This window comes from Streptomyces sp. NPDC028910, assembly GCF_055564955.1.
In genome coordinates, this window is the sequence record NZ_JBVHVF010000006.1 from 57,672 (window position 1) to 257,846 (window position 200,175).

182 protein-coding genes and 5 pseudogenes (1 of these 187 cut by a window edge) are annotated in these 200,175 nt (G+C 71.9%); 103 read left to right on the forward strand and 84 right to left on the reverse strand.

The genetic code is table 11. The features are described 5' to 3' along the window. Together ACZ4TV_RS10790 and ACZ4TV_RS10795 are read left to right on the forward strand one after the other, a co-directional pair. A protein-coding gene (locus ACZ4TV_RS10790) for an HYD1 signature containing ADP-ribosyltransferase family protein (RefSeq protein WP_468132958.1) crosses the window boundary here: on the forward strand, positions 1–3,412 show its 3' portion. The gene continues 3,431 nt to the left of window position 1, outside the view; only the last 3,412 of its 6,843 coding nucleotides appear in the window; the start codon falls outside the window, past its left edge; its stop codon occupies positions 3,410–3,412. Then, positions 3,409–3,696, forward strand: a complete 288-nt coding sequence (locus ACZ4TV_RS10795; RefSeq protein WP_468132960.1) for a hypothetical protein — start codon at positions 3,409–3,411, stop codon at positions 3,694–3,696. Before ACZ4TV_RS10790 ends, ACZ4TV_RS10795 begins: the two co-directional genes overlap by 4 nt. 96 nt (positions 3,697–3,792) lie before the next feature. Here ACZ4TV_RS10795 and ACZ4TV_RS10800 read toward each other — a convergent pair whose 3' ends face one another. From ACZ4TV_RS10800 to ACZ4TV_RS10810, 3 genes are read right to left on the reverse strand one after another with little or no spacing between them, the layout of a single operon-like run. Further along, positions 3,793–5,430, reverse strand: coding sequence for a BTAD domain-containing putative transcriptional regulator (locus ACZ4TV_RS10800; RefSeq protein ID WP_468132962.1), 1,638 nt, complete (start codon positions 5,428–5,430; stop codon positions 3,793–3,795). Further along, on the reverse strand, positions 5,324–6,256 hold the full coding sequence (locus tag ACZ4TV_RS10805) for an NAD-dependent epimerase/dehydratase family protein (protein ID WP_468132964.1): 933 nt from the start codon (positions 6,254–6,256) through the stop codon (positions 5,324–5,326). The genes ACZ4TV_RS10800 and ACZ4TV_RS10805 overlap by 107 nt, the downstream gene beginning before the upstream one ends. Further along, positions 6,243–6,674, reverse strand: coding sequence for a nuclear transport factor 2 family protein (locus ACZ4TV_RS10810; RefSeq protein ID WP_468132966.1), 432 nt, complete (start codon positions 6,672–6,674; stop codon positions 6,243–6,245). The genes ACZ4TV_RS10805 and ACZ4TV_RS10810 overlap by 14 nt, the downstream gene beginning before the upstream one ends. Positions 6,675–6,864: 190 nt before the next feature. Here ACZ4TV_RS10810 and ACZ4TV_RS10815 point away from each other — a divergent pair, with 190 nt between their 5' ends. Genes ACZ4TV_RS10815 through ACZ4TV_RS10830 form a run of 4 tightly spaced genes read left to right on the forward strand, consistent with a single transcriptional unit; the run spans position 6,865 to position 10,567 of the window. Further along, entirely contained in the window at positions 6,865–7,644 is a 780-nt protein-coding gene (locus ACZ4TV_RS10815; protein WP_468132968.1) for a cyclase family protein, read from the forward strand. A gap of 35 nt (positions 7,645–7,679) precedes the next feature. Next, positions 7,680–8,390 (forward strand): class I SAM-dependent methyltransferase, encoded by a 711-nt coding sequence (locus ACZ4TV_RS10820; protein ID WP_468132970.1) that lies wholly within the window; start codon positions 7,680–7,682, stop codon positions 8,388–8,390. Between the two features lie 48 nt (positions 8,391–8,438). Beyond that, positions 8,439–9,548, forward strand: a complete 1,110-nt coding sequence (locus tag ACZ4TV_RS10825; RefSeq protein ID WP_468132972.1) for a DegT/DnrJ/EryC1/StrS family aminotransferase — start codon at positions 8,439–8,441, stop codon at positions 9,546–9,548. Then, positions 9,545–10,567, forward strand: a complete 1,023-nt coding sequence (locus tag ACZ4TV_RS10830; RefSeq protein WP_468132974.1) for a Gfo/Idh/MocA family protein — start codon at positions 9,545–9,547, stop codon at positions 10,565–10,567. The genes ACZ4TV_RS10825 and ACZ4TV_RS10830 overlap by 4 nt, the downstream gene beginning before the upstream one ends. Before the next feature lie 26 nt (positions 10,568–10,593). On the opposite strand, the gene sigJ is transcribed toward ACZ4TV_RS10830, so the two are convergent. Then, positions 10,594–11,547 carry an RNA polymerase sigma factor SigJ gene (gene sigJ / locus ACZ4TV_RS10835; RefSeq protein WP_468132976.1) on the reverse strand — a complete coding sequence of 318 codons (954 nt, stop codon included), beginning with the start codon at positions 11,545–11,547 and terminating at the stop codon, positions 10,594–10,596. A 128-nt stretch (positions 11,548–11,675) separates the two neighbouring features. Between sigJ and ACZ4TV_RS10840 the strand changes: the two genes are divergently transcribed. Both ACZ4TV_RS10840 and ACZ4TV_RS10845 read left to right on the forward strand, forming a co-directional pair. Then, positions 11,676–12,068 carry a hypothetical protein gene (locus tag ACZ4TV_RS10840; RefSeq protein WP_468132978.1) on the forward strand — a complete coding sequence of 131 codons (393 nt, stop codon included), beginning with the start codon at positions 11,676–11,678 and terminating at the stop codon, positions 12,066–12,068. A 125-nt stretch (positions 12,069–12,193) separates the two neighbouring features. Beyond that, positions 12,194–13,807, forward strand: coding sequence for an extracellular catalytic domain type 2 short-chain-length polyhydroxyalkanoate depolymerase (locus ACZ4TV_RS10845; protein WP_468132980.1), 1,614 nt, complete (start codon positions 12,194–12,196; stop codon positions 13,805–13,807). Between the two features lie 45 nt (positions 13,808–13,852). On the opposite strand, the gene ACZ4TV_RS10850 is transcribed toward ACZ4TV_RS10845, so the two are convergent. The 6 genes and pseudogenes from ACZ4TV_RS10850 to ACZ4TV_RS10875 form a co-directional block, all read right to left on the reverse strand. Beyond that, positions 13,853–15,748: a helix-turn-helix domain-containing protein gene (locus ACZ4TV_RS10850; RefSeq protein WP_468132982.1), complete on the reverse strand. Its 1,896-nt coding sequence runs from the start codon at positions 15,746–15,748 to the stop codon at positions 13,853–13,855. Between the two features lie 140 nt (positions 15,749–15,888). After that, complete coding sequence (locus ACZ4TV_RS10855; protein ID WP_468132984.1) at positions 15,889–17,265, reverse strand: MFS transporter; 1,377 nt, start codon at positions 17,263–17,265, stop codon at positions 15,889–15,891. 79 nt (positions 17,266–17,344) lie between these two features. Continuing rightward, positions 17,345–18,142 (reverse strand): 3-hydroxybutyrate dehydrogenase, encoded by a 798-nt coding sequence (locus tag ACZ4TV_RS10860; RefSeq protein ID WP_468132986.1) that lies wholly within the window; start codon positions 18,140–18,142, stop codon positions 17,345–17,347. Between the two features lie 103 nt (positions 18,143–18,245). After that, on the reverse strand, positions 18,246–18,905 hold the full coding sequence (locus ACZ4TV_RS10865; RefSeq protein ID WP_468132988.1) for a CoA transferase subunit B: 660 nt from the start codon (positions 18,903–18,905) through the stop codon (positions 18,246–18,248). Beyond that, positions 18,889–19,688 (reverse strand): annotated as a pseudogene (locus ACZ4TV_RS10870) (CoA transferase subunit A). Before ACZ4TV_RS10870 ends, ACZ4TV_RS10865 begins: the two are co-directional and overlap by 17 nt. 142 nt (positions 19,689–19,830) lie before the next feature. Further along, positions 19,831–20,241: a YybH family protein gene (locus tag ACZ4TV_RS10875; protein WP_468132990.1), complete on the reverse strand. Its 411-nt coding sequence runs from the start codon at positions 20,239–20,241 to the stop codon at positions 19,831–19,833. Here ACZ4TV_RS10875 and ACZ4TV_RS10880 point away from each other — a divergent pair. Together ACZ4TV_RS10880 and ACZ4TV_RS10885 are read left to right on the forward strand one after the other, a co-directional pair. Further along, on the forward strand, positions 20,221–20,688 hold the full coding sequence (locus ACZ4TV_RS10880) for a winged helix-turn-helix transcriptional regulator (RefSeq protein WP_468132992.1): 468 nt from the start codon (positions 20,221–20,223) through the stop codon (positions 20,686–20,688). The two genes, ACZ4TV_RS10875 and ACZ4TV_RS10880, sit on opposite strands and share 21 nt — an antisense overlap. 55 nt (positions 20,689–20,743) lie before the next feature. Further along, positions 20,744–22,516, forward strand: a complete 1,773-nt coding sequence (locus ACZ4TV_RS10885; RefSeq protein WP_468132994.1) for an NlpC/P60 family protein — start codon at positions 20,744–20,746, stop codon at positions 22,514–22,516. Between the two features lie 36 nt (positions 22,517–22,552). On the opposite strand, the gene ACZ4TV_RS10890 is transcribed toward ACZ4TV_RS10885, so the two are convergent. Beyond that, positions 22,553–23,224: a hypothetical protein gene (locus ACZ4TV_RS10890; RefSeq protein WP_468132996.1), complete on the reverse strand. Its 672-nt coding sequence runs from the start codon at positions 23,222–23,224 to the stop codon at positions 22,553–22,555. 329 nt (positions 23,225–23,553) lie between these two features. Here ACZ4TV_RS10890 and ACZ4TV_RS10895 point away from each other — a divergent pair, with 329 nt between their 5' ends. The 3 genes from ACZ4TV_RS10895 (at position 23,554) to gap (ending at position 26,701) form a co-directional block, all read left to right on the forward strand. Then, complete coding sequence (locus tag ACZ4TV_RS10895; protein WP_468132998.1) at positions 23,554–24,348, forward strand: DUF4190 domain-containing protein; 795 nt, start codon at positions 23,554–23,556, stop codon at positions 24,346–24,348. A 249-nt stretch (positions 24,349–24,597) separates the two neighbouring features. Beyond that, a complete protein-coding gene (locus ACZ4TV_RS10900; RefSeq protein WP_468133000.1) occupies positions 24,598–25,554 on the forward strand; it encodes a GlxA family transcriptional regulator in 957 nt (318 codons plus the stop codon). Positions 25,555–25,702: 148 nt separating this feature from the next. After that, entirely contained in the window at positions 25,703–26,701 is a 999-nt protein-coding gene (gene gap / locus ACZ4TV_RS10905) for a type I glyceraldehyde-3-phosphate dehydrogenase (protein ID WP_468133002.1), read from the forward strand. An 87-nt stretch (positions 26,702–26,788) separates the two neighbouring features. Here gap and ACZ4TV_RS10910 read toward each other — a convergent pair whose 3' ends face one another. Then, a complete protein-coding gene (locus ACZ4TV_RS10910; RefSeq protein ID WP_468133004.1) occupies positions 26,789–26,950 on the reverse strand; it encodes a hypothetical protein in 162 nt (53 codons plus the stop codon). 73 nt (positions 26,951–27,023) lie between these two features. Here ACZ4TV_RS10910 and ACZ4TV_RS10915 point away from each other — a divergent pair, with 73 nt between their 5' ends. Then, positions 27,024–27,845, forward strand: coding sequence for a rhomboid family intramembrane serine protease (locus ACZ4TV_RS10915; protein ID WP_468133006.1), 822 nt, complete (start codon positions 27,024–27,026; stop codon positions 27,843–27,845). Between the two features lie 86 nt (positions 27,846–27,931). Further along, entirely contained in the window at positions 27,932–30,019 is a 2,088-nt protein-coding gene (gene ligA, locus ACZ4TV_RS10920; RefSeq protein ID WP_468133008.1) for an NAD-dependent DNA ligase LigA, read from the forward strand. 485 nt (positions 30,020–30,504) lie between these two features. On the opposite strand, the pseudogene ACZ4TV_RS10925 reads toward ligA, so the two are convergent. Then, positions 30,505–31,743: pseudogene (locus tag ACZ4TV_RS10925) on the reverse strand (NAD(P)/FAD-dependent oxidoreductase); the annotation flags it as partial. Positions 31,744–31,940: 197 nt separating this feature from the next. On the opposite strand from ACZ4TV_RS10925, the gene ACZ4TV_RS10930 reads away from it, so the two are divergent. Beyond that, the gene (locus tag ACZ4TV_RS10930) at positions 31,941–33,083 is read left to right on the forward strand and encodes a calcium-binding protein (protein ID WP_468133010.1); all 1,143 of its coding nucleotides are present in this window, start codon (positions 31,941–31,943) and stop codon (positions 33,081–33,083) included. Here ACZ4TV_RS10930 and ACZ4TV_RS10935 read toward each other — a convergent pair. From ACZ4TV_RS10935 to ACZ4TV_RS10985, 11 genes are all read right to left on the reverse strand, one after another. Next, positions 33,067–34,047 carry a glycosyltransferase family 9 protein gene (locus ACZ4TV_RS10935; protein WP_468133012.1) on the reverse strand — a complete coding sequence of 327 codons (981 nt, stop codon included), beginning with the start codon at positions 34,045–34,047 and terminating at the stop codon, positions 33,067–33,069. The genes ACZ4TV_RS10930 and ACZ4TV_RS10935 overlap by 17 nt on opposite strands. Positions 34,048–34,615: 568 nt before the next feature. Continuing rightward, on the reverse strand, positions 34,616–36,007 hold the full coding sequence (rfaE2, locus tag ACZ4TV_RS10940) for a D-glycero-beta-D-manno-heptose 1-phosphate adenylyltransferase (protein ID WP_468133014.1): 1,392 nt from the start codon (positions 36,005–36,007) through the stop codon (positions 34,616–34,618). Beyond that, a complete protein-coding gene (locus ACZ4TV_RS10945) occupies positions 36,004–36,645 on the reverse strand; it encodes a D-sedoheptulose-7-phosphate isomerase (protein WP_468133016.1) in 642 nt (213 codons plus the stop codon). Before ACZ4TV_RS10945 ends, rfaE2 begins: the two co-directional genes overlap by 4 nt. 142 nt (positions 36,646–36,787) lie before the next feature. Continuing rightward, on the reverse strand, positions 36,788–38,041 hold the full coding sequence (locus ACZ4TV_RS10950; RefSeq protein WP_468133018.1) for a glycosyltransferase: 1,254 nt from the start codon (positions 38,039–38,041) through the stop codon (positions 36,788–36,790). Further along, positions 38,038–39,003: a glycosyltransferase gene (locus ACZ4TV_RS10955; RefSeq protein WP_468133020.1), complete on the reverse strand. Its 966-nt coding sequence runs from the start codon at positions 39,001–39,003 to the stop codon at positions 38,038–38,040. Before ACZ4TV_RS10955 ends, ACZ4TV_RS10950 begins: the two co-directional genes overlap by 4 nt. Then, positions 39,000–40,073 (reverse strand): glycosyltransferase family 9 protein, encoded by a 1,074-nt coding sequence (locus ACZ4TV_RS10960; RefSeq protein ID WP_468133022.1) that lies wholly within the window; start codon positions 40,071–40,073, stop codon positions 39,000–39,002. The genes ACZ4TV_RS10955 and ACZ4TV_RS10960 overlap by 4 nt, the downstream gene beginning before the upstream one ends. Next, on the reverse strand, positions 40,070–40,765 hold the full coding sequence (locus ACZ4TV_RS10965; RefSeq protein WP_468133024.1) for a D-glycero-alpha-D-manno-heptose-1,7-bisphosphate 7-phosphatase: 696 nt from the start codon (positions 40,763–40,765) through the stop codon (positions 40,070–40,072). Before ACZ4TV_RS10965 ends, ACZ4TV_RS10960 begins: the two co-directional genes overlap by 4 nt. Beyond that, a complete protein-coding gene (locus tag ACZ4TV_RS10970; protein ID WP_468133026.1) occupies positions 40,762–41,865 on the reverse strand; it encodes a glycosyltransferase family 2 protein in 1,104 nt (367 codons plus the stop codon). The genes ACZ4TV_RS10965 and ACZ4TV_RS10970 overlap by 4 nt, the downstream gene beginning before the upstream one ends. Further along, the gene (locus ACZ4TV_RS10975; protein ID WP_468133028.1) at positions 41,862–43,526 is read right to left on the reverse strand and encodes a carbamoyltransferase family protein; all 1,665 of its coding nucleotides are present in this window, start codon (positions 43,524–43,526) and stop codon (positions 41,862–41,864) included. Before ACZ4TV_RS10975 ends, ACZ4TV_RS10970 begins: the two co-directional genes overlap by 4 nt. An 85-nt stretch (positions 43,527–43,611) precedes the next feature. Then, positions 43,612–44,574, reverse strand: a complete 963-nt coding sequence (locus ACZ4TV_RS10980; RefSeq protein ID WP_468133030.1) for an NAD-dependent epimerase/dehydratase family protein — start codon at positions 44,572–44,574, stop codon at positions 43,612–43,614. Positions 44,575–44,866: 292 nt separating this feature from the next. Continuing rightward, complete coding sequence (locus ACZ4TV_RS10985; RefSeq protein WP_468133032.1) at positions 44,867–45,613, reverse strand: SDR family oxidoreductase; 747 nt, start codon at positions 45,611–45,613, stop codon at positions 44,867–44,869. Positions 45,614–46,021: 408 nt separating this feature from the next. On the opposite strand from ACZ4TV_RS10985, the gene ACZ4TV_RS10990 reads away from it, so the two are divergent. Beyond that, positions 46,022–46,438, forward strand: coding sequence for a hypothetical protein (locus ACZ4TV_RS10990; RefSeq protein WP_468133034.1), 417 nt, complete (start codon positions 46,022–46,024; stop codon positions 46,436–46,438). Continuing rightward, positions 46,435–46,608: a hypothetical protein gene (locus tag ACZ4TV_RS10995; protein ID WP_468133036.1), complete on the forward strand. Its 174-nt coding sequence runs from the start codon at positions 46,435–46,437 to the stop codon at positions 46,606–46,608. Before ACZ4TV_RS10990 ends, ACZ4TV_RS10995 begins: the two co-directional genes overlap by 4 nt. 43 nt (positions 46,609–46,651) lie before the next feature. On the opposite strand, the gene ACZ4TV_RS11000 is transcribed toward ACZ4TV_RS10995, so the two are convergent. Beyond that, positions 46,652–48,124, reverse strand: a complete 1,473-nt coding sequence (locus tag ACZ4TV_RS11000) for an aminotransferase class I/II-fold pyridoxal phosphate-dependent enzyme (protein WP_468133038.1) — start codon at positions 48,122–48,124, stop codon at positions 46,652–46,654. Between the two features lie 172 nt (positions 48,125–48,296). Here ACZ4TV_RS11000 and ACZ4TV_RS11005 point away from each other — a divergent pair, with 172 nt between their 5' ends. Then, positions 48,297–48,713: a CBS domain-containing protein gene (locus tag ACZ4TV_RS11005; protein WP_468133040.1), complete on the forward strand. Its 417-nt coding sequence runs from the start codon at positions 48,297–48,299 to the stop codon at positions 48,711–48,713. Positions 48,714–48,754: 41 nt separating this feature from the next. Then, a complete protein-coding gene (locus tag ACZ4TV_RS11010; RefSeq protein WP_468133042.1) occupies positions 48,755–50,185 on the forward strand; it encodes a M20/M25/M40 family metallo-hydrolase in 1,431 nt (476 codons plus the stop codon). Between the two features lie 53 nt (positions 50,186–50,238). Here ACZ4TV_RS11010 and ACZ4TV_RS11015 read toward each other — a convergent pair whose 3' ends face one another. Continuing rightward, entirely contained in the window at positions 50,239–50,727 is a 489-nt protein-coding gene (locus ACZ4TV_RS11015) for an STAS domain-containing protein (RefSeq protein WP_468133044.1), read from the reverse strand. A gap of 248 nt (positions 50,728–50,975) precedes the next feature. Between ACZ4TV_RS11015 and ACZ4TV_RS11020 the strand changes: the two genes are divergently transcribed. After that, positions 50,976–51,494 carry an STAS domain-containing protein gene (locus ACZ4TV_RS11020; protein ID WP_468133046.1) on the forward strand — a complete coding sequence of 173 codons (519 nt, stop codon included), beginning with the start codon at positions 50,976–50,978 and terminating at the stop codon, positions 51,492–51,494. A gap of 45 nt (positions 51,495–51,539) precedes the next feature. Here the strand turns inward: ACZ4TV_RS11020 and ACZ4TV_RS11025 are convergent, their stop codons facing one another. From ACZ4TV_RS11025 to ACZ4TV_RS11035, 3 genes are all read right to left on the reverse strand, one after another. Next, entirely contained in the window at positions 51,540–51,932 is a 393-nt protein-coding gene (locus ACZ4TV_RS11025) for an ATP-binding protein (RefSeq protein ID WP_468133048.1), read from the reverse strand. Between the two features lie 91 nt (positions 51,933–52,023). Further along, positions 52,024–53,076, reverse strand: coding sequence for a DNA topoisomerase IB (locus tag ACZ4TV_RS11030; RefSeq protein ID WP_468133050.1), 1,053 nt, complete (start codon positions 53,074–53,076; stop codon positions 52,024–52,026). A gap of 285 nt (positions 53,077–53,361) precedes the next feature. Then, positions 53,362–54,456 (reverse strand): carboxylate-amine ligase, encoded by a 1,095-nt coding sequence (locus ACZ4TV_RS11035; protein WP_468133052.1) that lies wholly within the window; start codon positions 54,454–54,456, stop codon positions 53,362–53,364. Positions 54,457–54,657: 201 nt separating this feature from the next. Here ACZ4TV_RS11035 and ACZ4TV_RS11040 point away from each other — a divergent pair, with 201 nt between their 5' ends. Together ACZ4TV_RS11040 and ACZ4TV_RS11045 are read left to right on the forward strand one after the other, a co-directional pair. Continuing rightward, complete coding sequence (locus ACZ4TV_RS11040) at positions 54,658–56,157, forward strand: FAD-dependent oxidoreductase (protein WP_468133295.1); 1,500 nt, start codon at positions 54,658–54,660, stop codon at positions 56,155–56,157. Between the two features lie 106 nt (positions 56,158–56,263). Continuing rightward, complete coding sequence (locus ACZ4TV_RS11045; RefSeq protein ID WP_468133054.1) at positions 56,264–57,508, forward strand: cytochrome P450; 1,245 nt, start codon at positions 56,264–56,266, stop codon at positions 57,506–57,508. Between the two features lie 18 nt (positions 57,509–57,526). On the opposite strand, the gene ACZ4TV_RS11050 is transcribed toward ACZ4TV_RS11045, so the two are convergent. The 5 genes from ACZ4TV_RS11050 to ACZ4TV_RS11070 form a co-directional block, all read right to left on the reverse strand. Continuing rightward, positions 57,527–58,420, reverse strand: a complete 894-nt coding sequence (locus tag ACZ4TV_RS11050; RefSeq protein WP_468133056.1) for an SDR family oxidoreductase — start codon at positions 58,418–58,420, stop codon at positions 57,527–57,529. A gap of 32 nt (positions 58,421–58,452) precedes the next feature. Continuing rightward, positions 58,453–58,683, reverse strand: a complete 231-nt coding sequence (locus ACZ4TV_RS11055) for a hypothetical protein (RefSeq protein ID WP_468133058.1) — start codon at positions 58,681–58,683, stop codon at positions 58,453–58,455. Positions 58,684–58,757: 74 nt separating this feature from the next. After that, positions 58,758–59,882: an amidinotransferase gene (locus ACZ4TV_RS11060; protein WP_468133297.1), complete on the reverse strand. Its 1,125-nt coding sequence runs from the start codon at positions 59,880–59,882 to the stop codon at positions 58,758–58,760. A gap of 166 nt (positions 59,883–60,048) precedes the next feature. Continuing rightward, positions 60,049–60,519, reverse strand: a complete 471-nt coding sequence (locus tag ACZ4TV_RS11065) for an anthrone oxygenase family protein (RefSeq protein WP_468133060.1) — start codon at positions 60,517–60,519, stop codon at positions 60,049–60,051. Positions 60,520–60,524: 5 nt separating this feature from the next. Beyond that, positions 60,525–60,935, reverse strand: coding sequence for a nuclear transport factor 2 family protein (locus ACZ4TV_RS11070; RefSeq protein ID WP_468133062.1), 411 nt, complete (start codon positions 60,933–60,935; stop codon positions 60,525–60,527). A 105-nt stretch (positions 60,936–61,040) separates the two neighbouring features. On the opposite strand from ACZ4TV_RS11070, the gene ACZ4TV_RS11075 reads away from it, so the two are divergent. The 6 genes from ACZ4TV_RS11075 (at position 61,041) to ACZ4TV_RS11100 (ending at position 72,803) form a co-directional block, all read left to right on the forward strand. After that, positions 61,041–61,679 (forward strand): TetR/AcrR family transcriptional regulator, encoded by a 639-nt coding sequence (locus ACZ4TV_RS11075; protein WP_468133064.1) that lies wholly within the window; start codon positions 61,041–61,043, stop codon positions 61,677–61,679. A gap of 353 nt (positions 61,680–62,032) precedes the next feature. Continuing rightward, a complete protein-coding gene (locus ACZ4TV_RS11080) occupies positions 62,033–64,324 on the forward strand; it encodes an MMPL family transporter (protein ID WP_468133066.1) in 2,292 nt (763 codons plus the stop codon). A 40-nt stretch (positions 64,325–64,364) separates the two neighbouring features. After that, positions 64,365–69,119 (forward strand): type I polyketide synthase, encoded by a 4,755-nt coding sequence (locus tag ACZ4TV_RS11085; protein WP_468133068.1) that lies wholly within the window; start codon positions 64,365–64,367, stop codon positions 69,117–69,119. Positions 69,120–69,130: 11 nt separating this feature from the next. Then, positions 69,131–69,916, forward strand: coding sequence for a 4'-phosphopantetheinyl transferase family protein (locus tag ACZ4TV_RS11090; protein ID WP_468133070.1), 786 nt, complete (start codon positions 69,131–69,133; stop codon positions 69,914–69,916). A gap of 6 nt (positions 69,917–69,922) precedes the next feature. Beyond that, positions 69,923–72,358, forward strand: a complete 2,436-nt coding sequence (locus ACZ4TV_RS11095) for a SpoIIE family protein phosphatase (protein ID WP_468133072.1) — start codon at positions 69,923–69,925, stop codon at positions 72,356–72,358. Between the two features lie 214 nt (positions 72,359–72,572). Continuing rightward, on the forward strand, positions 72,573–72,803 hold the full coding sequence (locus ACZ4TV_RS11100) for a response regulator transcription factor (protein WP_468133074.1): 231 nt from the start codon (positions 72,573–72,575) through the stop codon (positions 72,801–72,803). Between the two features lie 199 nt (positions 72,804–73,002). Here ACZ4TV_RS11100 and ACZ4TV_RS11105 read toward each other — a convergent pair whose 3' ends face one another. Next, entirely contained in the window at positions 73,003–73,956 is a 954-nt protein-coding gene (locus tag ACZ4TV_RS11105) for a serine/threonine-protein kinase (protein WP_468133076.1), read from the reverse strand. Positions 73,957–74,197: 241 nt separating this feature from the next. Then, entirely contained in the window at positions 74,198–75,214 is a 1,017-nt protein-coding gene (locus ACZ4TV_RS11110) for a hypothetical protein (RefSeq protein WP_468133078.1), read from the reverse strand. Between the two features lie 155 nt (positions 75,215–75,369). Between ACZ4TV_RS11110 and ACZ4TV_RS11115 the strand changes: the two genes are divergently transcribed. From ACZ4TV_RS11115 to ACZ4TV_RS11125, 3 genes are all read left to right on the forward strand, one after another. After that, positions 75,370–75,573 carry a hypothetical protein gene (locus ACZ4TV_RS11115; protein WP_468133080.1) on the forward strand — a complete coding sequence of 68 codons (204 nt, stop codon included), beginning with the start codon at positions 75,370–75,372 and terminating at the stop codon, positions 75,571–75,573. 222 nt (positions 75,574–75,795) lie between these two features. Then, complete coding sequence (locus ACZ4TV_RS11120; protein ID WP_468133082.1) at positions 75,796–76,338, forward strand: DapH/DapD/GlmU-related protein; 543 nt, start codon at positions 75,796–75,798, stop codon at positions 76,336–76,338. A 208-nt stretch (positions 76,339–76,546) separates the two neighbouring features. Next, the gene (locus tag ACZ4TV_RS11125) at positions 76,547–77,062 is read left to right on the forward strand and encodes a putative immunity protein (RefSeq protein WP_468133084.1); all 516 of its coding nucleotides are present in this window, start codon (positions 76,547–76,549) and stop codon (positions 77,060–77,062) included. An 88-nt stretch (positions 77,063–77,150) separates the two neighbouring features. On the opposite strand, the gene ACZ4TV_RS11130 is transcribed toward ACZ4TV_RS11125, so the two are convergent. The 3 genes from ACZ4TV_RS11130 to ACZ4TV_RS11140 form a co-directional block, all read right to left on the reverse strand. Further along, complete coding sequence (locus ACZ4TV_RS11130) at positions 77,151–78,239, reverse strand: hypothetical protein (RefSeq protein WP_468133086.1); 1,089 nt, start codon at positions 78,237–78,239, stop codon at positions 77,151–77,153. Positions 78,240–78,481: 242 nt separating this feature from the next. After that, positions 78,482–79,186 (reverse strand): hypothetical protein, encoded by a 705-nt coding sequence (locus ACZ4TV_RS11135; protein WP_468133087.1) that lies wholly within the window; start codon positions 79,184–79,186, stop codon positions 78,482–78,484. A gap of 241 nt (positions 79,187–79,427) precedes the next feature. Beyond that, a complete protein-coding gene (locus ACZ4TV_RS11140) occupies positions 79,428–80,408 on the reverse strand; it encodes a GlxA family transcriptional regulator (protein WP_468133089.1) in 981 nt (326 codons plus the stop codon). A 97-nt stretch (positions 80,409–80,505) separates the two neighbouring features. On the opposite strand from ACZ4TV_RS11140, the gene ACZ4TV_RS11145 reads away from it, so the two are divergent. Together ACZ4TV_RS11145 and ACZ4TV_RS11150 are read left to right on the forward strand one after the other, a co-directional pair. Further along, on the forward strand, positions 80,506–80,982 hold the full coding sequence (locus ACZ4TV_RS11145; RefSeq protein WP_468133091.1) for a hypothetical protein: 477 nt from the start codon (positions 80,506–80,508) through the stop codon (positions 80,980–80,982). 69 nt (positions 80,983–81,051) lie between these two features. After that, the gene (locus tag ACZ4TV_RS11150; RefSeq protein ID WP_468133093.1) at positions 81,052–81,729 is read left to right on the forward strand and encodes a M15 family metallopeptidase; all 678 of its coding nucleotides are present in this window, start codon (positions 81,052–81,054) and stop codon (positions 81,727–81,729) included. A gap of 227 nt (positions 81,730–81,956) precedes the next feature. On the opposite strand, the gene recQ is transcribed toward ACZ4TV_RS11150, so the two are convergent. Further along, a complete protein-coding gene (recQ, locus tag ACZ4TV_RS11155) occupies positions 81,957–84,005 on the reverse strand; it encodes a DNA helicase RecQ (protein ID WP_468133095.1) in 2,049 nt (682 codons plus the stop codon). Positions 84,006–84,114: 109 nt separating this feature from the next. On the opposite strand from recQ, the gene ACZ4TV_RS11160 reads away from it, so the two are divergent. Beyond that, positions 84,115–84,480 carry a hypothetical protein gene (locus ACZ4TV_RS11160; protein ID WP_468133099.1) on the forward strand — a complete coding sequence of 122 codons (366 nt, stop codon included), beginning with the start codon at positions 84,115–84,117 and terminating at the stop codon, positions 84,478–84,480. Between the two features lie 146 nt (positions 84,481–84,626). Then, complete coding sequence (locus ACZ4TV_RS11165) at positions 84,627–85,205, forward strand: cysteine hydrolase family protein (protein ID WP_468133299.1); 579 nt, start codon at positions 84,627–84,629, stop codon at positions 85,203–85,205. 57 nt (positions 85,206–85,262) lie between these two features. Here the strand turns inward: ACZ4TV_RS11165 and ACZ4TV_RS11170 are convergent, their stop codons facing one another. Further along, a complete protein-coding gene (locus ACZ4TV_RS11170; RefSeq protein ID WP_468133101.1) occupies positions 85,263–85,799 on the reverse strand; it encodes a hypothetical protein in 537 nt (178 codons plus the stop codon). Between the two features lie 10 nt (positions 85,800–85,809). After that, entirely contained in the window at positions 85,810–86,346 is a 537-nt protein-coding gene (locus ACZ4TV_RS11175; RefSeq protein ID WP_468133103.1) for a hypothetical protein, read from the reverse strand. 241 nt (positions 86,347–86,587) lie between these two features. Between ACZ4TV_RS11175 and ACZ4TV_RS11180 the strand changes: the two genes are divergently transcribed. The 4 genes from ACZ4TV_RS11180 (at position 86,588) to ACZ4TV_RS11195 (ending at position 89,015) form a co-directional block, all read left to right on the forward strand. Continuing rightward, complete coding sequence (locus ACZ4TV_RS11180; protein ID WP_468133105.1) at positions 86,588–86,818, forward strand: hypothetical protein; 231 nt, start codon at positions 86,588–86,590, stop codon at positions 86,816–86,818. Positions 86,819–86,902: 84 nt separating this feature from the next. Then, positions 86,903–87,151 (forward strand): hypothetical protein, encoded by a 249-nt coding sequence (locus ACZ4TV_RS11185; RefSeq protein ID WP_468133107.1) that lies wholly within the window; start codon positions 86,903–86,905, stop codon positions 87,149–87,151. 134 nt (positions 87,152–87,285) lie between these two features. Beyond that, on the forward strand, positions 87,286–87,693 hold the full coding sequence (locus ACZ4TV_RS11190; protein WP_468133109.1) for an actin-binding ADF family protein: 408 nt from the start codon (positions 87,286–87,288) through the stop codon (positions 87,691–87,693). A gap of 53 nt (positions 87,694–87,746) precedes the next feature. After that, positions 87,747–89,015 carry a cytochrome P450 gene (locus ACZ4TV_RS11195; RefSeq protein ID WP_468133111.1) on the forward strand — a complete coding sequence of 423 codons (1,269 nt, stop codon included), beginning with the start codon at positions 87,747–87,749 and terminating at the stop codon, positions 89,013–89,015. On the opposite strand, the gene ACZ4TV_RS11200 is transcribed toward ACZ4TV_RS11195, so the two are convergent. Both ACZ4TV_RS11200 and ACZ4TV_RS11205 read right to left on the reverse strand, forming a co-directional pair. Further along, positions 89,005–89,244, reverse strand: a complete 240-nt coding sequence (locus ACZ4TV_RS11200; RefSeq protein ID WP_468133113.1) for a DUF6480 family protein — start codon at positions 89,242–89,244, stop codon at positions 89,005–89,007. The genes ACZ4TV_RS11195 and ACZ4TV_RS11200 overlap by 11 nt on opposite strands. Positions 89,245–89,339: 95 nt before the next feature. Beyond that, positions 89,340–90,380 carry an NAD-dependent epimerase/dehydratase family protein gene (locus ACZ4TV_RS11205; protein WP_468133115.1) on the reverse strand — a complete coding sequence of 347 codons (1,041 nt, stop codon included), beginning with the start codon at positions 90,378–90,380 and terminating at the stop codon, positions 89,340–89,342. A 257-nt stretch (positions 90,381–90,637) separates the two neighbouring features. Between ACZ4TV_RS11205 and ACZ4TV_RS11210 the strand changes: the two genes are divergently transcribed. The 8 genes from ACZ4TV_RS11210 to ACZ4TV_RS11245 all read left to right on the forward strand — a co-directional run bounded on the left by ACZ4TV_RS11210 (position 90,638) and on the right by ACZ4TV_RS11245 (position 96,907). Then, the gene (locus tag ACZ4TV_RS11210) at positions 90,638–91,594 is read left to right on the forward strand and encodes a TIGR03557 family F420-dependent LLM class oxidoreductase (protein ID WP_468133117.1); all 957 of its coding nucleotides are present in this window, start codon (positions 90,638–90,640) and stop codon (positions 91,592–91,594) included. 83 nt (positions 91,595–91,677) lie between these two features. Further along, on the forward strand, positions 91,678–92,382 hold the full coding sequence (locus tag ACZ4TV_RS11215; RefSeq protein WP_468133119.1) for a UdgX family uracil-DNA binding protein: 705 nt from the start codon (positions 91,678–91,680) through the stop codon (positions 92,380–92,382). A gap of 699 nt (positions 92,383–93,081) precedes the next feature. Then, positions 93,082–94,179, forward strand: coding sequence for a baeRF2 domain-containing protein (locus ACZ4TV_RS11220; RefSeq protein WP_468133121.1), 1,098 nt, complete (start codon positions 93,082–93,084; stop codon positions 94,177–94,179). Positions 94,180–94,271: 92 nt separating this feature from the next. Beyond that, positions 94,272–94,694 carry a CBS domain-containing protein gene (locus ACZ4TV_RS11225; protein ID WP_468133123.1) on the forward strand — a complete coding sequence of 141 codons (423 nt, stop codon included), beginning with the start codon at positions 94,272–94,274 and terminating at the stop codon, positions 94,692–94,694. Positions 94,695–94,919: 225 nt separating this feature from the next. Beyond that, positions 94,920–95,084: a hypothetical protein gene (locus tag ACZ4TV_RS11230; protein WP_468133125.1), complete on the forward strand. Its 165-nt coding sequence runs from the start codon at positions 94,920–94,922 to the stop codon at positions 95,082–95,084. Between the two features lie 75 nt (positions 95,085–95,159). Then, a complete protein-coding gene (locus ACZ4TV_RS11235; RefSeq protein WP_468133127.1) occupies positions 95,160–95,483 on the forward strand; it encodes a hypothetical protein in 324 nt (107 codons plus the stop codon). A gap of 136 nt (positions 95,484–95,619) precedes the next feature. Then, positions 95,620–96,501: a S1 family peptidase gene (locus ACZ4TV_RS11240; protein WP_468133129.1), complete on the forward strand. Its 882-nt coding sequence runs from the start codon at positions 95,620–95,622 to the stop codon at positions 96,499–96,501. A 151-nt stretch (positions 96,502–96,652) separates the two neighbouring features. Then, positions 96,653–96,907: a DUF6213 family protein gene (locus tag ACZ4TV_RS11245; protein WP_468133131.1), complete on the forward strand. Its 255-nt coding sequence runs from the start codon at positions 96,653–96,655 to the stop codon at positions 96,905–96,907. Between the two features lie 12 nt (positions 96,908–96,919). Here ACZ4TV_RS11245 and ACZ4TV_RS11250 read toward each other — a convergent pair whose 3' ends face one another. The 4 genes and pseudogenes from ACZ4TV_RS11250 to ACZ4TV_RS11265 all read right to left on the reverse strand — a co-directional run bounded on the left by ACZ4TV_RS11250 (position 96,920) and on the right by ACZ4TV_RS11265 (position 99,271). After that, positions 96,920–97,561, reverse strand: a complete 642-nt coding sequence (locus ACZ4TV_RS11250) for a DNA polymerase ligase N-terminal domain-containing protein (RefSeq protein WP_468133133.1) — start codon at positions 97,559–97,561, stop codon at positions 96,920–96,922. A 47-nt stretch (positions 97,562–97,608) separates the two neighbouring features. Further along, positions 97,609–98,408: pseudogene (locus tag ACZ4TV_RS11255) on the reverse strand (VOC family protein). 63 nt (positions 98,409–98,471) lie between these two features. After that, on the reverse strand, positions 98,472–98,747 hold the full coding sequence (locus tag ACZ4TV_RS11260; protein WP_468133135.1) for an isoamylase early set domain-containing protein: 276 nt from the start codon (positions 98,745–98,747) through the stop codon (positions 98,472–98,474). Positions 98,748–98,872: 125 nt separating this feature from the next. After that, entirely contained in the window at positions 98,873–99,271 is a 399-nt protein-coding gene (locus tag ACZ4TV_RS11265; protein WP_468133137.1) for an STAS domain-containing protein, read from the reverse strand. Between the two features lie 189 nt (positions 99,272–99,460). Between ACZ4TV_RS11265 and ACZ4TV_RS11270 the strand changes: the two genes are divergently transcribed. After that, on the forward strand, positions 99,461–99,682 hold the full coding sequence (locus ACZ4TV_RS11270; RefSeq protein ID WP_468133139.1) for a hypothetical protein: 222 nt from the start codon (positions 99,461–99,463) through the stop codon (positions 99,680–99,682). Between the two features lie 141 nt (positions 99,683–99,823). Here ACZ4TV_RS11270 and ACZ4TV_RS11275 read toward each other — a convergent pair whose 3' ends face one another. The 3 genes from ACZ4TV_RS11275 to ACZ4TV_RS11285 all read right to left on the reverse strand — a co-directional run bounded on the left by ACZ4TV_RS11275 (position 99,824) and on the right by ACZ4TV_RS11285 (position 103,981). Further along, the gene (locus tag ACZ4TV_RS11275; RefSeq protein ID WP_468133141.1) at positions 99,824–102,244 is read right to left on the reverse strand and encodes a PP2C family protein-serine/threonine phosphatase; all 2,421 of its coding nucleotides are present in this window, start codon (positions 102,242–102,244) and stop codon (positions 99,824–99,826) included. A gap of 40 nt (positions 102,245–102,284) precedes the next feature. Next, positions 102,285–103,412 (reverse strand): carboxylate-amine ligase, encoded by a 1,128-nt coding sequence (locus ACZ4TV_RS11280; RefSeq protein WP_468133143.1) that lies wholly within the window; start codon positions 103,410–103,412, stop codon positions 102,285–102,287. A gap of 80 nt (positions 103,413–103,492) precedes the next feature. Further along, positions 103,493–103,981 (reverse strand): flavin reductase family protein, encoded by a 489-nt coding sequence (locus tag ACZ4TV_RS11285; RefSeq protein WP_468133145.1) that lies wholly within the window; start codon positions 103,979–103,981, stop codon positions 103,493–103,495. 192 nt (positions 103,982–104,173) lie between these two features. Here ACZ4TV_RS11285 and ACZ4TV_RS11290 point away from each other — a divergent pair, with 192 nt between their 5' ends. The 3 genes from ACZ4TV_RS11290 to ACZ4TV_RS11300 all read left to right on the forward strand — a co-directional run bounded on the left by ACZ4TV_RS11290 (position 104,174) and on the right by ACZ4TV_RS11300 (position 105,705). After that, the gene (locus tag ACZ4TV_RS11290) at positions 104,174–104,716 is read left to right on the forward strand and encodes a type 1 glutamine amidotransferase domain-containing protein (protein WP_468133301.1); all 543 of its coding nucleotides are present in this window, start codon (positions 104,174–104,176) and stop codon (positions 104,714–104,716) included. 3 nt (positions 104,717–104,719) lie between these two features. Further along, complete coding sequence (locus tag ACZ4TV_RS11295) at positions 104,720–104,926, forward strand: CsbD family protein (protein WP_468133147.1); 207 nt, start codon at positions 104,720–104,722, stop codon at positions 104,924–104,926. 299 nt (positions 104,927–105,225) lie between these two features. Continuing rightward, positions 105,226–105,705 carry an ATP-binding protein gene (locus tag ACZ4TV_RS11300; RefSeq protein ID WP_468133149.1) on the forward strand — a complete coding sequence of 160 codons (480 nt, stop codon included), beginning with the start codon at positions 105,226–105,228 and terminating at the stop codon, positions 105,703–105,705. A gap of 25 nt (positions 105,706–105,730) precedes the next feature. On the opposite strand, the gene ACZ4TV_RS11305 is transcribed toward ACZ4TV_RS11300, so the two are convergent. After that, a complete protein-coding gene (locus ACZ4TV_RS11305; RefSeq protein WP_468133151.1) occupies positions 105,731–106,696 on the reverse strand; it encodes a SigB/SigF/SigG family RNA polymerase sigma factor in 966 nt (321 codons plus the stop codon). 196 nt (positions 106,697–106,892) lie between these two features. Next, entirely contained in the window at positions 106,893–107,048 is a 156-nt protein-coding gene (locus tag ACZ4TV_RS11310) for a hydrophobic protein (RefSeq protein ID WP_468133153.1), read from the reverse strand. Between the two features lie 186 nt (positions 107,049–107,234). Here ACZ4TV_RS11310 and ACZ4TV_RS11315 point away from each other — a divergent pair, with 186 nt between their 5' ends. From ACZ4TV_RS11315 to ACZ4TV_RS11335, 5 genes are read left to right on the forward strand one after another with little or no spacing between them, the layout of a single operon-like run. Next, positions 107,235–108,173, forward strand: coding sequence for a metal ABC transporter solute-binding protein, Zn/Mn family (locus ACZ4TV_RS11315; RefSeq protein WP_468133155.1), 939 nt, complete (start codon positions 107,235–107,237; stop codon positions 108,171–108,173). Further along, on the forward strand, positions 108,173–109,057 hold the full coding sequence (locus ACZ4TV_RS11320) for a metal ABC transporter ATP-binding protein (RefSeq protein WP_468133157.1): 885 nt from the start codon (positions 108,173–108,175) through the stop codon (positions 109,055–109,057). The genes ACZ4TV_RS11315 and ACZ4TV_RS11320 overlap by 1 nt, the downstream gene beginning before the upstream one ends. Beyond that, the gene (locus ACZ4TV_RS11325; protein WP_468133159.1) at positions 109,054–109,980 is read left to right on the forward strand and encodes a metal ABC transporter permease; all 927 of its coding nucleotides are present in this window, start codon (positions 109,054–109,056) and stop codon (positions 109,978–109,980) included. The genes ACZ4TV_RS11320 and ACZ4TV_RS11325 overlap by 4 nt, the downstream gene beginning before the upstream one ends. A gap of 42 nt (positions 109,981–110,022) precedes the next feature. Continuing rightward, positions 110,023–110,319, forward strand: coding sequence for a DUF1490 family protein (locus ACZ4TV_RS11330; protein ID WP_468133161.1), 297 nt, complete (start codon positions 110,023–110,025; stop codon positions 110,317–110,319). 2 nt (positions 110,320–110,321) lie between these two features. Then, on the forward strand, positions 110,322–112,505 hold the full coding sequence (locus ACZ4TV_RS11335) for a heavy metal translocating P-type ATPase (protein WP_468133164.1): 2,184 nt from the start codon (positions 110,322–110,324) through the stop codon (positions 112,503–112,505). 121 nt (positions 112,506–112,626) lie between these two features. Here the strand turns inward: ACZ4TV_RS11335 and rpsN are convergent, their stop codons facing one another. Beyond that, positions 112,627–112,932, reverse strand: a complete 306-nt coding sequence (gene rpsN, locus ACZ4TV_RS11340) for a 30S ribosomal protein S14 (protein WP_468133166.1) — start codon at positions 112,930–112,932, stop codon at positions 112,627–112,629. Beyond that, complete coding sequence (gene rpmB, locus ACZ4TV_RS11345; RefSeq protein WP_468133168.1) at positions 112,932–113,168, reverse strand: 50S ribosomal protein L28; 237 nt, start codon at positions 113,166–113,168, stop codon at positions 112,932–112,934. Before rpmB ends, rpsN begins: the two co-directional genes overlap by 1 nt. A 242-nt stretch (positions 113,169–113,410) precedes the next feature. Between rpmB and ACZ4TV_RS11350 the strand changes: the two genes are divergently transcribed. The 6 genes from ACZ4TV_RS11350 (at position 113,411) to ACZ4TV_RS11375 (ending at position 119,656) form a co-directional block, all read left to right on the forward strand. Further along, positions 113,411–114,877 (forward strand): Y4yA family PLP-dependent enzyme, encoded by a 1,467-nt coding sequence (locus tag ACZ4TV_RS11350; RefSeq protein WP_468133170.1) that lies wholly within the window; start codon positions 113,411–113,413, stop codon positions 114,875–114,877. After that, entirely contained in the window at positions 114,874–116,196 is a 1,323-nt protein-coding gene (locus ACZ4TV_RS11355) for a pyridoxal-phosphate dependent enzyme (RefSeq protein ID WP_468133172.1), read from the forward strand. The genes ACZ4TV_RS11350 and ACZ4TV_RS11355 overlap by 4 nt, the downstream gene beginning before the upstream one ends. A 1-nt stretch (position 116,197) precedes the next feature. Continuing rightward, positions 116,198–117,400, forward strand: coding sequence for an aminotransferase class V-fold PLP-dependent enzyme (locus tag ACZ4TV_RS11360; protein ID WP_468133174.1), 1,203 nt, complete (start codon positions 116,198–116,200; stop codon positions 117,398–117,400). A gap of 60 nt (positions 117,401–117,460) precedes the next feature. Continuing rightward, positions 117,461–118,216, forward strand: a complete 756-nt coding sequence (locus tag ACZ4TV_RS11365) for a class I SAM-dependent methyltransferase (RefSeq protein WP_468133303.1) — start codon at positions 117,461–117,463, stop codon at positions 118,214–118,216. 89 nt (positions 118,217–118,305) lie between these two features. Beyond that, entirely contained in the window at positions 118,306–118,476 is a 171-nt protein-coding gene (gene rpmF, locus ACZ4TV_RS11370; protein ID WP_007267665.1) for a 50S ribosomal protein L32, read from the forward strand. Positions 118,477–118,483: 7 nt separating this feature from the next. Then, on the forward strand, positions 118,484–119,656 hold the full coding sequence (locus ACZ4TV_RS11375) for a GTP-binding protein (RefSeq protein WP_468133176.1): 1,173 nt from the start codon (positions 118,484–118,486) through the stop codon (positions 119,654–119,656). Positions 119,657–119,739: 83 nt separating this feature from the next. Here the strand turns inward: ACZ4TV_RS11375 and ACZ4TV_RS11380 are convergent. Next, positions 119,740–120,038: pseudogene (locus ACZ4TV_RS11380) on the reverse strand (WhiB family transcriptional regulator); the annotation flags it as partial. A gap of 122 nt (positions 120,039–120,160) precedes the next feature. Continuing rightward, on the reverse strand, positions 120,161–121,213 hold the full coding sequence (locus ACZ4TV_RS11385; RefSeq protein WP_468133178.1) for a mechanosensitive ion channel family protein: 1,053 nt from the start codon (positions 121,211–121,213) through the stop codon (positions 120,161–120,163). A gap of 282 nt (positions 121,214–121,495) precedes the next feature. Between ACZ4TV_RS11385 and ACZ4TV_RS11390 the strand changes: the two genes are divergently transcribed. The 5 genes from ACZ4TV_RS11390 (at position 121,496) to ACZ4TV_RS11410 (ending at position 124,159) form a co-directional block, all read left to right on the forward strand. Then, positions 121,496–122,425 (forward strand): SigB/SigF/SigG family RNA polymerase sigma factor, encoded by a 930-nt coding sequence (locus tag ACZ4TV_RS11390; protein WP_468133180.1) that lies wholly within the window; start codon positions 121,496–121,498, stop codon positions 122,423–122,425. A 194-nt stretch (positions 122,426–122,619) separates the two neighbouring features. Further along, positions 122,620–123,057 carry an STAS domain-containing protein gene (locus ACZ4TV_RS11395; RefSeq protein WP_468133182.1) on the forward strand — a complete coding sequence of 146 codons (438 nt, stop codon included), beginning with the start codon at positions 122,620–122,622 and terminating at the stop codon, positions 123,055–123,057. Between the two features lie 126 nt (positions 123,058–123,183). Next, positions 123,184–123,651: an ATP-binding protein gene (locus ACZ4TV_RS11400; protein WP_468133184.1), complete on the forward strand. Its 468-nt coding sequence runs from the start codon at positions 123,184–123,186 to the stop codon at positions 123,649–123,651. A gap of 50 nt (positions 123,652–123,701) precedes the next feature. Continuing rightward, positions 123,702–123,842: a hypothetical protein gene (locus ACZ4TV_RS11405; protein ID WP_468133186.1), complete on the forward strand. Its 141-nt coding sequence runs from the start codon at positions 123,702–123,704 to the stop codon at positions 123,840–123,842. A 104-nt stretch (positions 123,843–123,946) separates the two neighbouring features. Beyond that, positions 123,947–124,159, forward strand: coding sequence for a hypothetical protein (locus ACZ4TV_RS11410; protein ID WP_468133188.1), 213 nt, complete (start codon positions 123,947–123,949; stop codon positions 124,157–124,159). Positions 124,160–124,257: 98 nt separating this feature from the next. On the opposite strand, the gene ACZ4TV_RS11415 is transcribed toward ACZ4TV_RS11410, so the two are convergent. Continuing rightward, positions 124,258–124,629, reverse strand: coding sequence for a PRC-barrel domain containing protein (locus tag ACZ4TV_RS11415; protein WP_468133190.1), 372 nt, complete (start codon positions 124,627–124,629; stop codon positions 124,258–124,260). Between the two features lie 209 nt (positions 124,630–124,838). Here ACZ4TV_RS11415 and ACZ4TV_RS11420 point away from each other — a divergent pair, with 209 nt between their 5' ends. Continuing rightward, complete coding sequence (locus ACZ4TV_RS11420) at positions 124,839–125,624, forward strand: DUF72 domain-containing protein (RefSeq protein WP_468133192.1); 786 nt, start codon at positions 124,839–124,841, stop codon at positions 125,622–125,624. A gap of 42 nt (positions 125,625–125,666) precedes the next feature. Here the strand turns inward: ACZ4TV_RS11420 and ACZ4TV_RS11425 are convergent, their stop codons facing one another. After that, complete coding sequence (locus tag ACZ4TV_RS11425) at positions 125,667–126,656, reverse strand: GlxA family transcriptional regulator (RefSeq protein ID WP_468133194.1); 990 nt, start codon at positions 126,654–126,656, stop codon at positions 125,667–125,669. A 123-nt stretch (positions 126,657–126,779) separates the two neighbouring features. Here ACZ4TV_RS11425 and ACZ4TV_RS11430 point away from each other — a divergent pair, with 123 nt between their 5' ends. Beyond that, positions 126,780–127,373: an isochorismatase family protein gene (locus ACZ4TV_RS11430; RefSeq protein ID WP_468133196.1), complete on the forward strand. Its 594-nt coding sequence runs from the start codon at positions 126,780–126,782 to the stop codon at positions 127,371–127,373. 69 nt (positions 127,374–127,442) lie between these two features. Here the strand turns inward: ACZ4TV_RS11430 and ACZ4TV_RS11435 are convergent, their stop codons facing one another. Further along, complete coding sequence (locus ACZ4TV_RS11435; protein WP_468133198.1) at positions 127,443–133,322, reverse strand: WD40 domain-containing protein; 5,880 nt, start codon at positions 133,320–133,322, stop codon at positions 127,443–127,445. Positions 133,323–133,509: 187 nt separating this feature from the next. Between ACZ4TV_RS11435 and ACZ4TV_RS11440 the strand changes: the two genes are divergently transcribed. Beyond that, entirely contained in the window at positions 133,510–134,700 is a 1,191-nt protein-coding gene (locus ACZ4TV_RS11440; protein ID WP_468133200.1) for an SLC13 family permease, read from the forward strand. Positions 134,701–134,750: 50 nt separating this feature from the next. Here ACZ4TV_RS11440 and ACZ4TV_RS11445 read toward each other — a convergent pair whose 3' ends face one another. From ACZ4TV_RS11445 to ACZ4TV_RS11460, 4 genes are all read right to left on the reverse strand, one after another. Further along, positions 134,751–135,602 carry an inositol monophosphatase family protein gene (locus ACZ4TV_RS11445; protein ID WP_468133202.1) on the reverse strand — a complete coding sequence of 284 codons (852 nt, stop codon included), beginning with the start codon at positions 135,600–135,602 and terminating at the stop codon, positions 134,751–134,753. Then, positions 135,583–136,206, reverse strand: coding sequence for a hypothetical protein (locus ACZ4TV_RS11450; protein ID WP_468133204.1), 624 nt, complete (start codon positions 136,204–136,206; stop codon positions 135,583–135,585). Before ACZ4TV_RS11450 ends, ACZ4TV_RS11445 begins: the two co-directional genes overlap by 20 nt. A gap of 18 nt (positions 136,207–136,224) precedes the next feature. Next, entirely contained in the window at positions 136,225–137,169 is a 945-nt protein-coding gene (locus ACZ4TV_RS11455; RefSeq protein WP_468133206.1) for a hypothetical protein, read from the reverse strand. Positions 137,170–137,259: 90 nt separating this feature from the next. Next, on the reverse strand, positions 137,260–138,015 hold the full coding sequence (locus ACZ4TV_RS11460) for a tyrosine-protein phosphatase (RefSeq protein WP_468133208.1): 756 nt from the start codon (positions 138,013–138,015) through the stop codon (positions 137,260–137,262). Positions 138,016–138,236: 221 nt separating this feature from the next. Between ACZ4TV_RS11460 and ACZ4TV_RS11465 the strand changes: the two genes are divergently transcribed. Next, the gene (locus ACZ4TV_RS11465; RefSeq protein ID WP_468133210.1) at positions 138,237–138,671 is read left to right on the forward strand and encodes a VOC family protein; all 435 of its coding nucleotides are present in this window, start codon (positions 138,237–138,239) and stop codon (positions 138,669–138,671) included. A 57-nt stretch (positions 138,672–138,728) separates the two neighbouring features. On the opposite strand, the pseudogene ACZ4TV_RS11470 reads toward ACZ4TV_RS11465, so the two are convergent. Beyond that, a pseudogene (locus tag ACZ4TV_RS11470) lies at positions 138,729–138,842 on the reverse strand (PhnA domain-containing protein); the annotation flags it as partial. A gap of 135 nt (positions 138,843–138,977) precedes the next feature. On the opposite strand from ACZ4TV_RS11470, the gene ACZ4TV_RS11475 reads away from it, so the two are divergent. Both ACZ4TV_RS11475 and ACZ4TV_RS11480 read left to right on the forward strand, forming a co-directional pair. Beyond that, a complete protein-coding gene (locus ACZ4TV_RS11475; protein ID WP_468133212.1) occupies positions 138,978–140,606 on the forward strand; it encodes an AMP-binding protein in 1,629 nt (542 codons plus the stop codon). A gap of 204 nt (positions 140,607–140,810) precedes the next feature. After that, complete coding sequence (locus ACZ4TV_RS11480; RefSeq protein ID WP_468133214.1) at positions 140,811–142,007, forward strand: serine hydrolase domain-containing protein; 1,197 nt, start codon at positions 140,811–140,813, stop codon at positions 142,005–142,007. A gap of 42 nt (positions 142,008–142,049) precedes the next feature. Here the strand turns inward: ACZ4TV_RS11480 and ACZ4TV_RS11485 are convergent, their stop codons facing one another. Continuing rightward, complete coding sequence (locus tag ACZ4TV_RS11485; RefSeq protein ID WP_468133216.1) at positions 142,050–142,331, reverse strand: hypothetical protein; 282 nt, start codon at positions 142,329–142,331, stop codon at positions 142,050–142,052. Positions 142,332–142,710: 379 nt separating this feature from the next. On the opposite strand from ACZ4TV_RS11485, the gene ACZ4TV_RS11490 reads away from it, so the two are divergent. Together ACZ4TV_RS11490 and ACZ4TV_RS11495 are read left to right on the forward strand one after the other, a co-directional pair. Then, the gene (locus tag ACZ4TV_RS11490) at positions 142,711–145,701 is read left to right on the forward strand and encodes a hypothetical protein (protein ID WP_468133218.1); all 2,991 of its coding nucleotides are present in this window, start codon (positions 142,711–142,713) and stop codon (positions 145,699–145,701) included. A 579-nt stretch (positions 145,702–146,280) separates the two neighbouring features. After that, entirely contained in the window at positions 146,281–148,269 is a 1,989-nt protein-coding gene (locus ACZ4TV_RS11495; protein ID WP_468133305.1) for a galactose-binding domain-containing protein, read from the forward strand. Positions 148,270–148,509: 240 nt separating this feature from the next. On the opposite strand, the gene ACZ4TV_RS11500 is transcribed toward ACZ4TV_RS11495, so the two are convergent. Continuing rightward, complete coding sequence (locus ACZ4TV_RS11500) at positions 148,510–150,027, reverse strand: peptide MFS transporter (protein ID WP_468133220.1); 1,518 nt, start codon at positions 150,025–150,027, stop codon at positions 148,510–148,512. A gap of 489 nt (positions 150,028–150,516) precedes the next feature. Here ACZ4TV_RS11500 and ACZ4TV_RS11505 point away from each other — a divergent pair, with 489 nt between their 5' ends. Then, positions 150,517–151,194 carry a response regulator transcription factor gene (locus tag ACZ4TV_RS11505; protein WP_266595781.1) on the forward strand — a complete coding sequence of 226 codons (678 nt, stop codon included), beginning with the start codon at positions 150,517–150,519 and terminating at the stop codon, positions 151,192–151,194. A gap of 39 nt (positions 151,195–151,233) precedes the next feature. Next, entirely contained in the window at positions 151,234–152,499 is a 1,266-nt protein-coding gene (locus ACZ4TV_RS11510; RefSeq protein WP_468133222.1) for an ATP-binding protein, read from the forward strand. 27 nt (positions 152,500–152,526) lie between these two features. Here the strand turns inward: ACZ4TV_RS11510 and ACZ4TV_RS11515 are convergent, their stop codons facing one another. Beyond that, positions 152,527–153,069, reverse strand: a complete 543-nt coding sequence (locus tag ACZ4TV_RS11515; protein ID WP_468133224.1) for a GtrA family protein — start codon at positions 153,067–153,069, stop codon at positions 152,527–152,529. Positions 153,070–153,278: 209 nt separating this feature from the next. Between ACZ4TV_RS11515 and ACZ4TV_RS11520 the strand changes: the two genes are divergently transcribed. The 4 genes from ACZ4TV_RS11520 to ACZ4TV_RS11535 all read left to right on the forward strand — a co-directional run bounded on the left by ACZ4TV_RS11520 (position 153,279) and on the right by ACZ4TV_RS11535 (position 157,344). Continuing rightward, on the forward strand, positions 153,279–154,397 hold the full coding sequence (locus tag ACZ4TV_RS11520; protein ID WP_468133307.1) for a 5-(carboxyamino)imidazole ribonucleotide synthase: 1,119 nt from the start codon (positions 153,279–153,281) through the stop codon (positions 154,395–154,397). Next, complete coding sequence (purE, locus tag ACZ4TV_RS11525; RefSeq protein WP_468133226.1) at positions 154,394–154,930, forward strand: 5-(carboxyamino)imidazole ribonucleotide mutase; 537 nt, start codon at positions 154,394–154,396, stop codon at positions 154,928–154,930. Before ACZ4TV_RS11520 ends, purE begins: the two co-directional genes overlap by 4 nt. Continuing rightward, the gene (locus tag ACZ4TV_RS11530; protein ID WP_468133228.1) at positions 154,927–156,105 is read left to right on the forward strand and encodes a dipeptidase; all 1,179 of its coding nucleotides are present in this window, start codon (positions 154,927–154,929) and stop codon (positions 156,103–156,105) included. Before purE ends, ACZ4TV_RS11530 begins: the two co-directional genes overlap by 4 nt. A 207-nt stretch (positions 156,106–156,312) precedes the next feature. Continuing rightward, a complete protein-coding gene (locus ACZ4TV_RS11535) occupies positions 156,313–157,344 on the forward strand; it encodes a membrane dipeptidase (protein WP_468133230.1) in 1,032 nt (343 codons plus the stop codon). A gap of 266 nt (positions 157,345–157,610) precedes the next feature. Here ACZ4TV_RS11535 and ACZ4TV_RS11540 read toward each other — a convergent pair whose 3' ends face one another. Next, the gene (locus tag ACZ4TV_RS11540; protein WP_468133232.1) at positions 157,611–158,954 is read right to left on the reverse strand and encodes a UDP-glucose dehydrogenase family protein; all 1,344 of its coding nucleotides are present in this window, start codon (positions 158,952–158,954) and stop codon (positions 157,611–157,613) included. A gap of 206 nt (positions 158,955–159,160) precedes the next feature. Between ACZ4TV_RS11540 and ACZ4TV_RS11545 the strand changes: the two genes are divergently transcribed. The 3 genes from ACZ4TV_RS11545 (at position 159,161) to manB (ending at position 162,090) form a co-directional block, all read left to right on the forward strand. Then, on the forward strand, positions 159,161–160,318 hold the full coding sequence (locus tag ACZ4TV_RS11545) for an acyl-CoA dehydrogenase family protein (protein ID WP_393749150.1): 1,158 nt from the start codon (positions 159,161–159,163) through the stop codon (positions 160,316–160,318). Positions 160,319–160,370: 52 nt separating this feature from the next. Further along, a complete protein-coding gene (locus ACZ4TV_RS11550) occupies positions 160,371–160,892 on the forward strand; it encodes a hypothetical protein (RefSeq protein WP_468133234.1) in 522 nt (173 codons plus the stop codon). Between the two features lie 115 nt (positions 160,893–161,007). Next, positions 161,008–162,090: a mannose-1-phosphate guanylyltransferase gene (gene manB, locus ACZ4TV_RS11555; RefSeq protein ID WP_468133236.1), complete on the forward strand. Its 1,083-nt coding sequence runs from the start codon at positions 161,008–161,010 to the stop codon at positions 162,088–162,090. An 89-nt stretch (positions 162,091–162,179) separates the two neighbouring features. Here the strand turns inward: manB and ACZ4TV_RS11560 are convergent, their stop codons facing one another. Continuing rightward, a complete protein-coding gene (locus ACZ4TV_RS11560; RefSeq protein WP_468133238.1) occupies positions 162,180–163,505 on the reverse strand; it encodes an LCP family protein in 1,326 nt (441 codons plus the stop codon). Between the two features lie 106 nt (positions 163,506–163,611). Here ACZ4TV_RS11560 and ACZ4TV_RS11565 point away from each other — a divergent pair, with 106 nt between their 5' ends. Then, complete coding sequence (locus ACZ4TV_RS11565) at positions 163,612–164,148, forward strand: acyl-CoA thioesterase (protein WP_030659854.1); 537 nt, start codon at positions 163,612–163,614, stop codon at positions 164,146–164,148. 98 nt (positions 164,149–164,246) lie between these two features. Here the strand turns inward: ACZ4TV_RS11565 and ACZ4TV_RS11570 are convergent, their stop codons facing one another. Then, on the reverse strand, positions 164,247–165,743 hold the full coding sequence (locus ACZ4TV_RS11570) for an LCP family protein (protein WP_468133240.1): 1,497 nt from the start codon (positions 165,741–165,743) through the stop codon (positions 164,247–164,249). A gap of 190 nt (positions 165,744–165,933) precedes the next feature. On the opposite strand from ACZ4TV_RS11570, the gene ACZ4TV_RS11575 reads away from it, so the two are divergent. Then, positions 165,934–166,959, forward strand: a complete 1,026-nt coding sequence (locus tag ACZ4TV_RS11575) for a glycosyltransferase family 2 protein (RefSeq protein WP_468133242.1) — start codon at positions 165,934–165,936, stop codon at positions 166,957–166,959. Between the two features lie 85 nt (positions 166,960–167,044). On the opposite strand, the gene ACZ4TV_RS11580 is transcribed toward ACZ4TV_RS11575, so the two are convergent. The 4 genes from ACZ4TV_RS11580 to ACZ4TV_RS11595 form a co-directional block, all read right to left on the reverse strand. Continuing rightward, on the reverse strand, positions 167,045–168,736 hold the full coding sequence (locus ACZ4TV_RS11580) for an LCP family protein (RefSeq protein ID WP_468133244.1): 1,692 nt from the start codon (positions 168,734–168,736) through the stop codon (positions 167,045–167,047). A 72-nt stretch (positions 168,737–168,808) separates the two neighbouring features. Further along, positions 168,809–170,542 (reverse strand): LCP family protein, encoded by a 1,734-nt coding sequence (locus ACZ4TV_RS11585; protein WP_468133246.1) that lies wholly within the window; start codon positions 170,540–170,542, stop codon positions 168,809–168,811. Positions 170,543–170,765: 223 nt separating this feature from the next. Continuing rightward, positions 170,766–172,058 (reverse strand): LCP family protein, encoded by a 1,293-nt coding sequence (locus ACZ4TV_RS11590; RefSeq protein WP_468133248.1) that lies wholly within the window; start codon positions 172,056–172,058, stop codon positions 170,766–170,768. 177 nt (positions 172,059–172,235) lie between these two features. Then, positions 172,236–172,985 carry a TIGR03089 family protein gene (locus tag ACZ4TV_RS11595; RefSeq protein ID WP_468133250.1) on the reverse strand — a complete coding sequence of 250 codons (750 nt, stop codon included), beginning with the start codon at positions 172,983–172,985 and terminating at the stop codon, positions 172,236–172,238. A gap of 140 nt (positions 172,986–173,125) precedes the next feature. Between ACZ4TV_RS11595 and ACZ4TV_RS11600 the strand changes: the two genes are divergently transcribed. Continuing rightward, positions 173,126–174,535, forward strand: coding sequence for a peptidoglycan recognition protein family protein (locus tag ACZ4TV_RS11600; protein WP_468133252.1), 1,410 nt, complete (start codon positions 173,126–173,128; stop codon positions 174,533–174,535). Between the two features lie 88 nt (positions 174,536–174,623). Here the strand turns inward: ACZ4TV_RS11600 and ACZ4TV_RS11605 are convergent, their stop codons facing one another. Beyond that, positions 174,624–175,148 carry a GNAT family N-acetyltransferase gene (locus tag ACZ4TV_RS11605; protein ID WP_468133254.1) on the reverse strand — a complete coding sequence of 175 codons (525 nt, stop codon included), beginning with the start codon at positions 175,146–175,148 and terminating at the stop codon, positions 174,624–174,626. After that, a complete protein-coding gene (locus ACZ4TV_RS11610; RefSeq protein ID WP_468133256.1) occupies positions 175,145–176,413 on the reverse strand; it encodes an XRE family transcriptional regulator in 1,269 nt (422 codons plus the stop codon). Before ACZ4TV_RS11610 ends, ACZ4TV_RS11605 begins: the two co-directional genes overlap by 4 nt. 272 nt (positions 176,414–176,685) lie before the next feature. Here ACZ4TV_RS11610 and ACZ4TV_RS11615 point away from each other — a divergent pair, with 272 nt between their 5' ends. From ACZ4TV_RS11615 to ACZ4TV_RS11625, 3 genes are all read left to right on the forward strand, one after another. Then, a complete protein-coding gene (locus ACZ4TV_RS11615; protein WP_468133258.1) occupies positions 176,686–176,967 on the forward strand; it encodes a hypothetical protein in 282 nt (93 codons plus the stop codon). A 235-nt stretch (positions 176,968–177,202) separates the two neighbouring features. After that, complete coding sequence (locus ACZ4TV_RS11620) at positions 177,203–177,406, forward strand: hypothetical protein (protein ID WP_468133260.1); 204 nt, start codon at positions 177,203–177,205, stop codon at positions 177,404–177,406. Positions 177,407–177,605: 199 nt separating this feature from the next. Further along, positions 177,606–178,607: a DNA-3-methyladenine glycosylase family protein gene (locus tag ACZ4TV_RS11625; RefSeq protein WP_468133262.1), complete on the forward strand. Its 1,002-nt coding sequence runs from the start codon at positions 177,606–177,608 to the stop codon at positions 178,605–178,607. A gap of 64 nt (positions 178,608–178,671) precedes the next feature. On the opposite strand, the gene ACZ4TV_RS11630 is transcribed toward ACZ4TV_RS11625, so the two are convergent. The 3 genes from ACZ4TV_RS11630 to ACZ4TV_RS11640 form a co-directional block, all read right to left on the reverse strand. Beyond that, on the reverse strand, positions 178,672–179,991 hold the full coding sequence (locus ACZ4TV_RS11630) for a coenzyme F420-0:L-glutamate ligase (protein ID WP_468133264.1): 1,320 nt from the start codon (positions 179,989–179,991) through the stop codon (positions 178,672–178,674). Next, positions 179,988–180,947 carry a 2-phospho-L-lactate transferase gene (gene cofD, locus ACZ4TV_RS11635; protein WP_468133266.1) on the reverse strand — a complete coding sequence of 320 codons (960 nt, stop codon included), beginning with the start codon at positions 180,945–180,947 and terminating at the stop codon, positions 179,988–179,990. Before cofD ends, ACZ4TV_RS11630 begins: the two co-directional genes overlap by 4 nt. A gap of 131 nt (positions 180,948–181,078) precedes the next feature. After that, entirely contained in the window at positions 181,079–181,639 is a 561-nt protein-coding gene (locus tag ACZ4TV_RS11640; protein WP_468133268.1) for a cysteine dioxygenase, read from the reverse strand. A gap of 643 nt (positions 181,640–182,282) precedes the next feature. Here ACZ4TV_RS11640 and ACZ4TV_RS11645 point away from each other — a divergent pair. From ACZ4TV_RS11645 to ACZ4TV_RS11655, 3 genes are all read left to right on the forward strand, one after another. Then, a complete protein-coding gene (locus tag ACZ4TV_RS11645) occupies positions 182,283–182,546 on the forward strand; it encodes a WhiB family transcriptional regulator (RefSeq protein ID WP_003983763.1) in 264 nt (87 codons plus the stop codon). Positions 182,547–182,856: 310 nt separating this feature from the next. Further along, a complete protein-coding gene (locus ACZ4TV_RS11650; RefSeq protein WP_468133270.1) occupies positions 182,857–186,504 on the forward strand; it encodes a glycosyltransferase family 2 protein in 3,648 nt (1,215 codons plus the stop codon). Beyond that, positions 186,501–187,985, forward strand: a complete 1,485-nt coding sequence (locus ACZ4TV_RS11655) for a DUF5719 family protein (RefSeq protein WP_468133272.1) — start codon at positions 186,501–186,503, stop codon at positions 187,983–187,985. The genes ACZ4TV_RS11650 and ACZ4TV_RS11655 overlap by 4 nt, the downstream gene beginning before the upstream one ends. A 131-nt stretch (positions 187,986–188,116) precedes the next feature. Here the strand turns inward: ACZ4TV_RS11655 and ACZ4TV_RS11660 are convergent, their stop codons facing one another. Next, positions 188,117–188,596 (reverse strand): metallopeptidase family protein, encoded by a 480-nt coding sequence (locus ACZ4TV_RS11660; RefSeq protein ID WP_468133274.1) that lies wholly within the window; start codon positions 188,594–188,596, stop codon positions 188,117–188,119. 15 nt (positions 188,597–188,611) lie between these two features. On the opposite strand from ACZ4TV_RS11660, the gene ACZ4TV_RS11665 reads away from it, so the two are divergent. The 6 genes from ACZ4TV_RS11665 to ACZ4TV_RS11690 all read left to right on the forward strand — a co-directional run bounded on the left by ACZ4TV_RS11665 (position 188,612) and on the right by ACZ4TV_RS11690 (position 194,360). Beyond that, complete coding sequence (locus tag ACZ4TV_RS11665) at positions 188,612–189,061, forward strand: DUF3499 domain-containing protein (protein ID WP_468133309.1); 450 nt, start codon at positions 188,612–188,614, stop codon at positions 189,059–189,061. A gap of 79 nt (positions 189,062–189,140) precedes the next feature. Further along, positions 189,141–190,511 carry a phosphomannomutase/phosphoglucomutase gene (locus ACZ4TV_RS11670; RefSeq protein ID WP_468133276.1) on the forward strand — a complete coding sequence of 457 codons (1,371 nt, stop codon included), beginning with the start codon at positions 189,141–189,143 and terminating at the stop codon, positions 190,509–190,511. Positions 190,512–190,750: 239 nt separating this feature from the next. Beyond that, positions 190,751–190,936, forward strand: coding sequence for a Trm112 family protein (locus ACZ4TV_RS11675; RefSeq protein ID WP_030015246.1), 186 nt, complete (start codon positions 190,751–190,753; stop codon positions 190,934–190,936). Positions 190,937–191,018: 82 nt separating this feature from the next. Further along, a complete protein-coding gene (locus ACZ4TV_RS11680; RefSeq protein ID WP_468133278.1) occupies positions 191,019–192,152 on the forward strand; it encodes an SIS domain-containing protein in 1,134 nt (377 codons plus the stop codon). 39 nt (positions 192,153–192,191) lie between these two features. Next, on the forward strand, positions 192,192–193,364 hold the full coding sequence (manA, locus tag ACZ4TV_RS11685) for a mannose-6-phosphate isomerase, class I (protein ID WP_468133280.1): 1,173 nt from the start codon (positions 192,192–192,194) through the stop codon (positions 193,362–193,364). Positions 193,365–193,436: 72 nt separating this feature from the next. After that, positions 193,437–194,360: a cation diffusion facilitator family transporter gene (locus ACZ4TV_RS11690; RefSeq protein WP_468133282.1), complete on the forward strand. Its 924-nt coding sequence runs from the start codon at positions 193,437–193,439 to the stop codon at positions 194,358–194,360. A 64-nt stretch (positions 194,361–194,424) separates the two neighbouring features. On the opposite strand, the gene lepB is transcribed toward ACZ4TV_RS11690, so the two are convergent. Next, positions 194,425–195,096 carry a signal peptidase I gene (gene lepB, locus ACZ4TV_RS11695; protein WP_468133283.1) on the reverse strand — a complete coding sequence of 224 codons (672 nt, stop codon included), beginning with the start codon at positions 195,094–195,096 and terminating at the stop codon, positions 194,425–194,427. Between the two features lie 385 nt (positions 195,097–195,481). On the opposite strand from lepB, the gene ahcY reads away from it, so the two are divergent. Further along, positions 195,482–196,918, forward strand: a complete 1,437-nt coding sequence (gene ahcY / locus ACZ4TV_RS11700) for an adenosylhomocysteinase (RefSeq protein WP_468133285.1) — start codon at positions 195,482–195,484, stop codon at positions 196,916–196,918. Positions 196,919–197,055: 137 nt separating this feature from the next. Beyond that, positions 197,056–197,676 carry a hypothetical protein gene (locus ACZ4TV_RS11705; RefSeq protein ID WP_468133311.1) on the forward strand — a complete coding sequence of 207 codons (621 nt, stop codon included), beginning with the start codon at positions 197,056–197,058 and terminating at the stop codon, positions 197,674–197,676. Positions 197,677–197,680: 4 nt separating this feature from the next. Here the strand turns inward: ACZ4TV_RS11705 and ACZ4TV_RS11710 are convergent, their stop codons facing one another. Next, positions 197,681–198,598, reverse strand: a complete 918-nt coding sequence (locus tag ACZ4TV_RS11710) for an RDD family protein (RefSeq protein WP_468133287.1) — start codon at positions 198,596–198,598, stop codon at positions 197,681–197,683. A 111-nt stretch (positions 198,599–198,709) separates the two neighbouring features. On the opposite strand from ACZ4TV_RS11710, the gene ACZ4TV_RS11715 reads away from it, so the two are divergent. Next, positions 198,710–199,717 (forward strand): stage II sporulation protein M, encoded by a 1,008-nt coding sequence (locus ACZ4TV_RS11715; RefSeq protein ID WP_468133289.1) that lies wholly within the window; start codon positions 198,710–198,712, stop codon positions 199,715–199,717. Positions 199,718–199,894: 177 nt separating this feature from the next. Here ACZ4TV_RS11715 and ACZ4TV_RS11720 read toward each other — a convergent pair. Continuing rightward, on the reverse strand, positions 199,895–200,175 hold a 281-nt coding region (locus tag ACZ4TV_RS11720), incomplete at its 5' end, for a hypothetical protein (protein WP_468133291.1).

Here is a 200,175-nt window from a genome sequence, read left to right on the forward strand (position 1 = left end):
GGTCGCGGACCTCTTCTACGACAGCCGCGGCAAGGTGAAGACGGCGTACGAGACGTACTTCGCGGCCGGAGCACCCTCCGATCAGCTGCTGCTCGTGCGCAACGGCGATGTCGGTGCCCAGCACCTCACCGAGTACGACGACATGGGCCGCACGACGGCGGACATCTTCGCGGTCGGCGGGGCGGAGCAGTGGCGCACCACGACCCAGTACGCGGGCGATCGGACTCACGTTACGAAGCCCAAGGGCGGTCTGGCCACGACCTCGCTGACCGACTCCGCGGGGCGGCTGACCGAACTCCGCCAGTACAGCGGCAACGTGCCGGTGCTCACGGAGCCGGGTACGCCGTACACCTCGACGAAGTACACGTACACCCCCGCCGGTGCGCTGCACGTGGTGACCGACTCCGCGGGCAACACCTGGTCGTCCTCGTACGACCAGCGCGGCAGGCAGACCACGAGCGTCGACCCGGACCTGGGTACCTCGCACATGGCCTACGACGAGGCCGACCGGCTCATCTCGACCACGCACGCGTCGACGCAGCAGACCGTGTCCACCACGTACGACGGTCTGGGCAGGCCGACCTTCACCTATGACGGCACCGTGGCCGAGGGCAGGAAGCTCACGGAAACGCGGTACGACCGGGCCGGCATGCTCGGCACGGCGTACGCCTCACTGCGCTACGTCAACAGCACCGAGTACTTCGCCTCGGTGATCCAGCTCGTCGACGACTCCTACCGGCCCCTGAAGACCGCCTACTCGGTTCCCCAGTCGCAGGGCGTGGGACTGGCGGGGACGTACCTGTTCACCAGCACGTACAACCTCGACGGCAGCATGGACACCAGCAGCATGCCCGCTGTCGGCAACCTTCCCGCCGAGACGCTGGAGTTCGCCTACGACGAGATGCAGCGGCCCGTGTCGATGACGGGCACGACCAGCTACGTCACCAACACCTCCTGGTCCCCGCTCAGTGAGCTTCAGCAGCTGGAGCTCACGACGGGCACGAAGAAGGTGTGGGAGACCTTCCAGTACGAGACGGGCACCAAGCGGCTCATCCAGTCGCTGGTCGACGTGGCCGGATCCACGACGGGCCCCGCGAAGCGCGCCAACTACTCGTACGACCAGGCGGGCAACGTCCTGTCCGTCGCGGACACGGCCACGGCCGCTACCACGGATGTGCAGTGCTTCGCCTACGACGGCAAGCAGCGCCTGTCCGCCGGCTGGACTCCGGCCGCCGACACCCTCACCTCGAAGGGCGCCGGAACCGTCGGCACCGTCGCACCGGTATCCGGCTCGGCCCCGTCCGCCTGTGACGCGGCTCCCGGGACCCGGGCACTGGGCGGACCCTCCCCGTACTGGACGTCGTACAAGACGGACGCCATCGGAAACCGGACGGAGGACACCTCCCACGACATCGGCCTCGACGCCTCGAAGGACGTCACCCGTACGTTCCTCTACGGCGAGGGCGCGGCCGGACCGCACGGCGTCACCAAGGTACTGGCGAACACCCCGACGGGTGCTCGGGAGTCGTCCTACGACTACGACGCCGCAGGCCGGATGATCAAGCGCACCGAGGGCGGTGTCACCCACGACCTCGCCTGGAGCAGCACCCACGAACTGACGAGGTACGGCAAGCCGGACGACGTCACCACCCCGGACAAGAACGAAGCGTCGGAAACCACCTTCCTCTACGGTCCCAGCGGCGAGCGCGTCCAGCGCAAGGACTCCAGCGGCACCACCATCTACCTCCCCGGCATGGAGCTGAGCCTGGCGCCCGGAGCGGCGAAGGCGGCGGCGACGCGCTACTACACCTACGGGGGCCAGACCGTCGCGGTACGCACCGACGACAGCAAGGTCTCCTTCCTCGCCTCCGACCACCACGGCACCGGCGACCTCGCCATCGACGCCGTGACGGGGGCGGTGACCACCCGTCGCAGCGACCCGTACGGCAACCCGCGCGGGACGCAGCCGGCGGAAGGGGCATGGCCCGGCGAGAAGGGCTTCGTCGGCGGCACCATCGACGCGTCGACCGGTCTCACCCATCTCGGCGCGCGCGAATACGACCCGCTCCTCGGCAAGTTCATCTCGGGCGACCCCCTGATCGACTTCACCGACGCGCAGCAGATGAACGGGTACGCGTACGCGAACAACTCACCGGTCACCCTCTCCGACCCGTCCGGACTCCTCCCGTGCAAGGACGGAGCAGGATCCAACAACAGCTGCGCCACCCAGCCTTGCTGGATGACCGGCTCCTGCGACTCCGGCGGCGACAAGCCGAAGGGGGGCGGCCGGAACAAGGGCTCGTCCGAGGCCGAACAGCAGGTTCATGTCGCCGAGCAGAACCACCAGTCGGCCAACGATGTCGTCACCGAGGTCGCCGAGAAGATCATCGAGGTGATCAAGGACATCACCGGCATCGACGCGGTGATGGACTGCAAGGCGAACCCGACGGTGGGCACCTGCATGAAGGCCGCCTTTGAAATCGGCTCCAACTTCATCGGAGGCGCAGCCAAGTTTCTGCTCAACATGCCGAAGGTCATGAAGGCGCTCAGTCTGCTGCCGGACCTGGTCAAGTCCATCAAGAAGATCGACAAGACGAAGAAGGATCTGGACAAGGCAAACGACAGCCTCGAAAAGGCCAACAAGAGGAAGAAGGAAAAGGAGGATGACGACGATACCGAGTGCCATAGCTTCCTGCCGGGCACCCAGGTATTGCTGGCCGACGGCACCACCGAAAACATAGAGGACGTCGAACTCGGCGACGAGATCGCGACGACGGACCCCTCGACGGGCGAGACGGTCACGCGTGCGGTCGTGGGCACGATCGTGACGCAGGACGACAAGGACTTCGTCGACCTCACCATCAAGACCCCCGCGGCCCAAGCCTCGCTCGTCACGACCGTCACACACCCGTTCTGGGTGGAGAACGAAGGCCGCTTCATCGAGGCCGGCGAGCTGAAGCCCGGCATGCTCCTCCGCACCCCGGAGGGCGGCACGGTGCCGCTCGACGCCCTGCGCTTCTTCGCCGAGCGTCAGCAGACTCACGACCTCACCGTCGAGGGCATACACGCGTACTACGTGCTCGCGGACTCCACGCCGCTGCTTGTGCACAATTGCCCCACGGTCCGGATGCGGCACTATACGAACAGCGCCGGCGCGAGGGGCATCATGGAGTCGCAAATGCTCCGGTCCCGTGACCAGGGCAAGGTCTTCCTTCTCCCGGCGAAGGGAAAGCCGATGTCTCCGCATGACGCGGAGAGCAAGCTTGTCATCGGTCGTGGCCGTGGAAACAAGGTGCTGGAATTCGACGTACCGGCAAGTCGGATCACCAAGGAGTACAACAAGAAGCATGGTTTCTGGGAGTGGACTGTGGTGGGAGATGTGGCAGTGAAGAATGTGAAGATCGTACGATGACCGATGAGACCGAGGCACGAAAGGGAGCGGTAGAAATCTCCCTGGCTGATGCGATTGAAGCGACCCGAGATCTCAATGAGTATGTCGTCTCGCTGGACAGGATCCTCTCGCGCATCGGCACCGGAGGTAAGGACCCCGAGATCCTTTGCGACTACGTGGTGGATCGCAAGGTACTGGGTCGCTTGGCCAGGCTTCGGCATGTCATCTGCATGGCCCTGGAAGAGCAGTTGGGTGCGGACGCAGTAGATGAGATCGCCGAGGAGGCTTACTTCTACACTGACTGAACCACCATCTGAATGACCGACGGCCCGGGGCTCTGAGCCCCGGGCCGTTGTGGTCGCCACCCGTGTCGGGCTCTGGAACCGCGCAAGGCGACCGTGTCAGCACCGGTGGTGGTCTGGCCAGATGGCGGTCAGGTCATCACGCGACAGGGTGTCCAGCAGCCGTTCGCGGGCGTACACCCGGGTCAGTTCGGGGAACGCGTAGTGGGCCCCGTCGTTCTCCCACCGGACGATGTTGATGAGGTGGCTGTCGACGAAGAGCTGGAGCAGGCGCTCCACGCTCCGGCTGTCGCTGCCGAGGAGTTCGACGACGGACTCGGCGGTGAACTGCCTCGGCGGCAGGATGCTCAGCAACCGGAAGACGCTCTGCTCCACGCGTCCGAGCCCCTCGTAGCTGAGGTCGTACCGGGAGCGTACGTCGAGTTCTCCCAGACGGAGTTCGTCCAGCAGCTTCTCGGAACAGGTCAGTTGCAGGGCTAAGCCTGATAACGAGAGCCCGGGACTGCCGCTGAGGCGCCCCCCGATGCACCGCACCGCCAGAGGAAGACCACCGACCGTCTCCATCAGCTGGTTGGCGGCGAGCCGCTCGCGCTTGACCCGGGCCGATCCGATGATGCGCGAGAGCAGCTCCCTGCCCTCCGCCGTGTCCATGGCGTCGAGGTTGATGTTCCAGGCACCGCCCAGGCCGTGCAGGCGCCTGCGGCTCGTGATGACGACGGAGCACTGCGGATCGCCCGGGAGCAACGAGCGTACGTCCGCCAGCGACGACACGTCGTCCAGGAGTATCAGCAGGCGCCGGCCGACCGTGGTGGACCGGAACAGTTTGGACCGTTCCTCCAGGTCGGCGGGGATCTCGGATTCCGCGATCCCCAGGGCCCGCAGGAATCCATGGACCACTTCCGCGGGGTCCGGGCCCTCGCCGATGGAGCCGCGCAGATCCGCGTAGAGCTGGCCGTCCTCGAAGAACGGCCGGATGGTGTGGGACATGTGCACCGCGAGCGCGCTCTTCCCCACCCCCGGCATGCCGCTGATGACCGCGACGGCGGTGGCCGTGCGGGGCGGGGTGCGCTCCCCGCCCCGGGCCAGGACGGCCGGGGCCTGGCCGACGATGGACTCCTGTCCGGTGAAGTCGGCGATGTCCGGGGGGAGTTGTGCAGGAGCGGGGATGCCGCTCAGGGCAGCAGCGGGGCGGGAGACAGCGGTCACCGCCGTCTTCCCGGCTTCGCGAGGCGTGGCCGCGGCCTGCCGGTGCTCGATCAGGACGGGCTGCTGTTGGCGCTCGTACGGCACACCCACCGCGGCCTCCGACAACAGCGCCTGGTGCAGCGCCCGGAGCTCCTTGCCCGGTTCGAGACCGAGGTTGTCGATCATGCTGCGCCGCAGTACTTGATAGACCTCCAATGCCTCGTGACGCCGCCCGGAGCGGTGCAGCGCGATCATCAGCGAGGCGTGCACGTTCTCGTGCAGCGGGCGACTGAGGACGAGCGACTTCAGCTCGCTGATCAGCTCCTGATGGCGACCCAGCTGGAGATCGGCCTCGATCCGCAGGTCGAGGGCGCGCTCCCGGGACTCCTCCAGTCGCTGCGCTCGCCGCCCAGGCCCTGTCCGGGCGTTGGGGCGGGCCGCGGACTCAGACCGCGGCCTCCCACATGTCGCGCAGGGAGTCGGGCAGAGCGATGACCGGGCGCCAGCCCAACACCCGTTCCGCCCGGTGGATGTCGGCCTTGGTCCAACCACCGCCCTTGCTCTCCACCGGCCCGCCGGTCTCCCTGATCGTCCCGGGCGGGAATCCGGCCACCTCGACCAGGGTCGTCACCAGCTCGCGCATCGTCGGCGTCTCCCCGCGCCCGATGTTGAACACCGTGCCGCAGGCCCCCGCGTCGGCGGCCCGCAGGACCGCCGAGGCGACGTCGCGTACGTCGATGTAGTCGCGTGCGGCATCCGCGATCATCAGGTCCAGCCGCGCGCCCGGCGTCACCGCGCGCAGCCGGTGCAGCACGGTGCCCAGGAAGCTCGCCTCCGACGGGTGGGGCCCGCACACATTGACCGCGCGCAGCACGACCCCGTCGACGTCCCCGGCGCGGGCCGCCTCCAGCACGGCCTGCGAGCCGGCCAGTTTCGTACGGGCGTACGGGGTGCTCGGATCCGGCGCCACCGACTCGTCGATGGCGGTACCGGGCGCTACGAACCCGTACTCGTGGATGCTGCCGACGTGGACGAAGCGCGGGCGCGCGGGCAGCGCGGCGAGGCCTGCGAGCACACGGTCCACCAGCCGCACATGGGCGTGCTGCATCGCCTCCTCGGTCACGGCCCATCCGCCGGTGGCATTGACCACGACCTGCGCGTTCCGCGAGGCGAGGAGTTCGGCGATCTCCCGGGGATCCGCCGATGCCACGTCCAGCGCGAGGAAGGGGTGGCCGGCGGTGTGCGGAGCGGGCCGCCGGGCCACGCCCAGCACCTCGTGTCCCGCGCGCGAGAACACCGCGCTCACCTGTCGTCCGATGCTGCCGCTCGCGCCCAGCACGACGACCGTGCCGGGCCGGCTCGCGTCACCGGTCGTCACGTGTGACCCGGCGTTCGCGCACCTTCAGTTCGCCGTCCACCCGCACCAGCACGTCGTCGCACACGCACATCAGGTGGAGCCTGGGGCTGCCGCCCCGGGGCGTGGCGGTGATCTGCGCGTACGAACGGACGCTCAGCGCACCGTCCTCGCGCGGCTGGACCGACACCATGCTGAGCAGATGCCGGTGCACCTCGCCGGCCTCGGCCAGCTCCGCTGCGGCCTTGTGGACGCCCGTGGCCAGGGCGGCCCGGCCGACGACCGGTTCCGGCAGCGAGGGCGGCGCGAAGGATCCGCCCTCGGTGAAGGTCAGCGCCCAGCCCTCGCCGTCCCCGGCGTCCAGCAGATGCATGTGGTGGGCGTAGAACTGTTGCACTTCGGCATAGAGGGACTCGACCGACGACGAGGTTCCCATCGGCATTGCCACCGCGTCCTCCTCACGCTAGTCCCGTTCGGGTCCGAACGGGCGGCACCCGCGAACGATTCCCGACGCCCTTCGACATCGGCTCGAACGCGACGCGCCGGAGCCGAGCGAGGCTTGAGCGCTTCTCCGTTCGGGCGGAGCACGATCTGGCTCGTCGGCGCGAGCGGTTCGTACGGAGGAGGTCCGTGTGCGGTTGATCGACCTGTCATCGGCGGTGGATGCCACGGCCCACGAACCGGATCCCGTGGTGCACGAGGTGCTGACCCCTCGTCAGGGGGCGGAGCACATGAGCACGGAGATGCGCACGCACTTCGGGCTCGACTTCGATCCGGACGAGCTGCCCGGCGGAGAGTTCCTGTCGCTCGATCGGATCACCCTGACCTCGCACACCGGCACGCACGTCGACGCGCCGTCCCACTACGGCTCCCGCGCCGGGTACGGCGACGGCATACCGAAGCACATCGACCGGATGCCGCTGGAGTGGTTCTGCAACCCGGGGATCGTGCTCGACCTCACCGATGCGCCGACCGGTGTCGTCGGCGCGGAGCGACTGGAGAAGGAGTTCGAGCGGATCGGCCGCACCCCGGCTCCGATGGACATCGTCCTGCTGCACACCGGTGCTTCGGCGCGGGCGGGCACCCCGGAGTACTTCACCGAGTTCGCCGGGCTGGACGGACCGGCCGTGCACCTGCTGCTGGACCTGGGGGTGCGGGTGGTCGGGACGGACGCGTTCAGCCTGGACGCCCCGTTCACCGACATCATCGAACGGTACCGGCGCACGGGTGACCGTTCCGTGCTGTGGCCGGCCCACTTCGCCGGCCGCGACCGGGAGTACTGCCAGATCGAGCGCCTGGCGAACCTCGACGCGCTGCCCGCGCCGTACGGGTTCACCGTCGTGTGCTTCCCCGTGAAGATCGCGGGCGCCGGCGCGGGCTGGACCAGGGCGGTCGCCATGGTCGACGAGTGACCGGGCCCCTTCGAGCGACACCGACAGGAGAGCGGATGTACGGACAGGAGCTGGCGGAGGTCTACGAGATCTTCTACCGCAGCCGAGGCAAGGACTGGCCGTCCGAGGCCGCCTACGTGACGGAACTGGTGCGGTCGCGGTGTCCGGACGCGGATGCCCTGCTCGACGTGGCGTGCGGCACCGGGGCCCATCTGGAGACCTTCGGGACGCTGTTCGGGCACACCGAGGGCCTGGAGATCGCGGAGCCCATGCGGGAGCTGGCCCGTCAGCGGCTGCCGGAGGTGACGGTGCACCCCGGCGACATGCGCGCCTTCGACCTCGGCCGCACCTTCGACGCGGTCGTGTGCATGTTCTGCGCCATCGGCTACCTGGGCAGCGTGTCCGACATGCGGGACGCGGTGCGGTCGATGGCCCGGCACCTGCGCCCCGGTGGTGTGCTCGTCATCGAGCCGTGGTGGTTCCCCGAGGACCATGTCGAGGGCTACGTCGCCGGTGACCTCGGCCGGGAGAACGGCCGTACCGTGGCCCGTATCTCGCACTCGACCCTCCAGGGCCGCGCGACCAGGATGGAGGTGCGGTTCCTGGTCGGCGACCGCGACGGCATCAGGGAGTTCACCGAGGTCGACGTCCTCACCCTCTTCACCAAGGAGGAGTACCTCGGGGCGTTCACCGACGCGGGGTGCACCGTCGCATTCCTCCCCGGCGACCCGACCGGCCGCGGTCTGTTCGTCGGTGTACGGCAGTAGGACCCAGCCAGGCGCGTGCCGGAGACGAGCGGAGACAGTGACTCAGCCATGACCACTTACGTATGGGACTACCTGCGCGAGTACGAGAACGAGCAGGACGACATCCACGACGCGATCGAGACCGTGCTCCGGTCCGGACAGCTCGTGCTCGGCGCCAGCGGACGCGGCTTCGAGGAGGAGTTCGCCGCCTACCACGGGGTCGGGCACGCCGTGGGCGTCGACAACGGCACCAACGCGATCAAGCTGGGGCTCCAGGCGATCGGTGTGGGTCCCGGCGACGAGGTGATCACGGTCTCGAACACCGCGGCGCCGACCGTGGTCGCCATCGACTCCGTGGGGGCGACGCCCGTCTTCGTCGACGTCCACCCCGACACGTACCTCATGGACACCGAGCAGGTGTCCGCCGCCGTCACCGCGCGCACCACGTGTCTGCTCCCGGTGCATCTGTACGGCCAGTGCGTGGACATGACGGCGTTGCGGGCCGTGGCGGACGAGCACGGCCTGCTGGTCTTCGAGGACTGCGCGCAGGCCCACGGCGCCCGCCGGGACGGACGGCTCGCCGGTACGTGGGGGGCCGCGGCCGGGTTCTCCTTCTACCCCACCAAGGTGCTCGGAGCCTACGGCGACGGCGGCGCCGTCATCACCTCGGACCCGAAGGTGGACGCCGGTCTTCGGCGGCTGCGGTACTACGGCATGGAGGAGCGCTACTACGTCGTCGAGACGCCGGGGCACAACAGCCGCCTGGACGAGCTGCACGCGGAGATCCTGCGCCGCAAGCTGCGCAGGCTCGACGCGTACGTCGAGGGCCGGCGTGCGGTGGCGCGCAGGTACGCCGAGGGACTCGCCGACACCGATCTGGTGCTGCCGTCGATCGCGCCGGGCAACGAGCACGTCTACTACGTCTACGTGGTGCGTCATCCACGACGCGACGCCATCATCGAGGCGCTGAAGAGCTACGACATCCTGCTGAACATCAGCTACCCGTGGCCGGTCCACACCATGACGGGCTTCGCCCACCTCGGATACGCCAAGGGGTCCCTGCCGGTCACCGAGTCGGTGGCCGGCGAGATCTTCTCACTGCCCATGTACCCCTCGCTGGACCCGGCGGTGCAGGACAAGGTGATCCGCGCACTCCACGACGTCCTGGCGACGCTGTGAGTCCTGTCCCTCCTGTCCCCACCGGGCGGGACGGCGCCGGGCGCCGCCGGGTCCGCATGGGCGTGCTCGGCTGCGCGGACATCGCGCTGCGCCGGATGCTCCCGGCCATCGCGACGGCCGATTCGGCCGAACTGGTCGCGGTGGCCAGCCGGGACGCGGCGAAGGCGGAGCGGGCGGCGGCCCGGTTCGGGTGCGCCGGAGTCAAGGGCTACCGGACGCTGCTGGAGCGGGACGACATCGACGCGGTGTACGTCCCCCTCCCGCCCGCGCTCCACTTCGAGCTGGTGGCCGAGGCGCTGCGGGCGGGCAAGCACGTGCTGTGCGAGAAGCCGCTGTGCACGACCCACGCGGAGGCCGCCGAGCTGATGGAGCTGGCGCGGCGGCACCGCCGGATCCTCGCCGAGAACTTCATGTTCCTGCATCACTCCCAGCACGCCGGGGTACGGTCGCTCGTCGACGCGGGCGCCATCGGCGAGCTGGAGGTGCTGTCCGGTTCGTTCGGGGTACCGCCGCTGGATCCCACGGGATTCCGGTACGCCTCCTCGCTCGGCGGCGGGGCGCTGCTGGACGTCGGTGTCTATCCACTGCGGACGGCACAGATGTATCTGTCCGGCGAGCCCGAAGTGCTGGCGGCCACCCTGCGGGTGGACGACGCGACCGGGGTGGACGTGGCGGGTACGGCCCTCCTGTGCGCCCCCGACGGCGTCGCGGCGCAGCTCGAGTTCGGCTTCCGGCACTCGTACCGCTCGCGCTACGCGCTGTGGGGCGGCGAAGGGCGGATCTCGGTGGAGCGGGCGTACACCCCGCCGGAGCTGCTGAAGCCGGTGGTCCGACTCCAGCAGCAGGACCGGTTGACCGAGCTGGCGATGCCCCCGGACGACCAGGTGCGCAATGCGCTGGCCGCGTTCACCGGCGCCGTCCTCTCCGGCGGGGAAGGCCCGGTCGGCGAAGCGGAATCGCTTCTCCAGGCACGGCTGGTCGAGGACGTCCGGAAGGTCGCCAGGATCGTCACCGGCTGAACGGCCCCTCGCCCTCCCCGCGCCGGTCAGCCCTCTCCGTTCGCGGTCCACGGACGGAGCTTCTCCGGGTTGCGGACCGCCCAGATGCGACTGATGCGGCCGCCGGCGAGGCCGAACGCCGCCACGGTCACGGTGATGCCGGCGTGCTGGGCGACCAGGCCGGGCCGGCCGTTGACCGTCCGCTCCAGGAGCGTCAGCCCAGGGGCTTTGCCAGCGATGTGGATCAGGTACTGGGCGATGCGCTCGCCGCCCTCGACCGGGCGCAGGGCAGCGCCGACCAGGCCGCCGCCGTCGGCGGTCATCGTGGCGTCGGGGTCGAGAAGGCCGACGAGGGCCTCGATGTCCTTGGCCTCCCACGCCTCTTTGAAACGCCGTACCAGACCGGCCTGCCCGGCCGTCGGGACCGCCGGTGCCTGCGCGGCGCCGACACGTCGACGGGCCGAGGACGCCAGCTGCCGGCAGGCCGCGGGCGTCCGGCCGACGATCTCGGCGACCTCGGCGAAGGGGTACCGGAAGACGTCGTGCAGGATGAACGCCACGCGTTCGGCCGGCGTCATCGACTCCAGGACGACGAGGAAGGCCATGTTCACCGACTCGTCCAGAGTGACCCGGTCGGCGGGGTCGTCCGGCTCGGCCCGGCCGCCGCCCGTTCGCCCGCCGGACCACTCCCCGCGGTCGGGCAGCGGCTCGGGTATCCATGCGCCGACGTACCGCTCGCGCCGTACCCGCGCCGAGACGAGCATGTCCAGGCAGATGCGGCTGGCCACCGTCGTCAGCCAGGCGCCGGGCGACTCGATGGCCTCCTGCTGTTGCCGCGACAGCGCGTACCAGCGGGTGCAGGTCTCCTGCACGGCGTCCTCGGCCTCGGCAAGCGAACCGAGCAGCCGGTAGGCGAGACCGATCAGCTGGCGCCGCTCGCCGACGATCGCGCTCAGGCCCGGGTCGGACGGGTCATGCCCTGGTTCGGACGGGGTGCTCATCGGGGGGACCGCTCCCTGCTTCTTCTCGTCCGCTTCCGCGCTTCGCCTCACATTTCGCGGGCCCACTTCGTCGGACCACCGAGACAGTACCGATCCACCGCCGCGAGGCAGAAGAGGGGGGCCACGTCATGGCCACACGGACGACGGCAGCACAGGGCAGACTCACCTTCCTGCACGTGGCGATCGCCCTGCAGACCTTGTCCCTGCTCTTCCAGGCGGTCACCGCCGGAATGCTGCTCTCCTCGTCCCACGGCGCGGTACTGCACGACGTCGGATCGCGCGTGATGTACGGCGCGTCGATGCTGTACGTGCTCGCCGCGATCCTGGCGTGGCGGCCGGGCGGCGGGTCACCCCGTCCCGTCCTGTACGCGTCCGGCTTCCTCGTACTCGCTTCGGTACAGGTGGTGCTGGGCATCGCGCACATGCCGTCGCTCCATGTCCCCCTGGGCATCCTGATGTTCGCCCTGAGCGTGCTGGCCCTGGGCCAGGTGCGGACGAGGAACCCCGCCGCGTCCAGGTGACCGGCCACCACCAGGGCGCGGCGGATTGTGGCGCCCCTTGCCATGAGCGCTCGGACCCCGTCACGGTTACGGTCCCTTCCAGCCATCCCCACGGGGTGATCCGACTCACGTCGCAGGAGGGGTTCGTGAAAACGTTTCTCGGTAGGCCGGGGGTGCGCGGCAGGGCCGCCGCCGTCCTGGCTCTGGTCATTCTCGCGACGGTCGGCGCTCCGGCGGGACCGGCGGCGGCGGCAACGGTCCCGCCCTCGCCGGGCGAGCTGAAGCCCTACGTCGTCGACGGGGTCTACAGCGCGGGAATATCGTCGGGTGGCTATATGGCCACGCAACTCCACGTGGCCTACTCGGGCACGTTCGACGGTTCGGCGGTCTTCGCGTCCGGACCCCACTACTGCGCGCGGAACAACCTCGGAACCGCCCTCAACGCCTGTATGAACACCACACAGGACCTACAACTGGCCACGCTGAAGCAGACCACGACCGACTGGTCGGCGCAGGGCGCGATCGACGACGCGGCGGGCCTGTCCGGCGACCCGGTCTACGTTTTCAGCGGTACGGGCGACTCGACGGTCAAGCAGCCCGTGGCCACTGCCCTGGCCGACTACTACGGCCACTTCGGCGCGAACGTCCGCTACGACAGGAGCACCGCCGCGGGCCACGCCTGGATCAGCCCGCTGGGACCGAACTCCTGTTCCGTGACCGCGAGTCCCTTCATCAACCACTGCGGCTTCGACGCCGAACGCGACTTCCTCGGTCACCTGCTCGGCACGGTCAGCTCCCCCGCCGCCTCCCCCACCGGCGCACTCATCCAGTTCGACCAGAACAAGTACGTCCCCGGGGGACGGGCCAAGCCGGTCTCCATGGACGAGAAGGGCTTCGTCTACGTACCCCGCAGCTGCGCCGGCGGCGCCGCCTGCAAGGTGGTCGTCACCCTGCACGGCTGCAAGCAGGGCTACTCGTACCAGGGCTTCGGCACCACGTTCATCGACACGGCGTACATGAACGAGTACGCGGACACCAACAACCTCATCGTGCTCTACCCGCAGGCCGTCGCCACGGCCACGCTGGACAATCCCAACGGCTGCTGGAACTGGTGGGGATACCTCGGTGACTCCGCCTACGCCCGGCACGGCGGCAGGCAGATCGAGGCGATCACGGCCATGGTCCGCGCGCTCGGGGGTGACGGCGGAGGCACGACGCCGCCGACCGGCAGCGTGACGCTGCCGAGCATCGACGCGGAGGACGGCTACGTCAAGGCGGCGGCCGACGGCTCCGACCCGACCGTGGGTACGCTCGAGGGAACGTCCGGTCTGGCTCTGGCCCGGGGCAGTGACGGCAAGTTCAACCGGACGCTCCTGTCCTTCGACACCTCGGCCATCCCCGCCGGCAAGGCCGTCACCCGGGCCTACGTGACGCTGACCAGGAGCAGCGGCTCGGGCGACCCCTGGGCGAGCCCGGCCGGCAACCGGCTCCTCGTGGACGTCCAGAACGGCTGCCTGGGCGGCTGCCCGGTCGAAACCTCCGACTGGGCCGCCACCACGACGGCCCGGGGCGCGGCCGAGATCGGTTCCTTCTCCTCGGGCGTCAAGGCGTCCGGCAACCTCACGTCAGCCGGCCTGGACGCGATCAACCGCTCCGGCCGGACCCAGGTCCGGTTGCGTTTCGAGCAGAACCAGGCCTCGACGGCCTACCTGTTCGTGAACAGGGACACGCAGGCGACCCTCACGGTCGAGTACCAGTAGGACCAGTGGGACCAGTGGGACCAGTGGGACCAGTGGGCGTACGGCTCAGCGCTCCGGCGACAGCCGGTGGAGCCGGAGTGCCAGCTGGAGCTCCAGGGACCGGCCCGGGGTGTTCCAGTCCGGGCCGAGGATGCGGGTGATCCGGTCGAGCCGCTGGACGACGGTGTTCACGTGGACGTGCAGAACGGTCTTGGTCCGGGTGAGGCTGCCGCTCTGCGCGAAGTAGGCCTCCAGGGTGCCGGTCAGGTCCGTTCCCCGTTCGGTGTCGTAGTCCAGGACGGGGCCCAGGGTGCTGCGTACGTACCCCGCGACCCCGGCCTGGTCGCCGAGGAGTACACCGACGAAGCCGAGATCGGCCAGCGCGCCGCCGCGGCCGCTCTGGCCGAGGGCGCGCAGGGCGGAGAGACAGCGCAGGGCCTCGGCGTGCGCGTCCGCGAGTCCGGCCGGCCGGGCTACGGGCCCTGCCGCGCCGACGGTGACCTCGGCGCCGACCGCCCGGCCCAGCTCGGCGGCGAAGGCCTGGGCGGACGGGCCGGGATCCGCGGTCGGTACGACGAGCACCACATGCCCGTGGTGGAGTCCGGCCAGGCCGCCCTGGGCCTGCGCGCTACGGGCGGCCGCGGCGAGCAGCCGGTGCCGTGAGGCGCCGCTCTCGGCGTGCGTGACGAACACCCCTTGAGGGCGGCCGAGGTTGAGGCCGAGCCGACGGGCCCGGGTCGCGAGGCTGCCGGGGTCCCCGGTCGCGGACAGCAGGTCGCCCAGCAGCTCTCCGCGTACCCGGTCCTCCGCTTCCGCGACGGAACGGCGCAGCAGCAACAGCAGGGCGGTGACCACACCGGCGCGCTCGAACAGCAGACGGTCGGCGTCCGCGAGGTCCGGGCGGCCGGTCAGGGCGATGCTGCCGAGCAGTTCGGGCCCGGCCAGTACGGCGCACACCCAGGTCCCGTCGAGGGGGACGGCCCGGCCGCTGGCCCGTGAGGCCGCCACCGCCTGGGTGGGCGCGGGCAGCGGATCCGTCCCCGTACGGGCCAGTTCGGCGCCCTCGGCGTCGTGGACCAGGATGCCGCCGTCCAGGATGCCGGCGATCTGCGCGGCCACTCCGCCGGCGTCGACCCCCCGCAGAACCAGGTCGGTGAGCCGGTCGTGGGCCTGCTCGGCACGGCACATGGCCTCGCTCTGGGCCCGGATGGTCTCCGTCGCGGAGTTCAGCTCCACCAGCGCTGCCCGGGTCTCCTCCAGCAGCCGGGCACCGTCGATGGCGATGGCGGCGTGGTCGGCCAGCGAGGACAGCAGCGCGACCTCGTCGGGGGTGAACTCGCGGGCCGTACGGTCGGCGGCGTAGAGCACCCCGATGACCTGCGCCCCGACGCGCAGGGGCACGCCCAGGATGGCCCGCAGCCCTTCTTCCAGCACGGCGCTGTCGATGGGGCCGGTGTGGTGGAAACGGGTGTCCGCCTGGTAGTCCCCGGTCGCGTAGGGGCGGGCGGTCTGGGCGACGAGGCCGCCGAGCCCTTCGCCCATGCCGAGCCGGACCCGCTGGAAGGCCTCGGCCACCGAACCGTCGGTGACCCGCATGTAGGTGTCGCCCGCGGCGTCGTCGTTGAGGGAGAGATAGGCGACGTCGGTGCCGAGCAGCAGCTTGGCCCGATGGACGATGGCCCGCAGTACCGCGTCCAGATCGCGCAGGGCCGCCAGGTCGCTCGCGGTGTCGAACAGCGCGGTGAGCTGGGCCTCGCGCCTGCGGTGCTGGCTGAGGGTGCGGCGGATGCGCAGGGCCACGTCGGTGGCCTCGGCCAGTGCGGCGAGCTCGGCGGAGCCGGCCCCGGCCTCCTTGGCCTCGGCGGCGGGGCGGGCGAACGCCTCGGCGGACGCGCCCTGGACCAGCAGGTCGAGCAGTCGCCGCGCACCGCCGGGGGCGTCATCGGTCACGCTGGGGAGCATACGGGGGTCCGCCTCCACGGTCGGCGTCGGTACGGAAACGTACGGGACGTACGAGAACGTACGAGAACGTACGGGAACGGAGCTGCCCGCCGTGCCCCTCCCCCTGCGGGCGGGCGGCACGGCGGGCGGACCGGCGGCGGTCAGCCGCCGAGCGGGACGGAGTCCTGCCTTGCGCCGGCTTGCCGCGGGACCGAAACGGTCAGGCCGTCCCGTGCGAGGTCGCGTCCGCGGGTTTCCTTCGCCACCAGGACGGTCAGCGCGGTGACGGCCGCCGCCACGCCGAGGTAGACGGAGACGGGCAGGGAGCTGTCGTAGTCCTTCAGGAGCTCCACCGCGATGATCGGCGCGAGCGCCCCGCCGATGATGGAGGCGAGCTGGGAGCCCATGGAGGCGCCGGAGTAGCGGACCTTGGTGTCGAACATCTCCGAGATGAAGGCGGCCTGCGGTCCGTACATCGCGCCGTGCAGCAGAAGTCCGACGGTGACCGCGAGGGCGATGACCGCGAAGGACTTCGAGTCCAGCAGCGCGAAGAAGGCGAAGGCCCAACCGGCCATGCCGACCGCGCCGATGAGCGTGACCGGGCGGCGCCCGATCCGGTCGGAGAGCGCGCCCCAGGCCGGGATGGTGACGAAGTGGACGGCCGAGCCGATCAGCACGGCGTTCAGCGCGTCGCTCTTGGGCAGGCCCAGGTGGACGGTGACGTAGACGAGGAGGAAGGCGGTGAGGATGTAGTACGAGATGTTCTCCCCCAGCCGGGTGCCGATCGCGGTCAGCACCTGGCGCCAGCTGGTGCGGAACACCTGGACGATCGGGGGCTTCTCCTTGACGCCCGCCGCGGCCTCCTCGGCGGCCTTGCGCTGGGCCTCCAGGAAGACCGGCGACTCGGAGACGGAGATGCGGATCCACAGGCCGATCATGACCAGCACGCCGGAGAGCAGGAAGGGGATCCGCCAGCCCCAGGCGAGGAACGCCTCGTCGGACTGGACGGCGGCGAGCAGGGCCAGGACACCGGTCGCGAGGAGGTTGCCGCCGGGCGCGCCGGCCTGCGGCCAGGAAGCCCAGAAGCCGCGGCGTTCGGGGCCGCCGTGTTCGGAGACCAGCAGCACCGCGCCGCCCCACTCGCCGCCGAGCGCGAAGCCCTGGACCAGGCGGAGCACGGTCAGCAGGACCGGCGCGGCAGCGCCGATGCTGGCGTGCGTGGGCAGCAGCCCCATCGCGAAGGTGGCCCCGCCCATCATCAGCAGGCTGAGCACCAGCAGCTTCTTGCGGCCGATCCGGTCACCGAAGTGCCCGAAGACGATCCCGCCGAGCGGCCGGGCGGCGAAGCCGACCGCGTACGTCAGGAACGCGAGCAGCGTGCCGACCAGGGGGTCGCTGGTGGGAAAGAACAGGGTGTTGAACACCAGCGCGGCCGCGGAACCGTAGAGGAAGAAGTCGTACCACTCGATGGTGGTGCCGACGAGGCTGGCGGCGACGATGCGGCGGATACCGCTTCTGCCGGCCGGCTGTGAACTCATGGTGTCACCGTGTTTCGTTGACGGGGCGGGAATGTGAGGGGAGGGAATGTGAGGGGAGGGAATGTGAGGGGCGGGGCGCTCAGTTCGCGCCCCACCCGCCGTCGACGGGGATCGACGCTCCGGTGATGTAGCCGGTGTGGGGTCCGCAGAGCCAGGCGGCGACCGCGGCCACCTCCTCCGGTTCGATGAGCCGCTTGATCGCGGACCGCTTGAGCAGCACATCGCTGACGACGTCCTCGGGGTCGATGCCGTGAGCGGCGGCCTGGGACGTGATCTGGTGCTCGACCAGGGGCGTGCGTACGTAGCCGGGGTTGACGCAGTTGCTGGTCACCCCGTGCGGGGCTCCCTCGATCGCCGCGACCTTGCTCAGCCCCTCCAGGCCGTGCTTGGCGGCGACGTACGCGGACTTGAAGGCGCTGGCCCGCAGGCCGTGCACGCTGGAGATGTTGACCACCCGGCCCCAGCCGCCGGCGTACATGTGCGGCAGGCACTGCTGGAGCAGCAGGAACGGCGCGGTGACCATCACTCTCTGGATCAGCTCGAACCGGGCCGGAGGAAAGTCCTCGATGGCCGCCACGTGCTGGAGCCCCGCGCTGTTCACGAGGACGTCCACCTCGCCGGGGAGCGTGCGGACCTCCCCGGCCTCGGCCAGGTCCACGACGTACGCACGTCCGCCGGTGGCCTTGGCGACGTCCTCGGCCGCCGCGGCGTCGAGGTCGACCACGTGCACCAGGGCCCCGGCGGCGGCCAGCGCGTGGGCGCAGGCCCGCCCGATGCCGCTGCCGCCGCCGGTCACCAGGGCCGTGCGGCCGGTGAGGTCCAGGCCGTCCGCACGGTGCGCCAAGGATCCGGGAGCTGCGTGAAATTCGCTCGTCATGGCGGGAAACGCTAGAGACATACGACACGGCAGCCCATGTGTCCGGATGCCACACTCTGCCCCCTCGTTATGGCGAAGACAGCCATACGGACCGGTCAGCGAGTCAGGCGATCGCCGTCGCCGAGAGCTCGGGCACCATCGTGAACTCGGCCGCGGTCGCGGCCCGGACCTGATCCACGCCGACGCCGGGCGCCAGCTCGCGCAGCAACAGGCCGCCCGGGGTGACGTCGAGCACCGCCAGGTCGGTGATCACCCGGTGCACCACCCGCCGGCCGGTGAGCGGCAGCGTGCACTCCTCCACCAGCTTCGGGGTGCCGTCCCGGGCGGTGTGGTCCATCAGCACGATGACTTTCCGGGCTCCGTGGACGAGGTCCATGGCCCCGCCCATCCCCTTGACCATCTTTCCGGGGATCACCCAGTTCGCCAGGTCGCCGCACGCGGACACCTGCATGGCGCCCAGGACGGCCACGTCGATGTGCTCTCCGCGGATCATCCCGAAGGACAGCGCGGAGTCGAAGTACGACGCACCGGGAAGCGTGGTCACGGTCTCCTTCCCGGCGTTGATCAGGTCGGGCCGTACCTCGTCGTCGTACGGGTAGGGGCCCACCCCGAGGATGCCGTTCTCCGACTGGAGGACCACCTCGATCCCCGGGGGCAGGTGGTTGGGGATCAGCGTGGGCAGGCCGATGCCCAGGTTGACGTAGGAGCCGTCCTCCAGTTCCCGGGCGGCGCGGGCCGCCATCTGCTCACGTGTCAGAGACATCTCGGTTCCGCCCTCCCCGGTCCCCCCGTACGGTGCGACGCTCGATGCGCTTCTCGGCCCTCGGGTCGCCGGCCTCGGCATGCACCACCCGCTGCACGAAGACGCCGGGCAGGTGGATCCGGTCCGGGTCCAGCTCGCCGGGCTCGACGAGCTCCTCCACCTCGGCGATCGTGGTCCGGCCGGCCATCGCGGTGAGCGGGTTGAAGTTCCGGGCCGAGGAATGGAAGACGAGATTGCCGTGCCGGTCACCGACAGCCGCCCGTACCAGAGCGAAGTCGGTGGTGATCCCCTCCTCCAGGAGGTACTCGCGCCCCCCGAAGGTACGGGTCTCCTTCGGCGGCGAGGCGACGGCGACCGTGCCGTCCTCGTGATACCGCCACGCCGTCCCGCCGTCCGCGATCCGCGTGCCCACGCCCGCGGGGTGTAGAACGCCGGAACACCGCAGCCCCCTGCCCGCAGCCGCTCGGCGAGGGTGCCCTGCGGCACCAGCTCCACCTCCAGCTCGCCACTGAGGTACTGGCGGGCGAACTCCTTGTTCTCACCCACATAGGAGCTGGTCATACGGGAGATCAGCCCCTCCCTCAGCAGCAGCCCGAGACCCCAGTCGTCCACACCGCAGTTGTTGGACACCACCCGCAGGCCGCCGACGCCCCTGTCCAGCAGTGCGTGGATCAGTACACCGGGTATGCCGCACAGGCCGAACCCGCCCACCGCCAGCGACGCCCCCTCGGGGATGTCGGCCACTGCCCCGGCCGCGTGCGCGACCACTTTGTCCAAGCCCATCCGATGCCCCTCGCTCTCCGGCTCCGCCGGCGGCCGCCGCGCACGCGCGCGGCCACACCGCGGCGACTGCAGCCGAGCGTAGGAAGCACCCGGCAGGGCCGGCCATGGCGGCCGGCCACACAACCCGGCCTCCGCGTATGTGTCAGGAGGGCGAGGTGCCGAACGGGTTGTCGATGAGGTAGCGCCACAGACCGTCCGGCCCGCGCCGGGCGACGTCCGTGGCGGTGCCGGCCAGCCGGACGGCCGCGCCGTCGGGGCCGGTGCCGTCGATGCTCCAGTCGACGATCAGCAGAGCGAGGTCACCTGCCACGTACGTGTGGCGGGGGCGCACGTCGATCGGCAGACCCAGCGCGAGGAAGTCCGCCGTGGCCGAGGCGAGCGCGGCGCCCGTCAGCGGGGTTCCGGGGCGCGGGACGAAGACGGCGTCCGGCGCGTACACCTGGGCCACCGCCGCCGGGTCGCCGGTGTTGAAGGCCGCGGCGAAGACGGCCGGGTGTTGCCGGGGATCGTCGGTCAGGAGGACAGTGGGCGCATGATCGCGTTCGATGTTCATGGCCGCAGCCAAGCCGAGGCCGAAATGGGTCACCAAACGGAAAGCCACGCCGGCCCGTGGGACACCGAGCTGGTCCCGGACGTCGATGGGCGTACCCGGCGACCGGAGCCGGACTGCCCGGTGGAGCTGGCCCTCGCGGCGGTGTCGGGGCGCTGGACCACGCTCGTGCTGCGGGAACTGATGGGCGGGCCGTTGTCGTTCGGGGCGCTGTCTGCACGGCTTCCCGGCATCAGCCCGAAGGTGCTCACCGAGCGGCTGCGGACGCTGGAGGGGCAGGGTCTCGCCGTCCGGGAACGGCTGCCCGGCTTTCCCGTGCGTACCCGCTACGGTCTGACCGCGGCCGGTGCGGTCTTGCGGCCGCTGCTGGTCGAGCTGTACCGCACCGGGGTGGAGCTGGCGGCGACAGGCGCAGGGCCCCGGGCAGGGTCTCCCGATCCAGCGGCCTGACCGCGTTCAGGGGGGCGGCGTTCGCTGGAGTGCACCCCCACCGGATCATGACCGCATGTCATACACCTCTCGACGCAATCTGCTCGCCGTCTTCGCCACCGCGGCGGCCTCCGTTCCACTCGGGACCTCGAGCGCCGCAGCCTCGCCGAGAACCTCGGTCCCGGCCGCCCCCGCACGCACGGCATCCCTCTCAGCCATGGCCGCGGCGCCCGCGTCCCTCACCTCGCCCCGGTCCTCCGTCACCATCGGACCGCTGGACCCCGCCTACTTCACGCAGGTCTCCCTCGGCTCCTTCACCACGACCGTGCTGCCGGGCACGCCGGAGCGCCTGGAGGTCACCTCCGGCCCCCACCGCGTCGCCGTCCTGACCAAGGGCGCGCGCACCGTCGTCCTGACCGGTCCCCAGCGCACCTTCACCGAGAACAAGCAGTCCTTCGAGGACGACTTCCGGCGCACCCTCCCCAACCAGGCACTCCCGGTCGCGGACCGCACGTACTGGGGGACCTCCCCCTCCGGCGGCAGCTGGTCCACGCTGGGGCCCGCCGACACCGACTACTCGGTGGTGCCGGGCAGCGCCACCATCGAGCTCACGACCGACTACGCGAGCCGCCACGCCACCCTCCGGGACGACGAGATCACCGACGTCGACGTCCGCTCCGTCGCGAAGTTCGACAAGGTTCCCACCGGCCAGGCCTGCTCGTACGCGCTGTCCTTCGGCTACCAGGACGTCCACAACAACTACCGGGCCAGGCTGTCCTTCCTGACCTCGGGCACGGTCGAACTGCGCCTCGAGAAGGAGGTCGCGGACACGGTCACCCAGCTGACCACGGCCACGACCCTCGCCACCGGAGTTCCGGCGGGCACGAACTGGACGATCCGTGTCCGCCGCGAGGGCGCCCGCATCCGGGCCAAGGCCTGGCGCACGGACAGCGCCGAACCCACCGGCTGGGCCGCGGACGTCACGGACACCACCTTCCCCAAGGGGCGGGTGGGCCTGAGGGCACTGGCCAATCAGGGCTGCACGAACCTGCCCGTCAAACTGGTGGTGAGCCGCTTCGAGGTCCGCGAGGCGACCTGGCAGCAGCCGCCGACCGTCACCCACGACACCTGGGTACGCGTGCTCCCCGCGCCCTTCGACGGGACCTGGACCCCTGCCCTGGAACAGATCATCCGCGGCTGGGCCGGTTCCCCGACCCCCGATGTCCTGGCCCACGCGGCCGCGTTCCTCGCGGGAGCACCCGCGGTGACCACGGCCGCCACCCCGGCAACGGGCAAGCAGGTCATGGGCAAGGCGGGCTACGGCTACACGGACCCGCACGGCTACCGCTACGAGGGCGCGGACTTCCACGAGTACATGGACCTCGGCTGGACCTTCCCCGACGGCACCTACACGGGCCCGTCCAGCCAGCAGGTCGGCAACCTCGACTGCTCCGGGTACACCCGCATGGTCTACGGCTACCACATGGGCATCCCCATGGCCGCCGGCGAGGACACCTCCAGGACCCGCATCCCCCGCAAGTCCCGCCACATGGTGGACTACGCCCCCGGCACCCGGATCGACCAGACGGACGGCACGAATCCGCCCGCCGCACAGCAACTCCAGCCCGGCGACCTGCTCCTGTTCAACGCCGACTCCGGTGACGACACGGTGACCGTCACCGTCGACCACGTGGGCATCTACCTCGGCCTGGACAGCGCCGGCAAGCGCCGCTTCCTCTCCAGCCGCAAGACCGGCAACGGCCCCACCATGTCCGACCTGGGCGGCGCTTCACTTCTCGACGGCACCGGCACCTACGCGAAGAAGCTCCACACGGTTCACCGCCTCTGATCCCCCGCGGGCCGCCGGACAGGCCCCAGGCCGAGGTCAGGCCCCGGTGCCGGCGAGGCGGCGCATCGTGTCCATGAGTTCGGGCGGCGGGGCGATGCTCATCGTCCTGGTCTCGTCGTCGAAGACGGTGATCGTGGTCAGGCGGCCCGCCTGCCACCAGAAAACCCGCGGCGAGAGCCGTCCGGGGCCGTCCTCGTAGGCGCCGAGGCCGAACTGGGCGAGGTCGTTGACGGCCTCGCCCACGTGGCGGTCGGCGAGCGGGTAGAAGACGAGGTTGTGCCGGTTCGGCACCGTCAGCAGCGCTCCCTCGGCGGGGAGTTCGGGGCCACCCGCAGCGCGGACCGCCTCCTCGAAGACGAGCGCCTTGCTGGCGGCGTACACGGACTCGCCGCCGATGATGTGCAGGACGGCGCCGCCGGGCCGCTCGATCGTGTCGTAACCCACCGGTTCGGCCAGCAGGTTGGCGCGCGCGGCCGCGTAGAGCACGTCCCGGTCCACTCGGGCGACGTCCTGGTCGTCCAGCAGCCGGACGCTGTCGGGGGTGTCGTACGCGATGCCCTCCAGCAGGTCGGTGGCGACGGGCCGCAGGTAGCCGAACTGGTGGGCGGCCTGCGGCGGTATGGATTCGGCGGCGGCCAGCCGCAGGTAGACGTTACGCAGCGGGTCTGCGGCGGCGTCCGGGGCGGCGGAGGGCGTCTGCTCGGTCATGCGTGCTTCCTTAAGCGGTGGTGACGGCGCAGGCGGCTGAGCGTGGGAGGTCGCGGGCCGGGCGAACCGGCGGACCGCCCTGGCCGGGTGCGTTCCTGTCTGCGGGTCAGGTCCGAGATCAACCGGACACCGGCACCGTATCAGCGTGTTGCGGACGGCCGCGGTCCGGGCCGGGTGGGCCGGCGCGAACGGGCCGGGGCCCGCGGAGGGATGCCGGGGCTCGGGCGGTCCGAGCACCGTGCGACCATCAGGCCCGCACCCGGCGGCCGCGGTGTCCGCGCCCGGCCGTTTGGTTGCGTCTCACCCTCTGAGCAAGGAGCGCCACACGCATGTCCATACCACCTCCGCCGCCGTCGTCCCCTGAGCCGTACCCGCAGCCGGGGCCGTACGGGCAGCCGGCGCAGCCCGGTCCGTACGGAGGCCCGCAGGGCTGGTACCCGCCGCCACAGATGCCGTTGCCCTCGCAGAAGACCAACCCGCTGGCCATCGTGGCGTTCGTCATGTCGCTCGTCTGCGCGCTGCCGCTGGTCCCGCTGATCCTCGGCATCATCGCCCTCTCCCAGATCCGCAGCCGCGGCGAGAAGGGCAAGGGCCTCGCCATCGCGGCCATCGTCATCCACGGCGCGACCATCGCGTTCTATGCGATCTTGCTGATCCTCGGAATCACCGGAGCGCTGGACGACGGCCCCACGCCGAAGCGCGACACCAGTGGCCAGGTCACCGGCCCGGGCTCCAGCGACGTACAGGACATCCGCAAGGGGGACTGCTTCAACACGGACGACGATCTGGCGGAGTACCAGGACAAGGACGGCGGCCAAGCCGCCCTCTCGGTACGCATCGTGCCCTGCGACCAGCCCCACGAGGGGGAGGCGTACGCCGTCTTCAACCTGGAGGCCGGACCGTACCCGGGCAAGGAGAAGGTCATCTCGATCACCGAGGAGAAGTGCTCCGGCACCGCGCTCACCGACTACGTGGGCGACGCCGCGAAGCTCCCGGAGAAGCTGGAGGGGTACTACTACTACCCGCAGGCCCCCACCTGGGCCCTCGGCGACCGCGAGGTCATCTGCTTCCTGGGCGACACCAGCGGCGCCAGCACCGGCTCGGCTCGCGCCACCGGTTCCTGAGCCGCTGTCGTCGGTCAGACCCCGTCGTCCGCCGCGCGGCCGCCCCCTCCCCACCGGCCCGGCGCCACTCCCGGGCCTGAGCCCGTCGGTTCCCCGTGCGGCCCCCGAGCAGGGGGCCGCACGGGCGGGGAAGGGCGAGGAGGGCGGGGAAGGGCGAGGAAGGGATCGGCGTGAAGTGCTGAGCGTGGTCACCGCCACCGCGCCGACCACGGCGAAGGTGCGTCACCCGGACGCGCGTACCCTCATCCCGTGCCAGCCTCCCGCCTCCACCGCGTCGCCGTCCTCGTTCTCGAAGGCGCGAAGCCCCTCGACGTCGGCATCCCCGCGCAGGTCTTCACGACCCGCGAGAGCATGCCCTACGAGGTGCGCGTGTGCGGCGCGGCCCCCGGCCTCGTGACCGGCGGCGACGGCCTCTCGTACCACGTGACCCACGGACTCGACGCCCTCGCGTGGGCCGACATCGTCTTCGTCCCCGGCTACCGGTTCCCGGACCGCGAGGACCCGCCGCGGGCCGTCATCGACGCGCTGATCGCCGCCCACGAGCGGGGCGCGCGGCTCGCCGCCATCTCGACGGGCGCCTTCGCGCTCGCCGCCACGGGCCTGCTCGACGGGAAGCGCGCCACGACCCACTGGCACTACACCCGGGCCCTCGCGGCGAGGCATCCGTCCATCCGGCTCGACGAGAACGTCCTGTTCGTCGACGAGGGGAGCGTCCTCACGTCGGCCGGCGCCGCCTCCGGGATCGACCTGTGTCTGCACATCCTGCGCGGCGACGTCGGCGTGTCCGCCTCCCACCACGCGGCCCGGCGCCTGATCGCGGCCCCCTACCGCAGCGGCGGACAGGCGCAGTACGTGCCGCGCAGCGTGCCCGAGCCGCTCAGCGAGCGGTTCGCCGCCACACGCGAGTGGGCGCTGCACCAGCTGGCCGAGCCGCTCACCCTCGAGGCACTCGCCCGGCACGCCGGGGTCTCGGCCCGCACGTTCTCGCGACGATTCGCCGAGGACACGGGGTACACGCCGATGCAGTGGGTGATGCGCGTCCGGATCGACGTGGCCCGCGAGCTGCTCGAACGCTCGCAGCGCGGCGTCGAGCAGATCGCCGCCGACGTCGGTCTCGGCACCGGCGCGAACCTGCGGTCGCACTTCCAGCGCATCCTCGGCACCACCCCGCGCGAGTACCGGCGCACCTTCACCCAGGACGAATAGCCTCCGACGAACAGCCTCGCATCAGCCCCCATCAGCCGCCATCAGTCCACCACCACGTGGCGAGATCCTTTTGAACCGTGGCGATCACGCCGCTGTCGCGGGCAGGCGCCGGACGCGAACCTGATGACGAACGAAAGGGACACCGCTCATGACTCGCATCGCCATCAACGGATTCGGCCGCATCGGCCGCAACGTGCTGCGCGCGCTCCTCGAACGCGACAGCGACCTCGAGGTCGTCGCCGTCAACGACCTCACGGAGCCCGCCACCCTCGCGCGGCTGCTCGCGTACGACACCACCGCCGGCCGGCTCGGCCGCCCGGTGACCGTCGACGGCAACGCCCTCCTCGTCGACGGCCGCCGCATCACGGTGCTCGCCGAGCGGGAACCGGAACGGCTGCCGTGGGCCGAGCTCGGCGTCGACATCGTGCTGGAGGCCACCGGCCGGTTCACGTCGGCCGAGGCCGCCCGCGCCCACATCAAGGCGGGCGCGAGGAAGGTACTGGTCAGCGCGCCGTCCGACGGCGCCGACGTCACGCTCGCGTTCGGGGTCAACTCCGACGCCTACGACCCGGCCGTGCACACGATCGTCTCGAACGCCTCGTGCACGACCAACGCGCTCGCGCCGCTGGCCGCGGTACTCGACGACCTCGCCGGCATCGAACACGGCTTCATGACGACGGTGCACGCCTACACGCAGGAACAGAACCTGCAGGACGGCCCGCACCGCGACGCCCGCCGCGCCCGCGCCGCCGCGGTCAACATCGTGCCGACCACGACGGGCGCCGCCAAGGCGATCGGCCTGGTGCTGCCGAACCTCGACGGCAAGCTGTCGGGCGACTCGATCCGCGTGCCGGTCCCGGTGGGCTCGATCGTCGAACTCAACACGACCGTCGCCCGCGAGGTGTCGCGCGACGACGTCCTGGAGGCCTACCGTGCCGCGGCGCGGGGACCGCTGGCCGGCGTACTCGAGTACTCGGAGGACCCGCTCGTGTCGTCCGACATCACGGGCAACCCCGCCTCGTCGATCTTCGACTCGGCCCTCACCCGCGTCGACGGCCGCCACGTCAAGGTGGTCGCCTGGTACGACAACGAGTGGGGCTTCTCGAACCGCGTGATCGACACCCTCACCCTCCTCGCCACCCGCTGAACCGGGCGAGTACCCGCCACTGGGACTCCGGATACGGCTGGGCGCTCCATGGAAAGGAGCCGGAATGGGCTCTATCTGCCCTTTTGACTATTCCGGATCGTTTTCCGCGATGCTGTAGCTTTTCGTCCATTTCCTGCCGCACCGACAGAGGTACTGCTCGACCAGGTCGCCGGCCTGGGTCACGTGCATGCCGTCTCTCAGGCGCACGTGCACATGGACCCCGGCCGGGCCATTCTCTATGGGAGACATGGCGTGATTCTGGGGCTTTTGGGCGCCGTGATGCAATAGGGGTGATTCATCCCACACGGCAGAGGTCGGCCTCATGGTCATTCCGGTCCGCGACCTGAACCCGGCCCGGCGCACGCCCTGGGTCGTGTACGCGCTGGTGATCGTGAACCTCGTCGCCTTCCTGCGTACGCCCGGCCTGGCCGGCTCGGTGGCGGGCGAGGGCTCGCTCGCCCAGTTCTGCGATCTCCAGGCGTTCCTGGAACGGTGGGCGGCCGTGCCCCGGGAACTGATCCACCAGCGCGTCCCCCGCCTGGTACCCACGGGGGACGTGGGCTTCGGCCCGACCGGTCCCGGCTGCGTCATCGGGCCGCCGGGGTACGAGAAGAGCCCGCCGCTGTCGGTGCTTACGGCGACCTTCCTGCACGGGAGCTGGCTGCATCTGCTCGGCAACCTCCTGTTCCTGTGGATCTTCGGCAACAACATCGAGGACCGCATGGGGCACCTGAGGTTCGCGCTCTTCTACCTGGTGTGCGGGTACGCCGCCTCGTACGGCTTCGCGCTGGCCAACGCTTCGTCGGCCACCCCGCTGATCGGCGCCTCCGGCGCGATCGCCGGGGTGCTGGGCGCCTACCTCGTGCTGTATCCGCTGGCCAGGGTGTGGGTACTGGTGCCCTTCCTGATCTTCCTGCCGCTGAAGCTGCCGGCCTGGGTGGTGCTGGGCATGTGGTTCGTCCTCCAGGCCGTGTACTCCTACGGCGGTGTGGTCTCCGGCGCGGGCACCGTGGCCTACCTGGCGCACGTCGCGGGCTTCGTCACGGGCATGCTCCTCGCCCTGCCCCTGCGTCCGGGTACCACGCCGCCTCCTGCGCCACCGGGTCCGCAGTGGGGCGGACGTACCGGGACCCAGTGGCCCTGACGGTCTGCGGGCGCGAGGTCACTCCTACGGCCCATGCCCCCGTTGCTTGCAGGGCGTTGTCAGACCCTTGGGAGAGGATCATTCTCATGACGATCCTTCCCGCCGATGAGGCGCTGTCCAGCCTGCCCAGCCTGCCCAGCCTGCCCAGCCTGCCCAGCCGTGCCGACTACCGTGCCGCGCTCCAGCAGTTGCGTGGCGCATCCCAGGCGTACTACGGCGGCGAGAACAGCTTGCTGGATGACGCCACCTACGACCGGCTGCGCCTGTCCGTGCTCGCCTGGGAGGCCGAGCACCCCGGCGAGGTCGCCCAGGACTCTCCGACCGGCCTGGTCGGGGACGGGGCGGCCCCGGTCGGCGACATAGCGCACACCACACGGCTGCTCAGCCTCGACAACGTCTTCGACCCGGCCGGCCTGGTCGCCTGGGGAGCTTCGCTCGAGCGCCGCCTGGGCCACGCGCCGACGGGCGGCTTCACCGTCGAGCCGAAGATGGACGGCGCGGCCGTCGCCGCCCGCTACCGTTGCGGGCGGCTGGAGCAGATCATCACCCGTGGCAACGGCACGTACGGCGAGGACGTCAGCCACGTGATCGGCACCATCGAGGGCTTGCCCGAGCAGTTGCCGGTGCCGGCCACGTTCGAGGTGCGCGGCGAGGTCCTGTTCACGCAAGCGCAGTTCGAGACCGCGAACGAGGTCCGCACCGCGTACGGCGCGCAGGTCTTCGCGAACCCGCGCAACGGCACGGCCGGCACCTTGCGCGCGAAGGACCGTCCGTACCGGCTGGCGATGACGTTCTGGGCGTACGGAGCGGTCGAGCTCGACGGCGTCGCCTTCGCCCCCTCCGGCGCCACGCACGCCGAGGTCCTGGCCGCCGTCGCCGAGGCCGGAGTGCGGACCACGGCCGACACGCCCGCCGGCCTGCACGTGGTCGCGACCCTCGCCGAGGCGCAGCAGAAGGTCGACGCGATCGCCGCGATGCGCCCGGGGCTGCCCTTCGGTATCGACGGGGTCGTGATCAAGGCGAACGACGCGGCCGAGCAGGCCGCGGCCGGGTTCGGCAGCAGGTTCCCGCACTGGGCGATCGCCTTCAAACTCCCGGCCGTCGAGCGGCAGACCGTGCTGAAGGACGTGGTCTGGGACGTGGGCCGCACCGGCGTACTGGCCCCGACGGCCATCCTGGAGCCGGTGGACATCGACGGGTCCACGGTCACCCGGGCGACCCTCCACAACCCCGCGGACATCCGCCGCCGTGACCTCCACCTCGGGGACACCGTGACGGTCTACAAGGCGGGCGACATCATCCCCCGCGTCCAGGCCGCCGTCGTCGAGCGCCGCCCGGACGACGCGCGGGAGGTGCCGCTGCCCACGGCATGCCCCAACTGCGACGGAGAGATCAACAAGGACCAGGAGCGGTGGCGCTGTGCGAAGGGAACCGGCTGCGCCCTGCCCGCACTGATCGAGTACGCCGCCGGACGCGACATGCTCGACATAGACGGCCTGGGCAGAACGTACGTCAAGGCCCTGATCGAGTCCGGTGACGTCACCGACGTCGCAGACCTGTTCACCCTCACCGAGGACCAGCTCGCCGCCGCCTCCGGCAGTGCCAAGCGCGGGGCGAAGCTGGCCGAACAGATCGCGGCCGCCAAGGCCCGCCCGCTCAGCCGCGTCTTCTGCGCCCTGGGCGTGCTCGGCACCGGGCGCAGCATGTCCCGTCGCATCGCCGCGCACTTCGGGACGATGGATGCCATCCGGCAGGCCGACGCCTCCGCGATGCGGGAAGTCGACGGGATCGGCGCGGAGAAGGCCCCGGTCATCGTCGAACAGCTCGCCTCCCTGGCCCAGGTCATCGACAAGCTGGCCGCGGCCGGGGTCAACATGAAGGAGCCGCAGCAGCCTCAGGCGGCCGGTGAGGGCCCGCTGGCGGGCAGGACCGCCGTCGTGACCGGCAAGATGAGCGGCCCGCTGGAGAACATGGGGCGCTCGGAGGTGAACGCGCTGATCGAGAAGGCCGGCGGCCGGGCGGGCAGCAGCGTCAACTCCAAGACCACCTACCTGGTCTGCGCGCCCTCCCCGAACGGGAAGCCGAGCTCCAAGGCCGTCAAGGCGGCGGAGCTGGGCGTCACGGTCCTCACTCCGGAGGCGTTCGCCGAACTCGTCGCCGACTACCTGGGCTGACCGCCGCACCGCAGGGGCCGAACGGCCGGGACACCGCCCGCGCGTACCCGGTGCCGCTTTGCGTATGACCAGGTCACCGCGGTCATCAGGGCCGGTATGGCGAACAGCGGGGCGAAGACGAAGCCCCAAACGGTCTGTGCCGTACCGCTCGACATATACGTCTGACTCTCGACGGTGAAGGCGACCACGACCTGCCACAGTGCCACCACGACGAGGACGGCCCCACCCCGGGATGTCGAAGACGTCGCGCAGGACCTGGTCGCTGTAGCCGACGTACACACCGGATGCCATGGCGATGCGCCACAGGCCGGACGGGACGGCGCACAGGGCGATGGCGTGGGCGGCGCGACGGGCCCAGACGGGCGCGGGGGCGGAAACAGGGAGCGGAGAGGTCGTCGTCGTCATGACGTACATGCTGGCCGTGGACATGCCAGTCACGCGTCGCCCGCCAGGAGGGCGCGCACCCGGCTCAGGTCCTACCCGAGTCAGGTGCGGCCTCCCCCGACAGGGTGAGTTCCCCCTCCGCGATGCCGGATGGTGACGGCCGAAGCCTTGGCGAGCGCCACGGGGTTCAGGAACCGCAGCGGACCGATCAGGCGGGACGCGAAGAGATGCATGTGCCGCGCCACCGATTCATCGCGCGCTGCCGCCGAATACATCAGCCGCTCCACGGGATTGAACGGGCGGCCCGTGGCGAAGTCGGCGGCCAGGAACTGGTGACCGCGCAGCCGGCGCCGGTGTCTGCGTGCGTACACCGCGAGCGACCTGTCGAGGTCGCCCCGACCGGTCGCGGCCGAGGCGACCGCCTCTGCCAGCCACTGCGCGGACTGCAGAGCCCACCCGCATCCCACGCCCCACAGGGGGGCGCCGGTCAGGGCGGCGTCGCCGATGAGCGCGACGCCCGCTGCGGTCGGCTTGCGGCTGTGGAGCGGGTGGTTGACCGTGCCGGTGATCTTCGTGATGCGCTCGGCGGAGTCGATGGGCGGTGCCTCGGGCAGGGCGCGGACGAATGCGGAGAAGCTGCCCTCCAGGTCTTCCCGGAAGGCCGGCAGCCGTTTCTTGTCCGGGAGCACCGCGAGGACCGTCACCCCGTCGTCGTTGGGAAACGCGTACGCCATGTCGGGCTCCAGGAACCAGGTCTGACCGATTCCGCCGTGCAGTGGAAGGTTGCGGAAGTGCGCGAGATAGCCGAACCGCGCGTTCTCGTACTGCCGAGCGGGCACCCCGGCGAACTTCGCCACGGCCGAGTCCTTGCCGTCGGCGCCGACCACCAGGCGGGCCCGGATCTCGCGCTCGCCCTGGGGTGTCGACGCGCGCACCCCCGAGGTTCGCCCCGCCTCCCGGACCAGCCCGGTCACGTGGTGACCGAGGAGCAGATCGACGCCCGGGGTCTTCGCCGCACGGGACCTGATCAACGGGTCGAGGGTGCTGCGCCGAACGTTGTACGCGTACGGCAGCTCGGGGTCCGCCGGCGCGGCCCTCGGCTCGATCCAGCCCCAACGCGTGTACCAGCGCGACGTGTTGCGGACGGCCCCCGCCTTCTCGAGAGCGGGGATGAGGCCGAGTTCGTCCAGCACCGGGTAGGCGTTGGCCGTGAGGGAGTGGGTGCACAGCACCTTGTACGCCTCCGGGTCCGAGCGGCGTTCCAGCAGGGCGACACGGACACCGCGTCGAGCGAGCAGGATCGCCGCGGCGCTGCCGGCGAGGCCGGCTCCGGTGATGACGACGTCGTAGTCGCGTCCCGCGCTCCGTCAGCCGCGCGCTCTGACTCGCCGGGGGCCCAACCGTCACACATCGTCATGTCACATAAGACGCCGATCGGATGAAATCACTGCAATGGGATGTCGATGGGCATCCGGGCCGGCACCTCTCACGCACAGTGAGCGCCAGACAGCGCTCACACCGAAGAGGAGAGACAGCCATGCAGGGACTTCACAGCCGGCGTAGGGGCGGCCGCGGCCGGCGGATCGCGGCCGCCGTGTGCGCGCAGACGCTGGCCGCCGCGGCCCTGGTCGGCCTCGGCGCGGGCGGGGCGAGCGCCCAGGTCACGACGTGCTTCAACTCCGTCGCCACGACCACGGGCACCACGGGCACCCCGGGTGACGACGTGATCATCGGCACGCCGGGCAGCGACGTCATCGATGGCGGTGGCGGCCACGACAAGATCTGCGGGCTCGGGGGCAACGACATCCTCATCGGCGGTCTGGGAGACGACAGCCTCTCGGGCGGCGCGGGCGATGACCAGGTGGACGGCGGGGCCGACCACGACACCCTGGTCGGCGATGACTTCGCGTTCACCGGAGACGCGACGGGCCCCGTCGGCCGCGACCGCGTCACGGGCGGCACCGGCAGCGACAGCCTGACCGGCGACCACTGGTCGGTCCAGGGCACCGCCCGCGGCGGGGCCACGGACACCCTCTACGGTGGCGACGGCGACGACTCCCTGACCGGCGACAGCCGAGGCGACCACGCCTTCGGCGGCGCACGGGACCACATCGAGGGCGGCACCGGCAGCGACGGCATCATCGGCGACTCCCTCGGGTTCTACGACGCCACGGGCGCCGGGGACGACGTCCTGCTGGAGGGCCCCGGTGAGAACGGTGACGTGACGGGCGACAGCGTCTCCGTCCTCGGCAACGTGAGCGGCGCGGGCGGCGACGACTACATCGACCTGGGCGCGGACGGCGGTTTCGGCGCCTGGGGCGACCACCAGACCTTCTCCGGCCAGGCCTCGGGCTCCGGCAACGACCGGATCATGGGCGGCAGCGCGAGCGAGATCGTACTCGTCGGCGACAGCGGAGTGGGCGACCCCACGGGTTCGACGGCGGCCAACGACATCATCGACGGCCGCGGTGGCGACGACCAGATCTTCGGCGACAACGTCGACGCCGGTTCGCTGGGCTCCTCGATCGGCACGGCCGGCGGGTCCGACAGCCTCAGCGGTGGCTCCGGCAACGACTTCCTGCGCGGCGGACCGGCCCCGGACACCCTCAACGGCGGCGCGGGCAGGGACGACTGCGACGGCGAGGCGGGCGCGGACACGGAGATCAACTGCGAGGTCTGACCGCCCCGACGCACGGCGTCACGCTCTCCACGGCGGCGAGGACCTCCTCGACCCGGATCCGCAACAGGCGCCGGTCGGGGCGGTCCGCGTGCGCGTCTCCCGGGCGCAGCGGGTCCCCGCCCGGTTCGGGATGCCACAGCACGCGGTGGGGTCCTGTCGTGGGCGGGCCCCAGAGCCTCGGCGACACGGGGCCGAACAGGACGACGGAGGGCGTGCGCAGCGCGGACGCGAGGTGGGCGAGTCCGGTGTCCCCCACGACGACGCACCGTGCCCCGGCGACGAGGGCGCACAAGCGCGCGAACGGCACGTCGGCCGTCCCGCCCAGTACCGCGTCCGGCGCCAGGCCGGCTTCGGCGGCGACGCGGTGCGCGAGTGGTCCTTCGGCGGCACCGGCGGTCACGACGACCCGGTGTCCCGCGCGGTGCAGCGCCGCCGCCACGGCCGCGAACCGCTCCGCCGGCCACTGGCGGGCCGCGGCGTCGGCGCCCGGATGGATGACGGTGGCGCCGGGCGCGGGCGAGGGTTCCCGGGGCGGCGCGATGCCCAGGTCGCCGGAGTCGGCCGGGAACCCGTACCAGCGCAGCAGCCGGCACCAGCGGTCCCGCTCGTGCTCCTCGGGGCGCCAGACCGGGCCGGGGATGCCGGGGGTGTGTGCGTGGCGGTAGGCGAGCAGCCGGCGGGGCCGCAGCCGCTGGAGCAGCAGGTGGCTGGGCGGGCCGTTGCCGTGCAGGTCGACGGCCACCTCCGGCGGCGGGCCGTGCCAGTCGAGGGAGGCGGGGACCTCTCGCCCGGGGGCCCGGGTGCCCAGGGTGCGGTCGACGAGGCCGGTGGCGGCCGCAGCCTCCGCCAGCCGTTCGGGAGCGGCCAGGACGATCTCGTGGTCCGGCAGCTCGCCGCGCAGGGCGCGCAGCGCCGGCACGGCCGTGAGGAGGTCTCCCAGACCCAGTGCGCGCAGCACAAGCACCCGGGGCCGCGCCCCGACGGCACCTGCCCGCCCGCCCGCACGGGCAAGCGCCCGCCCAGGCGTACCCCCACCGCCCGCCCCGCCAGCCGCACCAGCGCGCGTACCGGCAGACGCACCGCTGGGCGCACCGCCAGACGGACCGGCAGGCGTACCGGCAGATGGACCGCCTGGCGTACCGGCAGGTGTACCGGCGGGCGTGCCACCGGGCGCACCGGCAGACGGACCGGCAGGCGCACCGGCAGACGGACCGCCAGGCGTACCGGCAGGTGTACCGGCGGGCGTACCGCCGGGCGCACCGGCAGGTGGACCGCCGGGCGTGCCACCGGGCGTACCGCCAGGCGGACCGCCGCGCGTACGGACGGACGCCCCGCCGGGCGCACCGGCAGACGCACCGCCAGGCGCACGGACAGACGGACCGCCGGGCGGGGCGGCAGGCGGACCGGCGGGCGGGGCGGCAGACGGACCGCCGGGCGTGCCGGCAGGTGGGTCGGCGGGTGGGGCGGCAGGGGGGGCGGCGGGCTTGTCGGCGTCGCTGCGGGGTTTCGCGGGGCGGGTCATGGGGGCTGCCTCACGGACCCGGGATCGTGGCGGCCGCCTTGGCCGCGCGGTCGGCCAGCATCGTGGTGGAGCGGCCCGCCAGGTAGGGCAGGACGACGGCCTGCCCGCCCCACTCCCGCAGGACGGCCGCTTCCGGAAGGTCTTCGACCGCGTAGTCGCCCCCCTTGACCCAGACGTCCGGCCTCAGCTCCGCCAGGAGCGCGGCGGGGGTGTCCTCCTCGAAGGCCACGACGGCGTCGACGCTGCCGAGCGCGCCGAGTACCCGCATGCGGTCCGCGAGGGGAGTCAGCGGTCTGCCAGGACCCTTGCGGCGGGTGAGCGACGCGTCGGAGTTGACGCACACGATCAGGCAGTCGCCGATGCGCCGGGCGCTCTCCAGCAGTCCGACGTGACCGGCGTGCAGCAGATCGAAGCAGCCGCCGGTCGCGACGACGGTCCCGCCCCGGGCCCGGACGCTCCGGGCGAGGGCGAAGGCGTCCGACGGCGGGCCCTCGTGGGCGGCGGCCGCCGCGTGCCACAGGGCGGGGTTGCCCGCGCCTCCGGCCGCCACGAAGGCGCACGCTTCGGCGACCGCGCGTTCCACGGCTTCCTCGGGCAGGGCCCCGTCGGCGAGGGCGGCAGCCGCGGTGGCGGCGAAGCAGTCGCCCGCTCCGCAGGGGTCTCCGGCGGCCCGGTAGGGCGGCGGGACGAGCATCGGCGTGTCCTGGCCCGGGCTCGTCAGCAGCACTCCGCGCTCGCCCAGCGTCACGGCGACCGACGCCGCCGCCCACCGCTCGGCGAGCCGCGCGCCGCGCAGGGCGTCGGCGCTCAGGGAGGTGCTGCCCTCGCCGGGGCACAGGGCGCGCGCCTCGGCGGCGTTGGGGGTCACGAGTCGCGCTCCGGGTACCGGATCGTCGCCCCTCGGGTGGGGGTCCCACACCAGGGGCACCCGGTGGGCGGCGGCCGCGAGCTGCTCGCGTACGGATCGTCCGGCGTGGCGGCCGTAGTCGGCGACGAGGACGGCGCCCGCCGAGGCCAGCGCGTCGCGTACGGCGTCGTTCGGCGGGCCCGGCCGGCCGCCGCCCCGGTCGATCCGGACCAGCGGGCGCCCGCCCGCCATCACCCGGGTCTTGACGGGGAGTTCGCCCGTCAGGGGCAGTTCGGCGAGCGTGACCCGGCCGCGCAGGGCTCGCCGTACCTCCTCGCTGGCCTCGTCGTCGCCGAGCGCCGTGATGAGGACGACCTCGCGTCCCGCGCGGGCCGCCAGGACCGCCGCGAGTCCGGCGCCGCCCGGACGGCTGCGGTCCTCGGTGACGTCGACGACCGGGGCGGGGCCGTCGGGTGACAGACGCGTCGCGGTGCCTTCGATGTCCTGGTCGAGCAGGGCGTCCCCGACGACGACCAGCGGCCCGGGCGCGCTCACAGCGGCCTCGGGGCGGTGGCCATCGGCTCGTGGGTCCCGGTGGGCCGGCCCCGGACCCGGCCGGCGGCCGCGTCGAAGCGCTCGCACAGCAGGTGGACGGCCACCAGGTGCGCCTCCTGGACGGTGGCGGTGCTCGGCGCGTCGATGAACAGCGTCTCCTCGGCGACGTCGGCCAGCGGGCTCGGAGCGGGGCCGGTCATCGCCCAGACGTGCAAGCCGGCGGTGCGCGCGGTCGCGGCGGCGGCGATCAGGTTGGCACTGCGGCCGGACGTGGACAGGAGGAGGAGCACGTCTCCCCGGCGGCCGTGGGCGGACACCTGCCTGGCGAAGACGTGCTCGTAGCCGTAGTCGTTGCCGATGGCGGTCAGGCTGGAGGTCTCCGCGTGCAGGGCGATGGCCGAGTACGCGGGGCGTTCCTTCTGGTAGCGGCCGACGAGTTCGGCTGTCAGGTGCTGGGCCTGGGCGGCGCTGCCGCCGTTCCCCGCGGCCAGCAGGCGGCCGCCCGCGGGCAGGATGGCGGCCAGCCGGTCGCCCCAGTGCGCCAATCGGTCGAGGCCGTCCCGGCGGAGCCGGTCCAGGGCGTCCTGGAGCGACTGGCAGTGCTGGTGCGCGTCTTCGCTCACGTGGTGTTCGCTCATGACGGTCGGACAGGTCGCAGGTCGGGTGCGTCCGTGTCCCTGCCTCCCTCGGTCGTCGGTGGTTCGCGGTGGTTCAAAGGGATGTGCGAAGGAATGTACGAAGGGATGTGCGAAGGGGTGCGCGAAGGCGTCGGTGGCGGGTTCAGATCGCCCCCGCCACGGCCGGCCGGGCGGCGAGTACCGAGCGGTACACCGCCTCGGTCGCCTCGGCGACGCTCGCCCAGCTGTAGCGGCTCAGCACGCGTTGGCGGCCCGCCGCCCCGCAGCTCAGGCGCCGGGCCGGGTCGGCGAGGAAGGTGCTCACGGCGGCCGCGAGAGCCTCCGGGTCGCCGGGCGGCACCAGCCGGCCCGTGACGAAGTCGACGACGGTGTCGAGTTGGCCGCCGACGGCGCTGGCGACGACGGGCCTGCCGCAGGCCATCGCCTCCAGCGGCACGATGCCGAACGGCTCGTAGTCCGCGGGGCACAGCACCACGTCGGCGCTGCGAAGTACGGTCGGCACGTCCGCGCTCGGCACGGCGCCCGTGAAGTGCACGCGGTCGGCCACCCCCGCTCCGTGGGCGATCGCGCGCAGCCGGCGCACCTCCAGGTCGTCGCCGACGCGGTCCCCGGCCTGCCCGCCCACCACCACGAGTTCCGTGCCGGGCAGTGCGGCGAGGGCGGCGATGGAGACGGAAGCGCCTTTGCGCGGGACCAGGCGGCCCAGCTGTACGAGCCGGTGGCGGTGGGGGCCGCGTTCGGCTGCCGGGCCGTGCGGGGTGAACACCTCGGGGTTCACCCCGCAGGGCACGATGTCGACGCGGTCGGGCGGGATCCCCATCCGGGCCAGCTCGGCGACCTCGTCGCGGCAGGTGGCGATGACCCGGTGGGCGTGCAGGCCGACCTCCCGCTCGCACGGGATCCGGGACGGGGGGCTGGTGTCCGCCTCGCCCTGGTGGCGCCGCTTGACCGTGCCCAGCGCGTGGTAGGTGTGCAGCAGCGGCAGCCGCAGCTCCCGCGTGGCGGCGAGCGCGGCCAACCCGGACATCCAGAAGTGGGAGTGCACGAGATCGGGGGGCTGTTCCTGCCATTCCCATGTCAGGTAGTGGCCGAACTCCAGCATGTAGGGCAGGAGTTCGTCCTTGGGGATGTGCCGGGCCGGGCCCGCCGGCACGTGGTGCACCTCGACGCCCGCACGCAGGCGCTTGCGCTGCGGCAGGTCGCGTGCGTCCTTGCGGGTGTAGACGGTGACGCGGTGGCCGCGGTCGGCGAGTGCCCCGGCCAGCGAGGCGACGTGCACGTTCTGTCCCCCGGCGTCCGCCCCGCCCATGGCCGCGAGTGGACTCGCGTGTTCCGAGACGAGGGCGATCGACAGCCGGCCGGCGGCATGGCCGGAGGCGCGCGGACCCGGCCTCATGAGCGCGCCTCCGCCATCACCCGTTCCCAGTCGGCCAGGAAGCGTTTGAGCCCGTACCGTTCGAGGGCCGCCTGCCGCCCTCGCGCCCCGTCCTCGGCCGCGGCCTGCGGATCCTCCAGATAGCGGCGGGCGGCGCGGGCCAGTACCTCGGGGCGCGTCGAGAGGACTCCGGTGCCGGGCGGGAGCGCCTCCACGGCCTCCGTCGTGGCCAGGGCGACCACGGGCATCCCGAGGTGCATGGCCTCCAGGAGGGACAGCCCGAGGGACGTCCACCGTACGGGGTGCAGGTAGAGCCTGCGCTGCGCCATCGCGGCGTGCAGCGCCTCCTGGGGGAGGTCCGCGCTGCGGCAGCGGTCGGCGGGCACGCCCAGGTGGGCCGCGAGCCCTTCCGTGCGCATGCCGAACACGTCCAGGGGGACCGCGTCGCAGAGTGCGGGCAGCAGGTCGGTCCCGGTGTAACGGCCGCGGCGGACGGGCTCGTTGACGACGACCGCGGCCCGCGGGAGCCGCCCGGTGTAGAGGTGGCCGGGATCGACGATGCCGTGCTCGATCACCTCGGTCCGGGTGGAGCCGTTGTCCCAGAAGAGCCGGTTGAAGTGCGTGACGTGGACGAGCGTCAGGTCGTCGTGGTCCGCGTACGGGTGCCTGGTCGTCGGGATGTCGCCCTCGGGCGTGTTGTGCTCCAGGTAGACGGCGGGCAGGTCCCGGCCGGGGCGGCGGCCGCCCAGCCACCGCGCGGCGAGCTCCATCTCGTGCGGGCGCTGGAGGATCACGAGGTCCACGGGGGCGTCCCGCAGCTGCTCAGGGGTGATCTCGTGCACCGATTCGGGCCAGGAGAAGGTGCGGGCACGCCCCAGTCCATCCGGGTCCCGGCCGGGGGTCACGGGGACCAGATAGGTGTGCGGCCCCTGCACGAACGCCGTTGTCCACGACCCGTGGACGTGCCACAGCAGGATGTTCATGCGCTCGCTCCTTGCTCCGATTCGGTTGGGTCGCCCGCGGCGGCTGCCGACGGCAGCGTGCGGCCGCCGAGCCGGGCCACGGCCCTGAGGACCTCCGCGTCCCGGACACCGTCGAGACAGGGGTGTCCGCGAACGGGGCAGCGCCGGGCCCGGCTGTCGCGGCACGGCGCCTCCTGGTCCCCCAGCAGAACGTGCGGTACCCCGTACGGGCGCCAGCGCTCGGCCGGGACGACCGGGGCGAACAGGCAGGCCACCGGGGTGGCGACGGCGGCGGCGAGGTGCGCGGGGCCGGTGTTGCCGACCACGGCGACGTCAGCGCCGGCCAGTACGCCCGCCAGGCACCGCAGGTCACCCGTCCCGCCGCCGAGGTCGAGCGCGTGGCGGCCGGCGACCCGGGCGGTCAGCTCGCGTTCCGCCGGGCCGCCGGTGACGACGACCCGGTGCCCGGCGGCGCTCAGGGCAGCGCAGGCCCGGGCGGCGCGCGCGGGACTCCACGCGCGCGCGGCGACGGCGGCTCCGGGGTGCAGCACGACGTACGGGCCGGGACCGGTCAGCCAGGTGGTGTCGGGCGGATCGGTGACGCGCAGGGCCCCCGTGTCGCCCGGCGGGAGGAGGAAGCCCGCGTCGGCGGCGAGGTCCAGGGCGGCCTGCGCCTCGTGGCGGTGCGGCGCCCGGTGGTGGCGCAGGTCGAGGAGTGCGCCGGGGTACTCCTCGCAGTCGGCCGCCGTCCACCCCACGCCGGCGAGCCTCAGCAGCAGGGCCGCCGGGAGCGGGCTCTGGTGGTGGGAGACCAGGATGAGCGCCCGGTCGAAGCGCGCGGCGGCCACGGTGGCGACCAGGTCCAGCCAGGCCCGCTCCGAAACGGGCGCGGGCTCCAGCCCGACCCAGGGGGCCTCGTACACCAGGACGTCGTCGACGCCGGGCAGCAGACGGCCCGCGGGTGCGCCTTGCGGACCGCACAGCAGCGCGGTGTACGAGGAGCCCGCGGCCACGGCCCGTACGGCGGGTCCGGCCAGCAGGACGTCGCCCGCGCTGTCCAGCCGGACGACGAGCGTGCGCGGGTCGTTCACCGCACGCCACCCGCGGTCCGGGGACGCTCCGTCCCCGACGCTCGCGCCCGCAGGGCCAGGCGTACGGCGGCCAGCAGGTCGGGAGCCGACTCCGGTGCCCGCCGGACCTCCTCGGGCCGGGTGAGGGCCGTGGGCACCAGCACGCCACGGGCCCCGGCGGCGCGGGCGGCCGCCATGTCGGCGCCGATGTCTCCGATGACCACCGTACGGTCGGGCGGTACGCCGAGCCGCGCGCAGGCGGCGAGTACGAGGGCGGGGGCGGGCTTGCGGCAGCCGCAGCCGTCGTGGGGGCCGTGAGGGCAGACCGCCCAGACGGAGAACGGCCCGATGAGGGCGTCCACCCGCTCGCGCACGGCCTCCACCTGGCGACGGGTCAGCAGCCCGCGGGCCACGCCCGACTGGTTGCTGACCACTCCGACCGGGATGCCGAGGGCGGTGACCGCGGCGACGGCGTCCCGGGCCGAGGCCATGGGCACCACGCGTCCGGGATCACCGTTGTAGGGGACGTCGACGACCAGGGTGCCGTCGCGGTCGAAGAGCACGGCGCCCGGAAGCCCTCGGTCGCCGCTGTCGGGGGGCGCGGGGGGCGGTCCCGGCGCGGCGGCGGGCGCGGGTCCGTCGAACAGCCACGGGCCGTCGTCGTCGGGCGCCTCGCGCCGCCGGACACCGGTCGCGCCGGGGCGGCTGGTCATGCCCCTACCCGCGCGGCGGCGGGCGCGTCCACGCGGCGGGGCGGGGAGGTCCCCGCCGTCAGGGGAGCGGCATGGCGGTGCACGAGCAGGCCCCTGAGCCAGTGCCAGGTGGCCGCCGGCGGGATCAGCGCACTCGTCACCGCCATGGTGGAGACCTCCCGGCGGGTCCGCGGTCCCGGCGCGATCCGGGCCGCGGCGAATTCCGCGCTGCCGACGAGCCAGCCCGCGGCGCACAGGGCCGCGGGGCCGGGCCGGCGCAGCACGGCGCAGGCCAGGGCGGCCACCGCCGCCCCGGTGACGAGGAGGTGCTGCGGCAGGCGGCCGCGCGGGGCCGCGGCGCGGCCCCACCAGTCGTGGCCGTGCAACCGGGTCATGAGCACGTCATCGGCGTTGCCCGCCTGCTGGCGCAGGGAGATCCAGCGGTCCGCGGGGCGGACGGGGTGGGTGGTGCGGCGGCTGCCCGCGGCCAGGGTCCAGCCGGCGTCGAGCACGCGGAGCGCGAGGTCGGCGTCCTCCCGGAAGGCGCGGCCGAAACGTTCGTCGAAGCCGCCGACGCCCTCCAGGGCCTCCCGGCGGTACGCCATGTCCGCGGTGATCCAGCGCGCGGTGGCCAGGCCCGCCGTGCCGCGTTCCCAGTCGGTGGGCCTGCGATCGGGCGGGAGGGGCACGGTGATGCGGGCCGTGACGCCCGCCGTACGGCTGGACGCCGTGGCCAGGTCACGCGCCAGCTCCTGGCACCAGTCGGCGCCGGGGACCACGTCGTCGTCGAGGAAGGCGATCCACTCCACGGCGCCCGCGGTCCGCGCCCCCGTGTTGCGGGCGGCGGCGGGACCGCGGCCGCCGCCGGACACCACGGTGGTGACGGCCCTCAGTTCGTCGGGGACCTGGGCGTGCACGGGGCGGCCGCTGCCCGGGCGCTGGTCGTCCACGAGGACGATCACGGCGGGTTTCGGCCCGGCGGCCCGCGCCAGCGCCGTCAGGCAGATGCGCAGGCTGGGGCGGCCGAGGGTGGGGATCACGACCGCGTAGTGGGGCGCCGGGCCGGGCGGGTCCGTGTCGGGCGCGGCCGTGGCGCTGCCGTGCCGCGTGGTCCTGGTCATCGTGACCACTCGTCCTCGCCCTGGCGGAAGAAGGCGCCGCGCCGGACGGCGTAGGGGCCGATGGCCAGGAGGTCCACCGGCGAGGAACCGAAGCACTCCAGTGCCTCGCGGGGGTCGTCGACCATGGGGCGGCCCGCCGTGTTGAGGCTGGTGTTGACCACCACGGGCAGCCCGGTGAACTGCTCGAAGGTGCTGAGCATGCGGGCCACGAGCGGTTCGGAGGCGGGGTCGACGGTCTGGATCCGGGCCGTTCCGTCGACGTGCACGACGGCCGGGATGCGCTCGCGCCAGCGCGGCGCCACGTCGTGGACGAACAGCATGTAGGGGCTGGGGATCGGTCCGTCGAAGATCTCCGCCGCCCGGTCGGCCAGCACCATGGGAGCGACCGGCCGGAACTGCTCGCGGCCCTTGACGTCGTTGAGGCGTTCGAGGTTGCCCGCGTGGCCGGGGTGCGCCAGCAGCGAGCGGTGTCCCAGAGCCCGTGGGCCGTACTCCGAACGCCCTTGGAACCAGGCGACGATGGCGTTGTCCGCCAACGCCCGCGCGACCGTCTCCGCGATGTCGGGCGGGCGGTCGAAGGGTACGGCCGCCGTCTTGAGGAGGGCGCCGAGTTCCGCGTCGGTCCAGTCGCGTCCCAGGTCCGCGCCCGCCATGGGCTCCGGTTCGTCACCGGCGCCGGCCGCGAGCAGCAGGGCGCCGCCGAGGGCCGTGCCGGCGTCGCCGGCGGCGGGCTGGACCCATACGCGGGAGAAGGGGCCCTCGCGGGCGATGCGGGAGTTGGCCACGCAGTTGAGCGCGACGCCTCCGGCGAGGGTCAGCAGTTCGTCGTGCGTCTGGCCGTGGAGCCAGCGCGCGAGGTCCAGCAGCGTCTCCTCCAGGACGGCCTGGGCGCTGGCGGCGACGTCCGCGTGGTCCTGCGTCCAGGGCTCCTCGGGGCCGCGCGGGGCGCACAGCTCGTGCCAGGGAACGCCGGTCGCGTGGAAGCCGCCGTCGCCCGTGGGGTAGACGTGACGGCGCAGCTCCGCCAGCATGCGCGGGCTTCCGTGCGAGGCCAGCGCCATGACCTTGAACTCGTCCGAGGAGCGCAGGAAGCCGAGGTGGCCGGTGAGTTCTTCGTAGACCAGGCCGAGGGAGTGCGGAAGGTCCTGGGCGTACAGCGGCTCCAGCCGGTCACCGACGCGGCGTGCCGCGAGGTGGGAGGCGCGTTCGCCCCGTCCGTCGAGGACCAGGACGGACGACGTCCGCGCCCCGTCCGCGGCGAAGGCGCCCGAGGCGGCGTGGGCCATGTGGTGCGGAACGAAGCGGACGATGCCCGCGTCGAGGCCTGGAAGGGCCGTCGCCAGGAATCCGGGCGCCTGACGCGCGTAGGTCAGACGCAGGTGGTCCCAGGGGTCGTCCAGCCCCATGAGGTGCGTGGGCCGTGCGAGGTCCGGGTCGAAGGAGTAGGCCACCGCGTCGAGGTCCTGGGGGCGCAGACCGGCGCGCTTCAGGCACCAGGCGGCGGCTTGTTCCGGCATTTCCCATGCCGAGAACGGCACGGGCCGCTTGCCGTGCTTGCGTCGGGAGAATCGTTCCTCCTCCGCAGCCGCCACGGTTCGTCCGTCGACGACGACCGCCGCCGCCGGATCGTGGAACAGAGCGTTGATCCCGAGAATGCGCATGGGTGACAGGCCTTTCGATGAGAGTCGCGCCGAGCCCCCCGGGGCTCGAAGGGCCCCGGGAGGGACCCGGCCCGGCGGCCGTGGATCAGTCGGCGGTGTGCTCGCGGTACCAGGCGATGGTTCGCCGCAGCCCCTCTTCGGCCGTCACCACCGGTTCCCAGCCGAGCTTGTCGCGCGCCAGCGTGATGTCAGGACAACGCACCGCCGGGTCGTCGGTCGGGCGCTCGATGTAGCGGATCTCGGAGGAAGAGCCGGCGAGTTCGATGATCCAGTGGGCCAGCTCCAGCATCGTGATCTCGGTCGGATTGCCGATGTTCACGGGCCCGCGCATCCCGTGGGCCGCGGCGGCCAGGATGCCCCGTACGGTGTCGTCCACGTAGCACAGCGAACGGGTCTGCAGACCGTCGCCGGTGACGGTGAGCGGCTCGCCGGCCAGGGCCTGGCGGATGAAGGTGGGGACGGCGCGGCCGTCGTAGCCGCGCATCCGCGGCCCGTAGGTGTTGAACAGCCGCACGATGGCCGTGTCGGTGCCGTGTTCGCCCGCCTCGGCCGTGGTCAGCGCCTCGCCGAAGCGCTTCGCCTCGTCGTAGACGCTGCGCGGACCGACGGGGTTGACGTTGCCCCAGTAGCGCTCGTTCTGCGGGTGCTCCTGCGGGTCGCCGTACACCTCCGAGGTGGACGCGAGCAGGAAGCGGGCGCCGGCGCCGTGGGCGAGGGCCAGCGCGTTGCGCGTACCGAGGCTGCCCGTGTCCAGGGTGTGCAGGGGCAGCCGGAGGTAGTCGGCGGGCGAGGCGGGCGAGGCGAAGTGCAGGACGAGGTCGGGCGGCCGTTCGACGGTGAACGGCTGCGAGACGTCGGCCTGGTGGAAGACGAAGCCCGGCCGGTCCCGCAGGTGCGCGATGTTCTCGGGCCGCCCGGTGCTGAAGTCGTCCACGCACGTGACGTCGGTGCCGGCGTCCATCAGGGCGGTGCACAGATGGGAGCCGACGAAACCGGAACCACCGGTGACGACCGCGTGATCCCAGCGGCGCGGGACTGTGCTGTCCATGGGGATATCTCCTCTGACGCAGCGGGGCTCGGACGCCCGCACCAGTGGTCCGGACGCTGGACGGGCCGCCCGGGGGGGCCGGGCGGCCCGTCGGGGGCGCGGCCGGAGCGTGGACGGGTCCAGCCTCTTGTCTCCCGGCGCGGTCGGCATGCGGGGATGGGGCATTGAGGTGAAACACGGAGCGTGACCGTGCGGCCCGGCGCCGCGGGATGCGGTCGTCGTGCGCGGATCAGGGCCGCGCGTGTGCGGATCAGGGCCAGGCGTGTGCGGATCAGGGCCAGGCGTGTGCGGATCAGGGCCAGGACGGCTCCCTGCGGGGCACGACCACCACCTCGGACACCGCGCTCCCCGCCGGCACCGACAGCGCGTACAGCACCGTGTCGGCGACCACTTCGGGGCTCTGGAGCATCGAGACGTCGGCGTCCGGGAACCGCTCCATGATGAACGCCGTCTCCATGCCGCCCGCGATGACGCCGGTGACGCCGATGCCGGGGCAGTCCCGCTGGGCTTCCTTGAAGAGGGTGTGCGTGAAGGCGCGGAGACCGGACTTGCTCGCCGAGTAGGGTCCGGCCTCGGTCCACGTCCGGTTCGCCGCGGTCGACAGGATGTTGACGATGTGCCCTCCGCCTTGCGCGACCATGCGCCGGTAGACCTCCAGGCACAGGTACATCGGTCCGAGGAGGTTCGTCGTGACCACCCGGGTCACCTCGTCCGCCGTCAGGTGCTCGATCGCCTTCGAGACGTCCACGGCCGCGTTGTTGACGAGGATGTCCACGTTCTGGCCCGTCTCCTCAAGGTCGCGTACGACGGCCGCGACCGCCTCGTGATCGCAGACGTCCATCTTGACGAACCGGGCGCGGGCCCCGGATGCCTCCAGCCGGGCACACAGCTCTTCCGCCAGGTCCTTGCGTACGTCCGCCACCAGCACGGAGGCGCCCGCCTCGGCCAGCCTCCGCGAGATCGCGGCGCCCAGGCCCCGCGCTCCGCCGGTGACCAGGGCCTGCCTGCCCCGGAGGTCTCCATACACGACGCCGCTCATCGCGTCACCTTTCGTCGGTCGTGGGCGCGGCGACGGCTGCCGGCGCCCGCCTCCCCACTGTGGGGAGCCGAGGGGTGGCGGGCATGCCGGATTACGCCACTTCGACGCGTGCGCGTCCGGACGGACCGCCGCCCGGGCAGCTCGACCGGTCAGCGCGGCGCGCTTCCGCGAACAGCCGCCTCCGGGACGGCTTCGCTGCCGGCCCCGCGTGGGATAGTGGGAGTGATGGACCAGCCTGGTCCTGTCGCTTGAGGCTACGTCGACCCCCGCACCAGACGGGCGTGCCGCGCATCATGGCGCGGCGCCGTCGCGGCTTTGAACGCCGGACTGTGCGCGGCGCCGCCGCGCTCCCGGACGCGGGCCGCATGCCCGTCGTTCAGGGCTGCCGCCCCCGACCCGGGGAAGCACATGAAGCCTTACACGGTCCAGGTCCAGTGCCTGGGCTCGCTCGCCGTACTGACCCTGCGCTGCGAAGCCGAATCCACTGCCGATGAACAGTGCGGGCGTCAGGTGTCGGCAACACTCGGCTCGCTCCCGCCGGAGACCGACTCCCTCGTCCTGTACCTCGACCACGCCCCCGGCCCGACCGGATCCGCCGCTCTGGCCACCGCACGCGCCTGGGCGGCGTCGCGCCGCGTCTGCCTGACCACGATCGGGCCGGCCTTGGCGGACCGCACGCCGGTCGTCACCTCCTCGGTGCCGCCCGCCCCGTCCGGGGGCGCGGCGGCGGCGTTGCGCGGCGTCCTGACGACCAGGGCCCTGACCCAGCGTGCGTCCGGCGTTCTCCGGGCCCGCAGCGGTGATCAAGGGCGCCCCGACGGATGAGCGGCACCCTTCGTCCCACACGCGGCGCGCGCCACCTGGCCCGTTACGCGGCCGGCCACCGTCAGCGTCCCAGCGAGGTCGCCGATCAGCTCGTACGCCGCCGGCTCACGCCGGAGACCGTCCTGGCTCCCGTCCCGTCCCCGTCCCCGTCGGCCGGGCTGACGCCTTGAACCCGCTGCGCCGGGATCCGGCGCGGCGGGGCCTCGCGGGGCCTCATCGCTCCGTCTTCGTCACCCGCACGCTCTTCATCTCGGCGTCGACCGCGTCGGGCACCAGCATGCCCGCGTCGACGCCGCCGCGCAGGTAGCGCAACACGTCCTCGGTCAGCCGCTCCCCCGGTAGCGCGACCGGGATTCCCGGCGGATAGGGCGTGATCATTTCAGCGGCGATCCGGCCGGCCGCCCGCTGCCATGGCACCTGCTCGGTCTCCGCGAAGAAGGCGTCCCGGGGCAGCAGTACCTGTTCGAGCCGCAGGGACGAGGGGGACGGAACGTCGACCGGCGAGGGACGGCGGGAGCGCTGCGGGCCGGACGCCGAGAGGTCCCGGAGCGCTGCCAGCAGCGTGCCGGTCGTCTCCTCGTCGTCGGCATGGGTCAACTGCGCGCTGATCCGCCGGTGGTCGGACAGGTGCAGGTTGATCCGGTGGTGCTCGCGCAGCCAGTCAGCCGCCGCGTAACCGGTCGTGCCCAGGCCGGCGATGTCGATGATGATCTGGAGCGGGTCCATGTCGTCGGCCCGGCCCGGTGCGCAGAAGTCGTCCCTGCCGTGCACGTGCAGGCCGGGGACCCCGTCGATCCGCGACCGTACGGAAGCGGCCAGGGCGAGGGTGCGGTCGTAGATCCTCCGCCCCTGCTCCGCCATCTGACGGCGCCACCCGTCGAGGGCCGCGTAGATGAGGACGGAGGGACTCGTGGTGCCGAGAAGGTCTTCGCGACTGGCGAGGACCTCGGGGCGGACCAGATCGCCCTGGAGGTGGAAGACCGACGCCTGCTCGATTCCCGAGCCCATCTTGTGGACGGAGGTGACGCAGACGTCCGCCCCCGCGTCCATCGCCCAGGTGGGCAGGTCGGGGTGGAACGGCAGGTGCGCGCCCCACGCCTCGTCGACGATCAGCGGCTTGCCGTGACGGTGGCAGACCTCGGCGACGGCGCGGAGGTCCGAGCAGGTGCCGTAGGGGGTGGGGGTGGTGACGAGGGCCCCCCGGGCCTCGGGATGCTCCTTGAACGCGGCCTCGAAGGCCTCGGGGGAGGGCGGATGCGCCAGGTGACGTTCGGCATCCCATCGGGGTTCGATCCAGACGGGCACCATGCCGGAGAGGACCAGTCCCGACACGACCGACTTGTGCGCGTCCCGGCCGACGAGGAGCGTCTCGTGCGGGCCCGCCACGGAGAGCATGGCGGACTTCACCGAGAGCGAGCTGCCGCACGTGGAGAAGAACGCGTGCTCGGCCCCGACGGCATCGGCCATCAGCGCTTGGGCCTCTTCCAGGACGCCCTGGGAGCCGGTGCGGTCGTCCAGACCGCTCGTGGCCAGCACGTCCGACAGGAAGACCGCGTCTCCCAGCACGGCCCGGACCCGGGGATCGACACCGCGGCTCTGCTTGTGCCCGGGAGGGGTGAAGGGCGTCTGCCCGCCGCGGTGATGGGCTGCCAGGGCTTCCAGTACGGGTGCTCGCGACTGATCCATGGTCGCCGTCTGCCCCTGCACCGGGCGGGGAAACGGCGCTGCCGCGGGCGGGTCGGGCCCGGGTCGCGGACTCCGCGTGCCCGCCCGCTCCGCCCTGGTTCTCCCTCGTGTTAGAGGTGCGCCTCCCGGGGCAGACGGCAACCATCACGTGGACGCGGAAAGGAAGATCATCATGACCACGGCACGCGACATCATGACCGCGGGCGCCGAGTGCATCGGTGTCGACGAGACCGTCCTGCAGGCAGCGGAGAAGATGACCCGCCTCGGTGTGGGCGCCCTGCCGATCTGCGGGAACGACAACAAGCTCAAGGGCATGCTCACCGACCGCGACATCGTCGTGAAGGTGCTGGGCGAGGGCAAGGACCCCGGCAGCTGCACGGCCGGCGAACTCGCCCAGGGCGAGGTGGTGACTATCGGAGCGGACGACGACGCGGCGGAGATCCTGCGCACCATGAGCGAGCACAAGGTACGGCGGCTGCCGGTCATCGACGGCCATGACCTCGTCGGCATGGTCTCCCAGGCCGACGTCGCCCGCGCGCTGCCCGACCCCCAGGTCGGTGACCTGCTGCAGGCCATTTCCGTCCCTTGACCGACGGTTCGCGAGGGCCGTCCCGGGCGGAACGCGACCCGGTGACCGGCGCCGAAGCCTCCCCGCTCGGACAGGCGGTCGGGAGCCGGGCCGAGGCCATGCTGGGGCGGTTGGCGGAGTGGGTCTCGATCGCCTCCGTCTCCGCGGACCCCGGCCACCGGGCCGATGTGACCCGCTCCGCCCGGTGGCTGGCCTCCGCGCTGCAGGAGCAGGGGTTCCCCACGGTCCGCCTGTGGGAGGGCGACGGCCTTCCGGCGGTCTACGCGCACTGGCCCGCCGAGGACCCGGCCGCTCCGACGTTGCTGGTGTACAGCCATCACGACGTCCATGCCGTCAAGGAAGCGCAATGGCGGGAGGCCCGCCCATTCACACCCTCCCTGCGCGAGGGCCGGATGTACGGCAGGGGCGCGTCCGACGCCAAAGGGCAGGTGATCTGCCACCTGTGGGCGCTGCGCTCCCACTTGGCCCTCGGCGCGCGGTCCGCTCCCGCGGTCTCGCTCAAACTCATCGTGGAGGGCGAGGAGGAGATCGGCTCCGTTCACCTGGCAGACCTGCTGGCGCGGCATGAGGACGAGCTCGCGGCCGACGTGGTCATGATCTCGGACACGATGCTCTGGTCGCTGGAACGGGCGGCCGTCTGCACCGCCGTCCGCGGCTCCGTCAACGCGCACCTGGAGATCCGCGGCGCCCACCGGGACGTGCACAGCGGAGCCGTCTCGGGGGCCGCTCCGAACTCCCTGGCAGAGCTGTGCCGCGTACTCGGGCGGCTCCACGACGCGGACGGGCGGGTGGCGCTGCCCGGGTTCTACGACGCGGTGCGCGAGCCCCCGGCGCCCGGGCACGGCGGGCTCCGCGCGCTGCCCGCCCTGGATCCCCGCGCGTGGACGGCGGACACGGGCACCTTCCACATCAGCGGCGAGGCGGGCCGCAGCGTGTACGAACGCATCTGGTTCCGGCCGTCGGCGGAGGTCAGCAGCTTGGTCGGGGGCGATCCCCACCAGCCTTCCCGCGGGGTCATTCCTCCCGTCGCGTCGGCGGACCTCCTCCTTCGGCTGGTCCCGGACCAGACCGCGGACGAGGTGGCTGCTCAGCTTCGCCGATGGGTGAACGACAACGGACGGGCGGGCTACACCTACGACCTCGACGTGTCGTCGACCATCTCCGACCCCTACACGACGCCACCGGGTCCCGCCCTCGGGGCCCTGAGCCGGTCCGTGAGCAGCGTGTTCGGCGGCCCCGCGCACCTCATGGGCAACGGCGGCGCGGCTCCCGCGGCGCAGCTCGCCCGCGCCCTGCGCGCACCCGTCCTGTTCTTCGGCACGGGTCTGCTCGACGACCGCTGGCACGGGCCCGACGAGAAGGTGGAGGTACGGGCGCTGGTGCGGGGGGCGCACACCGTGGCCCTGTTCCTGGATCAGCTTCGGGAACAGCTCCCACAGCGGCGCGAGGACCGGGCGAGCGCCCCTCGCTGAGCCGGTCGCCCTCGCTGGGAGATGGACGACTCCACCCGGGCCCGCACCCGGCCTCAGCCCGGTGTACGGAACCTGTTGCGGCCGCGGCCGGCCGCCTCGATCGCCCTGATCAGCCCGATCGCGGGCCGCTCCACGCGGGCCTCGGCGGTACCTCGGTCTCGTTCTGCCCGCGCCCGGGCGCTGAGGGTGCGGCGCAGGGCAGCGGTGGCGGCAGGCCGCCCGTCGGCGGGCCTCCCCGCCCTCGCGGCGTCGACGCGGTCGACGAGGTCCAGCAGCCGCTGCGGCTGCCGGGCCCAGTTGAAGGCGAAGAACCCCATGTCCCGGGCCTCGATGTCGTGGGCGAGGGCCAGCAGGGAGTTCATGCCCGTGACGTCCATGAACGAGACGCGCAGCATGTCGCAGACCACCACCGCCACCTCGGGGTCGAGGCGGTCCGGCACGCGTGCCAGGGCAGGCCCGGCCTCGATGTCCAGCTCACCGATCGGGGCGAGGTGCAGGGTGGGGCCGTAGCGCCGCACCATGAGGTGGAAGTCGGATCCCATGGCGTCCCACCTCCCCGGAAAGGGGCCGTTGCGTCGACGCCGTCCGCCGGGCGCGCGGACGGGCACGGCTTCTTCGTCTTCGTCTTCGATACTGGCCCCGCGCACCCGTCCAGGCAACCACCCCCCTGACCGGTGACATGCGCTCCCGGCGTGCCTCGGGCCGCAGCCGCCGGGGGCGGCGGCAAGATGAGCGCCCGGGCCGTTCGGCACAAGCGCCCGTTCGAGCCACTGGCAGCAGGGAGGACCCCATGACGGCCGCTTTCCGGACCGAGATCCAGGGCCTCGGCCACACGGCCTTGATCACCATGCGAGGCGAGCTCGACGCCGCTGCCGAGCCGGCCCTGCGGCGGCTCCTGGACGAACCGCCCGAGCTGTCCGAGCACGCGGCCGCTCCGTCCGAGCTGCCCGAGCTGCCCGAGCTGCCCGAACCGCCCGAACCGCCCGAACCGCCCGAGCTGCCCACGGCGGTGGCCACCGTCGCCCTGATCGACGTGCACGAGGTGCCGTTCATGGACTCCGCGGGCCTGCTCCTCTTCCTCGACCTCCACCAGCGCGCCCTGGACCGCGGCCTCAAGGTGCTGGTGGTGGGATGGCAGTCGCAGCCCAGGCGCCTGATGGCCTCCGTGGCGGGCCTCCCGACAGGCGGGCCTCACAGCCGTGCCGACGCGCTCGCCGGCTTCCGCCACCTCATCCGGGCACTCGCCGACCGGCAGCGCGCCCTGACCGCCGCCGTGGGCCCGGTGGAAACCGGAGCGCTGCCCTCCTGACGCGCGGCGCACGGCGCACGGCGGGGCGGTCCCTCCCCGCCGGGATCAGCACGGGACGCGGACGTGGATCGTCTTTCCCCCCGCGCGGTGCCGGATGGCCACGTCGGAGCCGAGCTGCTTGACCAGATTCCACCCCCATCCGCCTCCGCCCTGGTGGTCCGGCCGCCTGGGAAGCGGATCAGCGGTGCTGAAATCGGTGACGTCGATACCGATTCCGTACTCGTCGAACTCCAGGTCCAGCCAGCAGTCGCCGTCCGTGTGTCGGATCGCGTTCGTGACGAGCTCGCTGACCAGCAGCAGGGTGGTGTCCACGACGTCGGGTTCCACCGACTCGCCGGCGTCCAGAGCGGTGTCGAGGAGACGGCGGGCGGCCCGGCGGGAATCAGCGGCGGCCGACGGCCGGTGCAGGTCGATGTGCCACTGGAGGTGGAGAGTCATCGTTGCTCTCCCTTGCAGGTGGGCGATGGTGCCGCTTCCGGATGATGCGGCTGCCCACTGGGGCGCCGCCCATGCCCGGACGGTGGCGCGATCACCGGGAACCGCCCCCCGCCAGGTCCCGCTTCCGGCCACCGTCGAGCAGGCGGCGCACCGCCGTCTCCACCGCGCCCTGGGTGGCCGGGTGGCCGTGGGTGATGTCCTTGCCCAGCCCCTCCAGCGCGGGCCTGATCGTGACGCCGTCCTCGAAGAGTTCGATGACGCGCGGATTGATGTACGAGGCCCGGCACACCGCCGGCGTATTGCCGAGGTACCGGCTCACCTCCCTCACCGCGCGGGCCTCAGCCCTGCGGCGCAGGGTCGGGGACGCGTCCGCCATCTCCTCGGAGACGGCCAGGGCGACCGCGGCCAGGACGGTCGCGTGCCAGGTCCGGAAGTCTTTGGCGGTGATGTCGGTCCCGGACTTGTCGCGCAGGTAGTCGTTGACCTCCCCGGCGCGTACGTCGTGCCAGGCGTGCGCCTCCCAGTAGACGAACAACTGCGAGCGGGCGTCGCTCCGGCGCAGCAGGGCCCGTACGACGGCGTAGGAAGCCGGGTCCACGAGGGCCCGGGTCTGCTGCCGGGCGGACTTGCCCGGGTAGGTGAAGCAGACCTCGCCGTGACGGCATTCGGCGTGCTCGCGCAGCAGGGTGGTCAGGCCGTACGCCTCGTGGTCGCGCCGGTACGCGGCGCCGCCGACCCGGAAGAAGCCGAGGTCGAGCAGCCGGGCGACGCAGGCCAGCACGCGCTCCTGCGCCAGGCCACGCCTGGCGAGGTCCTCGTCGATCTCCGCCCGGAGCCGCGGCAGCCGTGCGGCGACGTGCAGGACGTGCTCGTGCTTGGACGCCTCCTGACGCTCTCGGAACCGGTCGTGGTAGAGGTACTGGCGCCTTCCGGCGGCGTCCGTGCCCATGGCCTGGATGTGCCCGTTGGCCCACGGGCAGATCCACACGTCGGTCCAGGCCGGGGGGATCGCGAGCGCCTTGAGCCGGGCCCGCTCCCCCGGGTCGGTGACCGGCCGGCCGGCGGTGTCCAGGAAGCGGAAGCCGCGGCCGTGGCGCACGCGGGCGTAGCCGGGTCGATCCGGGTGACTGGTCCTCAGTCGCATGACAGTGCTCGATCCGTGCTGCTCAGCGACCGGGCTGGCGCTTCAGCGCGGACCTGTGCGACGTGTGCGTGGAGGAACGGCCCTCCAGCTCGCGGCGCTGACGCCGGAGACTGGGACTGGGACTGGGACTGGAACTGGAACTGGGACCGCGGGGCATCACCACACCTCGGCCCGGCACTGCTGTGGTCACCCGGATCATGCCAAGCGCCTACCCCCCGTGCTCCATGGCACTCCTCCAGCGATGGCACCCCGTCCGCGGCGTTCCTCCGTCGCCCGGCCGGGGGCTCACGACGCGGCGGCCTCGGCGGTGATGAGCTCGGTGACGGCAGGCAGGCCGCCGTCGGCGAGGGCGCGGCGCTGGCGGTCGGCCGGCGTGCCCCGGCGCAGGAGACGGTGTACGAGCGAGCCCACCTCGCGGTGGTCGCCGGACTCTTCCAGGGCGGGGCCGATGTGCCGCAGGAGCATGGACAGCACGTCCCCGCTGCTGCGCGGTCGGCCTTCCGGGTCCAGCAGCGTGCTGCTCAGCCCGTGCCGGGCCGCGTGCCAGGTGGCGGCCTGCAGGATCTCGGGCTGGCACCGTACGGGGGGCGCTCCCGCCTGCTCCTCGGTGATGGCGGTGGCCACGAGGGCGCGGACGATGCCGGCGACCATGACGGCCTCGTCCGCCTCCAGCTGCACGTCACAGCAGCGCACCTCAAGGGTGGGATACCGCTCGGAGAGCCTGGCCTGCCAGTACAGCTGTCCCCGGTCCGCGATCACTCTCGATGCCACCAGTGCCTCGGCCCGCGCCTCGTAGTCCGCGAGCCCCGCGAAACGCGGTTGCGGGCCGCTGACCGGCCAGCGGCCGAAGATGATCGTGCGCCAGCTGGCGAACCCGGTGTCCCGCCCGTCCCACAGGGGCGAATTCGTGGACATCGCCAGCAGCGCCGGAAGCCAGACGCTCAGGCGGTTCAGGACCGCCACTCCGGTCTCCCGGTCGGGAATCCCGACATGGACGTGCATCCCGCAGATCAGCTGCTCGTCGACCAGCAGCCGGGCCTCTCCCCGCATCTTCAGGTACCTCGCCTTGCTGGTGACGGGGACGGGCACGGCGTCCCTGAGCGGCGCGGCGCCCGAGGTCGCGATGCGGCAGCCGTTCGCCTGGGCGGCGGAGGCGACCGCGTGGCGCAACCTCAGGAGATGGCCCCCCACCTCGTCCAGGGCCGCGCACACGGGGGTGGCGACTTCGATCTGGGCCTGGAGCAGCTCTTCCTGGACCTCCCGCTCGTCGGCGATCGGCGTCAGGCCGGACGTGGCCCGCACTTCCTCCACGAACGGCGTGGGAAGCAGCGTCACCGGGTCGACCAGCAAGTACTCTTCCTCGACCCCAACAGTGATCATGCCGGGCGGCTACCCCGAACGGCCGTGATCATCCTCTTTCCGACCGGTTCGGGAGGCTCGGCGCGGGATGCGGGGCATACGGCCGCCAGCGCGGGGCAGGCGCAAGGCCTGACCGTGAATCCCCTACCGCCCCTACCGCCCCTATCCGTCACGGAGGCCACAGTGACATCGCAGCCCGGCGTGAGGCCCACCTCCTACTGGATGGACAGTGTCGACTTCCCCGCGTACCCGGGACTGACCGAGGACCTGACCGCGGACGTCGCCGTCATCGGAGCCGGTGTCGCCGGACTGAGCACCGCCTGGGAGCTGTGCGCGCGCGGTCACCGGGTCGTCGTCGTGGAGGCGGACCGGATCGCCGCGGGGGTCACCGGCTTCACCACCGCGAAGGTCACGGCCCAGCACAACCTGGTGTACGACCGCCTGGAGCGCACCCGCGGTGCGCAGCAGGCGAGGCTCTACGCCCGCTCCCAGCAGGAGGCGGTGGAGCGCGTCGCCGAGCTGGCAGGGACGCTCGGCATCTCCTGCGATCTGGAGCGGACCGCCGCCTTCACCTACACGACGAGCGAGGCGAACACGCAGGCCCTCAAGGCGGAGGCGCGCGCGGCCGCCAAGGCGGGTCTGGACGCCGGCTACACGCGGGACACCGGGCTGCCCTTCGCCGTGGCCGGAGCCGTACGCGTCGGAAACCAGGCCCAGTTCCATCCGCGCGCCTATCTCCTCGGCCTCGCCGGAGCATTCCGCGATCGGGGCGGACTCATCTTCGAGCGCAGCCGGGTCACCGCACTGGAAGAGGGCTCCCCCGGCAGGATCACCACCGAGTCCGGGCACACCGTCACCGCCCGGCACATCGTCGTGGCCACCCACTATCCGGTCTTCGACCGCGCGCTGCTCTTCACGCGCCTGTCGCCCCGACGCGAGGTGGTCGTCGCGGCCCCCCTCGACGCGCAGGACGACCCGGGCGGCATGTTCATCACGGACGAGGGCGGCACACGCTCGGTCCGCACGGCCCCCTACACCGAGGGCCGGCGGCTGCTCATCGTCACCGGCGAGCATTTCACTCCCGGCACCGGGAACCCGGAGGAGCGGTTCGAGCGGCTCGACGGCTGGATGCACCAGCACTTCCGCGTCGGTGCGACGGCGTACCGGTGGGCCGCCCAGGACAACGACGCCGCCGACGGGATCCCCCTGGTCGGGCGCCTCCACCCGGGAGCCGCACACACGTACGTCGCCACGGGCTTCGGCGGCTGGGGCATGAGCAACGGCGTCATGGCCGGCGCCCTGCTCGCCGATCTCATCGAGGACGCGACACCGCCGTGGGCGGATCTGTACGACCCCCGTCGCCTGAAATCCATGATCCGCGAGGCCCCCACCCTGCTCAAACAGCAGGCCGAGGTCGCCCGGCACTTCGTCGGGGACCGCCTGCGCACCACCCACGTGGACTCCGTGGCCGACGTCGCGCCAGGCACGGGAGCGGTCGTACGCGTGCAAGGCCGGCGCTGCGCCGTCTACAAGGACGCCGACGGCAACAGCACGGCGGTGTCAGCCCGTTGCACCCACATGGGCTGCCTCGTCGCGTTCAACCCGGCCGAAGTGACCTGGGAATGCCCCTGCCACGGCTCCCGCTTCGCCACCGACGGCACGGTCCTGCAAGGACCCGCTGTCCGGCCCCTGGAACCGCGCGAACTGCCGGACATCCCCTAGGGGGTGGGTTCCGCCTCGCTGCGGCATTCGGGTGGGCCCAGCGGGTGACCGGGTGGCGGAAGCGGTGCGGGGGTGTGCGGGAGGTCCCAGCGGGTAGTCGGGCGCCATGCCCCTTGTGAACAGCCTTCTCGCCCCCTGGAGCGACAGCACGCTCGCCCTCATGACCAACGGCTACGCCTGGCTGCCCAACCGCATGCGCGCCTCGGCGGACTCCTCGTTCAGGACACGACTCATGGGCCGGCGGACGATCGCCGTGCACGGCCCGGAAGCCGTCGCCTTCTTCTACGACGAGGACCATGTCGTGCGCTCGGCGGCATTGCCCGACCCCGTCCTCGACACCCTCTTCGGGCAGGGCGCCGTCCACACCCTCGACGGCGAGGCCCACCGCGTCCGCAAGGGGATGTTCCTGGCGCTCCTCAAGGACGAAGCCGGTGTCGCCGCGCTCCGCGAACACGTGGCCGTGCGGTGGCGCGCGGCGGTCGCCGGCTGGCAGCAGGACCGTGTCGTCCTCTTCGACGAAGCGGCGAAGGTCCTTGCGCGGGCCGTCTGCGACTGGGCCGGCGTGCCGCTCTCCGAGACGGCAGCCGTGCAGATGGCACACGACTGCACCGCCATGGTGGACGGCTTCACCACCCCCGGGCCCCGCCACCTGCGCGCCCGCCGCGCCCGCAGACGCCAGGAGCAGTCCCTCGCCGCCCTGATCACCGACGTCCGCGCAGGCAAGGAGACAGCCCCCGACGACACGGCCCTCGCGGTGGTGTCCTGGCACCGCGACGCCGACGCGACGATGCTGGATCCGCACACCGCGGCCGTGGAGCTGCTGAACATCATCCGGCCCACCATCGCGATCGCCTGGTTCGTCACCTTCGCCGCCCACGCCCTCCATCGGTGGCCCCGGCACCGCGACCTGATCCGGGCGGACAGCGAGGAGACCTACGCCGAGGCCTTCGCCCACGAGGTACGCCGCTTCTACCCCTTCGCTCCCTTCGTCGCCGGCCTCGCGGCGAAGGACCTGACCTGGCGCGGCGAAGACGTCCCGAAGGACACCCTGGTCCTGCTGGACCTCTACGGCCACAACCACGACCCCGCCCTGTGGCCGGACCCCTACCGGTTCGACCCCCACCGCTTCACCGCGGCCGACAGCCGCCTGGACGACCTGGTCGCGCAGGGCGGAGGGGATCCGGCCGTGGGCCACCGCTGCCCCGGCGAGGACGTCACCGTCACGGTCCTGGCCGCCCTCGCCACCGAACTCGCCCTGCTCGACTTCGACGTCCCCGACCAGGACCTCACCATCCCCCTGTCGCGCATGCCCACGCTCCCACGCAGCGGCTTCGTGCTCGGCGTCGGGTGATCCGCCCTCGCCGGAAGGTCAGGGCAGGGGGGTCCCGCCGGTCGCGTTGAGGATCTCCCCCGTGATGTAGCTGGACCGGGGCGAGGCCAGGAAGACGTACGCCGGTGCCATTTCCGCCGGCTGAGCGGGCCGGCCGAGGGGGGAATGGCCTCCGAACTCCTTGGCGTCCGGCATCGTCGCGGGGATCAGCGGCGTCCACACCGGTCCGGGCGCGACCGCGTTGGCGCGGATGCCCCGCTCGGCGACCAGCTGCGCCAGGCTGTGCGTGAAGGAGATGATCGCCGCCTTCGTCATGGCGTAGTCGAGGAGCGCGGGGTTCGGCTTGTAGCCCTGTACGGAGGTGGTGTTGATGACGCAGCCGCCGCGCGGCATGTGGGCCAGAGTCCTGCGGGTGAGCCAGAACATCCCGTACAGGTTGGTCTTCATCACCCGGTCGAACTGCTCCGTGGTGATGGCCTCGATCCCGTCGGGCTGGGCCATCTGGTAGGCGGCGTTGTTGACGAGGATGTCGACGCGCCCCAGTTCCCTCACGGCACGTTCGACCAGAGCCGCGCACTGACCCTCGTCACGGATGTCGCACTCGACGGATACGGCCGTGCGGCCCGCCCCGCGGATCAGGCGGGCCGTTTCGGCCGCCTCGTCCGCCTCCTCGGGCAGGTGGGTGAAGACGACGTCCGCGCCTTCGCGGGCGAAGGCCAGGCAGACGGCCCTGCCGATCCCGGAGTCGCCGCCGGTGACGACCGTCGCCCGGTCGATGAGCTCGTCGTGGCCCCGGTAGGAGTCCTCGCCGTGGTCGGGTCGCGGATCCATCTCCTCGGTCCAGCCGGGGTGGTCCTGCTCCTGGCCGGGAAACGGCGGGCGCGGGTGTCCGGTGACCGGGTCGGGGACGCGGGGCGCTTCCTGCGAGGGCATGGCACATCTCCGTTGCGCTCGGATGTCCGTGGCTACGCCTCGTCCATTCCCCAGGGGGCCGGCCAGGTATCAGGACCCCCGCCACGCCACTCGACCAGCGGGGACGCGGCGATGTGCTCCTCGCTCCAGTCCAGTCCGGCGCGCCGGAGGAACTCGGCCACGTCGCGCAGGCTGTGCGCGAGGCCGAGGATCTCCGAGTCCACGTGGACGCGCCGACCACCCGACTCGTCAGGAACGTGGATCACGATCGTTCGTCCGCTCATGGGTCCACCCTCCTACGGGCCGCCCGTCCGGGCACCCCCTCCACCACGTGCCTGTTCCTCGGGGAGGCCCGGACTCAGGGGAAATAGGACTCCAGCTCGCCGCGCCTGCGGACATCGAGCGTCGCGCAGTGGAACGAGCCGCCGAAGGGCGCGTAGTGCTGCAAGTCGCACGGGATCGGTTCGAACCCCCATTTCTCCAGTGCCCGGAGCATGCCCGTCTGACGGCGTTCCGCGATCACCCGCTTTTCGTCGATCATGAGAACGTTCATGCTGAGCCACTTGCCGCACATCGAGGTGACCTTGAGCAGGCGCTCGTCGATCGGGTCGGGCTCGGGGGCGATCAGGATGTCCCACGAGCTGAACTCCTCGGGCAGGCGGGCGACGTCGAGGTATTCGGGATTGACCAGCAGCTTGCCGGGGGCGAGCGGCATGAACGTCGTGTCGATGTGCATGGGCGTCCGGCAGCGGCTTTCGATCTCGTGGACGCGGTAGCCCGGCCCCAGGTGGCGGCGCAGCCAGTCGATGCCCATGCGGTTGGTGACGTTGCTTCGCGTGACGAACAGGTCGCGTCCGGCGCGTACGAAGTCAGCGGCATCGAACACCGGCTCGAACTCGGTGAGGATGTAGCGCATGGGCTCGCCGTCCAGCGGAATGCGGAAATCCGCCGTGAACAGGTCGTCGGTGAGCTGCGGCTTCGGTGCCGCCGTCCAGCGCGCGCCGCGCCGGAAGTACTCCTTGAGGATCGTGCGGTAGGCGTGGGTCTCGAAGTACCGGCACGGCCATGCCATCGGCGTCTCGATGATCTCCTCGCCGACCACGAGCAGACTGTCGCGCGGGCAGGTGTTGCAGAAGCCGCGTGATGACCAGTCGGGTGTGCTGAAGCGCTGCCTGTGGTCGACCGCGTCCGGGCGGGTGACGGTGATCCCGAGGGAGGTGAGGAGGGTGACGAACTGGTCGAGTTCGCGCTGCGCCGATTCGATCAGGATGCGCGGATACCTCCGGCCGGCGGCGATCCCCTGGAGCCGCGCCGCCCACGGCGGGATGTTGCAGGCCACGACCGGATGGCCGGAGGGGATGGTGGCGCCGTCGAGACGCCCGACGATGATCTCCTCCAGCGGATCCCATTCGTTGTGGGAACTGACCGGCGACACCAGGGGCTGCGCGGCGCCGTCGGGCGTGGCGGGTGGCTCCGGCCTCACCTGCGGTCGACCGTCCGCGCGGGGGATCCGTCCTCGGCTGCCGCTCTCCGGATGCCGAGCCGCTGCGCTGCCGCCATGCTCAACCGCCTTCGCTGTCAGGAGTCGGTAGATCAAGATATCCGGCGCGTCGCCCCGCTCGTGGTTCCCGCGCGGGGACACCGCGCGGTCATGGCCCCTCCGTCTCCCGCCGGCGCAGCACGATGAGGATCAGCAGGGCGAAGGCGACGAACGCGGTGGCCGTGCGGGCGTAGTTGAACGCCTCCCAGCGGTTCAGGATCTCGGCGTGGTCCAGCGGTGCCGAAGTGGCGGCCCACTGCTTGATCCGGCCGTTGATCGGGACGTTGCCGAGCCGGGTGATCAGGAAGGACGCCAGGACCAGCAGTCCCGCACCGGCGGCCATGCGCCGTGCCGTGCCGCGGAGCATGACGGCCAGTGCCGCGGCGCTGAGGGCCGACAGCGCCATGGCGCCCTGCATGGTGATGCCGTTCATCTGCATCAGCTGCGTGTGGAAGGACAGCCTCATCTCGAGCGGTACGGCGTTGAAGGTGGGGACCAGGTTGGCCGCCCCGTATCCGAACGCGCCCGCCAGGGCTCCGGTGGACAGGAGGGCGAGGCCCTGGACGAATCGGATGCGCATGCGGATCACCTCTGTGTCTCGGGTTCGGTGGGGTCGAGCGCTCGTGTGAGCTGTACGGCCCGGCGCAGCAGGCCGTCGGGGGTGAACTCCGCGAACATGTGCACCTGTGTGGCCACCAGCCCGCTCTTGCGCATCCGGGCGCGGATCGTGAAGCGCGCCGCGATCCGGTTGCCCTGGGCGAGCGCCTCGTGCACTTCGAACCGGCACTCCCGCAGGTTTCTGCGTACGGGGCGCAGGTGGGCGGCCAGCCGCTCCCAGTCGAGGTGGATGCCGTCGGCCACCTGAACGACGTCACGGGTGTAGTACCTGGACATCAACCCGGCCGGGTCTTCGGAACCGTGGACGACGGCCTCGGTGAAGGTGGTGAAGAAGTCGGCGACGAACTGATCGGGCGGCTTCGTTTCCAGAGGTTTCACGGCGCTCCAGCTAGAGGCAGGGGGCACCCAAGGCACCCACAGGACCGATCTCTTACACGCCTGTAAGATATGCGGAGAAGTCCAATTCTGACAAGGATGTAAGACTTGACTGGACCCGAGAGCCCCGAGAGCCCCGCGACCCCGGAGAGCCCCGAGAGCCCCGCGACCCCGTCACCCGCTCGCTCTCGCCGCCGCTCCGACGCGGAACGCAGCAGGGCCGCCGTACTGGACGCCGCGATCCGGCTGCTCGGCGAACGGCCCGATGCCGGCATGGCCGCCATCGCCACAGCGGCCGGTGTCACCCGCCAGACCGTCTACGCGCACTTCGGCGACCGCGACACGCTGCTGCGGGCCGTGGCGGACCGGATCACGGATGAAGCCATGGCCGCGATGGACGAGGCGGAGGCGGACGAACGGTCCGCCCTGGCGGTTCTGATGCGGCTGCAGGACATCGGCTGGCGGCTGTTCGAACGCAACCCGGTACTGCTCCAGCTCGGCCGCAGCCCGGTCGCCGCCACGAACGACCGGGTGCGCCACGAGCCCGTCACCGACCGGCTGACGCGGCTCATCGAACAGGGGCAGGCGGCAGGGGAGTTCGATCCCGCGCCGCCGGCCGGCTGGCTGGCGGCCGCGGTCACCGGCCTGGGGCACGCCGCGGGCGACGAGGTCGGGGCGGGCCGCATGTCCGTACAAGAGGCGGCGGCGTGCCTGCGCACCGCCACGCTCGCCGTCCTGGGAGCGTAGCCCGCACACCCGCATCATGAGGAGCAGGTCATGAACCAGATCATCCCTGCGCAACCGGGGCGAGCCCCGCGGCTTCGCCGCGCTCGGTGCGACCGTGTTGGCGGCCGCCATGCGCCGCGCGCAGCACAAGGACCTGGCACGGCTCAAGGCCCTGCTGGAGCCATGAGTACGGACGCCACCCGGGCGGGAGCGCGCCCCGCCCTCACCCCCTTCCGGGCGCCAGGTGCTGCCGTGCCGGCTCCTGTCAAGTAACGAAAAACAGGGGCTACGGCCCCGTCCCTCCTCCGGGCACCGTGGAATTCCACCTTCCTGCGCAAGAGCAGGAGCGGAACGCCACCCGGACCGGAGGATCGATGTCCCGTCGCGCAGGGGTCTTCGTGACCCGTCGCCCCCGGCTCGTCCTCCTCGGCGCGCTCGTGTTCCTCGTGCTGTCCGTCGTGTTCGGTGCGGACGCGACCGGCCGCCTGAAGACGCAGGGATACGACGATCCGCGGTCCGAGTCCAGCCGTGTCGCCCGCGTCGTGGCCGAACGCCCGGGGGCCTCGCCCAACCTGGTCGTCGTCGCGCAGGCCCGCGGCGGTTCCGTCGACGCCCCGGCGGCCCGGAGCGAGGGCGAGGTCCTGACCAGGCGCCTCGCCGCCCAGCCGCACGTGAGCGCGGTGACCTCGTACTGGACCGGCAACGCGGCGGAGCTGCGCAGCCGGGACGGCCACGCGGCCATGCTCGTCGCGCACGTGGACGGCGAGGGGGAACAGCTCGGAGCGCGGGTCAAGCGGCTGAGCGAGGAGCTGACCACGCCCACTGCCTCCCCGGCCGGATCCCCGAGCGCATCTGCGACCGCCCTGACGGTGCACGTGGGAGGGACGGCGCTCACCGACGCCGAGCTCCAGGACATCTCGGAGGCCGACCTCAAGCGGGCCGAGTCCGTCGTCCTGCCGGGGACCCTGATCCTGCTGGTCCTGGTGTTCGGCAGCGTGGTCGCCGCTGCGCTGCCCCTGCTGATCGGCGTCCTGGCCATCGCCGGGACGCTGCTGGTCCTGAGCGTTCTGGGCGCTGTCACCGATGTGTCGGTGTTCGCGCTGAACCTCACCACGGCGCTGGGCCTGGGACTGGGCATCGACTACGGGCTGCTGATCGTCTCGCGGTTCCGTGAGGAGCTCGCCGACGGATACCGGCCGCGCAACGCCGCCATACGGACCGTGCGCACCGCGGGCCACACGATCCTCTTCAGTGCCGCGACGGTCTCCGCCGCGCTCGCCACCCTGCTGGTGTTCCCGCCGTACTTCCTGCGTTCCTTCGCCTACGCGGGCATCGCCGTGGTCGCGATCGCGGCGGTGAGTGCCGTGACCGTACTGCCCGCTCTGCTCACGCTGCTCGGACCGCGGGTGAACGCCTGGCCGGTGCCGTGGCGCCGCCGGGTCCAGGCCGGCTCGGGGTCACGCTTCTGGGAGGGGCTGGCGCGGATCGTCGTACGCCGGCCGCTGCTCGCGGCCCTGCCGGTGATCGGCCTGCTGGTGGTGCTCGCCGGACCCTTCGCGCACGCCGGTTTCGCCACCCCGGACGACCGGGCCCTGCCGGTGAGCACGTCCAGCCGTCAGACCGGTGACCTGGTGCGCGGCGCGTTCGACATGAAGGGCTCCAGCGCGCTCACGGTCGTCATGACGGGTACCGCGTCCCCGTCGGCGCGGGAGGACTACGCCCGTCGGCTCTCCGCGCTCCCCGAGGTCGCGCAGGTCGTGGGGCCCGACGGCAGCTTCCGGTCCGGCGAGAGGACAGCGGTCTCCGGTTCGGCCGCGTCCGGGATGCGGCCCGCGGGCGAGGGCCCGGCCCAGCTCTCCGTGGTGCCGCTGGCCGACCCCCAGTCGCGGGCTGCCCAGCAGCTCGTGCACGACATCCGCGCGACCCCCGCCCCGGCGGGCGGCGAGGTCCTCGTCGGTGGACCGAGCGCCGTGCTGGTCGACGCCAAGGACACCGTGCGGGACCGGATTCCGCTGGCGCTCTCCGTCATCACCCTCACCACGTTCGTGCTGCTGCTCGGCTTCACGCGCAGCCTGCTCCTGCCGCTGAAGGCGATCGCGCTGAACGCCCTGAGCCTCGCGGCCGTCCTCGGAGCCATGGTGTGGATCTTCCAGATGGGCCATCTGAACCAGCTGCTCGACTTCACGCCCGGACCCCTCAGTACGACCATGCCGGTGCTGCTGTTCTGCATCGTCTTCGGGCTCTCGGTGGACTACGAGGTGTTCGTCCTCGCACGCGTCAAGGAGGCGCACGACGCCGGGCAGGACAACGCCGGCTCGATCATCTCCGGCCTCGCCCACACCGGCGGCATCGTCACGACCGCCGGCGCCCTGCTCGCCTTCACCCTCCTGAGCTTCGGCACCTCCCAGGTCTCCCTCTTGCAGTTTTTCGGGATCGGCGCGGGCCTCGGTGTCCTCCTCGACGCCACGCTCGTACGGGGTGTCCTCGTACCGGCGCTCATGCGTCTGGCGGGCGGCCTGAACTGGTGGGCACCGCGGCTGCTGAGGCGCAGGGTGCCGCAGCCGGTGCCCCGTCCTCCCCCGGTTCCCGCGCGGCGGTGTCCCCCGGGCCGCACCGCCGTCCGTACGTACGCCCATGCCGACGCGCACGCCCGCGCACGCCGCTGACCACCCAGGCCACCCAGACCACGACAAGGAAAACCCCCTCATGACCGACATCGCCATCACCGGACTCGGCTGCCGCTTTCCGGGCGCCCCCGACATCCGCGCCTACTGGGAGCTCCTGGTGAGCGGGGAACGGCAGTTCTCCGCCGTCCCGGCGGAGCGCTGGAAGCACGAGACCTTCCACGCACCCGGCGACCGGACGGCCCCCCATGCCGCGTACACCGACCAGGTCGCCTTCCTGGACGACGTGGACCGCTTCGACGCCCTGCACTACGGGGTCCCACCCGCTCGGGCCCGGTCCATGGACCCGCAGCACCGGCTGATGCTCGACGTCGCCCGTGAAGCCCTCGACGACGCGGGGCTGGGCCGCGGCGACTTCGACCGGGAGAACACCGGGGTCTTCTTCGGCATCTCGGTGTCCGATTACAGGGACCTCCTGACGGCCCCCATCCGGGCCATCGCCCTGGCCGACGAGGCGCACGCGGCCGACGACCGCGGCAGCGCCGACGCCGTCAGGGAGCAGGCGGAACGGCTCGGCGCCATCCACGCCTTCACCCTGCCCGGGAGCCTTCTCAACATGGCGTCCGGCACCGTCAGCCGGCAGTTCGACCTCGGCGGCCCCAGCTTCGCCGTCGACGCCGCCTGCTCCGGTTCCCTGGTCGCCCTCGACCAGGCGATCGCCCACTTGCGCCAGGGCACCTGCCGGATCGCCGTCGTCGGCGGCGTGTACCTCAACCTGACCCCCGACAGCCTGATCGGCTTCTCCAAGCTGCGCGCGCTGTCCGCGACCGGGGTGTGCCGCCCGTTCGACGAGGGGGCCGACGGCTTCGTCCTCGGCGAGGGCGCCGGTGTCGTCGTCATACGGCCGCTCGCCGACGCGCTTGCCGACGGCGACCGTGTCTACGCGGTGATCAAGGGGATCGGCTCGGCCAACGACGGCGCGTCTCCCGGACCGCTGGTGCCCACCGCCGAAGGCCAGCTGCGCGCCATGCGCCGGGCCTATGACGACGCGGGGGTCGCCCCTTCCTCCGTGAGCTTCCTCGAGGCCCACGGCACCGGCACCGCCGCCGGCGACCGTGCCGAGGTGGAGGCGCTGCGCCGGCTGCGCACCGAGTACCCCGACGACGACCCCGCTCTGTGCTACCTCGCCTCGGGCAAGGCCCTGATCGGGCACTCCCTGTCCGCGGCGGGCATCGCGGGACTGATCAAGACGGCCCTCGTCGTCCACCACCGCACGATCGTGCCGCAGCCGCACACCACCCCCCATCCGGACCTGCGCATCTCCGCCGCGGGGCTGCGCTTCGCCCACACGGTGCGGCCCTGGCCGAGCGCGCGCACGCCGCGGCGTGCCGCCGTCAGCTCGTTCGGTTTCGGCGGCACGAACGTCCACGTCGTGCTGGAGGAGCAGCCCGCCCCGGCGACCAGCCGCCTCTCGGCCCGTACCGGAAGCACCGGACCCCAGCTCGTCCTGCTCTCGGCCGGCAGCCCCCAGCTGCTGGACCGGCACATCGGCGACGTACTCGACGCGGTGGACCGCGCGCCCGGCACGCCGATCGCGGCACTGGCCCACACCCTGGGCTCGCGTGAGCCGCTGAGGGCGCGGCTCGCGATCGTGGCCGCCGACACGGGCGAGTTCACCGAGCGGCTGCGCCGCGCCCGCCGACAGCTGGAGGACGGCGCCCGGGGCGACCTCGGCGACGGCGCCTTCGCCGCCGACGCTCCCCTGCCGGCCGCGCAGCGCCGTATCGCCTTCCTCTTCCCCGGTCAGGGCAGTCAGCGGCCGGGCATGATGCGGGACCTCTACGAGAGGTTCCCCGACTTCCGGGCGGCCGTCGACGCCCTCAGCGCGCGGGCCCGGCGGGCCACCGGCCTGGACCTGACCGATGTGCTCTACGGCGAGAGCGCCACCGCCGAGGGTGACGGCGAGGAGCTCAGGCAGCGGCTCGCCGCGACCGATGTGTGCCAGCCACTGCTCGGTACCGTGCAGATGGCCGCCACCCGTCTCCTCGCCGGCTGCGGCATCACTCCCGACCTCGCCCTCGGCCACAGCGTCGGGGAGTTCGCCGCGGCCGCGGCGGCCGGAGCGCTCACCGACGAGGACGCGATCCGGCTGCTGGTCCACCGGGGCGCGGCCTTGCGGCGGTCCGAGATCGGCCTCCGGGGCGGGATGCTCGCCGTGCAGAGCGACACGGACACCTGTCTCCGGCTCATCGACGGCATCGACGAGGTGTGGCTCGCCTGCTTCAACGAGCCGCGGCAGGTCGTGGTCAGCGGCACGGTGCGAGGGCTCGCCGCCATGCGGCAGGCCTGCGCCGAGGCCGGAATCGTCACGGTGGCGCTCGACGTGTCCCATTCCTTCCACTCGCCGCGGCTGGTCTGCGCCGACGAGGCCCTGCGCGCGGACCTGGCCGGCCTGCCTCTCAGCAGTCCCGTACTGCCGTTCGTCTCGTCCGTGAACGCGGAGGTCTGCACCGAGCCCGACCGTCTGCGGGAGCTGTGGGCCCGTCACGCGTCGACGCCGGTCCACTTCTCGGATGCCGTCCACACCGCCTACGAGGAGGGGGCCCGCGTCTTCCTCCAGGTGACGGGCGGCAGCTCGCTCCTCACCCCGGTCCGCCGCAACCTCGCCGGCCACGGCGACGTTCACCTCGTCCCCGCCGCGGGGGCGGAGCCGGACGGCGGACGTGGCTTCGTTCTGGCCCTCGCCCGGCTCGCGGTCCTGGGCGCCCCGGTCGACCCGCGCGCCCTGGTTCCCGAGGAGGACCGCCGCCTGCTGGACCTGCCGGTGGCGAGGCTCGACACCCAGCCCTACTGGGTGCCCGGCAGGCGCCCGGCGAAGAAGGGCGCCGCCGCCGAGATGAAGGAGCCGGTGAAGGAACCCATGAGCGAGCCGATGTCCGAACTGCTCCAGCTGGCTCGGCAGCAGGTGACGCTGCTCGCCCGCCTCGCCGAGGCGCTCCCCGCACAGAACACGGTCCCGGCCGTCCCTGCGTCCAGTGCCCCGGCTGCCCCAGCTGCTCCAACGGCCCCAACGGCCTCGCCTACCCCAGCGGCCCCAGCGACCCCGGCTGCCTTGGCTGCCCCAGCCGCGCCGGCTGCCCCAGCCGCCCCCGGCGCCCCGCCCGCTTCTCACGCACCGGCTGCCGAGGAGCCCTCACCGACCGGGGGCGTCGACGAGATCACCGACTCCGTGCTCGCGCACGTGGCCCGGATCAGCGCCTTCCCGGTGGATCATCTGCGCACCGACCAGCTGCTCATCGACGATCTCGGTTTCGACTCGCTGATGCTGACCGACCTGTTCACCTCGCTCAGCCGGCAGTGGCCGCAGTGGGCGTTCGACGAAAGGGCTGCCGACCGGCCGACCGTCGGGAGGATCGCCGCGATGATCGCGAGCGGTTCCGCGGACGCCGAACCGGCAGCCGTCCCCGGGCAGCGCACCGGCAGCGGCGAGGAAGCCCCGCCGGCGCCGCCCGTCGTCCTGCACGCGGTCCCGGCGTCCGCCGACCCGCCCCCGCAGCCGCCGTCCGCCGTCCCGGACCGGCCCGTGTCGGCCGCCTCCGCCACCACGGCGCTGCCCGAAGAGCACACGCGGATCGAGTGCTTCCCGGAGGTCACCGCCCACGGCGAGCGCGTCGCCACGCTCTCCCAGCTGGGGTTGCCCAGTCCGTACTTCCTCGTCCACGAGCGCGGTATGACGGACACGACCGTCATCGACGGCCGGGAACTCCTCTCGTTCTCCAGCTACAACTACCTGGGGATGGCGACCCACCCCCAGGTGAACGAGGCGGCCAAGGAGGCGGTCGAACGCTACGGAACGTCGGTGTCGGCCAGCCGGCTGCTGTCCGGCAACCGTCCACTCCACCTGGAGCTGGAGACGGAACTCGCCGGCCTGCTCGGACGCGAAGACGCGATCACTCTGGCCAACGGCCATGCCACCAACGTCACCGTGATCGGCCACCTGGTCGGCCCCGGGGACCTCGTCGTCCACGACTCCCTCGCCCACGACAGCATCGTGCAAGGGTGCAAGCTCTCCGGCGCGACCCGGCGGCCGTTCCCGCACAACGACGCGGCCGCCCTCGACGCCATCCTCGGGCAGGTCCGCCACCAGTACCGGCGGGTGCTCGTCGTCATCGAGGGTGTCTACAGCATGGACGGCGACATCGCCGACCTGCCCGCCCTCGTCCAGGTCAAGCACCGGCACGGCGCGCTGCTGATGATCGACGAGGCGCACAGCATCGGAACGATCGGCGCGACGGGACGCGGCATCGGCGAGTACTTCGGCACGGACCGCTCAGCCGTCGATCTGTGGTCGGGGACGCTGTCCAAGGCACTGGGGGGCTGTGGTGGCTACGTCGCCGCGAGCCGCTCGGTCGTCGAGTACCTGCGCTATACCGTTCCGGGCTTCATCTTCAGCGCCGGCATGACCCCGGCCGACACCGCCGCGTCCCTGGCCGCCCTGCGGCTGCTGCGCGCCGAGCCGCAGCGCGTGGCACGCCTCTCGGAGAACGCCGCGCTGTTCGCCCGCCTCGCCCGCGAGGCGGACGTCCCCATCGGGGACAGTCACGACACGCCGATCGTCCCGTGCATCGTCGGGGACTCGCTGAAGACGCTGCGGCTCGCGGAGGCCCTCTTCCAGCAGGGCATCAGCGTCAACCCCATCCTCTACCCCGCCGTACCCGAGGAGCTGGCCCGGCTGCGCTTCTTCGTCACCCGCGACCACACGCCCGACCAGATCCGTCACACGGTGACCGCGCTGGAGCATGAGCTGCGGCGCCTGGACCTGGCCTCCGCGGCCTGACCCCCGCGGCCATGGACACCACCTTCCGGTCGATCGCGCCGGGCCGGGTCCACCGATGGGGAGGGGCCGGCCTCATCGTGGCCCGGCGCCGCGACCTCCGCCCGGGGCCGTCCCTCTCACCGGCCGAGTGGAGCGTGGTCCACGCGCTGCCGGCCTGGCGGCAGGCCGAGTGGGTGGCCGGCCGTCTGCTCGCCAAGCGCCTGGTCAGCGAGGTCGTCGCCGTGCCGGCGTCCGACGTGGAGATCCTGCCGCGTGACGACGGCAGCCCGTACGTCGTCGTCAGCGGCAGCCCGCTGCCCGCCGTGAACGTCTCGCTCAGCCACACCGCCCGCCACGTCGCCGCGGCCGTGGCGCCGGAACCGGTCGGGGTGGACCTGTGCGAGACCGTCTCGGCCGCAGCGGTACGCCGTGTCGCGGACCATGTCCTCTCCCCCGGGGAGCTCTCCCTCATCGGTACGGACCGGCCCGACGCCATGGCCGGCGCCTGGGCACTGAAGGAAGCCGCGGTCAAGGCCGACCGGAGCGGCGTCTTCGGCGCCGCTGCGCGCCGCATCGTGATCCTCGGTCTCACGCCGCCCCTCCTCGGCGGCCGGCGTCGCGCAATGGTGTGGCAGGCGCAGGACGCGGTCCTCGCCCTCGTCCTCGCCCGGCCGGACAGGCCGCCGAGCCTCCCCCTCCCCCCCGGGGCAGCACTGCGTTGGTGTTCCTTGCCCGCCCGGATCATGCTTGTCATTGGAGACCCTGGCCGTGCAGGTTGCCGTGGAACGTCGGCAAAGGAACTAGCGAGGGCGAGATGAGCGGCGATGGAGCACCTTCCCACCTCTCCTGGTGAGCGGCCGGAGGAGACGAACGCCTCCCACGAGTCGGCGTACACGGCCACGGCCACCATCAGCGAGCAGGGCATCGTGACCGAGTGGAGCGAGGACGCCCGTCGACTGCTCGGCTACCTGCCCTCCGAGGTCGTGGGGCTCCCCGCTGCCGACCTGCTCGCCGACAGCGTCAGCGACGCCACGCGGCGGATCCCGCCCGGACAGGAGCGGTGGAGCGGCACCGTGGCGCTGCGACACCGGGACGGTCGCCGGCTGGAGCTGGGACTGCTCGCGCACCGCTGGACGTCCACCGGCGGGAACACCAAGTGGTTCGTGGTGTCCGCCGTGGGCGGCGGGCCGCGTACGCCCTGGAACGACACGTTGAACGAATGGGCGTTCACCCAGTCCCCCTGCTTCCTGGCGGTCTTCGACGGGGACCTGCGGCTGGTGCGGGCGAACGCCGGCATGGAGCGCACGCTGTCCCTCACGGAGGCCGACATGCGCGGGCTGCGCCTGCCGGAAATCGCGCCGGATCCCGTGAGCGACGAGACCGAGCGCAGGATGCGCCTGGCGCTGGAGACCGGCGAGCCGCAGCACGTCGATGCCTTCGTCCGCCCCGCGGGTGCGAGCACGGAGCACGGCTGGGCGACCTCGGTGGCCCCCTTGCGGGACCCGGAGGGCCGGGTGCGCGCCGTGTGCCTGGCCGCGCACGACAGGACCGCGATCGAGGGTGACCGCCGGCAGCAGGTGCTCCTGCCGCACGGCGCCGGCGCCCGCATCGGCACCACGATGGACGTCGCCCGCACGGCGCAGGAGCTGGCCGATGTCGCCGTACCCCGGCTCGCCGACTTCGCGGTCGTCGACCTGCTGGAGCCTCCCCCGCGCGGCGACGAACCGTCTTCCGGCCCGGTGGCGGGGCCCGTCACCGTTCGCCGTACCGCTGTGCAGTCCGTCCTCGAGGGAAGCCCGGGGTCCCGGGTCGCGGTCGGCGAGACGATCATCTATCCGCCGCTGTCACCTCCCGCCGAGTGCGTGGCGGCGGGGCGTGGCGCCGTGTACGGGACGACCGACTCGGCCATCGCCCGATGGGTGACCGAGGACTCGGGGGCCGCCTGGATCAGCGAGTCCGGGACCCACTCGGTGATGGTGGTGCCGCTGCGGGCCAGCGGTATGACGCTCGGTTTGGCCGTCTTCGGCCGTCACCAGCAGCGGGAGCCCTTCCAGCCCGAGGACCTGTGGCTGGCCGAGGAGATCGCGACGCGGGCGGCCGTCAGCATCCACAACGCGCGCCGGTTCACCCGCGAGCACACCACCACGATGACGCTGCAGCGCAGCCTGCTCCCGCAGACGCTGCCCCATCAGACGGCGCTCGAGATCGCCTCCCGCTACCTGCCCGCCGGTACCGACGCCGGCGTGGGCGGCGACTGGTTCGACGTGATCCCGCTGTCCGGCGCACGGGTGGCCCTGGTCGTGGGCGATGTCGTGGGCCACGGCATCCGTGCCGCCGCCACCATGGGCCGGCTGCGCACGGCTGTGCGGACCCTGGCCGACGTCGACCTGCCGCCCGACGAGCTGCTCACCCACCTCGACGACCTCATCATCCATCTGTCCGCCGACGAGGCCGATCGGGACGGCGTGGGGGAAACCGCCGGCGGCATCGGCACCACCTGCCTGTACGTGGTCTACGACCCGGTCACCCGCCGCTGCACCGTCGCCCGGGCCGGGCATCCCCCGCCCGCCGTGGTCTCCCCGGAAGGTTCCGTGTACCTGCTCGATGTGCCGGCCGGTCCGCCGCTGGGCCTGGGGGGCCTGCCCTTCGAGACCGTCGAAGTCGAGCTGCCCGAGGGCAGCATCCTCGCCCTCTACACCGATGGCCTGCTCCGGCTCCGCGAGCAGGACATCGACGAGGCCCTGGACAGCATGTTCGCGGCCCTGGCCCGTCCCGCCTCCACGCTGGACACCACCTGCGACCGGGTACTGACGGCTCTGTTGACCCACCCTCCGGATGACGACGTCGCCCTGCTCGTCGCCCGGACCCGGGCCCTCCATTCCGACAAGGTCGTCGTCTGGGACCTGTCCTCCGACCCCTCCGTCGTGGCCCACGCCCGTCGGCACGCCACCGACCAACTGACGGCGTGGGGACTGGAGGAGGCCGCTTTCGTCACCGAGCTGCTGGTCAGCGAACTGGTCACCAACGCCATCCGGTACGGCGAGCCGCCCGTACAGCTGCGGCTGATTCACGAGAACACCACCCTGATCTGCGAAGTCTCCGACGCGAGCAATACGGCCCCGCACATGCGGCGTGCGCGGATCTTCGACGAGGGAGGGCGGGGCCTGCTGCTGGTCGCCCAGCTCGCGCAGCGCTGGGGCACGCGGCACGGCGCCATCGGCAAGACCATCTGGGCGGAGCAGTCCCTCGCCGGGTACTGATTCGGGTCCTGACTCAGGTACTGACTCAGGTACTGATGAGGACGTGGGGACGTGGGGCGTGTCCTGTGACACGCCTGTGACAGTCGGCGGACACCTTCATGAAGGAGCGCGCGCAGGATTCTTAGCAGGGACAAACAGCGACATTCCGGCATTTGTCCCCTGCTCCCGAGGGCGTGAGCAGTGATGACCGAGCCGATGCGTCGGAGGAAATCCCATGAGCCTCGCCCTCAACACGCCGCACGTCGAAGCCGCTGCGACCGCGCTGGCCCCCCGTGAGCAGGAGGCCCTGCGATACATCGCCGCAGGGTGCACCTACCTGCAGACGGCTCGCTCCATGGGTCTCTCCAAGCACACGGTCGACGCCTACCTCCGCCGCATCCGGGCCAAGCTGGGCATCAACACCACGGCGGAACTGACCCGACTGGCCATCTCGCTGGGGCTGTGACGCCCGTTTCACCGGAGCTCGATCCACCGGAGCTCGATCCACCGGAGCTCGTTCCACCGACGCCCGTTTCACCCGCGCCGGACCGCCAGAGGGCGGTCCGGCGCTCGTGCGTGCCCCACGCGCGTGCGTACGGAGCCCAGTAATCCCCGGAGCGCACTGATCCCCGGAGCGCACTGATCCGAGGGCCGCCGGGCGGGCCTCAGAAGACCGGCCGGGCCCAGGCCGGTGGGTCCGGTGGCGGCAGCGGATCGGCGTGCCTGACGACGCCGCCCCCGGTGGCCGCGCGCAGGGCCGCCACGAATTCCAGGCAGGAGCCGTAACGGTCCTCGGGGACCTTCGACAGGGCCTTCGCCAGGACGTCGTCGGCGGCGGGTGCGATCCCCGGCCGCTTCTCGGTCAGGGGCGGAGGCTGGTCGTACTGGTGCGCCCACAGCAGCGCCAGGTAATCGTCACGCTGGAAGGGCGGCGCGCCGGCGAGGGTTTCGTAGACGACGCAGGCAAGGCTGTAGAGATCGCACCTGCCGTCCACCGGCCGGCCGGTGATCTGTTCCGGCGCCATGTAGTCGACCGTGCCGACGAACTCTCCGACGGTGGTGAACCCGCTGAGCGACAGCGCCTTCTTCGTCAGTCCGAAGTCGGTGAGGTAGATGTGCTCGGGGTGGTCGCTGTCGGTGCCCGCGGCGACGAGGATGTTGCCGGGTTTGACGTCCCGGTGCACCAGATCGTGCTCGTGGGCCGCGTCGAGGGCGGATGCCACTTGGGCGGCGATGCGCAGGGCGGTCGGGACGGGGAGCGGACCGTCCCGGTCCAGCATGGCCGCCAGGTCCAGCCCGGAGACGTAACGCATGGCGATGTAGAGGACGCCGTCGGTCTCACCGGCTTCGAAGATGGGAACGATGTGCGGGTGGTCGATCATCGCGGCCACGCGCGATTCGTGCGTGAAGCGGCGCCGGAAGGTTTCGTCGCGGGCGCGCTCCGGGGCGATCAGCTTGAGCGCGACCGTACGGTCCAGGCGCAGGTCCTTGGCGCAGTAGACGACGGCCATGCCACCGCGGCCGATCATCCGCTCGACCCGGTAGCCCGCGATCTGCTTCCCGATCAGGGCGGAGGGGCGGCCCGTGTCGTACAGGCTCAGGTTCGATGCCGGGGCCATCAGGTGCCCCTCTCACCCGGCGAGTGTCGCCCGACGGACGACCTTTCTTCCTCTGTCTGAAAGTCTATCCAGTGATCCACACGTGTGCCCGTTTCGAGAGTGATGCGGGTGTAGTTCGTTCGGGAGTGATGCGGTGCGGTGCGGACGGAGGCGTACCGCTCAGCACTCCATACCGCCCGGCACGGAACGCGACATCACCTCGCAGAGGTTTCCTCTGCGAGGTGATGCGATCGTCTGCTGATCAGCCCTGGGTACCACCCTGGGTGCTGCCGGACCCGCCACCCTGCGTACCGCCCTGGGTGCTGCCGGACCCACCACCCTGGGTACCGCCCTGGGTGCTGCCCGAGCCACCACCCTGCGTACCGCCCTGGGTGCTGCCAGACCCGCCACCCTGCGTACCGCCCTGGGTGCTGCCAGACCCGCCACCCTGCGTACCGCCCTGGGTGTTACCCGAACCACCACCCTGCGTACCGCCCTGGGTGTTACCCGAACCACCACCCTGCGTACCGCCCTGGGTGTTACCCGAACCGCCACCCTGCGTACCGCCCTGGGTGTTACCCGAACCGCCACCCTGCGTACCACCCTGGGTGTTACCGGAGCCGGAGCCCTGCGTTCCACCCTGGGTGTTACCGGAGCCGGAGCCCTGCGTACCGCCCTGGGTGTTACCGGAGCCGGAGCCCTGGGTACCGCCCTGGGTGTTGCCCGAGCCGCCGATCTGCGTGCCGCCGATGGTGTTGCCCGTACCGCCGTTGATGGTGTTGTTGACAATGTTGGTCACATTGTTCGTCACCTGGTTCACCACGGTCGGCGGCAGACCGCGCCGCTGCGCCTCCACCGTCGCCGCCTGGCGCCCCACCGCGGCCGCCTGCTCCTGCGAAGCCCCACCGCGCACCGCCTGCTGAGCCGCCGCCGTACCCCTGGCCGTCGCCGCCGCGGCGTCAGACGCCGCCGAGGCCGACGACGCGCACTGCACCGACCCCACCGAAACCGGACCACCACCGGTGATACCGACCTTGATGTCACCCTTCGGCCCGGCAAAGACCCGAGAAATCTTCTTCCCGCCACGCGTGACGTCATATTCCTCATTGAGGGCGAAGCCATTACCGCGGATCTCGCCATTCTGCAGGCTGCACACCGCCGCAGGAACCGCGGACGGAGCCGCAACCCGGGAGGTCTGGGCGACCGCCACCCCCGCCGACCCGACGAGCATCGCGGTGACACACGACAGACCGGCGATGTGCGCGATGTGCTTCTTCATGTAAATCTCCTCGAATAATCTGCCTGGTGTCTCGGCTCCGTATGACCCGAGCGCTTTACCTGACTCCAGATTGCCCATTCCGGACACACCGGGAAAGCGACGCACATTCGGGGCTTGACAAACCGGATCCCGCCGATACCATCCGGCTTTCCGGCATGCGCCACGCGGTGTGGGTGCCGGTTGACCAGCGTGTTTCTCTACGGGACTGGACCGGCCAGCTCTTCGATGGGCAGAGCCGGCCACTTCGGCTCGAGCGCCAGAAGACGAGCCAGCCGACCGCGCGCTCCGGCGTGGGGGCAGACCAGGAAGGACTCGACGAGCTCGACGGCGCGTTCCACACGCGCTTCCGGACGACCTGATAGTCCGTCAGAACGAAGCAACCTTCGTGACCACGCTCACTCTTCAGGCGTTCGACGACGTCGCGGATCTGTCCAACACCAGGTGGCTATCTCCCGGTTCGGGGGCGACAGCGGTTAGCGCCAGCGCCGGACCAACTGATTCTGTACCGGGATGAAGCGCCGGGAGGAAAGACCTCTGATGGGATCTTGTCCAGTTGCACGTACATGAGAAAGGATCGTGGCATGTCCAGCGACCGGCTCATGCGCATCCACAGCGCCGAGTTCCAGGCCATGGCCGAGAGGGTCCTGCGGGTCACCGAGCTCACCTCCCGCCTGAACGTCCTGCCCTTCGAGGACGAAGCGGGAAAGGCCGAACTGTGGGAACAGATCCTCGGCAGGCCGCTGCCGCCGAGAGCCACGATCTATCCGCCCTTTTACACGGACCACGGCCTCCGCCTCGACATCGCCGAGCGCGTGTTCATCAACCAGAACTGCACGTTCCTGGACTATGCCGGTATCCGGCTCGGCGAACGCGTGATGGTCGGCCCGAAGGTCACGTTCATCACCAGCGGCCACCCGGTCGATCCCGAGGAGCGGCGGCTGTACCTCACCGGCGCGCCCATCGACGTTGCAGAGAACGTGTGGATCGGTGCCGGTGCCACGATCCTGCCCGGTGTCAGCATCGGCCGTGATGCCGTGATCGCCGCTGGCGCGGTCGTGGCCGATGACGTTCCACCGGCAAGCCTGGTGACCGGCACCAAAGCCACCGTGCACCGACGGTGGTGACGACCTGCACGAGGTTCTCCTCGCCACGTTGCGTGGCGGCGGTCGACGGCTCTCACATCCGGGCCCCACCCTGACCGGCGGCAACCGCAACGAGTGCCGAGCTTGCGGATCGACCACCGGGTTTGCAGGCTTCGCTTCGGGGCGTGCATGGTCGCGGGTGCGCGTCCTCGAGTGTGGGGCGGATGCCAGCAGGAAGGAAATGCCAGCCATGATCCTCCCGAAGGTCAGGGACCCTCGCTTCGTAACGATCCGCCGCGGTGGGACCCTCACTGATTCGGATCACCATCTCCTCGCCCTTTGGGCGGCAGCCTGCGCGGAGCACGTCCTTGACCTCTTCGAGTCGGCTCAGCCCGAGGACCCACGGCCGCGCCAGGCGATCGAGCATGCCCGCGCCTGGGTGCGTGGCGAGGTCAAGATGATGCAGGCCCGCGCAGCGGGCGGCCATGCAATGGGCGCGGCTCGAGACCTGCGTGGCGCAGCACGGCATGCCGCGTATGCCGCCGGCCAGGCCGGAGTCGTCGCACACGTCGCCGCGCACGAGCTCGGTGCGGCTGCCTATGCGATCAAGGCCGTACGCGCTGCCGCGCCACAAGGCGAGAGCGAGGCCGCAGGACGGCGCGAGTGCCAGTGGCAGCGCGACCAGCTGCCGGAGGCGATTCGCGAGCTCGTACTGGACGACCAGCGATTGCGGAACGACATCTGCTGGTCGGTGTTCGACTGCTGAGCGCGGTCCCTTGCCGAAGATTCATCGGCTAAAGCACGGCATCACCTCGCAGAGGTTTCCTCTGCGAGGTGATGCGATCGTCTGCTGATCAGCCCTGGGTACCACCCTGGGTGTTGCCGGAGCCACCACCCTGCGTGCCACCCTGGGTGTTACCGGAGCCACCACCCTGGGTACCGCCCTGGGTGCTGCCGGAGCCACCACCCTGCGTACCGCCCTGGGTGTTACCCGAGCCACCACCCTGCGTACCGCCCTGGGTGCTGCCGGACCCGCCACCCTGGGTACCGCCCTGGGTGTTACCCGAACCGCCACCCTGGGTACCGCCCTGGGTGTTGCCCGACCCGCCACCCTGGGTACCGCCCTGGGTGTTACCGGACCCGCCACCCTGCGTACCGCCCTGGGTGTTACCGGAGCCACCACCCTGCGTACCGCCCTGGGTGTTACCGGAGCCACCACCCTGCGTGCCGCCCTGGGTGTTACCCGAACCGCCACCCTGTGTACCGCCCTGGGTGTTGCCGGAGCCGGAGCCCTGCGTTCCACCCTGGGTGTTACCGGAGCCGGAGCCCTGCGTACCGCCCTGGGTGTTGCCCGAGCCGGAGCCCTGGGTACCGCCCTGGGTGTTGCCCGAGCCGCCGATCTGCGTGCCGCCGATGGTGTTGCCCGTACCGCCGTTGATGGTGTTGTTGACAATGTTGGTCACATTGTTCGTCACCTGGTTCACCACGGTCGGCGGCAGACCGCGCCGCTGCGCCTCCACCGTCGCCGCCTGGCGCCCCACCGCGGCCGCCTGCTCCTGCGAAGCCCCACCGCGCACCGCCTGCTGAGCCGCCGCCGTACCCCTGGCCGTCGCCGCCGCGGCGTCAGACGCCGCCGAGGCCGACGACGCGCACTGCACCGACCCCACCGAAACCGGACCACCACCGGTGATACCGACCTTGATGTCACCCTTCGGCCCGGCAAAGACCCGAGAAATCTTCTTCCCGCCACGCGTGACGTCATATTCCTCATTGAGGGCGAAGCCATTACCGCGGATCTCGCCATTCTGCAGGCTGCACACCGCCGCAGGAACCGCGGACGGAGCCGCAACCCGGGAGGTCTGGGCGACCGCCACCCCCGCCGACCCGACGAGCATCGCGGTGACACACGACAGACCGGCGATGTGCGCGATGTGCTTCTTCATGTAAATCTCCTCGAATAATCTGCCTGGTGTCTCGGCTCCGTATGACCCGAGCGCTTTACCTGACTCCAGATTGCCCTTTCCGGACACACCGGGAAAGCGACGCACATTCGGGGCTTGACAAACAGGATCCCGCCGATACCATCCGTCTTTGCTTCCAGCCGATCAGCTTCATGAAAGCCCGGGGCTCGAGCACGGCATCACCCCGCGGAGGTTCCTCCGCGGGGTGATGCACTCGTCCCTGATCAGCCCTGGGTGCCACCCTGGGTGTTGCCGGAGCCGCCACCCTGCGTTCCACCCTGGGTGTTGCCGCCACCGCCACCGCCCTGGGTGCCGCCCTGGGTGTTGCCGGAGCCGCCACCCTGCGTACCGCCCTGGGTGTTGCCGCCACCGCCACCACCCTGGGTACCGCCCTGGGTGTTGCCGGAGCCGCCACCCTGCGTACCGCCCTGGGTGTTGCCGCCACCGCCACCACCCTGGGTACCGCCCTGGGTGTTACCGCCGCCACCACCCTGCGTTCCACCCTGGGTGTTACCGCCGCCACCACCCTGCGTACCGCCCTGGGTGTTACCGCCGCCACCACCCTGCGTTCCACCCTGGGTGTTACCGCCGCCGCCACCACCCTGCGTACCGCCCTGGGTGTTACCGCCGCCACCACCCTGCGTACCGCCCTGGGTGTTACCGCCGCCGCCACCACCCTGCGTACCGCCCTGGGTGTTACCGCCGCGGTTGTTGTTGTTCTTGTTCTTGTTCTTGTTCTTGTTCTTGTGCTTGTCGTTGCCCTTGTCGTGGTGGGTGACCACGCTCGTCACCGAGGTGGCGGGGGCCGCCATCGCGGAGGATGCGGGAAGGACGATCCCACCGCCGATCACGGCGGCGGCCACCGCAGTCGCGAGGCGGAAACCCCGGCGCTTGGGGCGGGACTGGGGCGTCTCGAACTTACGATTCATGGTTTTTCTCCTGCTTCTGAGTGGAACCTACTGAACGCGCTCCGGGGATTCGGGGCACTGGGAGATGGAATCGTTTCCACCGCATCTACAGCCCCATTTGCTTTTCCGGTGGGGGCCGCACAACCAGTAAGCCCAATCAGTACGGCACGGGTCACGTTCCGGAAAGTCGGGACTTGACGGTGCCGCGAATATGGGTTAAATGGCACTCCAGCTGTAGTTCGCGATCTTCATGGCTGGAGTATTAGGGGGTGTGCCCGTGGGCCGCCCGGTGCGCGGAGCGGTAGCGGCCGGGCGAGATCCCGTACCTGGCGGTGAAGACCTGCCGGAGCGTCTCGGCCGAGCCGAAGCCGCACCTGGCGGCCACGGCCGACAGGGGGAGCGACGTCGAGGCCAGCAGATGGGCGGCGGCCTCGGACCTGGCACGGCGGACGTACCGCCCGGGAGGCAGGCCCAGGTGCTCCAGGAACAGGCGGTTCAGATGGCGCGGGGTGACCCCCGCGCGGGCGGCCAGCGCCGCGGCCGAGAGGTCGTGGTCCGGGTGCTCCGCGATGTACTCCACCAGTCGGCGGACCACGTCGTCGCGGGGCGGCGGCGCAGCGGTGAACAGGCTCACCTGCGCCTGGTTTCCCGGCCGTTGGAAATAGACGACCAGATCGCGGGCGACCTGGCGGGCCAGCTCGGAGCCGTGGTCCTCCTCGATGAGGGCGAGGGCCAGGTCGATCGCGCTGGTGATGCCCGCCGCCGTATAGACGTTCCCGTCCCGGATGTAGAGGGGGTCGGGGTCCACGGTGACGGCGGGATGGCGGGCCGCGAGCCAGGACGCGAACCGCCAGTGCGTGGTGGCGCGGCGTCCGTCGAGGAGGCCCGCGGCGGCGAGCACGGCGGCCCCCGTGCACAGCGAGGCCACCCGGCGGCTCTCGCGTGCCAGTCGACGTACGTGTCCCACCAGCCGCACGTCCTGCGCGGCTCGCTCGAAGCCGACGCCACCGGAGACGACGAGCGTGTCCAGGGGACCCGTCGCCCGTTCCAAGGGCTCCTGGCTGACCAGGAGGATCCCGGAACCGCAGTCGATCGGTGCGCCGCCCGGTCCGGCCAGCCGGACGCGGTAGGGGCGGGCGAGGTCCCCGAGCCGGTTCGCCATCTGCAGGGCGGTCGTCACGCACGCGATGTCCAGGAGCTCGGCCGAGGCGTAGCCGACCACCAGCACGAGCCGTTCCCCCATGGGGCGACCCTATGCCGGACGGACCTCCACCCCAAGGTTCGTGACAAGAAAAGGGCGCGGGGCTCCGCGCGGGGCCGTCGGCCGCGACCGTAGGGGCATGCCCCTTTCCCGTGGCCCCCGCGCCGGCACCACGACCGACGTCCCGCACGACAGCAGGAGCTCGACGGTCCGCATCGTCCTGGCCGCGGGCGCACGACGCTGGCCCAGCTGGCTCGCCGTGGCCCTCGTCGTCCTCACCTTCGCCGACGGTTCCGCGCCGCTCGAGCTGCTCGCCGCCCTCCTCGTCGGCATGCCGCTGTGCTACCTCGCCTTCGGGGCCGCACTCCGGGAGCTCGGCACACGGCGCGCCCTGGCGGTGCAGGTGGGCGGCCTGCTGGGCTTCACGGCCGTGGCGCTCCTGGCGTTCGCGGTGGGCCCGCCGAGCGCCCGCTACCTCGTGGCGGCCGGCTGGTTCGCCCACGGCGTCTGGGACGTCGTGCACCACCGCACCGGCAAGGTCGTGCCCCGGGCATGGTCGGAGTGGTGCGGCGTCGTGGACCTCCTCGGGGCGGCGGCCATCGTTCTGCTGGTCTGAGGGTTGCGCGCCGCCCGGCCGGCCGAGCCCGGAGTGCCCGCCCGCGGTGATCGCCGTAGCGTGTGTCCCGTGCGCCACACCACCGCGGCCGTGGCCGTGACGGCCACCTTGTGCGCGGCCGCACTGGCCTGCTCCACCCAGGCCGATCCGCCGCGCTTCCAGGCCCTGGGGACCGACCCGCCGGCCCGCCTGTCCGCGCGGGTGACGGCCGTACCGGCGGAGAAGCTGGGATCCTCCTACCGGAAGGGCTGCCCGGTCCCGCCCGAGCGGCTCAGGCTGATCCGGATGAACCACCTTGGTTTCGACGGCCGGGTCCACGCGGGCGAGATGGTCGTCCACGAGAACGCCGTCGGCCCTCTCCTCCACGTCTTCGAGCGGGCTTTCGCGGTGCGCTACCCGATCCGCCGGATGCGTGTGATGGCCGAGTACGACGACGACGCCGAGGCCATGGCCGACGACAACACGTCCGCCTTCAACTGCCGACCGGTCACCGGCGATCCTCGGCGCCTGTCGCAGCACGCGTGGGGCGACGCGGTGGACATCAACCCCGTCGAGAACCCCTACGTCGACATCCACGGCGTCGTCCACCCGCCGAACGGACGCCCCCATCTCAAACGGTCCCTCGGCCGCCCGGGTCAGATCCACCCGGGCGACGCCCTCACGACGGCGTTCCGCGAGGTGGGCTGGCGCTGGGGCGGCCGCTGGGCCAACCGGGACTACCAGCACTTCTCGGCCAACGGCGAGTGAGTGCCCCCCGCGCCGACCGCCGTCGGGATCCAGCCGGAGGTGCCGCTGTGTCACCTCGCTGTGCAGCAGAGCCCGTCGAGGCTCGCGCGGGAGCGCGACGGGTCGACTCCCATGCGACGACGACGAGTTCAGGGCCTGTTTGGCCGATGACCCGCCTCCTGGAGGGCGTCGAGGAGGCGTACGTCCTGTCCGACCTGCGCTACCGGGACAGCTCCCCGGGGAGCCGGCTACTGCCAGTCGTCCCAGGGCGGCGGGTCCATCTCGTCCAGGTCGAAGGGCGGCTCGTCGGCATACGGCCCCGCGGGGCGTGCCGCCGGCACGAGCGCCGCGGGAGTCGGGGCTGTCGTGGCCGGCGGGGCGGGCTCGGCCGGGAGCGCGGTGTCGGGGACGGGCTCGGTGGCGGGCTCGGGGGCGGACTCGGCGGCATTGCACGTCGCCAGGGTGTCGAGGACGCCCTGGCCGTACTTGGTGAGCTTGGCCTCGCCGACCCCGCCGATGGTGGCCAGCTCCTCCACCGTGGCGGGGAGCCGCGTCGCGATCTCCCGCAGTGTCGCGTCGTGGAACACGACGTACGCCGGTACGCCCTGCTCGCGCGCCGTCCCGGCCCGCCAGGCACGCAGGGCCAGGAAGACCGGCTCTGCCGCGGCCGGCAGGTCGACCGGTACGCGGGCGCTCTTCCCGGAGCGCGATCCGGACTCCTTCCGGGGCGGCGCGACGGGCGCCTTCTCCTTGCGCATCGGGACGCTGCGGCGCCCTCCCAGCACCTCGCCGCTGTCGTCCGTCAGCACGAGCGTCCCGTACTCGCCCTCCACCGCCAGCAGCCGCAGCGCCAGCAGCTGGCGCACGACGCCCCGCCACTCCGCGGTGCTCAGGTCCGAGCCGACGCCGAACACCGAGAGCGCGTCGTGGTCGAACTGGATGACCTTGGCCGTCTTCTTGCCCTGCAGGATGTCGATGATCTGGCCTGCGCCGAACTTCTGGCGCCGTTCCTTCGCCAGCCTCCACACCGTCGACAGCAGCTTCTGCGCCGCGACCGTCCCGTCCCAGGACTCGGCCGGCGTCAGACAGGTGTCGCAGTTGCCGCACGGCTCGCCCGACTGCCCGAAGTACTCCAGCAGCCGCACCCGGCGGCAGTTGACCGTCTCGCACAGCGCGAGCATGGCGTCCAGGTGCATGGCCAGCGAGCGGCGGCGCGCCTCGTCGCCCTCGGAACCGTCGATCAGCTTGCGCTGCTGGACCACGTCCTGCAGGCCGTACGCCAGCCACGCCGTGGCCGGCTCGCCGTCGCGGCCGGCCCGGCCGGTCTCCTGGTAGTAGCCCTCGACCGACTTCGGCAGGTCGAGGTGCGCCACGAAGCGCACGTCCGGCTTGTCGATGCCCATGCCGAAGGCGATGGTGGCCACCACCACGACTCCGTCCTCCCGCAGGAAGCGCGCCTGGTTCGCCGCTCGCGTACGAGCGTCCATTCCGGCGTGGTACGCCACGGCGTCGATGCCCTGCTCCACCAGGAAGGCCGCGGTCTTCTCCACCGAGGATCGCGAGAGGCAGTAGACGACTCCGGCGTCCCCGTCGTGCTCGGTCCGGATCAGCTCCAGCAGCTGCTTGAGGGGGTTGTCCTTCGGGGCGATGCGGTACTGGATGTTCGGCCGGTCGAAGCTGGCGACGAAGTGCCGGGCGTCCTCCAGACCGAGCCGCGCCACGATCTCGGCGTGGGTGGCCTCGGTGGCCGTCGCGGTCAGCGCGATGCGCGGTACCTTGGGCCAGCGCTCGTGCAGCATGGACAGCGCGAGGTAGTCGGGCCGGAAGTCGTGACCCCACTGGGCGACGCAGTGCGCCTCGTCGATCGCGAAGAGCGCCACCTTGCCCCGGTCGAGCAGCCGCTGCGCGCTCTCGGTGCGCAGCCGCTCGGGAGCCAGGTAGAGCAGGTCCAGCTCGTCGGCGAGGAAAGCCCGCTCGACGGCCTGCCGCTCGTACGGGTCCTGCGTCGAATTCAGGAATCCGGCCCGCACGCCGAGGGCGGTGAGCGCGTTCACCTGGTCCTGCATCAGCGCGATGAGTGGCGAGATCACGACGCCCGTGCCTTCTCTGACGAGTGCCGGGATCTGGTAGCAGAGCGACTTTCCGCCGCCGGTCGGCATCAGCACGAGCGCATCGCCGCCGCCGACGACCTGCTCGATGATCTCCTGCTGCTCGCCGCGGAAGGAGCCGTAACCGAAGACGCGGTGCAGCACCTGCAAAGCATCGGAGATCTCGAGGGAAGCGTCCGGAAAGTCCATTCACGAAGCCTATCGGCACCCGCCGACACCCCGGTTCCGCCCACCGGAACCTGTGGACAACCTCCGTGCCTCGGGAGCCGTCGCGCCGTCCCGGGGCTACCCTCCGAGGATGGAGCGCTCAGAGGTTCTCAAGCGAGTCATCGGCATCCTCACCGAAGCCCAGGAGATCCGTCGGGCAGCGGAAGCCGGAGAGGACGACGACAGCCACGAGCCGGAAGCGGGAGTGGTCACGCAGCTGCTGAACGAGATGCTGCCCTCGATCAGCGTGCCGGCGGAAGCGTCCCCCCAGCAGGTGGCCCGCCTCGTCGCGGAGGCGCTCGGCCCCGCTCTGCACACGATGGTCTCCGGTTTCAGCCTGGCCTTCACGAGTCTGGCCATGGTGCACGATGACGGCCGGACCGACATCTCCTCGCTCGAAGTACTGCAACAGCTCGCGCTCGAAGTGGAGGCGGGGACTTACGACGGAGAGTCCTAGGGGGACCGGGGACCGGGACCGGGGACCCCGGACCGGGGACCCGAAGACCGGCGGCGTGCATGCGGCTTCGCCGGGCCGGGTAGACGCCGCGCATGCACGGCTCTGTGACCGCTCACGGCGGGGGCGAGAGCGAGGGCCCCGCGTCCATGGCGGAGGCCGGAGGGCGACCTCCGTCCGGCCCGCCCGACGGGGTCCGCAGCGCCGTGGTGGTCATCGACATGCTCAACACCTACGAGCACGAGGACGCGGAACGGCTCCTGCCGTCCGTACGAGAGGCCCTGCCCGTGATGGCCGCGGTCCTCGACCGCGCCCGTGCGCGTGACGTGCCCGTCGTGTACGTGAACGACAACTTCGGGCTGTGGCGTTCCCACCACGGCGAGCTCCTCGACACGGTGCTGGCCGGGCCGCACGCGGAACTCGTCGAGCCGATCCGCCCGGCGGACGACTCGCTGTTCGTCGTCAAGGCCCGTCACTCGATCTTCTTCGAGACGCCCCTGGGCTACCTCCTGGACCGGCTGGGCGTGCGCCGGCTGATCCTCTGCGGCCAGGTCACCGAGCAGTGCGTGCTCTACTCCGCGCTCGACGCGCACATCAGACACCTCGACGTCACCGTCGTACGAGACGGCGTGGCGCACATCCGTCCGGAGCTGGCCGAGGCCGCGCTCACGATGATGGAGACCAACATGGGCGCGCGGATCGTGCGCGCCGAAGAGCTCGCGTTCTGAGGTCGTCGGACGCCGCCGCCTGTCGGGTGCCGTCGGCAGCCGACGGGCGGCGCCACCTCACGTGCTCAGCAGCCGGTTGAAGAAGGAACGGTACTGCTGCAGCGCCAGCCGCAGATCCTCCGTGGCCACCTGCTCCCCACGGTCCCACTGGCCCTCCAGCTCGCTCTTGCGGGCCGAGAACGTGCCGGCGAGCGTCTGCATCACCTCGGCCACCAGTCGGTCGGCAGACCTCACCGCGTCTTGTGGATCATCCACGAACCGGCCCTGTATCTCCCCCCAGGTCCGGCGGAACTCCTCCGCCTCGTTCCTGTCGAGCAGCGCCTCGCCCTCCGGCTCCTCCTCCTTCTCCGCCTTCTCCGCCTCCTCCTCACCCGCGGCGCCAGCCGTGGTGCCTTCTGCCGTGGTGTCCTGTGCCGTGGTGTCCTGTGCCGCTGTGTCCTCTGCTTCGGTGTCTTCTGCCGTGGCCTCACCGGGGTACACGGCGGTCTTGTTCTCGTCCGCCCCGGGGTGGACCAGGTCCTCCGTGGTCAGACCGCCCTCGCCACCGGCTTCGCCGGTGTTGCGCTGGATGTCGTCGTACTCGTCGTGCTGCATCGAGTGCTCCTCATTTTTCCTCGGTCAACAGCTCCTGGAACAGGGCGCGGTAGTGCACCATCGCTCCCCGGAGCTCCTCGGTCGTGCTCTGCCCCTGGCCACTGCGCACCTTGACGTCGTGGGCGTCGCGGTAATGCGAGAGAGTGCGGCCGTGCTCCACGGAGAGATCCCGGATCCGGCCGTCGAAATCCGCGGTGGGGTAGCCGCGCTCCTGCATCAAGCGCTGCACCAACTCGTCCGCTTGGGCCACGGCCCCTTCCGGGCGGTCGACGAAGCGTGCCTGGACGCTGCTCCATTCGTCCGCGTACCACTGCCGCCGGTCGGACGGCAGGGCCTTGATGTCCAGGTCGTCGTGGTCCTCCTCGCGGGCCCGCAACTCCCGTTCGGCGGCGAGCCGGCCCCCCTCGTCCTGGACGGCCCGGTCGTACTCGGGCCCGAATCGCTGCTGGAGGTGGCGTCGGCGCCACAGCAACCACAGGCCCAGACCGAGTGCGATGAGCACGACCGCCGCAGGGACGATGATGGCGATGAGTGTGCTTGTTGACATGGGTCCCTCCATGGGTCGATGACCGGCGCCTATCCACCCGGAAGGCGGGCAAACCAACCCGTATGGTGCGCCTACCCGGCCCGCGATCGCGCAGTCATGCCGTGCCGACGCGGCCCCCACGGCGCGGGGCGCGGGTCCCGCCGCTGACGAGCGGCGGTGTCGGGGTTTCGCAGGCCAGGAGCCGGGCAGCCGCCACGAGGGGGTTCGAGACGGGAGCGAGACGGGAGCGAGGAGAACGGCCATGGACGAGCAGGGCGGCGCCGGAGGAGTGCCGCTGCAGGACGAGCCCGAACAGGCCCGGCACCGCAAGCCGCACGTCGACCGCCACGACGAGAAGACGGCGGCCGCCGACACGGACGAGGCGAGTCGTCTCGACCGTCCGGAGCAGGCCGAGCTGCTACGGGACCGCCCGCAGCAGCCCGAGAAGGCGAGCGGGAAGGACACACGCTGGGTGAGCCCGCGGGACGAATGACGCGGGACGACTGACGCGAGCGGGTCCGCGTACCGCCGGCATCGCATCGCGGCGGCCGGCCCCGAACCTTCGAGGGAGTGCCAGATGAGCAAGCACAAGCAGCCCCGTGACCGTGCGCCCACCCCTCCGTCCGAAGCCGTCGGGGAGAGCGGGGACCGCGAGGCCCGGCAGGCAGCGGACGAGGCGGTCATCGGTCGCACAGGAGACACCGGCCGGCGCGGAGCCGCAGGTCATGCCGCCAAGCGGCAACGCCCGGGGATCGGCCGGGAGGAACAGATCCGGCACCTTCCGGAGGGAGAGCAGCGCCCCGAGCGGGAGAGCGACGACCGCTGAGCTGACCGAGGTTTCGGCGCGGCCGTGGTCGCGCCTGCGCGGAGGGACCGGAGTCAACACCGCGAAGAACCCCTGCGGACCCTCCGTCGTTGAGCCGCTGCACCGCACTCGGAAATGAATGATCGGAGATCGCCGTGAGCAGCCGGGGCATCACAGTGGACGACAGCTGCCTGAGCGCCTTCCAGGAGCTGAGGAGCAAACGAGAGATCAACACGGTCGTCTACCGGCTGAACGAGTCCCTGGACACCGTGGTGGTCGAGAGCGAGGCGAACCTCACGCACGAGGAGATGCTGGCGTCGCTTCCTGCCAATGAGCCCCGGTTCGTGGTGTACTCCCTGCACTTCGCCGCGTCGGACGGGGCCCGCAGGAACGACCTCGTGATGATCTTCTGGATGCCCGACGGGGCGCTGCCCGCGCACAAGCTCGCGTACTCCTCCGCGTACGGCGAACTGCGGGACCTGCTCGACGGCATCCAGGTCGACGTCCAGGCCACGGCCCTAGCCCACCTGGCGTACAACGAACTCGTGTCCCTGGCCGCCTGACCGGCAGCGGCGACCGGCTGGTTGCCCTCGCCTGATCCGGGTAGGCGCAGATCATGTCCGTTCTGGTGACCGACAGCACCCTGTCCCTGCTGACACATGGCTACGCCTGGGCTCCTGACCTGCGCCGATCTCATGACGGCGCGCCCCTGGTGCCGACCCACCTGTTCGGCCGTCCCGCGGCACTTCTGCACGGGCCCGGGGCCGTCGCGCTCTTCTACGACGAGAGTCGCGTCCACCGCCACGGGGCCCTGCCGGCGCCGGTGACCGACATCCTCTTCGGCAAGGGTGCGGTGCACACCCTGGACGGGCTGCCGCACCGGGCGCGCAAGGAGCTGTTCGTCTCCCTGCTCATGACGCCGGACGCCGTCGCCGCCCTGACCGAGAGCATCGAGGCCGGCTGGCGCGATGCCGTGACGGCCTGGGAGGGCCGCAGGGTGGTCCTCTTCGACGAGGTGGCCGCCCTGCTCACACGGGCGGTCTGCGACTGGGTGGGACTGCCGGTCCCGGACGACGCGGCCCGGGAGATCGCCGAGGACTGCGTCGCCATGGTCGAGGGCTCCGCCACCGCCGGACCCGGGCGGCTACGGGCCCGGCGCGCCCGGCGCCGTCAGGAGCAGGCCCTCGCGGCCGCCGTCACCGACCTCCGCCTCCGCGAACACGGACCGCACCCGGACGGCATCTTCTCCCCGTCCTGGCACGAGTCGGTGGCCGGGAGCCCGCTGGAGGCGGTCGCACTGCACCGCGAGCAGGACGGCAGCCTGCTCGACCCGCACACGGCGGCCGTCGAACTCCTGAACATCATCCGCCCCACCGTCGCCATCGCCTGGTTCGCCGTCTTCGCCGCCCACGCCCTCCACCGCCACCCCGGCGGGCGTGACCAGCTGCGTGCCGGCGGCCCCGCCCAGGCCCGTGCGTTCGCCCACGAGGTCCGCCGCTTCTACCCGTTCGTCCCCTTCGTCGCAGGGGTCTGCGTCCGCGACCTCACCTTCTCCGGTCACGAGGTCCGGGCCGGGACCCTCCTCCTCCTCGACGTGTACGGGCACCATCACGACCCCGAGCTGTGGGAACGGCCGTACCACTTCGACCCCGGCCGCTTCCTCGGTCACGAGCCCGGCCGCGACGCTCTGATCCCGCAGGGCGCAGGCGATGCGCGCTCCGGCCATCGCTGCCCCGGCGAGGACATCACCGTTTCCCTGCTCGCCACGCTCTCGCCCGCCCTGGCCGAGCTGGACTTCGCCGTACCGCAACAGGACCTGTCCATCCCGCTGAGCCGGATCCCGACCCGGCCCCGTAGCGGATTCGTCATGGACGTCAGACGTTGAGCGCGATGGCGTAGGCCAGGAAGAAGAGCGCGACGAGCACTGCCACCACGCACACCGCGATCAGCGGCCCCTTGCCCCAGCCGCGCCGCAGCGGCCGGTAGGGTCCGGCTCCGGACGTCGTACTCGCCTCCGCGGGCGGTGTCTCGCCCGGCGGCACGCCGCCGCCGGCGTCGAGGCCCGGTGTGTTGCGGGGGTCCGGGTCGGGGTTGTCGACTCGTTTGTCCTCCATGGCCGACGCCTCCCTCGTGTCATCGGTGCGTCATGACCGGCGCCTACCCGCCGTTCCCGCATTCAGACAGGCCCTCCGGACGGCCCGCCCGGGGCTCAGGCGGCGAGGGGCGCGGTGGCCATGCCCGCGCCCTCGCGCAGACCCGCCAGGAACTCCTCGACGGCCTCCACCGCCGTGTGCCGGGGCTCCCAGGCCAGTTCCGTACGGGCCCGGGAGGAGTCCAGCAGCGGCAGGCGCAGGACGGCGTCGAACAGGTCCGGGGACGCGGGCGCGAGGTGCAGCCGCCAGGCGGCGGCAAGGGCTGCCCGGACAGGGGCAGCGGGCATGGGAAAGCGGCGGGCGTGGAAGATGCCCGCCAGGACCTCGGCGTCGACGGGCGGGTCGGCCGCCAGGTTGAACGCTCCGCGCACCGGGCTGGTGACGGCGGCCAGGTAGGCGGCGGCCGCGTCGTCGGTGTGCAGGGCCTGGAAGGTCAGGCCGGGCAGGTCGGGGACGGTGGGGATGAGGCCGGGGCGGATGAGGCGGCCGGGCAGGAGACGGCCCGCGAAGATCCTGCGTTGTTCGGAGGCGGAGGTCCGCTTGAAGAGGAACGCCGGACGCATGCGGACCACCCTGACGTCGGGATGTGTCTGCTCGTAGGCGTCGAGGACGCGTTCCAGGTAGGCCTTCTCGCGGGTGTACGCGGCCTGCGGCCATCCGTGGGTGGGCCAGGACTCGTCGACCGCCCGGTCCTTGGGCCCCGGTGAGTACGCGCCGACGGACGAGGCGTGCACCAGGGCCGGCACACCGGCGGTGGCCACGGCTTCGAAGACGCGCATGCTTCCGAGGACGTTGGTCAGCCAGGTCTGCGCCGGGTGATGGGTGGGCTGGAACCTCCAGGCGAGGTGGACTACCGCGTCGGCCCCGGCGAACATCGGCACGAGGTCCGGGCCGCCGTCCTCCTCGATGTCCGCGGCGGCCCACACCGTCTTGGCGGGCTGCCACTCGGGCACCCTGCGCGCCAGGCCGAGCACGGACGTGACGGCCGGGCTGTCCGCGCAGGCCTGCACCACGCTGGTGCCGACGTTTCCGGTGGCGCCGACGACCACGACCCGCAGGCCGTCGTCAGCGCGTTCCGTGGGGCGGGGACGAGTCATCGTGGGGGCTCCCTTTCACCGGGCGCCAGGCGTATCACCAGGCACGTTCTCGGTGGTCGTCACGCGTACGCCGCTTGGATGACGTCACGCGTACGCCGCTTGGGCGGACGTCACGCGTACGCCGCGCGCCTAACCCGCATCGGGCCGGGCAAACCTCGGCCCCTCACTCCGGCCCTCCCGGGCAGTGTGTCCCGGCGGCCGGCCGGGGTAGCCGGAAACCAGGGGCCCGCGGTATCGAAGGGATGAGGTATGAGGTCATGACGTCCTTCGGCTATTTCCTGGCCACCGAGGAATTCACCCCGGCTCAGCTGGTGCAGCAGGCGAGCTGGGCCGCGGACGCGGGATTCAGCCGGCTGGCCATCTCCGACCACTTCCACCCCTGGAACGACGCGCAGGGCAACAGCCCCTTCGTCTGGTCGGTGATCGGCGCCCTGTCCCAGACGGTCGAGCTGCCGGTGACCACGCTGGTCACCTGTCCCACCGTGCGTCTGCATCCGGCGGTGACGGCCCAGGCGGCGGCCACCTCCAGCGTGCTGCTCCGGGGCCGGTTCGCGCTCGGCGTGGGCACCGGCGAGGCTCTGAACGAGCACGTTCACGGCGATCGGTGGCCCGCTTTCGACGAGCGGGCGGACATGCTGGAGGAGGCGGTCGAGGTGATGCGGATGCTGTTCACCGGGCGCCAGATCAGCCATCGGGGCCGGCACTACACCGTCGACAACGCCCGCCTCTACACCGCACCCGAGGAGCCGCTGCCGATCCTGGTCTCCGGCTTCGGGCCGAAGGCGGCCGACCTCGCCGGCCGGATCGGGGACGGCTTCGTCACCATGGGCCCCGATACGGACGCCATCGGCCGGTTCCGCGACGCGGGTGGCGCGGGCAAGCCAGTGGTCGGCGGCCTGAAGGTCTGCTGGGATCAGGACCGCGAAGCGGCCGTCGACACCGCGCACCGGCTGTGGCCCAGCGAGCAGCTGCCGGGCGAGCTGAACCAGATCCTTCCCACACCCGCGCACTTCGAGCAGGCGAGCGAGCTCGTCACCCACCAGCAGGTGTCCGAGAACGTGCCGTGCGGCGGCGACGTGGATGAGCACGTCGATGCGATCCGCGCGTACGTGGACGCCGGGTTCGACGAGGTCTACGTGGGACAGATCGGTCAGAACCAAGAGGACTTCTTCGCCGCCTACCGCGAGAAGGTCCTTCCCGCCGTCCTCGGCTGACGGGACGCGGTGGACGCGGGACCCGGACGGGGCTTCGAGCTTCGACGACACGACCCGGGGGAACGGACAGGAAGGTGGTCGCCATGGTCGGCAGGACGGACGCCCGAGGGGGCGAGCGGGACGGCTCCGCGGGCTCACAGTACGACGCGCGACCCTACGTACCGGGCCGCGGAGGGATCGACGACCTCCGCACCGCGGCCGCCGCGTGCCGGGGCTGCCCCCTGTTCGCCGAGGCCACCCAGACGGTGTTCGGCGCCGGGGCGGCGCACGCCCGGCTGGTCCTGGTCGGGGAACAGCCCGGCGACCAGGAGGACCGGCAGGGCGCGCCTTTCGTGGGGCCCGCCGGCGCGCTGTTGCGCAAGGCCCTGAACGAGGCGGGCATCGACGACGAGCCCGTCTACTTCACGAACGCCGTGAAGCACTTCAAGTTCACGACCGCCGAGCGCGGCAAACGCCGCATCCACAAAGCGCCGAGCCTTCGCGAGATGACGGCCTGCCGCCCCTGGCTCGAAGCGGAGCTGAGCCGGATCGAACCGGACCTGGTCATCGCCCTCGGCGGAACGGCCGGAAAGGCTCTCCTGGGAAACTCCTTCCGGGTCAACGAACAGCGGGGCGTCCTTCAGTCGATGCCCGCGCCGGACTCCCTCGGCCATCCCCCGGCCGAGCCGGGCCGCACGCAGCTCCTGGCGACGGTGCACCCTTCCGCCGTACTGCGCGCGACGGACCGCGAGGCGGCGTACCGCGGCCTGGTCGCCGATCTGCGCACCGCGGCGCAGGCGCTGGGCTGACCACCGGAGGGGCGCCCACGGACCGGCGGCGGGCACCGTCGCCGTTTGGTGGCGGCCCGCTCGGGCAGGCGCACTTGAGGGCGGCCCGCTCGGGCAGCCGCATCCGAGGCCCCTGCCGACCAGGCGCCCACCACCCCGCAGGCCCGGGGCCGCCGACCGGCCCCCCGACACGCAACCGGACGCACCATGCCGCATCCGACGAACGGTCCACCGACCCACCCCTTCCCCCAGGACCCGGGCCCGCACCCGGCTCCGCCCACGCATCCCTTCCCGACCGATCCGCAGGCGCCGAGGCCGGCGCCGCCGAAACCCGCCCCGGGACCGGAGCCGACGCCCGAACCGGCGCCACCGCCACCGCCGCCGCCCCTGTAGGCCCGCTCCCGCCGGAGCCGACGACGACAGGAAGCAGCCATGGGTACGCCCCCTCCCCCGAACGATCCGGTTCCGCCCAGCCCCACTCCTGCGCCCGGCCCGGGCCCCGGGCCCGAGCCCGGGCCGGTACCGGGCCCGGTGCCCGCTCCGGGCGGGCCGGACCCGGTGCCACCGGCGCCGCCGCAGCCCGAGCCCGATCCCCGTCCGTCGCCGGGCCCGCGCCCGGAACCGCATCCTCAGCCAGGCCCCCTGCCCGGGCCCGTACCGGCCCCGGAGCCCGTCACCTGAGACGGGCGGCGCACCCGCACCCGCCGCCGGGAGGAAGCCGTGAAACTGCAGTTCCTCAGTCCGCTGTACGCCCATCCCGGCCCCATCGCCTCCGTGTGCCTCGACACCTCCCGTGACCTCGACGACCCCGAACGGGCGATCGACCTGCGCTGGCGCAAGCTGCACAAGCGCCTGCTCGCGCACGAAGCGGACGAGCCCACCCTGCGCGCCATCGACGAGGCGGTCGGCACCGACCGCGAGGTGTCCGGCCGGCACGGCCAGGCGATCTTCGCCGCCCACGGCCGGCTGCTGCTCGCGCAGTGCCTGCCCGAGCCCCCCGCCCGCGACAGCGCCGAGTACGGGATGCTGCCCGACGCGCTGCCGCTGGTTCTCCAGCGCGCCCCGGACATCCCGTACGCGGTGGTCGTCGTCCACCGCGTGCACCTCGGGGGGCCCGCGGGCGGTGAGGAGGTGCTGGAGCTCGACCACGAAACCGGCAGATGGCCGATGAGCCGCGTGGCCCCCGGCGAGCACTCCCACCGCCGGATACCGGTGGAGGGGTGGCCCACCGAGGCCGACCACCTGCTGACGGAGCTGGTGGACCGCGCGTACGCCGACGGCCTGGAGATGATCGTGCTGGCCGGTGACCCGTGGGCGGTCAACAGCCTGATGAGGTCGGCCCCGCGGAAGCTGCACGGCCACTTCGTCAAGCTCAAGGACGGCCACCACCGGCGGCCGGAGCCCGGCCGGGCGCTGCTGGAGGAGGAACTCGGCGGGCTGCTCGACGACAGGCTGTCCGACCACGACAGGCACCAGCTCGATGCGTACCTCGGCCAGCGTGCCCGGCATCCGGAGTACGTCGAGGGAATCGGCGCCACGGTCGCCGCCCTCCAGCGCGGGCAGGCCCAGAGCCTGATCCTGAACCAGCCGGTGGAGCTCGACCAGCACCTGTGGGTGGGCGCGGCGCCCACGCACCTCGCCCTGTCCGGCGAGGACCTGAACGCCTTCGGCCTGAGCTACTACTGGGAAGAGCCCGCGGTGGGCGCGGCCCTGGTCCGGGCCGCGGCCGGCACGCAGGCCGACCTGATCGCCGTACCCCACGACGAACTGCCGCTGGCGGACGGTGCGGCCGTGCTCCTGCGCTACACGGGTACCTGACCTGACCGACGACGCGGGGCCGCGTGGACGCTTACTCTCCGTCGGGACGGGTAGCCGCCCGGCAGGAGCCGCTTCCAGCAGCGGGAGGAACCATGGCCCGACGCGTACACGAGGTGATGACCCAGAATCCGGTGACCGTCGAAAAGCTGACGTCACTGGCGGAAGCGGCCCGGGTGATGCGGGATGCGGACATCGGGGACGTTCTCGTCGTCGACGAGGGCCGGCTGCGCGGCATCCTGACCGACCGGGACCTGGTCGTCCGTGGCGTGGCCGAGAACAGGGATCCCGCCGAGACGACCGTGCAGGCCATCTGCAGCGGTGAGCCGGTTACCGTGCGGCCCGGCGACGACGTCGACCACGCCGTCGATCTCATGCGCCGGAACGCGCTGCGGCGCCTGCCCGTGGAAACCGAGGAGGGCGAGCTGGTCGGCGTCGTCACCCTGGGCGACCTCGCCGTGGAACAGGACCCGGGATCGGCCCTCGCGGCGATCTCGGCCGCCGAGCCCGACACCTGAGGCCGGCCCGCCGCGAATCTGGCCGGGGCCACTTTCCCACGCCACGACCCCGCACGTCGTCCGGCTGCCGCCCCGGCAGCGGTCGCGACCGTGGACCCGCCGTGACGGCCTGGCGGGGGCGGCCCGGAGTACACGTCGGCGGAGCCGAGTTGGCGGCGCCCGCAGCCGCTCGACGTACCCGGGAGACAGTCTGCTGATGAGCGGCGCTGGTACCTGGAGCGGCGCGTGCCGCGCATCCGTCGGCGCGAGGTCCGGCTGGACCTGGGCGCGGGCGCGTTCGAGATCGTCCCCGGGACCGGATTCGCCTGCCTGTCCGGCCCCCGGGTGGTGGCCGACGAGGCGTTGCGCGCCGAGTTGCGTGCCGCCGTCGCCGACCATGTACAGCACTAGCTGAGCGCGATCGGACCCCGCCGGCGGCGAGGCGTCTGGTCCTTGGGCCGCGTGCTCGGTCAGGAGGACCGGGCCATGCGGGACGCGACCGCGCTGCTGTCGAGCGCCATCGCGCCGTTCCCCGGCGGGGCCCTGCGGCTCGCCTTGCTGCCGCAGACGGCCGGCGCCCCGGACGGCATCACCGTACGGGACCTCGTGGCCTGCGGCCGTACCCCGCACCAGCGCTGGTGGCTCGCCCGCCAGGTCGACGTACTCAAGCTGGTCGCGGGACTCAACCGCGCCAGGGCCACACTTCATCGCCCTGCGCGACGGCAAGGTCATCGCCTGCCCTGTCGTGGGCACCTCCCTGGTCATCCCCTGGCCATCCCCGAGCGCGAACGCAGAACCACGACGGCCTGACCGCCGGTGGTCTTGCGCCCGGCGCGGCACCTCCACATACTCACGGGGCAGCGCTTGTCAGGAACACGCCATTTCCTGAATGCGCCTCACAGGGCCCGCCCACCCCCTGGGCCCCGACGCTCCGAGGAGGAGATCAGTGAGGATCACGCGCACCAGTTCCCCCACCCGCACGGCGAGGCGAGCCACCTTCGCCATGGTCGCCGCCGGCCTGCTGACGGCCACCGCGCTCACCCTGCCGACCGCGGAGGCAGCCGCCCCGCCGTCCTTCAGCGCGACCCAGCTCGCACGGGTCGACCAGGCCGTGCTGGGCGCCGACGTCGGCGGCACCGCATGGCATGTGGACCAGGCCGCCGGCCGGGTCGTCGTCACGGCCGACAGCACCGTGTCCGCAGCCGGCCTCGCGAAGATCAGAAAGGCGGCGGGGGCGGAAGCCGGTGCGCTGCGGATCGAGCGCACTCCTGGGAAGTTCACGCGCCTGCTGGGCCCGGGCGATGCCATCTACGGCGGTGGCTACCGCTGTTCGGCCGCCTTCAACGTCGTCAGCGGCGGCACGTACTCCTTCCTGACCGCCGGCCACTGCGGCAACGTGGTCAAGACCTGGTACACCAACTCCGCCCAGACCACGCTGATCGGCCCCACCGTCGGATCCAGCTTCCCCGGCAACGACTACGCGCTGGTCCGCTACGACAACACCTCGCTCAGCCACCCCGGCGGCTTCACCGCCGCCGACGCCTACGTGGGCGAGCCCGTCAAGCGCAGCGGCTCCACCACCGGCACCAAGAGCGGGACCGTCACCGCCCTCAACGCCACCGTCCACTACAGCGGCGGCGGCACGGTACGCGGCATGATCCAGACCAATGTGTGCGCCGAGCCGGGTGACTCCGGCGGCGCCCTGTACGACGGTACGAAGGCACTCGGCATCACCTCCGGCGGCAGCGGCAACTGCACGGTCGGCGGCACCACGTTCTACCAGCCGGTGCCCGAGGCCCTCGCCAAGTACCGGGTGTCCCTCCTCTGACCGGCGGGTGCCCGCCTCGGACTCACGCCCGGGGCGGGCACGGCGCTCCTGTGGAGTAGTGCAGGTCCGCCCGGGTAGGCGCCCAGCGAGGAACCCGCTCCTGGCAGAGGGCCGCACCTGAGCCCCGACCGTTCGGCGGAGGTGGTTCACGATGAACGCGCAGGTGCCACTGGTCTGGGTCGTGGGCGGCCATCTGCTCATGCCGGCCGAGCAGGTCACCGGCCTCCTGCGGTACCTCGCGGCGGGCTGGGTGCAGTCGGTGGATGCCGGGGAGACGGATCTCGAGCCCGGGACCGTCATGGCCCTGGTCGATGTACTGAGCGAGCTCGCCGATCAGATCGACGTCGAGTGCATCGCCTTCATGCCGGTCCGCCACCCCGCCGGAGGCGGCCCGCCGCCGCGCTGAGACAGGCGGCCGTCATGTGTCCCCGTCCCCTTCCCCTTCCTCGGCCTCGGCCTCGGCCTCGGCGACCTGCCGCAGCGTGTGGCCGCTGCGCGCGGAGCGGGCCCGGCGGGGGTCGGGGGTGCCCTTCCGGGACGCACGCTGGTCGGCGTGCTTGACGAGCAGCCACGCCTCCCGCTCGCCGCCCGTGCCCTCGCGGAACCGCGTGAGCGACCAGCCGCCGTGCAGCTTGTGGCCGTCGAGCCGGAACGAGGCGTGCCCGTCGGCCAGGGCCCGCGCGAAGGGGATCTCCCTGCCCGCCCGGTCGGTGGAGAGGTTGCGGTACGTCCCCTCGTCCCAGACGATCACCACGCCCGCGCCGTACTCGCCCCCGGCGATGACGCCCTCGAAGTCCCGGTACTCCAGCGGGTGGTCCTCGGTGGGCATGGCCAGCCGCTTGTCGTGCGGGTCGGTGGAGGGGCCCCTGGGAACCGCCCAGGACTTCAGTACGCCGTCCACCTCCAGCCGGAAGTCGAAGTGCATGGCCGTCGCGTCGTGGATCTGGACGACGTACGAAGGCCGCGCGGCCGACGGCCCGCCGGTGGCGCCTTCGGGCTCCGTCGTCTTCGAGAAGTCGCGCCGCCGGTGGTACTCCGCAAGCTGGTCCCGTGCCGTCACCGGCCACCTCCGATACCGCGCCGGCCGTCCCGTCGGAAGGCGATCCGTCAGAGGGCGATCGGCTGTTGACGGGCCGGTGTCTGGTCGAGGGTGAACAGGCCGCCGTCCGGGTCCCGCACGGTGACCTGCCGTCCGCTTCCGCGCCACGGGGCACCGTCCGTGACGATGCTGCCGCCGTGTTCGAGTGCCGCGGCCTCGGCGGCCGCCAAGTCGGCGACTTTGAAGTGGACCAGCCACCGGGGCCGCAACTGCGGCTTGGGTGATCCGCTCTGACCGGTCCGCTGTTCAGGCGTGCCACCGCCTGTCCTTCGTGCCGCAGGACGACCTGGTCCTCCTCGTAGGAGACCTCGCAGCAGCCGGCGGTCCCGTCCGCCCATCGCAGGACCCCGCCGTAGAAGAGGGCGGCGTCGAAGGCGTTCTTGGTCTGCAGTTCCAGCCACGCGGGTGCCTCGCCCTCGCCGACCCGCCACTCGGACAGGACGCGGCCCTCCCAGATGCCGAAGGCCGCTCCCTCCAGGTCGGTGGCCAGCGCCGCCCGGCCGCGGGGCGGGTAGGCGACCGGGCCGACCCCGACGGTGCCTCCGCGGTCGCGGATGCGCGCCACAGCGGCATCGGCGTCCTCGACGGCGAAGTACGCCGTCCACGCGACGGGTACCGCGAACTCGCCCGCCACCGCCCCGATGCCCGCGACGGGCACCCCGTCCAGCTCGGCGACGGAGAAGGCGTGCCCGAGACCGCCCTCCCGGAAGGTCCAGCCGAGCACGGCGCTGTAGAAGTCCTGCGCCGCACCGAGGTCACGTGCCACCAGGCTCAGCCAGCAGGGCGCGCCCACGACGTCTGCCGTCATCTGGACCACGGTCACCCTCCTTCCGGTGCGGAGGCGGGCGGCGCGAACCGCCCGCCGTCCCGGTCAGGTGTGGAGTCGGCTGTTGGGGCCGTCCTGACCGTCGGCGGACTCGTCGTTGAACCAGTAGTCGCCGGCGGCCAGGTACCGGAAGGAGTGGCTCGTCTTCCGGGGCAGGGCGACCGTGACGGCCCGCGCATCGTCCTTCCACGGCTTGAGGGGGTGGGCGTGGGGATCCCAGTCGTTGAAGTCACCGACGACGCTGACCGGCCCCGGAGGGGTGTCCGCGGGGAGGACGAAGGTGACCTCGGTCCGGTCCTTGCGCTGCTTGCGTTCGAGCACGGGCGTCTCCTGCCGGGAACGGGATAGGGAGCGCGACCATCCTGCTCCCGGACCCGCCCTGTCGCACGTCGACACGGCCAACCGTTCACACGGCGTGACACCACCGGGCCGGTGTGCCGGTTGCTTCAGGCGGTGGGGTGCGAGAAGGCCTGACCGCCTCCTTCGAACAAAGGGGCGGTCTCCGTCAGCTCCAGCAGGCGCCGGACCGGTCTGCTGACCGCGCTGATCCGGAGGCTGCGATGCCGGTCGGCCGCGTGGCGGCGGGCGCGCAGGAGGACGTTGAGTCCGGAGCAGTCGCAGAAGGTGACGGCGGAGAGGTCGAGGGAGACCCCGCCGGGACAGGTGTCAAGGGCGGTCAGCACGGCTCCGCGCAACTGCGGCGCGTTGTCGAGGTCGATCTCACCGGCGACGCTGATCTCGGCGCCGCCCCCGGGGCAAGGGATCACGCAGACGCTCAGCCAGTCGGCGTCCGGTCCGGGGTCCGGCTGCTCGGCGATGCGCATCAGGGCTTGGGTGGGAAACACGGTGCTCACCCCCGACCACACTGCTGCGGGATTGTGAACAAGATTCTGACGAGCTCGGCGGCGGAGGTCAAACCCCCCAGGATCCACTTTCCCTCCGATGGCCTACCCCCATTGGCCCCCTGGGCGGGTTGGGCCCTCTCATGGACTGGGGGCCTGTCCCTCCCGGTACACGCGAAGAAAGGCACGCCCATGTATGAGATGCGCGCCGAGTCCACCAGCGACCGATGCGAACTGATCTGGCACGTCATAGCCAAGGACGCGACTGCCGACACCCTCTGCGGCAGCCTCCTCGCCCCGCTGCAGTCCGCCATCGAGGCTGCTGCCGTTCCGGTGACCGAACGCTACTGCGCTCCCTGCATGACCGCTTTCAGCACGGCCATGCAAGGGCCCACCCCCACGGAAGCGGCTTAGGGAGTGCCCGGCGGGATCCGCCCGCCCGAAGTCGCCTGGCGCCGCTCGTCACCGTGCCGTGCGGGGTCAGCCGGCCGGGTGGGCGGATTCCCTGCCGCCTCCGGTTCCCTGCCGCCTCCGGTGGTCGGCTTCCTGCCGGGGTCAGGGCTCGTCGGGTACGTGGATGTCCAGTACGCAGATGTCGTCCCGGTTCGGCGGCCGCTGCGCGGCCAGAGTGCGGGCCAGGGTTTCGCCCCGGCCGTCGCGCAGGAGCCGGAGGGTGGTGTCGGCGAGCCGGATGAGACCTGCCTCTATGTCCTCGTTCGGTTCCTCCACGAGGCCGTCTGTGTAGAGCAGGAGGTGGTCCCCGGGCAGCAGGTCGATCACGGCCTGCCCGTACACGGAGTCGAAGGCGGCTCCGAGGAGGCTGCCCTCGGGCTGCGGAAGGAACCTCGCCTCGCCGCCGCGGATCAGCAAGGGCGGCAGGTGCCCCGCCCTGACCCAGGTCAGACGGTGGTCCCTGGGCTCGTAGCGGGCCATGACCATGGTGGCCGTGGCACCGTACGAGCCCTCGGCGGTGTGGAGCAGGAGGGTGTTCAGGCGCCTCAGGACGTCGGGAAGCGCCGATCCCGTGATGGTCATCCCCTTCGTGGTGAACCGCAGTTGGGCCATCGTGCCGACGGCGGCCAGGCCGTGGCCGGCGACGTCCCCGACGACGAACAGGGCGTTCCCGTCAGGGAGTTCGATGGCGCTGTACCAGTCGCCTCCCACGTTCACTCCGCTGTCCGCGGGCACATAGGCGACGTCGACACGCAGGCCGGCGAGTTGCAGCGACTGCTCGGGAATCGGCAGCAGCGTGTCCTGGAGCCGGGCGGCGAGGGCGCGTTCGGCCTGGAGCATGCCCCGCTGGACGAGGACGGCGCGTTCGCTCTCACCGAGGGCGATTTCGGCGTCCCGCTGCGCCGTGAGGTCCTGGAAGAAGCCGTACACGTCGACCGGAGCCCCGTCGACGTCCGTCTGCGCCTCCGCGACGATCCGCAGGTGCCGTACGCCCTGGGCGGTCTTGATACGGAACGGCTGGTCGATGCTCACGCCGTCGCTCAGCAGCCGCTGGACGGCCTTGCCCAGACTCGGCAGATCGTCCGGCATCAGGTGCCGGGGCAGTTCCTCCAAGGTCATGGGCCCCTCGGAGGGGTCGCGTTCGAAGATGGCGTAGACCTGCTCGGACCAGGCGATGGTGTTCGTCGTCAGGTTCCAGCTCGCCCACCCGAGGTTGCCGAGGCGCTGCATGTCGGCGAGGCGGCGGGCCTCGCGCTCGCTCGTGTCGTGGCGGATCCAGGACACGACCAGGCGGTCCCCCAGCCGCGCCGCCCGCACGGAGAAGCTGGACTGCTCCGGGACCCCGGCGTGTACCTCCTGGTAGGTGAAGGGCTCCCCTTCGTAGACCGTGCCCGTCGTCAGGGTGTCCAGGTACGCCTCCCACAGGGGGGTGCCCGCCACGGTCGGGTACGTCTCCAGCACCCTTCGGCCCACCAGTTCCTTGCCCCGGCGTCCCGCCACGTCGACCGATTCCGGTGCCGCCGCGTCGATCCGGTAGTCCTCCACGGCACCCGTCACGCCGCGCAGGGGCGTGAGCAGGATCGCGGGTCCGGACAGGGCGTCGAAGATCCGCTGGATCGCGTCCACGCCCTGGTGGACCGGGTCGGCCTCGCCCGCGCCCCGGCCAGCGCACAGGAGTCCGCCGCACAGCCTGACGGCCCGGCGCAGCAGGGTCCGCGTACCGGCGTCGAACGGGGCCTCGCGCGTCCGGAAGAAGCCCACGACGGCCGCCGCCGGCCGTTCGCCGGGTACGGGGATCCACGCACGCGACGGCCAGCGTTCGGGCGGGTCGCCGATGAGCACGTAGCGGGCGGCGTCCTCGCGGGGGTCTTCGAGCCACAGGGCCTTCCCGGCGGCGACGGCCTCCAGTGCCGCCACCCCGCTGAGCGGCGGGATGTGGCTCCACTGCTCGGCGAGGGCGTCGTCGATGCCGGCGTACCCGGCCAGCTTCAGGCTTCCGCCGAGCGCCGCGCTGTAGATCATGACGGCTTCCACGTCCTCGGTGCCGCTCAGGACCGCGCGCAGCAGGTCCGCCACGTCCCCGGCGGTTCGGGCGCCCGTCAGGCCTTCGGCGAGCGCGGCCAGGAGGGCCGGCTGTCCGCCGCGGCCACCGCCGGTACCGGCCAGGTACCGGCTGGTGCTGAACCGTGCGAGGTCGCAATCCCGGGCCGTGCCGGTCTCGGGTTCCGCGGGTGGTACGGGCGCCGGCGCCGGCCCCCGGCCGGTCCGGCCCAGGGTGATCCAGCACTCCTCCATGAGGCTGCGCCGCTGCTGCTCGGCGCGCCCCAGCAACAGCTCGTACGCGGCGTCCGCCGAGACCCCCGACTGCGCCATGACGATGCCCTTGGCGCGTTCGAGGATGGCGCCCGTGGAGGCCACGCCTTCGAGGTCCGCGAGCTCGGCACGCAACCTGGCCACCACCTTCGCCAGGGCCAGCACCTCGGGCGTCGCCGCGCCAGGGGGAAGTGCCGATTCGCTCTCCATCTCTTGAGCATGTCACGCCGGGGGCGCGCAGGGGATGCGATCAGGCGGCCTGTAGTGCCACCGCACGCCCGGCGGTGGCCGGACGGGCCGGATTCAGACTGTCGACGACCGCCTCCAGGCTGCCGGTGGCCCGGTAGACGGCCCGTTGGCGTCGCGCACCGGTCCCCGTTCGTCTCAGCCGCTCCCACAGGACCCGCACGGCGTCCAGGTCTCCCGCCGCGGCCAGGCCGGGGGCCGCGCGCTCCAGGAGCCGGTCCACGAGCAGGGCGGCGGGCTGCTCCCGGCCGCTCACCGGGTCCAGGCCGGGGCCCGCCACGCCGTACCTCGCGGCCAGTTCGTGCGCCCTGCGCAGTGCGCGTTCGGACGGTGCGGGCGGCGGGACGTCGGCGTCCGCCTCCCGCAGGAGGGTGCCGGCGAGACCTCGTACGAGGGCGGCCGTCAGGACGACGGCGTACACGTCGGCGTTGACGTCGGCGATCCGGATCTCCAGGGTCGGCACGTGTTCGGAGGGGCGGGCGTGCCAGTACAGCATGCGGCGGTCGAGCAGTACGCCGGAGGCGACGAGCCCGTCGACGTACGAGAGGTACTGGCCCTCGTCGACGAGGGGAGGCGGCCCGACGGTCGGCCAGCCGGAGTGGGCGACGGAGCGCCAGCTGTCGAGGCCGGTGTCCCGGCCGCACACGAAGGGCGAGTTGCAGGTGATCGACTGGAACACCGGCAGCCACGGCCGCATGTGGTTCCCCAGGGCCAGGGCGCGCGCCCGGTCGAGGGGGCCGACGTGGACGTGGCAGCCGCAGACGAGGTGGTAGGGGCCGAGGAGCGCGGCGAACCGGCGCGCCATCCGCTGGTAACGGTCCGTGTCGGTCACGGTGAGGGGCTCCTGCGGCCGGATCACGGGCGTGCCCGAGGCGACCGGCAGGCAGTCGGCCGCGGCCGCTCCCTCCGCCACGGTGCGACGCAGCCGCACCAGCTGTTCGTACAGGTCACCGAGGTCTGCGGCCGGCTCGGTGCAGACCTCCACCTGGGTGTTGTAGAACTCGGCCTGGACCTGACCGCCCAGTTCCCCCGCGACCGCGCCGATCACTTCCGGCGCCCGGTTCACGGGAGCCCGGCCGGCACGGTCGACGAGCTGGTACTCCTCTTCCACCCCCATGGTCATCACGTCCATCCCGCACCTCATTCCGCGTCGTCTGGCGCATGCTCACGGGCCTGGCGTCGAAACCCTTCGCGTCCGGTTCGACGCGTACGTCAGGCCGGGTGGCCGGCTTCCACGTCGCGGACGTCTCCGTACCTCAGCGGCCGGGACGCGAGGTCCCCTGCCGGCGCGGACCGCTCGACGGGCGACAGCAGGAAGCCGACGTGATCGCCGCCTTCGACGACCTCCTCGATCCGGCCGGTGAACCAGTCGCGTACGTCCGACAGCACCGGGCTGCCCTCCCGTCCGGGCCGCCACCCGATCCGGGCGTACTTGTCCACGCTGTCACCGGTCTGCCCGCCGAACCACTCAGCCAGCGCCCGCTGGTCCCGGCGCAGCAGGTGCACGGTGAGGTACCGAGCCTCGCGCGCGACGGCGTAGGTGTGGTTCGCGATCGACAGCCATACGGCGAAACGCGGCGGATCGATCGAGCACTGCGAGGCGAATCCGACGAGGCAGCCGGCCCGCCGGCCGCCCGAGGCGACCGTGACCACGTACATCGGACCGTCCAGGGCGTCGGCGAAAAAGGCCAGGTCCTGCATGGCGACTCCTGAGATGAGACGTTCGGGCGTGAGCTGTACGACGGTCTCCTTCCCCATCGGCGCGCGAACGGCGGTGATGGAGCGGCGGTGATTGAGCGGCGCGAGGCGGGGCAGGCGCAGGAGGTACGCGAAAGCCACGTGCCGGGCCGCGCCGCTGACGACACCGGGCCCCGGCTGAAGGAGGTGGAGCGGGTGCGCATCGCCTTTCTGACCGCGCCCGTAGGCGTGGAGGAGATCGAACTCACCACACCGTGGAAAGCGGTCGAGGGCGCCGGCTGGAATCCGCAGCTGGTCTCGACCGGGTCCGGGCAGGTTCAGGCCTTCAACCACTTCGACAAGGGCGGCCGCTTCACCGTCGACCACGTGCTGGCCGGCGACACGGCAGACGCCTTCGACGCGCTGGTGCTGCCGGGCGGAGTCGCCAACCCCGACGCCTTGCGGATGAACGAACGGGCCGTCGGCTTCACCCGGAGCTTCTTCACCCAGGGCAAGCCGGTCGCGGCGATCTGCCACGCCCCGTGGACCCTGGTGGAAGCCGACGTCGTACGGGGCCGGACGCTGACCTCGTGGCCGAGCCTGGCCACGGACATCCGCAACGCGGGCGGCACCTGGGTCGACGAGGCGGTCCGGGTCTGCCATGCGGCGCCCGCCACGCTGGTCACCAGCCGGAAGCCGGACGACCTGGACGTCTTCTGCGCGGCCCTCATTCGAGAATTCGACCGAATCATGCAGTAAAGGATGATTCTGTTCAGGAAGGAACACGTCATGGGCAAGGCGAAGGGCACGGCCAAGCAGGCGAAGGGCAAGCTGAAGGAGACCGCCGGCGACATGATGGACGACAAGCGCATGGAGGCGGAGGGAACCGCTGAGCGAATGAGCGGCAAGACCGAGGAGACGGTGTCGAAGGCCGGCGACAAGGTGAAGAAGACCAAGGGCAAGAGCTGAACCTCCTGGGCCCGCCGGATGCCGGCGGGCCCACGGGCGCGCCGTTGCACGGCGTTTCGCGCCGTCTAGCACCAGGACAGGGCTGAAGACTCTGGAGGCTCTGCAGGCTCTCACCACGCTGGTCCGGGTACCCACTGGGTGACACCATGAGCGCACCTGAGCGCATGGCGTGGCGCCAGGGCCGAGAGCAGGTGGTGAAGAACCATGCCGACGAGGAACGGACCACGCTTCGCTTGCCTCGGCGCGGACACGGCCCAGGCGCCCGCCCGGGCACGGGCGAACGGGCGGTGAACGCGGACATGCCCCCGACGAGCCCACCGGAACGCACCGGGCAGCTGCCGCTGCGCGATGCCGTGGACCCTGTCACCCGGTCCCGGGACTTCACCCGGCGGATGCTGGCCGAATGGGCCTGGCCCCCCGGCGATCGGGAGGAACGGGTCGATCAGGAGGAACGGGTCGAGGACGTCCTGCTCCTGGTCTGCGAGCTGGTCTCGAACGCGTGCTTGCACGCCGGTGGTCCGACGGAACTCCTGCTGCGCTGCAGCGCGGAGCGGCTGCGCATCGAGGTCGCCGACCGCGACGCGAGGCGTCCGGAGCCGCGCAAGAGGGAGGATCCGGCTCAGCCAGGGGGGTACGGGCTGCTCATAGTGGAACAGCTGGCCCAGGCATGGGGAGCGACGCGCGGCGGTGAGGGCAAGCGCGTGTGGCTGGAGGTCCGGGCCGATCCGGACTCCGCCGCCTCCCCCGCGCGGTGGGACGGTTCCAGCCGAGGAAGATGACCGGGGTGCCTGAGAGGGGCCCGGGTCAGTGGCTCGGGTGGCCCGGGTGGTGGCCCTGGTCGCCTGGTGCGGGGGCCGGCTCGGCCGGCTCGGCCGGCTCGGCAAGTGGTCCGTCACTCAGCAGCCCCTCGCGCAGGGTACCGATGATGCGGCCGAGCAGCCGGGAGATGTGCATCTGCGAGAGGCCCAGCCGCTCGCCGATCTCGGACTGGGTGAGTTCCTCACCGAAACGCAGCGTCAGGATCGTGCGGTCGCGTTCACCGAGCGCGGCGATCAGCGGGCGCAGGGCGGCCACGCACTCGATCCGGTCGTAGGCCAGGTCCTCCATGCCGAGGACGCCGACCACCGCCCCCGCGTCGAAGGGTGAGTTCTGCTGGGCCTCCGCGGGCAGTACCGGGTCGATCGACCTCGCGGCGTACCCGTTCGCGGCCAGCCGCCCCTCGGCCACCTCGGCCTCGGTGGTGCCCAGGTGCTCGGCCAGCTCGTGGTCGGTGGGCTCACGCCCCAGCCGCTGCTCCAGGAGGTCGTGGGCCTTGGCAAGGTCCAGCCGGAGCTCCTGGAGGCGCCGTGGCACCTTCACGGCCCAGCTCGTGTCCCGGAAGAACCGCCGGATCTCGCCGGTGATGGTGGGCAGGGCGTAGGTGGCGAATTCCGTGCCGCGGTCCGGGTCGAAGCGGTTGATGGCCTTGATCAGGCCGACCGTGCCGGTCTGGATGATGTCCTCGACGGGCTCGCTGCGGTGACGGAACCGGCGCGCGGCGAACTTCACCAGGCTCACGTTCAGTTCCACGAGCGTGTTGCGCACGTACGAGTACTCGGCGCTGCCTTCCGTCAGGCCGCGCAGCCGTCGGAACAGTGCGACGGACAGCGCGCGGGCCTCGGACGTGTCGACGGACAGAAGATCGTCGGGGAACTCTTCGGGGCGCGCCGATCGGTCCCCGGAGCGTTCGGTGGTGAGGGGGTCCGCGGTATCGCGGGGGGCGGGGGACATGTGCTTCCTCGTACGGCCGGGGCCACCGCCGGGAGGGGGTGGCGGGACCGTCGCAGGTGACCCACGTGCGATATACCCGCCGACCGGCGGGTCGACGCGCGAGGCGGCCCGGACCCTGGGAGATCCCTTCCGGGCGGCTGCGCCGTGGCGCGGACCCTTCCGCCGGGTCTGCGCCACAGCGCAGTCGACCGGAGCCCTACCAGCGGTACCAGCGCCCGCCGCCGCTGCGGGCCACAAAGCCGAGCAGCCACAGCACCAGCACGGCGATCGCTATCCACCACAGCACGTCGATGGCGAAACCGGCACCGAAGAGCACCAGGACCAGCAGCAGGACCAGAAGAAGCGGAACCATGACCAACCTCCGATGAACGATGCCCGACCCCTCTGGAATCGGGGAGGCGGCGCCCGGGTAGGGACGCCGGCCCTACGAAGCGGCTTCCCTCACCGGGCCCGTTCATGCTCCGGTGGAGGCGGCGACAGGGCGGGGAGATACTTCAAGTGATGACCGTTTCGGCTTCCCCTCGGTAGGGAGGACGGTATGCAGCGGTCCTCGGCCCGCGGCCCGGGCGTCCTCGTCGGGGTCACTCTGGCGTTGATCTGCTCCTGGGGCGGCTCTGGCGGCTCCGCCGCCGCCGCCGCGGGCGCCGGGCGCGCGACCCCCTCGTCCGTCGTCCCGGTGGTCGCGTCGACCAATGTGTACGGGGACATCGTCGAGCAGATCGGCGGTGACCGGGTCGATGTCGTCTCGATCATCAGCGACCCGACGCAGGACCCCCACTCGTACGAAGCCAGTACGCGCAGCCAGTTGGGGCTGGCCAAGGCGAAGGTCGTCGTCGAGAACGGCGGTGGCTACGACGCGTTCATCGGCCGGATGCTCCGCAGTTCGGGCAACTCCTCGGCCGAGGTGATCGATGCCGTGACGGTGTCCGGGAAGTCCCGTGGCCCGGTCGGGGAGTTGAACGAGCACGTCTGGTACGACTTCCCCACCGTGGGCAAGCTCGCCGACCGGATCGCGGACGCGCTGGCCAGGGCCGCGCCCGGCGAATCCGACGTCTTCCGGGAGAACGCCAGGACGTTCACGCGGAAGCTGGCTTCGCTCCGGTCCGAAGTGGAACGGATCGAGGCGGAGCACGGGGGCACCGCCGTGGCCGTCACCGAGCCCGTCCCCCTGTACCTGACCGAGGCCTGCGGCCTGGTGAACAAGACACCCGCGGACTTCAGCGAGGCCATCGAGGAGGGCGACGAGGTCTCGCCCAGAAGCCTCCAGGAGACGCTCGCGCTGTTCACCGGCCGACAGGTCGAGGCGCTGCTCTACAACGAGCAGACGGCCGGTCCCCAGACCGAGAAGGTCGAGCAGGCCGCCGAGGACAACGGCGTCCCCGTCGTCCCCGTGACCGAGACCCTTCCGCAGGGCGAGGACTACATCAGCTGGATGACGTCCAACGTCGCTGCCCTCAAGAAGGCCCTGGACCGCTGATGGACCGTACGGAGTCCGTCGCACCGCTCGTCCGGCCGGACGGGGCCACCCGCGAGGCCGGCGCCCCTGGTGAACCGGTGGTCAGCCTGCGGGGGGCCGCTCTGGCCTACGGCGACCGCGTGCTGTGGCGCGGGCTGGACCTCGACCTCCGGCCGGGCGAGTTCCTCGCGGTGCTGGGACCGAACGGATCCGGCAAGACCAGCCTGCTGCGCGTGCTCCTGGGCCGCCAGCAGCTCACGGCGGGGACGGCGACGGTGCTCGGCCGGACCCCGCGCGTCGGCGCCAGGCACGTCGGCTACGTCCCGCAGCAGAAGTCCCTCCCCGCGCACACCATGCTGCGGGCCCGGGACCTCGTACGGCTGGGCATGGACGGGCACCGGTGGGGGCTGCCGCTCGCCCCGCGCACGGTCCGCCGCCGCGTCGACGAGATCCTGGAGTCCGTCGGGGCGATGCCCTGCGCGGACGTCCCCGTCGGCCGGCTCTCCGGCGGGGAACAGCAGCGCGTACGCATCGCGCAGGCGCTGGCCACGGACCCGCGGATCCTGCTCTGCGACGAGCCGTTGCTCTCCCTCGACCTCCAGCACCAGCGCACGGTCACCACCCTGGTGGACCGGCGCCGGCGCTCCGCCGCCACCGCCGTCGTCTTCGTGACGCACGAGATCAATCCGGTCCTGGGGCTGGTGGACCGGGTCCTGTACCTGGCCCCGGGCGGGTTCCGGATCGGCCCGCCGGACGAGGTGATGACCACGTCCACCCTGTCGCAGCTGTACGGGACCCAGGTCGATGTCGTCCACGTCCGGGGCCGCATCGTGGTCGTGGGGGCACCCGACGCCGCCGTCGTGCACCACCACGCGGCCGGGCCGAACGGGGGCGCGGGGCGGTGACGGGACGGTGGCCGCTCGCCGACGGGCAGGACGGCGGCGTCTGGCGGCAGATCTTCAACTTCGACAACTACGGCGAACTGCTCGCTCTGGTCCAGAACTCCCTGCTGGCGGGGGCCCTGCTCGGCTTGGTGGGCGGCCTGGTCGGGGTCTTCGTGATCATGCGCGATCTCCCGTTCGCCGTGCACGGGATCAGCGAGCTCTCCTTCGCCGGCGCCTCCGCGGCGCTGCTGCTCGGGTTCAACATCGTGGCCGGGTCGATCGTGGGGTCGCTGATGGCGGCGGGTGCCATCGGCGTCCTGGGCGTCCGCGCCCGGGACCGCAATTCGATCATCGGTGTCATCATGCCGTTCGGCCTCGGCCTGGGGGTGCTGTTCCTGTCCCTCTACAAGGGGCGGGCGGCCAACAAGTTCGGGATCCTCACCGGCCAGGTCGTCGCCGTCGACACCCCGCAGATGGCGTGGCTCGTCGGCACGTCCGCGGTGGTGCTGGTGGCCCTCGCCGTCATCTGGCGCCCGCTGTCCTTCGCGAGCGCCGATCCGGAGGTGGCCGAGGCCCGGGGCATTCCCGTCCGCGCGCTGTCTCTGGCGTTCATGCTGGTCCTGGGCCTGGCGGTGGCGCTGTGCGTACAGATCGTCGGAGCCCTGCTCGTCCTCGCGCTCCTGGTCACCCCGGCGGCCGCCGCCGCCCGGATCACGGCTTCCCCCGTGCTGCTGCCCGTACTGAGCGTCGTCTTCGCGCTGGTCTCGATGGAGGGCGGGATCCTGCTCGCCCTCGGAAGCACCGTGCCCATCAGCCCGTACGTGACGACCGTCTCGTTCCTGATCTACCTCGGATGCCGGCTGGCGGGCACCCGCGTCGAACGCGCGCGCGGGGCTCCCGGACTCGGCTCGACCCCGCGCCCCGCTCGGGTTCACACTGGATGAGAGGCCGTCGCGTCTGCCCGGCGCGGACGGAAGGAGTTGCTCATGCACCCCCTCGCCATCGCCGGTGCCACAGCCGGCAAGCTGGCCCACTACGCGGTATCCGGTGTGGTGGGCGGCCTGATCATCAAGAATCTCCCGGCCGCCAAGCCGGCCGCGCGCAAGGCACTCGTCGGTGGACTCGCGGGTGGCATCGTCGCGAGCCGCTGGCTGGCCGCGGCCACCGAGGAGGCCCGGCTGAAGGCCGGGGACGTGCTGGCGGAGGCCCGCACCTCACTGGGCGAGGAGGTACCGCCGCCCTCCGCGGTCAACGTGAACCACGATCACGGGCACGAGCACTGATCATGTCGACCGTCCTCGTGTGCTCCGTGGCGGCGGGACGGGCCCGGCTGACCGTTCCCTGGCTGCGCGCCCGCCCGGGCTGCGCCGGACTGGTCGACGACCGGCTGACCGGCATCAGCGGTTTCCGGGCCCTGCGGATCTTCCCCCGTACCGGCAGCGTCGTGATCTGGATGGCGCCGGATCAGCTGGACGTCGACCGCCTGGTGGCCGCGCTGGAGGAAGCCCCGCCCGCGTCCGCTCCGGCCAAGCCCACCCGGTCCACCCCCGACTCCTCCACCGGTGAGGTCGCCCGGCTGGTGGTCGGCGGCGCCGTGCTCGCGCTTGTGGCCCTGCGCCGCCTGCTGGGGCGGCCACGCCTCACCCTGGGCTCCTCCGGATTCCTCGGCGTGGTCACGGTCTTCACCGGTCTGCCCTTCTTCCGGGGCGCCCTGCGCTCGCTGCGCGGCCGCAGCAGTCCCGGTACGGACACCTTGGTCACGGCGGCGACCGTGATCTCACTGGTGCTGCGCGAGAACGTGGTCGCCCTGACCGTGCTGTGGCTGCTGAACATCGGCGAATTCCTCCAGACCCTCACCCTGCGCCGCACCCGCCGTGCCATCGAGGAGCTGCTCACCATCGGCGAGGAGCGCGTGTGGCTCGTACGCGAGGGAGTGGAGGTGGAGGTGGATCTGGAGACCGTGGAGCCCGGCGACGTGGTCGCCGTGTACGAGCACCACCGGATCCCGGTCGACGGACACGTGATGTACGGCGAGGCCCTCGTGGACCAGGCGGCCGTCACCGGCGAGGCCCTGCCCGTCTACGCCCGGGACGGCTCCCACGTCTACGCGGGCACGATCGTCACCTCCGGCTCGCTCACGGTCCGCGCGGACTCGGTCGGCAGGGACACGACCGTGGGCCGGATCATCAGCCGGGTCGAGGAGGCCCAGTCCGACCGGGCACCGATCCAGACGGTCGCCACCCGCTTCACCCAGCGCTTCGTCCCCGTCTCCTTCGCGCTCGCGGCGCTGACCTACGGGGTCACCCGTGACGCGCGGCGCGCCATGACCATGCTGCTGATCGCCTGCCCCTGCGCGGCGGGCCTGGCCACCCCGACCGCCATCAGCGCCGCCATCGGCAACGGAGCCCGCCGGGGCACCCTCATCAAGGGCGGCACCCATCTGGAGGGCGTCGGCCGGGTCACCGCCGTCGTCTTCGACAAGACGGGCACCCTCACCTTCGGCCGTCCCCTCGTCACCAGTGTGGTCACCCTCAGCGACGCGTTCACCGCGGACGAGGTGCTCAGTCTGGCCGCCTCGGGAGAGCTGCACGCGCGGCACCCGCTCGCCCAGGCCATCGTCGCCCGCACCGAGGAACAGCACCTGCACGTCCCCATCCACCAGGCCTGCGAGGTCGTCCTCGGCATGGGCATGCGCGCCGAACTCGACGGAACCCGCCTGCTGGTGGGCAGCCCGGCCCTGCTGCGCCAGCACGGCGTGGACCTCACCGAGGAGGCACAGGGCTGGACCGAACGGCTGCGCGGCGCAGGAGAGACGGTCATCTGCCTGGCCCACGACGAGGATCTGATCGGCATGCTCGGGGTCTCCGACGCCGTACGCGCCGGGGCCGACACCGTCATCCAGCAGCTGCGCGACCTCGGCGTGGCCCGCGTGCTGCTCCTCACCGGCGACGCACCGGAGACCGCCCAGGTCGTCGCCGACGCGCTCGGCATCACCGAAGTGCACGCGCACGCCCTGCCCGAGGCCAAGCTCCAGCTCATCCGCGACCTCCAGGCCGAAGGGCACACGGTGGCCATGGTCGGCGACGGCACCAACGACGCCCCCGCCCTCGCGCTGGCCGACGTGGGCATCACCATGGGCGAACACTCCTCGCACGTGGCCCTGGAGACCGCCGACATCGCGCTGGCCGGCAACGACCTGCGCCAGGTCCCCGCCGTGGTCGAACTCAGCCGCCACACGCTGCGCGTCGTCCGGCAGAACTACGGCCTCGCGATCGGCGTCAACCTGCTCGGCCTGGTCGCCGGCGCCGGCGGAACCATGAACCCGGTCCTCGCCGCCCTGCTCCACAACACCAGCAGCATCGCGGTGGTGGGGAACTCGGCCCGGCTCGTCAACCACACCCCCCACCTGCCGCGCGTGGGCGACGAGATGCTCAGGCGCGCACCGCTGGAGGAACGCCGAGTGCGCTGACGGCTGACGCCGGGCCGAGTTGCCGACGACCGCGGCTGCGCGCCCCACCGGCCGGCGGGCGGCGTACGGGCCCACATCCCGCCGGAGATGTGGACCCGTACGCTCCGCCGGGACACGGGTACTACCAGGACGACTTGGTCACTCCGGGGAGGAATCCGGCGTGCGCCTGTTCGCGCATCCGGACCCGGGAGAGCCCGAACTTCCGGAGGTGGCCGCGGGGCCGGCCGTCGACGCTGTCCCTGTTGCGCACCCGGGTCGCGCTGGCGTCGCGGGGCTGCTTGCGCAGCTCCGCCAGAGCGGCCCGGCGCTCGGCCTCGGACGAGGACGGCCGCCGCAGGACCTCCTTCAGCTCGCCGCGCCGGGCCGCGTACCGCTCGACGGTCGCCTTGCGCTTCTCGTTCTGCGCGATCTTGCTCTTCTTGGCCATCAGACCTTCACCCCCCGGGCGCGGATCCGCGCCACCGCGGCTTCGATGCCGATCGTGTCGATGGTCTTGATCGCCTTCGCGCTCAGGGTGAGGCGGACATGGCGCCCCTCGCTCGGCAGCCAGTACCGCTTGCTCTGGATGTTGGGGTCGAAGCGGCGGGAGGTGCGCCGGTGCGAGTGGGAGATGGTGTTACCGAAGCCCGGCTGGGCGCCGGTCAGTTGGCAGTGGGCGGACAAGGGACTACCTGCCTCTCCGTGCGAGGTCGTTCTTCTTGGTAATGGAAACCATTGTCATATACTAGCGGACGTGCGGCGCCCGCCGATGAGCCCGGTCGTGCGAACGTCCCGATCCGGCCGTCCGGCGGCACGAAGCAGTCCCTCCACCACCGGGCAGGGCACAAAGCGCCCGGCGAGGGTTACGGTCGTACGACCGTTTGCCGAAACCGGTACGTATTCCTCGTCGGGGAGGAACAGCTGGGATGAGCGACGCACCTCTGTACCTGGAACCGCGGTTGGAACCACGGATGGCGGCCCTGCTCGATGCGGCCGCCTTCCTGCACACGCTCGTGGACGGGCTCGGATCTCCCCTGAACCTCGTGCTCCCCGAGCAGTTCGCGCAGAACGCGGAGCGCTTCCGCTCCGTCCTGCGCCGCCACCGCCTGGGCGGCCGGGTCTACTTCGCCCACAAGGCCAATCGATCCAGCGCCGCGGTCCGGCGGCTCACCACGACCGACGCCGCTCTCGACGCCGCGCCCCTCACGGAGTTGCGGCACGCGCTCGGGTCGGGGTTCACCGGTGACCGGATCATGGCGACCGGGCCCAAGGACCCCGAGTTCCTCTGGCTCGCCGCGCGCTGTGGAGCGACCGTCAACGCCGACGGGCCCGCGGAGCTGGAGGAGGCGGCCCGCCTCGTCCGCGCGTACGGACTGCCGCGCCCGCGGGTGCTGCTGCGGCTCTCGGACTTCGAGACCTCCGGGACTAGGACGCTGTCCCGCAGGAGCCGCTTCGGCACCTCCGTGAAGTTCCTGGACCGCCTGCTCGACGTACTCGAACGCCACCAGGACGCGCTGGAGCCGATCGGCGTGGGCTACCACCTCGACACCACGAGCCTGGACGAGAAGGCGACGGCCCTCGAAGGCTGCCTGCGCGCCATGGAGGAGTTACGGATCCGGGGGTTCCAGCCACGCGTCATCGACGTCGGAGGCGGCTTCGGCGTCAGCTACCTGGCCCACGCCGAGCAGTGGGAGCGCTACACCACCGAGCTCACCGACGCCGTCATGGGCCGGCGTCCGCCGCTGACCTGGGGCGGGCACGGCTACGGTCTGCGCGTGGAGGGCGGCACCCTCAAGGGGGCCCTCGGGCTGTACCCGGCGCACCGCCCCGTCACCGGCGCCGCGTACCTCGACGAGCTGCTCTCCCGCCCCGCGCCCGGCCTCGGGCGCCCGCTGGGCACCCTGCTCCTGGAGGGCCTGTACGACCTGTACGCCGAGCCCGGCCGGGCGCTGGCGGACCAGTGCGGCCTCTCCCTCGCCACGGTGCTGGAGGTGCGGCCCGCGCCATCCGGTGAGCACCTGGTCCGCCTCGCGATGAACGCCGGTGACGTCAGCCTGGAGGACCACGGCGTCCTGGTGGACCCGGTCCTGGTGCCCCGCGGCGGCGCCACGGCCGCTCAGGAGCCGGTGGGCGTACACCTGATGGGCAACCTCTGTCTGGAGGCCGACCTCATCACCCGCCGCCGGGTGTATCTGCCGCGACTGCCGCGCCCCGGCGATCTCCTCGCCTTCGCCAACACCGCCGGCTACTGCATGGACTTCAGCGCCACCCACGCCCAACAGCAGCCCGTGGCCCGCAAGGTCGCCGTCGAACAGCAGGAGGACGGTTCCTGGAGCTGGTGTCTCGACGAGCGGTACTGGCCGCTCACGCGTACGGGGGGACGGATCGCATGAGGTACGACAGCATCACCGAGGCCATCGGCAACACCCCGCTGCTCCGCATCGACCCGGCCGTGCACGGCCTGCGCAACATCGACCTCTACGCCAAGCTGGAGATGCTCAACCCCTTCGGCTCGCTGAAGGACCGGGCCGCCTGGAACATGGTCCGCCGCGACCTGCCGGGCGCCGGCGAGCGCGGCGAGACGGTCGTGGAGCTGTCGAGCGGGAACACCGCCAAGGCGCTGGCCCTGATCGCGGGCCTGCACGGGGTGCCGTTCAAGAGCGTCACCAACCGGATGCGCGTACCGGAGATCAAGGACCTGCTCCTGCTGCTGGGCGCCGAGATCGAAGAGCTGCCCGGCCGGAGCGAGTGCCTCGACCCGACCGACACCGAGGATCCGCTGACCCTCTTCCACCAGCGGTTGAACCGGCCCGGCAGCGGCGCCCACCTCCACACGGACCAGTACTTCAACACCCTCAACACCGAGGCGCACGCGGCGGGCACCGGCCCGGAGATCATCGCGGACCTGGACGGCCGTGCTCCCGACTGGTTCGTCGCCTGCGTCGGCACCGCCGGATCGTCCACCGGGGTGGCCAAGGCGCTGCGCGCCCACGACCCGGCGGTGCGCGTCGTCGGTTTGGTCGGGCAGAAGTCCGACTTCATCCCCGGCATCCGCACCGCCGACGAGGTGCAGGAGGTCGGCATCTTCGACCCGGCCACCTACGACACGATCGAGCCGGTGAGTGCCGACGACGCCCTCGACGGCATGGTGACGCTCATGCGCCGCTGCGGCCTGCTCGCCGGACCGACGGGCGGAGCGGCGTACGTCGGGGCAGTGCGCCATCTCGGCGCGGTGGACGCCGGACTGACCGCACGCCGGACGGCCGTCTTCATCGTGTGCGACCGGGCGGAGAGCTATCTCGGCTACGTGCGCCGGCGCCGTCCGGAACTGCTCGGCAGGCCTCCGGTGCGCAACTCCGTGACCACGCTGACCGACGCCGAGGTCCGCGCGGCCCGCGTCATCGACGTGGCCGACGCGCAGAAGTGGATCGAGGCCGCGCAACCACTGGTGGTCGACCTGCGCGGCCCCTTCGCGTACGGCGCGCTCCACATCGACCGCTCGGTGAACATCGTCGACGGACTCTTCGACGAACTCCTCCGCGGCGGCCTGCCCTTCGGCAAGCGGCAGCCGGTGCTCCTGGCCTGCCCGGTGGGCGAGCAGTCCCAGCGGTACGCGGCCCTGCTGACCCGCATGGGCCACCCGGACGTGCGCAGCCTGGCCGGTGGCATCATCGCCTGGCGGGACGCGGGCGCGCCCCTGGTGCGTGACTGACATGGCGGCCGGTCCCGCCGAAGCCATCGGGGAACTGGCGTCGTGGCAGCGCCGTCTGCGCGCCCAGTTCCCCATCGTCGTCGGGCATCCGGGCCTGACGTACCTGGACAGCGCCGCCACCGCGCAGAAGCCGCAGGCCGTCCTGGATGCCGTGCAGAGCTACCTCACCACCTCGAACGCCAACGCGGGCCGGGGCTCGTACCCCTGGGCCAACACCACGACGGCGCTGGTGGAACGCACCCGTGACCAGGTCCGGGAATTCCTGGGTGATCCGGATCCCGGCCTGTCGACGGTGCACTTCACCAGCGGCACCACCGAGGGGCTGCGCGCCGTCGCGCGGGACTGGCTGGCCGGCTTCCTCCGCGACGGTGACGAGATCGTCGTCCCGTTCGCCGACCATCAGGCGAACCTGTCCCCATGGCTGGAGGCCCGGGGGCTGCTGGCCCGCCAAGGGGTCCGGATCCGCGTCCGCGAGCTGCCGTACCAAGCCGGTTCCGGTGACTACGATCCGGCGGCCCTGGCCGCCGTCGCCGGTCCACGCACCCGGTTCGTGGCCGCCACCCACGTGCACCACGTCTACGGCGTCGACATGAACGTGGGCCGGATACGCCGGGTGGTGGGGCCGGAGGTGCCCATCTGCCTGGACGCCGCGCAGAGCGTCGGGCACCTCCCGGTATCGGTGGCCGACCTCGACGTGGACTTCCTGGTCTTCTCCGGCCACAAGGCGCTCGCCCTGCCCGGCACCGGGGCGGTATGGGCCCGCGGCCGACGCGGGCCGCGGTTCCGTCCCGGCGGCTGGCAGGGCACCCCGAACACGGTCGGTGTCGCCAGTCTGGCGGCGGCGCTCCACTGGCTGGACGACGCCGGTACGGACCTGATCGAACGCTGGACCGTGGCGCTGACGGCCCGGCTGACCGAGGGGCTGAGCCGGATGGGCGCCTACGAGGTCCTGGGCTGCCGGTCGAGCCTGGCGGCCGGATCGCAGGTCCAGCGGCGCCGGAGTCTGGTGACCTTCCGGCACCGCGAGATCAGCTCCCACGATCTGGGCTTCATCCTCTTCAGCCACGGCTTCATGGTGCGTTCCGACGGCCACTGCCAGGCCGGGGCCGGCGAGAAGGAGGGCTCGGTGCGCGTCAGCCTCCACGTACACAACACACCTGAAGAGATAGAAGAGTTGCTCTCACTCCTCACTAGTCTGCAATGATTTCCATTAACAGTATGGGTCACGGCGGCGGAGGCGACTCGATCCGGCATGAGCATGAGCATGGGCATGAGCACGGCGACGGCCACCCGGTGGGTGGAACGCTGGGAACGCCAGCAGCAGCGGTACGCGATCGACCGCGAGGAGAGGTTCCAGGTCATCGCGGATCTGGTCGAGCAGGTGACGCACAGCCAGCCGGCGCCGCTGGTACTGGACCTGGGGAGCGGACCGGGATGTCTGGCGGCGCGGCTCGCCGAACGGCTCCCGGGCGCGGAGGTCCTCGCCGTCGACGCGGACCCTCTCCTGCTGGAGCTGGGCAGCGCGCACTACGGCGCCGCCCTGCGTTACGTGGAGGCGTTGATCGGCGAGCCCGGTTGGCTCGGCGCGCTCGCGCTGGACCGGCCGGTGGACGCGGCGGTGTCGACGACGGCCTTGCACTACCTGGGCACCGAGACCCTGCGGCGGGTCTACCGGGAACTGGCCGGTCTGCTGCGCCCCGGCGGCATCCTCATCAACGGGGACCACATCAACCCGGACTCGACGCGGGTGTGCGAGCTCGCCGCGGACATCGGACGCCGTTACGCCGAGCGGAACGCGAACTCCTCCCGCGAGGACTGGGAGTCCTGGTGGTCCGGCGCGGCCGCCGACCTGGAGCTCGCACCCCTCCTCGCGCGGCGGGGCCAGGACGGGCGACCCCCGTGCGAGGGGAACGACCTCACGCTCTCCGGCCACCTCGCGCTGCTGCGTGACGCGGGATTCGAGCACGTGGGCACCGTTTGGCAGGTCGGTCCCAGCCACGTCCTGGCCGCCGTGCGCTGAGCACCGGGCGACCAGGCGCCAAGTTGGTAATGGAATCCATTTCCATATAGTCTCGCCGACGACCCTCCCGACCCACCCAGGAGATCCCCATGGCTGTCCCCAAGCGGAAGATGTCCCGCAGCAACACCCGCCACCGCCGCGCCCAGTGGAAGGCCACCACCCCGCAGCTCGTCCCGATCACGGTCGACGGCTCGGTGTACCAGGTGCCGCAGCGCCTGGTGAAGGCGTACGAGCGCGGCCTGCTCCGCCCCGAGGGCTGAGCGGCTCATGACGACGTACGACCGACTGCCCGTGACCGTCCTGTCCGGGTTCCTCGGCGCGGGGAAGACCACTCTGCTCAACCACGTCCTCGGCAACCGCGAGGGACTGCGGGTAGCGGTCATCGTCAACGACATGAGCGAGGTCAACATCGACGCCGCGCTCGTGCGCGGGGGCGGGGCCGCCCTGTCCCGCACCGAGGAACGCCTGGTCGAGATGACCAACGGGTGCATCTGCTGCACCCTGCGCGACGACCTGCTGGAGGAGGTCGACCGGCTGGCCCGCGAGGGCCGCTTCGACTACCTCCTCATCGAGTCGAGCGGCATCTCGGAGCCCATGCCCGTGGCCGCCACCTTCTCCTTCCCCCGTGACGACGGCGCCACCCTCGGGGACCTCGCCCGCCTCGACACCATGGTGACCGTCGTCGACGCGGCGAACTTCCTGCCGGAACTGGCGGGTGGCGACGAACTCGCCGCGCGCGGCCTCGCCCCGTACGAGGACGACGAGCGCACCGTCAGCGACCTCCTCATGGACCAGGTCGAGTTCGCGGACGTCATCGTCCTGGGCAAGCTCGACCTGGTCGGGCCGGACGAGGCCGCACGGCTGCGCGCCGCGCTCGCCCGCCTCAATCCCGAGGCCCGGATCGTGCCCGCCGTACGCGGACACGTGGCACTCGAACAGGTACTGGGCACGGGCCTGTTCGACGTCGAACGGGCACAGCAGGCGCCGGGCTGGGTCAAGGAGCTCAACGGCGACCACGTCCCGGAGACCGAGGAGTACGGCATCTCCTCCCTCGTCTTCCGCTCCGACCGCCCCTTCCACCCCGGCCGGCTGTGGACCTTCGTCACCGAGGGCCTCGACAGCGGCGCCTTCGGCCGCATCCTGCGCTCCAAGGGCTTCTTCCGACTCGCCAGTCGCCCCCGCGTGACCGGCCTGTGGTCCCAGGCGGGCGCGGTGGCCCGCTTCGAGCCGTCGGGCGCCATCGGTCCGGACACCGCCCAGGGCCAGGAGCTGGTCTTCATCGGCACCGGTCTGCGAGCGGAGGCACTCCGGGCGGCCCTGGACGCCTGCCTGCTCGGCCCGGGCGAGCCCGTTCCCGCCGAGGACGACTTCCCGGCCTGGGAGACCTACGGGATCGACGACGCCTGCGAGCACGAACACGCCGCCCCGGAGGCGGCCTGAAACTCCGGGCCGGGCAGTGGTCGCAGCCACGGCACTGCCCGGCCCGGCTCTTTGAAGTCCGCTCTCACCCTTCCCCCCACGCACGCTTCGGCGGCCGTCAGCCGGCCATGCGTCCCGCCGTGAGCGCACGCCGCTCCTCCTCGGTCAGACCGCCCCACACGCCGTAGGGTTCCTGGACGCGCAGTGCGTGGCGCAGGCATTCCTCCTGCACCGGGCACAGCGCGCAGACCTCCTTCGCCGCCTGGTCGCGGACGGAGCGCTCCTCGCCACGCTCCCCCGCCGGGTGGAAGAACCTGTCCGTGCCGAGGTTCCGGCACTCCGCGTGCTCCTGCCACTCCCAATGGTGCTCCGCTCGGCCGGGCAGACGCGACATGTTCGGCATGAGTCGACTCCTTTCGCGATGGATTCCGATTGCTCCGCGCATCCCTTCCGCGTCTGACCTCCGCACGCGTTCCGAAACCCTGCCGTGCGAGCCGTTCGTCCTTCGCGGCCGGCTCCTCGGCGTCACCGGTCCCGGGGCGCCGGCGCGGCCGGGGACGTGGGCACGCGCGGCAGGGCGTAGGGATGCTTCTCGGCGAGCCAGGCGATCAGTTCCTCGCGCACCGCGCAGCGGGCCGTCCACAGGTCGTCGGGGTCCTTGGCGGTGACGATCGCCCGCACGAGGACACTGGTGGGGGTGGTCTCGGTGACCGCCAGGTCCCAGCCGCGGCCGTCCCACGCCTCGCAACGGTCCAGGATCTCCTTGAGCTTCTCGCGCATCAGGGCGAAGGGCGCGGCGTGGTCGCAGTGGAGGAACACCGTGCCGGTCATCTGGATGCCGCCGCGCGACCAGTTCTCGAACGGCCGTCCCGTGAAGTAGGAGACGGGCATGGTGAGCCGTCGCTCGTCCCAGGTGCGGACGGCCAGGAAGGTGAGGGTCACCTCCTCGACGACGCCCCATTCGCCTTCGACCACGACGGTGTCCCCGATGCGGACCATGTCGCCGAAGGCGATCTGGAATCCGGCGAAGAGATTGCCGAGGGTGGACTGCGCGGCCACACCGGCGACGATGCCGATGATGCCGGCCGAGGCCAGCAGGGAGGTCCCGACGGCACGGAAGTCGGGGAAGGTGAGCAGCATCGCGGCTGCCGCGACGACACCGACGACGGCGGTGACGATCCGCATGATGAGCGTCACCTGGGTGCGGACCCGGCGGACGCGCGACGGGTCCCGGGTGCTGGTCGCGTACCGCGCGTACGAGGATTCGACGACGGCGGACGCGGCCTGGACGACGAGCCACGCGCCGGCGCCGATCAGCACCAGCGACAAGGTCCGGCCCACGGCCTCCTCGTGCTCACGCAGCGGCTGCCACCTGACCTGCCCGTACGAGGAGCGCAGCACCGCCGCGAGCAGGAGCGCCTGAACGGGCGGACGGCAGCGGCGCAACAGGCTCCACAGCGGTGTCTCGGGGTGGCGGGCGTCCGCGCGCCGCAGCAGGCGCTCGGTGAGCCAGCCCACCGCGAGGGTGAGCGCGATCGAGCCGCCTATGACGGTCAGCAGTCGGAGAAGGCTGTTCATGAATCCTCGAAGGGGGGGTCTCGACAGGAACGGGATCGGGCCGCGTGTGCCCGACGCTCCTGCGGGCAAACCGGCCGGACCCCCGTGCCCGTCCTCTCCCTTGCCGTCTCACATGGCGGACATATACCCCCCGCCGGGACCTGGCTTTTGAACCCATATGTCGCGATAAAGGAGGGTGGCCTCGGTCACCAATGGCGACCCGGTCGACGGGAGCCGTGTAAGGACCCGCATGGCGGGCAGGGGGCGGGAAAGCCAATCGTCGCCGGAAGGAAAGGCCTGGACATGCCCCGTTTCGCAGCAGTTGCCGAGTCCGTCCGTCGGACCAGCGATGAGGCCGTACCGGAGGCGGGCCCCACCGGCGTGGGGACGGCCTGCATACCTGAACAGCTGCCACAGATCCCCGAGGCCCGCGAAGTGGCCCCGTCCGACGCGCGGGAACTGTCGAAGACCTTCCTGGTGCGGCTGCGGTCCCTGGAGGAAGGCACCCGCGAGTACCAGTACGCCCGCAACACCCTGGTCGAGATGAACATCTCCCTGGTGCACTTCGCGGCACGGCGCTTCCGGACGCGCACAGCCGGCGGCCGGGCCGAGATGGACGACATCATCCAGGTGGGCACGATCGGCCTGATCAAGGCCATCGACCGGTTCGACACCGATCGCGGCGTCGAGTTCGCCACCCTCGCCCTCCCCTTCATCACCGGCGAGATCAAGCGCTACTTCCGCGACACCACCTGGGCCGTGCACGTGCCACGCCGGCTCCAGGAGCTCCGGGTCGAACTGGCCAAGAGCCAGCAGTCGCTGACCGACCTGCTCGGCAGGGCGCCCACCGTCAAGGAGCTCGCCGACGACCTGGACCTCGGCGAGGAGGAGGTGGTGGAAGGGCTGATCGCCGCCAACGGCTACACCACCGACTCGCTCGACGCGAGCGCGGACGCCGTGGAGCAGGCCGCTCCGTCCCGCTCCGGTGGCCGCTCCCTCGCCGACACCATCGGCGAGGTCGACCCCGCCATGGAGCTCTTCGAGGAGTTCCACACCCTCGCGCCGCTGCTCGCCCGGCTCGACGAGCGGGACCGCCACATCCTGCGCATGCGGTTCGGGGAGGAGAAGACCCAGGCAGAGATCGGGGCCGAGCTCGGCATCTCCCAGATGCAGGTTTCCCGGCTGCTGTCGCGCACCCTGGTGCGGCTGCGCGGCGGCATGCTCGCGTCGTAGCCGCGGGCGAGTACCGGGCTCGCAGGACCCGCCGGACCCGCCGGACCGCTCGACGGTCCGGCGGGTGCGCGCTGCCGCCCGGCCGTCGGTGGTACGACCTGGTCACGTCCGAACCATCCGCGCCCGGGCGCCTGTAAAGTCGTCGGCGCAAGCGCACAAGGACGGGGACCCAGCGGGACGAGCGAAGGGCTGACGTGGTAACTGGCGAACCGGCACACGAACACGCGCGAACGGAAGCGGGAGCGGGGACGGGGCCCGACGCGGTCACGGCCGAGCCCTACGACACCGCGCCGGCCGCCCGCGTGGACATCACCACGACCGCCACCGGGGCCGTGGTGTGCGCCCTGACGGGAGACCTGGACCTCGACGGCCTGGAACGCGTCCGGCCGTCCCTGGAATCGGCTCTGCGCACCGAAGCCCCGCTCGTGGTCCTCGACCTGGAGCGGCTCGGCTTCTGCGACTCCTCCGGTCTCAACCTGCTGCTCGCCCTGCGCCTCGAAGCCGAGGCCTCGGGTACCGCGCTGAGGCTGGGGGCGCCCACCAGGCAGCTGGTGCGGCTCCTCGAACTGACCGGCGCCATGGGGGTTCTCGCCGTCCATCCGACCGTCGCCGACGCACTCGCATCCCCTTGAGAGGGGCGTCGGCCCTACGGCCCCGGACGGGCAGCGCGGCCGGTGCCCGGCCGGGTGGGTCCATGCGGCCGCTGCGGGTAGAAGCGCACCAGGACACAACGAAGCCCAGGACGGGGTGAGGCCGCAGTGCAGATCATCGGACAGGACACTGGCGAGCCGGCACCGGACGCCCGGCGGCCGGCCCTGCGCCAGCTCCGCCGACTCGTCCTGCGCGGCACCGGCGGACAGGTCGCCCGTGGCCGGGAGTTCGCTCGGGAAGCGCTGAAGGACTGGGGCTGGGACGGCCACGACACCTTCGAGGACGCGCTCCTCCTCGTGTCCGAACTCGTCACCAACGCCAACCTGCATGCCGACGGCTGCCACGAACTCGTTCTCTGCTCCGGCGACGTGTTCCGCGTCGAGGTGTACGACGGCGCCACCGAAGTCCCGCGGCTGCTGCCCGCACCGCGCCGCGGCACCCCCGGCGGGCACGGGCTGCACATCGTGCGCCGGCTCTCCGACCGCTGGGGCTCCGACGCGCACGATCAGGGCAAGGTGGTCTGGGCCGAGATCGACGCCGAGCGCCTGCTCACGGGCAAGCCCCCCGGCATGTGAACTCCCGCTGCCGCGCGCATCGGACCACCGACGCGGGGCAGACGAGCCGTATGACACCTGTTCCGAGTACGGACGCGTCCGCGTTCCTCGCCCTGCCGCCCGGCTCTCCCGCCGGCCCGGCCTGGCTGCACCTGCTGGTCATGGCCTTCGCCATCGCCGTGCTCGTCCGCAGCCTCACCCGGCACCGCTGAGCCGCGGACCGCAGTCCGTTCCCCTGGAGCGCCCCGGCTCAGCCGGGCGTCCAGACGACCCGAACCGAACCGAGCCGAACCGTACCCGACGAGGAGACAACGCCATGGCCGGCATAGGCGGTTGTATCGCCCTGATCGTGGTGGGGGCCATTCTCACCTTCGCGAGCGACTGGAAGATGGAGAGCGTCAACCTCGATGTCGTCGGCCTGATCATGATGGCCGCCGGCCTCCTGGGGCTCGCCGTGTACGCGAGCGTCCTGCGCAAGCGCCGCGTCTCGGCCCTTCCGGTGGTCGACGAGACCCGCAGCCGGGGCTGAGGGGCTGAGGACGCGGGGAGTTCGCCCGTGCAGCCCCGAACGCCCGTGGTGCCGGACTCGGGGAAGAGTCCGGCACCACGGGCGCGCAGCGGGTGCTGTCAGATGGGACGGCCACCGCCGAACGGTCCGCCGATCCCGTAGTAGATGCCCAGTTCCTCGCGGTAGCCCGGGTCGCCGAGGTGCTTGTCCCGGTGGAACTCCGGGGCGTCCTTGACCTGCTCCTTGGTGCGGTCCACGTAGATCTTCTCGTGCTCCGGATCGATGCGGGTCACCGTGCCCGCCGGGAGGAGGACCTCCTTGCCGAAGATCCACACCCCGGTGTCGACCACCAGGTAGGCGTCACCGACCTCGTCGGAGTGCTTGTCGACCTTGCCGATGCCGCCGTCGATCGCCTCGACCTTGTAGCCGGTCAGGTCGGCGCCCGCCAGGTGGCCCGACGTGGGCTGGTAGCTCCATACATGCTCAGTCACGCGAAACAACTCCTCTGGTGAGAGAAGGCGGAGCGGATCACCTCTCCTTCTGTTCGCCCGTCGTGCGGACGAGCAACTTCCGCTCTGCCGTATCTGCCGCCTGCCCCGGTATCAGCGACCCATTCCACCGTGACGCGCCCTCTCCCACGAGGGGACGCATTCTGACGGTATGCCCGGATATACGCCCCTTGCGTGAGAGGGTTCGGACCATGCCCATGCTCGTCGGAACCTCGGGGTGGCAGTACAAGGACTGGCGCGAGGTGCTCTACCCGCCCCGGCAGCCCCAGCGGCTGTGGCTGGAGGAGTACGCCCGGCAGTTCGCCACGGTCGAGAACAACAACGCCTTCTACCGGCTTCCCACGAGGGAGATCTTCGAGCGCTGGCGCGAGCGCACTCCCGAGGGATTCGTCATGGCGGTCAAGGCCAGCCGCTACCTGACCCATCTGAAGCGCCTGCGCGACCCGGAGGAGCCGGTGCACAGGCTGTTGCACCACGCCGAAGGCCTCGGCGGCCGGCTCGGACCCGTCCTGCTGCAACTGCCGCCCCAGTTCCGCGAGGACGTCGGGACACTGGACGCGTGCCTGCGCTGCTTCCCGGACACCGTTCGGGTGGCCGTCGAATTCCGCCACGCCTCGTGGTGGGAGGCGGAGCGCGAGCTACGGGCGGTGCTGGAGCGCCATGGCAGCGCGCTGTGCTGGGCGGACCGGGGCTCGCGCCCGGTGACGCCGCTGTGGCGCACCGCGTCATGGGGCTACGTCCGCTTCCACGGCGGCATCGCCGCGCCACCGCCCCGCTACGGCCGCCAGGCCTTGGAGTCCTGGGCCCGACGTATCGCCGACGCGTGGCCGGACGAGGAGGACGTGTACGTGTACTTCAACAACGACCTGGGTGGTGCGGCCGTCGTCGACGCCGCCACGTTCGCCCGGACGGCCGCCGCGCTGGGCAGGACGGTGAGCCGTACGCCGCCGCCCCCGGGGCCGCGGTCCGCTTCCTGACGTTTGCGCGGGCTGACCCGGTGAACCTTCCCGGTCACAGCACTAGACGGAGGACCGGAATCGGTTCCGGTACTCCGTCGGTGTCGTATCGAGTTTCCTGCGGAAGGCACGGATGAGGGTGTCGGTCGTGTTGAAGCCGCAGGTGGACGCGATGCGGTCGAGGGTGGCGTCCGTGGATTCCAGTTGATGGCGCGCCACCTCGACGCGGGCCGATTCGATGTAGGCGGCCGGGGTCATGCCCAGTTCGGTCTTGAAGATCCGGGTGAGCTGCCGTTCGCCCACATGGGCGTGCGCGGCGAGGTCCGCGACCGTGAGCTGCTCGGCGATGTTCCGCGTGATGTAGTGGCGCAGGTCCTCGATGCGCCGCGTGGTCGAAAGGGGTTCGAGCGGCACGCTGAACTGGCTCTGCCCGCTCGGCCGCTTCAGGTACATCACGAGCTGCCGGGCGACGCGGAGCGCGGCGGCCTCCCCGAAGTCGTCCGCGACGAGGGCGAGTGACAGGTCGAGGCAGGCGCTGATGCCCGCGCCGGTCCACACGTCGTGATCGCGGATGAAGATCGGGTCCGCGTCGACCTCGATCGAGGGGTGTTCCGCGGCGAGTTGCCGCGCGGTCGACCAGTGGGTCGTGGCGCGTTTGCCGTCCAGCAGCCCGGCGTCCGCGAGGATGTGCGCTCCCACGCAGACGGACGCGACGCGTCGTGATGTGCCGGCGAGCGCCTTGACCCGGTCGACCACGGTCGGGTCGGTGACGGCGCGGACGTGGCGCCGCTCGTCGATCTCGACCGCGCCGGGCACCAGGAGGGTGTCGATGCTGCGCCCCGACACCTCCTGGAAGGTGATGTCGGGGAGCACGCGCACCCCGGCGGAGGTGGTCACGGGGTCCATGGTCTCGGCGGCCAGGACCACGTCGTAGCCCGTCGCGTCGTCCACCTCCCGTTGCAGCAGGGAGAACACCTCGGGCGGTCCGGTGACGTCCAGCAGGTCGACGCCGTCGAAGAGGACGACGACGATGAACCGTTTGAGGGTGCTCAAGGGATGTCCGTATCTGCAAGTTGGATGACATTGCCGACATGTCCGGGGGGTCGTAGCGTTCACAGCACGGCCACCGCGTGGTGGCGCGAACCATTCAACATGCCGCCCCGGAAGGGTATTTCCATGACGACGACCACTTTGCGCGAGCTCAACGGCTTCGACCAGACTCCGGCCTCGCTGGCGGACGCGACGCTGATCCTCGTCGACTACCAGAACACCTACACCCGTGGCGTGATGGAGCTGACGGGATGGGAGCCCGCCCTCGACGCCGCCGCCGCATTGCTGGCCAGGGCCCGCGAGGCCGGTACGAAGGTCATCCACGTGGTGAACGACGGCGGCGCGGGGTCCCCGTACGACATCCGGAGCGAAATCGGCCGGATCCACCCCCGGGTGGCTCCCGCCGAGGGCGAACCCGTCGTCGTCAAGACGGCCGCTCCCAACGCCTTCGTCGGCACCGACCTGGCCGACCACCTCGACGCCGCCGGCCACGAGGACGTCATCGTGGCCGGGTTCATGACGAACATGTGCGTGACCTTCACCGTGGAGGGCGCGTTCCTGCGGGGCAACCGGCCCACGGTGGTCGCCGACGCCTGCGCGACCCGGCCGCTGCGGACGGTGGTGTCCGACGTGTCCGCCGAACAGCTCCACCACAGTGCGCTCGCGACCATCGCCGACCTGTACGGGGTCGTCGTCCCGTCCGCCTCGTCCCTGAGCTGAGGCACCGAGGCCGGGCGCCCGACCCGGGCCCCGCCCGGATCAGGCGCCCGGGGCCCTTGGGGGGTGTCGTCAGAGTTCCTCGCCCAGCGGCAGGCGGTGGACGCCCGGCAGGTACGCGTCGAGCTCCCCCGGGGTGAACCGGGACATCCCGACGACGTGCCAGAACTCACCGGCCACATCGCCCTCGTACTTGTAGCCGCCGGCCGGTGTCAGCGCCGCCCAGCCGTCCGTCATCCCCATCAGCGTCGCGCGCAACGACGGCGGCCCCCCGTCCGCCGGGAGGTTCCAGAGCCGTACGGTGCCGTCCTCGGCTCCGCTCGCCAGGGTCGTACCGTCCGGGGAGAAGGCGAGGGAGAGCACCCGGCCGGTGTGGCCGGCGAGGTCGGTGATGTTCTCACCCGTGTCGGCGTCCCACAGGCCGATGCCGCGGTCGTCGCCCGCGGCGGCCAACAGCGGCCGGCTCGGGTGGGCGGCCACCGCCCACAGCCGCCCGCCGCGCCCGCGCAGGCGCAGCCTCGCCTCCCCCTCCCGCCAGACGATGGCGGTGCCGTCCCAGCTCGCGCTCGCCAGCCAGGCGCTCCCCGGGCCGTACGCGACGCCGTACACCCGGTCCGCGTGCCCTGCGCTCCCCCCGAGCTCCGCCAGGAGCCGGCCGCTCCTGGCCTCCCACACCCGTACGCGGCTGTCGTCGCAGCCGGTGGCCAGGACATCGCTGTCCGAGCGGAAGGCGATCGAGCGGACCCTGCCCCGGTGTTCGGTCAGATTCGACACGGGGGAACCGGTGGAGCGGAACCAGACCCGCACGGAGTCGTCGTCGTTGGCGGTGGCGAGCAGGGTGCCGTCGGAGTTGAAGGCCTCCGCCCACACGTGCTCGGTCTCGGCGTCGAGCTCCCGGTACTCGCGGCTCGCCGGGTCCCAGAGGTACATGTCGCCGTCGTTGCTGGCCGTGGCCAGGACGGGTCCCCTGGGGCTGAACGCCGCCGACACCAGCCGGTCGCCGCGCCCGGTCAGCTCGTGCGTACGCCGCCCCGTGCGCGTCTCCCAGAGGCGTACGACCCCGTCGTTGCCGGCCGTCGCCAGCTGCGCGCCGTCCGAGCTGAAGGCGACGCCGCTGATCCGGCGGCCGTGGCCGCGCAGGATGCGTTTGCCCTGGCCGGTGGCGCAGTCCCAGATCTGCGCGCCGCCGTCGTTGCCGACGGTGAGCAGTTGGCTGTCGCCGGGCCGGAAGGCGCACGCCCAGGCGGTGCCCCGGTGCTCGGCAGGCTGCTGGGCGTGGAGGGCGATCGCGTATCCGTGCGGTCGCCCGGTGACCGTCCACAGCCGGACCGCCCCGTTGCTGTCGCAGGCGGCGAGGAGCTTTCCGTCGTCGCCGAACAGCACTTGGTAGACGGCGCCCGTGCCCCGTTCGAGGATCCCGGCGGGGGCGCCGACGACGGGGTCCCAGAGCCGCACCTGGCCGTCGGTGTCGCCGCTGGCGAGGAGGTTGCCCTCGGGGTGGAAGTCGAGGACGTACACGCGGCCGGTGTGTCCGGTGAACTCGTGCAGCAGCCGCGCGTCGGCCGCCCGCCAGATCCGGACGGTGCCGCCCTGCCCGCCGCCGCCCCGGTCGGCGGTGGCGAAGAGCGTGCCGTCGGGGCTGAACCGGGCGCGGTAGACGGCCCCTTGGTGGCCGTTGATCTCCCGGACGCAATGCCCGGTGTTCAGGTCCCAGAGCCGTACCTTCGCGGTCGCGTCGCCGGTGAGCAGCATGCCGTCCGGGCCGTAGACCGCGGTGTAGACGGGCGCGGTGTGGCCCGGCAGCCGGTGCACGGGCTCGCCGGTGGCCACGTCCCAGACCGTGACCAGGCCCTCGCGGTCGCCCGTGGCGAGCAGGGTGCCCGCCGTGTCGAAGGAGACCGGCCACACCCCGTCGGGGTGGATGTCCAGGCTGTGGCGGCAGGCTCCGGTCACGGGGTCCCAGAGCCGTACCGTCCCGTCGGATCCCCCGGTGGCGATGACGTCCGGCCGGAACTTCACCGCGTACACCCGCCCTTCGTGCCCCTGGAGGGTGCGCACGGCGCGGCCGTCGTCGGCGCCGCAGACCAGGATGGAGCCGTCCTCGCTGCCGACCGCGAGGAGTTCGCCGTCGGTGCTGTACGCGATCGGTTCGGGGAGGCGGCTGGTGCGCATGCCGAAGCCGTACGGGACGCCGACGGCCGACGGCCGGAACCCGGCGTCCACGGGCATCCCGGGGGCGATCGCGGCGGTCCTGAGCTCGGGGGCCGAGCGCACCGCGCCGTCCATCGTCACGTCGATCAGCGCGGCCCGGTGCCAGCGGCTGCCGGTCAGTACGGCGCCGCGCAGATCGGCCCGGGTCAGCCGGGCCCGGCTCAGATTCGCGCCGGTCAGGTCGGCCCCGCCGAGGTCGGCCCGGTCGAGGCGGGCGCCGGTCAGCCGGGTATTGCGCAGCAGGGCACCTGAGAGGTTGGCGCCGATCAGCCGGGTGTCGGTCAGATCGGCGTCGCTGAGGTCGACCCCGGAGAAGTCGCGGTGCGAGAGGTCCTCACCAGCCAGCCTGGCGCCCCGCAGATCGGCGCTGGCCGGCACCCGGAGCCGGTCGCTGATGCGTACGGCGTTGGCGCGGGCGGCGTCGTTCACCGCGCGGCCGGGTGAGTCGAGGACGTCGCGCACCCATCGGGCGCACTGTTCGTGGTCGGCGAGATCGCAGAAGAACTCGACCGCGAGCTGGCTGAGCGGGCGTGCGAAGAGCAGTGCGTGCCGGCCGCGGGCGAGCTGGTGAGCGGCCTCCCTGGCCACCAGCCATTCGATGACGGAGCCGTGGATGAACTGGAAGACGCCGTCGTCGCTGCGGACCAGCAGGCTGCCCGCGCCGACCGCCTGCGCGCGCTCGGCCGGGGTGAGCGGGGACTCGGTGAGTTCGCTGAGGGTGGCGGCCACCGTTTCGGTGAGCTCGTCGAGCCGGAGGGCGCTGCGGCCGCTCTCCCACAGCCGCCGGGCCAGCGCGGTCACCGCGGCCCACAGCTCCTCGATGGTCAGTCCGGGCGGGGCGCCGGGCCCTCCCTGGCCGCGGAGCTCCTCGTAGTCGAGCCAGGAGGTGAACACGTCCTCGTACAGCCGCGCCGGGCTGAGCGCACGGCCCGCTCCGGCGACCGCCCGCAGCTGGTCCTGGCTGAGGTCGGCGACGAAGGAGAGCAGCCGGGGGTTGCGGCAGAGCATCAGCAGGTCGGGGATGTTGCGCAGGAGCCGGTAGCGCTGGTCGGCCGCGAGCTCGTCGCCGTAACTCCGTACCAGGTACGAGCGGATCTGCGCCGGGGTGAAGCCCTCGACGGACAGGATCCGGCGCTGCGGCAGCAGCCCGACGCGCTCGCCGAGCGCGGTCAGGACCTGCGCGTGCGACTTGAAGTGCTGGGTACGGCTGCTGACCACGATCTTGGCGTTGTCGACGGCGGCGTCGAGGAGGACCTGGAGATGGTCGGCGGCCCGGTCGTAGCTGACGCGGTGGACCAGCTCGTCGAAGCCGTCGAAGAGCAGGACGACGCGCCCCTGGGCGAGCATGTAGCGCAGGGCGCGCAGGTCGATGGTGTCGACGTCGTGGCCGGCCAGGTGGGCGGCGACCAGACCTTCGAGGCTGTGCGCCCGGTCGAGGGTGTTGAGCGGGATCAGCAGCGGTGTCAGGTGCGGGAGTTGTTCGGCGATGCGGCGGGCCAGCTCGCGCAGGGCGAAGGTCTTGCCGTGTCCGAAGTCGCCGAGGAGCAGCACGAACCGGCCGTGGTCGGACTCCAGGAGCTCCAGCAACTCCTCGACGAGACCGTCACGTTCCTGGCCGGAGCCGTCTTGGCCGGCGCCGTCTTGGCCGGCGCGGTGCTGGCCGTCGGGGCGGTCGGCGTCGCGGTAGCGCTGGGGCAGGTAGAGGCCGGGGGCGTACTGCTCGCTGGTGCTGAGCCGGGCGCTTTGGGCGGCGACGTAACCGCGCAGGTCGAGGAGGCCCTGGAACTCGATGAAGCTGCGCACCCTGACCCGTACGCCATGGCTGCCCGCCCGCTGCCGCAGCCCCGCTGCCGGGGCCTCGCCCGCGTACACCAGGACGGCCTCGGAGCCGGAGTCGGTCGCGTGCACCTGGGCGATGAAGCGGTCGATCTCCTCCTCGGTGGGGGTCCCCGGGTGGACGGCGATCCGCTGCTGCCGCACGACGCCGTCCTCCTGTTCCTGCCAGGTGGCCATGATCTGCGCCATGTCGCCCGGTTCGCGGCGCGGGACGTCGCGCAGGCGTACGCCCTCCGTCCGCACCCGGCAGATCTCCTTCACCCGCTCGGCGAGGGAGGCGGCCGGATCGTCCAGGGGAGCCCTTCCCTGGGGGCGCTCGACGTTGATGACGGGGGGCAGTTCGGGGACGGGGAAGACCCTGCGGGTGTGCCTCCATTCGCCGGGGAAGCGCTCGCACGCGGCCGTGATCCGGTCGTCCCAGCGGGTGACGCCGTCGGCGGTGACCTGGAGCAGCTGGAAGCGGGCGGGGGCGGCGGAGCCGAAGAGCGGCAGTTCGCCGGCGGCGCAGGCGAGCCGGGTGCGGCTCGGGTCCGTGGCGGTGGTGCGCGGGCCGCCGGTCGGGCCGTGCAGCAGCAGGTGCAGCCGCGGGGCGGCCAGCCGGGCGAAGGTGTCCACGTCCCGCAGCCCGCCCGGGCCGCCGACCGCGTCGCCGGGGCGGCGGCCGTCGGTGAGCGGATGGCGCAGGGCGCCGATGCGCAGCCAGCCTTCTTCCTCGTACCTGCGCATGGCCTCGGCGAACCAGGCGGCCTGGTCGCGGCCGATGAATCCGTACTGCTCCTCGGGGCGGTGGCTGTAGGCCATGGAGGAGTTGAACCCTGCGACGACCGTGCCCAGTTCGGGAACCGGGAAGAGGGTCCAGGGCTGATCGCTGTCGAAGACGGTGTCCAGGCCCTGGTAGAGGCCGCGGAAGAGCCGGGTGTAGTGGCGCCATTTGGGCCAGTACGGCGGCTGCGGCGCCACTTCGTCGGCCTCGCAGGTGTGGAAGTAGGCCTGGGACGCGGCCTGGTTCACGTCCTGCGCGCCCGGCACCACCATCACCCGCTGGGGGGACAGGTCGAGCTGGGAGCGTAAGGCGGTGAGGAAACTGAGGGCCTGGTCGCACTCGCGCGGACTGCCCGACGCGGTGAGGTCCCCGGTCACCACCATCAGATCGGGGGCGGGTGCTCCCGCGTCCCTGAGCATGATGAGGTCACCGCGGATCTGCCGGCTGAGCGAGTCCGGCTCGCGGCCGCGGCCGAAGTCGGGCCCGGCCAGGTGCAGGACGGTCACGGCGTCCTGGCCGCTGCCGGCTCCGGTCGGGGAAGCCTGCGGGTAGAGCGGCGCCCTGGCCGGCCGCCGGCGCCCGGCCCAGCCGGTTCCGGCGAGGGCGCTCGGCTGCGGCTGGGCCGGATTCGGCTGCTCCGGACGGCGGGTGGGGCCCGATCCGCTCCCGGGGTAGCCGGGCCGCCGGCCCGGGCGGGCATGCCCGTCGACGGCCTGCCCGACCCGGGTCAGCAGCAGGGAGCGGGCGAGGTCGGTGTCGGCCACGCCCACCAGGTCGACGTAGGTGATCGTGGCGAGCAGTCCCTCGATCGGGATCTCGTCCACCCGCACGGTCAGGAGCCGGCGTTCGGGCGATTCGGGCGACGCCCGGAGCGCGGCCTGCCATTCCATGCGGCCGTAGGTGGAGCGCTCGTAGTGACGGGAGAGGACGGCTATCACCGCCACGGACTCGCTGACCCCGCGGTCCATGAAGTCGATGAAGTTGGTTCCCGGTACGAAGTCCCAGGCCTGCACCACCGTGCGGTAGCCGGCTTCTTCGAGGGTCCAGGCGATCCAGGCGGCCCATGGTTCGTCTGCCGGCGAGTAGCTGATGAAGAAGTCGAACTCTCTTGCGGGAGCGTCGAATTGCCCGTCCGTCACCATGGGGCCATGGTAGGGCGTGGGGCGTCGGGCCGTGCCGCCGACGGCGGCGTTGGCCCGTCCGTCTCTCCGTCCTGCCGATGGCGCCCCTGCGGCCGGTGGCGCACCGGTTACCCCGCTCGGGCGGGCCTGTCCGATTCCCTCCGCACCCTCTGACGCCGGGGCGCGTGTGTGTGCGACTCTGTCGCCCGTGTCTCTCCTCAGGCGTCTGCATCCACTGGACTGGCTGGCCGGCGGGCTGCTCGCGCTCGGTGTGCTGTGCGTCGCCACGGGTCTGCTGCCCAGCGGGCCCGCCGGGGACGTGATGGAGCGCATCGGTCCGCTGCTGGTGTTCCTCGCCACGGTCATCGTCCTGGCCGAACTGACCGGCAAGGCCGAGGTCTTCGATGTGGTCGCCACCTGGGTGGCGCGGGCGGGCCGGGGCAACTACCTCCTCCTCTTCGGTCTCTGTGTCCTGTTCGCGTCCGTCACCACCATCACCCTCAACCTGGACACCACGGCGGTGCTGCTGACCCCGGTGATGCTGGCGCTGGCGACCCGGGTGGGCATCGCGGCCGTGCCGCTGGCGATGACGACGGTCTGGCTGGCCAATACGGCGAGCCTGCTGCTTCCCGTGTCGAACCTGACGAACCTGCTGGCCGCCGACCGGGTCGCCCTGACTCCGTGGGAGATGGCCACCACCATGTGGGCGCCGCAACTGGCGTCCATCACGGTCACGATGGCCTGCCTGTGGGGCTTCTACTGGCGGCTGGGGCGCCGCGGGCAGCTCCGCTACGTGCCTCCGTCGGCGCCGCGCCCCGCGGACCGGGTGCTGCTGCGCGTATGCGCGGTGGCGTGCGCCGGGTTCCTGCTGGCGATCCTCGTCGCCGAGGTGCCGCTGTGGTCGGCGTCGATGGCGGCCGCGCTGGTCGTGGTGGTGGCCTTCGCGGTCCGCAACCGGGGAGCGCTGCGCCTCTCGCTGGTCCCCTGGCGGCTGCTCGTCCTCGTTCCGGGGATGTTCCTGGTCGTGGAGACCGTCAACGCCCATGGTCTGCACGAGATCCTGGCGGCGGCGATGGGGTCCGACAACGGCATCGTCGGGATGCTGAGATCCGCCGCGGTCGGTGCGGGCTTCTCCAACGCGCTGAACAACCTCCCGGCCTACATGGCGGGTGAGGCGGCCATCCCCGAGGCCAACCACCACCAGCTGCTCGCGCAGCTCATCGGCGTCAATGTGGGCCCCGTCGTCACCCCGTGGGCCTCGCTGGCCACGCTGCTGTGGTTCGAACGGTGCCGCTGGCACGGCACGCGGATCGATCTCGGCCGCTTCCTCGGTACGGGGCTGGTGCTCGCGGTGGCGGGCACCCTGTCGGCGACGGTGGCGCTGGCGGTCACCACGTAGGCCGCCCTGCCGGATGCCGTCGCTCGCGGATCAGCGGGGCCGGACCGGATTCACTCGGACCGGTCGGCGTACGGCACCCGCTGACACACGGCGCCCACTTCCCGCAGCAGGTACGCAAGGGTTTCGCCGCGCCCCGCCACGAAGCTGCGCCCGGTGTCGTCCCCGGCGAAACCGGGCCTGAACCGCGCCCCGGACAGCGTGCGCAGTTCCACCCCCGCCTCGGCCGCGAGGAGCGCCCCCGTCGGCAGGTCCACGCCCTCGGCGCGGTAGCCGACGAAGGCGTCTATCGTGCCGCGCGCCAGCAGGCTCCACCCCAGCAGCGGCGCCCACAGCTGGAGTACGCGCCGGCAGCGCAGCTCCAGCGTTCCGCGCAGCGCCACCGCCGTCACGTCGCCGCGCTCCACGGCGTACCCCTGGGTCCAGGCGACGACGGGCCCCGGGCGCGGCAGCGCGGGGGTGGGGCCGGGCAGCGCGCCGGACGACCCGTGGGCCCCCTGCCCCCTGACCGCGTGCCAGGTCTGGCCGGTGACCGGCTCGTGCACCACTCCCATCACCGGGGTGCTCCCCAGGCACAATCCGATCCCCACCACGTAGGCGGGCAGGCCGATCGCGACGTTGTTGCTGCCGTCCAACGGGTCGACCAGCCAGGTGCGTTCGCCCGCCGCGTCGAGGAGCCCGGCCTCCTCGGACAGGATCCGGTCGTGCGGGAAGTGCCGCTGGATCCGGCCCAGTACGAGCTTCTCGGCGGCGAGGTCGAGGTCCACCTGGACGTCCCCGGACGCGCCCTTCGTCCGCAGGCACCGCGCCGTACCGAAGCGCCTGCGCAACAGGCCGCCCGCCTCCTCCGCCGCGGCGACGGCGACCCGCCTCTCGTGGTCGAAGTCAGGCCCGCTGTTCGGCATCGATCCTCCTGAGGACGGTATGGACGCTGCGCACGGTCTGCACGGTGTCGCACAGTCGGCGGGTCGTGCGGCGCGCGCGGCCGTCGAGCGGCCCGAGCGAGAGGTCGGCCTGCCCGGGGATCGAAAGCCCGTGCACCAGGGTGGCCGCGGGGCCGGCGCCTTCGAGGGCGGTGGCGTGGAACTCGCCCGCCGCCAGGGTGTAGGTCTCCCCGCCGGAGCTGATGCGGGCGGGGCCCGGTTCGCTGCGCACCAGCAGGGGCGTCGGCCGGATCTCGTCGACGCCGTCGCTGCCGCTCCAGACCTCGAACACGCGATGGGTCGCGCCCTCCTCGCCGTCCCCCACCACGCGCGTCCGTACGGGAAGGTTGGCCAGCCGCCCGTAGAGCACGCGGCTGCGCAGTTCCCAGCTGTGGGCGTGCATGGGGGACGCGTCCGGATCGGCACGGTGGTGGGTCTCGAAGAGGTGCACACAGATTCCGCGCGGGCCCTCTCTCAGCAGCGGCAGGCAGAGGAATCCGAGTGGATGCCGCACGGCGCGCAACTGCCGTTCCCCGGAGGCGATCTCCTCCAGGGAGACGAGGGTCCTCTCAAGCTCGTGGTCCATGGCACGCGCCGGGGCGCCTCACCTCCTGTAGGGGTCCTCCGCGTGCAGGGCCTTCTCGATGATCTTGCCGATGTCGCTGTCGGTGAAGACGCGCGGCAGCGGGAACCGCAGGTCCTCGAAGAGCGTCCGCACCTCGTCGACCGTGGGCTCCTGGCCGAGCGGGGAGGCGACGCGCAGATCGAGCACGGTGGCCTGCTCGCGGCTCTGGTGCAACTCGGTGACGTAGTAGTCGTAGAGCGGTTGACCCCGCTCCACCAGCAGGTTCACCCGGGACGGGTCGTCCTGGGTGATGACGAGGCAGGTCTCGGACAGGTCGAAGCGGAGGGTCGGCACGGCGGCCGAGAGGTGCACGCTGATCTCGAGCGTCGTCAGCTGCCGCTGGTACCAACAGGCGGCGAGGACGGTCGCGTACGACTCCCGGCGGACCCGGTCGGTGGTCCACACGTCGTCGCCGCGACGCTGCCCGCCGAACATCTGCCGGAACCGGGCGTACGCGGCGCAGGCCCGCTCGTCGGCCGGATTGACGATGTCGATCTTCACATTGAGCTGCGACCGCTGCTCCTTCGCCGCTGCCACGCACAGCGGCAGCGTGACCGCCCGCAGATAGGTGCCCGTGCCGCCCTTGAAGTACCAGAGGTTGGTGTGCTGCCGGGCCTTGCGCAACGCTTCGCCGACCTCGTTGCCCGACAGCGAACGCACCATGGCGAGGTCTTCAAGGGCCCGGCGGGTCCCGCTCATCGCCTCCTGAATGCTCGCCGGCCGGCGCACCCGCTCCACGATCGACCCGGTGGCGAGCAGACCGAGGACGACCAGGGTGGCACCGGAGGCCACGTCGTCACTGACGACGTCGCCGAAGATGTCCAGGAGCCCGACCGCCATGGCGACGCCCACGGCGACCACGACGTCGGCGTTGCGCAGGGCCCAGGCCACGAAGCGCTCCAGCCGCCCGGCACGCGCTGCCATGGACGCACCCCCTCCCACCCGGTTCCGATGGTAGGAGATGCTCCCACGGCGCCACCAGAGCGCATTCACGTCGCCCTGCTCCGGCGGGCGTCAGGCGGGCGTCAGTCGTTCCCGCCCCCCGCCCGTCAGCAGGCGGGCGCGCAGTCGCTCCGCCGTCCGGTCCGACAGGGCGACCCGGTCCTTGAGGTAGCCCTCTGCCGATCCGTACCGGGCCTCCAGGTCCGCCAGTACCAGCTCCATGATCACCGCGGGGGCCCGGCCGTAGCTGGGCCATTTCATGACCCGTTCGGGGTGGGCGGCCCGCCAGTCCGCGGCGAGGCGCTCGGTGGCCAGCTCGGTGAGCGCGAAGTCGGCGAGGATCTGCTCCTGGCCGACGCCGAGCAGGGTGAGGACGAACGCGGCGATCAGCCCGGTCCGGTCCTTGCCCGAGGTGCAGTGGAAGACGACCGGGCCGGGGGCCTCGGCGATCTGCTCCAGAACCTGGCGGATCTCCTCGGCCCCGTCCTCGGTGACCTCCGCGAACCGGTCGGCGAGGTAGCGCCAGGGGTCGGTCTCGGGGTCTATCTCGGCCTGGTCGTAGGGCCGGTGCTCGATGCTGAGGTTGACGTAGTGGAACCGCTCCGCCTCCGGCACCCGGCCCTTGGCCTCGATCTCCCACGGATAACGCAGGTCGATGACGGTGCCGATGCCCAGCTCCAGGAACTTCTCCCAGTCGGCGCCCCGCAGTTTGCCGAGCGAGTCGGCCCGGTACAGCGTCTGCCACGGGACGGTCCGGCCGTCGGCGGAGCGGTAGCCGCCCAGGTCACGGAAGTTGTGCAGGCGCTCGAACTCGACATGCCGGTTCATCGGCTCTCTCCCTCGTCTTGGCGCATCGCTCGTGATGATGCCGCAAGCACCGGGTTGCGCCGAGCCGGGGCTGCCGACCGGCCGGCGCCCGGCTAGGGTGTTGCGGGCGGCGGTTGGCGGGAAACGGTCTAGTGCTGTGGCCGGAAAGGTGCGGCGGCGGCCTGCGCGTCGTCGAAGACGTTCGGCTCGGCGCATGCCGCGCCGGCCGGGAAGGCAGGACCGTGAATCAGCCCGTCACCGGCACGTTGCACCACGTCGAGCTGTGGGTGCCCGACTTCGACCGCGCGGTCGCCTCTCTCGGCTGGCTGCTGGAGTCACTGGGCCACACCCTCTTCCAGAGCTGGCACAACGGATGCAGCTGGCGGCTCGGCCCGACCTACCTGGTCCTCGAGCAGTCGCCGGCCCTCACGGCCGACCGGCACGACCGCTGCCGGCCAGGGCTGAACCACCTCGCCTTTCACGTCGAAGACGAGACCGCGGTCGACCGGCTGGTCACCGACGCGGCTCGGCACGGCTGGCACCTGATGTACCCCGACAGCCATCCGCACGCCGGCGGCGCCCGGCACCACGCCGCGTACCTGGAGAACGACGACGGTTTTGAAGTCGAACTCGTCGCGGGCAGCCCGTGCCGGGCGTGCTCCGGACCGGCCACCTGACCGGGCCCCGGCCGGCCGGGCGGGCGGCCCCGCGCTCCGTGAGGCCGGTGCGATCGGTCAGACCTTCCTGACGACGCTGGACTTGAGCTGCATGGAGCCGAAGCCGTCGATCTTGCAGTCGATGTCGTGGCCGTCGACACCCTCGACGAGGCGGATGTTGCGGACCTTGGTCACCCGGACAGCGTATTTCAGGCCATCGGCGCAGATCGGCACCGTCCGGGGTGTGCGAGAGTCCGGTCGGCGCGGTTCACGAGGGGACGCCGGACCGCCGGGCCCCGCTCTCGCCACCCAAGCCAGGAGGTCCATGTGTCTGCCGCGTCGAGCTACGCGTCCGGGGTCTGCGAGGTGCCGCTGCTGGGCGACACCATCGGCGAGAACCTGGACCGCACCGTGCGGAAGTTCCCCGGTCGCGACGCCCTCGTCGACGTGGCCGCCGGGCGCAGGTGGACGTACGCGGAGCTGGCCGCCGACGTCGACGCCCTCGCGCTCGGGCTGCTGGACCTCGGCATCGTCAAGGGGGACCGCGTCGGCATCTGGGCCCCCAACCGCGCGGAGTGGACGCTGGTGCAGTACGCCACCGCCAAGATCGGGGCGGTGCTCGTCACCGTGAACCCCGCCTACCGCTCCCACGAACTGGAATACGTGCTCCGGCAGTCCGGGATCCGGCTGCTCGCCGCCGCGGACCGCTTCAAGACCTCCAACTACGCCGCCATGATCGAGGAGGTGCGGCCGCGCTGCCCGGCGCTGGAATTCGTGGCCCTGCTGGGAGGGCCCCGGTGGACCTCCCTGCTGGAGCGGGGCCGGCAGGGCGACCCCGCGGAGCTGGCCCGGGCGCAGGCCGCGCTGAGCCCGGACGACGCCGTGAACATCCAGTACACCTCGGGGACCACCGGCTTCCCGAAGGGCGCGACGCTCTCGCACCACAACATCCTCAACAACGGCTTCTTCGTGGGCGAGCTGTGCCACTACACCGAGCAGGACCGGGTCTGCATCCCGGTCCCCTTCTACCACTGCTTCGGCATGGTGATGGGCAACCTCGCGTGCACCAGCCACGGCGCCGCCATGGTGATCCCCGCGCCCTCGTTCGATCCGGCGGCCACCCTGGCCGCCGTGGAATCGGAGGCGTGCACCTCGCTCTACGGCGTCCCCACCATGTTCATCGCCGAGCTGGCGGATCCCGGCTTCGAGACGTACGACCTGTCCAGCCTGAGGACGGGGATCATGGCCGGCTCGCCCTGTCCGGTCGAGGTGATGAGGGAGGTCATCGACCGGATGGGCATGACCGAGGTGTCCATCTGCTACGGGATGACGGAGACGTCCCCGGTGTCGACGCAGACCCGCGCCGACGACTCGATCGAGCGCCGGGTGTCCACCGTGGGCCGCGTCGGGCCGCACCTCGAGGTGAAGGTGGTCGATCCACGATCCGGACGGGCGGTGCCCCGCGGGGAGCCGGGCGAACTGTGCACCCGCGGCTACTCGGTCATGCTCGGCTATTGGGGTGAGCCGGAGCGGACCGCCGAGGCCGTCGACGCGGCCCGCTGGATGCACACCGGCGACCTGGCCGTCATGGACGACGACGGCTACCTGAGCATCACCGGCCGGATCAAGGACATGGTGATCCGCGGCGGGGAGAACGTCTATCCCCGTGAGATCGAGGAGTTCCTCCACACCCATCCGGACGTACTGGACGTCCAGGTCATCGGCGTGCCCGATCCGAAGTACGGGGAGGAGCTCATGGCGTGGCTGCGGATGCGCGAGGGCGCCGAGCCGCTGACCGCCGCCGTCGTCCGGGCGTACTGCGACGGCCGGCTGGCCCACTTCAAGATCCCGCGCTACGTGCACGTCGTGGAGGAGTTCCCCATGACCGTCACGGGGAAGATCCGGAAGATCGAGATGCGCGAGGCGGCGGTCCGGCTGCTGGAACTGCCCTCGTAGGACGGCGCGTTGCGGCTCGTACCGCCCCGGTATTGCCCGATGATCTTCCTTAGGCGCGTGATCGCCCGGCCGATCGTGTCCGCGACCGCGACCGTGATCCGCGACGCCTCGTCCACCTGCCATGCCGATCGACGACCGACCCACCGACCGCCCGCCCGACCGACCGCCCGCCCGACCGACCAGAGGAACACAGTGCTCCTGCCCATGAACCGACGTCTGGCCCTCAGCGCAGCCGTACTGGCGTTGATGGCCGCGGTGGCTCCGGTGACCACCGCCCACGCCGCTGCGACCACCCCCGATCTGGAAGCGCTGGACCAGGCGCTGCGGAACACGACCGCCGCCGGCGCGCCGGGTGCCATGGCCCGTTTCAGCGGCCCCGACGGGGTCCGCACCAGGGCCGTGGGCGTACGCGACAAGACCACGGGCTCGGCCATGAACACCCAGGCCCGCTTCCGGATCGGCAGCGTCAGCAAGACGTTCTCCTCCGTCGTCCTGCTGCAGCTGGTGGGCGAGGAGCGGATCGACCTGGACGCCGCCGTCAACCGCTACCTGCCGGGCCTGCTGCCCGACGACCGGATCACGGTGCGGCATCTGCTGAGCCACCGGAGCGGACTGGCGGACTACACCGATGCCATGTTCGAGCGGACCGTGCCCGGCTTCGAGGCCGTGCGCAACAAGGTGTTCGGCTACCAGGAGCTGGTGGACCTCTCGCTGAGCGAACCCAGGACGACCGAGCCCGGCGCGGCGTACAAGTACTCGAACACCAACTTCGTCGTCGTCGGCATGCTCATCGAGAAGGCCACCGGCCATCCGGTGGCCAAGGAGTACGAGCGGCGCGTCATCAGGCCGCTGGGGCTGCGGAACACCTCCTACGTGCACCCCAGCACGCAGATCAGGGGGCTGCACGCGCGCGGCTACCTCCACCCGGACGAGGCGGGCGCGCCGCTGGTCGACTCCACCGAGCAGACGGTGTCGTGGGCCCAGTCCGCCGGGGCGGTGATCTCCGACCCGGCCGATCTGAACACCTTCACGTCCGCGCTGCTCGGCGGCCGGCTGCTGCCTCCGCGGTTGCTGGACGCCATGGTCACCGCGACCCCGACCGACACCACGAACACCCGGTTCTACGGGCTCGGCCTGCGCCGTTACGACCTTTCCTGCGGCACTTCGGTCTACGGGCACACCGGCACCGTGCAGGGCTTCTACACCTACGCCTTCTCGACGCGCGACGGCCGGCGCAGTCTCGCCGCGATGGCGAACACCTCGAACAGGGGCGCGGTGAACACGGCCCTCGGCGGGACCCTCGAAGCCGCGTTCTGCGGCAAGCGGTCCGCGAAGGCCACGGCGCGCGGATTCGGGTTCACTCCGGCCGAACGGGACCTGCCGGAGCACGATGCGCGCTGACGCCAAATAGAGGGCGGCACCCAGGGGGCGCCGCCTCCGCTCTCATACGCCGCCCACCGCGTCGTCGCAGGCGGGGCAGACCCGGCCCGCGTACTCCGGGGCGTACCACGCGGAGCCGGGCTGCCCTGCGGGCTGCCACGAGGCCGTTCGCATCGCGAAGGTGTCCCTGCCGCAGAAGGTGCGCGGACCGGGGACGGTCATTCCCGGGGCGGTGGGCGCCGCGTGCACGCGCAGGACGAGGGCGTGCACGCCGGCTGACGCGCCCCCCGAGCCGTGCGCCGTCACCGGTTCGTCGACCTCGTACACCACGACCATTCCGCTCATACCTCGACGGTAGGCCGCCAGGGGGTATCGCGCCGATCGGGCCGGATCGACACCCGGAAACGCGCGGCGTAGGCTCGGAATCGAAGCCTGACTCCTTACCCCGCGTCGTGCGTGTTTCCCTCGCGGAGGCGGTGCGCCCAGTCACGGCCCAGTCGCCGGCCCAGTCGCCGCGCAGGCCATTCCTGAGTGCCGCCTGTCCGGCCGGAAGACGGGTGCGGGCGGTGCTCGTGCGACGTTCCCGCGACTCCGCGACTCTTCGAGCGATGTGCGGGGCCGCGTTCCATGCTGACGGCTCATCAGCCGTTGCCCAAGACACCCCCTGGGCCGCACCGGCCGGGTCTCCGGACGGACAGGCCGGGCCCTGGGACGGGGAGAAGCGATGGCCACCTTCTACGACGGCTCGGTCAAGGGCCACATCACCAAGGACGGCGCCCACGTCACGCACATCCGGCACAGCCAGGAGCTCCGGGCCAGCGACGAGAACGACCCCGTCGAAGCGGCGAGCGCCTACCTCAGGGACGCCGCCGGGATGCTCGGGCTGGAGCGGCCACAGCTCGCCAACCTGCGGTCGAGGGCCGGGGCCCTGGAGCCCGAGCAGAAGGACATCGAGTACCGGCTCGAGGACGACAAGAGGCTCTTCGACGCAGCGACCGTCGCCTTCACGCAGACGTACTTCGACGTGCCGGTCTTCCGCCGCGGCATCTCGGTCGAGGTGAAGCAGGGGCCGAACCGGATCGTCGGCGTCACCAACAACACGGAACCGGGCCTCGACGGCGAGCTGCCCAGCGAGGAGCGGATCGAGCACTACCGCAGGCTCTTCCAGGACGGCGCCGGATTCCTCGGCCGGGTCGCGCGCGACGCGGACGCGGAGGCCGGGGTCCCGGCCGAGGTGCAGGAAGCGACACGCGTCGTCCGGCGCTCGCTCGGACTCACCGGGCGGGACGCGACGGAGCGGGAAGGCGGGAGCTCCAGGACCGGCCTGCTGAACGGACGGTTCGTCGCCTACCGCTACCAGCCGGAGCTCCGCTTCGACGGCAAACCGGAACCCCCCGGCGGCGACCTGCCGGGCCCGGCGGACGACGCGGAGGTCTCGCGGACCCCTGAGCCCGCGGTCCTGGAGGGCACCACACCGCCGTTCCCGGACATCCCTCCGGTCGACGAGTCGATCGTGCCCGGACGCACCTACCTGTGCGCCGAGATGAAAGTCCGGCACGAGGTTCCGGCGTACGGGGAGCTGGTCTGGCTCCTCCTCACCGAGGTGGAGACCGGCTCGGTCCTCTACATCGAGTGCCAGACCTGCTTCGTCAACGGCCTCGTCTTCCGGGTCGACCCCCATGTGGGCAGCGGTGACCTGACCGTCACCGCCGACGACGGCGACGCGATCCTGCAGAACCACGACTCCAGCGAGGTGCTCAACGATCTGGACCCGCCGGTCGCCGGGAAGCAGCGACTGCGGGGCGCGTACGTGGCGATCGAGGACGTCGAGCCGCCGAACGTGGCCCCTCCCACCCGCCCGTCGGGATCGGACTTCGACTTCGCGCCCAGGACCGACGGCTTCGCGGCGGTCAACGCCTACTACCACCAGACCCAGCTGTTCCGCAGGATCGCCGACCTGGGGTTCCCGATCGCCGGCTATTTCGACGGGACGGACTTCCCGATCCCGGTCGACCACCGCGGTACGGGTGCGGACGCGATCAACGCGCACTGGTCACCCAACGGCAACGGCGGCACGGGACACCAGTGCTACTCCCTCTGCGACCTCAGCAACACCGACAAGCCGCTGGGCCGGGCGGTCGACCCGTGGGTGCACTGGCACGAGATGGGTGGGCACGGCTCCCTCGGCGACCATGTGGACCGGGGCAGGTTCGGATTCGCGCACAGCGCCGGGGACGGCCTGGCCGCACTGCAGATGGACCCCGAATCCGCGTTGCGGGGAACACCGGACCGGTTCCGCTACGCCCCGTTCCGGCCGTTGGCGTCGCGTCGGTTCGACCGCACCTGGCGGTGGGGCGGACCCGAGGACGACCTGGACTACCGGAGCGAGGAGATCCTGGCCACCTGCCACTTCCGGATCTACCGCGCGATCGGCGGCGACCACCCGGACCTCGGCAGGCGGTTGTTCGCGTCCCGCGCCGCGACGTACCTGATCCTGCGCGCCATCGGACAGCTCACGCCCGGCACCAACCCCGACAACGTCGACCCGGTCACCGGGGCCGGTGTGCCGGGCCGCGGCGCCCAGCTGTGGTGCGAGCAGCTGCAGGGCGCGGACCTGAAGAACTGGCTGTCCGAGGGCCTGTCCGGCGGCGCGTACAACAAGGTGATCCGCTGGGCGTTCGAGAAGCAGGGATCGTACGGCGGCAAGCCGCCGGCCGTCGACGTCTACATCGACGACGGGCGCGCCGGGGAGTACCGGTTCCAGCAGGTTCACTGGGCGAACCAGTCGATGTGGAACCGGAACGCGCCCGACGGTCTGCCCGGACACCAGAACGCCGTCGCGGGCACCGAGAACTTCTTCTACGTGAAGGTCAGGAACCGCGGTACGACGGCTTCGGGAACCGTGACCGTCCAGGGCTACCACTGCCTGCCCGGAGCGGGGCTCAGCTGGCCGGGCGACTTCACGCCCATGTCACCGGCGTCGGGGCTGACCGCGGCCGGCGTCCCGGCGAACAACGGGGCGGACGTCGTGTTCGGTCCGTTCGCGTGGGTGCCCGACGAGAACGTCCACGGCCACGACTGCGCGCTGATGATCGCCTCCACGGCGGGCGACCCGAGCAACGTGGTGCACTTCACCGGCTCGGAGGCGATCGAGGAATGGCGGCTGGTGCCCAACGACAACAACATCGGCCAGCGCAACGTCACCCTCGTACCCGGCGGCGCGGGACCCGAGGCCCTGATCGCGTCGATGGCGGACGCCGTCTTCATCGCCGGCAACAACCTGCCCCGGCCCGCGCACATGGAGCTCAGGATCACCATGCCGGGCGTCCTCGCGGAGAAGGGGTGGTCGCTCGACCTCGATGACGCGGCGAACGGATTCCGGCTGAACCCGGGCGAGAAGCGCCGGCTGAAGCTGCACCTGGTGCCGGGCGGGCCGTTCACCGCCGACGAGCTGCGGGCCGCCGGCGAACAGTCGATCGACGTCTCCCTGCTGGCCGACGGCATGGAGATCGGCGGAATGCGCTACACCGTCGATCCCGGCCGGGAGCCGGACCCGGAAGGCGGGCTGCACCGGCTCAGCGCCGCGCGCGCCACGAGCGACGATGCGACACACGCCCTGCTCGAGCGCCTCGGCGTGGCCGACGCGGGCGTCACGAAGGTCACCGTGAGGAAGATCAGCCTGGACATCGAGTTCGGGCAGCAGGACCCCGGCTGACGTCCGGTCCGGACGGATGGGGTAGCGGACAGGGAGAGCGGAGGACCGGGAGACCTGGTACCCGGGGAGTTCGTCGTCGTCCCGGTCCTGCTGACCAACCAGCTCGGCGGGGAGCAGCTCCTGCACCTCGGCGCGGTCCTGCGGCGGTTCCCGGACGCGTGGCAGGCCGGGCTGCCCGACGCGCCCGTTCCGTTCGGCGCTGACCCGCTCTCACCCTCGTGGTCGGCCTAAGGTCGGGCTCCCGGCGGACTCGGAGCCGGGAGACGGCCATCGCGTCGACCTCGTACAGCGCCGGGCGGACACGGGTCGGATCGCCGGTGGCCTGACGCTTCATCAGGTCATCCGTCCCGGACTCTTGACTCTGTCGGCGGCAGTCGCGATTCTCGTCCCACCGTTTGTGCGGTCCATGACAAGCCACGCCAGGGCCCACCCCTGTCGCGCCGTCATGCCCTCGGACGGATCCGGCTCCTCGACCGCGCCATCCGCCGACCGAAGACGTGAGTGATGACCGATTCTCGACACACGCACCACAGGCGTAGGCCCCTCGCGGTGCTGTCACTGCTCCTCGCCGTCGTGGCCATGATGCTCGGCCCCGTACCCAGCTCCTCCGCCGAGCCCGGCTGGTGGAACCCGGTCGCGCGGCCCGCGCCCGACTCCGGGATCAACGTGACGGGCGAACCCTTCAAGGGGACCGACGCCCAGGGACGGGTCCGGGGCTTCGTCGACGCGCACGACCACCTGATGTCCAACGAAGGCTTCGGAGGCCGCCTCATCTGCGGCAAGCCGTTCTCCGAACTGGGGGTGGCCGACGCGCTCAAGGACTGCCCCGAGCACTACCCCGACGGCTCGCTCGCGGTCTTCGACTTCATCACCAAGGGCGGTGACGGCAGGCACGACCCGGACGGCTGGCCGACCTTCAAGGACTGGCCCGCCCACGACTCGCTGACCCACCAGCAGAACTACTACGCCTGGGTCGAGCGTGCCTGGCGCGGCGGCCAGCGGGTGCTCGTCAACGACCTCGTCACCAACGGCGTGATCTGCTCGGTCTACTTCTTCAAGGACCGCGGCTGCGACGAGATGACCGCCATCCGCCTGGAGGCGCAGAAGACGTACGACATGCAGGCCTACATCGACAAGATGTACGGCGGCCCGGGCAAGGGCTGGTTCAGGATCGTCACCGACTCCGGCCAGGCCCGCGAGGTCATCCGGCAGGGCAAGCTGGCCGTGGTCCTCGGGGTCGAGACCTCCGAGCCCTTCGGCTGCAAGCAGATCCTGGACGTCGCGCAGTGCGGGAAGGCGGACATCGACCGCGGCCTGGACGAGCTGCACGAGCTGGGTGTGCGCAGCATGTTCCTGTGCCACAAGTTCGACAACGCCCTGTGCGGGGTCCGCTTCGACTCGGGCGCCCTCGGCACGGCGATCAACGTGGGCCAGTTCCTGTCGACCGGCACGTTCTGGAAGACGGAGACGTGCACCGGCCCGCAGCACGACAACCCCATCGGCCTCGCGGCGGCCCCCGAGGCCCAGAAGCAGCTCCCGGCGGGCGTGTCGGTCCCCTCGTACGCGGCGGACGCCCGGTGCAACACGCGCGGTCTCACCGAGCTGGGCGACTACGCCGTGCGCGGCATGATGAAGCGCAAGATGATGCTGGAGATCGACCACATGAGCGTCAAGGCCGCGGGCCAGGCCTTCGACATCCTGGAGTCCGAGTCCTACCCCGGCGTGATCTCCTCGCACAGCTGGATGGACCTCGACTGGACCGAGCGGCTCTACAAGCTCGGCGGCTTCGTCGCCCAGTACATGGGCGGCGCCGAAGGGTTCAGCGCGGAGGCGAAGCGCACGGACGCGCTGCGCGACAAGTACGGCGTCGGGTACGGCTACGGCACCGACATGAACGGCGTCGGCGGCTGGCCCGCCCCGCGTGGGGCCGACACCCCGAACCCGGTGCGCTATCCCTTCCGCAGCACCGACGGCGGCTCCGTCATCGACAAGCAGACCACTGGGCAGCGCACGTGGGACCTCAACACCGACGGCGCCTCGCACTACGGTCTGGTCCCGGACTGGATCGAGGACATCCGGCTCGTCGGCGGCCAGGACGTGGTGGACGACCTCTTCCGCGGAGCCGAGTCCTACCTCACCACCTGGGGTTCGTCCGAGAAGCACAAGGCCGGGGTGAACCTCGCCGCGGGCTCGTCCGCCTCGGCCAGCTCGTCGGAGTGGAACCCGTTCACGAGCTACGCCCCGTACCGGGCGGTGGACGGCAGCACCGGCACCCGCTGGGCGAGCGGCTGGAGCGACGACCAGTGGCTCCAGATCGACCTCGGCACGGCGAACCTGGTGAAGCGCGTCACGCTCGACTGGGAGCGCGCGTACGGGAAGGCGTACCGCGTCGAGCTCTCGCCCGACGGCACGAACTGGCAGTCCGTGTGGTCCACCACCACCGGTGACGGCGGCCTGGACACGGCCCTGTTCACCGGTGCCCCCGCCCGCTACGTACGCGTCCACGGACTGCAGCGCGGCACCCAGTGGGGGTACTCGCTCCACGAGGTCGGCGTCTACAGCAGCTGACGCCGCGGAGGCGTTGCCCAGGGCCGGGGGGGGGGGGGGGGGGCCCCCCCCCCCCCCCCCCCACCACCCCCCCCCCCCCCCCCCCCCCCCCCCCCCCCCCCCCCCCCCCCCCCCCCCCCCCCCCCCCCCCCCCCCCCCCCCCCCCCCCCCCCCCCCCCCCCCCCCCCCCCCCCCCCCCCCCCCCCCCCCCCCCCCCCCCCCCCCCCCTCCCCCCCCCCCCCGCGTCGTGAAGGGGGTGCGTCAGTGCACGTCGCCCATCATCGTCTGGACCTTCTTGCGGTACATGTGGATCGCGAAGCCCGCGAACGCCGCCAGCGCGGCCTGCGCCGCGATGATCGTGGTGCCGTTCAGGTCCACACCGGCGATCGAGAGGAGGCTGGTGGTGCAGTCACCGGCGGTGACCGCGAGGAACCAGACACCCATCATCTGGCTCGCGTACTTCTGCGGCGCCATCTTGGTGGTGACGGACAGACCCACCGGCGAAAGGCACAGCTCCGCGATCGTCTGGATCATGTAGATCGAGACGAGCCACATCGGGCTGACCTTGCCGCCGTCGCCGGCCATGCCCATCGGCACGACGAAGACGAAGAACGAGCCGCCGACCAGGACCAGGGCCATCGCGAACTTCACGATGGTCGTCGGCTCCTGGTTCTTGCGCGACAGCCAGATCCACAGCCAGGCGAAGACCGGGGCCAGGGACATCACGAAGAGCGGGTTCAGCGACTGGAACCAGGTCGACGGGAAGTCCAGGCCGAAGAGCGTGTTCGCGGACTTGGTCTCGGCGAACGCGGCCAGCGTCGAACCACCCTGGTCGTAGATCATCCAGAAGACGGCGGCGGCGACGAAGAACCAGATGTAGCCGGTCATCTTCGACTGCTCGGGCGCCGAGAGGTCCTTGTCGCGCTTGATGCGGGCGAGCACGCCGATCGGGATCAGCAGACCGGCGACGGTCAGCGGGACCATGGCCCAGTTCAGCGTGAACATGCCGGCGAAGCCGACGACCGCGTAGAAGAGGGCGATGATGCCGACGGCCGCGGCCACCTTGACGATGATCGCGTTGCGCTCCTGGACGGAGAGCGGGTTCGGGACCAGGCTGCTCGTGGGGCTCAGGTGCTTGGTGCCCATGAGGAACTGGGCCAGACCCAGGGCCATACCGAGACCGGCCATGGCGAAGCCCAGGTGCCAGTTGACGGTCTGGCCGACGGTGCCGATGGCGAGCGGAGCGACGAAGGCGCCGAGGTTGATGCCCACGTAGAAGAGCGTGAAGCCACTGTCACGGCGCGGGTCCTGCGGACCGTCGTAGAGGTGGCCGACCATCGTGGAGATGTTGGCCTTCAGCAGGCCGGAACCGACCGCGACCAGCGCGAGGCCGACGAAGAACATCGCCTGGCCGGGGAGGGCGAGCGCGAAGTGGCCCGCCATGATCACGCCGCCTGCGACGGTGACCGTCTTACGGGCCCCCCAGACGCGGTCGCCGAACCAGCCGCCGGGCAGGGCCATGAGGTACACCATGGCCACGTAGACGGAGTAGATCGCCGTCGCGACGGCGGTCCGCATGGCGAGGCCGCCGGCCTGGCTGCCGTCCGCCGCGTCAGGACCGCCCGACAGGATGTACACGACGAGAAGTGCGCGCATGCCGTAGTAGGAGAAACGCTCCCACATCTCGGTCATGAACAGAGTGGCCAGGCCACGGGGGTGTCCGAAGAAGGTCTTCTCGGCGGACTGACCCGCCGAGTCCCTCGTCAGGCTGGAAGCCATGGTCGATCCTTGCTTGCTCGGGACGCTTGGCTTCGTGAGCTCATCCGCGCCCGGTGGGGGGTGGCCGGCACCGGCGACGGACTCCCACCCACGCCTGGGGGTCTCGCCCCCGTGGGGTGGGGGCGAAGGAACATCCGCAACCGGGATCCACGCCCGCTCGCGCACCATCGCGCGGGGGCCCGGCCCACAGGTCATTCACTGTCATCAAGCCCGGACAGGTGAGTCCGTCAAGACTGCCTGTCCGTTCAGGACAGAAGTAGAGACCTTTGGCTCGCTTTTCGGCACAAAGGTCCCTGAGGTAGTGCATCAGGCGTCTCGCCACCATACGACACGACAGGGCCGCATTTGAAAGGACTTGAGAGATGGATCACAGGCGGGCAGGGAACCGTCCGACCATATTCGAAGGTGGTGAGCGGTTCATAAGCCCAGATAGAGAGGTGCCTGCCGGCAGGCCCCTCGGCCCGGTCGCCGCGGACTACCATCACCCACATGACGCGTGTACTGCTCGCCGAGGACGACGCATCCATCTCGGAGCCCCTGGCCCGCGCCCTGCGCCGGGAGGGGTACGAGGTCGAGGTCCGGGAGGACGGCCCCACCGCCCTGGACGCCGGACTGCAGGGCGGCGTCGACCTCGTCGTCCTGGACCTGGGCCTGCCGGGCATGGACGGGCTGGAAGTCGCCCGCCGGCTGCGCGCCGAGGGCCACGGCTTCCCGATCCTGGTCCTCACCGCCCGCGCGGACGAGGTCGACACCGTCGTGGGCCTGGACGCGGGCGCCGACGACTACGTGACCAAGCCCTTCCGCCTGGCCGAGCTGCTGGCCCGGGTCCGGGCCCTGCTCCGCCGCGGCGCCGCCGAGGCCGTCCAGCCCCCCGCCACCCACGGCGTGCGGATCGACGTCGAATCGCACCGCGCCTGGATGGGCGAGGAAGAGCTCCAGCTCACCGCCAAGGAGTTCGACCTGCTGCGGGTCCTGGTCCGCGACGCCGGCCGGGTCGTCACCCGCGACCAGCTGATGCGCGAGGTCTGGGACACCACCTGGTGGTCCTCCACCAAGACCCTCGACATGCACATCTCATGGCTGCGCAAGAAGCTGGGCGACGACGCCGCCAACCCCCGCTACATCGCCACCGTGCGGGGCGTCGGCTTCCGCTTCGAGAAGAGCTGAGCGAACTCACCCGGACGGACGCTGGTGCATGCTCTAAGCATGCGCCGCCGCCTCATCAGTTCCACGCTCGCCGTGGTGCTCGTCGTGATCGCCGTCTTCGGGGTCTCCCTCGTCATCGTGGAGACCCGCACCATCACCAGCAGCGCCCAGGACCGAATCGAGTCCGAGGCGCTGCGGCTGGTGGGCATCGTCGAGGCGAACGTCCTGGAGAAGGAGCCGGTCGAGCCCGGCACCCTCGCCGAGCAGCTCGACGCCGGCCACTACGCGCGGATCACCATCCCCGGGCAGCCGACCGTGGAGGTGGGCACCCCGATCCCCGACAGCGTCATCCGCGGCACCGCGCACGGCGAGCAGGGCGAGGTCGTGACCGTCGAGGAGTCCCGCTCCACCGTGACCAGGGAGGTCGTGCGGACCCTGGCCGTGGTCGGCGCGGTGGCGCTGCTGGCCGTCGTGGCGGCCGTACTGCTCGCCGTACGGCAGGCGAACCGGCTGGCCTCCCCCCTCACCGACCTCGCCGAGACGGCGGAGCGGCTCGGATCGGGCGATCCGCGGCCCCGGCACAAGCGGTACGGCGTCCCGGAGCTCGACCGGGTCGCGGACGTACTGGACTCCAGCGCCGAGCGGATCGGCCGGATGCTGACCGCCGAGCGGCGCCTGGCCGCGGACGCCTCGCACCAGCTGCGCACCCCGCTCACCGCGCTGTCCATGCGGCTGGAGGAGATCACGGTCACCGAGGACCTGGAGACCGTACGGGAGGAGGCGACGATCGCCCTGACCCAGGTGGAGCGGCTCACGGACGTCGTGCAGCGGCTGCTCACGAACGCGCGGGACCCGCGGACGGGCTCGGCGGTCCCCTTCGACCTGGACGAGGTCGTCAAACAGCAGGTGGAGGAGTGGCGGCCGGCCTACCGCAGCGCGGGCCGGGCCATCGTGCGCTCCGGAAAGCAGGGCGTGCGGGCCGTCGGCACCCCGGGGGCGGTCTCGCAGGTCCTGGCCACCCTGGTGGAGAACGCCCTCATGCACGGCGGCGGCACCGTCGCGCTCCGTACCCGGGTCATCGGCAACCAGGCGGTGCTGGAGGTCACGGACGAGGGGCCGGGGGTCCCGCCGGACCTCGGCAACCGGATCTTCGAGCGGGCCATCAGCGGCCGCAACTCCACCGGCATCGGCCTCGCGGTCGCCCGGGACCTCGCGGAGGCGGACGGCGGACGCCTGGAGCTGCTCCAGACGCAGCCGCCGGTGTTCGCGCTGTTCCTCAGCCGGACGGCGCCGGAACGGGCCGAGCCGGAGAGGACCGTGCGCTAGGCAGACCGTGCGCCAGGTAGGGGGCCGCTAGCTGTTCGCGGGCTCCGGCTCCGGCAGCGGCTCCGGCTTGGGCCCGGGCTCGGGCTTGGGCAGCGGCGCCGGATCGGGTATCGGCTCGGACTGCTCGATGCCGGGCAGGGCCTTGAAGACCCAGGTCCGGTACGACCAGAAGCGGAAGACGGTGGCGGTCCCGATCCCGATGAACTTGAACACGTTGCTCGCGACCGGGCCGTCCCAGCCGAAGCCGTACGTGGCGGTGTAGAGCACGCCGTTCTCGATGACCAGCCCGATCCCGCTGAAGGCGACGAACAGGGTCAGCTCGCGGGTGCGGCCGCTCTTGGCGCGGTCCCGGTAGGCGAAGTAGCGGAAGCCGAGGTAGTTCGTGGCGATCGCCACGACGGTGGCTATCACGCTCGCGCGCACCACCTGCAGGTCGGTCGTGTTGCGGAGGAGGTTGAAGACACCCAGGTTGACCAGCACACCCAGACCGCCGACCGCCCCGAACTTGGCGACCTCTCGCACGAGGCCGCGTACGCGTTCGAGGACAGATCCGTCGCCGGGTGTGCTCATCAGAAGGCTCAGTCCTGTCGGTCACCGCCCCACCAGGGGCGTCCGGGGTTCTCCGTCAACCCGCTCATGTTAAGTGTCCCCCCTGTGACCCGTCTGCGCCTTCGGAGGCCGTGCGACGCACGGCACACCGGCAGGTCCGAGCCAGGGTTGCGTCCGGATGGCGGAATACCGGCGGATACCCTGGAGGAGTGACGTTTCCGGTAGTCGGCATGGTCGGCGGCGGTCAGCTCGCCCGCATGACCCACGAGGCGGGTATCCCCCTCGGCATCAGATTCAAGCTCCTCAGTGACACGCCGCAGGATTCGGCGGCCCAGGTCGTGAACGACGTCGTCATCGGCGACTATCGCGACCTGGAGACGCTGCGTGCCTTCGCGCGCGGCTGTGACGTGATCACCTTCGACCACGAGCATGTACCCACGGAGCACCTGCGGGCCCTGGAAGCGGACGGCATCCCCGTCCGCCCGGGGCCCGACGCTTTGGTCCATGCCCAGGACAAGGGGGTGATGCGCGCCAAGCTCGACGAGATCGGCGCGCCCAGCCCCCGCCACCGGATCGTGAGCGATCCGGACGACGTGGCCGCCTTCGCGGACGAGGTCGGCGGGTTCCCCGTCATCCTCAAGACCGTGCGGGGCGGGTACGACGGCAAGGGCGTGTGGTTCGTCCGCACCCCCGAGGACGCGCAGGCGCCCTTCAGGGCGGGCGTCCCGGTCCTCGCCGAGGAGAAGGTCGAGTACGTCCGCGAGCTCGCGGCCAACATCGTCCGCTCCCCGCACGGGCAGGCCGTCGCCTATCCCGTCGTCGAGTCCGTCCAGGTGGACGGGGTCTGCGACACGGTGATCGCCCCCGCCCCGAACCTCTCCGAGGCCCTGGCCGGCGAGGCCCAGGCCCTCGCCCTGCGCATCGCCAACGAACTCGGCGTGACCGGTCACATGGCCGTGGAGCTGTTCGAGACCACCGACGGCCGGATCCTGGTCAACGAGCTGGCGATGCGCCCGCACAACAGCGGCCACTGGACCCAGGACGGGGCCGTGACCTCCCAGTTCGCCAACCACGTACGGGCGGTCCTGGACCTCCCGCTGGGCGACCCGCGCCCCCGCGCGAAGTGGACGGTCATGGCGAACGTGCTGGGCGGGGACTACCCCGACATGTACGCGGCGTACCTGCACTGCATGGCCCACGACCCCCAGCTGAAGATCCACATGTACGGCAAGGACGTGAAACACGGTCGCAAGGTCGGCCACGTCAACACCTACGGCGACGACCTGGACGATGTGCTGGAGCGCGCACGCCACGCTGCCGACTACCTCAGAGGAACGGTCACCGCATGAGCACCTCCCCCGCAGGCCCCGTCATCGGCATCGTCATGGGCTCCGACTCGGACTGGCCCGTCATGGAGGCCGCCGCCCAGGCCCTCGACGAGTTCGAGATCCCCTACGAGGTCGACGTCGTCTCCGCCCACCGGATGCCGCGCGAGATGGTCGCGTACGGGGAAGAGGCCGCCGAGCGCGGCCTGAAGGCGATCATCGCGGGCGCGGGCGGGGCCGCCCACCTGCCCGGCATGCTCGCCTCGGTCACCCCGCTGCCGGTCATCGGCGTGCCGGTGCCGCTGAAGTACCTCGACGGCATGGACTCGCTGCTGTCGATCGTCCAGATGCCCGCAGGGGTTCCCGTCGCCACCGTCTCGGTCGCCGGGGCGCGCAACGCGGGGCTGCTCGCCGTACGGATGCTGGCCGCGCACGACACGGAGCTGCTGGCCCGGATGCGCGAGTTCCAGCAGGAACTCAACGACCAGGCCACCGAGAAGGGCAAGCGACTGCGTACGAAGGTCGCGAGCGCGGAGTCCTTCGGATTCGGCAAGTGAGCGCGGCGCAGCGTCTGGACGAGGCGCGTGAGCTGCTGGCCGACCACCCCGTCGTGGACGGCCACAACGACCTTCCCTGGGCGCTGCGCCAGCAGGTGCGCTACGACCTGTCCCTGCGGGACATCGCGGGTGACCAGTCCGCCCACCTGCACACCGACATCCCGCGGCTGCGCGCCGGCGGGGTCGGCGCGCAGTTCTGGTCCGTCTACGTCCGCTCGGACTACGCCGGTGACGAGGCGGTCAGCGCCACCCTGGAGCAGATCGACGCCGTGGCCCAGCTGATCGACCGTTACCCCGGCGACCTCGTCGGGGCACTGACGGCCGACGACATGGAGGCGGCCCGCGCCGACGGCCGGATCGCCTCGCTGATGGGAGCCGAGGGCGGCCACTCCATCAACAACTCGCTCGCCACGCTGCGCGCCCTGCACCGGCTGGGCGTGCGGTACATGACGCTCACCCACAACGACACGATCGACTGGGCGGACTCGGCGACGGACGAGCCCCGGCACGGCGGCCTGACCGACTTCGGCCGCGAGGTCGTCCGCGAGATGAACCGCATCGGCATGCTGGTGGACCTCTCGCACGTCGCCGCGACGACGATGCGGGACGCGCTCGCCGTCTCGGCCGCGCCGGTGGTCTTCTCGCACTCCTCGGCCCGGGCGGTCTGCGACCACCCGCGCAACATCCCCGACGACGTGCTGGCGCTGCTGCCGGCCAACGGCGGCGTGGCGATGGCCACCTTCGTCCCGAAGTTCATCCTCCCGGCGGCGGTCGAGTGGACCCTGGCCGCGGACGAGAACCTGCGGGCGCACGGTTTCCACCACCTGGACACCACGCCCGAGGCGATGGCCCTGCACCGGGCCTTCGAGGCCCAGCGCCCGCGTCCGCTGGCCACGGCAGCCACGGTCGCCGACCACCTGGACCACATGCGCGAGGTGGCCGGGATCGACCACATCGGCATCGGCGGGGACTACGACGGCACGGCCTTCACCCCGGCCGGGCTGGACGACGTGGCCGGCTACCCGAACCTGATCGCCGAGCTGCTGACGCGCGGCTGGTCCAGGGCCGACCTGGCCAAGCTGACCTGGTCCAACGCGGTACGGGTGCTGCGCGACGCGGAAGCGGTGGCGCGCGACCTGTCCGCCGTGCGGGGCCCGTCGAACGCGGTGATCTAAGGGGTATCCGTCCCCTAGTCGGCCATCCTCGGCCATCCTCGGCCTGCCGGCGGGTGGGGCGAGCGGGTGCGACCTGCGGATGACACCCGAATGCCACACCCGCCGGGCGACCCATGCGTCCCCCATGTCACGGTGGCAGCATCTCTCCCTGCTGCCGCCGAGACCGGAGCGAACGCCATGGCCGACCTGCAGGATGAACCACACTCCGTGGGTATCGGAGCGGAAGACCTGCCCGCACCCACCATGCTGACCGGCGCCCTCGACCGGGCCGCCGCGCTGCTGTCCGTGCATCCCGTCGCGGACGGCTGCAACACACTCGTCTGGACCCTGCGCCAGAGCCCGTACCACGACATCGACACCCCCGACGCCGGTATCGACACCGACATCCCACGGCTGCGCGCCGGGGGAGTGGGCGCCCAGTTCTGGTCGCTGCTCACCCCGAGCGAGGCCGCGGCCGCCGACCAGGTGGTGTCCGACACCCTGGAACAGATCGACGTGGCGCTGGCCCTGCTGCGCCGCTACCCCGACGACATGTGCCTCGCGCTGAGCGCCGACGACATGGCGGACGCCCGCAACCGCGGCCGGATCGCCTGCGTCCTCGGCCCCGTGCCGGGCCGTTCGCTGACCGATTCGCTGAGCGCGCTGCACGCCTTCCACGCACTGGGCGTACGGATCTTCGCGCCCGCGGGAGCGCCCTGGGCGCGGGAGGACCTGACGGCCTTCGGCCACGAGGTGGTCCGGGAGGCGAACCGGCTGGGGATCGTGCTGGACGTGGCCGGGTGCCCGCCGGAGGTGACCTGCCAGCTAGCGGCGGCCTCCAAGACCCCGGTGATCATCTCCCACACGGCGGCGGCCTCGCTGAACCCGTATCCGGGGAACGTGTCCGACGAGGTCCTGGTCGCGCTGCGGGAGGCGAACGGCCTCGCGATGGTCACCTTCGACAGCGCGCGCACCGGGGACTCCCTGCACACGGTCGCGGACCACCTCGACCACGTACGGGCCATCGTGGGCCCGGACGGCGTCGGACTCGGAGCCGGCTTCGGCGCCGAACCGCGCACCCCCCGCCCGGCCGGCCTGACCGACGCCTCGGGCTACCCGCTGCTGATCGCGGAGCTCCTGGAACGCGGCTGGCCGGAGTCCGAGCTGGCCCTGCTCACCTGGGGCAACGCCCAGCGAGTCCTGCGCGAGGCAGAATTCACCGCCCGCGCCGCCCACCACCGCCACCCCGACCCCGCTTGACGCCCCCCTCGCCCCTGGCGGGCCTCCCGGGCTTCGTCCCGCTGCGCCGGACTCCGTCCGTCGAACTCAGCCTCGCCGGCGTTTGAGGCGCGGGGTCCGGGGCGGAGCCCCGATCTTTCAGCGCCGCCGCGCAAACCCAGCCCCGCCGGCGTTTGAGGCGCGGGGGGCCGGGGGCAGCGCCCCCGGCAGCGGCGCCGCACCCGGCCCCGCCAGGGGGCCGGGGTCGCGGGTCCGGGCAGCGCGCCCGGGAGCTCCGCGCAGCGGGATCAGGCCCGCGGGCGACCCATCGCGCGGTACGTCCAGCCCGCCGCCCGCCACCGCAAGGGATCCAGCGCGTTGCGGCCGTCCAGGACGAGCCGGTCCGTCACGACGGCCGCCAGCTCCGCCGGATCCAGGTCCCGGAACTCGCGCCACTCGGTCAGGTGGAGGACGACCTCCGCCCCCCGGGCCGCCGCCAGCGCGGAGTCCGCGTACTCCAGCGTCGGGAAGAGGCGCCGGGCGTTGTCCATGCCCTTGGGGTCGTAGACGGTGACCTGGCCGCCCTGGAGGTGGATCTGCCCGGCCACGTTCAGCGCGGGCGAATCCCGCACGTCGTCCGAGTCCGGCTTGAAGGTGGCTCCGAGCACGGCGACCCGCTTGCCCAGGAACGACCCGCCCACGGCCTCGCGCGCCAGCGCGACCATGTGCCCGCGCCGCCGCATGTTGATGGAGTCGACCTCCCGCAGGAAGGTCAGCGCCTGGTCGGCGCCCAGCTCACCCGCGCGCGCCATGAAGGCCCGGATGTCCTTCGGCAGGCAGCCGCCGCCGAAACCGATCCCGGCCCGCAGGAACTTCGCGCCGATCCGCTCGTCGTAGCCGATGGCCTCCGCCAGCTTCACCACGTCACCGCCGGCGGCCTCGCACACCTCCGCCATCGCGTTGATGAAGGAGATCTTGGTGGCGAGGAAGGAATTGGCGGCGGTCTTGACGAGCTCGGCGGTCGGGAAGTCGGTGACCACCAGCGGGGTCCCCTCCGACATCGGCGTCTCGTACACCTCGCGCAGCAGCTTCTCGCCGCGCTCGCCCTGCACGCCGATCACGATCCGGTCCGGGTGCAGGGTGTCCTGCACGGCGAAGCCCTCCCGCAGGAACTCCGGGTTCCAGGCCAGCTCCACGTCCTCGCCCGCCGGGGACAGCTCCGCCAGCTTCGCCGCCAGCCGCTGCGCCGAGCCCACCGGCACCGTGGACTTGCCGACCACCAGCACCGGCCGCGTCAGGTGCGGGGCCAGCGAGGCCATCGCGGAGTCGACGTAGGACATGTCGCAGGCGTACTCACCGTGCTTCTGCGGAGTGTTCACGCACACGAAGTGGACGTCGCCGAACTCCCCGACCTCCTCCCAGGAGGTCGTGAACCGCAGCCGCCCGGTCGCTCCCGGCAGCCCGGCCACGTGCCGGGCCAGCAGTTCCTCCAGCCCGGGCTCGTACATCGGCACGCGGCCCGACGCCAGCATCTCGATCTTTTCCGGCACCACGTCCAGCCCCAGCACCTCGAAGCCCAGCTCCGCCATCGCCGCGGCGTGGGTCGCGCCGAGGTAGCCGGTGCCGATCACAGTGATCCTGAGGGGGGCCATGGGTGCTCCAGAGGTGCGGGGCCGTTTGCGGCCACTGAGCATAGTCGGGCGCACCAGCGGGGACGTTCCCCAGGAGGGCACCACCCTCGCCACCGCTGTCACGCAACTCACGTAGGCCGTCCATATCGCCATCCGTGACCGGCCCACTAAGCTTGGGTTACTTAACGGTAGTTAGCATCACGCATCACCCTGGGGAGTGAGAGATCTTGGCGGGTTCTGCCGACTTCGACCTGTACCGCCCGGCCGAGGAGCACGACATGCTCCGCGAGTCGGTCCGCTCGCTCGCCGAGGCGAAGATCCTGCCGTTCGCCGCCGCGGTCGACGAGGAGTCCCGCTTCCCGCAGGAGGCCCTCGACGCCCTGGTCGCCAGCGACCTGCACGCCGTCCACGTGCCCGAGACCTACGGCGGCGCGGGCGCCGACGCCCTCGCCACCGTGATCGTGATCGAGGAGGTGGCCCGCGTGTGCGCGTCCTCCTCCCTCATCCCGGCCGTCAACAAGCTCGGCTCGCTCCCGGTGATCCTCTCCGGCTCCGAGGAGCTCAAGGCCAAGTACCTGGGCCCCCTCGCCAAGGGCGACGCGATGTTCTCGTACGCGCTCTCCGAGCCGGACGCGGGCTCCGACGCCGCCGGCATGAAGACCCGCGCCGTGCGCGACGGGGACTTCTGGGTGCTCAACGGCGTCAAGCGCTGGATCACCAACGCGGGCGTCTCCGAGTACTACACGGTCATGGCCGTCACGGACCCGGAGAAGCGTTCCAAGGGCATCTCCGCCTTCGTCGTCGAGAAGTCGGACGAAGGCGTCTCCTTCGGCGCGCCCGAGAAGAAGCTCGGCATCAAGGGCTCCCCGACGCGCGAGGTCTACCTCGACAACGTCCGGATCCCCGCCGACCGCATGATCGGCGCCGAGGGCACCGGTTTCGCCACCGCGATGAAGACCCTGGACCACACCCGCATCACGATCGCGGCCCAGGCGCTCGGCATCGCGCAGGGCGCCCTGGACTACGCCAAGGGCTACGTCCAGGAGCGCAAGCAGTTCGGCAAGCCGATCGGCGACTTCCAGGGCGTGCAGTTCATGCTCGCGGACATGGCCATGAAGATCGAGGCCGCCCGCCAGCTGACCTACGCGGCCGCCGCCAAGTCCGAGCGCGTCGACGCCGACCTGACCTTCTTCGGCGCCGCGGCCAAGTGCTTCGCCTCCGACGTGGCCATGGAGGTCACCACGGACGCCGTCCAGCTCCTCGGCGGCTACGGCTACACCCGCGACTACCCGGTGGAGCGCATGATGCGCGACGCCAAGATCACCCAGATTTATGAAGGAACGAACCAGGTCCAGCGGATCGTCATGGCGAGGAACCTGCCGTAGGGCCCGACCCCGCCGGAACACGTGGCCCCCGGCGCCCGGCCGGGGGCCACGTGTGAAGCGGCCGGCGGCGCATGCCACCGGGTACAAGAACTCGCTCATCCTCCTGCGGATGTACCGGGACGCGAGCCCCGAGGCGCGCGCCCGCGAGGCGGCCACCCTCACCGCCCATCCGCAGGCGGGGATCGGCGGGACGGTGCCGGGGCTGGCGCCGGGATCCCTGAAGCCGCTCCCCGAGGCGGCCGGCGCCGCGGCCGTGCTGAAGGACCTCATCGCCTTCGACCTCATGGCCCGTCACGTCGCCGACAAGCGCCAGAAGGTGACGGGCTACCTCGCCTGTGCGGTCCTGACCGCGATCCTGCTCACCACCGGTTCGCCGGTCGGGGCGGTGGCCTCCGGCGGGGGGCTCGCGCTGTTCCTGGCCGTGGCGCTGAAGGCGGGGGCGATCCGCCGGGAGAAGATAGCCCGGCGCCTGACGGACGCCGGGTTCTTCGCGGTCCGCGACGAGCAGGGCGTGCAGCGGTTCCTGCGCCCGGGGCAGCAGTTGCCCGGCCACGCGAACCCGTTCGCCTCCTGAGGCCCTGGCCTGCGGCGCAGGCGGACGCACACATCAAGCCGCGCGCGCCCATGCGGGGCACTTGCATGGGCTAAATTTGGACCTTCGTACGCCGGAATCGGTTGGGGAGAACGCAATGACGGAAGCGATCCTGCTGGTCGGCGGACAAGGGACGCGCCTGCGTCCCGTGACGGTCAACACGCCCAAGCCGATGGTCCCCACGGCCGGCGTCCCGTTCCTCGCCCACCAGATAGCCAGGGCCGCCGCCGCCGGTGTCACGCACATCGTGATGGCCACCTGCTACCTCGCCGAGGTCTTCGAGCCCTACTTCGGCGACGGATCCGACTTCGGCCTCAGCCTGGAGTACGTGGTCGAGGACGAGCCCCTGGGGACCGGCGGAGCCATCCGCAACGCCGGGCAGCGCCTGACGGGCGGTCCGGACTCCTCCGTCCTCGTCTTCAACGGCGACATCCTCACCGGCCTCGACATCGCCGGGCTCGTCGAATCCCACCAAGCGGCCGACGCCGACGTCTCCCTGCACCTGGTCCGGGTCGAGGACCCGCGCGCCTTCGGTCTGGTCCCCACCGACTCCGAGGGGCGGGTGCTGGCCTTCACCGAGAAGCCGCAGACCCCCGAGGAGATCATCACCGACCAGATCAACGCCGGCTGCTACGTCTTCCGCCGCAGCGTGATCGACTCCATCCCGGCCGGGCGCCCGGTCTCCGTCGAGCGCGAGACCTTCCCCGGCCTGCTCGCCGCGGGGGCCACCCTGCACGGCGTCACCGAGAACACCTACTGGATGGACCTCGGCAAGCCCGAGTCCATCATCCAGGCCTCCGCCGACCTGGTCCGCGGCGTGGTCTCCTCCCCGGCGGTTCCCGGACGCCGCGGCGAGTCCCTGGTGCTGCCCGGAGCCCAGGTGGCGGCCGGGGCCAAGCTGTCGGGAGGCACCGTCGTGGGCGCCGGCGCCCGGATCGAAGCCGGAGCGGTCGTCCAGGGCTCCATCGTGCTCGCCGACGCGGTCATCGGCCCGGACGCCCAGGTGAGCGCCAGCCTGATCGGCGCCCGCGCCTCGGTGGGCGCGCGGACCGTGCTGGACGGCGCGGTCATCGGCGACGGCGCCGTGGTCGGGGCCGACAACGAACTGCGCGCCGGCGCGCGGGTGTGGTGCGAGGCGAGGCTGCCCGACGCCGCCATCCGCTTCTCCCCGGACGCCTGACCAGCCACCGGCGCCCGGGCCCCGTCAGGGCCCGGGCGCCGGTCCGGTGAGGGCCCGGGTGACGGTCCGGTGAGGGAGCACCGCCGCGGTCAGTTCCCGCGGACGGTGACCTTCTCGTCGTTCTGGATCTGCTTCACCAGCTGCTGCACCTTCGCCTTGTCCCAGACGAGGTTGCCGCCGCGCTGGCCGGAGATCGGCATGTTCATCGAAACGCCGTCACCGCCGTTGACGCCCTTCATCGCGAAGAACATCTGACCCATGTCGTACAGGCCCATGTCCTTGTCCACGATCAGCGTGTCCAGGCCCGCGCCCAGCGTCGGGTACAGGGTGAAGGGGTTGAGGACCGTCGACGGGGTGGCCGCCTGGCCGGCCAGCGCCGCCAGGAACTTCTGCTGGTTCTTCGTCCGCTGCAGGTCCGACTCGGCGAAGGCGTAGCGGGTCCGTACGAACGCCAGCGACTGTTCGCCGTTCAGCGTCTGCTTGCCCGCCTTGAAGTCGGCGCCCGACTTCTCGTCCTTGAAGCCCTCCTCGATGTCGAGCTCCACACCGCCCAGCGCGTCCACGATGTTCGCGAAGCCGGCGAAGCCGATCTCCGCGTAGTGGTCGATGCGCAGACCGGTGTTGTGCTCCACCGTGCGCACCAGCAGCTCGGGGCCGTCCTCCGCGTACGCCGCGTTGAGCTTGACCCGGCGTCCCTGCGCGGGGAACGTCTTGCCGGACTGGGAGCCGACGAAGGAGGGGATCTCCACGTCCGAGTCGCGCGGCAGCGAGATCATGGTGTTCCCGCTGGAGCACTTCGCCAGGATCATCATCGAGTCGGTCCGCTTGCCCTCGGCCGAGCCCGTGTGGAGCTTCTTCTTCTCCTCGGCGGACATGCCCTCGCGGCTGTCGGAGCCCACGATCAGGTACGTCGTGCAGTCGCCCTCCTTGGGGCGCTCGATGACCTTGGAGAGGTCCACCTCGCGGCGCACCTTGGAGTCGGCCCAGAAGTAGGTGGCGACCGAGGTCACCAGCAGCGCGGAGACCAGCAGGATCGAGCCGACCTTGATCCGCTTGCGCCAGTCCGGGGCGGAGCCGGGGGCCCGCCCGGGGCGGCCCGGTCCCGACGGCCCGCCGGGACCTCCCGGCCCGCCCGGGACGCCGCCCGAGGGAGCCCCGTAGACCTGGCCGGTGTTGTAACCGCTGTCGTAACCGCCGTACGTGTCGGGGCTCCGCGTCTGCTGCGGGGGCACGCCGCCGTACGCCGGCGCAGGACCGGCCGGCCGCTCCGGGCGCGGGGGCCGCGCCGCGGGCCGCGGCGGCTGCTGGGGCTGCGGCTGCCGCTGGATGTGCCGCATCCGCTGCACACCCTCGGGCTGCGGCTGCGCGCTGCCGCGTCCGTACGCGTCGTCACGACCTTCAGGCCAGTCATTCATGCGCCCAAGGATGCCTGGCCGGGCGTATCGTCCGACAGCCCGGGGCGGGATCCGTACCGGTGCTGTTGCAGAGCTGATGCCTCCGGTACGGATCTAAGGTGTCCGTATGACACAGATACCGGGCGAGCTGCCCGGGAAGCCGACCGCGGCCTCCCGTACGACCCTCAGCCACATCATGACCGCCAACGACACCAACCTCCTCGGCACGGTGCACGGCGGCGTGATCATGAAGCTGGTGGACGACGCGGCCGGGGCCGTGGCCGGGCGCCACTCCGGCGGCCCGGCGGTCACCGCCTCCATGGACGAGATGGCCTTCCTCGCGCCCGTGCGCGTGGGCGACCTCGTCCACGTGAAGGCCCAGTGCAACTGGACCGGCCGCTCGTCCATGGAGATCGGCGTACGCGTCCTCGCGGAGCGGTGGAACGAGTCCACCCCCGCCACCCAGGTCGGCAGCGCCTACCTCGTCTTCGCGGCGGTGGACGCCGACGGCAAGCCCCGCCAGGTCCCGCCCGTCCTCCCGGAGACGGAACAGGACGAGCGGCGCTACCAGGAGGCCCAGATCCGCCGCACCCACCGGCTCGCCCGCCGCCAGGCGATCATGGCGCTGCGCGAGGAGCGGGCGGCCCAGGGCTTCGACGACTGACGACCCGCCACCGGCGACCGGCGACCGATGACGGACGACCGGCCACTGACGACCGGCCACTGGCGACCGGCGACCGGCGACCGGCGACTGACGGTTCCTCACGTGCCGCAGACCACCTGGTCGCCGGTGACCACCCCGAAGGCGCCCTGGTACGGGTCCTCCGCGCGCACCGGCACCACCCTGCGGTAGTCCGTGCCCGCGATCACCTGCACCGTCCGCCCCTGGCCCGGCACCGCCCTCAGCTCGCTGCCCGGCAGGGCGGTCGCCACCGACCGGGCGGAGCGGTCCCAGCGCGGGTCGTACGTGATCACCGTGCGCTTGACGTCGCGGCTGGCGCCGTTGCCCGGGGCCCGGGTGGTGTCGAAGCCGGTGGCGCGCAGCGCCGTGTCGACCCGCCCGCCCAGCCCGTCGATCCGCGTCCCGTTCTCCACCTGGACGCGGACCTGCTGCGGGGGCACGTCCACCGGCACCGCAGCGGGCCGGCCGGCGGCGGCGTTCGCGGGCCGGACCGGGGCCAGCGGCCGGTCCTCGCGCAGCGCCTCGAACAGCTTGGCCGCCTTGGGCTCGTCCCACTTGACGGTGGACCCGATGCCCTTGACCCGGTGCGAGGGGCTGCCGATGGGGACCGAGGCGAACTCCGAGGAGGACGGGGTGAAGTCCCGCATCGCCTGCCCGAGCGCCAGCATCTGCTCCGATCCGAAGCCCCGGTCGGCCCGCACCGAGCCGAGCAGGGTGGAGCTGACCTCCTTGAACTTCACCGGGTTCAGCAGCACCCCGCCCCCGGTCGCCTGCTTGATCAGGGCGGCGACGAACCGCTGCTGGCGCTGCATCCGGCCGAGGTCGGAGGCCCCGTCGACATGGCGCGAGCGCACGTACTGCAGGGCCTGACCGCCGCTCAGCCGGTGGGTGCCGGGCAGCAGGTCGAGGCCGGTGTTGGCATCGCGCATGGTCTTGGCCGTGCAGATGTCCACGCCGCCCATCGCGTCGACCGTCTTCATGAAGCTGGTGAAGTCGACCTCCAGGTAGTGGTCGATCTTCACCCGCGTCATGTTCTCGACGGTCCGCACGGTCAGGTTCGGCCCGCCCTCCGCGTACGCGGCGTTCAGCTTCAGGGGGTGGGCCTTGTGCGCCTTCCCGGTGACCAGGTCCCGGTGCGCGGGCACCTCGGCGTAGCTGTCGCGGGGCAGGCTGATCACGCTCGCCCGTTCCCTGTCCGCCGACAGGTGCACCAGCATGATCGTGTCCGTGCAGTGGCAGGGCGCCCCGCCCAGGCGGTACTCGCGCTTCTCCTCCGGGCTGATCTTCTCCCGGCCGTCGGTGCCCACCAGCAGGAAGTTGAGGCCGTGCCCCGCCTGCGGGCGGTTCTTCATGTCCTTGAACGGGTCCACCCGCTCGATCCCGGTGTCCAGGCCGGTCATCACGGCATGCCCGATGGCCCCGGACCCCAGCACCACCGCCGACAGCCCGGCCGCGAGCCGCAGGCCCCACCGCGGTCGCTCACCCCGGCGCCGGGCCGGACCACCGCCGCCGCCGCGCCGTGCGCGCTGCGGCTGGGGCGGCCCGGCGGGACGGGTGGGACGGTGCGGCTGGGGCACGGTGGACACCTCCGCGGGGGCAGCAGTGAGACCGGTCGACGGACGGGCCGGGTCGTAGGCGGCCCAGCCGGCTGATTCGACAGAACAGTAGGCCCATACGATCGTCCGCTGTCCTTACCGATCACTCGGCGCGCACCCGGTTCCCCCGTACGCGGTAACGTGACACCGATACCCGACCTTGAAGGACCACATGCCCGCCCAGCAGCCCGCAGTCTCGGTGATCATGCCGGTGCTCGATGAGGAGCACTACCTCCGCGATTCCGTCCGCCACATCCTGGAACAGGAGTACGCGGGCGAGATGGAGGTGGTGATCGCACTCGGGCCGTCCACGGACCGCACCGACGAGATCGCCGCCGAACTCGTCGCCGAGGATTCCCGAGTCCACACCGTCCCGAATCCCACCGGCCGGACCCCGGCGGCGCTCAACGCCGCCATCAAGGCCTCGCGTCACCCGATCGTGGTACGCGTCGACGGCCACGGCATGCTCTCGCCGAACTACATCGCCACCGCCGTCCGCCTCCTGGAGGAGACCGGCGCGCAGAACGTCGGCGGCCTCATGCACGCCGAGGGCGAGAACGCCTGGGAAGAGGCCGTCGCCGCCGCGATGACCTCGAAGATCGGCGTCGGCAACGCGCCCTTCCACACCGGCGGCCAGGCGGGACCGGCCGAGACCGTGTACCTCGGTGTCTTCCGCCGCGAGGCGCTGGAGCAGCAGGGCGGTTACAACGAGGAGTTCATCCGCGCCCAGGACTGGGAGCTGAACTTCCGCATCCGCGAAGCCGGCGGTCTGATCTGGTTCTCGCCGGAGCTGAAGGTCCAGTACCGCCCGCGGCGCTCCGTACGGGCCCTGGCCAAGCAGTACAAGGACTACGGGCGGTGGCGGCACGTGGTGGCCCGCTACCACGCAGGCTCCATCAACCTGCGCTACCTGGCCCCGCCGGCCCTCGTCTGCGCGATCGCCGCGGGCGTGGCCGTGGGCGTGAGCGTCACCCCCCTCGGCTTCGCCGTCCCGGCCGGCTACCTCGCGGCGATCGCCGTGGGCTCCGTACCGGCGGGCAAGGGGCTGCCGCTGAAGGCCCGGGCGCAGATCCCCGTCGCCCTGGCGACCATGCACCTGTGCTGGGGCTTCGGCTTCCTGACCAGCCCGCGCGCGCTGGCGAACAAGGTCATCGCGAGCCGCCGCCCGGCCGTGCACCGGGACAGCTCGCAGGTCTGAGAACCCCACAGGCGACGTACGAAGGGGCCCGGCGCGGAAGCTGCGAGGATCGCGGCCGCCACACCGGGCCCCTTCGGCGTACGCACTACCAGGTGAAGCCCGGCTGGATCGCCATGCACGCCTTGTCGTTGTCGCCGTTGAGCGCGTGGGCGGAGTCCGGGGCCTTGGTCGGGGCCGCCGGCGGCGGGGTCGGCGCGTCGCCGGTCCGCCAGTCCTTGCCGACGAACAGGACGATCCCGGTGACCTGGTCGGACTTCTGGACGGAGGTCGCGGGCAGGCCGAGCGCGGTGGCGAGGGCGGCGGCGTCGGCCGCGTGGTGCTCACCGGCGAAGCGGATCACCGTGGTGTCCTCGGCCCCGGTCAGGGTGTCCGCGGTGGCCTTGGTGAAGCCCTTGCCGACCAGCAGGGCGGCGACCTCGGTCGCCCGGAGCTTGACCTTGGCCTGGGCGCCGTCCTTGCCGCCGGTGGCGTTGCGGACGCCGATCGCGATCTTCGCGGGGGGCGCGGCCTGGGCGGTGGTCGGCGCCGCAGCCGGGGCGCTCGGCGTGCCGGGGGCGGCCGACGGGGAGGCGGCGTCCGTGGGGGTTCCGGAGCCCTTGCCGTCGAGCGCGATGTCCTCGCGGATCATCCGGAACAGGGCCTCGGCCTCGCCCGCCATGGGCTCGACCCGGCCGTCCATGCCGGGCCTGGTGCTGTAGACCCACGGCATGGTGGTCATGGTGATCCGCCCGGGCGGGACCTTCTTGAGTTCCATGCTGAGGTCGTACAGCTTGTCGATCTTGTTGAGGCCACTGTCCACGACCATGGCCTCGATGGCGGCCTGCGCCAGGCTGTTGAGCTTCACCGGATTGGTGAGCTTGGCGTTCTTGCGGAACTCACGGGCCATCGAGTTCATGTACTGGTGCTGCGCGTGGGTGCGGCCGATGTCGGTTCCGTCCTCGAAGCCGTAACGGGTGCGCAGCCACTGCAGGGCCGTCTCGCCCTGGATGACGCTCTCGCCCTTGGGCAGCTTCAGGCCGGAGCCCTTGCCGTCGCGGGTGAGGGAGTGCACGTTCTCCTGGACGCAGACCGGGACGCCGCCGATGGCGTCCGCCATCGAGACCACGCCCTTGAAGTCGATCATCATGAAGTGATCGATGGGGATCTTGGTCAGCTCGGTCCAGGCGGCGACCGTGCAGCCCGGTCCGCCGCGCTGGAGCGACTCGTTGGTCTGGACGAGCCCCTTGCTGGCGGGGTGCACCTTGCCGTTCGGCTCGGTGCACTTGGGCATCATCAGCATCGTGTCGCGCGGCATCGACACCACGGACATGTTGCTGCGGTCCGCGGACAGGTGCAGCAGCATCTGCACGTCCGCCAGCGGCGGGCTGCCGAAGGTGTTCCTGCCCCCGCCCAGGGCCTGGTTCTCCTCGTCGTCGCGCGCGTCGGAGCCGATGAGGAGGATGTTCAGCGGGGTCTGCCCGAAGGCGTTGGGCTTGGAACCGCCCAGTTTGTTCTCGCCGAGGTTCAGCGCGTCCGTCTGGATGCTGCCGTTCAGGTGGCGGTAGTACAGGTAACCGGCCGCCGCCGTTCCGAGTATGAGCAGCGACAGGACGGAGGACACCCAGCGCAGCACGCGCCGTCGGCCCCGTCTGGTGGGACGGCCGCCGGCCGCTCGGCGTGCCGCTCTGGAGCCGCCCCGCGGTGGGGGCACCGCGGCGGGCGCGTCCGCTCCGCCGCCGGGTATGTCCTCGGCGGCCTGGGCGTCCGCCCCCTCCCCCCGCACGCTGCTGTGCCTCACACGTCCCCCCTCAAAGTCCTTCGTGGTCGATCTTGGTCGATGTCGTGCCGGTGTACTACCGGCCCGGTCCCGCTATTTGGCGCAGATCGCCTTGTCGGCCTGGACCTGCTGCACGTCCTTCGGCAACTCCTTCGGAGCCGGGGCCGCCAGCGGGGCGCCCGGCTGCTGGAAGTCCGGCCCCAGCGTCAGCTTCATCGGGGTCTTCGCCGCCGCGTCCGCCGTCCCCATCTTCAGCGCGGTGGCCGGCAGCCCCAGCGCGTCCGCCAGCGCCCGCGCCTGGTCGGCCTGGTTGGGCGCGTACTCCAGCTGCGTGGCGCCGACCTTCGCGGGCGCGTTGCCGAGGTTGCTCGCCTTGTTCATGCCCTTGGTGTTCTGCAGCCAGTTCAGGGTGGTGGAGGCGGCGCCACTGGGGCCGCCGCCGTTGTAGACGTTCACCCGTACGTCCGCCGCGGGCGCCCGGTTGCCCTGGAGCAGCGCGTCCTGCTTGGCCTTCGCGTCCGCGTCGGCCGCCTCCTTGGAGGCCTGCTCCTTCTTCTCGACCTCCGTGAGCGAGACGTCCCCCCGGATCATCTGCAGCAGCGGATCGGCCAGGGCCGCATTGACGATGACGGTCGCCTTCTTGCCGGGCGGTTCGGCCGGATTGTCGAGCACGGGCATGGTGGTGAAGGTGATGTTCTTCATGTCGATGTTCTTCAGCTCACCCGCCAGGTCGGTGAGTTTGGCGATGGAGCCGATCCCCGAGTCCACGCTCAGCGATTTGGTGGCCGCCTCCGCGAGGGAGAAGAACTTCTTGGGGCTGGTCAGCGTCTCCTGCGACTTCATCTGACGCATCATCGAGCCCAGGAACTGCTGCTGCATCTTGATCCGGTCGAGGTCGCTGTTGTTGCCGAAGCCGTGCCGGGTACGGACGAAGGCGAGGGCCTCCTCGCCGGCCAGCCTGTGTTCGCCGGGGCCCAGGTTGAGCTGGGAGCCGTCCTTGTCGTTCACGGCCTTCTCCAGGCACACCGGTACTCCGCCGACCGCCGAGCTCAGCGTCTTGACGGCGTTGAAGTCGGCCATCATGAAGTGGTCGACCTCGATCCCGGTGAGTTCCTTGACCGTGCGCATGGTGCAGCCCGCGTCGCGGCCCTCCTGGCCCAGGCTGTTGTTGAAGCGGGTGCCCTTGGTGGGTGCGATCGTCTTCGTCGAACCGTCCGGCTGCTTCGTCGGGCAGGCCGGGATGTTGGCGATCAGGTCGCGGGGGATGGACAGCGCGGTCGCGTTCGACCGGTCCTTCGCGACGTGGAACAGGATCGTGGTGTCGGCGTGGCCGACGCTGTCCTTGTCCCCGTACTTCTCGTTGCCGGCGCCGGTGCGCTTGTCGGTTCCGATCACCAGGATGTTGATGGCCTGGTCCTTCTTGAAACCGCCGGTGCCCGCTCCCGCGACGTCGGTGACGTTGAGGTTGCCGTTCAGGTGGTCGTAGTAGAGGTACGCCGCCACCGCGCCGCCGGCCAGCAGGAACGCCAGGGTCCCGCTGGTGATGAGCAGCGCCTTCTTGCGGCGTCCGCCGCCCTGGGCCTTGCGGGAACGGCCACCGCGCCGGCCGCCGGGCGGGCCGTCGCCGCGCCGCGGCCTCGGTACGCCGGGGGAGGGGGCGGTGGGGGAAGCGGGGGCCGACGGCGATCTGCGGGGCGGGACCACCTTGGGCCGCTGCTGCGCAGCGGAGTCGCCCAGTCGCAGTTCGTAGTGGCCGGTGCGGGGATTGAGCACCCACTGGTCTGCGGGGTCGATCTCGTCTGCCCGCCCACGGCTTTGCGCATCCACGGTTGCTCGAATCCTCCGTCGGTGCTTCGCGACGCGCCTCCCCCGGGGCGCGCGGTCAACGATCCGGCTGCTGGCGCCCGGTCTCTGGTCCGGCCGGGCACCGGATCGCTCACCTTATCCGCCCTGTTCGGCCGCAAACCATGCTGGTGACAAATTCCACTCGCCTTATAACGGGGCGAACTGCCCATCCCACTCGGTTCGGTCACCGGCTTTTGGGATTGCTTTACCGGCAGTCGGCGTTCCCTGCCGTGGTTCCGGTAAAGGTGGGGACGGGTGCGGGGGGTGTGACGGTTCCCTCGCCGGCCGTGCCCCCGTCCGTGTCGGATCCGGTCGCGGTAGCCGTCGCTTCCGCGGTCCCGGTCGCTTCCGCGGTCGGTGTCCCGGCCCCGGCGGTCCCGCTCGGCTCGGGCGTGGGCTCGGGCGTGGGCTCGGGTGAGGTCGCGGGCTCGGGCGGGGCGACCGTCACCGGTTCGTCCATCCGCAGCTGCCGGAACAGCCGCGCCGCGTGCGGCTCCACCAGTTCGTCCCGGTTGGGGTCGGCGGCGTAGGGCCGGCGGGGCACGGTCAGGAACTTGACCTGATCGGTCGGTATGTGCCTCACGCCCCTTACGAGTTCGTACAGGCCGCGCAGTGAGGCCAGAGCCGGGTCCGTGGTCACCGAGGAGGTCGCCGCGTCCAGCAACGGGTACAGCCGGCCCGGATTGAGCAGCACCCCGTTGCTCTGCACCTTCTTGACCAGCGAGCCGAGGAACTGCTGCTGGCGCTCCATCCGTTCCGTGTCACTGCCGTCGCCCAGGCTGTAGCGGGCCCGGACGAAGCCGAGCGCCTGCTCGCCCCGCAGGGTCTGCCGCCCCGCGGCGAGCCTCAGCTTGGCCTCGGAGTCGTTCACCGGCTGTTTGAGGCAGACCTCCACCCCGCCGATGGCGTCGACCATCTTCTTGAACCCGTCGAAGTCGATCACCATGTGGTGGTCGATCCGGATCCCGGTGAGCTTCTCCACCGTACGGATCGTGCAGGCGGCCCCACCCCACTGGAACGCCCAGTTGAACTGGGCGAACTGCTCGTCGGTGCGGCTCCCGTCGGCCTTCAGGCAGGCGGGGATCTCGGCCATCAGGTCCCGGGGTATCGACACCGCGGTCGCGCTCCTGCGGTCCCGCGGCAGGTGCAGCAGGATCGTGGTGTCCGAGCGCTGGGTGCCCTGGTCCTGCCCGTACCGGGAGTTGTCCTTGCCGGAGCGCGAGTCCGAGCCGATCAGCAGGATGTTCTGGGCGCCGGTGGCGATGTACGCGGGGCGATCGCGCTCGTAGCGGTTCAGCTCGGCCGCCGCCGAGGTGTCCTCGGTGATGTTCCCGTCGAGCTTGTTGTAGAGCCACCAGCCGGTGGCCGCCCCCGCCAGTACCAGGAAGACCACCCCGAGGCCGATCCAGCGCAGCAGGCGGCGCCGGCGGTTTCGCGGGGGCCGCTGAGTGCCCCCGGCCGCTTCGGTGCCGCCCGGTATGCCTGCCCTGTCGGTCACTCGCGTCCGTCCCCTCGCTGCTCGTGCAACGGGCCGCACGAGTGGGTACGGCCACTGCCGATCATGCCCCCGGGGCGCGGCAGCGGCCCGGGGACAGGGTCGTGTCTAGGGCCATACGGGTGACAAATCGCCCATTCCTGGTGTTGACCAGTGCGGGTGACGTGAGTCCGGGACCGATCAGAGGGTGTGGGTGACGCGCTCGCTCTCGATCCGCTGGGCCAGCGCGTCCGACGACAGCTGCTCCAGGTTCCGGCACAGCACCACGGACGCGCCCGCCGCCAGCGGGGCGTAGAGCCCGGCCGAGAGCCCGTCCCAGGTGTCGTAGCCGAGTCCGGTCAGCACCCGCGAGCCCGCGCCGAGGCCGAGCTTCGCCGCGTCCTCGCGGGCCCGGGCCACGAGCGCCGCGTACGAGAGCTCCTCGCCGCCGACGATCAGCCCGGGGCCCTCGGGGTCCACCGGGGCGAAGGGGGCGAAGCGGTCGCCCTGCCCCGGCACCTCCACCGCGTAGTCCGCGAACCCGGCCGGGGGCTGCGGGAACCGCCCGCCCAGCGGCCGCAGCGCGAGCGCCACACGCTCGCCGGAGCAGGCCCGGGCCTCCTCCAGCGCGTCCGGCCCGCTCACCACGAGGTCGGCGCCGGCCGGGTCCCCGCCCACCTCGGCGACGACGCCCACCGAGGCGCACGCGAGCAGCCAGACGGCGCTCTGCCAGTGCGCCGGGAGCATCAGCGCGAGCCGGTCCCCGGGCTCGGCCCCCAGGTCGCCCTGGAGCAGATTCGCGGTCTTGGCCACCCAATTGGCGAAGGTCGCGACGGACAATTCGACGCGCTCGCCGGTGGCGTCGTCGTAGAAGGTGACGAGCGGGCGGCCCGGATCGGCGGCGAGCGCGGATCGCAGCAGGTCGGCAGGGGTGCGGTCAGTGGCGTTCACCCGGCACAGCGTACGCGGGCCCCTCCCCCGTACGGCGGCCGCCGGATCCTCCGTACGGGGGAGGAGCCACACCGCACGGAGCAGACGGGGCGTCAGTTCTCCGATGGCGCCGGGTGGTGCGGGTGCTCACCATCCTTTTCATGCGTGGATTCCTTGCTTCCTCGATCGGCGTCGCGACGGCCGCCGCACTGTCCCTGCCCCTCGTGCTCCCCACTCCGGCCCTGGCCGCTGCTCCCCTGGGCGCGGTCGCCCCCGTGACCCCAGCCGGGTCCACCCAGTCCCTGCCGCTCGTCCCCCTGGGACCCGCGGTGGACCGCACTCCCGGCGTCCCCGGCATGAGCGCCTCGCCCCGCGGGCCCGAGACCCGGGGCCTGACCGCCCGCGAAGTCAAGACGTTCTCGCTGGTCGGCGTCGTCTGGGACGACGCCGCCACCGAGCTCCACGGCCGAGTCCAGGTCCGTACCCGCTCCACCCGGACCGCCACCTGGTCCGACTGGCAGGACGTCGAGACCCACAACAGCGAGCACGCGGCCGACCTCGACGCGGTGGAACGCGAGTCCGGCCGCGTCCGCGGCGCCACCGCCCCGCTGTGGGTCGGCGAGTCCGACGGCGTGGAGGTCCGCGTCCAGGCGGAACCCGGCGCCCCGGCCGACCGCGCGGGGGCCCGGCTGCCCTCGGGCCTGCGGATCGAGCTCGTCGACCCCGGTACGCAGCAGCCCGCCGGGACGGGGGACGGCAAGAACTCGGGCCCCGACGACGACGGCGACGACAAGGGCGAGGTGGTGGTGCCGGGCATGTCGATGGAGATGGCCGAGGCCTCCGCGGCGAACGTCCCGCACGCCCCGCTCGGCGCGAACGAGATCACCGAGCTGAACAAGGCCGACTCCACCGCCGACGCGGTCTTCGCGAGCGACGGCGAGCTGACCGCGGCGGCCGCCCCGTTCATCGGCCCGCGCCCGCGGATCGTCACCCGCAAGGGATGGGGCGCGGACGAGTCCTTGCGCGAGAAGGCCTTCGTCTACACGAACACGGTGAAGGCGGCCTTCGTCCACCACAGCGCCTCCGGCAACAACTACGCCTGCAAGGACGCCCCGGCGGTGATCCGCAGCCTGTACCGCTACCACGTGATCAGCAGCGGCTGGCGCGACATCGGCTACAACTTTGCCGTCGACAAGTGCGGCACGGTCTACGAGGGCCGCGCGGGCGGAGTGTCCAAGCCGGTGCTCGGCGCGCACACCATGGGCTTCAACACGGACAGCATGGGCATCGCGGTCCTCGGCTCCTACTCCTCCACGGCCCCGCCGGCGGTGGCGGTCGACGCGGTCGCCCGCCTCACGGCCTGGAAGCTCGGCCTCTTCGGCCGGGACCCGCGCGCGAAGACGACCCTGAAGTCGGGCGGCGGCAACCTCTACGCCAAGGGCACGAACGTGAAGCTGAACGTCATCTCGGGCCACCGCGACGGCTTCGCCACCGCCTGCCCGGGCGCGAAGCTCTACGCCAAGCTCGGCACCACCCGCACCTCATCGGCCAAACTCCAGGGCCGCCCGTAGCTCCGGTACACCCTGCGACCCTGCGACCCAGCGTCCCCGGGCCGGTCCGCCCCGGCCTCCAGTACGGAGCCCGGGGCGTCCGGTCCGGTCAGCGGGCGCGCAGGTTTCGCAGCATCACCGCGTAGACCGGCGAGTCCGCGAACGGCTGCTGCTCGCCGATCTTCCTGTACCCCCACACCTCGTACATGGCCTGGAGCCTCGGGCGATTGGTGTCCACTGTGAGTACCGCCCACGCCTCCGGGCGGCCGCCGAGGAGCGCATCGTGCAGACGCGGCCCCAGGCCGGTCTTGCGCCACTTCGGGCGAACCATCAGCTCCGACACGGAGAACGTGGCCGGGTCAGCCGGCGGGGTGTCGAGGTGCCCTTGCCACCACTCCCGGTCTCGGGCTGCCGGGGCGCCGTACGAGAACCCGACCGGCACATCTCCCTCCCATGCGATCACGCAGGAAAAGCCGGCGTTACCGCCCCAGTGGTCCACGAACCACGGGAACCGCTGCACGAACTCCTCGTGGATGCGGTCCGCGTACGCATCCGCGTGCACGTCCAACAGGGTTTGCCGGATCTCAGGAAGGTCGGCGTGGGCGTAGTGGCGCAGCTCGGGCGCATGGGTCACGGGGTACTCCATTCGGTGCGGTATCGGTCGGCCCACTCTCGGGCTGCCTGAGCGGAGGGGGCAAGGGTGAACAGCGCTCGATGGAAGTCTCCGATCACGGTGCGCAGACGCCCCGGGAGCGGGTCACCGGCCATGAGCTCGAAAGCTTCCCCGATCGTCGCGCAGGCCCGTTCGGTGTCGCCTTGGTGGAGCTGGGCGAGGGCGAGCTGGACCATGGTCATGGCCCGGTTCCGGCGGTAGTGGATGGGCAGTGCCGCCAGAGCCCGGTGTGAAGCAGCTTCGGCGTGTGCAGGCTCACCGAGAAGGCCGCGGACGATCGCGGTGAGCGCGGCCAGCTCCGCCGGTCCGTAGAAGCCGATCCATGGCGGCCGTGGGGCGCCGGGATCGGCTTTGGCGAGAGCGTCCTCGGCGTAGCCGAGGGAGCGGAGGGCCGCCTGCCGGTCGTGGCGGGAGGCGTGGCCGATCGCGGTCCGGGCGTGGGCGAGCGAGGAGCACAACGGATCGCGGCGGGCGGCGGTGGTGGTCTGCGCGGCCTGCGAGGCGGCGATCCCTTCCCCGTAGTCGTGGCGCTGGTGGGCCAGCATCGCTGTCGAATTCCACACCCGCATCTGCGCCATGGGGTCCTGGGCCATGCCCGCCAGCCGGAGCGCCTCGGCCAGGTGGACGCGGGCACGGTCGAGCTGCCGGGCGTCGATGCATGACCAGCCTGCGGTGGCCGTGTAGTGCGAGGCCACCGAGAACAGCCGTAGCCGGACGGTCTGCGATGCAGCCCGCTGCTGCAAGCCGATAGCTTCGACCGCCCCAGCGAGCGCGGTTTTCTCCAGGGCCCCATGCCCGCCGCGAGCTTGGTCGAGCGCGGTCAGGGTGCCCATCCCTTGCCGTAAGCGGATCACGTCCGACATGCCGACCGAATGACGTACGGCCAGGAGAGGAACAACACTGGTTGCGGCGACGGCACCAGCGGTGAGGGTGCAGAAGGTGCGGCGGTGCACGTCGTCCTCCGGGGATGGTGCTGTTGCGGGTTGCCGGACCGGGCGCTTGAACCCGAGGCACTCGGCGCTGCATCCGAATACTGCATCGAGGGCGTCACGCTGGCGCTGTTGAGGCCAGCCGGTTTTTCCGGTCAGCCAATTGCGCACCGTCCGGTCACTCACGCTGCCCGGATGCGCGGCGGCCACAAGCACCTCATTGACTCTCTGAGCCAACTGCTCTTGCTGGAACGCGTGTTCGTCCATGTGGGCCTGGAGGCGGACATTCCCGGTCACCAACTCACCGTAGCGAGACCGTCATCCCGCGTGCAGGGCTTCGTTCGGATCGCCCCGTCATGAATTTCCGGTGCTTGCGACCAGGCCACCCCTGTTTTTTCCTCGCCCTGCAGGGCGGTCCGGCCGTTGCATGGGATACGGCACCTCACCCCGGGGGCCGGTCCCCCTCCTTTCGGCCCGGTCCCACCGGTCCTGCCCCGCCCTCACACCTCCGCGAGGGAGCTGGGACAAGACCACACAGCGACTACGACACCCAGGGCGGCGGCGATGGTATGACGCAGCTAGAGGACCACGAGAACCGATTCCCCCGCGCCATCGCGCTGCCCCGCCCCCTCTGGCCCGAGCCGGGCACGATAGTCCGCGCCATGGAAGCCCCCGAGCACCTGGCCGTCGGTGTCCTCGCCCGGTACGGCACCCCCGCCGACGCCTTCCCGGGCTCCGCGTATGTACGCCCGCTCGGCGGTGGCCGCGAGTGGATCGCGACCCCCGAGCACCTGCGCCCCGCGCACCCGATGGAAATCAGCGCCATCCGGATCCAGGAGTGGGCCCGGTGACCGACCGCCCGGTCCTGGGACCGGTCCGCGGCCACGAACGCCGCACCGTCGATCATCCGCTCACCGGCACGCAGGTACGCGACATCGCCTCAGGTCAATGCGGGGACCTGAGGGAGGTGAGCGAGGAGTGGGCATCCGCCCGGACGATCCGCATCGCTCACATCCGCCCCGCCGGTGGGGGAGTCGAGTGGTCCACGGCCCTGGACAACATCAGCCCTGTATTCGGAGGTGCCCAGTGAGCAGAGCGCAGATCGGTGACCTGGTCGAAGACGGCCCAGGCGGCGGCCACTGGATCTACACCGACCGACGTGGCGGCACGGTCATCCTGCGCCCCCTGTACGGAGGTACCGGCTCGACCAAACCGGCTGCCAACCCCGAGGCGCTGCGGGTGGTCAAGACCCGACGCCAGCTCAAAGCCGAATTCGCGTACTTCGTATAGCCCCGCTCGAACCTGGTCGAGAGGAACGCCCGATGGTCAGCCCCTCACGACGTCCATGGCTACATCGCCCCCACCGAACTCCTGCCCCACGATCCACCGGACCAGCCCCTACCGTCCTCGGCCGCGTTCTGGCTGGGACAGCGGCCTCGCGGCACGCTCCCCTCACTGATCTGACAGCCCGCAGGGCTACGCTCAGGGCATGGCCGGCCGCTTCGATCCCCTCACCCGTACCGCAGTGCGCGGCGGCCGCACCGACGTGCCCCCGGGCCTCGGCCGCCCGGCGCGGGCGGCCGGGGCCAAGGAGCGCCGGTGGGTTCCCGACGGCCCCGTCGACCTCGGCCTCACGCTCGGCCCGCTCAGACGCGGCTCCGCCGACCCCACCTTCCGCACGACCCCCGACGGCTCGCTCTGGAAGACGAGCCGGACTCCCGCCGGCCCCGCCACCCTCCGCGTCGCCGGCCACGGCCACGAGGTGCACGCCGAGGCCTGGGGTCCCGGCGCGGACTGGTTCCTCGAACAACTGCCCGCACTCCTCGGCGCCGGCGACGACCCCGCCGTCTTCGTCCCCCGCCACCGCCTCGTGCACGCCAGTCACCGCCGCCGCCCCGGCCTGCGCCTGACCCGTACCGGCCTGGTCCTGGAGTCCCTGATCCCCAGCGTCCTGGAGCAGAAGGTCACCGCCGACGAGGCCTACCGCGCCTGGCGCCGCCTCGTACGGCAGTACGGCGAGCCCGCTCCCGGCCCGCTCGACCTCGGCCTCCACGTGATGCCCAGCTCCCGCACCTGGACCCAGATCCCGTCCTGGGACTGGCACAAGGCCGGGGTCGACTCCAAGCGCTCCGCCACCATCGTCCGCGCCGCCCGCGTGGCGAACCGGCTGGAGGAGGCGGCCGCCATGGCTCTGCCCGAGGCCGCGCGACGGCTGGAGGCCGTCCCGGGCATCGGCCCGTGGACCTCCGCCGAAACCCTCCAGCGCAGCAACGGCGAACCCGACGCCGTCACCACCGGCGACCTCCACCTCCCCGGCATCGTCGGCTACGCCCTCGCCGGCGACCGCGACGCCGACGACGCCGTCATGCTGGAGCTCCTCGCCCCGTACGCCGGCCAGCGCCACCGCGCCGCCCGCCTCATCCTCCTCGCGGGCCACGCCCCGCCCCGCCGCGTGCCCCGCATGCCGCGCACCGACATCGGCCGCCTCTGACAACGCGGCGGCGCGGCCACCGCCGCGCACCGCCACCGCAGCCGCCGCAGTCGCCGCCAGGCGTTCAGCGGACCTCGATGAAATCCTCCGGGTCGCGCCCCGTCCGCCCCGCCGGAGGCGACGCGGCGTGCCCCACCGCGACCGTCCCCATCGGGTCCCAGTCCTCCGGCAGCTCCAGCACCTCGCGCACCACGTCCCGGCAGAACATCGTCGAGGACACCCACGCCGACCCCAGCCGCTCCCCGGCCAGCGCGACCAGCAGGTTCTGCACGCCCGCGCCCATCGCGACCACGAACATCTCCCGCTCCGCCGCGTCCCGCCGGGCATGCCCGTAGTGGTGTGCGCCGTCCGTCACCAGACACGGCACCACCAGATAGGGGGCGGCCCGCAGCACGTCCCCGCGCCGCACCCGCTTCGCCACCGACTCCTCGGACTTGCCGTCCGCCCGCAGATCCGCGATCCACGCGTCCCGCATCGCGTCCAGCAGCCGCACCCGCGCGGCCTCGGACTCCAGCAGTACGAACCGCCACGGCGTCGTGTGGTGCGGAGCCGGGGCCGTCACGGCCGCCGCCACCGCCCGCCGCACCGCGCCCGGGTCCACCGGCTCGGCCGTGAAGGCCCGTACCGTACGGCGCTGCGTCACCGCTTCCCGTACCGCCTCCGAGGTGCCCAGCCGGAACATGTCCTCGGCCGGCGTACGCACCAGGTCCCGCGCCGACGAGCCCTCGCCCAGTACGTGGGCCAGCCCGCGCACCACGGCCACGGGCAGCCCGGCCACCTTGCCCTTGACCAGGTCGCCGGCGGCGGCCAGCTCGTCCGCGGTCGCGACCACCGTCGCGCTCAGCGGATTGCCGTGCGCGTCCGTGCCCCCGCGGAGGTCGTCCAGGACCCGCACCCCGGCCGAGCCGATCGCCACGTCCGTCAGCCCGGTGCGCCACGGCCGCCCGAAGGTGTCCGTCACGACCACGCCCACGTCCACGGACAGCACGTCGCGCACCCCCGCGCGGATCGCGGCCGCCGAGCCGTCCGGGTCCTCGGGCAGCAGCAGCACCGTGCCGGGGGCGGTGTTGGAGGCGTCCACCCCGGCCGCCGCCATCACCAGGCCCTGCCGGTTCTCGACGATCCGCAGCGGGCCCCGGCGCGCGACGACCCGTACGGTCTCCGCGTCGATCGCGTCCTCGCGCGAGTCCGCCTCCACGATCCGGCCCTCGGCCTTGGAGACGATCTTCGAGGTGACGAGCAGGACGTCCCCGTCGCGCAGATCGGGTGCGGCCGTCGTGATCAGCTTCGCCAGGTCGTCGCCCGGCCGGACCTCCGGTATCCCCTCGACGGCCCGTACCTCGTACGAAGGGCCGTGCGCGCCGGACGCGTGCCCCGGCGTCACCGCGAGGACTCCGCCAGTTCCAGCGCGGCCCGGGCCATCTCCGCGGTGGCGGCCAGGTCGGTCATCATCAGCGGCACCGCGCGGCAGGTGATCCCGGCGGCCTCCACCTCGGCGACGGCGTCCGCGTCGGCGGTGTCCACCAGCCAGCCGTCGAGCAGCTCGGCCCCGTAGTGCCGGGCGACCGCCGCGGCCGTGGACTCGACGCCCACCGCGGCCAGCACCTTGTCGGCCATGCCGCGCACGGGTGCGCCCCCGACGATCGGGGACAGACCCACGACCGGCGCCGCGGCGGCGGCCACGGCCTCCCGGATGCCGGGCACGGCGAGGATCGTCCCCACCGAGACCACGGGGTTGGACGGCGGGAAGATGATCACGTCGGCGGCGGCGATGGCCTCCAGCACGCCGGGCGCGGGCTTGGCCTGCTCGGCCCCCACGGGTACGACGGCCTCCGCGTCCACCGCCGCGCGCAGCCGGACCCAGTACTCCTGGAAGTGGACGACCCGTCGCTCTCCTGTGCCGGCCTCGGTGATCGCGACATGGGTCTCGACCCGGTCGTCGGACATGGGCAGCAGCCGTACCCCGGGCTGCCAGCGGTCGCAGAGCGCCTCGGTGACGGCGCTCAGCGGGTAGCCCGCGCCGAGCATCTGCGTACGGACGATGTGGGTGGCGAAGTCGCGGTCGCCGAGGCCGAACCAGGTGGGCCCGACCCCGTACGCCGCGAGCTCCTCCTTGACGGTGAAGGACTCGTCGCTGCGGCCCCAGCCCTGCTCCTCGTTGATGCCACCGCCGAGGGTGTACATCACCGTGTCCAGGTCGGGGCACACCTTGAGCCCGAAGAGGTGAATGTCGTCACCGGTGTTGCCGATGACCGTGATGTCCGCGTCGGGAACCGCCGACTTGAGTCCGGAGAGGAACCGGGCGCCGCCTATACCGCCGGCCAGAACAACAATGCGCATGCAGACAGTCTGTCAGCCGCAGGCTGTCCGTTGAGGGGTGGTGGCCGGGCGACGGGTGGGACTGTCAGCCGCAGGCTGTGCCTTGAGGGGTGGTGGCCGGGCGACGGGTGGGACTGTCAGGCCGATCGGGGTCAGGCGGGTACGGTCTCCGATTCGGCCGGGGAGCAGCTGTGCATCGGCATCTCGGTCAGACCGGGGAAGTAGACGTGCAGGCTGACCGCGCCGTCGAGGGTGTCGTTGACGACCTCGTGGGCGTATCCGGGGGCGAAGACGCGCTGGGCGCCGGGTCGGTGGGTGAGCCGTCCGCGGTGCGTGTGCTCGGTGAGCTCGCCCTCCAGCACGGTCAGGACGCCGGAGGAGGCGCCGTGGTCGTGCGGGCCGCTGCCCTGGCCGGGGACCCAGCTGAGCAGCCAGACCTCGTAGCCGGGGCCGGTGCGCAGCCGGTGGTACCAGCGGGTGGTGGCGTCGTACTGGACCAGGTGCTCCCAGGAGGCGCGGTCCTCGGCGATGGAGCGGGCGAGACCGGCGAACTCGGCGACGGTGGCCGGGTGTTCGCGGGCGGGCTGGAGCAGGTGCTGGACGGCGAGGATGTCGCCGCCGATCTGGAGGTCGCTCTCGACGACCGCAGGAGCGGCGGGAGCGGCGGGAGCGGCGGTCGCGGTGGGGGTAGCGCTGTGCGTGGTGCTGTTCATCGTGGGGTTACCTCGACGGATGTCAGTCGTGCTGGCGGTTGCTGGGGGACGGGCCGGAGCTCAGGGGAGCCGGGGCTCCGCGGGCATCAACAGCTGCAACAGCAACAGCGAACCTGGGCAGCGCACAGGAACCCACGAATGGGGGTCCGGGTGGTGGCTGCGGGCGCTGACATGCAAGCAAGGAGAACGGGTCGGGGGCTTGACTGTCAACCCAATGTCCGGTTTGGGGCAAAAGTTTCACCTCATCCGGTTGCTGTGCGCGGAGAAAGGTTTGTGCAGTCCGCGGTCGGGGATGTGGCGCTGTGCCAGGGCCCACGCCGGGTGGCGCCTTAAACCCGTCGCGCCATCTCGTAACCGGAATGTGATCTGCGCCGCTTCTTTGGCCGGATCGCAACCCCACCTGCGAGTGACACGTGGATGAGGAGTAAGGCGGCATCTCGGGGCGCCTGTGGCATGTGTCACGATTTTTGGCGATATGAACACTTTCTGCATAGGCTTGGTTCCGCAGAGTGAATAAGGGGCCCAATAGCAGATCTCGGCTTGACTGCGCCGGAGCCACGCACTTGTAATTTCACTCGTGTCGTTACGTAGCGATCAGTGACGACATGACCACGGGGACGCACGAACAGAGCGAGGGGCGCACATGACCGAGCTGTTTCAGGAACTGCTGGTCGAGGAGGCGGACGAGGAGCTCGGCTGGCAGGAGCGCGCTCTGTGCGCCCAGACCGACCCCGAATCCTTCTTTCCCGAGAAGGGCGGCTCCACCCGCGAGGCCAAGAAGGTCTGCCTCGCCTGCGAAGTCCGCTCCGAATGCCTTGAGTACGCCCTCGCCAACGACGAGCGATTCGGCATCTGGGGCGGCCTGTCCGAGCGCGAGCGCCGCCGCCTGAAAAAGGCAGCGGTCTGAGACGGCCGAGGCACCACCGGCCGGGTACCCACCGCACATCGCACGACATATCGAACGCACGGCAACAGGGCGTCGAGCAGCACATCAGCAGGACATCGAGCAGCACGCAAAGCAGCACACACAGCAGCACGCAAAGCGGTACGCAAAGCGGCACACACAGCACGACACAGAGCACGGCGAACGGTCCGCCTCCTGCACCTTCCCCGCAGGAGGCGGACCGCCGTCTTGACAGCCGTTAGGGTGGGGCGCTGTCCAGCAGCCTCCGAGGGCACACCACCCCCGGACCCCCGGCCGGAGGGCCCGTACCGCGATGTCCCTGCACAGCCAGTCGACGGCCTCCTACCAGGCCCCAGGCACACCCGAGTTCCCCCGGCACGTCGTCACCGCGGTCCTCGTCGCCCACGACGGCGCCCGCTGGCTGCCCCGGACACTCGCCGGCCTCCTCGGCCAGGAACGCCCCGCGCAGAACCACATCGCCGCCGACACCGGCAGCGCCGACGACTCCGCGCGGCTGCTCACCGAGGCGCTCGGCGACGACCGCGTCCTGCACCTCGCCCGCCGCACCGGTTTCGGCACCGCGGTCGACGAATCCGCCCGCACCGCGGGCACCCTCACCCCCGAGGACCTCCCGTACCTCAAGCGCCCCAGCGGCTGGGACCCCGTCAGCCGCACCTGGCGCGACGACACGTACGACCTGCCCGACCTCCCCCACGGCGAACCCGTCCAGTGGCTCTGGCTGCTGCACGACGACAGCGCCCCCGAACCGGACGCCCTCACCGAACTGCTCCGCGTCGCCGAGGAGAACCCCGACGCCGCCGTCATCGGCCCCAAACTGCGCGGCTGGTACGACAAGAAGCAGCTCCTCGAAGCCGGCGTCACCATCGCCCGCAGCGGCCGCCGCTGGACCGGCCTCGACCGCCGCGAGCAGGACCAGGGCCAGCACGACCAGGTCCGCCCCGTGCTGTCCGTCTCCACCGCCGGCATGCTGGTCCGCCGCGACGTCTACGACGAGCTCGGCGGCTTCGACCGCCGCCTGCCCCTGATGCGCGACGACGTCGACCTGTGCTGGCGCGTCCAGAGCGCCGGCCACACCGTCCTCGTCGCCCCCGACGCCGTCCTGCGCCACGCCGAGGCCTCCGCCCGCGAACGCCGCACCGTCGACTGCGCCGGACGCTCCACCGCCAGCCCGCACCGCGTCGACAAGGCCGGCGCCGTCTACACGATCCTCGCCAACAGCTCCGGCCGCGCCCTGCCCTACGTCCTGCTGCGCGTCCTCCTCGGCACCGTGCTGCGCACCCTCGCCTACCTCGTCGGCAAGGCCCCCGGCCAGGCCGTCGACGAGATCACCGGCCTCCTCGCCACCCTGCTCCGCCCCGGCCGCCTCCTCGCCGCCCGCAAGGCCCGCCGCCGCCCCGCCGTCCCCGCCGCCGAACTCCGCCCGCTCTTCCCCCCGCCGGGCGCCTCCCTGCGGGCCAACGCGGAACAGCTCGCCGGCTACTTCGGCGGCGACCGAGACCGCGACACCGCGCCCGCCGGCCGGCACGGCGGCGGCAGCATCCTCACCGCGCCCGGCGAGGACGGCGACTACCAGGAGACCGAGCGCTTCGCACGCCTCAAGCGGATCGGCCGCAACCCCGCGCCCGTCCTCTTCGCCCTCCTCCTGCTCGTCTCCCTCGCCGCCTGCCGCGGCCTGATCGGCGGCGGCTCCCTCATGGGCGGCGCCCTGCTGCCCGCCCCCGACAGCGGCCCCGCCCTCTGGCGTGCCTACACCGACGGCTGGCAGACCGTCGGCACCGGCTCCACCGCCGCCGCACCCCCCTACCTGGCCGTCCTCGGCGCCTTCGCCACCCTGCTGTTCGGCTCCACCCAGGCCGCCCTGACGCTGCTGCTCGTCGGATCCGTCCCGCTCGCCGGCCTCACCGCCTACTTCGCCTCCCGGCCGCTCGTCGAATCCCGGCTGCTGCGCGCCTGGGCCGCCATCGCCTACGCCTTCCTCCCCGCCGTGACCGGAGCCCTCGCCGGCGGCCGCCTCGGCACCGCCGTCCTCGCCGTCGTACTGCCGCTCATCGCCCGCTCGGCCGTCGCCGCCTTCGCCCTCGGCGAGCGCGGGGGAGGCGCCGACCAGCGGGGCAGCTGGCGCGCGGTGTGGACGTACACGCTGCTGCTGACCCTGACCACCGCCTTCACCCCCGTCGTCTGGCCCCTCGCCGCCGTCCTCGGGACCGCCGCGCTCGTCTGGCGCCTCGCGCACGCGAGGACGCAGTGGAAGACGTACGGCCCGCGGCTGCTCGCCACCCTCGCCGTCCCGCTCCTCGTGCTCGCCCCCTGGTCGCTGGGCCTGCTCACGCACCCCGGCCGCCTCCTGCACGAGGCCGGACTGGCCTACGGAGCCGGCTCCGCGGGCGCCCTCGACCTGCTCGGCATCAGCCCCGGCGGCCCCGGAACCGGCGCCGGCCTGCTGCTCGTCGGCATCGTCCTCGCCGCCCTGGCCGCGCTGCTCCGCACCGACCGGCAGTTCGCCGTCCGGGTCGCGTGGGCCGCCGCCCTGGCCGCGCTGATCTTCGCCGTCCTCGTCAACCGGACCACCTGGGCCGGTCCCGCCACCCTCGTCTACGGACTGGCCCTGCTCGCGGCCGCCGCCCTCGGCGCGGACGGCGCCAAGGAGCGGGTCGCCGCCCGCAGCTTCGGCTGGCGCCAGCCGCTGGCCGCCCTCATCGCCCTCGCCGCCGCCGTGGGCCCGCTGTTCGCCGCGGCCGCCTGGGCCGTGGCCGGCGCCGACGGCCCGCTGGAGCGCCGCGATCCGGTACAGGTCCCGGCCTTCGTCGCCGACGCGAGCGGTGACGACAACCAGACCCGCACCCTGATCCTCGACCAGGACGCGCCCGCCACCCTGTCCTACAGCCTGGTCCGCGGCTCCGGCGGCCGCCTCGGCGACGCGGAGATCACCGCCCGGACCGGCGGCGACCCCCGCCTCGACAAGGTCGTCTCCAACCTGGTCGCCGGCTCCGGCGCCGACCAGTCCAGCCAGCTCAGCGCCTACGCCATCCGCTTCGTCATGTTCCGCCCCGGCGGCCCCGAAGAGATCCGCCGGGTCCTCGACGCCACCCCGGGCCTGAGCCGGCGCCACCAGCAGGACGGCACCGCGCTCTGGGGCGTCGAGCCCTGGCTGCCCCGCGCCGTCATCGTCTCCGGCAAGCAGGGCGAGGCCCCGATCCCGGTCGCCGCCGGACCCGTCGAGGCCCACGGCAAGATCCCCGCCGGTGAGGCGGGCCGCGTGCTGCGCATCGCCGACCGGGCCGACCCCGGCTGGCAGGCCACCCTCGACGGCAAGCCCCTCAAGCCGAAGACCCTGGACGGCTGGGCGCAGGGCTTCGAGCTGCCCGCCGACGGCGGCCGCCTCGACCTCGTCCACGAGGACTCCCTCACGCGGACCGCCTGGCACTGGGCGCAGGGCCTCCTCGCCCTGGTCCTCCTGGTGATGGCCCTGCCGGGCCGCCGCGCCCAGCTCGACGACGACCTGCCGGAGGAGGAGGCCGCGCTCCCGTCCCAGCCCGGCCCGGGCGAGCCCGGCGAGGGCCGTCGCGCCCGCCGGCTGCGCGCCGAGGCGGAGCCCGCCCCCGTACCGCTGGAGACGGCGGCGGTCGCCGACCCGTACGCGCAGATCCCGGCGCAGCCGGTCTACGGGGAGGAGACGTACGCGTACCAGGCGTACGGCGATCAGGGCGGCTACGCGTACGAGCAGCAGCAGCCGCAGCAACGCCCGTACGAGCCGTACCCGGCGTACGACCAGCAGGGACAGCAGGCCTACGAGGCCCCGTACGCGCAGCAGCCGCAGCAGCCGCAGCAGGCGTTCCAGGACCCGGACCAGCAGCAGTACCCGTACCCGTACGGGCCCTACGAGCCGTACGACCCCCACGCACCGCACGACCCGCGTCCCGACGGGAGCCCCCAGCAGTGAAGCAGCGCGCACCCCTGACGCTGGCGGCCGTGAGCGCGGCGGTGGCCGCCCTCACCGGCATCGCCGCCCTCACCGCGCCCGCCGCCGACGGCGCCGCGGCCGACGCCAAGGCGGCGGCCGCGGCCCGGATGCCGGTGGAACGGTCCCTGCTCGTGTGCCCGGGGCCCAGCTCCTCGGACATCGCGGAGACCACGTACACGGCCTTCACGCCGGGCGCCCCCGCCGGAGAGGGCAAGGGCTCGGCCCGGCTGCTCGGCGCGACCAAGGACGCCAAGCCGGTACTGGAGCCCAAGGAACCGGGCAAGCCCGTCGGGGCCACCGCCAACGGCGCCGACGCGCCCGCCCTCACCGGCAGCGCCGACGGGGTCCTCGCCCCCGGCTGGACGGCTCAGCTGACCACCAAGGTCTCCGTCGGCCGGGCCCGCGGCGTGCTCGGCGTCGGCTGCACCGCGCCCGGCACCGACTTCTGGTTCCCGGCGGTGAGCACGGCCAAGGGGCGCGAGGACTACGTACACCTCACCAACCCCGACGAGGCCGCGGCCATCGTCGACATCAAACTCTTCGGCCCGGACGGCATCGCCAAGCCCGACGCCGGCGTCAGCGAGAGCATCCGGGTCGACCCCAAGTCCACCAAGACCGTCCTGCTCTCCTCCCTCGTCCCCGGGGCCCAGCTCGCGGACGCCACCGCCCATGTGACGACCCGCGCGGGCCGGGTGGGCGCTTCGGTGCAGGTCGCCGAGGAAGGTGTGGGCGCCGACTGGCTCCAGGCCTCCACGGACCCGGCGGGCTCGCTGGTGCTGCCGGGCATCCCGGCGGACGCCGCCTCCGTACGGCTGGTCGTCTTCGTGCCGGGCGAGGAGGACGCGGACCTGAAGCTGCGCCTCGCCGCACCGGGCGGCGCGATCAGCCCGGCGGGCAACGAGCAGCTGCACGTCAAGGCCGGTATGACCGCGGTCATGGACCTCAAGGACCTGACCCGCGGCGAGCCCGGCTCGCTGCTGCTGACCCCGGCGGACGCCAAGAAGGCCGCCCCGGTGGTCGCGGCGGTACGCGTCGTCCGCGGCAGCGGCGCCAAGCAGGAGCTGGGCTTCGTCCCGGCCACCGGGCCGGTCGGGGCACGGGCGACCGTGGCCGACAACCGGCCCGAGGAGAAGGCGACCCTGCTGTCGCTGACGGCCCCGGGCGCCGACGCGAAGGTCAAGGTGACGGCCTCGCCGGGCACCGGCGGCGGCGAGCCGGCCTCCCAGGAGGTCACGGTCAAGGCGGGCACCACGCAGACACTGACCCTGGCCCCGGCGGGCGGCAAGGGCTCCTACGCGGTGACGGTCGAGACCCTCTCGGGCGGGCCGGTCCACGCGGCCCGCACCCTGTCACTCCCGCACGAGGGCATCGCGATGTTCACGGTGCAGGGCCTGTCGGACGACCACTCGACGGTCTCGGTCCCCAGGGCCACCGAAGACCTCTCGGTCCTGACCAGATAAATCAGCCTCGCCGCACAATCCAGCCCCGCCAGGGGGCACCTCCCAGCGGTAGCTGGGGGAGTTTGAGGCGCGGGGGTCCGGGGGCAGCGCCCCCGGCAGCGGCGCCGCACCCTGCAACCGGCAGGCTCGGGTCAGTCCTGCCCGTAACGCGGATCCACCGTCTCCGGCGAGAGCCCGAGCAGCTCCGCCACCTGCTCGACCACGATCTCGTGGACCAGCATCGCCTTCTCGTCCCGCGTCTTGGTGCGGATCTCCACCGGACGCCGGAAGACCACGATCCGGGCCGGCCGCCCGTCGCGTGGCTCCGACACCGCACCCAGCGGCACCGCCTCGTCGTTCCAGCCGCCGTCCGCACCGCCCGGCGGGCCCGGGACGTCACCGACGAGGAACTCCACCTCAGCCAGCTGCGGCCAGTGCCGCTCCAGCCGCTCCACGGAATCCCGTACGAGGTCCCCGAACAGTTCCGCCCGGCTCGCCGACAGCGGCACCTGTGGAGGGGCCACCGGACCGCGCATCCCCCGCCCGTGCCGGTCCCGGCGGCGCGGGCGCGGCTCGGCGGGGGCGCCGGCGGGGGGCTCGGCGGGGCGAGGAGGCAGAGGGGTGTCCGTCACCCCCGCAGGGTAGCCCTGACCACGACACGGGGGAGTGAGGGGCGGCGGAGTCGTCGCGGCCCGGTCAAGAGTGCGGTACCGTCCAACGTCGTGAGCCTTGTACGTCGCTGTTCGCGCACCGCGTGCGGCCGCCCTGCCGTCGCGACACTGACGTACGTCTACGCCGATTCGACCGCAGTTCTCGGCCCGCTCGCCACCTACGCCGAACCCCACTGCTACGACCTGTGCGCCGAGCACTCGGAGCGCCTGACCGCCCCGCGCGGCTGGGAAGTCGTCCGCCTGTCCGACGGGTCCGGGCCGTCCCGTCCCAGCGGCGACGACCTCGAAGCCCTGGCCAACGCCGTGCGCGAGGCCGCCCGCCCGCCGGGGCGCGCGGCCGAGGCCGGCGGGTCCCGCCAGGGCGGCCCGGCCACCGGCGAGACCCGTCGTGGCCACCTGCGCGTCCTGAGATCGCCGGACTCCTGACGCTCCGCTCGTCTGAAGAGCCGCTCGTGGTTCAGGGTAGGTTGACTGAACCGCAGGGAACCTTCAGGAGGGGCAGGCAGTGGCCGCAGATCTTTCGAACATCGTCAAGGCGTATGACGTCCGTGGTGTCGTGCCGGACGAGTGGGACGAGTCCCTGGCCGAGCTGTTCGGTGCGGCGTTCGTCGAGGTCACGGGGGCTGCGGCGATCGTGATCGGCCATGACATGCGTCCGTCGTCTCCGGGTCTGTCGGCCGCCTTCGCGCGGGGTGCGGCGGCGCGCGGGGTGGACGTGACGCTGATCGGGCTGTGCTCGACGGACCAGCTGTACTACGCCTCGGGTTCGCTGGACCTGCCGGGTGCGATGTTCACGGCCTCGCACAACCCGGCGCAGTACAACGGCATCAAGCTGTGCCGGGCGGGCGCGGCCCCGGTCGGCCAGGACACGGGTCTGTCGCAGATCCGTGAGCTGGTGGAGAAGTGGTCGGACGAGGGCGCCCCGGCGATCGCGGCGGGCACCGTCCCCGGCACGATCACCGAGCAGGACACCCTGGCCGGTTACGCCGAGCACCTGCGGGGCCTGGTCGACCTGACGTCGATCCGTCCGCTGAAGGTCGTGGTGGACGCGGGCAACGGCATGGGCGGCCACACGGTCCCCACCGTCTTTGAGGGCCTCCCGCTGGACCTCGTCCCGATGTACTTCGAGCTGGACGGGACGTTCCCCAACCACGAGGCCAATCCCCTCGACCCGAAGAACATCGTGGACCTGCAGGCCCGTGTCCTCGCCGAGGGCGCCGACCTGGGCATCGCCTTCGACGGCGACGCCGACCGCTGCTTCATCGTCGACGAGCGCGGCGAGGGCGTCTCCCCGTCCGCGATCACCGCGCTGGTCGCGGCGCGTGAGCTGGCCCGCAACGGCGGCTCCGGCACGGTGATCCACAACCTGATCACCTCCTGGTCCGTGCCCGAGGTGGTGCGCGAGCACGGCGGCACCCCGGTCCGCACCCGCGTCGGCCACTCCTTCATCAAGGAGGAGATGGCCAAGACGGGTGCGATCTTCGGTGGTGAGCACTCGGCGCACTACTACTTCAAGGACTTCTGGAACGCGGACACCGGCATGCTCGCCGCGCTCCACGTCCTGGCGGCCCTCGGCGGCCAGGACGGCCCGCTGTCCGCCCTGGTGGCGTCCTACGACCGGTACGAGGGCTCGGGCGAGATCAACTCGACCGTCGCCGACCAGGCGGGCCGCCTGGCCGCGGTGAAGGCGACCTTCGGCTCGCGCGAGGACGTCACCCTGGACGAGCTCGACGGCCTGACCGCGACCGGCTCGGGCTGGTGGTTCAACGTCCGCGCCTCGAACACGGAGCCCCTGCTCCGCCTGAACGTCGAGGCCCGCGACGCCGTAACCCTGTCCAAGATCCGCGACGAGGTCCTGGCCCTCATCCGGGCTTGACCTTTCAGCCTCGCCGGCGATTGAGGCGCGGGGTCCGGGGCGGAGCCCCGATCCTTCACCCCGCGCCTCCAGCCTCGCCAGGGGGCACCTCCCAGCGGTAGCTGGGGGAGTTTGAGGCGCGGGGGTCCGGGGGCGGCGCCCCCGGCAGCGGCGCCGCACCGGCACACTCAGGCCGCACCGGAGGTGACTCGGCGGTACGCTGACCTCGCCCCAATCGCATGCCCGAAGGGAACCGATCCATGCCGCTCGAAGCCGGCCTCCTGCAGATCCTCGCCTGCCCCGCCTGCCACTCGCCCCTCGAGGACAAGTCGGCCGACGAGACGGCCCCCGAGCTGATCTGCACCGGCCAGGACTGCGGCCTCGCGTACCCGGTCCGTGACGGCATCCCGGTGCTCCTCGTGGACGAGGCCCGCCGCCCCGCCTGATCCCCTGCTCCGCCCGCACCGCGTACGCAGACGCTGAGACCGATTCCGCCACCTGGATCCGTCAACACCGCCGGAGGCCGCAATGCTCGACGAGTCGCTCCTCGACGCACCGGAGGACCTCGCCCGCGTCGACCGGCGGGGCCTGCTCCGCGGCGCGGCCGAGGCCGGAGCCAGAGTCCGTACCGCGGCCCGCCACGCGAGCGAGGCGGGCATCGCGGACCTGCGCTCCGACGGCCGCCCGCGCGCCGTCCTGATCGCCGGACCCGGCACCGCCGCCACCGGCGTCGCGGATCTGCTGGGCGCCCTCGCCGGCGCCTCCGCGCCCGTGATCCGGCTCGACCCCACCGGCGTCGCGCACGCCGCCGGCGCGCTCCGCTGGGCCCTGCCCGGCTGGGCCGGCCCCGTCGACCTGCTGCTCATCGCCACCACCGACGGCACCGAGCCCGGGCTGGCCCTCCTCGCCGAGCAGGCCTACCGGCGCGGCTGCACCGTCGTCGCCGTCGCACCCGAGCGCTCACCGCTGAGCGAGGCGGTGGACGGCGCGCACGGGCTGCTCGTACCGATGGCCAAGGCCCCGTACCAGGAGTACGACGAATCCGCCGCCGCCGGACCCGGCGCCCTGTGGGCCCTGCTCACGCCCCTGCTGCTGCTCCTCGACAAGGTCGGCCTGATCACCGCCGCCCCGGCCACCCTCCAGCTCGTCGCCAACCGGCTCGACCGCACCGCCGAACGCTGCGGGCCCGCCATCGCCACGTACTCCAACCCGGCCAAGACCCTCGCCGCCGAGCTGGCCGACTCCCTCCCGCTGATCTGGAGCGAGGGCATCGGAGCCGCGCCCGCGGGCCGCCGCTTCGCCGCGACCCTCGCCGAGCTCGCCGGCCGTCCCGCACTGGCCGCCGTGCTCCCCGAGGCGCTGCCCGCCCACGGCGTCCTGCTCGCCGGGGACTTCGCCGCCGGCGCCGACCCGGAGGACTTCTTCCGTGACCGGGTCGAAGAGCCCCAGGCCCTTCGCGCCCGCGTCGTCCTGCTGCGTGACCGGCCGGCCGGCGGCCTCACCGCCGCCCCCGCCGCACGCGAGCTCGCCCTCAGCCACGACACGGCCATCAGCGAGCTCGAACCGGAGGAGGGGGTCGAGCTGGAACAGCTCGCCGAACTCCTCGCCGTCACGGACTTCGCCACCGCCTACCTGGCGTTGGCCGGCGGGGGACACAGCTGAGGTACCCGCACGGACCCAGCTCTATCCAGGAAGACGACGATGGACCGCCTGACGAACACGATCCGCCCCTACGCCTGGGGTTCCACCACGGCCATCCCCGCGCTCCTGGGTGTCGAACCCACCGGTGAGCCCCAGGCCGAGATGTGGATGGGAGCCCACCCGGGCGCCCCCTCCCGGCTCGACCGCGGCGCCGGCGAAAGGGCGCTGTCGGACGTCATCGCCGCCGACCCCGAAGGCGAGCTGGGCGCCGCCACCGTCGCCAAGTTCGGCCCCCGGCTGCCGTTCATGCTCAAGATCCTGGCCGCCGGCGCCCCGCTCTCCCTCCAGGTCCACCCCGACCGCGCCCAGGCCAAGGCCGGCTTCGAGGACGAGGAGCGCCGCGGAGTCCCGATCGACGCGGCCCACCGCAACTACAAGGACCCCAACCACAAGCCCGAAATGGTCTGCGCGCTCACCCCGTTCGACGGGCTGTGCGGCTTCCGCCCCCCGCAGCAGTCCGCCGACCTGCTCGACGGGCTGGGCGTCGGCTCCCTCAAGCCGTACGCCGACCTGCTGCGGGCGCATCCCGAAGAGGCGGCGCTGCGCGAGGTCCTGACCGGCGTCCTGACCGCGGACCGCGAGGAGATGGCCCGCACCGTCACCGAGACCGCGGCCGCCGCCGAACGCCTCGGCGGCGCGTACGCCCCGTACGCCACCCTGGTCCACGACTTCCCGGGCGACCCGGGAGTCATCGCGGCCATGCTCCTCAACCACGTCCGACTCCAGCCCGGCGAGGCGCTGTTCCTCGGCGCCGGCGTCCCGCACGCCTACATCGGCGGCCTCGGCGTGGAGCTGCTGGCCAACTCCGACAACGTGCTGCGCGCCGGACTCACCCCCAAACACGTGGACGTGCCGGAGCTGCTGAAGGTCGTACGGCTCGAGCCGAGCGACCCGCACGTGCTGCGTCCCGAGGGCGACGGCGAGGAGGTCTACGAGGCCCCCATCGACGAATTCCGGCTCTCCCGCTTCCTCCTCGCGCCCGGCGGCGCCCCCCGCGTGCTCCCGCACGACGCCCCGCAGATCCTGCTCTGCACGGCGGGGCGGTGCACGGCGCGCTCGGCGGGGGCCGGTGAACTGGCCCTCGCGTCCGGCGAATCGGTCTTCGTCCCGGCGGGCGAAAAGGTCGAACTGTCCGGAACCGGCACTGTTTTCCGGGCCTCCGTGGTGGTCTGACGCGGCGTCCGTCCCCGCACCTGCAACAATGTGCGGCCGGTAGTCACTGGCTAGGAAGGACACCCTGCACCCATGAGCGCGTCGGGCGGTACCAAGGCGATCGTGGCGGCACTCGTCGCCAACCTCGCCATCGCTGTAGCCAAATTCGTGGCATTCCTCTTCAGCGGCTCCTCGTCGATGCTCGCGGAAAGCGTCCACTCGGTGGCGGACTCCGGGAACCAGGGGCTGCTGCTCCTCGGCGGGAAGAAGGCCCAGCGCGAGGCGACGCCGGAACACCCCTTCGGGTACGGGCGCGAGCGCTACATCTACGCCTTCCTCGTCTCCATCGTGCTCTTCACCGTCGGTGGCATGTTCGCCATCTACGAGGGCTACGAGAAGATCCAGCACCCGCACGAGATCACGCACTGGTACTGGCCCGTGGGCGTCCTGGTCTTCGCGATCATCGCGGAGTCCTTCTCCTTCCGCACCGCGATCAAGGAGTCGAACCAGGTCCGCGGCAAGCAAAGCTGGCGGCAGTTCATCAAGACGGCCAAGGCCCCGGAGCTGCCCGTCGTCCTGCTGGAGGACCTCGGCGCCCTCGTCGGCCTGGTCCTGGCCCTGGCCGGCGTCGGCATCGCCCTGCTGACCGGCAACGGCGTCTGGGACGGCATCGGCACCCTGTGCATCGGCGTCCTGCTGATCGCCATCGCGATCGTCCTGGCGGCGGAGACCAAGTCCCTGCTGCTCGGCGAGGCCGCGGGCACCGACGAGGTCGAGAAGATCAAGGCAGCGGTCGTCGACGGGGCCACCGTCACCCGCGTGATCCACATGCGGACCCTGCACCTCGGCCCCGAGGAGCTGCTGGTCGCGGCCAAGATCGCCGTCCAGCACGAGGACACCGCGACCCAGGTGGCGGACGCGATCAACGCCGCCGAGGCCCGTATCCGCGAGGCCGTCCCGATCGCCCGGGTGATCTACCTGGAACCGGACATCTACCGTCCCGAGCCCGCCAAGTAACCCCCCCCGCACGCCCGAAGGCCCCCGCGAGCACCAGCCCGCGGGGGCCTTCGAATTCCCTTATCTAGTCGACGTGCACGGCACCCCAGACGGGCTGCACCTGCACGGGCTTCCTGCGCCGCGCCACCAGCGCGGCGATCCCCAGCCCGACGCTCACGGGCAGGGCGGACGCCCCGGCGGTCACGGCCAGCCCGAAGCCCACCATCAGCGGGTCCTCCTCATCGACCTCGACCCCGGTGAGGGCCGACGTCGGCAGCGTCCCCTCGTGGTGCTCCGAGTGGAAGCGGGAGTCCGCGGAGTTGACGCGGTTGTCGCCCAGGATGAAGACCCGGCCCTGCGGCACCGAGACGTCGAAGTCCACGCCACCCGCCCCGGCGGCGCCCTCCAGCACGTAGGGCTCGTCGAGCGGCTGCCCGTTGAGGGTCAGGGCCTTGTCGCCCTCCGCGTAGGAGATGCGGTCGCCCCCCACCGCCACCACGCGTCCGAGGAACGGACCCGCCAGCCCCCACTCGCCCGGGTCGTAGGCCACGATGTCACCGCGTCGGACCTCGGCCGGATCCGACCGTGTCACCACGAGGTCCCCGCGGGCGAGCGTGGGCAGCATGTTGTCACCGCCCTGGCGCACCGGGACGAACCGGTCGAGCACGAACGCGATCGATCCGGCGATCAGTGCGATGCCCAGCGCCAGCACGACGGCCGCCCAGATCCCCAGTCTCCGCCCAGACTCGTGTGCCATGAACCCGTAACCCCTCCCCGCAGTGCGAATGGCCGGAAGACTACGGTCCGGCCGGATCCGCACGGCGGCCGGGTCCCGGGTCCCGTAACTCCGCGGTACGGGACCCGGCCGCACGACCGGACCGCCGGACGGTGGGGGCGGCTACCGGACGTCAGAAGACCTGACGTCACGAGGCAGCTTCTTGCCCTCCTGACTGGGGTCCGCTCCACCGATCGGTGTAGATTCGTGCTCAGTGTCAGGCGTCGCTGCTGATGGCGGGTCGGGCGGTCCTTGCGACCGGCCGAGGGGAGAGAGGACCCCCGACGGACTGTGCTCGGTGTCCCGTCCCCAGGACGGCGCACGGCCCAGCCGTACCCACCCTCTCGAACCATGAGGAGCAGCACCCATGGACTTCAAGGTCGCAGACCTCTCCCTTGCCGCGTTCGGCCGCAAGGAGATCACCCTGGCCGAGCACGAGATGCCGGGCCTGATGTCGATCCGCGCGGAGTACGCGGCGGCCCAGCCCCTGGCTGGCGCCCGCATCACCGGCTCCCTGCACATGACCGTGCAGACGGCCGTGCTCATCGAGACCCTCGTCGCCCTCGGCGCCGACGTCCGCTGGGCCTCCTGCAACATCTTCTCCACCCAGGACCACGCGGCCGCCGCCATCGCCGTGGGCCCGAACGGCACCCCCGAGAACCCGCAGGGCATCCCGGTCTTCGCCTGGAAGGGCGAGACGCTGGAGGAGTACTGGTGGTGCACCGAGCAGGCGCTCACCTGGCCGAACACGCCCACCGGCGGCCCGAACATGATCCTCGACGACGGTGGTGACGCCACCCTCCTCGTCCACAAGGGCGTCGAGTTCGAGAAGGCCGGCGAGGCCCCGGACCCGTCCACGGCGGACTCCGAGGAATACGCGTACATCCTCACGCTGCTCAACCGCACGCTCGGCGAGAACCCGCAGAAGTGGACGCAGCTCGCGTCCGAGATCCGCGGCGTGACCGAGGAGACCACCACCGGTGTCCACCGTCTCTACGAGATGATGCAGTCCGGTGACCTGCTCTTCCCGGCGATCAACGTGAACGACGCCGTCACCAAGTCGAAGTTCGACAACAAGTACGGCTGCCGCCACTCCCTCATCGACGGCATCAACCGCGCCACCGACGTCCTCATCGGCGGCAAGGTCGCGGTCGTCTGCGGCTACGGCGACGTCGGCAAGGGCTGCGCCGAGTCCCTCCGCGGCCAGGGCGCGCGCGTCATCGTCACCGAGATCGACCCGATCTGCGCCCTCCAGGCGGCCATGGACGGCTACCAGGTCGCGACCCTGGACGACGTGGTGGAGACGGCTGACATCTTCATCACCACCACGGGCAACAAGGACATCATCATGGCCTCGGACATGGCCAAGATGAAGCACCAGGCCATCGTGGGCAACATCGGCCACTTCGACAACGAGATCGACATGGCCGGCCTGGCCAAGATCGACGGCATCGTCAAGGACGAGGTCAAGCCCCAGGTCCACACCTGGAAGTTCCCCGACGGCAAGGTCCTGATCGTCCTCTCCGAGGGCCGCCTGCTGAACCTCGGCAACGCGACCGGCCACCCGTCCTTCGTCATGTCGAACTCCTTCGCGGACCAGACCCTGGCCCAGATCGAGCTCTTCACCAAGCCCGAGGAGTACCCGACCGACGTCTACGTGCTCCCCAAGCACCTCGACGAGAAGGTCGCCCGCCTCCACCTCGACGCCCTGGGCGTCAAGCTCACGACGCTCCGCCCGGAGCAGGCCGAGTACATCGGCGTCAAGGTCGAGGGCCCGTACAAGCCGGACCACTACCGCTACTGATCGACCCGATCAGCTCCTGATCAGCCCCTGATCAGCGGCGGCAGAACGTGAAGCAGGCCCCCGGCACGCGCGCCGGGGGCCTGCCCCGTATCCCTCGACATCCCTCGACATCCCTCGACCCAAGAAGTGTGCGCACCATGCCCCGCGGCCGCTACTCGCTCCACGACCCGCACGACCACACCCCCCTCGGCGAGGAGCACTTCCACTGCGCCCCCGGACCCTCCGGCTGGCGCTACGTCTCCCAGCTCACCGCCCCGAACGGCGACCACCGCGGTTCCGTCGACCTGGCGATCGACGAACTCGGCCGCCCCATCCGCCTCGAGGTCAACGCCGCGAGCTGGCAGGTCCGCGGCGCCGCCATCGACGGCGTCACCTGGGTCCGCACCGACCCCACCGGCGCCGAGGCCACCGAAGGCAACGTCGCCGCCCCCGCCTTCACCGGCACCTCGCCGGCCTTCCTCGTCGCCACGTCCCGCCTGCTGCGCCTGACCCCCGGCGGCCCCGCCACCCGCGTCCGGCTCCTCGCCCTGACCGACCCGGTACTGGCCCCCCGTACGGTCGACCAGGCCTGGGCCCTGCTGGCCCGCCAGGAACACCCCACGGACAGCGGCCCGCTCCTGGTGGACGAGTACCAGGTCACCGCCCTGGACACGGGCGAGGTCCACACCATCCACATCGCCGGCGACGTGGTCCTCTCGGCCCCCGGCATCGAACTCGAACACCTGGAGACCCCGCCCTCGACCTTCGAGGAGCAGTGACCCCTCAGGCAGGCGGCGCGAACCCGCCGGCGTGCGGAGCCGCTACGGGTGGCACGGGCGCGGGAGCGACGTAGGGGGTCGCGGGCACCGGAGCCGGCGAGGCCGCGGCCGCGTACCCGGAGGCACCAGCAGCACCATTAGCACCAGCGGCACCAGCAGGAGAAGCGGAAGAAGCGGCCCGGAAGGCCCGGGCGGCGTCCCGCGACTGCCGCTCGTGCACCACGGCCATCAGGAAGGCGGCAGCCGGCACCCCCGCCGGCGGCGGCGCCCCCGTGCGCGCCACCAGATCGTCCGCGAGCCGCGCCGCCATCGCGGCGCCCACCTGCGGATCCAGTTGGTCCATCCGCGTCAGGTACTGGCGTATCGCCAGCCACAGCCCCTCCGGCACCGCCGACAGGTCCAGGCCGGTGAAGCGCCCGGCCAGCCACGGCGGCGGCGGGGGCACCGGCATGACCCGGGCCCCGGGCACCCGCTCCCGGATCACCAGGGTCCCCGCGAAGACGTCCCCGAGCCGGCGCCCCCGTGCCGACACCAGCGAGGCGATGCACGCGACCGACCCGAAGGTCAGCAACAGCTCCACGACCCCCATGGCCCCGCGCACCAGCGCATGCCGGAACCGGATCGGCCCGCCGTCGTCCCGCACCACCCGCAGCCCGCAGGCCAGCTTGCCCAGCGAGCGCCCGTGGGACAGCGTCTCCACCGCGATCGGCACGCCGACCAGCAAGAGCAGGAAGCTCGCCACCCCCACGGCCGCCTGTGCGGCCGCGTCCAGCGAAGCGGTCGCGAGGGTCAGTCCCATCGAGAGGATCACGTACCCGGTGAGGTACACGAGCAGGTCCAGCAGGATCGCCAGCGCACGGCTCGGCAGCCTCGCCGGCCGCAACCCCAGGACGACCGCGTCCCCCGTCACCAGATCGCTCACCACAGCACCTCTCATGTGACCTGCCCCGCCCCTTCGGCATCCAGTCTGCCAAGCTGACCACACGAGGAATAGGCAGCAGCAGGAGACCTGGGGCAGGGGAGCGGCAACCGGATGGATCTCGACGTCTTCGTGGCGGCACACAGCGCGGAATGGGACCGCCTGGAGCAGCTCCTGGGCCGCGGCCGCAAGCTCACCGGCGAGGAGGCCGACGAACTCGTCGCGCTCTACCAGCGCGCCTCCACCCACCTGTCCCTCATCCAGTCCAGCGCCCCCGATCCCATGCTCACGGGCCGGCTGACCCAGCTGGTCGCCCGCGCCCGTGCCACGGTGACGGGCACCCGCCGCGCCGGCTGGCGCGACGCCGCCCTCTTCTTCACGGTGGGTTTCCCGGCCGCGGTCTACCGCAGCCGTCGCTGGTGGATACCGACGGCGCTGCTCTCCACGGCGCTCGGCGTGCTCGTCGGCTGGTGGATAGCCACGCACCCCGAGGTCCAGGGCGCCATCGCGGCGCCGGAGCAGCTGAGGGCGCTCACGGAGCCGGGCGGCGAGTACGAGACGTACTACTCCAGCCACCCAGCGGGATCCTTCGCCGCCCAGGTCTGGACGAACAACGCCCAGGCTGCCGCGATCTGCCTGGTCATGGGCGCGTTCCTGGGGATCCCGGTGCTCTGGATCCTCTTCCTGAACATGGTCAACCTCGGCGTGGGCCTCGGCCTGATGGCATCCGCCGGCCGCCTCGACGTCTTCCTCGGCCTGATCCTCCCGCACGGCCTGCTCGAACTGACGGCGGTCTTCGTGGCCGCGGGTACGGGCCTGCGCCTGGGCTGGACGGTCATCGACCCGGGCCCCCGCACCCGTCGCACCGCCCTCGCCGAACAGGGCCGCGCCGCCCTCGGCATGGCCATCGGCCTCGCGGTGGTCCTGTTCGTCTCGGGCCTGATCGAGGGCTTCGTGACCCCGTCCGGGCTCCCCACCTGGGCCCGCATCACGATCGGCGTCGTCGCCGAGGCCGCCTTCCTGCTCTACGTCTTCGTCCTGGGCGGCAGGGCCGCCCGCGCCGGCGAGAGCGGCGACGTAGAGGCCGCGGACCAGACGGCGACCCTCCCGACCGCTGCCTGATGTGCGTCCGAGCGCCCTGAGCTGCTAGTCTCTCGTCGTCCTGCAGAGGGGGTTGACACACCCGCTGCGGGGAGGTAGATTCAAACGGTTGCCAGGGCTGGACAAGCCCGGCGGTGACAGTTTAAGATCTTTCTCGCCCCATAGGGAATCGAATTCCATGCGGGCACAGTCGACTCCTCATCCAGGAATCCGAGCCGGTAAATCCGGTGGAAAACCTCTGATAGAGTCGGCATCGCCGGAAAGGGAAACGCGAAAGCGGAAACCCTGGAAAGCGCCGAAGAAATCGGACACGAAAGAGTCTGATAGAGTCGGAAACGCAAGAACAGAACGAAAGCCCGGAGGAAAACCCCAGTAAGTGTTACTGAGGGTGAGTACAAAGGAAGCGTCCGTTCCTTGAGAACTCAACAGCGTGCCAAAAATCAACGCCAGAAGTTGATACCCCGTCCACTCCGGTGGAT

What these genes read in the sequence shown, in the direction of transcription:
- ACZ4TV_RS10795 (WP_468132960.1), top strand. Translation starts at nt 3,409, where the DNA reads ATGACCGATGAGACCGAGGCACGAAAGGGAGCGGTAGAAATCTCCCTG.
- ACZ4TV_RS10810 (WP_468132966.1), bottom strand. Translation starts at nt 6,674, where the DNA reads ATGCCGATGGGAACCTCGTCGTCGGTCGAGTCCCTCTATGCCGAAGTG.
- ACZ4TV_RS10820 (WP_468132970.1), top strand. Translation starts at nt 7,680, where the DNA reads ATGTACGGACAGGAGCTGGCGGAGGTCTACGAGATCTTCTACCGCAGC.
- ACZ4TV_RS10825 (WP_468132972.1), top strand. Translation starts at nt 8,439, where the DNA reads ATGACCACTTACGTATGGGACTACCTGCGCGAGTACGAGAACGAGCAG.
- sigJ (WP_468132976.1), bottom strand. Translation starts at nt 11,547, where the DNA reads ATGAGCACCCCGTCCGAACCAGGGCATGACCCGTCCGACCCGGGCCTG.
- ACZ4TV_RS10840 (WP_468132978.1), top strand. Translation starts at nt 11,676, where the DNA reads ATGGCCACACGGACGACGGCAGCACAGGGCAGACTCACCTTCCTGCAC.
- ACZ4TV_RS10850 (WP_468132982.1), bottom strand. Translation starts at nt 15,748, where the DNA reads ATGCTCCCCAGCGTGACCGATGACGCCCCCGGCGGTGCGCGGCGACTG.
- ACZ4TV_RS10855 (WP_468132984.1), bottom strand. Translation starts at nt 17,265, where the DNA reads ATGAGTTCACAGCCGGCCGGCAGAAGCGGTATCCGCCGCATCGTCGCC.
- ACZ4TV_RS10860 (WP_468132986.1), bottom strand. Translation starts at nt 18,142, where the DNA reads ATGACGAGCGAATTTCACGCAGCTCCCGGATCCTTGGCGCACCGTGCG.
- ACZ4TV_RS10865 (WP_468132988.1), bottom strand. Translation starts at nt 18,905, where the DNA reads ATGTCTCTGACACGTGAGCAGATGGCGGCCCGCGCCGCCCGGGAACTG.
- ACZ4TV_RS10880 (WP_468132992.1), top strand. Translation starts at nt 20,221, where the DNA reads ATGATCGCGTTCGATGTTCATGGCCGCAGCCAAGCCGAGGCCGAAATG.
- ACZ4TV_RS10875 (WP_468132990.1), bottom strand. Translation starts at nt 20,241, where the DNA reads ATGAACATCGAACGCGATCATGCGCCCACTGTCCTCCTGACCGACGAT.
- ACZ4TV_RS10885 (WP_468132994.1), top strand. Translation starts at nt 20,744, where the DNA reads ATGTCATACACCTCTCGACGCAATCTGCTCGCCGTCTTCGCCACCGCG.
- ACZ4TV_RS10890 (WP_468132996.1), bottom strand. Translation starts at nt 23,224, where the DNA reads ATGACCGAGCAGACGCCCTCCGCCGCCCCGGACGCCGCCGCAGACCCG.
- ACZ4TV_RS10895 (WP_468132998.1), top strand. Translation starts at nt 23,554, where the DNA reads ATGTCCATACCACCTCCGCCGCCGTCGTCCCCTGAGCCGTACCCGCAG.
- gap (WP_468133002.1), top strand. Translation starts at nt 25,703, where the DNA reads ATGACTCGCATCGCCATCAACGGATTCGGCCGCATCGGCCGCAACGTG.
- ACZ4TV_RS10910 (WP_468133004.1), bottom strand. Translation starts at nt 26,950, where the DNA reads ATGTCTCCCATAGAGAATGGCCCGGCCGGGGTCCATGTGCACGTGCGC.
- ACZ4TV_RS10915 (WP_468133006.1), top strand. Translation starts at nt 27,024, where the DNA reads ATGGTCATTCCGGTCCGCGACCTGAACCCGGCCCGGCGCACGCCCTGG.
- ligA (WP_468133008.1), top strand. Translation starts at nt 27,932, where the DNA reads ATGACGATCCTTCCCGCCGATGAGGCGCTGTCCAGCCTGCCCAGCCTG.
- ACZ4TV_RS10930 (WP_468133010.1), top strand. Translation starts at nt 31,941, where the DNA reads ATGCAGGGACTTCACAGCCGGCGTAGGGGCGGCCGCGGCCGGCGGATC.
- ACZ4TV_RS10945 (WP_468133016.1), bottom strand. Translation starts at nt 36,645, where the DNA reads ATGAGCGAACACCACGTGAGCGAAGACGCGCACCAGCACTGCCAGTCG.
- ACZ4TV_RS10950 (WP_468133018.1), bottom strand. Translation starts at nt 38,041, where the DNA reads ATGAGGCCGGGTCCGCGCGCCTCCGGCCATGCCGCCGGCCGGCTGTCG.
- ACZ4TV_RS10955 (WP_468133020.1), bottom strand. Translation starts at nt 39,003, where the DNA reads ATGAACATCCTGCTGTGGCACGTCCACGGGTCGTGGACAACGGCGTTC.
- ACZ4TV_RS10965 (WP_468133024.1), bottom strand. Translation starts at nt 40,765, where the DNA reads ATGACCAGCCGCCCCGGCGCGACCGGTGTCCGGCGGCGCGAGGCGCCC.
- ACZ4TV_RS10970 (WP_468133026.1), bottom strand. Translation starts at nt 41,865, where the DNA reads ATGACCAGGACCACGCGGCACGGCAGCGCCACGGCCGCGCCCGACACG.
- ACZ4TV_RS10975 (WP_468133028.1), bottom strand. Translation starts at nt 43,526, where the DNA reads ATGCGCATTCTCGGGATCAACGCTCTGTTCCACGATCCGGCGGCGGCG.
- ACZ4TV_RS10980 (WP_468133030.1), bottom strand. Translation starts at nt 44,574, where the DNA reads ATGGACAGCACAGTCCCGCGCCGCTGGGATCACGCGGTCGTCACCGGT.
- ACZ4TV_RS10985 (WP_468133032.1), bottom strand. Translation starts at nt 45,613, where the DNA reads ATGAGCGGCGTCGTGTATGGAGACCTCCGGGGCAGGCAGGCCCTGGTC.
- ACZ4TV_RS10990 (WP_468133034.1), top strand. Translation starts at nt 46,022, where the DNA reads ATGAAGCCTTACACGGTCCAGGTCCAGTGCCTGGGCTCGCTCGCCGTA.
- ACZ4TV_RS10995 (WP_468133036.1), top strand. Translation starts at nt 46,435, where the DNA reads ATGAGCGGCACCCTTCGTCCCACACGCGGCGCGCGCCACCTGGCCCGT.
- ACZ4TV_RS11000 (WP_468133038.1), bottom strand. Translation starts at nt 48,124, where the DNA reads ATGGATCAGTCGCGAGCACCCGTACTGGAAGCCCTGGCAGCCCATCAC.
- ACZ4TV_RS11005 (WP_468133040.1), top strand. Translation starts at nt 48,297, where the DNA reads ATGACCACGGCACGCGACATCATGACCGCGGGCGCCGAGTGCATCGGT.
- ACZ4TV_RS11015 (WP_468133044.1), bottom strand. Translation starts at nt 50,727, where the DNA reads ATGGGATCCGACTTCCACCTCATGGTGCGGCGCTACGGCCCCACCCTG.
- ACZ4TV_RS11020 (WP_468133046.1), top strand. Translation starts at nt 50,976, where the DNA reads ATGACGGCCGCTTTCCGGACCGAGATCCAGGGCCTCGGCCACACGGCC.
- ACZ4TV_RS11025 (WP_468133048.1), bottom strand. Translation starts at nt 51,932, where the DNA reads ATGACTCTCCACCTCCAGTGGCACATCGACCTGCACCGGCCGTCGGCC.
- ACZ4TV_RS11030 (WP_468133050.1), bottom strand. Translation starts at nt 53,076, where the DNA reads ATGCGACTGAGGACCAGTCACCCGGATCGACCCGGCTACGCCCGCGTG.
- ACZ4TV_RS11035 (WP_468133052.1), bottom strand. Translation starts at nt 54,456, where the DNA reads ATGATCACTGTTGGGGTCGAGGAAGAGTACTTGCTGGTCGACCCGGTG.
- ACZ4TV_RS11040 (WP_468133295.1), top strand. Translation starts at nt 54,658, where the DNA reads ATGGACAGTGTCGACTTCCCCGCGTACCCGGGACTGACCGAGGACCTG.
- ACZ4TV_RS11045 (WP_468133054.1), top strand. Translation starts at nt 56,264, where the DNA reads ATGCCCCTTGTGAACAGCCTTCTCGCCCCCTGGAGCGACAGCACGCTC.
- ACZ4TV_RS11050 (WP_468133056.1), bottom strand. Translation starts at nt 58,420, where the DNA reads ATGCCCTCGCAGGAAGCGCCCCGCGTCCCCGACCCGGTCACCGGACAC.
- ACZ4TV_RS11055 (WP_468133058.1), bottom strand. Translation starts at nt 58,683, where the DNA reads ATGAGCGGACGAACGATCGTGATCCACGTTCCTGACGAGTCGGGTGGT.
- ACZ4TV_RS11065 (WP_468133060.1), bottom strand. Translation starts at nt 60,519, where the DNA reads ATGCGCATCCGATTCGTCCAGGGCCTCGCCCTCCTGTCCACCGGAGCC.
- ACZ4TV_RS11080 (WP_468133066.1), top strand. Translation starts at nt 62,033, where the DNA reads ATGTCCCGTCGCGCAGGGGTCTTCGTGACCCGTCGCCCCCGGCTCGTC.
- ACZ4TV_RS11085 (WP_468133068.1), top strand. Translation starts at nt 64,365, where the DNA reads ATGACCGACATCGCCATCACCGGACTCGGCTGCCGCTTTCCGGGCGCC.
- ACZ4TV_RS11090 (WP_468133070.1), top strand. Translation starts at nt 69,131, where the DNA reads ATGGACACCACCTTCCGGTCGATCGCGCCGGGCCGGGTCCACCGATGG.
- ACZ4TV_RS11095 (WP_468133072.1), top strand. Translation starts at nt 69,923, where the DNA reads ATGGAGCACCTTCCCACCTCTCCTGGTGAGCGGCCGGAGGAGACGAAC.
- ACZ4TV_RS11100 (WP_468133074.1), top strand. Translation starts at nt 72,573, where the DNA reads ATGAGCCTCGCCCTCAACACGCCGCACGTCGAAGCCGCTGCGACCGCG.
- ACZ4TV_RS11105 (WP_468133076.1), bottom strand. Translation starts at nt 73,956, where the DNA reads ATGGCCCCGGCATCGAACCTGAGCCTGTACGACACGGGCCGCCCCTCC.
- ACZ4TV_RS11110 (WP_468133078.1), bottom strand. Translation starts at nt 75,214, where the DNA reads ATGAAGAAGCACATCGCGCACATCGCCGGTCTGTCGTGTGTCACCGCG.
- ACZ4TV_RS11115 (WP_468133080.1), top strand. Translation starts at nt 75,370, where the DNA reads ATGCGCCACGCGGTGTGGGTGCCGGTTGACCAGCGTGTTTCTCTACGG.
- ACZ4TV_RS11120 (WP_468133082.1), top strand. Translation starts at nt 75,796, where the DNA reads ATGTCCAGCGACCGGCTCATGCGCATCCACAGCGCCGAGTTCCAGGCC.
- ACZ4TV_RS11125 (WP_468133084.1), top strand. Translation starts at nt 76,547, where the DNA reads ATGATCCTCCCGAAGGTCAGGGACCCTCGCTTCGTAACGATCCGCCGC.
- ACZ4TV_RS11130 (WP_468133086.1), bottom strand. Translation starts at nt 78,239, where the DNA reads ATGAAGAAGCACATCGCGCACATCGCCGGTCTGTCGTGTGTCACCGCG.
- ACZ4TV_RS11135 (WP_468133087.1), bottom strand. Translation starts at nt 79,186, where the DNA reads ATGAATCGTAAGTTCGAGACGCCCCAGTCCCGCCCCAAGCGCCGGGGT.
- ACZ4TV_RS11140 (WP_468133089.1), bottom strand. Translation starts at nt 80,408, where the DNA reads ATGGGGGAACGGCTCGTGCTGGTGGTCGGCTACGCCTCGGCCGAGCTC.
- ACZ4TV_RS11145 (WP_468133091.1), top strand. Translation starts at nt 80,506, where the DNA reads ATGCCCCTTTCCCGTGGCCCCCGCGCCGGCACCACGACCGACGTCCCG.
- recQ (WP_468133095.1), bottom strand. Translation starts at nt 84,005, where the DNA reads ATGGACTTTCCGGACGCTTCCCTCGAGATCTCCGATGCTTTGCAGGTG.
- ACZ4TV_RS11160 (WP_468133099.1), top strand. Translation starts at nt 84,115, where the DNA reads ATGGAGCGCTCAGAGGTTCTCAAGCGAGTCATCGGCATCCTCACCGAA.
- ACZ4TV_RS11165 (WP_468133299.1), top strand. Translation starts at nt 84,627, where the DNA reads ATGGCGGAGGCCGGAGGGCGACCTCCGTCCGGCCCGCCCGACGGGGTC.
- ACZ4TV_RS11170 (WP_468133101.1), bottom strand. Translation starts at nt 85,799, where the DNA reads ATGCAGCACGACGAGTACGACGACATCCAGCGCAACACCGGCGAAGCC.
- ACZ4TV_RS11175 (WP_468133103.1), bottom strand. Translation starts at nt 86,346, where the DNA reads ATGTCAACAAGCACACTCATCGCCATCATCGTCCCTGCGGCGGTCGTG.
- ACZ4TV_RS11180 (WP_468133105.1), top strand. Translation starts at nt 86,588, where the DNA reads ATGGACGAGCAGGGCGGCGCCGGAGGAGTGCCGCTGCAGGACGAGCCC.
- ACZ4TV_RS11185 (WP_468133107.1), top strand. Translation starts at nt 86,903, where the DNA reads ATGAGCAAGCACAAGCAGCCCCGTGACCGTGCGCCCACCCCTCCGTCC.
- ACZ4TV_RS11195 (WP_468133111.1), top strand. Translation starts at nt 87,747, where the DNA reads ATGTCCGTTCTGGTGACCGACAGCACCCTGTCCCTGCTGACACATGGC.
- ACZ4TV_RS11200 (WP_468133113.1), bottom strand. Translation starts at nt 89,244, where the DNA reads ATGGAGGACAAACGAGTCGACAACCCCGACCCGGACCCCCGCAACACA.
- ACZ4TV_RS11205 (WP_468133115.1), bottom strand. Translation starts at nt 90,380, where the DNA reads ATGACTCGTCCCCGCCCCACGGAACGCGCTGACGACGGCCTGCGGGTC.
- ACZ4TV_RS11210 (WP_468133117.1), top strand. Translation starts at nt 90,638, where the DNA reads ATGACGTCCTTCGGCTATTTCCTGGCCACCGAGGAATTCACCCCGGCT.
- ACZ4TV_RS11215 (WP_468133119.1), top strand. Translation starts at nt 91,678, where the DNA reads ATGGTCGGCAGGACGGACGCCCGAGGGGGCGAGCGGGACGGCTCCGCG.
- ACZ4TV_RS11225 (WP_468133123.1), top strand. Translation starts at nt 94,272, where the DNA reads ATGGCCCGACGCGTACACGAGGTGATGACCCAGAATCCGGTGACCGTC.
- ACZ4TV_RS11235 (WP_468133127.1), top strand. Translation starts at nt 95,160, where the DNA reads ATGCGGGACGCGACCGCGCTGCTGTCGAGCGCCATCGCGCCGTTCCCC.
- ACZ4TV_RS11245 (WP_468133131.1), top strand. Translation starts at nt 96,653, where the DNA reads ATGAACGCGCAGGTGCCACTGGTCTGGGTCGTGGGCGGCCATCTGCTC.
- ACZ4TV_RS11270 (WP_468133139.1), top strand. Translation starts at nt 99,461, where the DNA reads ATGTATGAGATGCGCGCCGAGTCCACCAGCGACCGATGCGAACTGATC.
- ACZ4TV_RS11275 (WP_468133141.1), bottom strand. Translation starts at nt 102,244, where the DNA reads ATGGAGAGCGAATCGGCACTTCCCCCTGGCGCGGCGACGCCCGAGGTG.
- ACZ4TV_RS11280 (WP_468133143.1), bottom strand. Translation starts at nt 103,412, where the DNA reads ATGGACGTGATGACCATGGGGGTGGAAGAGGAGTACCAGCTCGTCGAC.
- ACZ4TV_RS11285 (WP_468133145.1), bottom strand. Translation starts at nt 103,981, where the DNA reads ATGCAGGACCTGGCCTTTTTCGCCGACGCCCTGGACGGTCCGATGTAC.
- ACZ4TV_RS11295 (WP_468133147.1), top strand. Translation starts at nt 104,720, where the DNA reads ATGATTCTGTTCAGGAAGGAACACGTCATGGGCAAGGCGAAGGGCACG.
- ACZ4TV_RS11300 (WP_468133149.1), top strand. Translation starts at nt 105,226, where the DNA reads ATGCCCCCGACGAGCCCACCGGAACGCACCGGGCAGCTGCCGCTGCGC.
- ACZ4TV_RS11305 (WP_468133151.1), bottom strand. Translation starts at nt 106,696, where the DNA reads ATGTCCCCCGCCCCCCGCGATACCGCGGACCCCCTCACCACCGAACGC.
- ACZ4TV_RS11310 (WP_468133153.1), bottom strand. Translation starts at nt 107,048, where the DNA reads ATGGTTCCGCTTCTTCTGGTCCTGCTGCTGGTCCTGGTGCTCTTCGGT.
- ACZ4TV_RS11315 (WP_468133155.1), top strand. Translation starts at nt 107,235, where the DNA reads ATGCAGCGGTCCTCGGCCCGCGGCCCGGGCGTCCTCGTCGGGGTCACT.
- ACZ4TV_RS11320 (WP_468133157.1), top strand. Translation starts at nt 108,173, where the DNA reads ATGGACCGTACGGAGTCCGTCGCACCGCTCGTCCGGCCGGACGGGGCC.
- ACZ4TV_RS11330 (WP_468133161.1), top strand. Translation starts at nt 110,023, where the DNA reads ATGCACCCCCTCGCCATCGCCGGTGCCACAGCCGGCAAGCTGGCCCAC.
- ACZ4TV_RS11335 (WP_468133164.1), top strand. Translation starts at nt 110,322, where the DNA reads ATGTCGACCGTCCTCGTGTGCTCCGTGGCGGCGGGACGGGCCCGGCTG.
- rpsN (WP_468133166.1), bottom strand. Translation starts at nt 112,932, where the DNA reads ATGGCCAAGAAGAGCAAGATCGCGCAGAACGAGAAGCGCAAGGCGACC.
- ACZ4TV_RS11350 (WP_468133170.1), top strand. Translation starts at nt 113,411, where the DNA reads ATGAGCGACGCACCTCTGTACCTGGAACCGCGGTTGGAACCACGGATG.
- ACZ4TV_RS11355 (WP_468133172.1), top strand. Translation starts at nt 114,874, where the DNA reads ATGAGGTACGACAGCATCACCGAGGCCATCGGCAACACCCCGCTGCTC.
- ACZ4TV_RS11360 (WP_468133174.1), top strand. Translation starts at nt 116,198, where the DNA reads ATGGCGGCCGGTCCCGCCGAAGCCATCGGGGAACTGGCGTCGTGGCAG.
- ACZ4TV_RS11365 (WP_468133303.1), top strand. Translation starts at nt 117,461, where the DNA reads ATGGGCATGAGCACGGCGACGGCCACCCGGTGGGTGGAACGCTGGGAA.
- rpmF (WP_007267665.1), top strand. Translation starts at nt 118,306, where the DNA reads ATGGCTGTCCCCAAGCGGAAGATGTCCCGCAGCAACACCCGCCACCGC.
- ACZ4TV_RS11375 (WP_468133176.1), top strand. Translation starts at nt 118,484, where the DNA reads ATGACGACGTACGACCGACTGCCCGTGACCGTCCTGTCCGGGTTCCTC.
- ACZ4TV_RS11385 (WP_468133178.1), bottom strand. Translation starts at nt 121,213, where the DNA reads ATGAACAGCCTTCTCCGACTGCTGACCGTCATAGGCGGCTCGATCGCG.
- ACZ4TV_RS11390 (WP_468133180.1), top strand. Translation starts at nt 121,496, where the DNA reads ATGCCCCGTTTCGCAGCAGTTGCCGAGTCCGTCCGTCGGACCAGCGAT.
- ACZ4TV_RS11405 (WP_468133186.1), top strand. Translation starts at nt 123,702, where the DNA reads ATGACACCTGTTCCGAGTACGGACGCGTCCGCGTTCCTCGCCCTGCCG.
- ACZ4TV_RS11410 (WP_468133188.1), top strand. Translation starts at nt 123,947, where the DNA reads ATGGCCGGCATAGGCGGTTGTATCGCCCTGATCGTGGTGGGGGCCATT.
- ACZ4TV_RS11420 (WP_468133192.1), top strand. Translation starts at nt 124,839, where the DNA reads ATGCCCATGCTCGTCGGAACCTCGGGGTGGCAGTACAAGGACTGGCGC.
- ACZ4TV_RS11430 (WP_468133196.1), top strand. Translation starts at nt 126,780, where the DNA reads ATGACGACGACCACTTTGCGCGAGCTCAACGGCTTCGACCAGACTCCG.
- ACZ4TV_RS11435 (WP_468133198.1), bottom strand. Translation starts at nt 133,322, where the DNA reads ATGGTGACGGACGGGCAATTCGACGCTCCCGCAAGAGAGTTCGACTTC.
- ACZ4TV_RS11445 (WP_468133202.1), bottom strand. Translation starts at nt 135,602, where the DNA reads ATGCCGAACAGCGGGCCTGACTTCGACCACGAGAGGCGGGTCGCCGTC.
- ACZ4TV_RS11450 (WP_468133204.1), bottom strand. Translation starts at nt 136,206, where the DNA reads ATGGACCACGAGCTTGAGAGGACCCTCGTCTCCCTGGAGGAGATCGCC.
- ACZ4TV_RS11455 (WP_468133206.1), bottom strand. Translation starts at nt 137,169, where the DNA reads ATGGCAGCGCGTGCCGGGCGGCTGGAGCGCTTCGTGGCCTGGGCCCTG.
- ACZ4TV_RS11460 (WP_468133208.1), bottom strand. Translation starts at nt 138,015, where the DNA reads ATGAACCGGCATGTCGAGTTCGAGCGCCTGCACAACTTCCGTGACCTG.
- ACZ4TV_RS11480 (WP_468133214.1), top strand. Translation starts at nt 140,811, where the DNA reads ATGAACCGACGTCTGGCCCTCAGCGCAGCCGTACTGGCGTTGATGGCC.
- ACZ4TV_RS11485 (WP_468133216.1), bottom strand. Translation starts at nt 142,331, where the DNA reads ATGAGCGGAATGGTCGTGGTGTACGAGGTCGACGAACCGGTGACGGCG.
- ACZ4TV_RS11490 (WP_468133218.1), top strand. Translation starts at nt 142,711, where the DNA reads ATGGCCACCTTCTACGACGGCTCGGTCAAGGGCCACATCACCAAGGAC.
- ACZ4TV_RS11495 (WP_468133305.1), top strand. Translation starts at nt 146,281, where the DNA reads ATGATGCTCGGCCCCGTACCCAGCTCCTCCGCCGAGCCCGGCTGGTGG.
- ACZ4TV_RS11500 (WP_468133220.1), bottom strand. Translation starts at nt 150,027, where the DNA reads ATGGCTTCCAGCCTGACGAGGGACTCGGCGGGTCAGTCCGCCGAGAAG.
- ACZ4TV_RS11505 (WP_266595781.1), top strand. Translation starts at nt 150,517, where the DNA reads ATGACGCGTGTACTGCTCGCCGAGGACGACGCATCCATCTCGGAGCCC.
- ACZ4TV_RS11510 (WP_468133222.1), top strand. Translation starts at nt 151,234, where the DNA reads ATGCGCCGCCGCCTCATCAGTTCCACGCTCGCCGTGGTGCTCGTCGTG.
- ACZ4TV_RS11515 (WP_468133224.1), bottom strand. Translation starts at nt 153,069, where the DNA reads ATGAGCACACCCGGCGACGGATCTGTCCTCGAACGCGTACGCGGCCTC.
- ACZ4TV_RS11520 (WP_468133307.1), top strand. Translation starts at nt 153,279, where the DNA reads ATGGTCGGCGGCGGTCAGCTCGCCCGCATGACCCACGAGGCGGGTATC.
- purE (WP_468133226.1), top strand. Translation starts at nt 154,394, where the DNA reads ATGAGCACCTCCCCCGCAGGCCCCGTCATCGGCATCGTCATGGGCTCC.
- ACZ4TV_RS11540 (WP_468133232.1), bottom strand. Translation starts at nt 158,954, where the DNA reads ATGGCCCCCCTCAGGATCACTGTGATCGGCACCGGCTACCTCGGCGCG.
- manB (WP_468133236.1), top strand. Translation starts at nt 161,008, where the DNA reads ATGACGGAAGCGATCCTGCTGGTCGGCGGACAAGGGACGCGCCTGCGT.
- ACZ4TV_RS11560 (WP_468133238.1), bottom strand. Translation starts at nt 163,505, where the DNA reads ATGAATGACTGGCCTGAAGGTCGTGACGACGCGTACGGACGCGGCAGC.
- ACZ4TV_RS11565 (WP_030659854.1), top strand. Translation starts at nt 163,612, where the DNA reads ATGACACAGATACCGGGCGAGCTGCCCGGGAAGCCGACCGCGGCCTCC.
- ACZ4TV_RS11575 (WP_468133242.1), top strand. Translation starts at nt 165,934, where the DNA reads ATGCCCGCCCAGCAGCCCGCAGTCTCGGTGATCATGCCGGTGCTCGAT.
- ACZ4TV_RS11600 (WP_468133252.1), top strand. Translation starts at nt 173,126, where the DNA reads ATGCGTGGATTCCTTGCTTCCTCGATCGGCGTCGCGACGGCCGCCGCA.
- ACZ4TV_RS11615 (WP_468133258.1), top strand. Translation starts at nt 176,686, where the DNA reads ATGACGCAGCTAGAGGACCACGAGAACCGATTCCCCCGCGCCATCGCG.
- ACZ4TV_RS11625 (WP_468133262.1), top strand. Translation starts at nt 177,606, where the DNA reads ATGGCCGGCCGCTTCGATCCCCTCACCCGTACCGCAGTGCGCGGCGGC.
- cofD (WP_468133266.1), bottom strand. Translation starts at nt 180,947, where the DNA reads ATGCGCATTGTTGTTCTGGCCGGCGGTATAGGCGGCGCCCGGTTCCTC.
- ACZ4TV_RS11640 (WP_468133268.1), bottom strand. Translation starts at nt 181,639, where the DNA reads ATGAACAGCACCACGCACAGCGCTACCCCCACCGCGACCGCCGCTCCC.
- ACZ4TV_RS11645 (WP_003983763.1), top strand. Translation starts at nt 182,283, where the DNA reads ATGACCGAGCTGTTTCAGGAACTGCTGGTCGAGGAGGCGGACGAGGAG.
- ACZ4TV_RS11650 (WP_468133270.1), top strand. Translation starts at nt 182,857, where the DNA reads ATGTCCCTGCACAGCCAGTCGACGGCCTCCTACCAGGCCCCAGGCACA.
- ACZ4TV_RS11675 (WP_030015246.1), top strand. Translation starts at nt 190,751, where the DNA reads ATGCCGCTCGAAGCCGGCCTCCTGCAGATCCTCGCCTGCCCCGCCTGC.
- ACZ4TV_RS11680 (WP_468133278.1), top strand. Translation starts at nt 191,019, where the DNA reads ATGCTCGACGAGTCGCTCCTCGACGCACCGGAGGACCTCGCCCGCGTC.
- manA (WP_468133280.1), top strand. Translation starts at nt 192,192, where the DNA reads ATGGACCGCCTGACGAACACGATCCGCCCCTACGCCTGGGGTTCCACC.
- ACZ4TV_RS11690 (WP_468133282.1), top strand. Translation starts at nt 193,437, where the DNA reads ATGAGCGCGTCGGGCGGTACCAAGGCGATCGTGGCGGCACTCGTCGCC.
- lepB (WP_468133283.1), bottom strand. Translation starts at nt 195,096, where the DNA reads ATGGCACACGAGTCTGGGCGGAGACTGGGGATCTGGGCGGCCGTCGTG.
- ahcY (WP_468133285.1), top strand. Translation starts at nt 195,482, where the DNA reads ATGGACTTCAAGGTCGCAGACCTCTCCCTTGCCGCGTTCGGCCGCAAG.
- ACZ4TV_RS11705 (WP_468133311.1), top strand. Translation starts at nt 197,056, where the DNA reads ATGCCCCGCGGCCGCTACTCGCTCCACGACCCGCACGACCACACCCCC.
- ACZ4TV_RS11715 (WP_468133289.1), top strand. Translation starts at nt 198,710, where the DNA reads ATGGATCTCGACGTCTTCGTGGCGGCACACAGCGCGGAATGGGACCGC.